Here is a 225,220-nt window from a genome sequence, read left to right as displayed (position 1 = left end):
TTGATGTCGCGCAATTTTCCGATGGTGATGCCTTCAAGCTGCAGATGGGGCGCTGGCCATAGGGAGGCGCGCATGGAGCTGATGGAGACGGGCTCGCCCATCCTGTTCGAGGCCAGTTTTTCAATGGGGGGGATGAAGATATTCAGGCTCATGACTTGCAGCAGCACGATCGGCAATAAAATCAGCGCTGCCAGCGAAATTGCGGCGGCCTTGCCCCATTTGATGGGGTGTTTGAATTTCCTGGGCTTTGCCAGCGCCTTTTGCCGGGCTTTTTCAGCTTCCTCGGCGCGTGCATCAGCCAGCGCTCTGGCCCTGGCTTCTATATCTGCCCGTTCTCTCTTTTCCTGCTCGGCCTCTTCCCGCGCTTTCCGGTCCGCCTCTGCACGGGCTTTTGCCAGCGCCTCTTCCTGTGCGCGAATTTTTTCCTCGGCTTCCCAGCGTGTCCGTTCTTCGACTTCGGCTATTGCCCTGGCTTCTTCATCCTCGCGAGCCTTGCGCTCGGCTTCTTCCCGCTCACTGGCCTCAGCCTCGGCTTTTATCCGTGACTCCTCTTCGGCCCGAGCTCTTTCTTCTGCTTCCACGATGGCTCGTACTTCGGCTTCTCGCTTTTTCCTGTCTTCTTCATCCTCGCGAGCTTTGCGTTCGGCTTCTTCCCGCTCACTGGCCTCAGCCTCGGCTTTTATCCGTGACTCCTCTTCGGCCCGAGCTCTTTCTTCTGCTTCCACGATGGCCCGCGCTTCGGCTTCTTGCTTTTCCCAGGCTTCAGCTTCCTCGCGAGCCTTGTGCTCGGCCTCCTCCTGCGCCCTGGCCTCGGCTTCGGCTTTTATCCGGGCTTCCTCTTCGGCCCGAGCTTTTTCTTCTGCTTCCATGATGGCCCGAGCTTCGGCTTCTGCTTTCGCTTTGGCCTCGGCTTCTTCCCGGGCGCGGGCTTCCAGCCTGAGTTGTCTCCGGGCTTCGGCCCTTGCTTCTTCCTCAGCCTCCGCCTTGGCTCTGGCCTCGGCTTCTTCCCGTTCACGCGTTTCTTTGCGCTCTGCTTCTTCTTTTGCCAGCGCAATTTCTGCAGCTTCTTCCTGTGCCTTGCGTTCTGCCGCCTCTCTGATGCGGGCTTCTTTGGCGGACTTCTCCTGGGCCTCCTGGCGTAATCGTTCTTCGGCCTCAGCTTTTTCTTTTTCTACTTTTTCCCTGCGGGCCTGTTCTTCGGCTTCGGCCCTATCCTTCTCGATTTTCCTCTGGAGTATCCTGGCCTCTTCTTCCTCGCGTGCCTTGCGCTCGGCTTCTCCGCGAGCTTTGGCCTCGGCAATTCTTTTTTTCTCCGCTTCATGTTGCGCGCGATCTTCGGCTTCTTCCCGCGTCTTGCGCGCCGCAGCCGCTCTGATTTCCGCTTCTTTGGCCGCCTGCTCCTGAGCTTCCCGGCGGGCTCGTTCCTCGGCTTCGGCCGTGTCTTTTTCCGCTTTTTCCCGGAGTGCCTGGAGCTCGGCTTTCTTGCGAGCCTTAAGCGAAGCTTCTTCCAGCGCCATGGCTTCGGCTATTTTTCGTTGCACTCCTTCCCGCCGTGAACGCTCTTCTGCTTCGGCAACTTCCCGCGCCTCATTTTTTCGGCGCATTGCCTCCTCTTCCTCCATGGCCGCTGATTTTTCATGGGCCTTTTGCCGAGTTTCCTGCGGGTTTTCCGCAGCTTCTTTCATGAGTTTTTTGCGAGCTTCGGTTTCGGCCAGCACCTTGAAAAAGGTTTCGTCGATGGTTTCTGAAACGACCATGGAGGCTGAGTTATCGGGAATGCTTGAAAACTGGGTAAAGGGTTCTCTTGCAACCGCCTTGAGGTAGCCGTCTTTAGCCAGATCGGCCAGGATCTGAGGAAGCGTGGAGGTGGGCGGCTCACCGGCTTTTTCCAGAATTTCTTCGACCGTTGCCCTGCCGTTCACCAGGCTGAGTGCTCGCGCGAGCTTGGCGGGCAAGCGCTTGCCTTTCTGGGTGATGGCCTGCACACCCTTGGCTGTTTTGCTGTATACCGCGGTCAAGTCCATATTCAGTTCGTCAATCGGCAAGGTTGCATGAACAGTGCCCAACTACGCACCCGGTATTTCGGGAAGGCAGACTTCAAGCCCAGTTTGGTTTTTAGCAGGTTTTCAATTCTAATTGATTTATTATGCCCCTGAATTAACAAAACTTAATATTGATTATTAGGGTAAGCGCCATATTGAACGGCTAGCATTCACAGGAATTGCAACCCGCCGAAGACTAGCGCACACTTTCGAGCGTGAAATCAGCATCTCTTGGTAAAAAACCTCGACGCGTGAAGGCTGCCTTTATCGGGCCGTTCGCTATCGTGCTCACCTTCATCCTGGGAGCTTTTGCGGCGACGGCGTACTTCGTAGAGGTCCAGGTTCGCGACCGCGATCTCGCTGAACGCATGACTGCCGTGGAAAAGCTGGTCGACCAGAAGCTCGGCAAGGATACGAATCTGATGCAGGCCGTGTTGCGTACCATGATGGACAATCGCGCCATCGAGGTTGCATTCGCCAGTTTAGACCGCGAGGCGCTGATACGCGAAGCCGGTCCACTATTTGAGACCTTGCGCGCCGACCATCGCATCACGCATCTCTACTTCAATGGCCCCGACTTGGTAAACCTGTTGCGCTTGCATAGTCCTGGCGAGTTTGGCGATTTGATCAACCGGTCGACGATGACCAAAGCACGGGATCAGGGAAAATCGATGCACGGGCTCGAGCTAGGACCGCTGGGGACGCTCACGTTGAGACTGGTGACGCCATGGCGGGGTAGAAATGGCATTCTCGGCTATCTCGAGATTGGCGAAGAGATCGAGTATCTCGTGGAGGAAATCCGCGACAGTCTGTCGGTGGACTTGTTTGTGCTGGTAGACAAGCATTTCCTGTTGCCGCAGCAGTGGCATCAAGGATTGGCGCTACTCAACCGGCAAGGAAATTGGGATCGTTTTGGTTCCCATGTGACGGTGGCGCAGACCACCAGACAAGTTCCCTCTGCCCTCAACGACAGCATCCTCGCCAGCCTGCGCGCAGGGGGTACCGAGGTATTCAAGGATGGCAACCGCGTGTTGCATCTGGCCATGCTGCCGCTAGACGATGCCGGAGGGCGCCGCATCGGTGACCTGGTGGTGATGCGCGACATTACGGCGCTGCAAAAGACCTTTCAGAAGTCGGTTACTGCGGTGAGTTTGCTGAGCCTGCTCTCCGGCGCCGGTGTGCTGGGCCTTTTCTATTTCGCCCTTGACCGGGTCGAGCGGGATTACCAGCGCCAGCACGATCTCGAGCACCAGCTTCTGCGCCTCGGTACCGAACATCAACGTATCCTGCAAATTGAAAAACTCTCCGCCCTGGGCACGATGGTCGGCGAGATCGCCCATCAACTTAATAATCCCCTGGTCGGAGTGGTGAACCTAGCTCAACTAGCCGCCCGTGAAGCCGATGACCCGGCTCGAACCCGCGAACTGCTGACGGAGATACACCGTGCTGGCGAAGACTGCCACGCCTTTATTCAATCCATGCTCCGGTTTTCCAAGGTTTCCGGCTTCGAAAGCATGCCCACCCCCATGACACAGGTGATCGAAGAGACCGTTCTGCTGTTTCGCCAGACCGAGAGCCGTCACTGCCCGGTAGAAATTCGACTACCTGAGCAACCGGCCGTACTCACCGTCGATCCGATCCTGATCCGGCACGCCCTCTTCAACCTGCTGCTCAACGCAGCCCAGGCAAGCGTTGATGAGGGTGTAATCGTCATCGCTCTCGACCGCGCAGCGAGCCCGGACAGCGGCGCACCAGGCTGGGAGATCTCGGTTACCGACCATGGCAAGGGTATAGACCCGGACGTCATGGACAAGATCTTTTTACCTTTTTTCACCACCCGCAGCGATGGCACCGGCCTTGGGCTGCCAGTGGTGCAGCACGTGGCGCTGTTGCACGGCGGGACTGTGACCGCCAGCAACCAGCCCGATGGTGGCACGAAATTTGCAATCTGGTTGCCAGATAGAGAACAAATCGGATCAAATTGAACATGCTGCCTAAAATCCTGGTCGTCGACGACGACCGTTATACTCGAACGCTCATCGAGCAAATGATGCGTAAGACCGCCGAAGTGCATCTGGCCGAGGACGGAGCGGCAGCGCGGAAACTGTTTGCCGCAGTGGATTTCAACCTCGTGCTGATGGATCAGCGCCTGCCCAGGGATAACGGGCTCGAACTGCTGCGCGAGTTCCGTGCGCGACGGCCGAAGCTGGTAGCGATACTGATCACTGGGTTCGCTGACGTGCGCGATGCAGTGGCGGCGGTGCGCGAAGGCTTGTTTGACTACCTGACCAAGCCGTTCGAAGATTTGGAGGCGCTGGAGGCGGTGATCGGCAAGGCGCTCGAGCTTGACCGTGCCTACCGCGAAATCGACAGTTTGCGCTCCCGCCTTGCGGCCGAGGGTGCGCCTGATGTAGTTGGTCAGTCGCCGGCCATGGAACGGCTGCTGGACCAGATCCGCCAAGTTGCCGGCCTGGATACCACAGTGCTGCTGGAAGGTGAAAGCGGCACCGGCAAGGATCTCATCGCCAAACTTATCCACACCTGGAGCACGCGTTCCTCCAAGCCCTACCTCGAAGTCAACTGCGGAGGTTTGCCGGAGTCGTTGCTGGAAAGTCTGCTCTTCGGCTATGAGAAAGGCGCTTTTACCGGCGCCGGCCAGGCGAATCCAGGCTATTTCGAGAAGGCTCATGGCGGCAACCTGTTCCTCGACGAGATCGCCGACATGAGCCCCAAGCTGCAGAGCAGTCTGTTGCGCGTGCTGCAGGATCACAGCTTTGCCCGGATCGGCAGCACTCAGACGCGCACCACCGATTTTCGCCTGATCTGTGCCACCAATCGTTCCCTCGCCGGCGAAGTTAAGGCCGGAGGCTTCCGTGAGGACCTGTACTATCGCATCAACGTGGTGGCGGTACGCCTGCCGCCCCTGCGCGAGCGGGAAGGCGACATCATCCGCCTGGCCGCCCACTTTCTCGATCATTACAACACCAAGTTCGGCAAGGAATGTGGCCCCTTCACACCGGCGGCGGTGCGCGCCCTGGAAGCCTGCCGCTGGCAGGGCAACGTTCGAGAGCTTCAGCATTGTATCGAACGCGTCGTCGCGCTTCAGCCCGGCGGGGTCATCGATGCCATCCATCTCAATCCGACTACCGACCACCGGTCAGAGGAAGGTCAACCGGACAGCGCTGCCCCGGCGCAGGCGCTCGCTTACCAGGATGCCCGTGCCGTGTTCGAGCGCGAATACTTGCGTCGCCTGCTCGACGGGGCCGGCGGAAATATCTCCGAAGCGGCCCGTTTAAGCGGGATTCCACGCCAGAATCTTTATGTGCGTATGAAACGCTGGGGTTTTGTCACAGATTAGTGACGACTGTCATTTTTTAATGACAGTTTTCTTCGGCTTTTTATCCTGAAAAAAGTCATCTCACTGTAAAACCCCAGAGACCATTGAGGCATTTCAGTCTTACGTACCCTTAAGCGCTCTTTTTAGAATTGAAATCCGGTAAACACTAATAACCAATTGTTTTTACTATTATTAATAAGCGGTTATTCGCTGTCATGAGGTCTGCCTGCAACGAAGTTCAGAAAACCGCACTAAAGCTGTGGATTGATGATGGCACAGCCCTTGCTAACCTTTTAGTTACACCATATTTACTAAAGGGGATTGTCATGAATAAAAGTGCATTTATCCTGGCCTTTGCCGTCCTGACCACAGGTTCTGCCCTGGCCGCCGACCCAGCCAAGATCAACTGGACCAAGATTCCCATAGTCAAAGTCCCGCTGTTTTATCCAGGGCAATCAACCTATGAATGGTTGCGTAGCGACGAACACAAGAATGCTGCGGCAGAGGTCAAGCGCGGCGATGCCTGCATGTCCTGTCATGATGAAGAAGATGCCGAAAAGGACATGGGCAACAAGATCGTGAAAGGTGGCCGACTGGAACCCACGCCGGTTCCAGGCAAGTCGGGCTATAAGGAACTCAAGGTACAGGCCGCGTACGACAACAAGAATGCCTACCTGCGCTTCCAGTGGAAAACCGACAACCCCTATCCCGGCAGCGAGCACCAATACCTGCGCTTCGATGGTAAGGAATGGAAAGTCTGGGGCTACCCCAAACTGGACCAACCCGTTCACGAAGGCAAGCAGCCTGGTATCTACGAAGACCGCATGTCGATCATGATCGATGATGGCAAGGTGGCCGGCTTTGCCAAGCAGGGTTGCTGGCTGACCTGCCATGACGGAGAGCGCGACAATCCCAAGGTAGCCACCAAGGAAGACGTCGCTGCCAACCCGTTGCTGACTGCAATCAAGAAGGGCGACGTGCGCAAGTACCTGCCCGATACCCGTACCGATCCGTCCGACTGGAAAACCGGCAAGACGCAGGAAGAAATCGCCAAGCTCAAGGCGGCAGGCTACTTCCTCGACCTGGTCCAGTGGCGCGCACACCGTAGCCATGCGGTCGGCATGGCCGACGACGGCTATGTGCTCGAGTATCGCTACGGCGATGCCGGCAAGGACATGTTCAGCGGCAATTCAAACAAGGAAACCCACCAGCCCAAGTTCATGTGGGACGCAAAAAAGGTCGGCTACAAATCGGTCCAGGCGCTGGATCTGCACAAGGGAGGCGACCACTTCCTGATTCGCGAGCAGAACGCGGTGCCGTTTGATCCGAACGCGGGTTGGAAGGAAGGCGACATGATTCCCGATTACATCGTCAGTCGCGAGGATGCCAAGGGCTCGGCTGCCGACAACAACGCCATTGCCAACTGGAAGGATGGCATGTGGACAGTAGTGATGATCCGTCCGTTGGGGCTGACCAACGATGACGACAAAACGTTGAAGGCCGGCGGTGTCTACAATATCGGCTTCGCCGTGCATGATGACAACATCACTACACGCGGTCACCAGATTTCCTTCGAGAAAACCTTGGGGCTCGGTGTCAAGAAGGGCACCAAGGTGGACATCAACGCCGTCAAGCTGCCGTAATCCGGCACCAGCAGCCTGCCCGGTGTCTGGCGATCAGGCACGGGCAGGCTGTTCTTTGATGGCACCGGTCAATCGACCAGCCGCATCTCAGCATCGGGAAAAAACATGCGTACCAGTCAATTTTCGAAGTGGTTTTTGGCAGCCGCTGTCTGCTTGGCGGGAGTCCTGACGACCTTTCCAGTCACGGCCGCCGATATCCAAAAAGCTGCGCATGCATCGCAAAAACTAGACAACGCGACCTGCCAGACCTGCCACGACGGCATCAAGGGCAAACTCGAAGTACCGGGAGCTGACGGGGAAGCTCGTCCGCTGCATGACATCGACCCGGACAAATACGGCAAGAGCGTCCACGCCAAGATGGAATGCGTCGCCTGCCACACCGACATCACCGATAACATCAGCCCGCACCAGAAGAGCAGTGCCAAGGCACCCGACTGTGCGCAGTGCCATCAAGTCCTGTGGGACAAGGCCAAGCAGGCCGGCACGACCGGCTCCCAGCCTCGGCTGGAAATCGTGGCCAAGAACATCGCGGCCTACAAAAAATCCTTCCATGCCCGTCCGAATCAGGATGATCCGTCCCAGGTTAACGCAACTTGCACCCAATGCCACGACACGCACGGTTTCAACGTGCCGGCTGACAAGAAGAGCCCGCAATATGCCGCGTGGCGCAAGGAGGTTCCCGCCCTGTGTGGTGAGAAATGCCACGACGAGCAGCTCGAAACCTACTCAGAGTCCGTGCATGGAAAGGAAGTTCTCGACAAGAACAATGCCAAGGCGCCCGTCTGCACCAGTTGCCACACCAACCACGAAATTACCAATACTTCACTGGATTCGTTCAAGCTCCTGAACAACGAGGCTTGCGGCAGTTGCCACAAGGAAAACCTCAAGTCCTACCGTGATACCTATCATGGCCAAGTTACGAAGCTGGGCTATGTCGACACGGCAAAGTGCTACAACTGCCACGGCAGCCATGGCATTCTGTCGGCAAAGGACCCCAAGTCCAAGGTGCACCCCAACAATCGCCTGAAGACCTGCCAGGAGTGTCATGACGGCAAGAAAAAGCAGCTGGCCACCGCAGGCTTCGCCACCTTTGCCCCGCATGCCAACAGCCACGATTTCGCAAAGTATCCGCAGGTGTGGATCTCCACCAAATTTATGATTGCCTTGCTGATCGGCGTATTCGCCTTCTTCTGGCTGCATTCCGGCTTGTGGTATTACCGTGAATGGCAGGAGCGCAAGGAACACAAGAACGTTCCGCACGTGCGCACCGAAGGGATGCTGTTGAACGAGAAGAAATTCTTCCAGCGCTTCCCGGTCGGCTGGCGCATCGCTCACCTGGCTTTCGCCCTGATCACCATGACGCTGGTGCTGACTGGTACCGCGGCGCTGTTCTCCCATAGCGCCTGGGCGCCGGTCGTTGCCCAGGCATTGGGCGGCGCCCGTGGCCTCGCCCTGATCCATCGGGTAGCGGCTGCATTGTTTGTCGGCATCTTCTTCATTCATTTCATCTATGTGATGCAGCGTCTGTTGCGCGACAGGAGGTTCCGCTGGTTCGGCCCCGAATCGCTAGTGCCTAACTGGAAGGATCTCAGTGACATGGTGGGCATGTTCAAGTGGTTTGTCGGCAAGGGCGAGAAACCGCGCTTCGACCGCTGGACCTACTTCGAGAAGTTCGACTACTGGGCGGTGTTCTGGGGCGTCTCCATTATCGGTGGTAGCGGCCTGTTGTTGGCCTTCCCGACCGTGACTGCGGCCTACCTGCCGGGCTGGATCTTCAACGTCGCCACTATCGTGCACGGCGAGGAAGCCTTCCTGGCGGCGGTGTTCCTCTTCACGGTGCACTTCTTCAATAATCACTTCCGGCCGGACAAGCTGCCGCCTCCGGACATCGTGATGTTTACCGGCACCCAGTCGCTGGAAGAGTTCCGCCGCGAGCATCCGGCCCAGTATCAGCGGCTGGTGGATGCGGGCGAACTGGACAAGTATCTGGTGGATGCACCGTCACGGCCGATGACGCTGGGATCCAAACTCCTGGGTCTGATCCTGATCGCCATTGGACTGACCTTGCTTGTTCTGGTGATTGTGGGATTCCTGGGAGGAGCCGGTTAAATAAAATCAGTCATGCGGCTGAACTCATGAAAGTGCTGGCTACAGGAAACAGGGATTTTTTCAAATTAGGTTCTAAACAAAGTTCATAAGGAGATTAAAAATGAAACGCAAAATCAACTTTCGAATTATCACCGCCACGTTGTTTACTTTTTCTGTGGCCATGCTCATGCCGTCTCAGGCATCCGCCTTCGATGCGGACGCGGCAAAAGCACTGGCAAAGAGGAACGACTGTATGAAGTGCCATGCAATCGACAAGACCAAAAAGGGCCCTTCCTACAAGAAAGTTGCGGCTAAATACAAGGGCAAGGCCGATGGCCAGAGCAAGCTGATTACCAACTTCACCACGGAGCCGATGGTCAAGTTATCAGACGGCAAGGAAGAGAAGCACAAGCTCATCGATACCAAGGACATTAACGAGCAGAAAAATCTGGCCGACTGGATACTCTCGCTCTAGGTGTCTCGTTGCCGTGCAATGCATAGGTGAAAAACGGCTGATATTGGTCAAATTAAGGGCAAGTCTGGCTCGACGGGGTCCAGAGATGTAACAGTTAACCTTGAGCCTGCATTAAGTTCGCGGGAAGTTGTGCGAACTTTGACTTTCCGCATGGCCGTGTCTTGCCAAAGATCTGTTAGCGCAATCGAACTTGAGTCCATCAGTGTAGAACCAGAGAAAATATTTTTAAAGGAACATAGTCATGACGCAGAAAATGGAAATAGCATCGGGTAAGGCAATTCGTCTTGTCATGGATCGTAAGACCAGTCTGGCCGTCAACACGCTCGTGTATTGCATGGCATGCCTATCGATTCCGGCGTTGGCGGGCCCACCTTATCGGACCGACGATCCGGAGCCCGTGGAATACCAACATCATGAGTTCTATATTGCAACACAGCAGATCAAGACAGTCGATGGTCGGACAGGAACCCTGCCTCATTTCGAATTCAACTACGGATCGGCACCCGATGTCATGCTTCACATCATCGCTCCAGTCGTATTTAGCAGCCCGGCGGAAGGGCCGCGCCAACGAGGGCTTGGCGATGTTGAGTTCGGCGTCAAATATCGTTTCATGCAAGAGACCGACAGCCGTCCGATGGTTGGTACTTTCCCTATCCTTGTGACACACACCGGGAACGCGGACAAGGGACTGGGCAACGGCGATGCACAGATGTTTCTGCCCATCTGGCTGCAAAAGAAATGGGGCGAATGGCAAAGTTACGGCGGTGGAGGCTATTGGATCAACCACGCCCCGGATGCTAAAAATTACTGGTTCTTTGGTTGGCAGGTGCAGAAGGAGCTTTCCGAGCATCTAACTCTGGGTGGCGAGATATTTCACAACACAGAACAGGTTGCGGGCCAAGGCTCTAGTACGGGCTTCAACCTCGGCGGGTCTTACAACTTCGACGAGCATAACCACTTACTCTTCAGCGCCGGCAAAGGGCTGACAAATGTCGATAACACGAACAAGTTTTCTTCTTATGTTGGCTACCAATGGACATGGTGATTTGATTACGACCAGATATTGTTCCGAAATGGTTGCTTTTTGAAAGCCTGTCCGTCGACTTTACCAAGGATATTAAAGAGCAGAAAAATCTGGCCAACTGGATACTCTCGCTTTAATTAACACGCTAATCGCATCAAGATTGACTCAAAAATAATCGAAGTTCGTTATCGAACTTCGATTATTTGGCAATGGCTCACATATGGAACTTGTCTTGATTAGCGTTGTTGCGCTACTGACCTCCGGTCTGACACTCTTCTCTGGTTTTGGTTTTGGTCTTGGGACGGTTCTGATGCCGGTGTTCGTGTTGTTCCTCCCGGTGCCGCTGGCTATTGCAGCTACGGCAGTCGTGTATTTCGCCAACAACATCTTCAAGTTTGGGCTGATGGCTAAGAAGACTGACTGGCGCACGGTGGCGCGCTTCGGTCTGCCGGCCGTTTTCGCCCAACTGCCGGCGCTCGCCAGCTACACGCTGGGCGGTCGCGTGCACGAGATCACGCCGGTCAAGGCGGCTATCAGCGCGCCAATAGCCGCCTTCGCTCTGCTCGAACTGTCGCCGCGCTTCGCCAGCCTCGTGCTGGCCGCCACGTTCTTCGCCTTTGCCGGCGCCTGGATCGGCAAACGGTTATTGAAGAAGGTCCCCTGCGTTTTGTCGAATTGGCCGTGGCCACGATGATGTGGTCATCGGTACCGGGCTGACGAGTGGCTTGCTCTGAGTATTCCTGGCGGCGGTGTTCCTCTTCACGGTGCACTTCTTCAACCACCACTTCCGGTCGGATAAGCTGCCGCCTCCGGACATTGTGATGTTCACCGGCACCCAATCGCTGGGATCCAAGATCCTGGGTCTGACCCTGATCGCCATCAGCCTGACCTTGCTGGTTCTGGTCGCCATCGGGTTCTCCACTGGCGGTTAATGGTGCCGCAGTGCGGGGTTTGCTCTAAGCAGTGAAAGAAGAGCAAACCCCCGCAATTGGCGGCCTAAGTCCTTGCCCAACAGGGCCATCAAAGGTAGGAGATCCTCCGTTTATCGGTCTGTTCGGATTTTGGGGGGCACTTTTTTATCGCCTTGATTGCATAAATTTAATACCGGGGCATGCTTCAGACGATGTCAAGGTATTGCATTTTTCCAGTACAATTCGACCTTCCCGGATCGGTTGCAGAAAAACCGCCGTTACAAATTATTTGGGTAATTATTAATGCTGGAAGGGAAAGACCTTGCCTGTGTTCGAGGCGAGCGTACGCTGTTCAGTCACCTCAACTTCACACTCAACGAAGGCGAATTGCTGTTGGTGCAAGGCGCCAATGGCAGCGGCAAAACCAGCCTGCTGCGCATGTTGTGCGGCCTGTTGACGCCCGAATTCGGTGAAATTTTATGGCGCGGTGAAGAGATTGGCGCGGCGCGCGAGACCTACCATGCCGAAATGGCCTATTTCGGGCATGCCCCTGCGGTCAAGGAGGATCTGAGCGCCTCCGAGAATCTCGACTTTTCCTGCCGTCTGGCGGGAATTCCGGTGGATGGTGATGAGGTGAAAGGTGCGCTGGGGCACCTTGGTTTGGGTCATTGTTTGAACCTGCCGACGAAATCGCTGTCTCAAGGGCAGCGTCGGCGCGTTGCGCTTGCCCGTCTGATGCTGGTCAAGGCTAAATTGTGGATACTCGATGAGCCGTTGACGGCCCTTGATCAGGCCGCCTTGCAACTGGTGCAGAATTTGATTGGCGAGCATTTGCGCCAGGGAGGCATGGCTTTGATGACCACGCATCAGCCGGTCATGATTACGGGCATTGTGCCCAAAACCTTGCCATTGACGCCATGAGTACGCTGCAGATTGTTTTCGTACTGCTGCGGCGCGAGCTGATGCTGGCCATGAGGCGGCGCGGGGATGTGCTGACCGTGCTGTTTTTTTTCGTTATCGTCGCCAGCCTGTTTCCGCTTGGCGTAGGTCCCGATCCCAAGCTGTTGCGTCTGATGGGGGGCGGCGTGGTGTGGGTGTCCGCTCTGCTCGCGGCGATGTTGTCTCTCGGTCGGATGTTCGCGAGTGATTACGCCGATGGCACGCTGGAACAGCTTGTTTTGACGCCGACGCCCCCGGTGGTCTGGATTACCGGTAAAATACTGGCGCACTGGCTGGTGAGTGGGGTGCCGTTAATTCTCGTGGCGCCGGTGCTGGGTGTTCAGTTCGGCTTGTCGAACGAGGCGCTGGGCGTGCTGGTGTTGTCGCTGCTGCTCGGGACACCAGTGTTGTCGCTGATCGGCGCGATCGGCGCCGCCCTGACTCTGGGGTTGCGCGGCGGCGGTGTTCTTGTGTCGCTGCTGGTGTTGCCACTCTATATTCCGGTGCTGATTTTCGGTGCCGGCGCGGTGGATGGTGCGATGTCGGGCCTGGGCTCTGAAGCTCACTTGTCGTTGCTGGGCAGTATTTTGATTTTGGCTTTCATGCTGACGCCGTGGGCGGTGTCGGCGGCGTTACGGATCTCGATTGAATGATGAGCAGCATAAACTGGTATAAATATTCCTCCCCGGCGACATTCTACGGTCTTGCCGGGAAAATGATCCCCTGGTTTTACGGTGTGGCCGCTTTGCTTTGCGTGGCTGGCCTGTATATCGGGCTTTTTCTCGCGCCCACCGACTTTCAGCAGAGCGATGCCTATCGCATCATCTTCATCCACGTGCCGGCTTCCTGGATGTCTATGTTCATCTACGTGGTGATGGCCTTCTGGGCCGCGCTCGGCCTGGCCTTCAATACGCGGCTGTCGTTCATGATGGCGAGCGCCCTGGCGCCTACCGGGGCGATGCTGACTTTCGTCGCGTTGTGGACGGGGGCGCTGTGGGGCAAGCCGACCTGGGGCGCCTGGTGGGTGTGGGATGCGCGCCTGACTTCCGAGCTGATTCTGTTTTTCCTGTACCTCGGCTTCATGGCGCTGCAGGCGGCGATCGACGACCCCCGTCGTGCCGACCGTGCCGGCGCGCTGATCGCGCTGGTGGGCGTGGTTAACATCCCGATCATTTATTTTTCCGTCAGGTGGTGGAACACCCTGCATCAGGGGGCCTCGGTCAGCATGACGAAAGCGCCGAGCATGGCTGCCATCATGCTCGTGGGCATGCTGGTGATGGCGCTGGCCGCGTGGATGTATGCCATCGCAGCGGCGTTGTCCCGGGCGCGCAGCATCATCCTGGAACGTGAAAAAAATAGCCAGTGGGTGGCGCAAATGTTGGAGGCCGAAGCGTGAACTGGAATAGCTGGTCGGAATTTTTTCACATGGGAGGCTATGCCCTTTACGTCTGGGGATCCTATGCGGTGACCGCGGTTCTGATTGTCGGCGAGATCCTGCTGTTGAGGGCGCACAGGCAAAAAGCGCTGACGCTGGCAAAACGTACTGTGAAATATGGCAAGGTTGAAAAGGAAGAGAGCAACGATGAAATCGCGGCATAAGAAACTGATGTTGGTCGCCATTGCGGTGATTGCCCTGGGCGTGGTGGCAGCACTGGTACTTAACGCTTTCCGCAGCAATCTGGTGTTTTTCTTCAGTCCGACCCAGGTGGTCAAGGGCGAGGCGCCGAGTGATCGCTCTTTCCGCATCGGCGGGCTGGTCGAGGCAGGTAGCTTGCGCCGCGAGAAGGATGGCGTGACGGCGCATTTTCGCGTTACCGATACGATGCAAACCATTTCGGTTGATTACACAGGCTTGCTGCCGGACTTGTTCAAGGAAGGCAAAGGCGTAGTGGCGGAAGGCCGCCTGAGCGACACCGGCGTGTTTGTCGCAACGCAGGTGCTGGCCAAGCACGACGAAAACTATATGCCTCCTGAAGCGGCCAGCGCGCTGGAACAGGCGCAAAAAGCCCAGAAAACCTTAATCGCTCCTCAATAATCCAGTTTCACGGCAAGAAGGTAAATAATGATTCCAGAACTCGGTCATTTCGCGTTAATTCTGGCGCTGTTGCTGGCGCTTGTCCAAAGCATCCTGCCGCTGGTGGGCGCCGCTCGCAACAACCCGGTATGGATGTCGGTCGCCAAGCCGGCCGCTCGCGCCCAGTTTCTTTTTGTCGCCATTGCCTTTGGCGCTTTGGCCTATTCGTTTCTGACTCTCGATTTTTCGGTCGTGAACGTGACCCGAAATTCCCATTCCCGCCTCCCCGAAATTTACCGTTTCACGGCTACCTGGGGATCGCATGAAGGCTCGATGCTGCTGTGGACTTTTATTCTCGGCTTGTGGACGATGGCAGTGACTTTGTTCAGCCGGCATCTGCCCGAGGACATGATGGCGCGGGTGATCGGCGTGATGGGTTTGGTCAGCTTCGGTTTCCTGCTGTTCATGCTGGCCACCTCCAATCCTTTCCTGCGCATGGAGATGGCCATGGACGGCTCCGATCTTAACCCGCTGCTGCAGGATCCGGGCATGGTTGTGCATCCGCCGATTCTGTACATGGGCTATGTCGGATTTTCCGTGGCTTTCGCTTTCGCAATAGCGGCGCTGCTTTCCGGCAAGCTGGATGCGAGCTGGGCGCGCTGGTCACGGCCCTGGACCACGGCGGCATGGTCGTTCCTGACGGTGGGCATCATGATGGGTAGCTGGTGGGCCTATTATGAGCTGGGCTGGGGCGGGTGGTGGTTCTGGGATCCGGTCGAGAACGCATCGCTGATGCCCTGGCTGGTGGGTACGGCGCTGATCCATTCTTTGGCGGTGACCGAGAAGCGCGGCAGCTTCAAGGCGTGGACGGTGTTTCTTGCCATCGGCGCATTCTCCCTGAGTCTGCTCGGCACGTTCCTGGTGCGCTCTGGCGTGCTCTCTTCGGTGCACTCCTTCGCCACCGATCCGACGCGCGGCCTGTTCATTCTAATGTTCCTCCTGGTGGTGATCGGCGGCTCGCTGCTGCTGTTTGCCCTGCGTGCCTCGCAGGTCGGCTTGGGCGGACGCTTCGCGCTGGTGTCGCGCGAATCCTTCCTGATGGTCAATAACATCCTGCTCCTGACGGCGACCGGGGCGGTGCTGCTGGGTACGCTATACCCGCTGTTTCTCGATGCGCTTGGGCTGGGCAAGATCTCGGTCGGCCCCCCTTATTTCAATTCCGTTTTCGTCCCTCTCGTGACACCTTTGATATTCCTCAGCGGCATCGGCCCGCTGGCGCGGTGGAAACAGGTGAATGTGCCTGAATTGGCCGCACGGCTGAAATGGGGATTCGGCGCCAGTGTCCTGGTGGCCGTGCTGCTGCCGTTTACGCTGGGGGAGTGGAAGCCGATGGTTTCCCTGGGCTATTTGCTGTCCCTGTGGATCGTCGTTACCGTTGCCATTGGCGTGCGTGGCCGCATGCGGACGAGTGCGGGCTGGTCGGCGAACTTCTACGGCATGAATCTTGCCCACCTCGGCGTGGCGGTTACCGTGATCGGCGTCACCATGGTGTCGAACTACCAGAGCGAGCGCAATGTGCGCATGGAAGTGGGCGATACCATAACCGTGCAGGACTATACTTTCCGCTTCGATGGGGTGAAAGATATGGTGGGTCCCAATTACAAGGGCTCGCGTGGCACCCTGGAGGTGAGCCGGAACGGCAAGCCGGTTTCCACCTTGCATCCCGAAAAACGTATTTACACTGCATCCGGCATGCCTTTCACCGAATCGGCGATCGACTATGGGCTCACGCGAGACCTGTATACCGCACTGGGTGAATCGCTGGATGGCGGCGCCTGGAGCGTGCGGCTGTTTCACAAGCCGTTCGTGGTATGGATCTGGATCGGCGCCGTGCTGATGGCCCTGGGCGGTTTGCTGGCGATCACCGACCGGCGCTATCGCACTTCGCGCAAGAAAGGGAGTGCTAAAGCATGAAGCGTTTCCTGATCCCCCTTGGAATTTTTATCGTGCTGGTGGGTTTCCTCGCCGTTGGCCTCAAGCTCGATCCGCGCGAAGTGCCTTCGCCGCTGATCGGCAAGCCGGCACCCGACTTCAAGCTTGCCCTGCTGTCCGACTCGGCCAAACAGCTGAGTCCGGCGGACCTGCGCGGCAAGGTCTGGCTGTTCAATGTGTGGGCCTCCTGGTGCGCTTCCTGCCGGCAGGAGCATGAGGTCTTGCTTGATTTGTCGAAGCAGGGCGGCGTGCCGATCTATGGCATGGACTATAAAGATCAGCCAGGCGATGCGCAGGCCGTGCTGAATCGCTACGGGAATCCCTATGTCGAGACCGTGGTCGATCTCGATGGTCGGGCAGGCATCAATTATGGGGTGTACGGCGTTCCCGAGACCTATCTCATCGACAAGAACGGCATCATCCGCTACAAGCACACCGGACCGGTTACTGTCGAAGTCCTGAGCAAGAAAATTCTTCCCCTGGTGAAGGAGTTGCAGCAATGAGACCGTGGATGATCGTGCTTGCCCTGTGGCTTCCCTTTGCCGCAATGGCTAATGAGGCCAAACCGTTAGCCGAAGATCCTGTGACGGAGCAGCGCATGATCGCTCTTTCCGAGAATTTGCGCTGCCTGGTGTGCCAGAATGAATCGCTGGCAGGTTCGCGCGCCGACCTGGCGCAGGATTTACGTCAGGAGATCCGCGAACAGATCCGCGCCGGCAAGAGCGACGAGCAGGTTATCGACTACCTCACCCAGCGCTATGGCGATTTCGTGCTTTACAATCCACCGGTCAAGCCGCTGACCTGGCTGTTGTGGTTCGGCCCGTTCGCGCTGCTGATCGGCTCGGTGGGCGGCCTCTATGCCTATATCAAGCGACGTGGCAACCGCCCTGTCGACGAACCTTTATCCGAAGAAGAGAAGAAACGCGTGGCGGATCTTTTGGGTAACAACGGAAATAAATCATGAGCAATTTTTGGACGATTTCGCTGTTCTGGGCATTTTTCCTCCTCTTTATCGCAGTGGCCTTGGGATTCGTTTTGCCGCCATTGCTGCGGCGCGATGTCAGACTAGGGCAGGTTGGCAGGAAAGAGGCTAATGTCGCCATCTACTACGATCAACTGGCCGAGCTGAAGGAGGATCTCGATAGCGGTGAGCTGGATGCGGCACAATACGAGGATGCCAGGCGAGAAATCGAAAAACGCTTGAGCGAGGATGTACCGATGGAATCCGGACCGGTCGTGGCTGCTCAGGCAGGTCGCTGGCCTGGTGTGGTACTGGCAGTAGCGATTCCGGTACTGGCGATCGCGTTGTATGTGGTCCTGGGCAACCCCGAAGCACTGCTTATGTCGCGTGCAGAGGCTCCCGCGGCAGTGGCAGAACAAGGTCAGCACGATGCGGCCCCCATGATCGCAGCCCTGGAAGCCAAGTTGAAGGAAAAGCCGGATGACGCAGCTGGCTGGTACATGCTGGCACGCAGTTATGCCTCGATAGGGAAGTTCGACGAGTCAGCACAGGCATTCGAGAAAGCCGTTGCGCTGTTCCCTGATGATGCACGCCTGCTGGCGGACTACGCCGATGCGCTCGCCATGGCACAGGGGCGGAGTTTGCAGGGGAAACCGCTGGAGCTGATCAATAAGGCGCTCAAGCTAAATCCGAATGAAGAGAAGACGTTGAATCTTGCTGCATCCGCAGCCTATCAGAACAAAGATTTTGCTCAGGCTGCCGCGTATTGGCGTCGGTTGCTCAAGCTTATCCCGCCGGAGGCGGATATCGTCAAGGATATTACTTCTGCAATTGAAGAGGCTGACAAGCTTGCGGGCAGCATCGGTGGTCTGGATAACTTGAGCCAGATGAGTGAGAAAGGCGGCGCAGGGGAAAAAGCTGAACAGCCGCAGCAGGGCGCGGCGGCTATTTCCGGCATGGTGACGGTGAGCAAAGAGCTCATCGCCAAGGTGAGTCCCTCTGACAAGGTGTTCATTTTTGCTCAGTCGCCGCAAGGCCCGAAAATGCCTATAGCCAGCTTGAAGCTAGACTCCAAGCAGCTCCCTTACCGTTTTACGCTGGATGATTCCGTGTCCATGTCGCCGAGTGACAAGCTGTCGAATCACGCTGAAGTGATGATCAGTGCGCGCGTGTCGAAATCGGGTCAGCCCATGGCGCAAAGCGGTGACTTGCAGGGGAAAGTCGGCCCGATCAAGCTTGGGCAGCAAGGCGTGGCGATCGTCATCGATACCGTCGTACCCTAGTCGTTTAAAGGTTTATTTCTTGTCGAATAGCTTGCGGTACTCGCCGTAACCTTCTTTTTCCAGGTCTTCCATCGGGATGAACCTCAGCGATGCCGAGTTCATGCAGTAGCGTTGGCCGGTGGGAGCCGGGCCATCATCGAAGAGGTGACCCAGGTGCGAGTCGCCGAGCTTGCTGCGAACCTCGGTGCGCGCCATGAGGTGCGAGCGGTCTTCATGCAGGGCCACATGGGCCGGTTCCAGCGGTTGGGTGAAGCTGGGCCAGCCTGTGCCTGAGTCGAATTTGTCGAGGGAACTGAACAGCGGTTCACCCGACACGACATCGACGTAAATGCCTTCCTTTTTATTGTCCCAATAGGCGTTTCGGAATGCCCATTCCGTACCGTTTTCCTGTGTGACTTGATATTGCTCTGGGTCCAGACGTTTTTTCAGTTCGTCCGTACCCGGCTTGCGGTATCCGCTGTCATCCCATGCCATTGTCAGCCCTCCTTGAATAATTCCACCATCAAGCTTCCATGTAGCCGGTGGTTGGTTTCGGCCCTAGCTGTTCGAGTGCGTGTTTGAGCAGCACAATTTCCTGTTCCAGCTCGCCGACGCGCAGCTCCAGCATATCCAGTCTTTCCCGCTCAGAGCCAGTCAGTTCAGGGGCGATGTGAGTGCTCCCAGAGAACTCCACTGCTGGTGCGTCGCCGCTGAATAGATGCATGTAGCGGGACTCTCTTTTCCCCGGCTCGCGCGGCAGCTTGGCGACAAAAGGTCCGTCGCTCCGTTCCATCAGACGATCCAGCGCGGATTCGACTTCCTGCATGTCGCCGAATTTGCACAGGCGGTTGGTGTGGGTACGCAGTTCTCCCGGAGTTTGCGGGCCGCGCAGCAACAGCGCGCAAATGATGCCGAGCTCCTGCTCCGAAAACTTCAGGATGCCGAATTCGGTATTGCAGAAGCGATGCTTGTATTTAGTGGTGCGGCTGCCGAAGCCGGATTGGTCGCTGACCATCGATCTTTTGACCAGCGCATCCAGCGTTTCCTGAACTGTTGCCTCATCAAGTTCCAGAACCGGTTCCCGATTGCTTTTCTGGTTGCACGCATTGGTCAGCGCGTTGAGCGAGAGTGGGTATTGATCGGGTGTGGTGATTTCCTTTTCGATCAGGGCACCGATCACGCGCGATTCATAAAGGGTAAGTTCGATATCCATCGGTAGTTTCCTTGTCGGTCGGGACTGTTCTTGATACTAGCCCAGAAACAGCGGCGGTTCGTCCATCAGCGCGGCCTGTTCGCGGAGGGCGAGGATCTGGTCTTGCCAGTAGCGCTGGGTGTTGAACCAGGGAAAGCTGGCGGGAAAGGCCGGGTCGCTCCAGCGCTGGGCCAGCCAGCCGGAATAGTGGATCAGGCGCAGGGTGCGCAACGCTTCCATCAGCAGCAGTTCACGCTGGTTGAAATCGTGGAATTCCTTATAGCCTTCCATGAAGTCGGACAGCTGACGGGTCATCTCGGCGCGGTCGCCGGACAGTAGCATCCAGATGTCCTGCATGGCCGGGCCCATGCGACAGTCGTCGAAATCGACGAAGTGCGGGCCGGTGTCGGACCACAACACGTTGCCGGGGTGGCAGTCGCCGTGAAGCCGGATCAGCGCAACGGGTTCGGCGCGTGCAAAGGCTGCCCGCACTCGTTGCAGGGCATCTTCAACGGTGGAGATGTAGGCGGCTTCAAGATCGGGCGGGATGAAGCCGTTGGTGATGATGTAACGGTAGGGCTCCTCGCCGAAGGTCTCGATGCTGATCGTGGGCCGGTGGGCAAAGGGTTCGATGGCGCCGACCGCGTGAATGCGGCCAATGAAGCGCCCCATCCATTCCAGAGTGTCGGGGTCGTCCAGTTCCGGTGCCCGCCCTGGCTGGCGCGGGGAAATTGTGAAACGGAACCCCTCGAATTCATGCAGGCTGCGTCCGGTTGCGTCGACCAGGGGCGCCACGACGGGGATTTCACGTTCGGCGAGTTCCAGCGTAAAGCGGTGTTCTTCGAGAATGGCTTCATCCGTCCAGCGCAGTGGGCGGTAAAATTTGGCGATGACCGGCGCGCTTTCCTCGATGCCGACCTGGTAGACCCGGTTTTCGTAGCTATTGAGCGCGAGCAGGCGGCCATCGCAGCGCAGGCCCAGGCTTTCTACCGCATTCAGGATGCGGTCCGGGGTGAGATCCTGATAGGGCGGGCTGGGCGTGTCCACTGTGATCATTCAATACAAAAAGACTCATTGTAGCCCTGGCGCAAAGGAAATGGGGTAATCCTGCTGCCGGACTGGCAAGCTGGGCCGACAGAGGTTACCATCCGGTTCAAGGCAGGATGCCGCAACGTTAATTTATACAATATCCAGAATATTTTCCGCCAAGGTTAGTGAAACACCCTGAGGAGGGGCTGCATGAGTTTTTTGAACGACATGAAAATCCGAACCAAACTGACCGTTCTAATCATTTTTGTCTCGGCTCTGCTCGGTGGAATCGGGCTGACGGGATTGCTGGGAATCAACAATTCCAACAACGCCCTGCTGAGCGTTTATAACGATCGCCTGGTGGCGATCAACCAGCTCAACGAGATCCGCAGTAATCAGATGCAGATCCGCATCGAGCTGCTTTCCGCCCGGCAGGAGACGGATGGATTCGAAGTTATGGCGCATGCCGACAAGGTGAGCAGGAATATTTTCTTGATAGAAAATATTCTGAAACCTTACAATGCGCGCCAGATGTCCGAAGAAGAGAAAAAGCTGCTGGCCGCTTTCATCAAGGAACGTCTGAATTTCGGGATGAATGGCGTCATGCCCACCATTGACCTGCTGCAAGCGGAGAAATTTACCGAAGCCGACAAGCTGCGCAAGGAGGTCATGGACCCGGCCTATGCGAAGGCGTCGGAGGGCATCGATGCGCTGATCCAGCATCAGGTGGACGCCGCCAAAAACGAATACGAGCGCGCCCTGGCCGTCGGAAAAACCATTCGGATAGCGTCTATTGCAAGCATCGTCGTGGGGCTCGCGCTGACAATTTTGATTGGCCTGGTAATCACTCGCTCGGTGAATCGTGGGGTTTCCACCCTGGCGGATTCGGCGAAAAGACTGTCTGCCGGTGACCTGACCGCGCGCGCCAACCTGGTGGGTCAGGACGAGTTGGGCGAGGTGGCCCAGGCATTCAACCAGATGGCCGCGGATTTTTCTTCCATCATTGGCACGATCCGCAATTCTGCCAACCAGGTCACCTGCGCCGCCGAAACGCAGTCTAACGCCGCGGAGCAAATCGCTGCCCTCGCCAATAGTCAAACCGAGCAGGCGGCAAACGCGGCCACTGCTATCGAGGGCCTGAATACGATGGTCAAGGAAGTCGCGGAGAAGGCGAAATCGATTTCAGAAGCGGCGCATGAGGCCAGCGCCATGGCAGACAAGGGACACGATGTCGTGAATGCCGCCGTGAATGGCATCCAGGCGATATCCCGGACGGTGAACGAATCGGAGGCAATGATCGAATCCCTCGGCCACCGCTCCGACCAGATAGGGAAGATCGTCGGGGTGATCAAGGATATTGCCGACCAGACCAACCTGCTCGCGCTGAACGCCGCCATCGAAGCGGCGCGGGCGGGTGAGCAGGGGCGCGGATTTGCGGTCGTGGCGGATGAAGTGCGCAAGCTGGCCGAACGAACCACCAACGCCACGTCCGAGATATCGAATATGATCGGCGCCATTCAGTCGGAAATCTCGAGTGCGGTCACCACCATGGGGAAAGGCGGGGAGCAGGCCGAGGAAGGCGTTGCGATGGCGCATCAGGCCGACGAGGCAATCAACCAGATCACTGCCAGCGTAAAATGCGTGGTGGAAATGATCCAGCAGATTGCTCACGCTACCCGCGAAGAAAGCGAAATAACCGGCACGGTCGCTATCCGGATCGAGCATATCGCCCAGATGGCTTCCGAAAGCAGCGCGACGATAGGGCAAACCGCCGAGGCATGCCGAGGCATCCAGGCCATGACCCATGCCCTGCAGGATGAGGTTGCCCGCTTCAGGCTTTGAACCATCAAGGCATCGGGATGGGTAAAGAGTAATGGATGATGGGAAAAACCTGGTGCGCCACGCTGTTACTCATTCCATGTCGCATCGCGCATCACTTTATTGGGTTCCGGCTCTGCCGGTTTAGGGATACACAGGAATTATGAGCAAGACCTATTCAGATTCTTCCATCCGCGTCCTGCGCGGGTTGGAGCCGGTGAAGCAGCGGCCGGGGATGTATACGCGCACTGACAATCCGCTGCATATCATTACCGAGGTGGTCGACAACTCGGCCGACGAGGCGCTGGCCGGTTTCGCCAAGGTTGTTACGGTGCGGCTGCATGGTGATGGGTCGGTTTCGGTCACGGACGATGGCCGCGGCATCCCGGTCGGCATTCACCCCGAAGAGGGGGTGCCTACGGTCGAGGTGGTCTTTACCCGGCTGCACGCGGGCGGCAAGTTCGACAAGAAGGCCGGCGGGGCCTATCAATTTTCCGGCGGGCTGCACGGTGTCGGAGTTTCTGTCACCAATGCATTGTCGCTACGGCTGGAAGTAACGGTCACCCGAGAGGGCGGAGTCCATCGAATGGCGTTTACCGGCGGCGACGTGGTCGAACCGCTGGCGCTGGTCTGTAGTGCGCCCAAGCGCGCCTCCGGCACCTCGGTCCGGGTGTGGCCGGATGCGCAGTATTTCGACAGCGCCGAGATTCCGCCGCAGCAACTGGAGCGGGTGCTGAAGGCCAAGGCGGTGCTGCTGCCCGGCGTGCGAGTCAGGCTGGAGATCGAGGACAAGAACGGACTGATCAAGGACGAAAAGGAGTGGGTTTACCAGGACGGACTTTCCGATTACCTCAGGTCGCAACTGGCTGAATACCTGATTGACGGGTTGTTCTGGAAATTCTCCAAGTACGCGCCGGCTTCGCACGATACCTTCGCCGAAGGCGAGGGGGCGGAGTGGGTGGTGGCTTGGACCGAGGATGGGCCGATTGTGCGCGAGTCTTACGTCAACCTGATTCATACGCCATCCGGTGGCACCCATGAAGCGGGTCTGCGCGACGGCATCTTCAACGCAGTGAAGAGCTACATCGACCATCACAGCCTGCTGCCAAAGGGCGTCAAGCTTACCGCCGACGATGTGTTCAGCCGCATTTCGTTCGTGCTTTCGACCAAGATGCTGGACCCGCAATTCCAGGGGCAAACCAAGGAACGGCTATCATCGAGGGATGCACTGCGTCTGGTGAACGCCATGGTGCGTGACCCGCTCGAACTGTGGCTCAACGAACACCAGGAACAGGCAAAAAAGATCGCCGAATTCTCGATCAGGGCGGCGCAGACGCGCCAGCGTGCCGGGCAGAAGATCGAAAAGCGCAAGTCCTCCGGCGTTGCCGTACTGCCGGGCAAGCTGGCCGACTGCCAGTCCGACAACCTGGAAGAGCGCGAACTGTTCCTGGTCGAAGGCGACTCCGCCGGCGGCTCCGCCAAGCAGGGCCGCAACAAGGACACCCAGGCCATCCTGCCCCTGCGGGGTAAGGTGCTCAATACCTGGGAGCACGAAGCTGATCGTATCTACGCCAACAACGAAATCCACAACATCGCCGTGGCGCTCGGCGTTGACCCGCACGCGCCGGATGACACCCCGGACATGTCCAACCTGCGCTACGCCCGTGTCATCATCCTGGCCGACGCGGACGTGGACGGGAGCCATATCCAGGTTCTGCTGCTGACCCTGTTCTACCGCCACTTCCCCGCCCTGATCCGCGCCGGACGGGTGTGCGTCGCGCAGCCGCCACTGTACCGGGTGGACGTGCCGGCGCAGGGCAAGAACAAGCCGGCGCGCAAGTTTTACTGCCTCGACGATGGCGAACTGGAAGGCACGCTCGACCGCCTGCGCGCCGACAAGGTGCGTGAGGGCGCGTGGCAAGTCTCGCGCTTCAAGGGTCTGGGGGAAATGAACCCGGTGCAGTTGTGGGAGACCACCCTCAACCCCGATGCGCGTCGCCTGCTGACTTTGCGCACGGACGATTTCACCGGCTACGTCCGGGAAGTTTTCAACAAGCTGATGGCCAAATCCGAGGCCGCTTCAAGGCGAGCATGGATGGAAGAAGCGGGACATCTGGTGGAGGCGGATGAGTAAGATGAAAGACGTAATCGATATCAATACCCCCGATCTTTTCGAACAACTGGAAGTGTTGCCGGATGAAGATATGGCGCTAGCCGGACACCCCCCAGAGCCGCCTGAGTCGCCACCTGAACCCCCTGCTGCCGAACCACCACAGGACGATCTGGCGGACTATGCCAAGGCTGCCTATCTCGCCTATGCGATGGCGGTGTCCAAGTCGCGTGCCATTCCCGATGTGCGCGACGGCCAGAAGCCGGTGCAGCGACGCATTCTCTATGCCATGCGCGAGATGGGCAACGAGTGGGACAAGCCGCACAAGAAATCGGCGCGCATCGTCGGCGACGTGATCGGTAAGTACCACCCGCACGGCGACAGTGCGGTGTATGAGGCGGCAGTGCGGATGGCGCAGGATTTCTCGCTACGCTATCCGCTGATCGACGGTCAGGGCAACTTCGGCAGCCTGGACGGCGATTCGGCCGCAGCGATGCGATATACCGAGGTGCGGCTGACACCGATCGCGCAGCTTTTGCTGGGCGAACTGGATCACGGTACGGTCGCCTTCCGCCAGAACTACGATGGCTCTTTCGAGGAACCTGTGGTGTTGCCGGCGCGCCTGCCTTTCCTGCTGCTCAACGGCGCATCCGGCATCGGTGTCGGAATCGCCACCGAGGTGCCACCGCATAACCTGCGCGAGGTGTGCGAGGTGGCGGCGACGATGATCGAGTCGCCTTCATTTACCGAAGCGCAGATGCTGGACATGATCCCTGGCCCGGATTTCCCCGGCGGCGGTCAGATCCTTTCCAGCCCGCAGGAAATCCGCAATGCCTACACCAGCGGCCGCGGCTCGATCGCGGTGCGCGCGCGCTATGTCTTCGAGGAGATGGCACGCGGGCAATGGCAGCTGGTGATCACGGAGTTGCCGCCAGGTGCTTCGGCGGCTAAAGTGCTGTCGGAAATCGAAACGCTGACCAACCCGCAGCCCAAGCTCGGCAAGAAGGCCGTCGATCAAGGGCAGATGCAGACCAAGACTTTACTGCTCTCGCTGCTCGATACGGCACGTGACGAATCGGACAAGGAGCAGTCGGTGCGCATCGTGTTCGGGCCGAAGAGCTCGCGCATCGACCGCGACGAATTCGCCCGTACCCTGCTCGCCTACACCAGCCTGGAAACCACGGTCTCGTTTAACCTTGTCCAGGTTGGGCTGGATGGCAACCCGATGCAGAAATCGCTGTTTACGATTTTCTCGGAATGGTGCCAGTTCAGAATTGCGACGGTGGAAAAGCGTCTCGGCCACCGCCTCGGCAAGGTCAATGACCGCGTCCATATCCTGGAAGGGCGGCACATCGTTTTCCTGAACATCGACGAGGTGATCCGGCTGATTCGTGAGTCCGACGAGCCGAAGCCCGCCTTGATCGCCCGCTATTCATTGTCAGAGCGGCAGGCCGACGACATTCTGGAAATCCGCCTGCGCCAGTTGTCGCGCCTGGAAGGTATCAAGATCGAGCAGGAAATTGCCGAGCTGATGAAGGAACGTAGCAAGCTGGAATCCTTGCTGGCCAGCCCTGCCCGGATGAAATCCCTGGTTGCCAGGGAGATTCGTGAGGATACCAAGAAATTTGGCGACGACCGGCGCACCCTGATCCAGCCGGAAAGGCGCGCTTCGCTGTCCGAAGCCGCCGTACTGGATGAACCGGTGACCGTCATCCTGTCCGAGAAGGGCTGGCTGCGCCAGCGCCAGGGGCACGGCATCGACCTGGCCACGCTTTCCTTCAAGGAGGGAGACAAGCTGTTTGTCGCGATCGAGTGCCGCTCTCCCGATGCGGTGCTCCTGCTCGGCTCGGACGGACGCGCCTATACCATCACGGCTTCGCAGATTCCCGGAGGCAAAGGCGACGGCGTGCCCGCGGGTTCTGTGGTGGGCCTGCAGCCCGGTACGAAGATCGTCAGCATGATGACCGGGCAACAGGAAGACCAGGTGCTGCTGTCGAATTCCGGCGGATACGGTTTTGTCGCCACAATCGCCGACATGGCTTCGCGCCAGAAGGGCGGCAAGCTGTTGATGACGCTGGAGGAAGGAGAGCAGGTATTGCCTCCGGTCAAGATGCAAAAAGGTGTCCCACGTTACGTAGCTTGCGTGTCGAGCAGCGATAAGCTGCTGGTGTTTCCTCTGGGCGAGGTCAAGCAAATGCCGAAGGGCCGCGGAGTGATTCTGATGGGTCTGGAGAAGGGCGATAGCCTGAAGCTCGTTGGCGTTTTTGAGGATACGCTAATGCTGAAGGGCGTCAGGAGGGGCCGCACGATCGATGAGGTGCCACAGTTCGAGGTGGCTAAGCGTGCGCGCAAAGGCAAGCCGGTCAACCTGAAGATCGAGGCGCTGCATACGTCCAAGGTTTCGAGCTAATTTCCCGTCATTCCGGCTTGAAGCCGAGTCGGCTGGCAACTGCCTCCATTAAAGACGGAGGCAGGTCGTCGACGCCATCGAAGACGGTATTGAACAGATCTGCGTTGGAGAAGTCGGCGTCCTTCAGCTTGGAGTTCTTGAACAGGCTGCCGCGTAACGATGCGCCCAGGAGGCGGGTTCCTGAGAAGTCGGCATTGGTAAAGTCACAATCTTCTGCTCCTGCCCCGGTCATTTCAGCGCGGGAGAAGTTGGTGTTCACGAATCGTCCCCCGGTCATTACGCCACGAAGCATGTAGGTATCCGCCAGTGAACCACCCGACAGGTCAATTCCTTCCATGAGTACGTCTTTGAGATAGGCGCCGGAGAAGTCTGCGCCGGCTGCACGGGTGTTAATCAGGTTGGCACCGAAAAGGTAGGCTTTGTTGACGCGTGCACCACTCATATCCGCCTCATCAAAAGTGGCATGGAATAGATCCGCTTCCCTGAGATCCGCATTGCGCAGTCTGGCACGACTGAGGTTTGCCCATTTCAGATTGGCGCCGCGCAGATCGGCACCGTCAAGTCGAGTTCCGCGAAGATTGGCATTTTCAAGTTTTGCACCTGAAAGATCGATTCCGGTAAGGGCACGGCCGGAGAGGTTGCAAGCTGAGAGGTCGGCGGCGGGAACAAGATTGGCGCAGCGATCGGAGATTGGCCCCGCCGCTACTGAGATAGAGCCAAGCCCCAGGGTAAATAGAGCCATCTGTAAAGGTTTGAAAGTCATGACTGCCTCCTGGCGGCGATTTTTGGTTTCTCTTGACGGTGCGGTACGGGCTCGCGAAGGCGAATTTCTCATGCCTGATTATAGGATACGGCCGAGCTTATGATACTTGCGCTGCAACAATCAACCTGAAACTCCTTAACAACAAATGTTTATCCAGGCTGCGCTATAAATACAGAGGCGTTCCCGTTTCTGTGCGTGCGGCAATTGGCACGAGGTCTATTTCATTCATGGGGCGCGGTACGTTCCGGAAGGGAATCGCTTTGGAGTAAGCCTCCGACACGTCGGTTAACAGAAAGATATGTTATATAAATGAGTTAGATAAATATTGATGTGAGTGTGCTTCCCTGTATGCTTATTATTTATTGAATAATATAATAAAAGTGTTATTCATGATCACGGGATCTTGTTGTGTTTCGATCATGTTCTTGATACGAATTTGTTAAGGTTCTTTTGCGGGACGCATTTTTTATTGTGCCCGTGATATCATTTATTTCGTCAATATTCCCATAAAAATTTAAGGGGCGTCGGCCATGAGCGGAAAAAAATATATCTACGCATTTGAAGAAGGCGACGGAAAAAACAAGATGCTGCTGGGCGGCAAGGGCGCCAATCTGTGTGAGATGACGCAAATCGGGCTGAATGTGCCGCCGGGTTTTACCATCACCACCGAGGCCTGTCTGGCTTATCTGGAGAAGAATCAGCTGCCGGAAGGGCTGATGGATGAGATCAGGAACAGCATGCAGGCGCTGGAAAAGAAGACCGGCAAGGGCTTCGGTAGCGGCGAAAATCCCCTGCTGGTGTCCGTGCGTTCCGGTTCGGCGATGTCGATGCCGGGGATGATGGACACCATCCTCAACCTCGGTCTCAATGAGTTATCGTTGCCGGGTCTGATCCGGCAGACCGGCAACGAGCGTTTTGCTTACGATGCCTACCGTCGCTTCATTCAACTGTTTGGCAAGATTGCGCTGGGCATCAGCGACGAACATTTCGATGAACGGATGGCAGCGATCAAGAGAAAATACGGTGCACCGCTGGATGTGGACCTGACTGCCGCGCACCTCAAGGCGCTGGCCGAAGAGTTTCTTGCCATCGTCGAGCGCCATAGCGGCAAGCCTTTCCCCCAAGATCCGTACGAGCAATTGGAAATATCGGTGGGGGCAGTTTTTCGCTCCTGGTCGGGCAAGCGCGCGGTGGACTATCGCAAGCAGTTCAGGATTACTAAAGACCAGGCTGATGGCACTGCAGTCAACGTCTGTACCATGGTGTTCGGCAACATGGGCAACGATTCAGGAACAGGTGTGGGCTTTACCCGTAACCCCGGTACCGGCGAAAATCTTATCTACGGTGAATACCTTACCAACGCGCAAGGTGAGGATGTGGTGGCGGGTATACGCACACCCAAGCCGATCGCCGAGATGGCCGACGAAATGCCGGATATCTACAATCAGTTGATGGAATTGCATAACCGCCTGGAGTCGCATTACCACGAAGTGCAGGATTTCGAGTTTACCATCGAGAAAGGAACGCTCTATTGCCTGCAAACTCGCAACGGCAAGATGAACGCCAGAGCCATGGTGCGTACCTCGGTGGAAATGTTTCATGAAGGTCTGATCAGCAAGGAGCGCGCTCTGCTGCGCACTGAGCCGGCGATGCTGGAGCAGTTGCTGGTGCCGCAGCTTTCTCCCGATTTCCATGGGAAATCGTTGGCACAAGGCCTGCCGGCTTCGCCTGGCGCGGCTTCGGGCAAGATTGTATTCGATGCAGATAGTGCTGAAATTCGCGGTCGTGCGGGCGAAAAAATCATTCTGGTGCGCGAGGAAACCAAGCCGGAAGACATCCACGGCTTCTTCCAGGCACAGGGCATCCTCACCAGCCGCGGCGGCAAGACCTCGCACGCGGCAGTGGTGGCGCGCGGTATGGGCAAGCCCTGTGTTTCCGGCTGCGAGCAGATCGTGATCAACGACAAATTGCGCAGTGCCCAGATCGGTGAAACCACGCTGCATGAGGGTGACATTATCACCATCGACGGCGGCACCGGCCATGTCTACGCCGGCGAAGTGCCGACCGTAGAGGCCGAGTTCTCCGGGGAAATGTCCACCCTGCTCGCCTGGGCAGATGAAGTGGCGCGTCTCAAGGTGCTGGCGAATGCCGACACGCCGGAGGCTGCCGCCAAGGCGCGCGGTTTTGGTGCCATGGGCATTGGTTTGTGCCGAACCGAGCGGATGTTCAACGGCACCGACCGCCTGCCTATCGTGCAGGAAATGATCCTGGCGGAAACTCCGGAGCAGCGGCAGGCTGCGCTCGATCGTCTGCTGCCGATTCAGCGTTCTGACTTCAAGGGCATCTTCAAGGCGATGAAGGGGTTGCCGGTGACGGTGCGACTGCTCGACCCGCCGATGCATGAATTCCTTCCCACCGCAGCGCAGCTTGAGCTGGAAATCGCTCACCTGCACCAGCTGCGCGACACTATCAAGGGCTTGGAGGAGCTGCCGGACACCCTCAAGCTGCTTAATCCGAAACTCTATCAGCAATACTCCGACGGGCTTCTGAAGCTGATGGGCGGATTGCATACCTTCAAGGAATCGCACCTGGAAGAGGATGTGATCAGCAAAAAGGAAACGATCCTGAAGAAAGTGCGCGCCCTGGCGGAAGTCAATCCAATGCTGGGGCACCGTGGCGTGAGACTGGGGATCACCTACCCGGAAATCTATACGATGCAGATCCAGGCGATCCTCGAAGCCGCCGCCCTATGCGCCAAGGAAGGGGTCGAGATATATCCTGAAATTATGGTGCCGCAGGTGGCCACGGTGGAAGAACTGAAGCGCATCCACAGTTACGTTCAGCGGATCCACAAGGTGGTTGAACTGACCCATGGCATCAACGTGAAATTCAAGTTCGGCAGCATGCTCGAAGTGGTGCGAGCCTGTGTGCGCGCAGGGCGCATGGCGGAGACAGCGGAATTTTTTTCGTTCGGCACCAACGACTTGACCCAGGCCGTTTTTTCCTTCAGTCGCGAGGATGCCGAAAACAAGTTCCTGCCAGCCTATAACGAGACGGGTATTCTTCAGGACAACCCGTTCGAAGTGCTGGACATTAAAGGAGTGGGACAGCTGATGAAGATGGGGGTTGAGAGGGGGCGTCAGACCAACCCTGATCTCAAGGTGGGAATCTGCGGCGAGCATGGCGGACATCCTGGATCAATCCACTTCTGTCACCACATCGGCCTCAGCTACGTGTCCTGTTCAGGCCCGCGCGTGCCGATCGCGCGTCTGGCTGCAGCACAAGCCAAGCTGCTGGAGGGGGAGTATCAGGATCCGAGCTGAGTCAGTCATAATAAATGACGCCTCATCCCAGATAGGATGGGAGATGTTTTTACTTGGGGTGGAGGGGGATTACTCTTCCTCGGTTTCCAGCAGGCCCTGCATCGTTTTTTTGATGGTCTCGACCGCTTCCGGCGATTCGATGTCCATGATCTGGTCGATGATCCACGGCTGGTCACGCTTGTCCATGACTTCGCGGATGCAGTTGCCAAGGTAGCGCAACGTGGCGAATCCGGGTTTTTCGTCAATCAGGTCGAAGGTGGCGTAATCCACCAGACGACGGTTGAGCAGGTCGATGAAGCCAGCTTTGTAATTGTAACCTTCGTCGTTATTCGGCGCGATTGCGAGAATGTTTTCTTCCATCATTTCGGATAATCGCTTGGCCAGCGCCTGGATGAAGCCAGTGCGCGTTGCGTCATCGATGCGATTGTAAGCAAGGCGATCGGCGTACTGCACTTCGAAAGCGAGGAACTCGGCCATCAGGACAAACCCGCGTTCAGGCGTGATGATGTCGTAATCTGCTTTTGACAGATTTATGGTGAACTTGTCTGCCAGACGCCACAGTATCATGGCCAGAACAGAAGCAGTTTCCGCAGGATCCTTCGGTAGCCCATCTTTCTTGAACCAGTTGGTTTTTATCCGTATTTTGCTCATGTTATTCTCCTGCAGGGCCGACTTCGATCGGACGGGATGAGTCGGTGATCCACTCGCTCCATGAGCCGGGGTAAAGCTTGCCACTGGGCAATCCGGCAATTTCCATGGCCAAAATATTGTGGCAGGCGGTTACGCCGGAACCGCAAACATGGATGACCTGTTGCGGGGGAATGCCGTGCAGCAGGTTGAGGTAAGCTTCGCGTAATTCTTCAGCGGGCAGATAGGTGCTGTCGAAGTCGATATTTTCTTCGAAGTTCCAGTTGATGGAGCCGGGGATATGTCCTGCCACCTTGTCCAGCGGTTCGCGTTCTCCGTTGAAGCGATCTTCAGGCCGGGCATCAATAATCACTCTGTTGTAATCTTGCCGAGCCTGATCCACTTCGGTAGCGTCTGCCTGCATCGAGCTTTGCAGATGGGGAATGAATTGGGACGGAAGGATTTTGGACGGATCAGAGGTGACAGGCAATTTCTGGCGCATCCACATGGGTAGACCGCCGTTGAGCAGGGCTACGGCGTCATGGCCTAGCCAGCGCAACAGCCACCACATTCTCACTGCCATAGAGCCGAAACTGTCATCGTAGACGACGACTTGTTTGGTGCTGTCCACGCCCCATAGCCCCAGCTTTTCGCTCAGAAGTTGCGGACTGGGTAGCGGGTGGCGCCCGCTGGTGGGAGTAATCGGGGATGAGAGGTCATCATCCAGATGGACGTAGCGTGCGCCCGGTATATGGCCGTGCACGTAGGCACGCCGACCCGCTTCCGGGTCTGTGAGCGTGAAGCGGCAATCAAAGACGATCCAGCTAGGGTCGTCAAGATGCTGAGCCAGCTCTTCGATGGAAACCAGAGTGGTGGCCTTCATGGGGTGTTGGGTGATCGGTATGGGTGATGCGGAAGGAGTGGGGCAGGACGATGGGGTTATCCCCCATCGTCCATTACCAGACGTTAGTATCCGCCTTTGCCATAAGGCTTGGGCAGACCAGCTACCTTGGCAGCCTGTTTGGCCGGCATTTCTGGAAACTGTGTGTACAGGTATTTGCTGTCGGTGCCGGGGCGTATCTTTTCCCAGTCTTTCAGCATGTTACGGAATGTTGGCGTGTGGCCATGTTCTTTGTATTGCTCGCGCATGTAGTTGACGACCGCCCAGCGCTCGTCGTTCATTGCGAGGCCTTCTGTTTCGGCGATAATGGGGACAATCTCGTCACTGTAGTTCGGCTCAAGTAGGTAGCCTTCCTCGTCGGTTTCAAGCTCAACGCCGTTTACTTCGTATGCCATAGTGATTCCTCCTTTGAAAGTTTGCGGGTGATAAAAAATGTAATGGTATTCTACACCAGAGCGTTGGTGGATTTGTGCGGGATGAAGATGCCGCAGCCGATTTTTCGATTGCCGCCCATACCTCGCTGTTGTACCAGGATGGATTGATCAATCGGTAACTCGTGCAGCAGCAAGCTATAACCATAGGCCACGCCGTCAGCGGTTGTGATGGTTTGGCGCCGGCCGCAGATGAAGCGGCAGGTGATCTTTAGTTCATCCAAAATGCGATTGATGTCGCTGGCAAAAGCTTCCTCATCCATGCTGCCGGTGGTGACGCAGTGAGCATACAGTGGAGAGTGGCGTGTCAGTGGCTTGGTTTTGCCCTTGCCAATAGTCAGTTTGAAGCCGCCAATCGTGACAGTCTGGCCGGATAGAGTCGCCAGGTCGGCCTCCCGATGTATGGGGACACGTATCACAAGCTTGGCCCGTCGGTTCAATATAAGCAGGTCATCCTTACCGGTTTCCGCGGCATGGATGTGATGAACCGCGGCCAGTGCCTCGTCAGGTAGCCAGGGCAGCAGGCGAGATAGTTCGAGGAATAACGGATAGCCGTGATCCCGGGGCAGCAAAGTACCTTGCAGTTCAAAGTGAACTTCGGTTACCGCGGCATTGTCAAAATCTGGGTTGACCATGCCGCTTTCGATTGGCCAGCCTATTTTAGTGCTCCTTCATTCTTGCGGGTTTCCGCCCATTCCAGCATGGCGCGCCCCCAATGTTCGGCAGTATGCTCGTCGATATCAAAGATAGTGAAACGCTTTTGTTCGCGGATCCTTATGCGCAGCGTAGAGAATCCCGCTTCGTGGTCAACGTGGTGTAACTCAATATCCTGCCGAAAGGGCGTGGCAGTAAATTTGTCGATTTTTGTAGCTTCTTCCATTGCCATTGTGTGAGCCTACCCTTAAATTTTAGACACTAAGTAATATAGACACTGTACAAATTATAGACACAAAGTTACTAAGCAATCCGCCACTTGACCTAGCCGCAAATATTTAGCAAACTGCTAAGTCTCGGTGTGGAAACAGCGGCTTCAAGATCCTGCGTATGAAATTGGACCGTATACATATCGTTGTCGTATTATATGGGGATAGGGCGGTCAGGAATCAAGAGGCGGCCAGGTTATATCCCAAGCAGGGGGTGGCGCATAACCCAGATGGGTAGTATGCGCCACCCATGAAGGACGATGGAAAGCCATTCTTTATTGGCGGTAGTATTTAGGTTGGTGACGCGGTTCCTTTAGTTTTTTGTGGAATTGAGACAAATCATAAAGGGGCATGCGGAGCGGGCGGGGTATTGGCCGCCGGCTTTTCGAGAATTTATTAATTCAGGATGCTGGCAACTTTGCCGTGCAGGACTGGAACTTGCGTCCGTTTCAATTTTTTTGGAGATTAAAAAACTATGGCTAAGAAACAACACGACACGCCTATGCTTGACGAGCTGGAAAGCGGCCCATGGCCCAGCTTTGTGACCGGCCTCAAGCGTCTGGCTAATGACAACGATATGATGGTTGACCTGATGGGTCAGCTGGAAACATCCTACGCGACCAAAAAAGGTTATTGGAAGGGCGGTACCGTTGGTGTGTTCGGCTATGGCGGCGGTGTAATCCCGCGTTTTTCCGAGCTCAAGGACGAGAACGAGAAACATGTCTATCCTGATGCAGCCGAGTTCCACACCCTGCGCATCCAGCCAGCTGCGGGCATGCACTACACCACCGACCTGCTGCGCAAGATGGCCGATGTATGGGAGCGGCATGGTTCAGGTCTGATCGCCTTCCATGGCCAGTCTGGCGACATCATGTTCCAGGGCGCGACCACTGCAAACGTGCAGCCGGCTTTCGACGAACTGAACGAAATGGGCTTCGATATGGGTGGCGCCGGTCCTGCCGTGCGCACCTCGATGTCCTGTGTCGGTGCAGCCCGCTGCGAACAGTCCTGCTTCGACGAAGCCAAGGCGCTGCGCACCGTGGTCAACAACTTCCTCGACGACATGCACCGCCCGGCCCTGCCATACAAGTTCAAGTTCAAGTTCTCCGGCTGCCCGAACGACTGCGTCAACTCGATTCAGCGTTCCGACATGGCCACCATCGGCACCTGGCGCGACAGCATCCAGACCGACGACGTGCTGGGCAAGAAATGGTTCGCCAAGCACGGCATGGACGAGCTGGTCAACGACGTGATCAGCCGCTGCCCGACCAAGGCCCTGTCCCTGAAGAACACCAAGGATGTTTCCACCGTCGAAGGCATCTCCAGCGTCGCGATCAACGACACCCAGTCGATGCAGATCGAAAACCACAGCTGCGTCCGCTGCATGCACTGCATCAACGTCATGACCGGCGCCCTGGCTCCGGGCAAGGACAAGGGCGTGACCGTCCTGATGGGTGGCAAAAGTGTGCTGAAGATCGGTACTTCCCTGGGGACCGTAATCGTGCCGTTCATGAAGCTGGAATCCGATGAGGACTTCGATGCTTTGAATCAGCTCGCTCAGGACACCATCGACTTCTTCGCCGAAAACGCCCTGGAGCACGAGCGCACCGGCGAAATGATCGACCGTATCGGCCTGGTCAACTTCCTGGAAGGCATCGGTCGCGATATTGATGCGACTATGGTGCTGCAGCCGCGCGCCAATCCTTATGTCCGTACTGACGGCTGGGATGAGGAAGTCGAGAAGGCCAATCAGCGCAAAGCGAACGCGGCTTGATGCTTGGCATTTAGCCTCAGAAACTTTAGATAAAAGTGTTTGGAGAGAATAATGACTGAAATGCGTGAACCGATTGAGAGCGGCGTACCAGATCATGTGCAGTACTTGCACCCGATGATGAAGAAAAACTATGGCAGCTGGAAGTATCATGATCGTCCACGTCCAGGTGTGTTGCACCATGTCGCCCACAACGGCGACGAAATCTGGACGGTACGTGCTGGTACCCAGCGTCAAATGGACGTTTACACCATTCGTACCCTGTGCGACATCGCTGACAATTTTGCAGATGGTTATGTCCGTTTCACTACGCGTAGCAATATCGAATACATGGTCACGGACGAGTCGAAAGTGGCCCCTCTGATTGCCGAACTGGGCAAGCATGGCTTCCCGATTGGCGGTACCGGTAACTCGGTCTCCATGATTTCGCATACCCAGGGGTTTCTGCACTGCGATATTCCTGGTACCGATGCTTCTGGTGTGGTTAAGGCGTTGATGGATGAGTTGTATGATGAGTTCATCCACGAAGAAATGCCTAACCGCGTAAAGCTGTCCACCTCCTGTTGCGAGATTAACTGCGGCGGTCAAGCGGACATCGCGATCATTATGCAGCACACCAAACCTCCAAAGATTAATCATGATCTGGTGGCCAATGCTTGCGAACGTCCGACAGTGGTTGCGCGCTGCCCCGTGGCTGCAATCCGTCCTGCACTGGTGAATGGCAAGCCCTCCTTGGAAATCGATGAATCCAAGTGCATGTGCTGCGGTGCTTGCTTCCCTCCCTGCCCACCGATGCAGATCAACGATCCCGAGTTTTCCAAGATCGCTATCTGGGTTGGCGGCAAGAACTCCAACGCCCGTCTCCGCCCAACCTTCCACAAGCTGGTTGCCTCCGGCCTGCCCAACAATGCGCCTCGCTGGCCAGAAGTGGGTGCGGTGGTGAAGAACATTCTGCGTGTGTACAAGACGGATGCCAAACCTTGGGAGCGTATGTCTGACTGGGTGGATCGCATCGGCTGGCCGCAATTCTTCGAGAAAACTGGCCTGCCTTTCACCAAGTACCATATTGATGACTGGCGCGGTGCTCGTGCGACGCTGAACGCTTCCACGCACATTCGGTTCTAATACCCCTGCGTGCCAACTTCCTGCCAGAGTTTCCGGCTGGAAGTTGGTAATCGTCTAACTTTCTATTAACAGGATATTCAGGGATGAAATTCGGAATATTGGTGAATGAAGGCCCGTACAACCACCAGGCGGCAGATACTGCGTATCAGTTTGCCAAGGCGGCGATTGACAAGGGCCACGAAATCCATCGTGTGTTTTTCTATCATGACGGTGTGAACAATGCGAGCAAGCTGACCGAGCCGCCTGCGGATGACCGCAATATCGTCAACCGCTGGAGTAAGATGGCGGAAGAGCATGGTGTTGACTTGGTAGTATGTGTGGCTGCTGCTTTGCGTCGCGGTATCGTGAATGAAAATTTGGCGTCGGGATTTCGGATTTCCGGTCTGGGTCAGCTGGTTGAATCCGGCATCCAGGCGGATCGTCTGGTTACCTTCGGCGATTGATTGGGAGAAGTCATGAGTGAAAGCACAGGAGGTATCGATATGGACGAAGAATCCTCGGGTACCGTAAAAAAATTCGCATTCATTAATCGTAAAGCGCCATATGGCACTATCTATGCGTTGGAATCTCTTGAAGTTGTGCTGATCAGCGCCGCTTTCGATCAGGACGTCAGCTTGGTGTTCATGGACGATGGCGTGTACCAGCTTAAAAAGGGCCAGGGCACCAAAGCAGTCGGTATGAAGAATTTCTCGCCTACCTACCGTGCGCTGGAAGGCTACGATATCGAAAAGCTCTACGTCGAGAAAGAGTCGCTGGAATCCCGCGGTCTGACCGAGGAAGATCTGATCGTCGACGTGGAAGTGCTGACTGCCGAAGAAATGGCGACACTCATGGACGAGCAAGACGTCGTCATGAGTTTCTGATTAGGGGGCGAAAATGTTGCATATCGTAAATAAATCACCTTCTGAGAGAAATGCGCTGGATTCTTGTCTGCGTATGGCCAAGAAGGGTTCCACCATTCTATTGATTGAAGATGCAGTGTATGCCGTGACCAAGGGCAGCACAGTTGAGAGCAAGATGAAGGCGGCAATGGCTAAAGACATCCATGTTTATGCTTTGTGGCCCGATCTGGAGGCGCGCGGCATGCAGGACACCGTGATCGATGGCATCAAGCAGGTCGACTACCCGGGTTTCGTGGATTTGGTAGCAGATAACAAAAACGTCCAGTCCTGGCTTTGATTTAATAATTTTTTTATTTAAGATTTTTTTGAGGAGATGAAACATGGGCTTTGAAATCAACGGCAAGACATACGAAACCGACGAAGAAGGTTACCTGGTTAATCTGAGCGAGTGGGATGAGGAAGCTGCCAAGTACTTGGCGGTGGAAGAGAAAGTCGACCTGACCGATTCGCACTGGGAAGTGATCAACTTTCTGCGCGAATATTACAACGACTATCAGATTGCTCCCGCCGTTCGTGTTCTGACCAAGGCCATTGGCAAGAAATTGGGACCTGAGAAAGGTAACAGCAAGTACCTGTACGAATTGTTCCCCTACGGACCAGCCAAGCAGGCATGTAAGATTGCCGGCTTGCCAAAGCCGACTGGCTGTATCTAAGCTACACCAAGAAAACTGGACGCAGTCGGGATCTGTGAGTCGCCCCAACGGGCGGGTTTCCCCGACTGGCGCCAGCCAGATTAAATGTGTCGACGCCATGTGTTTAACCGTGGCGGAGGCCTAAAGCGAGACCGGGGGAAGTTAATGTCGTTTCTGACCGTGCTGTATGCGTGCATTTTCTACGCGGCTACTGCCATGCTGGTCGGCGGGCTGGCGGTTAAAATTAACCGCTACGCTCGTACGCCTGCACCCCTCAAAATACCAACCACGCCTGCACCGACTACTACGGGCGGTGTAGTGTTTCGGATGGCACGAGAAGTAGCGCTTTTCGAGAGCCTCTTCAAGTCAAACAAATGGATCTGGCTATTCGGCTGGCTCTTTCATGTTTCTCTGTTGCTTGTTACCTTGCGCCATTTGCGCTATTTCACAGATCCGGTCTGGTTCTGGGTGGTATGGGCTCAACCGTTCGGAAAGTATGCCGGTTTCGCTATGGTAGCAGGCCTTGGCGGACTGTGGGCACGCCGCTTCCTGGTTGACCGCGTGCGCTACATTTCGACGCCTTCCGATCATCTGATGTTGGTGCTTTTGCTCGGCATTGGCCTGTCGGGCTTGGGGATGAGTTTTGTTGCGCATACGGATATCGTCGCAGTGAAAGAGTTCTTTCTGGGACTCATGGTTTTCGACCTGCACCCACTCCCGGCCGATCCGGTGCTGCTGGTACATTTGAGTCTGGTGGCATTGCTTATGGTGATTTTTCCGATCAGCAAGCTACTGCATGCGCCAGGGATATTCTTTAGCCCAACCCGCAACCAAACTGACGATTCACGTGAACGGCGTCATATCGCTCCATGGGCAACGAAGTTTGACGTAGGTTCAGGGTCGAAGTCGAAATAGCGTGAAAATTAAAAACAGCAGAAAAATGCGGCAAGCACCAATTAACAGAAGCAGGAGGGACAGTGGCTGCTCCACAATTTGAGGTACCCAAGCTCACGGGAAATATAGAAGTCCCGGCGGTGAAGGAAGGCGCATCGGCACACGTTAGGTCGTATCCTGCCAATGCAGTGATTCAGGAATCAATCGGGTTTCCTGGTGGGGCGGCGCCAGGCGAACTCGTAGAAGGTTGGCACGATAAAGCGATTTCCAAGATGGGCGATCTGCTGGGAAGGTATCGCTCATTGCAGGTTTTCATGGATGCCTGCGTCCACTGTGGCGCATGCACGGACAAGTGCCACTATTTCCTCGGCACCGGTGATCCGAAGAACATGCCGGTAGCACGCCAGGATTTGATGCGTAGCGTTTACCGCCGCCATTTCACCTTTGCCGGCAAGTATTTCCCGTCTCTGGTAGGCGCCAAGGATTTGACCAAGGAAGTTCTTGATGACTGGTACGCTTATTACTATCAGTGTTCCGAGTGCCGCCGTTGCTCAGTTTACTGTCCATACGGTATCGATACCGCCGAAGTGACCATGGCTGGGCGTGAAATCCTGGATACTGTGGGATACGGACAGAAATACACCAACGAAATCATTGGTAAGTTGCACAAGATCGGCAACAATCTTGGCTTGCCCGGTCCGGCACTGCTAGATACTCTGGAAGGCATGGAAGAAGACATGCTTGATGCCACGGGTGTGGCAGTCAAACTTCCGCTCGACGTGGCAGGTGTTGAGGTACTGTTGGTGACGCCGTCAGCAGACTTCTTCGCTGAACCGCATGTAGAGAGCCTGATGGGTTATGCCAAGGTGTTTCACGCTGCAGGCATCAGCTGGACGCTGAGCACTACGGCATCGGAGGCAGGTAATTTCGGCATATTCATTGGCAGCTACGAGAACATGCGTCGAGCAGCCATGCGCATCCGCGAGGCTGCCCTGGAACTGGGCGTGAAGCGCATTGTCGTGGGCGAGTGTGGTCACGCCTGGCGCGTCGCTTACAGCTTCTGGAATACCCTGATCGGTGTCGGCGCGGGCGGTGAAGACCCATTCTCGATCGAACTGCAGAAGCAGCTCGATCCGCGTTACCCGGCTCCGCAGCACATCTGTGAGTTCACGTTAGATCTTATCAAGCAGGGCAAGCTTAAGTTCGACAAGAGCTTGAATGACCATAGAGTTGTCACCTTCCACGATTCGTGTAACGTGGCTCGCGGTTCACGCATGGGCGATATTCCGGGCGGACAATTTATTATCCCCCGTGAAGTCATCAAGGCAGTCGTCAACAATTACCACGACATGGCCGAGGAAACCATTGGCGAGGGCACCTACTGCTGCGGAGGTGGTGGCGGCATTCTGACTGACGACCTGCTGGAGATTCGCGTCAAAGGCGCACTGCCTCGAATGGAAGCGTTTAATAACGAGGTTCAGGAGAACAAGGTCAATTTTCTGGCGTTGATCTGCGCGATTTGCAAGTCGCAGTTCACCAAGGTTGTGCCTTTTTACGGTTTTGATATGAGCATGGTGGGTGGCGTTCACCAACTGGTGAGTACGGCTATCCTGTTGGAAAATAAAGAAGAAGAGTAGTTTTGTAGGGTGCGTCTCGCACCAATACAGTTCGGAACGGTGCGTGCGCAGCGCACCCTACAAGTTGATTTTTAGGAGATTAAGCTATGTCAGTTTCACCTGAAGAGATGAACAAGAATCCAGCCCGCACCTTCCGCCGTTTCAAGGATGGAAAAACTGAGTGGCGCAGTTGGCAAGACAAGATTTTTGAGGCCGATGCATCCCACAAGTGTCCGGAATACGTCCTGAGTACACCACCATGCCAGGGCAGCTGCCCTGCAGGCGAAGATATTCGCGGTTACCTTAATATCGTGCGCGGTGTAGAAAAGCCGGTCGGTGGTGTGTCGATGGAGGAGTACGCATGGCGTCGCCTGACCTCGGCCAATCCTTTCCCGTCAGTGATGGGCCGTGTTTGCCCGGCACCATGCGAATCTGGCTGTAACCGTAATGAAGTAGATGATTTCGTTGGCATCAACTCGGTTGAACACTATCTCGGCGAGTACGCAATCACAAATAATCTGAAATTCGCCGTGCCTGAAGGCGTCCAGAAGTCCGGAAAGAAAGTAGCGATCATAGGCGGCGGACCGGCTGGTTTGTCGGTGGCATACCAGTTGACGTTGAAAGGTCACTCCTGCACGATTTTTGACGAGCACGAGTTGCTTGGTGGGATGATGCGTTATGGCATTCCTGGCTTCCGTACTCCGCGTGCTGTGCTCGACACAGAAATTCAGCGCATCATCGACCTCGGTGTCGAAGTCAAGCTGAATGTGCACATCGGCAAGGACATCACGCTCGATCAGATCAAGAAAGACTACGATGCGATTTTCATGGGCATGGGTGCCCAAGCTGGCCGCCCCTTGCCGGTCCCCGGTGCGGACGCGCCTAACGTCGTGACTGCCATGGCCTTTCTGCGCGCCTTCAATGATGGACGCCTGCAGCACGTAGGCAAGCGGGTAGTGGTGATCGGTGGTGGTGATACTTCTATCGACGTGGCAACGGTTGCGCGTCGTCTGGGACACATCAAGACGGCGAATCCGAGTGAGCGTGCCGAGCACATCATTGCTGGTCAGGTTGCACACGACGTTGCGGCAGTATCTGCCAAGGATGGAGCCGAGGTCGTGTTGTGTTCTCGTTCGCCTGTTGACCAGATGAACGCCAACAAGCATGAGGTCGATGAAGCGCTGGCCGAGGGTATTGAAATCAAAGGCAGCATTACTCCGGTATCGATAGTTGTCGGCGCGGATGGCCGCGCGACTGCCTTGCGCGTTGCAGAGCTTGAGACCGTTGGCGGCAAGCAGGTTGTCAAGGAAGGTACCGAATACGATATTCCGGCCGACCTGATTGTCTCAGCTATCGGCCAGGCGGTTGACTTCACCGGTCTGGACGGCTTCGATAACGGTAAGGGGCTGATCAGTGCCGACAAGCACTATCAGGTTCCCGGACAGAAAGGCATCTTCGTTGGAGGCGACGTGCTCCGCCCTCACCTGCTGACCACTGCCATCGGCCACGGCCGCATTGCAGCTGAGAGTATTGACCATTACCTGAGTGGTGAAGATCTGGGTAAGCGGCCCAAGGTGGATGTGGCTTACTTCGACGTGTTGCGCAAAGAAATCGAGGTTGGACTGGCTCCGGAAAAGTATCAATCACGTAGCAAGGAAGAGGTCAAGAAAGCGGAAGGTTTTGCCAAGGATATCGACTTGGGCGTGCGCGGCACCGACAAAGATAAGTTCGCGGTGCACAACTTTGAGGATCGTTCCGAAAAGTACGTGATCCCTTCTACCGAGCTGTTTCTTGGTCATTTCCCATACACTCCGCGCAATAAGCGCAGCTTCGTGACCCTGACTGCAGAACAGGTGCTGGGTCACTTCGAGGAGCGTCTGGAAGCGCTGGACAGCAAGACGGTAGTCTCGGAAGCGAAACGCTGCATGAGTTGCGGCTTATGCTTCGAATGCGATAACTGCGTGATTTACTGCCCGCAAACTGCCGTGTTCAAGGTCAAGAAGGCGCAATCCACTACCGGTCGTTACGTGGATACCGACTACTCACGTTGCATCGGCTGCCATATCTGCGCAGATGTGTGCCCCACCGGATACATCAAAATGGGGATGGGCGACTAAACATGATTAATCCAGCGAAACGGCGTAGCGTACTGGGATGGCTGGCTGCCGCCCTGTCTGCCCTGCTTCTGGCTGGGGTCATGCCCGCCACTGCAGATGACGAGCACGGTGAGCACAGCAGTCACAAGCTGATCGCAAAGGGAGACAAGTGTGTGCGCGACGAGGATTATATGCGTCGCAATCACATGAAAATCCTCATGCATCAGCGTGACGAGACCATGCGCAAGGGTATACGCGGCTCTCAGGACAGTCTTAAAAACTGCATTGAGTGTCACGTCAATCCAAAGACCAATAGCGTGGCCAGCAGCAAGGAAGACTTTTGCATGGGCTGTCACACCTACGCCGCCGTCAAGCTGGATTGCTTCGAGTGTCATTCAAGCAAACCGAAAGCTCCCGCAGTGGGAATGAATCCGATCGTCACGCCTGAGAAAAAACCTGAAGGCAATGACAAGCAGTCCAGCATGTCCGGAAAAATGCGCTGGCAGTTGCAGGCAAAACAAGCGAGCTTGAACATGGGCGAGGGTGTTAAATGAGCAATGACGTAGATAACAGCCGCAGAAAATTTATCGCAGCAGGAGTAGCTGGTACTGCCGGATTGGTGCTTGCCCCAGGCGTAACGCTGCTTGATATGGCTAATGCGCGCCCGGCAGGGGAGGCGGCTTCCAGCGCCAAGCGCTGGGGCATGCTGATTGATAGTACCAAGTGCGCGACCGGATGTAATGACTGTGTGACCGCATGCGGCAAGGAAAACGGTGTGGCCTCGACGGGTCACCCTGAAACCGATCCGCAATGGATACGCAAGATCGAGTTGAAGGAAGTTAAAACCGGCAAGAGTCATTCACTGCCGATGATGTGCCAGCATTGTGCCGAACCACCTTGCGTAGATGTATGCCCGACTGGCGCCTCGTTCAAGCGCGCTGACGGTATCGTCCTGGTGGATCGCCATATCTGCATCGGTTGCCGTTACTGCATGATGGCCTGTCCGTACAAGGCTCGTTCCTTTGTACACGAGGAGCACGACGATCAGAATCCCGACGTGCCGCGAGGCAAGGGCTGCGTAGAGTCTTGTACGCTGTGTGTGCACCGGATTGACAAGGACCTGGAACCCGCCTGCGTTGAAGCATGCTCGGCGGGGAATCACGGTGCGATGCTGTTCGGTGATCTGAACGATGCCAACAGCGAAATATCCAAACGCATTGCCACCTATGCCACTACCCAAGTTCGTGCGGATTTGGCACTGAACACCGGCGTACGTTACCAGGGGATTTAACGCTATGAACAACGATGTGTTTTGCAAGAGCAAAGACGGCGCCTTTTACTTTGTGCTGGGGGTGATCGGCCTGGTAGTTCTAGCCGGCTTGGGGGCGGCATACTACATGGAACATCACGGTCACGTGGTGACCGGCATGACCAACCAGATCGTCTGGGGCTTGCCACATGTGTTTGCCATCTTCCTGATCGTGGCGGCTTCTGGCGTGCTCAACGTGGCATCCATCGGTTCGGTGTTCGGCAAGCCGATGTATAAGGCGCGTGGCCCGCTCGCCGGCCTGCTTGCCATCGCTATGCTGGCCGGTGGCTTGATGGTGCTGATGCTTGATCTCGGTCGCGCTGACCGACTCATCATTGCAATGACCTATTTGAACCTTAAATCCGTCTTTGCGCTTAATGTATTCCTGTACACCGTCTTCTTTACCGTTGTCGCTCTTTATCTGTGGACGATGTTAGATCGCAAAATGCATGCCTATTCCAAGTATGTCGGCTTTGCCGCCTTTATCTGGCGTCTTGCACTGACCACCGGTACCGGCGCCATCTTCGGATTTCTGGTAGCGAGACAGGCTTATGGAACAGCACTGCTGGCGCCCATGTTCATCATCATGTCATTTTCATTCGGGCTGGCTGTGTTCATGATCGTGCAGGCGGTGATGTACCGCTGGAATGATCGCGTACTGGATGAGGTGATTCTGCACCGAATGAAAAACCTGCTAGCGACTTTCGTTGCTGCGGTACTCTACTTCACCGTGGTGTACCATATGACGAATCTTTATTTTGCAAAACAGGTAGCCTTCGAGCGCTTTATCCTGATTGACGGTGGTGTTTACACTAACCTGTTCTGGTTTGGCCAGATTCTGCTAGGCACTTTCGCGCCGCTGGCAATCCTGTTCCACCCCAGCTTGGGCAAGAGGAACGGCTGGATTGTTACGGCATCGATACTAGTTATACTTGGCGCTTTTGCGCAGCTCTACGTGCTGCTTATCGGTGGCCAGGCATTCCCTCTGAGCATATTCCCCGGTATGGTGGAGAGCAGCAGCTTCTTCGATGGTCAGATACATACTTATAACCCCAGCCTGCCCGAGTTTCTCCTCGGCATGGGTGGCATCGCGGTAGCTGCGCTGATTACAGCAATAGCTGCAAAGGTGCTAAATTTCATGCCGAATGACAAGCATCACACGGTCAGCCACTAGTCAAACTTCGTGCCCGGAGGCGTACTGCTTCCGGGCTAGCAGGAAACTCATTCCGGATACCGCCGGAAGAAAAAGCTCTGGCGGAAACTCACGGAACTCTTTTCTGTCAAAATAGCTGACAGTACCCTTACGCCTCTGCAAATTCCGACTTATGTCCCGCCTGCTAATCTCCGCCGCACATAAATCTTCCGGAAAAACCACCGTCTCAATCGGATTGTGCGCCGCATTCCGGGCGCTCGGCACCAAGGTTCAGCCCTTCAAAAAGGGTCCGGATTACATAGACCCGATGTGGCTTTCCGTTGCCAGTGGGCGCCCCTGTCGGAACCTCGATTTCTTCATGATGGGCCAGGATGAGATCGTCGCTGAATTCCAGCGACACTCCGTAGGTGCGGACGTCAGCCTGATTGAAGGCAACAAAGGCCTGTACGATGGGCTTAATCTCGACGGCAGTAACAGCAATGCCGCGCTAGCTCGTCTGTTGCAGGCGCCAGTAGTGCTGGTTATCGACGCACGCGGTATGACACGCGGAATCGCGCCTTTGATACTGGGCTACCAGGCATTCGACCGGAATATAAATATCGCCGGGGTCATTCTCAATAATCTCGGCGGCGCTCGCCACGAGAGCAAGCTGCGTGCCGTGATCGAGCACTATACGGACGTGCCGGTGATCGGCGCAGTGCATCACGATAAACGACTGGAGATCGTGGAGCGACACCTTGGCTTGATGCCGAGCAACGAGACCGAGGCGGCGACGCTGCACGTGAATGAAATTGGAGAAGTGGTCGGAGCGCAAGTCGATCTCGACAAGTTACTTGAAATCGCGACTTCTGCGCCGCTGTTGCCGGGCCCTGCTCATCTCGGCACCGAGGTGTCCACTCCTGTCTCGCTGCCGAAAGTGCGTATCGGCTGGGCCAAGGACAAGGCCTTCGGCTTCTATTATGCAGACGACATTGATGCCCTGCGCGCTGCCGGAGCTGAGCTGGTCCCGCTGGATACGCTGCACGACCCGCATCTCCCGGAAGTGGATGGATTGTTTATCGGCGGCGGCTTCCCTGAGTTGTTCATGAACGAACTGGAAGCAAACAGCACGTTGCGCGAAGATATCTGCAGCGCCATCGAGAACGGGATGCCGGTATACGCCGAATGCGGCGGGCTCATGTACCTGTCGCGCACGCTGACCTGGCACGGCGAAAAGCGCAATATGGTGGGTCTCATTCCGGGCGATGTGGTGATGCACGAAAAACCAGTCGGCCGAGGTTACGTGCGTTTGAATGAAACGGGTGAGAACCCATGGACGAGCTCGGCCGGGACATCGCCGGTGACTGAAGTGCGTGGCCACGAATTTCACTATTCCAGTTTGGATAACCTGGACACAGGTAGACTGAAATATGCCTACGAGGTCAAGCGTGGTTATGGAATTGATGGTCACAACGACGGTATCGTCTATAAAAATCTGCTGGCTTCTTATGCCCATCTGCGCAGTCTTGGAACATATAACTGGGCAGCCCGTTTCGTAGACTTTGTGCGCAGCAATGCACAAAGAGCAGACAAGCCGGTTGATGGGGGTACGCTGCACTCTGACCGTGCAGCATGATTTAACTTGTTAATATATATAGGAGAAAGTCGATGATTACAGTCACAGCCAAAGCCGCCGAGCAGATTCACCAGGCTGCCACCCAAAGTGAAGCCGAAGGGATGTTTCTGCGGATTGCCGCCCGTCGTGGTATGGATGGAACTATCCAGTATGGAATGGGTTTCGATGAACAGAGTGAAGAAGACATGATGGTGAATTCCGAGGGAGTCACCGTCATCGTTTCGCCTGACAATCTGAATCTGCTGAATGGGGCAGTGCTTGATTTTGTCGAGCTTGATCCTGGCGACTTCCGCTTTATTTTTATCAACCCCAACGATGATGGCGGCTCTTCCTGCAGCACTTCGTCAAGCGGGGCCAGAGGCGGTGGTGGTTGCGGCGGCTGTGGTGGCGGTTGCCACTAATCGGACCCGGGGTTAAACGCCTACCAAGCGGATGGAATTTGATCTCGTCATTATCGGTAGCGGCCCGGGAGGATACAAGGCCGCGATCACTGCCGCTCACCTCGGTGCCAAGGTGGCACTGGTAGAAAGGGGCTTGCCGGGTGGGGTATGCCTCAATCAGGGGTGCATACCGAAAAAAACCCTGCTTCACCTCGCTTCGCTGATCGAGGATGTTAATGGCCTGCAGGGCCGGGGCCTGATTGGCCCGGTGCGCGGGGATTTCATGGCAGCCATGGCGCACAAAGACGAGGTGGTCACCGGCATCCGCAATAATTTTACGGTGTGGCTCAAGCGTCTGGGCGTGCGCGTTTTCATCGGCGAGGGGAAGTTGCTGGGAGATGGCCGGATAAGTGTCCATCCGGTGAGAAACCTGAACTCGCCGGAATGCGATGTACCATTTACCGATAAGGGAAAGCTCACCATCACTGCTCCGCTTGAGCTCAAGACCAAGCGTATAGTCATTGCCACCGGCTCGACGCCGCGTGAACTCGAGGCATGCCCGAGTAATGCCCGGGAGATCATGCACTCGCCCGATTTTATGTACCGGCTCGATCACCTGCCGAAATCCATTTTGTGTGTCGGGGGTGGCTCGATAGGCGTGGAGCTGGGTTTTTTGCTGCATCAGTTCGGTTCCCGTGTGTGTATTGTTGAACAGGGAAACCGGTTATTGGATCGGCCTCATATTCCGGACCGCGCCAGTGCCGTACTGGAAAGGAAATTTGCTCGCATCGGTATAGAAGTGCGCAAGAATGCGACCGTTGCGCAAAGCCAGATCGTCGACGGAAAGGTGGAGATTACGTGTACGGACGGACACCGCGACACCTTCGAACATGTGTTGGTGGCCGTTGGCCGGCGGCCGATGACGGCCGGTCTGGGTTTGGATGAAGCCGGTGTGGCGCTGAATCCAGAGGGCTTCATCGAAGTGACGGAACACCTGGAAACCAGTGTGCCCGGCATTTACGCTATCGGTGACGTCAAGCCCGGCCCGATGACGGCCAATGCCGCCCTTCACGACGCCAAAGTGGCGGCAGCCAATGCCATCAACGGCAATATTCTGCACAGCAATTATCATAAGGTGCCGACAGTCATTCATTCCGCCCTGGAAATCGCGACGGTGGGACTGACCGAAGATCTCGCCGAGCAAGCCGGCTTCGATGCCGATGTGGCACGCTCCAACTTCGGTGGCTCCGGCAAGGCCCGCGCGCATCACGATTATGAAGGCTTCATCGAGGTGGTACACGATGCCGAGACCGGTCAGTTGCTGGGCGGCTGCATAGTCGGGCCGGAAGCGGGCGAGCAGATTCACATGATGTCGGCGGCTTGCCAGTCCGAACGCGGATTGTGGTTCTTCACCGATATGAGCTACAGTCATCCCTCTTGGTGCGAGGAGCTGGAGACCGTAATCGATCCCTATACCTCGGCATTCTCGAAGTCCGGCAAGGAGGTGTTTCGCCCCGGCATCTTCGCCCGCCATCCAAAATAAAACAGCCGATCTTCCGGTTATAATCAACAGCAACAAAACACCCAAGGGGAAAATATGGCAGCCAAACCCGGAGAACGAAAACTCCAGATCCTGCAAAATCTGGCGGAAATGTTGCAGAAACCGCAGGGCGAGAAAATTACCACCGCTTCCCTGGCCGCCAGGATCGGCGTATCCGAGGCGGCGCTCTATCGCCACTTTGCCAGTAAAGCGCAGATGTTCGAGGGTTTGATAGAGTTTATCGAGCAGACCCTGTTCGGCATGATCACCAAGATCACCAGCGAAGAGAATAACGGCGTGAAACAGCTGGAGGCTGTACTGCCCCTGCTGCTCGGTTTTGCCCAGAAGAATCCCGGCATGACCCGGGTGCTGATCGGCGAGGTGCTGGTCAATGAGGATAGCCGCCTCCAGGCTCGCATCAACCAGCTGCACGATCGGCTTGAAGCCACGCTCAAGCAGTCATTGCGCCTTGCCGCGAACCAGCAGGAAATTCCAACCGAGATTGATGCCGCTGCTCAGGCCAACCTGATGATGAGTTTTGTGGTCGGCCGCTGGCATCAGTTCGCCAAGAGCGGCTTCAAGCGCGAGCCAATGGAATTCTGGCCGGCACAGGGGCGGGCGCTGATCAAAGGGTGAGTGCTGAGTTGATAGTCCTGAGTAACATCTTTCAGGTATCCGTATTGCGCGGTTGGCTTTACTCCGACATTGTTAGACTGAATCCTCGGTGGCCAAATAAACAACCGATTGGATGGTAGTAGGAGATATCCCATGAATAAATCGTGGAAAGACAGCATCTACCTCCAACGGGAGGAACTGGCGCACATCCTGCGGGAACCCATGGCGCGTCTGGCGGAGCGTTGCACTCAGGCATGGGGAGACCGCGAACAACTTAATGCTATCCTCGATAGCGGTTTTTCCAGTATTCCCAATTGTACCTTCCTGTACTGCGTAGGCATGGATAGCATACAGATTTGCGACAATATCAGCCAATCCGGGATTACCTCTGGCCACTTTGGCCGCGACCGCTCCCAGCGTCCCTACATGAAGGAAGTCGTTCCATCCTGGGGATTCCTGCTCTCGGACGCCTACATCAGCCTGACCGAGCGCCGGCCTTCTCTGACGGCCCTGCAGGTTGTGCGCAGGGACGACCACTGGCTGGGTTATCTCGGTGCTGATTTCGACTTACGCAATCTGTCGGTGACATCGGAGCTCTACGATGAACCGGGCTATTGGCGACAAGTGAAAGGCGATCCGGCGATTCGTGGGACGGTTTTCTTGCAGAGTCGCGCCGAAAGCCCGATGGACAAGAACATGGATCAGGCCCTGTCCATTTTGGAAGAACTGCTCACCCAACGTGGCGTATTCCAATGTATTTTGCATTTCTCGAGTAGTCAGGCAACCATCTGGACTGTGGATGACCCGTTCCGCTATCGCATCCTGGATCATGAGGCCTTGAACGATCCGGATATCTGCCTGGTATTCCCGTCCCGGCCCTATCCGAGCAATGCGGCGATCCCCCAAGTCGATATCAAGCGTATTCTCAACACCATGCAATCCTTGCGTCTAGCCGATTCAACCTTCTATTTGCGCACGGCCTCGATCAATATTTTCAACGGCACCGTGAGCCTGACTTTTTCCTGCGACGGCTCCCATTACATGTCCTATGTCGAGTTCCTGATGAAAGACACGGCCTTCTGGTTCTGAGTGGCATAAAATATTTTCACAGTGCGGCAAAACCGGTGAAATCTGTTGTTAAGCTGTGTCGGTGATCATTTTCCGTTCCGCCCTCCAGAAGGAGAGATAGTCGCTCCATGCTAGATCAGGGATGAATTCGAAGACGGCAATGATTCCACAGGGAAACCCGGGCGGGCCTGGAAGGTTGTGACCCGTTGCGGCAACTCCCTGCGGAATATCCTTTTGAAATTATTCACATTGGAATCAATGAATGAGGATGGCTATTTTTTTAGCTCGCCACACACCGGGCAGGCCGGATCCTTCTTCAGCCTGATCGAACGCCACTCCATCCGCAATCCGTCGAGCAGCAGCAGTCGGCCATTCAGCGACTGACCGGCGCCACTCAGGATCTTAAGCGCTTCCGCCGCTTGGGTTGAGCCGATGATACCTACCAGCGGCGCGAACACGCCCATCACAGCACAGCGCTCGCCTTCATCACCAACTCCTTCAGGAAACAGGCAGTGGTAGCAAGGGCTGGAAGGGGCGCGCAAATCAAAAACGGCCACCTGTCCATCGAAGCGTATCGCCGCACCGGAAACCAGCGGCTTTTTGTGGGTGACGCAGGCGCGGTTGACGGCATGGCGGGTGGCGAAGTTGTCGCTGGCATCGAGTATGACATCGGACTGGGCGATGAGGTGGTTAAGTTCGTCCCCTTCGACGCGCTGCGGAATGGCCGTAATGTTGATTTCTGGGTTGATGGCGGCGAGCGTGAGCTGCGCCGATGTCGCCTTGTTGGTTCCGAGGGAATGGGTGAAGTGGGCGATCTGGCGCTGCAGGTTGGTGAGATCTACGCTGTCTCCGTCGCAGATCGTGATCCGACCGACGCCGCTGGCGGCAAGGTAGAGCGCGGCTGGGGAGCCCAGGCCACCGGCGCCGATGATCAGGGCGTGGGCGCCAAGCAGCTTTTCCTGACCCTCGATGCCGATCTGTGGCAGCAGGATGTGCCGGCTGTAGCGCAGGAGCTGATTGTCGTCCATTGGATAGCTCTTAGCTGTCAGTGACGTAGGTTGGGCACCCCCGTGCCCAACAAATGATCATGGGTTTGTCGGGCACAGCGTGCCCGACCTACATCTGACTCACTTGCGCTGCAGGATATTCAACCCCTTCAGCAGGTTGAGCGCCTGATTCAGCTGGTAGTCGTTTTTCGACACGATTTCGCCGGGCGCCGGTTTGCTGCTATCGGTTTTGTCATCTTTTCCCTTAGGCGCAATTTTTGGTGGCGCGGGTAGCTTGATCGACGGCGATTCGGACTTCTTGCCTTCCTCATCCTTGTTGCCGTTGGATAGATGGCGCTCCAGATCGGCTTCGCGCAGGTTGAACGCACCCTGCTGGTCGACTCCGCTGACCGTAGCCTCTTCGACGGCGATATCCGGGCTGATGCCCTTGGCCTGGATGGAGCGTCCATTGGGCGTGAAATAGCGCGACGTGGTCAGCTTGATGGCGGTGTTGTTTCCCAGCGGCAGGACGGTTTGCACCGATCCCTTGCCAAAGGTTTGCGTGCCCATGATGATGGCGCGCTTGTGATCCTGCAGGGCGCCGGCGACGATTTCCGAGGCCGAGGCCGAGCCACCGTTAACCAGCACCACCATGGGCACGGTTTTGGTTTCGGCGGGCAGATTTTTCAGGTAATCCTCCTGCGAAGCTGAGTGCAGGTAGTTTTCCTTGCTTGCCGTCAGCCTCATCTTGGCGTCCTCGGTGCGACCCTCGGTATACACTACCAGCGCATCTTTCGGCAGAAACGCCGTGGAAACTGCGACCGCACCGTTGAGCAGACCGCCCGGATCGTTGCGCAAATCCAGCACCAGCCCCTTCAGTGGTTCCTTGTTCTGCTTGTAGAACGTTTCCAGTGCCTTGGCCATGTTCTCGCCGGTGTGCTCCTGGAACTGGGTTATGCGGATATAGCCGTAGCCCGGTTCGACGAGTTTCGATTTTACACTCTGGATTTTGATGATGGCGCGCGTGAGGATGATGATCAGAGGTTTGGTTTCGCCCTTGCGGATCACGGTGAGAGTGATCTTGGTTCCGGGTTTACCGCGCATGCGTTTGACCGCGTCATTCAAAGTCAGTCCCTTGACCGGAGTTTCATCCAGCTTGATGATCAGATCACCGCTTTTTATGCCGGCCAGGAACGCCGGTGTATCCTCGATCGGTGACACCACCTTGACGAAGCCGTCCTCCATGCCCACCTCGATGCCGAGGCCACCAAATTCGCCTTGAGTGCCCACCCGCAAATCCTTGAACGCATCGGCGTCAAGGTAGGCAGAATGAGGGTCGAGACCGGTTAGCATTCCGTTAATCGCTTCGGTGATGAGCTTTTTATCTTCCACCGGTTCAACGTAGTCGCTCTTGATCTTGCCGAAGACCTCAGTGAAGGCGCGCAGGTCATCGATCGGTAGCGGATTGACGGCTTCCTTATCCTTGTTCGCTACTGCGGAGAAATTGAGGCTGATCATCACGCCGATGATGGCGCCAAAAAAGATCAAGCTTACTTTTTGCATTTTGCCGCGCATTACATTCATCCTCGTTTCACTTAAATATTTATCTAGTTCAGCTTGACCCAACCCATCGGGTCGAATGGTCGGCTTTTATGCCGCAATTCAAAGTATAAACCGGATTCTGCAATTCCGCCGCTGTTTCCCACTGCGGCGACGGCATCTCCTGCCCGAACGGTTTCGCCGGCCTGTTTGTAAAGGGTTTCATTGTTGCCGTAGAGGCTCATGTAGTCGTCGCCATGATCGACTATGATGATGTTGCCGAAGCCGCGCAGCCAGTCTGAAAACACCACTTGCCCATTGGCAATGCATTTGACGTCCTGCCCCGCTGCCGATTTGATGAACCAGCCTTTCCAGGTTGCGCCGCTGTCTTCACGTTGACTGCCGAAGCGATGGGCAAGTTCCCCGCGTACCGGAAAATTAAGCTTGCCTTTGAGCTGATGGAGCGCACCGCCGGATGGCTCGAATGTGGATTGGCTGCGATTGGATACAGCGGCGCTCTTTTGTTTCTTGGGTTTCGCCAGCCTGCTCAGGCGTTCAATCAATTGTGTCAGGCGTTTTTCGTCACGCTGCAGGCGCCCGATTTCATTGCGCTGGCTGGTTATTTTCTGGTTGATGCGAACCAGCACGGTTTTGCGCGCTTGCTTGTCCTTTTCCAGCTGAGCTTTCTGATGCGCCTGCTCTGATTTGACCTGTTCGAGCTCGGCGTTTTTCTCCTGGTAAAGCTGGGCGAGCTCCCGTGAATGAGTCAGGTTGGTGCGCAAGCTTTCGATCAGGGTGGCGCGCGCGCGGGATAGGTAAGTGTAATAGTGCAGCTGGCGTGCAAGCTGGTTGGGATCTTGCTGGTTGAGCAGGATTTTCAGGGGATCGTGCTGGCCGTTCAGGTAGTAGTGGGTGAGCAACTGGCTGAGTAGCGCTTGCTGCTTGCCTATTTTGCCCTGGGTGTCGCGGCTTTCGCGCTGTACCAGGCTCAGCGTGGCGCCAACGCTTTCCTGTTGCTGCGCCAGTTCCCGCAGTTGCCGGTTGGTCGAGCTGATAGCCTGCTCGGATTGTTTCAGCGCATCGGTGGCATCGGTCTTTTTGTCTTCTGCACTTTCGACTTCTTTTTGCAGGGTCTTGATGCGGTTACGCAGGCCGGAGAGATCGTCTTTCGGCGCGGCGTGAGTGATGAATGCGCAAGCCAGCCCGACAGCAAGGAAAATTGCTCGGGCAGGCCAGGCAGATGTCATTATTCGAATTCGATCAGGGGATGACCGGTCATTTCCGTGGGTTGTTGCAGCCCCATGATTTTCAGCAGCGTCGGGGCCACATCCTCGAGCGCACCGGTTTCGGCCAGATGTGCTTTGCGGCCGACGTACACAAAGGGCACCCGGTTCAAGGTGTGGGCAGTATGAGCCTGATGCGAGTTTTCATCTGCCATCATTTCCGCGTTGCCATGGTCGGCGGTAATCAGCACTTCTCCACCGTTGCGCTGCATTGTCTCGACTACCCGGCTTAAACACTGGTCCAGCGTTTCTATTGCCTTGACCGTTGCGGACATGACACCGGTATGGCCAACCATGTCGGCGTTGGCGTAATTGCAGATGATGGCGTCGTACTGGCGGCTCTCAATCGCCTCGACCAGCTTGTCGGTGACTTCGAAAGCGCTCATCTCCGGCTTCAGATCATAGGTGGGAACGTCCGGAGAAGGCACCAGAATACGGTCTTCGCCCGAGTAGACTCGCTCCTCTCCACCGTCGAAAAAGAAGGTGACATGGGCATATTTTTCGGTCTCCGCGATCCTGAGCTGCTTCAGGCCCAGATTCGAGATGTATTCACCAAAGCCGTTGCGGATCTGTTCCGGCGGATAAGCCACCCGCACGTTGAAATCCTTGCTGTATTCGGTGAGGGTGCAGTAAGAGGCGAGTTGCGGTACCTGCTCACGCTCGAACAATTCGAAGTCGGGTTCGATGAAGGCGCGCGTGATCTCGCGCGCTCGGTCGGAACGAAAATTCATGAATACCACTACGTCCCCATCCTCCATGCGCACCGGCTGTGCGCCGGGAGGGACGATGGTCGTAGCCTTGACGAACTCATCATTTTCGTCGCGAGCATAGGCCGCTGCCAAAGCGGCTTCCGCACTTTCCGCCTGATATTCCGCCTTGCCCTGAGTGAGCAGGTCGTAACCGGCCTTGACACGTAGCCAGCGCTTGTCGCGATCCATGACGTAGTAGCGGCCGATGATGGAGGCGATTCGCCCCGCTTTTAACTGGTCGCACTTTTCCTGGAGCCGACGCAGGTAATTCTGCGCGCTTCTTGGCGGCGTGTCGCGACCATCGAGGAAGGCGTGCAGGTAGATTTTCTCTATCCCGGCGCGGGCTGCCAGATCGAGCATGGCGTGGATATGTGTTTCGTGGCTATGTACCCCGCCATCGGACACCAATCCCATAATGTGCAAAGCCTTGCCGTTGCTCCTGGCAGTTTCCACTGCCTGGGTCAGGGCAGGATTGGCGAAGAAATTACCACTGCTGATGGCGCGATTGATGCGGGTGAATTCCTGGTAGACGACACGGCCAGCGCCGATGTTGAGGTGGCCTACCTCGGAGTTGCCCATTTGTCCGCTGGGTAATCCCACCGACGCTTCGGACGCATTGATGGTGGTATGGGGACAGGTCTGCCAGAGTTTATCCCAGTTGGGTTTGTGCGCGCTGGCAATGGCATTGTTATCCTGGCTTTCGCTGCAACCGAATCCATCCAGGATAATGAGTAAAACGGGGGTAACCTTCATACTGAAATTCTCTGGCTCGTTTTAAATTTTAAAGAAGTAGCATAATTTTATTATATTTTACTAATAATCGCATTATACTTAAATTCTTAATCTACCTCAGTATCCTGAAATATAGCTTAACGAAGGCGAGCAGATGGAATCTAATACAGTTGAATTGATCGACAAGGAAGAGCACATTGAGCAGGCGTCTCGCGCCATGAAAGCCATGTCGCATCCGCTGCGCCTGAAAATCCTGTGTGTGCTGGGTGACAGGGAAGTCAGTGTGCAGGATATTGTTGAAAGCGTGGGGACATCCCAAAGCAATATTTCTCAGCATCTGGCGATTTTACGTGACAAAGGCGTGTTGCGCACACGCAAGGATGCCAATCGAGTGTATTACCGGGTCGGCGATCCGCGTACGCTGAAATTGATCAGCCTGATGCGCGATGTTTTTTGCGGTTTCGCCAAGTAACGCCTATAACCAAATCTATTGTATCGGGTTCCATGTCATGTGGAATCCATCTGAGTGTTGCGCAGTACTCCCACCAAAGGTTCTCTTTAGCGGCTTGAATAATAAAGTATATTAGCATATACTAATTCTTTTTTTGGGGTCGAGCGTGCTTAAAACTGTCTGGATTCTGTTGGGGATATTCCTGGCTCCGCTGGCTCAGGCGGCGTTGCCTTTTGCTGTTGCGACGGTAGAGTACCGTGAGGTGGATCAGACCTACGCCGCCGAGGCACTGGTCGAGGCGGTCAAGCAGTCGACTGTGGCGGCTCAGATTTCCGGCCGTATTGTCGAAGTCAATTTCGATGTCGGCGAAACCGTGAAAAAAGGCCAGGTGCTGGTTCGTATTGATGAGAGCGAAGTCCGTCAGGCGGTCGCCGGCAGCGAGGCTGTAGTGGCCCAGGCGCGCGCCAATTTGCAGAATGCGCGCCAGCACTACGAGCGCACCAAGCAGTTGTTGGCGCAGAAATTCATCAGCCAGGCCGCCCTCGACAAGGCGCAGGCAGACTACAAGGCGGCCGAGGCGCAGTTGGCAGCTGCCCAGGCGAGCGCCGGTCAGGCCACCACTACCAGGGGCTTCACTGCGGTGATGGCACCTTACAGCGGCGTGGTCGCGGTCCGTCATGTCGAATTGGGAGAAATGGCGAGCCCCGGCAAGGCGCTAATGACGGGTTTCGACCCCAAGGATTTGCGTGTGGTGGCGAGTGTTCCCCAGTATAGGCTGGCGGAAGTGAATAGTGCCGCTCGCGCCCAGGTAGAATTTCCCTCTTTCAATAAGTGGATCACGGCCAAAGCGATGACCATCCTGCCCACTGCCGACGCGAGAACCCACACTACCCGTGTTCGCCTGGATCTGCCCGAAGATATCCGCAATGTCTACCCCGGCATGTTTGCGCGTGCTCACTTTTCCATCGGTCGGGCGAAGAAGCTGCTGGTGCCTGCGCAGGCCATCATCCGACGGAGCGAGGTGACCGCTGTGTACGTGGTTGACGCGAAAGGTGGCGTGACCTTCCGCCAGATCCGTCTGGGTGAGCCGGTGGCAGATAGCATGATCGAAGTTCTGGCCGGACTTTCTGCCGCTGAAACGGTGGCGCTGGAACCGGTCAAGGCGGGGATCTATTTGAAGGGTAAGCAGTGACGGGGTTTGGGCAATGAGTAAAGACACCCCTCCATCGCCCATCATCCCTAACTCATCACCGAATATGGGTGTTTCCGGCCGTATTGCCAAAACCTTCCTGCAGTCGCAGATGACGCCGCTGATCGCGCTCATCGCTTTTCTGCTCGGCCTGTTTGCCGTTATGGTGACGCCGCGCGAGGAAGAGCCGCAGATCAACGTTACCATGGCGAACGTGTTTATTCCCTTCCCCGGCGCTTCCGCCAAGGACGTGGAGAGCCTGGTGGCGACACCGGCCGAGCAGGTGCTGTCATTGATTACCGGCATCGAGCACATCTACTCTGTGTCGCGTCCCGGCATGGCGGTGCTGACCGTGCAGTACAAGGTGGGCGAGGATCGGACTCAGGCTTTGGTGCGCCTTTATGACACGGTTCAGTCGCATCGCGACTGGGTTTCTCCAAATCTCGGCGTAGGCGAGCCGATCATCAAACCGGTTGGCATCGATGACGTGCCTATCGTCAGCCTTACCTTGTGGACGGAAGATGCTACCCGCGGTGCCTATGAATTACGGCAGGTAGCTCATGCCGCCGAAATAGAACTGAAGCGGATCAAGGGGACGCGCGAAGTGAATACCCTGGGCGGGTCGAGCCGCGTGGTGCGGGTGATCATGGACGCCGAGCGGATGAATGCCTACCGTGTTTCCGCCCAGGATATCCGCGATGCCCTTCAGGTCAGCAATGCTTCCCAGCCTTCCGGCACGTTGGTAAAGAATAATCGTGAGGTGCTGGTGCAGACGGGTACCTTCCTGTCCAGCAGCGCGGACGTCAAGCAACTGGTGGTGGGCGTTGCCGAGGGCCGTCCAGTATTCATGGCCGACGTGGCACGAGTGGAGGACGGCCCCGATCAACCCAGTCGTTATGTCTGGCTAGGCACCGGTCCGGCATCGGCCGACAAGAAGATTGCTGGCAAGGGCGAATTCCCAGCGGTGACCCTGGCGGTCTCGAAAAAGCCGGGCGAGAATGCGGTGGAAGTCGCCGAGCGCGTCATCAAACGCGTCGACCAACTGTACGGCACCATCATCCCCGACGGCGTCCATGCCACGGTCACGCGCAACTATGGCGAAACCGCCAACGACAAGGCGCAGAAATTGATCGGCAAGCTGATTTTCGCCACCTCCTTCGTGGTGCTGCTGGTGCTGATGGCGCTGGGAAAGCGAGAGGCGTTGATTGTCGGCATGGCGGTAACCCTGACCCTGGCGGCGACATTGTTCGCTTCCTGGGCGTGGGGCTTTACCCTCAACCGAGTGTCGCTGTTCGCGCTGATCTTCTCCATCGGTATCCTGGTCGACGATGCCATCGTGGTGATGGAAAATATCCACCGCCGGCGCGAACTCGAACCCGGAAAACCGCTGGTTCAGGTGATTCCAGAGGCGGTGGACGAAGTCGGGGGTCCAACCATACTCGCCACCCTGACCGTGATCGCAGCGCTGTTGCCGATGGCTTTCGTCTCCGGCCTGATGGGGCCGTACATGAGCCCAATCCCGATCAACGCCAGTATTGGCATGCTGATTTCCCTCGCTATCGCCTTTACTGTGACGCCCTGGCTGGCGCTCAAGCTCCTGGCACACAAGCATGACGCGCCAAGCCATAGCGAACTCGGCGCAGAGAGCCGGCTGTTTGGTTTCTTCAGCGCGCGCCTGACGCCCTTCCTCAATCGCGAGCAGGGCAAGAGGAACCGCAGGAAGCTCTGGCTGGCGATCATCGGAATGATCGTTTTTGCGATCCTGCTGGCGGTATTCAAGATCGTGATCATGAAAATGCTGCCGTTCGACAACAAATCCGAATTCCAGGTGGTGGTGGACATGCCGGCGGGTACTCCGCTGGAGCAGACCGCGAGGGCGATGCGCGAAATCGGGGGCTATTTGTCTACTGTGCCGGAGGTGACCGACTACGAAGCGTATGTCGGTACAGCCTCGCCGATTAATTTCAACGGCCTGGTGCGCCAGTATTACCTGCGCAGTGGCAGTGAAATGGGTGATATACAGGTGAATCTGGTAGACAAGCACCACCGCGACCGCAAGAGCCATGAAATCGCGACGGGTGTGCGTCCCGAAATCGAGCGTATCGCTGCCCGGCATCAGGCCAAGGTTAAAGTGGTGGAAGTGCCGCCGGGCCCGCCAGTGATGTCACCGATCGTTGCTGAAGTTTACGGGCCGGACTATGAAGGGCAGATGCAGGTGGCGAAGCAGGTGCGCGCACAGTTCGCTAAAACTCCCGATATCGTGGCAATCGATGACACCATCGAGGAGAACACGAACAAGTTCGTCCTGCGTGTCCTGCAAGGCAAGGCAGCGTTGATGGGCGTGGCGCAGAGGGACGTAGTGGCGGTGATGCGCATGGGGCTGTCCGGCGAGGATGTGACCCCGATGCATGAAGGCGAGTCCAAGTTCGAGGTGCCGGTGCGCGTGACGCTGGCGCCCGAGCGGCAAAGCAGCCTGGACGAGTTGCTCAAGCTCACCGTGCGGGCGCAGGATGGCACACTGGTGCCGCTGTCGGAGCTGGTCAGCGTGGCGCAACTCGCACGCGAGAAATCCATTTATCACAAGGATTTATTGCCGGTGGTGTTCGTCGTCGGCGACATGGCCGGCAAGCTGGATAGCCCGCTCTATGGCATGTTCTCTATACGTTCTGCGATCGCCGGGATGAAACTGGCCGAAGGCGGGACTCTGGGCGACTATTTCATCCGGCAGCCGGACGACCATTACGCCGGCTACAGTATCAAGTGGGACGGGGAATGGCAGGTCACCTACGAGACCTTCCGCGACATGGGCATCGCCTACGCTGTCGGGTTGGTATTGATTTACTTGCTGGTGGTGGCGCAGTTCAAGTCGTACCTGGTGCCGCTCGTGATCATGGCGCCGATCCCGCTTACCATCATTGGCGTGATGCCCGGCCACGCTTTGCTCGGCAGCCAGTTCACCGCAACCAGCATGATCGGCATGATCGCACTGGCTGGCATCATCGTGCGCAATTCCATCCTGCTGGTGGATTTCGTCAATCAGCAAGTGGCAGAAGGCATGGTGTTTCAGGAAGCCGTGATTCGTTCAGCTAGTACACGCGCCAAGCCGATCGTGCTCACCGGTCTGGCGGCCATGCTTGGCGCGCTGTTCATCCTGGACGATCCGATTTTCAACGGCCTGGCTATTTCGCTGGTTTTCGGTATTTTCGTTTCCACGGTGCTGACTCTGGGGGTGATTCCGGTGCTGTATTACGCAGTCAACTACCGCAAGCATGCGTGATTTTTTCGCTATGCTCATTGTTAAAGTTTTTTATTTGTAACTTGTAAGGAGAAGTGAATTATGACCATCAACCGTATCGTTCGTATCGTCGCCGGTTTTTTTGTGCTGCTGTCGCTCGGCCTGGGTGTTTCCGGTAGCCCGATTTTCATCAACGCCAATTTCCTCTGGTTCACCGCCTTCGTCGGTGCCAATCTCTTCCAGAGCGGATTTACCAACCTTTGCCCGCTGGTGGCTATCCTAAAGAAGTTCGGCTTCAAGGAAGACTGCGCATCCTGCTGAACGCCGATAGGTTTTTGCTGGTAAACTTCTCAGCTTTCAGACGCAAAAACGCAAGGAGCATGTGGGTGCAATTCATACAGAATAATTTCGCGATCGTCATGCTGGTTCTGGTTAGCGGATTGATGCTGCTGTGGCCGTTGATCAATAGCCGCATTTCCGGCATCAAGGCGGTCGGAACTCTGGAGGCGACACAGTTGATTAACCATCAGAATGCGGTGGTGCTGGATGTGCGCGAAGACAGCGAATTCTACTCCGGGCATATTCCGCATTCGGTGCATGTTCCGCTCGGCCAGCTGGCCAAGCATGCGGAGCTGCAAAAGTACAAGAATCGCCCGGTCATCGCCATCTGCCGTAGCGGGATGCGCTCCGGCCGTGCATGCAGCGTACTGCGCAAGAACGGTTTTGAGCAAGTGTACAATCTGGCAGGTGGAATTTCCGCCTGGGAACGGGCAAATATGCCGATGGAGAAATGAAAATGGCGAACGTAACCATGTATTGCACCGCTGTGTGCCCTTATTGCACGATGGCGGAAAAGTTGTTGACGGCTAAGGGCGTGAAGGAAATCAACAAGATTCGCGTCGATCTCGATCCTGCCCAGATGGGCGAGATGATCGCAAAAACCGGTCGCCGTACAGTGCCTCAAATTTATATCGGCAGCACCCATGTGGGTGGCTTTGACGACCTCTCCGAGCTCGATCAAGGCGGTGGTCTGGCTCCCCTGCTGGCTGAGTGACACTGGGTCTGAACCACGATGAATATCGTCTGCCCCAAATGCCTCGCCACAAACCGGGTGCCGGATGAGCGCCTGGAGCAGAGTCCGAAATGTGGAAAATGCGGCGCAGCCCTTCTCGATGGTGCACCGATCGAGTTGGCAGCCAGCAGTTTCGGACCGTTTATTGCCAGGAACGAGTTGCCGGTTTTGGTGGATTTCTGGGCGTCGTGGTGTGGGCCATGTAAAATGATGGCACCGGTATTTGCTCAAGCAGCTGCCGAGATGAAAACCAGAGTGCGCTTCGCCAAGGTCAATACCGAACAGGAGCAAGCCCTGGCGCAGCAGTTCGGCATTCGCAGTATTCCCACCCTGGCACTGTTCAAGAATGGGGTTGAAGTAGACCGGGTTGCCGGGGCTCTCGATGCTGCGAATTTGAAAAGCTGGTTGATGCGACATTGATTTGGATGAGCTGGAATTCTTTATTTAATTATTAGTTAGGGATCTTCATGAGCGACGAACAACAACAACCGACTTTTTCCATCGAAAAAATTTACGTCAAGGATTTGTCCCTGGAAATTCCTCACGCGCCGAAAGTTTTCATGCTGCGCGAAACCCCGCAGATTGATGTGCAGTTGCACAATCAGGGAGGGAAAGTGGATGAAGGCGTCTATGAAATCGTGCTGACAGTCACTGTTACCGCCAAACTGGCCGAGGACAAGACTCTGTTTCTGGTGGAAGTCGCGCAGGCCGGGATTTTCCAGATACGCAATATTCCTGAGGCTGACCTGGAGCCGATCCTCGGGATCACCTGCCCGAACATCCTGTTCCCCTACGTACGCGAGACGATTTCAGACATGGTGTCGCGCGCCGGATTCCCTCCGGTACTGCTGAATCCGGTTAATTTCGAGTTGATGTACCAGCAGCAGCGCACAGAGCAACCGGAAGCTGCTGCTGCAGCAACGACACACTGATCGTTGTGATGGGCAGGGTCCAGACGTTGAGGAGGTTATTTCGCCTCATCGGGTTGGGCCTGCTGCTTTTTTCCGCTACAGGCGCGGTTCAGGCGCTGGACTATCGTTCCATCGGCTCGGAGCGCGCCATTCTGTACGATGCCCCCTCGACGCAGGCCAAGCGTCTGTTCGTGGTCGGCAAATATTATCCGGTTGAAATTATCGTCAACCTCGATCAGTGGGCCAAGGTGCGAGATAGTGCCGGCGAACTGGCCTGGGTCGAGAAGAAAAATCTGAAGGATGTGCGCATGGTGGTGGTGACGGTAGCTCGTGCCGACGTCCGCCAGGCTGCAGACCTTAATGCGCCGCTGGCTTTTCAGGCAGAGCGCGACGTCGCGTTGGAACTGGTTGAGCACGGTTCAACCGGCTGGCTGAAAGTACGCCACCGCGACGGCCAGGTCGGCTTCATCATGGCTAGTCAGGTTTGGGGCTCATGAAGATCGCCGTGCTGGGTGCCGGCGCGTGGGGAACGGCACTGGCCATCAGTCTCGCAGCACGCCATGAGGTGCACCTGTGGACACGTAATCCGGCTCAGTTTACCGAGATGTCGGAAGAGCGTACGAATCGGCGCTATCTGCCAGGACTTCCCTTTCCCGATGCCCAGCAGATCGAGCTGAAACTGGAGCAGGCGCTCGATCAGGCTGATCTGGCCTTGGTAGTCGTGCCCACTGCAGGCTTCAGGCAGGTAGTGAGGCAGATGGCCGAACTGGGCGCAAAAATGCCGCTGGTCTGGGCATGTAAGGGCTTCGAAGCGGGAACAGCCAAGTTGCCGCACCAAGTGGTGGCGGAGGAGTTGGGCGACAAGGCGCAATGTGGTGCACTGTCCGGGCCGAGCTTTGCCCTGGAGGTGGCCAGGGGGTTGCCGACGGCACTTACTCTGGCGTCCCGCGACGAGTCCTTTGCTCACGTCATGGCGCTGGAGTTGCACAGCCCCAGACTGCGGGTTTATTCAAGCCCGGATGTGGTCGGGGTCGAAGTTGGCGGCGCAGTCAAGAACGTCATGGCGATCGCAGCCGGAATCTCCGATGGCATGGGTTACGGTTACAACGCGCGCGCCGCCTTGATTACCCGTGGGCTGGCAGAAATTGGTCGGCTCGGTGTGGCCATGGGCGGCCGGCCGGAAACCTTCATGGGGCTGACCGGCGCGGGAGACCTGATCCTGACCTGCACCGGCGACCTGTCGCGCAACCGTACTGTGGGCTTGCGTCTTGCTCAGGGGCAGACGCTCGATACGATTCTGGCTGAACTGGGGCATATCGCCGAGGGCGTACATAGCGCGCGCGAAGTGTTGCGTCTGGCAGAAAGCATGAATGTGGAAATGCCGATCACCCAAGCGGTGTGTCAGGTGCTGTTCGAGGGGATGCCTCCCGGCAAGGCGGTGGAGGCTTTGCTTAACCGTGAACCCAAGGCGGAATGAAAAGATAGTCCTGAGTCCTGAGTAAAAAGACAGTGCCGAGTTGAAAGTCTAGAGTAAAATTTTTGCACTCAGCACTCAGCACTCAGCACTCAGCACTCAGCACTCAGCACTCAGCACTCAGCACTCAGCACTCAGCACTCAGCACTCAGCACTCAGCACTCAGCACTCAGCACTCAGCACTCAGCACTCAGCACTCAGCACTCAGCACTCAGCACTCAGCACTCAGCACTCAGCACTCACGCTCCGCCTTCGAACCCGATCTGGCGCCAAGCTTCGAACACCAGCACAGCGACCGAGTTGGACAGGTTCAGGCTGCGGCTTTCCGCCCGCATCGGCAGGCGGATACGCCGGCTTTCATCGAACTGTGCCAAGACATCTACCGGTAGTCCTCTTGTTTCCGGGCCGAATACGAATACATCATCGCGCTGAAAAGCGACCTCGCTGTATCTCATACTCCCCTTCGTTGTAAGCGCAAACATTCGCCTCCCGCTGAGCTGCCCCAGACACTCCGTCCAATTCTCATGGATTTTTATTGTGGCGTACTCATGGTAGTCCAGTCCGGCGCGCTGTAGCTGTTTATCCTCCAGCGAAAATCCGAGCGGTTTGACCAAGTGCAGTCTACAACCGGTGTTGGCGCTGAGACGGATGATGTTGCCGGTGTTGGGCGGGATTTCGGGCTGATACAGGACAATATCAAACATTGTATAGTTACTTTAGGGCTTTCAATGGTATAGAATCGTAAACTAATAAATTACTCTAAATACGGGGGCGGTTATGCCAAGGCCGGAAAAAGTCCGCCTGGGTGAAATCCTGGTGCAGCAGAAACTGATTTCGCAAGTGCAGCTCGACGCTGCGCTCGATCAGCAAAAGCGTTCCGGGCGCAGGCTTGGGCGTGTTTTCATCGAAAACGGCTACGTCACGGAAGAGCAGATTTCCGAAGCGCTGGCGAAGCAGCTCAATATCCCCCATATCAACCTCAAATATTATAACGTTAATCTGGAGGCGGTCGGGTTTCTGCCGGAGACCCAGGCAAGAAGATTCCGTGCCATCGTCCTGGAGCAGCGCGGCGACAACAGCCTACTGATAGGCATGGCGGATCCCAGCGATTTGTTCGCTTACGATGAGATTGCCCGGTTGGTGAAGAATGACATCGAGCTGGCAGTGGTGAACGAAGAACTGCTGCTGCAAACCATCGACCGGCTGTATCGCCGCACCGAGGAAATCACCGGTCTGGCACGCGAACTGGAGCAGGACCTGGGCGATGTGAGCGTAGACTTCGGCGCTCTGGGCGTGATCGCCGGCCAGGAAGACGCGCCGGTGGTGAAGCTGCTGCAGTCGGTATTTGACGATGCCACCCAGGTGCGCGCTTCGGACATCCATATCGAGCCGCAGGAAAGCAAGCTGCAAATTCGTTTCCGCATAGACGGTGTGCTGCACCTGCAAACCGAGGCCGACATCAAGATCGCCTCGGCTCTCGCGCTACGTATCAAGCTCATGTCGGGCCTGGATATTTCTGAAAAACGCTTGCCTCAGGATGGTCGCTTTGCGATTAAGGTCAAGCAGCAACAAATTGATGTGCGCCTTTCAACCATGCCTACCCAGTATGGCGAGTCCGTGGTGATGCGTCTTCTCAACCAGAGCGGCGGCATGCTAGCGCTGGATCACCTCGGCATGCCGGTCGGGATGCTGGAAAGATTCCGCAGCATCATTCGTCGTCCCAACGGTTTGGTGCTGGTCACCGGCCCTACCGGTAGCGGCAAAACCACCACGCTGTACGGTGCTCTGGCTGAACTGAATTCGCTGGAAAGAAAGCTGATCACCGTGGAAGACCCGGTGGAATATCGTCTACCAGGGATCAACCAGATCCAGGTCAACGAAAAAATAGACCTGACTTTTTCCCGTGTCCTGCGCTCGACCTTGCGTCAAGACCCGGATGTCATCCTGGTGGGCGAGATGCGCGATCAGGAAACCGCTCAAATCGGTTTGCGCGCGGCCATGACCGGTCACCTCGTGCTATCCACACTGCATACCAACGATGCCGAAAGCACACCGGTCCGGTTGCTCGACATGGGGGTGCCGCGCTATATGGTGGCGACTTCATTGCAAGTCGTGCTGGCACAGCGCCTGGTTCGTGTGATCTGCGAGAGCTGCACTAAACCTTACGCACTCAGGCCCAATGAGCATGAGTTTCTGAAGTTTGAATTGGGTGAAGGGGTGGATCAGCATGCCTACATGCATGGCCGCGGTTGCTCGCGCTGCAATGGCACCGGTTACCAGGGGCGGGTCGGTGTATATGAAATGCTGGAAATGAGTGAACCCCTTGTTGACGCGATCAGTCACCATGATCCGGGGCAATTCGTCAAATCAGCCCGCCAGCAGATGGCGGGTGAAACGCTTCGGAGGCATGCCGTGGCTCTGGTCATTGCAGGCAAAACCTCGGTGGCCGAGGCGATGCGCATCAGCAATCAGTTCGAGGATTAACGTGCCTTTCTTTGCATACAAGGCGCGCAACGTTCGCGGCGAGTTGACCCAAGGGGTGGTGGAAAGCGCCGATAGTAGCGCGGTGGCCGACCAACTGGTGAGCAGTGGCATGACTCCAGTCGAAATCACCCCCACAGCGGTCACCGCAGGGAATAGCGCAAACATCTGGTTGCAACAGCTATTCGCTGAGAAGGTGGGGCCGATGGATGTGCAGTTGTTCAGCCGCCAGCTGTATACCCTGCTCAAGGCCGGTGTGCCTATTATGCGCGGCTTGGCGGGGCTGCAGGAGTCCACTACGAACAAGGCGTTCGCCAGTGTGCTGCAGGATGTGCGCGAAAGTCTGGACAGCGGACGCGAACTGAGCGTTTCCATGAGCCGCCAGCCGCAGGTTTTTTCATCGTTCTACATCAGCATGGTACGGGTGGGTGAGATGACCGGCATGCTGGATCAGGTATTCCTGCGGCTGTTCGACCATCTGGAATTCGAGCGTGAAACCCGTGAGCGGGTAAAAGCCGCCTTGCGATACCCGATGTTTGTGGTCATCGCGATGATCGCCGCGATAGTCATAATCAACCTGTTCGTGATTCCTGCTTTCGCCAAAGTGTACGCCGGGTTTAATGCGGAATTGCCGTTCATGACCCAACTGCTGATCGCCGGATCCAATTTCACTGTTCGTTTCTGGCCGTTGCTGCTATTGCTAGCCATTTCCACGGTTGCAGGCTTTAGAGTTTATATTCGCACAGTTTCGGGCAAGTACCAGTGGGACAAGTTCAAGCTGCGTTTGCCTATCGCCGGCAAAATAATGTTGAAGGGTACGCTGGCGCGATTTGCTCGCAGCTTCGCTCTCGCCAGCAAAAGTGGCGTGCCGATTGTGCAAGGACTCACCGTGGTGGCGCAGGTGGTGGACAACGATTACATTGCAGAACATATCAATCAGATGCGCGAAGGCATCGAGCGGGGCGAGAGCGTATTGCGAACGGCAGTTGCTTCCGGCGTGTTTACACCGGTGGTGTTGCAAATGATTGCGGTAGGGGAGGAGACCGGCGAACTGGATGACCTGATGCAGGAAATCGCCGAAATGTATGATCGTGAGGTGGACTATGAGGTCAAAACTTTAAGCTCGCAGATCGAGCCGATTTTGATAGTCGGATTGGGTATATTGGTGTTAATCCTGGCGCTAGGGGTGTTCCTGCCGATATGGGATCTGGGCAAGGCGGCAATGCACAAATAATGGGGGAGCCGGCGGTGTGGCGGAAATCTGCAGGCGCGACCTTGCTGGAATTTGCCTTGATGATCTCGGTGCTGGGGGTTCTGGTATTCATTTTGCTGGACCGCATGACCTACTACCAGGAGTGGGTGGAAAAGGCCAATATGGAATATACCGCTGCCACCCTGAAGAGCGCTTTGCGGATGGAACTGGCCACCTTGATGGTGGAAGGGCGGATGCGGGAAATGCCCGCCATGGAAAAGCAGAATCCGATGACCTGGCTGGAACAGAAGCCGGCCAATTATCTCGGCGAGTTCGATGGCGCCCCGCCGGATACACAACCGCGCGACGGTTGGTATTACGACAGGAGCGCATGGGTGCTGGTGTACCGGGTGAACCGGGGTCGATATTTTGTGCCGGATAGTCGTGGCCGGCGGGAAGTGCGTTTTAGCGTTATGGCGATTTATGATAAATCTCCTGATGATATGAAACTAAGGGCTTCCCCGATGCCGCCATCGGGGATTAAACTGTCGTTAATCGAGGCGTACAAGTGGTTTTAGTTGGGCGAGAGCAGGCATAGAGTTTTGGCTCAGGTTTTCGGCAGATACGCCGATAATGGTATTCAGGCTTGGGGGATAAGGAAATGAAGCAACAAGGTTTTACCTTGATTGAACTGGTGGTGGTGATCACGATACTCGGGATTCTTGCAGCGACAGCTCTGCCTCGTTATGTGGCGATGCAGCGGGAAGCGCGCATTGCCAAAGCCCAGGGGTTGTATGGCGCTATTCGTTCGGCCTCGGCCCTGGCGCACGCCAGGTGCCTGCTGGACTTGTCCGGAATTGTGGCGGGTGGAACCTGTACAACTGCGGCCGGTACTGCTGCCATGGAAGGGACAGCAGTCGCGATGATTAACCAATATCCATCGCGTAGCACGGCTCCTGGCACCGGGATTATTCAGGCCGCGCAACTCTCAGCAAGTACGGATGGCGTGACCATTTCCTCTGGCGTCAACCCAACCATCATTCAGATAGCTGGAGCGACAACTGCGGCGAACTGCCAAATTTCCTATACGGAGGCGACGGCAGCAGCTGGGGTAGTCACTGCACCTGCGATTGTTATTGATGTCACAGATTGCTAATTACTGATTTTTTAGGAGAAGTGAAATGAAAAAAGCATCGGGTTTTACCTTGATTGAACTGGTGGTGGTGATTGTGATTCTGGGCATTTTGGCGGCGACTGCATTGCCGAAGTTTATTGATCTTTCAACTGAGGCGAAAGCTGCAGCATTAGGTGGAGTGGCAGGAGGGATGGCGTCTGCAATGGCCATCAATTATGCAGGCTGTTCGGCTGTGAAAAACGTACCTGCTGCTAACAAGTGCGTCGCAGTTAGCAACTGCTCTGACACTGCAACTCTCATGCAGGGGGGTATACCGAGCGGCTATACAGTTGCGGCAGCTACCCTTACCACCACCAACGGTGCTACGGCGAACTGTACCGTTACTCAGACGGATGGGAGCGCTACTAAAACCTACACGGGCATTGCCGCCGGTAATTGATAAGACAAAGGGGTGCCCACTGTTTTCAATTGCAAGTTAATTTGTGGGCTAACTGCGCTTCTGGCGCAGTGCGATTAAAGGAGCGCGAAAGCGCTCTTTTTTTGCTTTGATAAACGTGCCGGGTTGCTGTTCGGGATGAGATAAAAGCGATGCGAGATAACTATCTGCCAAGTCCGAGTTTTGATACAAATCACTTGATGCGAAGGTCTTGCGCGTTGCAGAGGGGAGTGGGTGGTTTCACTCTGGTTGAGTTAATTGTTATCCTGATCATTATTGGTGTGCTGGCTGTGGCGGCGATTCCGCGTTTCATGGATCAATCGGTGTTTGAGACGCGAGGTTTTCATGATGAAACCATGTCCCTGCTGCGTTACGCGCAAAAAGCCGCGATTGCCCAGCGGCGCTCGGTCTGTGTAACGCTCAACGCCACGGGGGTGACCATGATGATTGCCGGCACGGCACCCCCTTCCACTACCTGCAACTCGGCGCTTGCCTTTCCTTCCGCGCCACGGGGTGGAACGGGCTTGTCTGCCACGGTTGGCAGTTTTACGTTTCTAGCCTCCGGAGCAACGGATAAGGCAGCGAATGTATCGATTTCCTTTCCTGACGGCAGTGGTATTAAGGTTGATGCGGTGACCGGTTATGTTTACTGACCCCATCAGGTGTTGGCGGCAGCAACGAGGCATATCGCTTATCGAGCTGATTATTTTTATCGTCATCGTCAGTGTGTCCATTGTGGGCATTCTGTCGGTGATGAATGTAACCGTGAAATCCAGCGCCGACCCCATGGTGCGCAAGCAGGCGATGGCCATGGCCGAGGCGATTCTGGAAGAGGTGCTGGCTAAGGACTATGTCAATCCCGCGGGCGGTTTTGCCGAGGCAGATTTCAATACTTGCGCCGGGCGTTTGCAATATGACGATGTTGATGACTATGCCTGTTTCGATGGCGTACCGGCAACCGCTGTCATCAAGGGCAACGCCACTTTGGGGGCGGGCTCCATCGCATCGCTTGCGGCTTATTCTGCCACGATAGCGGTGGCAAGTGTGACCGTGAACGCCGTTGCCATGAAGAAAATTACAGTAACGGTTGCGGGTAGTGGCGACACCATCCAACTTTCCGGCTATCGGGCTGGTTATTGAAAATGATAGACCCCAAACCATTTCCTGCCGAGCACGGCTTCACCTTGGTCGAGATGGTCATGGTGATTGTAATTACTGGCATCCTTGCCGGCATGGTAGCGGTATTCATCAAAAGCCCCGTGGATAGTTATTTCGATTCCGCCCGCCGGGCAGAGCTTACTGATGTTGCCGATACCGTGGTGCGGCGCATGGCGCGCGATATTCGTCTGGCGCTGCCTAACAGCGTGCGCAATCCCACTAGCGGAACTGACCAGTGTCTCGAATTCATGCCGACCAAGATCGGCGGACGTTACCGTGTGAATGAGGAGGGTGCAACAGGCAGCGGCGACAAGCTGGATTTCAGCGTAATCGATGCAAGTTTTGACATGCTCTGGCTGAATAGTACGCTGCCCGCAGCGGACCGGATTGCCGCCGGCGATGTGGTGGTGGTATACAACGATGGCAGCGCTAGCGGCAATGCCTATCTTGGTGCAAATGCCATCCAGGTGGCCGGCGTCGTCGAGCCAGGTGGCACCGCCAATACCACGGCCATTACCTTCGTCGGCACTGGGACGGCGACACCCTTCAATCGCAAGCAACTACCCAGTGAGTCTCCTGCCTATCGTTTCCAGGTGATCCCTGCCAACGAGCATGTGGTGGCTTATCGTTGCAGCGGTGGCGTGCTTTACCGCTACTCGCGCCAGCTGACTGGTGCCTGGGCGCAACCGGCAGACTGCCCGACTATGGCCCCGGTTGCGGCAAGCGCCATTCTGGCCCAGAACGTCACCTCGTGTAGCCTTCATTACGAAGCGCCTGGATCCAGTACCGGCCTGAGTCGCTTCGGTATTGTTTCCATTTCGCTGGAAATGACGCAGTCCGGCGAGAGTGTGCAGCTGTATCATCAAGTTCATGTGGACAATACGCCATGAACATACAGCGCATCTTTTTCACGAAATGCTCGCAACGTGGGTTTGCGATCGTTTCGGCGATTTTCCTGTTGGTGATCCTGTCGGCGTTGGGGGCATTCATGCTGACCCTGTCGAATACCCAGCACCTGACATCGGCACAGGATATCCAGGGTACACGAACCTATTGGATAGCCAAGGCCGGCGTTCAGTGGGTGGCGGCCAGCATTAATACAGCCGCGGCATGTCCGGCCTCTCCAACCTCGTACACCTTGGATGGATTTTCCGTTACTGTAACCTGTGCGGCCAATATCTATACCGAGGGCTCGGACAGCAAGACTGTTTACTGGGTGCAATCCACCGCGACGGCTGGGGGTGGTGTCGGCAGCGTTGGTTATACCGAAAGGGTTGTCAATGCGTTTATCGAGTTCTGATCGATTTGAAGGGAAGATGGGCAGTCATGGTCGCAGGTATGCCCAAGCAACTTGGGTGGGCTTGCTCCTGATTTTTGTGGCGAGCTGCATCTTTGGAGGGATCGCAAATGCGGGTACGGTTACTGCCTCAACAGGAGGAAGCGCGATTCCTTCAAACACGGCTCCTGGGTGTAGCGCGGCCGGCACCTGGACATCGTTGAGCGGTCCGGTGTATGACGAGGCAAGCTCAGGGGAGGTTTCGACAGGCACCATCATTCTCAATGCGCCGAGCGGTTTTGAATTTGATACGGCAGCTGCTGTAAGCGTGGTGGTTACCGGCAACAACACCAATACAAGAAACATTAATGACACACCTACGGGCACAGCCGCAGCACCGGCGCCCACGGTTACTGCAACGCAAATCACTTTCACAGTTACGGCAGCCAGCTCAAGAACAAATTCATTGACCTGGCAAAACATTCGAGTTCGCCCTACGGCAAGCTCGCCGTTGGCGAGCGGCAATATTACCAAAACGGGTACGGCGACGATGGCTGGCGTAACCGGTGCGACAAATTTTGGGACTTTGACAGAAGTTGCCTCCTCACCGGCTTGCGTCACCGCAGCCACGGTAATCAACACCTACTATCCTGCCACCACCAGCATTGCAGCGGGAGCGACAACGATCTCGCTGGGTGCCTCATCAGGGGCTGCCACTCCGATTTCTGCTGGGGACCTGGTGCTCATTATGCAGATGCAGGATGCCACCATTAATGCTAACAATGATGACGGTTATGGCGATGGCACGACCGGCGATCTTGTGGGTAAAGGCGCGACGAGCGTGGGCAAGTCAGGGTTGTATGAGTATGCGGTTGCCTCCGGATTGTCGGGCAGCACGTTGACGCTGACCTGTGGCACAAGCAATGCCTACACAAGCGGTGGGCAAAGCCGTTTTCAGGTGATTCGCGTACCCGTTTATACAAACTACACGCTCGGCTCGATCACGGCCCAGGCATGGAATGGCAGTACGGGCGGCGTGCTGGCGTTTGATGTAACCGGGGTGCTCACGCTGAACTCGGCAACTGTGAGCGTGGACGGCATGGGCTTCCGCGGTGGTGCTGCGCGCGGCTCTACCACGGGTTCGGGAGCCTATACGGATTACCGCACGCTGGTGACGAATCTTGCCAATGGAACGAAGGGTGAAGGTATCGCCGGCACGCCATACTATGTGTTTACTGCTCCTGGTACTTTGACCAATACCGGGGTTGATGGCTACCCTAATGGCAGCTTTGCACGCGGTGCACCGGGCAACGCCGGAGGCGGCGGCACGGACAGGCACCCGTCGGCTAACGATGAGAACTCCGGCGGCGGCGGCGGCGCAAACGGTGGCTCAGGGGGTATCGGCGGAATTGGTTGGTGTGCCGCCTTTACTACTACTGCACCCTATTATGGTTGCGGCTATGCGGCGCTTGCTTCTGCCGCCAACCCAGCGGGGAGTACGGGTGGGTTTGGCGGTGGCTCCGTGTCCAGTATCGGGGCGGCTCGTCTGACCTTGGGTGGAGGTGGTGGATCCGGCACCACCAACAACTCGACCGGTAGTCTCGGCGCATTGTCCTCCAGTGGTGCCGCCGGGGGTGGCATCATCATGATCCGAGCCGGTAGTATGACCGGTTCCGCGATATTTAATGCTAGCGGCAGTAATGGCGACAGTACTGTCGGTAATGATGGTAGCGGTGGAGGTGGTGCAGGTGGAATGGTACTGATCAATGCAGCTTCTGGAATTGGGGGCGTGACCATCAACGTAAAAGGCGGTATTGGTGGCTCCAATCTCGTGCCGCCCGGCAGCACCTCGACGCCTCACGGGCCGGGTGGCGGTGGCGGCGGCGGTTACGCCATCACCTCGGCAACGCCGGCAGCATGCAATAACGGGGGAGGGGTTAATGGCGTCACCTATAACAATGGCGCGCTGTTTGGAGCATATGGTGCCATGCCGGGTGGCTCGGGTAGTTGCACTGCCACTCTGACCGCAGCCCAGATTCCGGGTGCGCCAATTGGCCCGGTGTCCCCCTGTTCCGCTATCAGTCACTATGCGATCAGCCCGAATGGCAATGGGGTAACCTGCCAGCCTGAAGCCGTAACGATCACGCCGCATAGCGCGGTACATGCGGCGATGACGGCCACCAACACAACGACCATCTCGTTATCAGCCACCCTCGGCCCTGGCAACGGTGGCGCTGCGGCGAAGGGTAACTGGACAGCGCCGTCTGGGACATTGGGCACGTTCACGGCAGGTGCGGCCGACAGCGGTACGGCGACTTACACTTTCCCCTCGGCGGGGGCTTCTGGCGTGATCCTGAATTACCAGAATACGTGGGGACAAACGGTGAATTTTAATGTGTCCGATGGAACGGCGACGGAGCGTAGCGGGACGGCCAGCGCCGATACGCCTTACGACCCGGATATGAGCTGGACCACGGCCGGATTCCGTTTTGTCGATGCCAGCAATGCAGCCATTGGTGCGCAGACCGCCGGGGTGACCTCGGGAACGTACTATCTGCAACCTGTCCAGTCGAGTTGTGCAACCGCTGGAGCCCCGTGTGCCGGGGTTTGTGCAGATCTGACCAAAAACGGCCCTTTCGCCAACGGCACGACCACCACTATCGACCTTGCCTATGCTTGCACTGACCCGGTAACCTGCAGTTGCACCAGCGCACCGGCAACGTGTGTCTCTAATGCTTTGCCAACGCTGACTGTAACCAATAACGCCAGCAATTATTATGTGCAAGGTAATAGTGGGTCGGTAAGTGGCTATATTCAGGTGCCCTTGAAGTTTGCCACGGCACCGGCTGGGGTTTGTTCCGGCGCAACGCCTTGTGCGGCCGCGCCGTTTACCTTCAATTTCACTGACGTCGGAGAAATCACCCTCAATGCGCGTTACAACGTGGCACCGGGCGGGGGTGGTGCCGGCACTTCAGTGGGCAATCCACTGCAGATGAAGGGTATCAGCGCGCCATTTGTCGTCAAGCCCTATGATTTTTCAATTATTCCTTGCACTTCTGCAACACCTTGCCTTATTGGGCCAGCAGACCCTGGTCTGACAGGTGGTGGCGGTATTTTTATCAAGGCGGGCAACCCATTTAATGCCACCATTACCGCGCGGGGATTTGGCGGAACAGCCACGCCGAATTTCGGCCTGGGGACGGCAAAGGGCACGGAAACAGTGACTCTGACGAGAACGCTGATGGCGCCCGCGGCTGGTTCTTCGGGTACTCTGACAGGCACAGGGGCGACAACACCGCTTTACCGCAGCAGTTTTATTAACGGCGTTGCCTCAGTCAGTAATTTAGCCTGGGATGAAGTGGGCGTGATCACGCTGACGGCAGTAAATTCGACTTTTCTAGGGCAGGTGCTGTCGACTGCAGCCACTAGTGGCAATGTCGGGCGTTTTATCCCCGATCATTTTGGACTCACCGGTTCGGTGGTGACCCGTAGTGACCTCCAGTCCAGCGAGGGGCAGGCAGTGCCTTTTACCTACATGGACGAGCCGATGAAGTTGACGCTTCTGGTCACGGCGTACTCCGCGGGAGATAGCGTAACGCAAAATTATATCGGGAATTTCGCGAAACTCGACGCCGCGGTGTTGGGAACCGGAGGAGACTGGTTCAACACCGGTTGTGCAGCCAGCACTCAGTGCATGGGGCTGGGTGCGGTGAACGGCACGACAGGACTTTCCGGGCGGTTGTCTATCGTTGGCGCTGGTGCTTATGCCGGGGTCGGTGCCCCGACGAGTTCGTGGGCTGCCGGTGTTGGTACCTTCACGGCGCATGTGAAGCTGAATCGCAACTCGACGCCGGACGGCCCCTATCAGCTGCTGAAGTTTGGTGCCATGCCGCGGGACAGCGAGGGCGTAACTTTGCCAGGACCAGCTTCAGCCGATACCCACAAGGTCAATCTTGACGCTACCGCCGGCAACACCCTGGCCAGTAATCCCGATGGCACGAACGAGCGCAAGCTGCTATTTGCCACGGATGTGCGTTTTGGTCGTTTGTGGATGGGCAACGCCTACGGGCCTGAGCAACGCGACCTGAGCATTCCTTTCGAGGCCCAATACTGGAATGGCAACACTTTTATTAAAAATACGGCTGACAGTCTGACCCGTATCGCAAAGGCTAACATCGGGCTAGGTAATCATCAGCCGTCGGGATTCTCGTCGAGCGTCGATTTGACACATATTCCCGCTGGCCCATTCCTGGTCGCCAGTGGTTCGGGATCGCTTACACTCGTCAAACCCAGCGGCTCACCGCTTTCCGGTAGTGTGGACATCGTGTTTGACCTCGGGTCGACAGTGACCACTAACACCAGCTGGGTGTCCTCCCAGCCGCCAACGGCAGGAGCGAATATGGGGTATTTGCGCGGCAAGTGGTCTGGTACGGCCTACGACCGGGATCCGACGTCTCGCGCCACTTTCGGTATATTTGGCAGCAGCTCCAAAAAAGGCCCGATCTATCTTCGGGAGAACTACTAGGGCGGAATGTATAGTCAATTGACAACAATGGGTTATTCATTTAACTTCAGGCTAATTATTTAATCAGCGACTTTGAATGCTTTTTTTCGACAAAAAACCCCATGAACCCGGTTGGATGGCCATGCAGTTCACCCCTGAAGGAGTGAGCCTGGTTCACGTGCGTCAAGTGACGGACAGCAAGCCGTTGGTGACGCTTTGTGCACTTTCTCCGTCGAGCGTGGTAGATGTCCCTGTTTTGGAAAAATTGGCTAAAGAGCGCCATCTCAATCGTTACCATTGCAGCTTTCTGCTGAATTCCGGTGAATACCAGTTGCTGGTGGTGGAAGCGCCTAATGTTCCTGCCACTGAACTGAAAACGGCGGTGCGCTGGCGCATCAAGGATATGCTGGATTTCTCAGTGGACGATGCGACGGTGGATGTGCTCAATATTCCCGCTGACAAGAACGCACAGGCTCGTACTCGTTCGCTATATGCCGTGGCGGCACGCAATGAGGTGATCCGCAAGCGCATGGTGGATTTCGATGCGGTTAAGGTACCCGTGAGCGTGATCGATATTCCCGAGTTGGCGCAGCGCAATATTGCGCACCTGCTGGAGGACAGTGGGCGCGGTTTGGCTCTGTTGTCTTTCGGTGAGAATGGTGGCCTGCTGACTTTTACTTTCGATGGTGAGCTGTATCTGTCGCGCCATATTGATGTTCCGCTGTCACTGCTAAACCAGCCGGGTAGCGAGCAGCAGCGCCATTTTGAGCGCATTACGCTGGAATTGCAGCGTTCGATGGATCATTTTGAGCGCCAGTTCAGTTTTATTGCCATCAGCAAGCTGGTGCTCGCCCCCTTGCCTTCGGCAGTTAATCTGGAAGCGTATCTGGCGACCAATTTGTACTTGCCGGTGTCCACCCTGAATCTGGACGAGATATTCGATTTCTCTGCGGTTTCCGGTGTGGGGTCGGCGCAGCGGATGCAGTGCTTCCTGGCCTTGGGTGCTGCACTGCGCACGGAGGGTATGGCGCGATGAGCCAACAGATCAACCTCTTTAATCCCGCCTTCCGCAAGCGGCGCGAGTGGTTTGTTGCGTCGATGGTTGTTCCTGCACTAGCTGCGCTGGTGCTGATCATGGTGGTTGTGTATGGTTACCAGTACCGTCAGGTGATGCTTCTGGATAAGCAAATTAAAACCGGCGCCACCAGTCTGGCGCAGGAAAAGGCCAGGCTAGCCGAGTATTTGCCGCGCGAGAAAGATGCGGTACTGGAAAAGCGGGTGGCAGATATGGGGCGGCAACTCAAAGGTGAAGAGGCGGTGCTGGAAGTGCTGCAAAATGGCAGCCTGGGTAATACTCAGGGGTATTCCGGCTATATGCGTGCTTTTGCGCGCCAGACTGTGAATGGGTTGTGGCTGACTGAATTCGGCATCAAGGGGTCAGGCAAGGAAATGCTCCTGGGTGGGCGGACGCTACGCCCGGAACTGGTGCCAGCTTATATTCTGCGCTTGAACCAGGAAGCGGCGACGCAGGGGCGTGATTTTGCTGCCATGGAAATACAGCGGCCGAAGGCGGAGCCTGAATCTAAAGACAAGCCGCTAAAAGTGCCAAATTATCTTGAATTCAGGCTGCATTCCGGCACTGCGGAGGGGGTGAAGTGAAGCAATATTGGGAACGTTATGCTGCGCTCCTCAACGCCCGCAATTCGCGCGAACGCGCCCTGATTTTTGTTATGGTGATGGTGGTGGTGTGGGCCCTGCTCAGTGCACTGTTTCTGGATCCGCTGCTGGCCAAAAAGAAACGCCTGACTCTGGAAGCAACTCAGCAGCAGACGGAAATACAACAATTGCGGGCTCAGATCGAGAATATGTTGAGCGGTGGCAGGGTTGATCCCGATGCGGCTACCCGGGCCATGCTGGCGGAACTGAACCAGAAGCTGGAGCAGAGTCGTGCTGCGTTGCAAAGTGTGCAGCAAAGTCTGGTGCCGCCGGAGAAAATGGCGCGACTGCTGGAGGATGTACTGACTCAAAACCGCAATTTGAAGCTCGTGTCACTCAAGACTTTGCCAGTCAGCGGTGTGCTGGAGACGCCAGCTGATGCTGCTGCGCTCAAAAATGAGGAGAAAACCCCAGCGAGCCCGGCGATTTACAAGCACGGTGTAGAGATCACCGTATCTGGCAGTTATGCCGAGCTGACGCAATACCTCGATACAATGGAAAAGCTGCCATGGCGGATGATCTGGGGCAAGGCTGAAATGCGGGTAGAAGAATATCCCCTCGTAGTTCTGACGATTACGCTGTATACGTTGAGTATGGACAAGACATGGTTAAGCGTGTGAAAACAATTCTTTTCACGCTTGCTCTGGGAGTCGGGGCTGCCCAGGCCTTGGCGGCAGAGATGTTGCCCGACCCGACTCGACCCCCAGTCGAGGCAGGTGTTGTAGAATTCGCTGGTACGGCAGCGACCGGGCCGGTGCTGCAATCTGTCATGATCCGTCCGGGCCATCGGACTGCCTTGATCAGTGGTCAGCTAGTGGTAGAGGGCGAGCGTTTCGGTGACGCCAAACTGATTAAAATCAGCGAGAGCGAGGTGACCCTTATCGGGCCTGAAGGCAGACAGGTGCTCAAACTCTTTCCGGGGGTGGAAAAAAATTTCGCCAGACCGCCACGGCGAGAAGTGCTGAAACGTGACAAGAACAAGTCAAAACTCAACTATGAGCAAAAGGCATTATAATGCGGAAAGCATATTTCGGACTGTTGATATTGGCCTTGTCGGGCTGCGCCTCTCAGGAAAAGCATGGTGCAACTTTGGATCAAATCAATGCGGAGTTGACCAGAGCGAGCCAGGATAGAGCCCAAGCGGTTCAGAGTGATACATTGGGTACGGCCTTGTTGCCGCCGCTCAAGGTCGAGATGCCGCGTGTGGGCGGCAAGCCACTGGAGCAGAAATTTGATTTGGTGGTCAATAATGCGCCAGCCAGCCAGGTGTTCATGGGAATTGTGAATGGCACGCGTTACAGCATGCTGATCCACCCCGATGTGAGCGGTTCGGTTTCAGTTAATTTGAAAGATGTGACGGTATTCGAGGCGCTTGACGCTGTCCGCGAAATCTACGGTTACGAATATAAAGTGGACGGCTCGCGCATTTACATTCAGCCGCTGGCGATGCAGACCCGTATCTACAAGGTGAATTACCTGGTTGGACGGAGAGTCGGGGGGTCTGATACTCGGGTACACTCCGGTTCGATCAGCAGCGTACCATCCACTCCGGGCACCTCCGCCACGGGTACGACCTCCTCCACAAGTGGCGGAGTTTCCTCTTCGCAGGATAGCAGCACCATTTATACCTCGACGCGCAATGATTTCTGGGGAGATCTGGAAGATTCGGTACGTACCGTGATTGGCTGCAAGATGCCAACCCGTTCAGGAGGAGGCGTTTCTACTGCTGGCAGTGGCGCTCAGGCAGGGCGAACTGTGGAAACAGTATCTGGCCGCGGTGTCGAGGGGTGTGATGGGGGCCGTAGTGTAGTTATTAATCCTCAATCCGGGGTGGTGCTGGTGCGCGCGATGCCGGCCGAGTTGCGTGACGTTTCGACATTTTTGAATGCTTCCCAGTTGTCCGTTGAACGCCAAGTGATTCTGGAAGCCAAGATTCTTGAAGTGGAATTGAGTGACGGTTACCAGGCGGGGGTGAACTGGGGGGCATTCAGAACCGGCTCGAATAGTCGTCTCTCGACTGGAAATGTCTCACCTGGGACAGTACTGCAAACCAGTGGCCCCTTGGCGACGGGCGCAACCGCCATGGATTTTGCTGCTCGCACCTATACCAATCCGGTATTGGATGCGCTTCCTGGTGTGAGCATGGTCACTAATCCCGCCAATGTTGGCGGCCTGTTTGGCCTGGCATTTCAGACCAGCAATTTTGCTGCTCTGATCCAGTTCCTCGAAACCCAGGGCAATGTGCAGGTACTTTCCAGTCCGCGTATCGCCACTCTGAACAATCAGAAAGCCGTATTGAAAGTGGGTACCGATGAGTTTTTCGTTACCAATGTCAGCACCACCACGACTACCGGCACATCGACCACGACTACGCCTTCTGTGACATTGCAGCCTTTCTTCTCCGGTATCGCGCTGGATGTGACGCCACAGATCGATGAAAACAACAATATTACGCTGCATATTCACCCTTCGGTCAGCAAGGTGACCACGGTTAACAAAGTGGTTGACCTGGGGTCGGCAGGTTCGATTAACCTGCCTCTGGCCTCCAGCAATATTTCTGAAACCGACAGTATTGTGCGCGCCCAGGATGGGCAGATTATTGCAATTGGCGGCTTGATGAAGCAGGCGACAAATGATGACCGCTCTCAATTGCCTGGTGCAGGTGATGTTCCGGTGCTGGGAAACTTGTTCCGCAATACCAACCGCTCGACAGTAAAGCGGGAACTGGTGATTTTGCTTAAACCGACGGTAATTCAGAGCGATGCCAACTGGCAGCAGGATATTCTGCAAAGCCAGCAGCGCATCCAGGATTTGAAGCGTGAACAGAAAGTCCTGAATGCAGAGCGGCAGTAAATGTATCGTGAGCATTTCGGGCTGACTGAACTTCCTTTCGGGATTACACCGGACACCAGTTTTTTCTTTGCCTGCTCGCGTTATCAGGAAGCGTTGAACACATTGCTGGTCGCTGCTCGCAGCGGTGAGGGTTTCATCAAGATCACGGGCGAGGTGGGGACGGGCAAGACCCTCCTGTGCCGTACCTTTCTGTCCTCATTGCAGGATGATTTCGTTACCGCTTACCTCCCCAATCCCTACCTCGAACCGCGCACTCTGATGCTGGCTCTGGCCGAGGAACTGGGGGTTCCGCAGGAGCGGGATGTCGACCAGTATCATCTGCTTAAATCCCTCAATACCCGATTGCTCGAATTGGCGCGCGACGAAAAGCGCGTGCTGTTGTGCCTCGACGAGGCTCAGGCGATGCCGCTGGAAAGCCTGGAGGCGCTGCGCCTGCTCACCAACCTCGAAACCGAGAAGCGCAAGCTGCTGCAGATTGTTCTGTTCGGACAGCCCGAGCTGGATCAGAAGCTGGCACAGGAATCGGTTCGTCAACTCAAGCAGCGCATCACCTTTCACTATCATCTCAGCCCGTTGAGCCGGGAGGAAATGGTGCACTATATCGAGCATCGATTGCGTGTGGCGGGGTACAAGGGGATGCGCCTGTTCCATAAAGCGGCGGAGCGCGCGCTGTATCAGGCCAGCACCGGTGTGCCACGACTGGTGAATATTCTGGCGCATAAAGCCCTGCTCATGGCTTATGGAGAAGGTCGGTATGAAATCACTGCGCGGCACGTCAAGGCAGCGGCGATGGATACACCTGCAGCCAGCCGACAAAAATTCAATTTGTGGCGGTGGCGAAGATGAGCCTGATTAATCAAATGTTGCAGGATCTGGAGCAGCGTCGGAGCCAGGGTGGCGAAAGTGGATTGCCCATGGGCGTGAGGGCGGTTGCGTCGCGCGGCAGCGAGCGGCGCAGTGGCTGGTGGGTGGCAACGCTGGTGGTTTTGCTGGGAATTATTGTCGTGCTGGTGTGGTTGTTGCAGCGGCAGCGGCCGGTTGTGCCGGTCAATCCGCCGGTAGCGCCGGTTGCAGTTCAGCCGACCGTTGCTCCGGTTGCGCAGCCTACTCCCGTACCGAACCCGGACATGACGAGTCGGGTGGATATTCCGGCCGCACCGAAGTCAGCTGTAGCTAAAAAGATAGAGTTGCCCCCAGCCACCCGAGCCAAGGCGCCCAAAAAATTGCCTGAAGTCGCGTCGCCTGCCAGTACTTCCGTAGAAAAAATAAAGGGTGTGGAGGAAGTTCGGTCGGCGCCGAGTAAAAGCGACGGCGCAGGAAAAAAGGCAGAGGCTATTGGCGTCGCTCCAGTCAAGCAAATTTCTCCGCAGCAGCAAGCCGAATATCTATATCAGAAAGCGGTTGCCCTGCTTCAGCAGGGGCGCGTGACAGAGGCGCAAGAAAGCCTGGGGGAATCCCTCAGGGTCGCCCCCGATCATGCTGTATCACGCCAGGCTCTGGCGGGTATTCTGGTGGAAAAAAAGCAATATGCGCAAGCGGAACAACTGTTGCGCGATGGTTTGGGGCGAGGGGGAAGTCAGCCGGAATTTGCCATGGCCATGGCACGTATTCAGGTTGAGCGCGGCGATGGACGTGGCGCTCTCGAAACCCTGCAGCAAAATCTGCCGGGGGCGAAAGATCATGCCGGCTACCAGGCTTTTCTGGCGGCTTTGCTGCAACGCCAGGGGCAGCACAAATCGGCGATCGAGCACTATTTGACTGCGTTGCGGTTGGCTCCCGCTTCTGCATCTTCACTGGTGGGCCTGGCGATTTCTTTGCAGGCTGAAAACCACCCGGCGGAAGCCCAAGAGGCGTTTCGCCGTGCCAAAACATCAGGAGGGCTGAGCCCTGAGCTGCAAAACTTTGTCGAGCAACGTCTGAAACAGCTTCAGTAGCAGCCCGTTAACTCTGGTGCGGAGTACGCGCCACCACCCAGGCGCAGACTTCGGATGCGCCTTGGCTTTTCAAAATTCGGCTGATCTCGTTCAGGGTCGCTCCGGTAGTCATCACATCGTCCAGCACGGCAATGGTTTTCCCGGTTAGATCAAGGTCGCAGGTAAAGGCTCCGCGCACGTTGCGGCGGCGCTCTTTCCATTTCAGTCCAGCCTGGGTCGGTGTGTCGCGCATGCGCTGGCAGAGATCCGCAGTGAGCGGAATACCCAGCCAGCGTGAAATCGGCTTGGCGATTTCCAGCGACTGGTTGAAGCCACGCTCCTTGAGTCGCCCCGGATGGAGCGGCATCGGCATCAACAAGTCCGGCTTAGGGTGGTGCGCGGCGAGCTGAGCCAGTGGTTTCGCCAGTATTTCGGTTAGCGCAAGATTGCCCGAATATTTAAAGGCGTGGAGCAGGCGATCAATCGGAAAGTGATAACTGAATGCCGCCAGGGTGCGGTCAAAAGCAGGCGGGTGCTGCAGGCAGGCGCCACAGACTTGGCCGCTCGGGGTGGGAAGGGCGCATACCGGGCAGGCAGGCGCCAGGTAATGTGAAAGGTCGGCGTCGCAAGCCGTGCACAAAAGGCGATTTAAAGTGCCTGCACCGCAAAGTGCACAATGATGCGGTAAAATGGTGTGCACAATTTTTGTGCAACCGTTTAAAATGTAGGCTGAAAGATTTGACAACTTTTGGCCGATCCTCGATGATTGCGCTCATTTTACTGTGAAAAATCAAACAAAGACGAATCATGAAAACAGTTGAAAAATTGGTAAGCGCGGCGCAATGTCGCCGATCGGCACAAATTTTTATCATCGGCAGCATAATTTCCGTGCTGGTGCCCCCCCTTCTCATGATCTGGATCGCTGTTTCGATCTTCGCCTACGCTTCTGTTGCTCACCATCCCGATATGCGGGTCAGGGAATACCAGCGCTGGGCTGGATACCGGTTTTATGGCGTGGTCGGTACGCTGATCGTTGTACTTAACTTCAGTGGCGAAATGAAAGAGTTGCTGGGTGGTGGAATGAATTTGCTGTTCACGGTGTGGGCAGTGAGTTTATTGGTGGTGGTACCGTTGGGTATCCGGGATTTGATCAGGATCAGCCGCGAAAATTGGCAGGATATGATGGTGGAGGTGCAGGTTCATGAATGATTTATTCAATCCCGGTCAGAGTGTGGCTGGAAAAGTTACCGGGGAATGTCGGAAGTGGTCCGTTGCGGAGGTAGAAGTGCTGTTTTCGTTGCCCTTCAGCGACCTGATGTTCCAGGCGCAAACCGTCCATCGAACCCATTTTGACCCGAATGAAGTGCAGGTCAGCACGCTGCTTTCCATTAAGACCGGCGGGTGCTCCGAGGATTGCGGCTATTGTTCCCAGTCGAAGCGCCATCATACCGGTCTGGAGCAGGAAAATTTGCTGGCGCTGGAAACCGTGGTGAACAAGGCCAAGGCCGCCAAAGACAAGGGCGCCACCCGTTTTTGCATGGGTGCTGCGTGGCGAGGGCCGAAACAGAAAGACCTGGCGCCGGTGATCGAGATGATCAAGGCCGTACGCGGCCTCGGGCTTGAGACCTGCGTGACCCTGGGTATGTTGAAAGAAGGTCAGGCCGAGCAACTGCGCGAAGCTGGCCTGGATTACTACAACCACAACCTGGACACTGCGCCGGAGTATTACGGTGAGGTGGTCACCACCCACACCTATCAGGACAGGCTCGATACTCTGGAGCAGGTCCGTGGCGTCGGCATCAAGGTATGCTCCGGCGGTATCGTCGGCATGGGCGAGTCGCGTACCCACCGCGCTGCGCTTCTGGTCCAGTTGGCCAATCTCAATCCGCCACCCGAATCCGTGCCGATCAACCTGCTGGTGCAGGTCAAAGGTACGCCATTGAATGGTGCCGAGGCGCTGGATCCCATCGAGTTCGTACGTACCGTTGCAGTGGCGCGCATCCTCATGCCACAAAGCCTGGTGCGACTCTCTGCCGGGCGAGAGCAGATGGATGATCCGCTGCAGGCGCTGTGTTTCATGGCCGGTGCCAACTCCATTTTCTATGGCGAGAAGCTGTTGACCACCTCCAACCCTTCTGCGGATCAGGATATGGCCTTGTTCGACAAGCTGGGTATCCGGGTGATGGGGGCTTAGTCGGAAGCGCTGTGTAACTAGATTTTGACGCGCATGCTATTTCCCTCTCTCGCCGATGAACTGAAAGACCTGGAAGCGGCAGGCCTGCGCCGCCATCGTCGCGTTCTGGAAAGTCCTCAGGGCGCCCGGATTGTGGTGGATGGCCGGGAATATCTCTCGTTTTGCAGTAACGACTATCTCGGTCTTGCCAATCACCCGGCCCTGATAGCGGCGGCGCAGTCGGCCGCAGCGCGCTACGGCGTGGGGGTAGGGGCGTCCCATCTGGTGAACGGACACAGCGTGCTCCATCATGAGCTGGAAGTAGCTCTTGCCGCTTTCACCGGCCTGCCTTCGGCGCTGTTTTTTTCCACCGGCTACATGGCCAATCTTGGAATCGTCACTGCGCTGGCCGGTCGCGACGACGAAATTTTCGCCGACAAGCTTAACCATGCTTCGCTCAACGATGCGGCGTTGCTGTCCCGCGCCAGATTCACGCGCTATCCGCATCTCGACCTCGTCGTGCTGGAGAAGCGGCTCGCAGCATCCAGGTCGAAGCGTAAACTGGTGGTGACGGATGCCGTATTCAGCATGGACGGTGACATTGCCCCAGTGCCGGAATTGCTCGCCCTGTGTGAGCGCCACGATGCGCTGCTGGTGCTGGATGATGCTCATGGCTTCGGCGTATTGGGAGACAAGGGGAGGGGCGTGCTGGAACATTTCGGCTTGCTGTCCAGATGCCTTCCCCCTCACTCCTCACCCCTCACCCCTCACCTGATTTACATGGCCACACTGGGTAAGGCCGCCGGCGTATTCGGCGCTTTCGTCGCGGGGCCAGTGGAACTGACGGATTACCTGGTACAGCGCGCTCGTTCCTATATTTACACCACCGCCACACCGCCACTGCTGTCTGCGGCACTTGCCGCGAGCCTGAAGTTGATCGATGAGGAAACGTGGCGGCGCGAGCGCCTGCGGGAGTTGATCGCCAGCCTGAGGCAGAGCCTGAAATTGCAGCGCTGGCGCCTGATGGACTCAACAACACCGATTCAGCCGGTGATCATCGGTTCCAATCAGGAAGCGCTGGCGGTGAGCGAGGTGCTACGCGAGCGTGGCATCTGGGTGCCGGCGATACGCCCGCCCACTGTGCCCAAGGGTGAAGCGCGCCTGCGTATTTCATTGTCGGCGGCACACACGATTGAGGACGTAGCTCATTTGGCGGCGGCACTGAACGAACTGGAAAGTGCCGCATGAGCGTGTGCGTCGAAATTGTGGGCAAGGGTTCAGACCTCGCCCTTCTTCATGGTTGGGGAATGCATGGCGGGGTGTGGGATGGCGTGCGCGATGTCCTGGCGCGGCGATTCCGGCTGCATATCGTAGATTTGCCCGGCTATGGAGCAAGTCCGGCATTCGAACCTTACACTCTGGAGCGTCTTGCGCACGCAGTGGCGGCCGCACTGCCGGAAAAGTTTCATGTTTGCGGCTGGTCGCTGGGCGGGCAGGTGGCGCTGGAAATGGCGCTGCTGTTTCCGGATCAGATCGAGCGCCTGGTTTTGACGGCCGCCACACCGTGTTTTACGGTGCGTGAAGGCTGGCCGTGCGCGATGCCGCATGAAGTGCTGCTGGAGTTTGCGACGGCACTGGAAAGTGATTACGAAGGTACACTGAAACGGTTTTTGGCTCTTCAGGCGCGCGGTGGGGATGAGGCGAAATCGGTGCTGAAACGGTTACGCGACATTTTGTTTGCTCGCGGCCACCCAGATGTGCAAACCTTGCGCGCAGGACTAAATATTCTGCTGGAGAGCGATCTGCGCAACCAAGTCGCGACGATTAAAGCGCCGACTTTGCTGTTGCACGGCGGGCGCGACATGCTTACGCCGGTGGGATCTGCACACTGGCTTGCCGAACAAATGCCGGGAGCGCATCTGGAGGTGTTATCGGGTGCTGCCCATGCACCATTTTTGTCTCATCCTGCGGAATTTATCGAAATTGTGACTGGATTTTTAGGGCCTGCAAATGACTGACCAATTCACGCTCGACAAGCGCCGGGTACGCCACTCATTCGATCGCGCCGCTGCCACCTACGATCAGGTCGCCGTGCTGCAGCGGGAGATCTGCGACCGCATGTTCGAGCGCCTGGAATACTTCAGATTCGAACCCCATATCATCCTGGACGCCGGTTCCGGCACCGGTTACGGCTCGCGCCAATTGCGGGAACGCTATGCCAAGTCCCGCGTGATCGAACTGGATCTTGCATCAGGCATGCTGCAGGCGTCACGCAGCCACCAACCCGCGTGGAAGCGCTTGCTACCCTTTGTCGCTGTCGAAGAGAGGGTGTGCGCAGATATCGAGAGCCTGCCTTTGCGAGCCGGCAGCGTCGGCATGATCTGGTCCAATCTCGCCTTGCAGTGGTGCAATGATCTTGAAGCGACCTTCGCTGGCATGAACAGCGTGCTGGAAAGCGGCGGCCTGCTGATGTTCAGCACTTTCGGCCCGGATACCCTGAAGGAGTTGCGCCAGATCTTCGGCACGCTGGATGGCTATGCTCACGTCAATCGCTTCCTCGACATGCACGATATCGGTGATGCCCTGATGCGGGCTGGCTTTGCCGCGCCGGTGATGGATATGGAGACGGTGACGCTGACTTACGACGATTTGGCCGGGTTGATGCGTGACCTCAAGGCACTGGGTGCGCACAATGCTAATCAGGGGCGTGGCCGCGGCTTGCTGGGCAAGGGCGCATGGCAGCGACTTCAGCAGAGTTACGAGGCGCTGCGCCGGGACGGCAAGCTGCCAGCCACTTATGAAGTGGTTTACGGTCATGCCTGGAAGGGTGAGAAAAAGCAGCCGCCGGGCGATTCACAGGTGATCCGGTTTGCTAACAAATAATCCGCACTGCGAAAAAAAAGCATATTTCATTACCGGTACCGACACCGGCGTAGGCAAGACGCTGGTCGCCTGTGCTTTGCTGCAGGCCTTTGCCAAGCAGGGCAAGAGGTCCATCGGGATGAAGCCGGTCGCCGCTGGCTGTATAGAAACACCCGCAGGTTTATGCTGCGAAGATGTTGAAAACCTGCGTGCGGCCGGTAATGTAGCCGCATCGCAGAAGTTGGTTAATCCCTATGCCCTGATTTTAGCTGTTGCCCCTCATATCGCGGCGGAGCATGCCGGTGTTGAGATTAGCCTTGAACAGATAGACCGATCTTTTCGACAGTTGCGTGAGATGGCCGACGTGACGGTGGTCGAGGGTGTTGGCGGATTTGCAGTGCCGCTCAATGCCAGCCAGGATACTGCCGACATGGCAGAAATGCTCGGATTGCCCGTGATTCTTGTGGTCGGAATGCGCCTTGGTTGCATCAATCATGCCCTGCTCACCGCTCAGGCCATTCGTCATAGAGGTCTGCGTCTGGTCGCATGGGTGGCTAACCAGATCGATCCAGAAATGAGTGCGTTTGATGAAAACCTGCATGCACTCGAAACCCGCCTTGCAGCACCGCTGCTTGGCGTCATTCCCTTCCAGGCTGATGCCAATCTGTCCGCAGTATCAGGATTAATGGATTTATATATCCTTAATTCCAGTATTTAAAAATAAAGTCCTGTTTTTATCAAAAAATAATTCGCAACACAATAAATATAAACACATTATTAACGTGTATTGATTAGTATTTAGTACGTGTTAATATAACTATGTGCTTATATAAATACCACATAAATCAAGTGGTTATGTAAATTCCCTGCTTGTCAGTCGGTTGTGCCGCATGTTAGATTATCCTCGAATTTGTTGTCCTGCTTGTTATCAGTGCAAAAAATAAGAAATGGTTGTACGGGGAGGCTTAAGGTGGGGGTTGGCTATCGGTCAGTTTGTCGGTTGATAGCGGATTGCGACATGAAATATCATGCGGCCACCTGATCTTGGCTGAATGTTTATTGTTGCCAACGACATGTTTCTTCTCTCCGTGAAGCTTATTTTCTGAGTCTTCGTCTCTAAGTTATTGCGAAAACCCCTGTGGTGGTTTTCTGGCAGGAGAGGGCGTGGGATTCAGGGCTTAAATTTGGGTTCAACAGGGGAGAAGCATGGCGTATAAAAAACTATTTGCATCATGGGCAGGGTTTGCAGCCATTTTCAGTTCGGGACTGGCCCATGCGGAATACGCCTGGAATTTCCCGGAACCAGTGACGCCGCTTGCGCTCGATACGCTGCATGTGCACAACGAATTCATGCTAATCAGCATCGCCATCTTCCTGGTGGTGCTCGCCATCATGATTTACTCCATCTTCACCCACCGCAAAAGTAAAGGCCATCAGCCAGCCAATTTCACTGGTCCTAGCACGAAGTCGCAGGTGCTCTGGACTTTGGTTCCGTTTGCGATGTTGCTCTTCATCGATTTCGTCGTGATGGGCATACCGGCATACCACAGTGTCGTCATGATGGAAGACACCAAGACCGATGCCGACATGGTGCTGAAGGTGACCGGTAGTCAGTGGAAATGGCAGTATGAATATCCAGCCGAAGGCATCAAATTCGTCAGCACGCTGACCACGCCGGAAGCGCAAATCTACAACAAGGAGGCCAAGGGTGAGCACTACTTGCTGGATGTGGACAACCACGTTGTGCTGCCAGTCAACAAGAAGGTCAGAATTCTGCTGACGTCTACCGACGTGATTCACACTTGGTGGGTCCCGCAGTTTGGCGCGAAGCGTGATGCCATTCCGGGTTTCATGCGGGAAACCTGGGCCAGGATCGAAAAGCCGGGGATTTACCGTGGGCAATGCGCTGAATTATGCGGTAAGGGCCACGGTTTTATGCCTATCGTGGTGGAAGCGGTCTCCGAGGCGGATTACAAGGTGTGGGTGGCACAGCAAAAGGCCAAGCAGGAAAGCGCCGCTGCAAGTGCCGAGAAGCAGTGGAGCAAGGATGATCTGATGAAGCAGGGCGCTGAGGTGTATGCCAAGCAGTGTGTAGTTTGCCACCAGGCCAATGGCCAGGGACTGCCGCCGACTTTCCCTGCGTTGGCGGGAAGCAAGCTGATCAACGGCCCCATGCTGGATGCTGGCGGCCGTTTGGTTAAGGACGGGCATCTGGATCGTGTCATGAACGGCAAGCCGGGAACCGCGATGCAGGCGTTCAAAAATACGCTTTCAGATGCAGAAATTGCCGCGGTGGTGACATTCGAGCGCAATTCATTCGGCAACAAAATGGGCGACATGGTTCAGCCGGCTCAAGCCAAGGCGTTGCGCTAGGAGCCTGTCGGACTTAATGGGGATCGAAGTGAAAATTCGGCTGGGCGAGGACAGATTTTGCTGGTTTTGCAGGTCAATAGTCATTCTATTGACCAAAAAAGCGGCGAAATATGGACTGCCCAGGCGGATTTGCAGCCGATTCATCATGAGTCCGACAGGCTCCTGGTTAATCAATCAGGGAAATGTAAGGAGCGACAGATGACAACAGCCACAATTGCTACACACGACGACCATCACGATCATGGTCATCCGAGCGGTATCCAGCGCTGGTTGTTTACAACCAACCACAAGGATATCGGCACGATGTACATGATCTTCGCACTGATCATGTTCATGGTCGGAGGCGCGATGATTATGGCGGTGCGGGCTGAGTTGTTCCAGCCTGGCTTGCAGTTGATGAAGCCGGAGTTTTTCAATCAGTTGATCGGCGTGCATGCGCTGATCATGATTTTTGCCGCGTTGATGCCGGTCGCTACCGGGCTGGCAAACTGGCTGATTCCGATGATGATCGGCGCGCCGGACATGGCATTGCCGCGATTGAATAACTGGAGTTTCTGGCTGTTGCCGCCAGCGGCGACATTGCTGGTAATGCCGTTTATTCTGGCGCTTTTCGGGATAGGTACCGGCGCGGTAGCGACCGGTTGGACGCTGTACGCGCCGCTCTCGGTGCAAGGGGGAATGGGTGTGGACTTCGCTATTTTCGCCATCCACCTGCTGGGTATCTCTTCGATTCTGGCCTCCATCAACGTGGTCGTGACGATCCTCAATATGCGCGCTCCCGGCATGACCTTGATGAAGATGCCGCTGTTCGTCTGGGCCTGGCTGATTACTGCATTCCTGCTGATTGCGACGATTCCGGTTCTGGCTGGAGCGGTCACGATGCTGTTGACTGATCGTCACTTCGATACCCATTTTTTTGATGCGGCTGGCGGTGGTGATCCTATCCTGTTCCAGCATTTGTTCTGGTTCTTCGGGCATCCTGAAGTGTATATCCTGCTGCTGCCTATCTGGGGCTTCATGCCTCACATTCTTTCGGCCTTCGCCCGCAAGCCGATTTATGGCCACAAAGCGCAGATTTACTCGTTCTGGGCGATCGGGATCATGTCGGTCATCGTGTGGGCGCACCACTTCTTCACTGTCGGCATGCCCCTCCCGGCATTGCTCTACTTCATGTACAGCACCATGGCAATTTCGCTCCCCCTGGCGGTGCTGTTTTTCTGCTGGATCGCAACCATCTGGCGCGGCTCCATGACCTTCGAAACCCCGATGTTGTTTGCTCTCGGCTTCGTCATCCTGTTCGGTATCGGCGGCTTGACCGGCTTGGTCCTGGCAGACGTTGCGGCAGATGCCCAGTACCACCATTCCTACTTCGTGGTGGCGCACTTCCACTACACCCTGTTTGCCGGCGGCATCATGGGTGCGATGGCGGGTGTTTACTTCTGGCTGCCCAAATTTACCGGGCATATGTACGACGAAAAATTAGGCAAGACGCATTTCTGGCTGACCGCCATTTCTTTCAACCTCACCTTCATACCCCAATTCTTCCTGGGCCTGGCCGGTATGCCGCGCCGTATCCCGGATTACGCGTTGCAGTTCACCGAGTTCAACATGATCTCGTCGATAGGCGCTTTCTCGTTGGGACTGTCGCAACTGTTGTTCGTGTACATCATCATCAAGTGCGCGCGTGGTGGTGAAAAAGCCAGTGACAAGGTATGGGAAGGTGCGAAAGGGCTGGAGTTCACGCTTACCTCGCCACCGCCCTATCACAGTTTCACCGTTCAGCCGGTCATGAAGTGAGGGTTGCTGAATGAATAACGAAAACCAGAGCGATGAACAACAGGCTCGGTTGCTGCGTTCCAATACGCGGCTGGCCTGGATCCTGGGAGTTGTCGCGGCCGCTGTTTTTGTTTTTGTCATCTATTACCTGAGAGCCAAGTGAACGGCGAAGAACTGCGTCGAGCCAACAAGCGCCTGGCCCTTAAGCTGGGTGCTGTGGCGATCGGCGCACTGGGTTTCGGATTCGCCCTGGTGCCTTTGTATAACGTGTTCTGCGAGGCAACCGGCCTGAACGGCAAGACCAACGCGGAGAGTGTCGCACCGGTAGCGGTCAAGGTGGATAAATCGCGCTGGGTGACAGTGCAGTTTACCGGCACGATGATGCCTGGCCTGAGCTGGGAGTTTCATCCGCAGCAAACCAGCGTACGCGTGCACCCCGGTGAGATTACCCGGGTCAGTTATTATGCAAAAAACCCGACTAATCAGACGGTCGTTGGTCAGGCCGTGCCTAGCGTCACGCCGGGTCAGGCGGCGCAGCACTTCATCAAGCTGGATTGTTTTGTTCAAGCAGCAGGCCCTGGGGCCCGGGGCTGAGAAAGAAATGGGGCTGACATTTATTATCAGCCCGGCGCTTTCAAAGGAAATTGGAACTGTCACGCTGTCCTACGCATTTTTCCCGGCAGTGAAGGGATCGTAATGATTTGTCTGAGGGAGGAGGGGAAAAAATGACCGAAATACAGGGGCATTATTATGTACCGGAGCCGAGTCGCTATCCCATTATGGTGTCGGGGGGCATATTCCTGCTGGCTCTTGGATTTATCCTCAAGATAAATTCTTTCGCATTAGGGCAGTGGTCCATGCTGGCCGGATTTCTGCTGATTATTTATGTGGTGTTCGGCTGGCTTGGGGCGGTCATCGGCGAAAGCGAAGGCGGGCGCTACCTCAAGTGGGAGGATCACTCTTTCCGCTGGGGAATGATCTGGTTCATTGCATCGGAAGTCATGTTCTTCGCGGCTTTCTTCGGCGCCCTTTTTTATGTGCGCGAACTTTCCGTGCCCTGGCTGCTCGATACCCAGTCTCTGTATCCCGGCTATGCTGGAACATGGCCACTCAGCGGTGCCGGGCCGGGCGGCAAAGCCTTTACGCCGATGGGCGCCTGGGGCATCCCGGCGATCAATACGATGATCCTGCTGACATCTGGCGCGACGGTGACCTGGGCGCATTGGGGTTTGCTTAAAAACAACCGCACCCAACTGATAGCCGGATTGTTCATGACCGTTGCCCTGGGTATTTCCTTCCTTACCCTGCAAGCCTACGAGTACCACCATGCCTATACCGAACTCGGGCTGACCATGGGCGCGGGGGTCTACGGCGCAACGTTTTTCATGCTGACGGGCTTTCACGGTTTTCACGTCACGCTGGGAACGATCATGCTGATCGTGATTCTGTTTCGTTCGATGAAGGGGCATTTCAAGCCGGAATCACACTTCGGTTTCGAAGGCGTGGCCTGGTATTGGCACTTTGTGGACGTGGTGTGGCTGCTGCTGTTCGTGCTGGTTTACTGGCTGTAAACCAAGGGCGTCGTGGCTTGTGGTCGTAAGGCTACAAGCCACGCTCAGGAATGACGCCAAAGTAAAACCCGAGCATGAGCAAGATAAAAAGCAGGATGGAAAGTGAAATGCGGATCGTGAGTGCCCTGGCGGTTCGTTCGCCTTTCCCCTGGTCCTTGTGGAGAAATGTTAAGGCGCTGAACAGGCTGGCGATGATCAAGACGAGCAGGATGATGATTCCGGTTTTGATCAGCATATGAATCTTTCATGAATTGTCGTCCGAAATTATGCGACTCGGTATTGGATTATGCAAACAAATCACTTTTGGTTCAGGCCGAGGCTGATCCCGACCATGGTTGTGTTGCTGCTGCTGCCGGCCCTGATCAGTCTGGGGCAGTGGCAAGCCCGCAAGGCCGGGCAGAAGCAGGCGTTGCAGGAAACTTACGATCAGCGCGAAAAGGGCTCATCTTTGCAAGTAGGGGCGAACCTCCTGAATCCGGAAACCGTTCGTTACAGCAGAGTGGTCGCTCGTGGTCGTTATGAAACGGCTTATCAAATCCTGCTGGATAACCAGGTTCACGATGAGATGGCTGGATACCATGTCCTTACTCCTCTGCATATCGAGGGTGGAAATATGCGTGTGCTGGTTAACCGTGGCTGGGTTCCGGTTGGCCGGGACAGAAATGTATTGCCTGCGACCGATGTGCCGCAGGGTGTGGTGGAAGTGAGCGGTTATGCGGCCGTGCCGTCCGGTAAATTTTTCGAATTGGAAAAGCCGGAGGATTTACGGAGTGGCTGGCAGAAAGTTTGGCAAAACCTGGACCTCAAGCGCTATACGGATGCGGTTCCATTTCCCTTGCAGCCATTGGTGATCCGGCTGGACCCGGCGAGCACGGCAGGCGGCTATGTGCGCGAGTGGCCCCGACCGGATTCGCGGATTGAGGTGCATCGCGGCTACGCTTTGCAGTGGTACGGAATGGCTGCGGTGCTGGTGGTGTTCTATCTGGTGACAAGTTTCAGGAAAGCGGCAAATGACGACCATGAGCATGCTTGAAAGCGATCTGGAGGCGAAGCCCACCCCGGCAAATCGATGGGTGTTTGTCATGCTCATGCTGTTGTTCGTGTTGCCGGTGGTTCTGGCTACGATGCTGTATCTGACTGGATGGCGACCCTCCAGTAGCGGGAATCACGGTGAATTGATCCAGCCGGCTCGGCAGATCAAAGACCGCGCATTACAAACCCTGGATGGTCAGCCGGCGCATTTCAGCGAACTGCGCGGAAAATGGACCATGGTGCACATTGGGCTCTCATCCTGCCCTGACGAGTGCATGAAAAATATTTATACCATGCGCCAGGTGCATGCGGCTCAAGCCAAGGAGATTGGTCGGGTACAAAGGGTTTTTATTGCGACGGACAGGGGCGCGGCGGAAAAATTGAAGGCTAAATTGGCTGATTACCCCGAGATGTTTGTGTGGACAGGGGAAAAGAAGGATTTGGCGGAAGTGTTGCAGAGTTTTGGAATTGACGCCGAACAAGCAGCGGAGCAGCAAGGCATTTATCTGGTCGATCCGCTCGGTAACTTGATTATGCGATACCCGCCCGGCACTGACCCCGGCGGCATGCTTAAGGATATGACCCGCCTGCTGAAATATTCCTGGGTAGGGTAGCAGCATGGCATCCAGACGAACCGATAAGATAAGGTTGATGAAGGAGAAAACATGAATATGAGCGCCACCTTGGCTTTGCAGCAGGCTGCGTGCAGTTGCCAAAGTTTTTACCTGATGTGCAAGCCAAGAGTGACTGCACTGGTCGTGTTTACCGCCGTGATCGGGATGTTTCTGGGGTCGCCGGGCATGGTTTCCCTGCCGATTCTGCTGGTGGCGACGTTGGGGATTGCCATGGTGACCGGTGCGGCTGCTGCCTTCAATTGCCTGATCGAGCAGAAAATCGATGCACGGATGGCGCGCACGCGCGGTCGGCCCTTGCCTGCCGGGCAAGTGACCTCGTTGCAAACGCTGGTGTTTGCCACTCTCCTCGGCACGCTGGGCTTGGCCCTGCTCTACGGATTGGTCAATCCATTGACGATGTGGCTGACGCTGGGGACATTCTTTGGCTATGCGGTGATCTATACCATTTTCCTGAAGCCCGCCACGCCACTGAATATCGTCATCGGAGGGGCTTCCGGCGCGATGCCGCCGATACTGGGCTGGGCTGCGGTGACCAATTCGATCCCGCCCGAAGCGTTGATCCTGTTCCTGATTATTTTCTCCTGGACGCCCCCGCATTTCTGGGCGCTTGCGCTTTATCGCAGGAATGAATACGCCAAATCTGGGTTGCCTATGCTGCCGATTACCCATGGGGAGGAATTTACTCGGCTGCATATCCTGCTTTACACGATCATTCTGGTGACAGTGAGTCTTATGCCTTTCACCATCGGCATGAGCGGTCTGCTCTATCTGGTGGGCGCGGTCGTGCTGGATGCCGGTTTTCTTTACTATGCCATCAAGCTGTATCGTACTTATAGCGACGCACTGGCAAAAAAAACGTTCGGTTATTCCATTTTCTACCTGACCGTATTGTTTGCCGTGCTGCTGGTTGATCATTTCCTCCGCTTGGCATTGGCATAGTCCTGCCGTATTGCCATGTATAAAAAACTCGTTCTCCTGACGACACTTTTAGCGTTCGGCGTGGTTGTGCTGGGGGCGTACGTGAGGCTTTCCGACGCGGGTTTGGGTTGTCCGGACTGGCCCGGGTGCTATGGCCGGATTTCACCGCATCATGCGTCTGATGAGATCGCTCAGGCGGTAGCGGTTCTCCCGAATGGGCCCGTGTCTACACACAAGGCATGGAAGGAAATGACCCATCGCTATTTCGCCGGTACCCTGGGCTTGCTGATTGCGATCATTGCGGTGTGGGCCTGGCGTAAACGTGGCGTACTAACCCAATCCCCGGTGTTGCCTGTCGTATTGGTCGGGCTGGTCATGTTTCAGGCTTTGCTTGGCATGTGGACGGTCACGGAGCGGCTCAAACCGTTTATTGTCAGTGCCCATCTGCTGGGCGGCATGATGACGCTGGCGTTGCTTGTCTGGCTGGCTATGCACCAGCTTTCCGGCGTAAACCGAGTCGATCTGACGCAGGCCGGGGGCTTGCGCGGCTGGGCCGGACTGGGGTTGTTGCTGGTTTTTTCTCAGATTGCACTAGGGGGGTGGGTGAGCTCGAACTACGCGGCGCTTGCCTGTGCCGGGTTTCCCCAGTGCAATGGAGTCTGGTGGCCGGAAATGGATTTTTCCCATGCCTTCAGGTTGGCCAGGGAGTTGGGCATGACGGCTGACGGTGCGTTTTTGTCCCGCGAAGGGTTGACCGCAATACACTGGGTGCATCGCCTTGGTGCTTACCTGATCCTCTTATACACAGGGTGGCTCGCTTTCCGTGTGATGCGCATACGCAGCATGCGGGGCGTTGCATGGATTGTTGTGGCCCTGTTGATCACCCAGATTGTGCTGGGCATTTGCAATGTTTTGTTGAGGTTGCCGCTGCCGGTTGCTGTTGCTCATAACGGTGTTGCGGCGCTGCTGCTGGGCGCCATGGTAGTGCTGAATTTTCGATTAAGTCTGGGCAGAGAATAAGCGGTATACTCTTGAACAATATTAGGATATTCAGACCTATAAGTTATATAATTTTTTGCAGTGATTATTTAAGGATTTAGGCCATGATTTTATCCCGTACTAGCCAGTATGCCATCCAGGCACTTATTTATATTGCCACGCGCCCCCCGGGCGAACCGATTCTGAACCGCAAGGTTTCTGAATATCTCGGCGTTCCAACGGCCTATCTGGCCAAAATCATGCAAAGCCTGTGCCGGGGGAACCTGCTTTACTCCTATCGCGGTCGCCAAGGGGGTTTCTGTTTGCGCGAGGGTGGGGAGAAGACCGATCTGATGCAGATCATCACCCTGATTGAAGGGGTCGGCTTTACCGAGAATTGTGTTTTGGGGCTGAAGATTTGCAGCGACGAAACAGCCTGCCCGGTGCATGCGAAATGGAAGCCGATCAAGGAAAAAATTGTTGCGCTACTGCATGAGCAGACACTTGAGCGGTTGGCCATCGCAGTACAAAGCGGGAGGTATCGCATTTGTGATTTGCCGATGGCAATGATGGATGAAATGGGCCAGAAGGGGATATAATTGCGCCTCGTTACCGAACGATTTGGCCTGTGGGTTGCGGTTGTAACATTCATGCTGGCAATGCTGCCCGGTTGTGCCGATAAAGGCGTCCCGGTTGAGCCGTTTGTGGCAACTGATATTACCGGTGCTGATTTCGCCAGGGACTTCCGTCTTGTCGACCATCATGGCAAGACGCGTACGCTGGCCGACTTCAGGGGTAAGGCAGTATTGATTTTTTTTGGCTATACTCATTGCCCTGATGTATGTTTGACCATGCTGTCAGGGTTGGCCATGGTGCAAAAACGGTTGGGCGATGACGCTGCGCGCGTTCAGGTGTTGTTCGTAACGCTGGACCCAGCACGCGATACGCCGGAACTATTAGCGAAATTTGTGACTTATTTTCATAAAGATTTTCTGGCCTTGTACGGCGATGAATCAACTATCGCCGAAACCGCCAAGGAGTTCAAGGTGACTTACGCCAAACATGATTCGGGCTCCGCGGCAGGCTACCTGCTGGATCACAGCGCAGGTGTTTATGGCTTTGATTCTGGTGGCCGCCTGCGTGTGCTGATCAATCACGATGCTGAACTAGCGTCGATCGTTCATGATGTGAAACTGCTCCTGGGTGAGAAGCCGTGACTGCCGTTGCGCGTTTGATGCCAAGACGGCCTGCGCCGCGCGTGGCGGAACCAGAGGTGTGCTCCCCGGTTACGTGCAAGGATTGCGGGATTTATGGTTTGTGCCGCGAGGTTAACGGCCCGGATGTGGACCTGCGTCTGCTGGAAACGATAGTCAGAAATCGCAAGCTTTTCAAGCGTGGCGAACTGCTTTACCGGGTCGGCGAACCCCTGCGTGCGGTCTATGCGATCCGTAGCGGCTCTGTTAAATCATATGTTGTGACCAATGACGGCCGGGTTCAGATCACCGGATTTCACATCACTGGTGAAGTCCTCGGCTTGGGCGCCCTTGTCGCCAATCAGTACATGAGCGAGGCACGGGCGCTGGAAACCACCATGGTGTGCGAAGTGCCTGTCGATGTGCTGGAGGCCTACAGCGAAGAAGTGCCTTCCATCCGTCAGCAGATGCTCAAGATCATGAGCCAGGAAATTCTCGACAATCAGGAACTGATGCTGCTCCTTGGCAAGAAAAATTCCGATGAGCGCCTAGCTACTTTTTTGTTAAGCCTGTCACGGCGCTTTCAGAGGCGCAGTTATTCACCTACCCAATTCAATTTGAGCATGTCTCGCAGTGATATCGGTAATTACCTTGGTATGGCCGAGGAAACGGTGTGCCGGGTGTTCACCCGTTTTCAGGATGACGGTCTTCTGGCCACTGAGCGGCGGCAGGTGAAATTACTCGATCAGGATCGCCTAAAATCCATCGCTCGCATCTGAACCGCATTTAAATTCACGGTATTTCCCCTGGTTAATCGGATACGCAGGTATTGATTAATTGCAGTTTGGTTGATCTAAGTCAGTGAAAGTCAGCGCGTTTGCAGTTATATTACGCACCATTCGCCAACTGGCTGAAAAACGTGCTTTTTTAGCGCGGATGCATTGAATATCACGTATCGGTCTGGGTGTTAAGTTAAGAGCGGTAATGTGCAGGTTTACGTTTACAGCAAGGAGAAAATTATGGCATCGGTTGCGATAGGGAGCGGCGAGCAATACAACTACGATATTGTTCGCAAATTCACCATCATGGCCCTGATCTGGGGCGCGGTGGGCATGTTGGTGGGGGTGACTATCGCCTCGGAACTGGCATGGCCGTTTCTGAATTTTGATATTCCCTACATCACCTTCGGTCGTTTGCGCCCGGTTCATACTGGTGCTGTGATTTTCGGTTTTGGCGGTAGCGCGCTGTTCGCCACTTCTTACTATATTGTGCAGCGCACCTGCCAGGCACGTCTGATTTCCGATGGCATAGCCAGCTTCACTTTCTGGGGCTGGCAGGCGATCATCGTGCTGGCCGCGCTGGGCGATGTGATGGGTTATAGCCAGGGCCGCGAATATGCGGAAATGGAATGGCCGGTCGACCTGCTGATCACCGTAGTCTGGGTAGCCTATGCCATTGTCTACATCGGCACCATCATGAAGCGCAAGGAGCCCCATATTTATGTGGCCAACTGGTTCTACCTCGCCTTCATCCTGGCTACCGCCTTGCTGCACATCTTCAATAATCTGGCGATTCCGTTCAGCATGACCCAGTCCTACCCGCTGTTCGCCGGTGCGCAGGATGCGATGACCCAGTGGTGGTACGGCCATAACGCGGTGGGCTTCTTTCTCACCGCCGCCTTTCTCGGCATGATGTATTACTTCGTGCCCAAGCAGGCAGGCCGTCCGATCTACTCTTATCGCTTGTCCATCGTCCACTTCTGGGCGCTGATCTTCATGTATATGTGGGCCGGTTCTCATCACCTGCACTGGACTGCGATTCCTGACTGGACTTCTACCCTGGCGGCGACTTTCTCCATCATGCTGCTGATGCCATCCTGGGGCGGCATGATCAACGGCATCATGACCATGTCCGGTGCCTGGGACAAGCTGCGTACCGACCCGATCCTGCGCTTCCTGATCGTGGCGCTGTCGTTTTACGGCATGTCCACCTTCGAAGGCCCGATGATGTCGCTGAAAGATGTGAATGCACTGTCCCACTACACCGACTGGACGGTGGGTCACGTCCACTCCGGCGCACTGGGCTGGGTGGCGATGATTTCCTTCGGCGCCATTTATCACATGATTCCCCGGTTGTGGGATACCAAGATGCACAGTGCCAAGCTGATCAACGTGCATTTCTGGCTGGCGACCATCGGCACCCTGATGTACATCACCGCGATGTGGATTTCCGGCATCATGCAGGGCCTGATGTGGCGTGCCTATGATGATTTCGGCAACCTGCAGTATTCTTTCGCCGAATCCGTTGCCGCCATGCATCCCTATTACGCCATGCGTGCCTTGGGCGGGGCTGTGTTCCTGACCGGTATGCTGCTGATGCTCTACAACTGCTTCATGACCATACGTCAGGCGAAGAGCATGCCTGCCGGTGGTTTGGCAGCGAGCGCAGCATAACGGGACTCAGATTGAGAGACGATGCTCCGCGGGGCGGGGCATCACTAAGCATAAGGAAAGGTCATCATGGATCACGGAAAAATTGAAAAAAATCTAGGGCTGATGCTGGTGCTGACCATGTTCGCCATCAGTATCGGCGGCCTGGTTGAAATCGTGCCGCTGTTCTTTATCAAGGGTACCATCGAGGATGTAAGGAACGCCGATGGCATCAAGATGGTTCGCCCCTATACCCCACTCGAACAGCGCGGCCGTGACATCTACGTCCGCGAGGGCTGCTACCTGTGCCATTCGCAAATGATCCGTCCGTTCCGCGATGAGGCTATGCGCTATGGCCACTACTCGCTGGCGGCGGAATCTCAGTATGACCATCCATTCCAGTGGGGCTCCAAGCGTACCGGTCCGGACCTGGCGCGAGTTGGCAAGAAATATTCCAACGAGTGGCACGTGCAGCACTTGATCGCGCCACGCTCTATGGTACCCGAGTCGGTGATGCCGAATTACCCCTGGCTGCTGTCTACTGCCCTGGATACTTCCGATATAACCAGCCGTATGAAGGCGCTGCGTACGACGGGCGTGCCATATTCCATCAACAAGGCCGAGTATGACAACAACGTCAAAGAGTTTGGCGAGGATGTGGCGAAGCAACTGCATATTCCCGATGCGCAGAAGAACTTGATTGAGCAGGCACAAACCGGCAAGTATGACGGCAACCCTGCTGACATAACTGAAATGGATGCGATGGTGGCCTACCTGCAGGTGCTGGGGACGATGGTTGACTTCAGCAAGCTCGACAGCGACAACTTCGTTAAATTCCGCTAAACGGGAGGGCGCTATGGAATTGCTGATGTGGTTTACCCGCTTTGAAAATACCAAGCCGATATCGCTGCTGATTTTCTTCATCACGTTTTGCGCCATCCTGTTCTACGTGTTTGGCAACAAGAAGCGCGGCGAGCGCCTGGAATCCTACAAGAATATGCCGCTCCAAGACGATTAAGTCAGGCCGATTAAATATTGACGCAAAGGAACAAATCATGAGTCAGGGAAACTCGCAATCGAGCAACGTGAAAACCACCGGCCACGTCTGGGACGGGGATTTGCAGGAGTTAAACAATCCGCTGCCCGCCTGGTGGCTGTGGGCCTTTTATGTCACGATCATTTTCTCGGTGGTGTATTGGGTGGCTTATCCGGCTTGGCCGCTGGGCAAGGGTTTTACCACCGGTATTGCTACCATCACCTACAAGAATGACAAGGGTGTTGAGAAAACCACGCACTGGAGCACACGTGCCCTGCTGATGAAAGACCTGCAGGATGCCCGTGAAAAGCAGAAACCCTACTTCGACAAGGTTGCGGCCACGCCCTACGAGGAGATTGCCAAGAATCCGGAGTTGTCCAACTTCGTAGCATCCGCCGGTAAGGTGCTGTTCTCCGACAACTGTGCAGCTTGTCACCAGAGTGGTGGTCAGGGAAAGATGGCATTTGCGCCTAATCTGACAGACGACGACTGGATCTATGGTGGTACTCACGACAAGATCCAGGCATCTATCACCAATGGTCGTCACGGCATCATGCCGGCCAAGGGTGGTGCAGATCTGAACGAGAGCGAAATCGAGAGTCTCGCCAACTATGTGCTGAGCCTGTCAGGCGAGACTATGGATGCCGCCAAGGTTAAAGCCGGCGACGAATTGTTCCATGGCAAGGGTAGCTGCGTTGCGTGTCACGGTGCTGATGCTAAGGGTAATAAGGATATCGGCTCGGCCAACCTGACCGACAAGATCTGGTTGTGGGCCGATGTGCCTGGAGCTGGCTCTGCTGACAAGAAAGTCGCTGCAGTCAAGGAAGTGATTTCCTCCGGCCTGAACAAGGGCGTGATGCCTGCCCAGAATGGCCGCCTCAGCGCTGACCAGATCAAGCTGCTGACGGTTTACGTGCACGATGTGCTCGGTGGCGGTAGATAAGAAATAAGTAAAATAGAGTAACAGTTCAACCAAAGACCCCGGCCTAATGGACGGGGTCTTTGTTTTTTGCGGGAATTGATTTTTGTCAGTGATGGTTATGGAATATTCAGATAATCTTATATTCCGGATGGAACGAATTTGAATGTTTTTAGCCCAATGACGAGGATTGACAGGATTGGATTGTGAAGATGAAAAACTTGCAAGCAGGTGAAAACTCCGAAGAGTTGTTCCAGAAACGGATTCCGATATACCCTCGATCGGTAAAAGGCACTTTCCGCACCTTCAAGACGTCCGTACTGGTGCTGGCATACGCCGTCTATTTTCTCCTGCCCTGGCTGCCTTGGGCACGCCATGATGCGCCCGCGCAAGCCGTATTGTTCGACATGGTGGGCCGCCGCTTTTTCATCTTTGACCTGGTGTTCTATCCGCAGGATCTGATCTCTCTCTCGCTACTGATGTTCATTGCCGCGGCCCTGCTATTTTTCACAACCGGTCTGGTAGGGAGGGCATTCTGCGGCTATTTCTGCTTCCAGACGTTGTGGACGGATGCTTTTATTTTTATCGAAAAATGGGTTCAGGGTGAGCGCCCGGCCCGCATCCGTCTTCACAAGCAGCCATGGAATGCGGAGAAGGTGGCCAAATACGGTGCCACACACGGCTTGTGGCTGCTTCTGGCCTTCATTACCGCCTACAGTTTCATCATGTACTTCGGTTATGCGCCCGAGCTGACCCAGCGCTTCTTTACTGTCGATCTGCCTTTTGTGGCCTATTTCACCGTGTTGATTTTAACCGTGACCACTTACGTGGCGGCTGCACTGGCACGCGAACAGGTATGCATTTACATGTGCCCCTATGCGCGTTTTCAGGGTGTGATGTACGAGCCGGAAACCTTGGCGCCCTACTATGATTTACAGCGCGGCGAGGGCACGGCAGGGCGAGCCGTACCGCGTGCAGGCAGCAAGACCCGCGAGGAGCGACATGCCAAGGGAATAGGTGATTGTATCGATTGCGGTTTTTGCGTGCAGGTGTGTCCAGCGGGTATCGACATCCGCAAAGGGTTGCAATACCAGTGCATTTCCTGTGGTTTGTGTGTCGATGCCTGCAACAACATTATGGATTCAGTCGGTTACCCCAAGGGACTGATTCGCTATGATTCGGAAATCAACATCGAAAGCAAGAATCCGGGCAAGCCACATCTGGACTGGCTGCGCTTGCGCACCCTGGGCTATGGCGTGGCGATACTCGTGATGGTGGGTTTGCTGGTATACAATATTACCTCTCGTTCCGAGATTGAGCTTTCCATCCAGCCGGTGCGCCAGCCGCTGTTCGTTGTGTTGTCGAACGGGGATATCCGCAACCGTTACCAGATACACATTACCAACAAGTCGCAAGACGTGCAGGAATACCGCATCAGTGTGCATGGGATTCCGGAGGGTGCAGTGGACTTGGGAGAGATGAGCAAGGTTAGTGTGCGCCAGGGCAAGAGTTTGATGGTGCTGGCGAACGTCAAGCTTCCTCCCGCCATGGTGAGCAAGGTGAGTGAAATAGAATTTGTCATTACACCGCTGAAAAACCCGGATCAGGCAGTCATAAAGAAAGTTCGCTTTTACGCCAAACATGAAGGATAAATAGGTGACAGTAACCTTGTTCGGAGGGGCGGCGCTAATCGCTCTGTTGTATTTTGGCCTGCGGTTTGTCGGCGTTTCCAATTACTGGCGCGGCGTGATCAGCGGAGCTTTGCCGACATTGGCAATCATGTTCTACAGTCTGAGCCACTGGCCCGGCGGTGACGTAGTGGCACTGCATCTGGCGCTGTACGTCGCTACGGCGATCGTGCTGACCTTGACGGGAGATCGAAAAGCAGGGGCACCGCGGCAGCGGATGCACTGGATTCCGAAGATTATCGTCGGTTTCTTTCTGACGCTGGCGCTTTTGATGGCAGCATTTGTAACAATTTCAATCAGTGGCTTGCCCCCTTCGATTGCCAAATGGGTCATGCCTAATGCGGGAGACAAGCCCGTATATACCGGTTTCTCCGGAGAGGTTCCGCACGACGAGGCAGCGGCCAAGGTTGTCAGTCAGTACATGAAGAAATCCCTGCGGCAACGAGAGCTTGGCTGGCGGATTGAGGTTGCTGGACTTGACCAGATCAAGCTCGGTCAAGCCAGTGAAGTGACCGTCAGCGCTAGCGACGAGGCGCAGCAGCCACTCGAAGGCGCGACCGTGACGCTCACCATCAAGCACCCGGCCGACGGTGCGGATATGGGAAAATCGACTAACCTGAGTGCTTCTGCGCCAGGGCGCTACCGTGCGCTGGTCGGGATGGATCGGCCTGGCCAGTGGGTGGCGGTGCTACTGATCGAGCGCGGTCAGGACAAATTCGAAACGGCAAAAGAGATTATCGTTCCGGCATTCTAATTGATGAGTAGCGCTGACAAGACGTGTTACCACTGCGCCCTGCCAGTTCCGGCCAGCGCACATTACCCAGTAATCATTGAAGGCGTGTCGCACGAGATGTGCTGTCGCGGCTGTCAGGCGGTGGCGCAGACCATCGTTGACAACGGGTTGACCGACTATTACCGGCATCGCACATCATTGCCCGGCGTTGGCCACGAAGTGGTGCCGGAGGAAGTGCAGAAACTGGCACTTTACGACCACCCCGGCATCCAGAAAAGCTTTGTCAGGCAAGAAAGCGAGCACGTCAAGGAGGCATCCCTGATCCTCGAAGGCATTACCTGCGCCGCCTGCATCTGGCTCAACGAGCGGCATCTCAAGCAACTGCCGGGCGTGCTGCAGGTTCAGGTCAACTACGCTACCCATCGCGCCCGCATTACCTGGGACGACCAGGCGATTCATCTCAGCAAGATCCTCGAAGAAATCCAGTTGCTTGGCTACAACGCTCATCCCTTCAGCGCCGAACGTCAGGAAAGCCTGCGCCGAAAGCGGCGGGCAAAAGATCTGCGCAGGATAGCGATTGCCGGGCTATCTTCCGGCCAGGTGATGATGCTGGCGGTAGCGCTGTACGCCGGCGCCGCTTTCGGCATGGAGGACAGCACAGCTGCGCTGCTGCGCTATTTCAGCCTGGTGCTGACGTTGCCGGTGGTGTTCTACGCTGCTTGGCCGTTCTACCAGAGCGCCTGGAATGCCCTGCTTGGAAAGCGCCTGAACATGGATGTGCCGGTTTCACTGGCCGTGATCGGCGCTTTCGTCGGCAGCACCTGGACCACACTACAGGGCCACGGTGTCGTGTACTACGATGCCATCACCATGTTCAGCCTGTTCCTGCTTTCCAGCCGTTTTCTTGAACATGGCGCCCAGGAAAAGTCGGTCGAAGCGGCGGAAAACTTGCTCAAGCTCGCACCTGCAATGGCTACCAAGGTATTAGATGGTGGCCAGCACCAGCCTGTGCCAGTGCTGGAGCTGAACGAGGGAGACACTATCCTGGCCAAGCCGGGCGAATCCATCGCCGCCGACGCTGAAGTGATCGAAGGCGAGAGCACGGTGGACGAGGCGCTGTTGACTGGCGAAAGCCGTCCTGTGCCGAAACGTGTCGGGGCTCCGGTGATTGCTGGCAGCATAAATCTGGAAGGGCCTCTGCTGCTGCGCGTGACGGGGGTGGGCGAAAACACCGTGCTGGCGGGTATCGTCCGTCTGCTCGACCGGGCGGTGGCGGAGAAGCCGCGCTTGGCGCAGCTTGCAGATAGAGTGGCGGGGCATTTCACGGTCGGTCTGCTGATTCTGACGGCGATAGTCGGCGCCATTTGGTGGTGGCTAGAGCCAGGGCAGGCATTCGGAATCATGCTGGCGGTGCTAGTGGTGACTTGCCCGTGCGCATTGTCGCTCGCCGCGCCGACAGCTTTCGCCGCTGCCGGATCGCATTTGCTGCGGAATGGCATATTGTTGACGCGCGGCCATGCCCTGGAAACCCTGGCTAAGGTCAATCATGTGGTCTTCGACAAGACGGGTACCCTGACCTACGGCAAGCCGGTGCTGCAGCGCACCGTCACATTTTCTGACGTAGCCGAAAATCGTTGCCTGTTGCTCGCGGCCAGCCTGGAACAGGCTTCGGAGCATCCGCTGGCACAAAGTTTTCTAAGCAGGGTCGCCGGCACGGATTTGATTGCAGTTCAGGAAGCGCAGAACCTGCCGGGCAATGGAGTCAGCGGCTGCATTGCCGGTGCGCGTTATACCCTGGGCAATGCCGCTTTAGCTGGGTTCGAGCCGGTTGCTCTGCCAAGTGATCTGCCGCAAGGTGCAACCCTGGTGTGGTTGTGTGACGAGTGGCGCTCCATGGCGGTTTTCGTGCTGTCTGATGGTCTGCGGCCACAGGCCCGCGAGCTGGTCGAGCAGCTCAAGGCTGCGCGGGTGCAGGTCACTATCCTGAGCGGTGATGCGGCCGACGCGGTGGCCCACGTTGCCACCGAGGTCGGCATCGAATCCTGGCAGGCCGCGTTGCGGCCGGAAGACAAACTCAAGGCGCTGCGCGAACTTCAGCAGCAAGGCAATGTCGTAGCCATGGTAGGTGACGGCGTCAACGATGCGCCAGTGCTGGCCGGGGCGGATGTGTCCATCGCCATGGGCGGTGGCACCCAGGTTGCACGGGCCAGCAGCGACATCGTATTGCTGACGGAGAATCTCCTGGATATCCAGCGTGCCCTGCAGACCGGCCATGCGAGTATCGCCGTGATGCGCCAGAACTTTGCTTGGGCAGTCGTTTACAATTTGCTTGCGCTGCCCTTCGCCGCAGTCGGTATGATACCGCCGTGGCTTGCCTCCATCGGCATGTCGACCAGCTCGCTGGTGGTGGTGTTGAATGCATTGCGCCTGCGCTAATTGAGGAATATGGAATGACACCGATACTGATCTATTTGCTGGGCATGGCCGCGGTGATGATTTTTGTCGCTGGTATTGGTATTTTCTGGGCGATCAAGAATGGTCAGTTCGAGGACATGGAAGGCCCGGCCCAGCGCATCCTGATGGATGACGACGACCCTCGAATTCCGCGGTACGCAGATTCTCGATCTAAGAGGCAAAAAGTTGACGTAGCGGGGTGAAAGGAATAGGGCTTTGAGCTAGAATTACCCCATTCTGAAAAATGGTTTTTGGCGGATTTTTAATTAAGGAGATGACAATGGCTAAATTTGTGATGCCTATCGTGGTGGCTTTGATGGTTTGGAGCTATATCAGCTTTTTTTCCGTAATTCTGGCCTGATCAGGCATCGGAATGCCCAAACAAAAAGGGCGGGGCGCGAAATGCGCCCCGCCCTTTTTTTGACGCGGTGAGAGGTCAGGTGGCCTCAGCTACAATCGCTGTTTTCATTTTCTGTAAGGCTTTTTGCTCGATCTGGCGAATGCGTTCCGCGGACACGCCATACTCAGCAGCGAGCTCATGCAGTGTGGAGCTCGCGTCCTCGGTGAGCCAGCGCGCCTCGATGATGCGGCGACTGCGGTCGTCGAGGCCCTGCAAAGCGCTGGACAGGCCGCGTTCGCGCTGCTGGCTGGTTTGTTCCTGCTCCAGCAGGGCCGCCGGTTCGTTGGTTGCGTCGGCCGCAAGATAGGCGATCGGGCCGGTGCCTTCATCCTCGTCACCGCCGTGAGTTTCCATGGAGATATCCTGACCGCCCATGCGGCTTTCCATTTCCACCACTTCCTCCGGCTTCACGCCCAAGTCTTTTGCGATGCTGTTAACCTCATCCGGGCCGAGGTAGCCGAGTCCCTTTTTCATGCTGCGCAGATTGAAGAACAGTTTGCGCTGCGCCTTGGTGGTGGCGACCTTGACCAGGCGCCAGTTGCGCAGGATGTATTCGTGCATCTCGGCGCGGATCCAGTGGATGGCAAAGGAAACCAGGCGCACGCCGCGCTCACCGTCGAAGCGGCGCACGGCTTTCATCAGGCCGATATTGCCTTCCTGAATCAGGTCCGCCTGGGGCAGGCCGTAACCCATGTAGCCGCGTGCGATGTTCACGACCACGCGCAGGTGTGAAACCACCAGCATCCGTGCTGCTTCCACATCGTTGTCGCGCTTCAGTCGTAACGCCAGCTCTTGTTCTTCCTCGGCACTTAACACTGGCATTGCCTTGACCGACTGGATATAGCTTTCCAGGCTGCCGGCAGCAGAAGGGATGGAAATGGCTAATAAAGCATTCGTCATAAGATTATTCCTCCAATGTTTTTTATTCTAGCACTCGGGGAATGAGAGTGCCAAATAGTCGAAAAAGTTCGTTGGAAAAATTCAGCGCATTCCCTCGTGCGGCAGAAATATCCGAGTAATATTGTCAACTATACTAACTCACGACTATATTAGTCAATAATTATATTAAAAAAGTGGGTCAGAACTGATTTGACGTTAGCAAAAGTAGTCTGCAACTCGACTCTCAGACTTGAGGCATGGAACTTATGCTCTGGGCTCGATCCGGCGCAAATGCCTTCCTACCGCCAGAAACGCACCGAGCCAGCCGAGCAGAGAGGAAAACAGCAGCAGGCTGAGAATATCGACCGAATCCAGTGGAAGCAGGCGAAATTGGGTGGTGTAGAGTTTCGCTAGGTCGGCTATGCCCACATTGAGCAGTTGCAGGCCAAGACTGACGATGAGCCAGGCAGCGATGCCACCGCCCAAGCCCTGCAGCGCACCATGGTAGAGGAAGGGGCGGCGGATAAAAGCGTCGGTCGCGCCGATTAGCGTGCTGACCTCAATTTCTTCACGCTGTGACAGAATTTGCAGACGGATGGTATTGCTGGTAATCACTACCAGGGCAAAACCGAGCAGGATGGCAAGAATCAGGGTGACATCGCGGCCAAGGCGTACCATGGCGTTAAGTCGTTCTGCCCAGGCCGTATCCAGCAATACCTTGTCTACTTTAGGTAACTTGGTTAGATCCTTGCGCAGCTTTTCAAGCTCACCAGGATTGATGTTTTTGGGTTCGATCACGAAAGCGTCCGGCAGCGGGTTCCGCTCCAGCCCCGCCGCTACGTCCACCAGCCCCGTGCTTTGCAGCAGTTCCTGCAAAGCACGGTCGCGCGGGATGAAGCGGAATTGCTTGATGGTATTGAGTTCCTTCAGTCGCGACTCGACTTGTCGGGTGCTGCCGGCATCGGCGCCAACGGACATGAACACGGTGATCTGGGGTTCCAGGCTGACGTTGTCGGCAACTGCCTTGACGTTTTCGATCAGCGTATAAAGGCCAAGCGGCAAGCTGAGCGTGACGCCAAAGACCATCATGGCGAGCAAGCTGGAAAAAGGCGCACGAACGAAGCGGCCGAGGATCAGACCCAAGGCGAGGCGGTGTTGGCTGAGCCAGTTCATGATAGCTCCCCCTGCTTCAGGTGTAACACCCGGCTGCTGTAGCGTGTGATTAGCGATTCGTCATGGGTGGCGATCAAAAGCGTGACGCCAACCTGGTTGAAGGATTTGAACATTTCCATGATTTCGCCGGCATATTCGGCGTCAAGGTTGCCGGTAGGCTCGTCGGCCAGCACGATGGTCGGGCGGTTAACGATCGCCCGAGCCACGCACAGGCGCTGCTGTTCGCCACCGGAAAGGGAAATCGGGCTCGCCTTTTCCAGTCCCAGCAATTTCACCTTGTCGAGTGCGGCGCGGGCGCGCTTCATGCCTTCGGCGCGAGGCAGGCCGGCAATATCCAGCGGCAGGATGACGTTTTCCAGCACGTTGCGGTCATAGAGCAGTTTGTGATCCTGGAAGACTAGGCCGAAGTTTCGGCGCAGGTAGGGTACGGCGCTGCGGCGCAGCTTGCCGATGTTCTGGCCGCTTACCACCACGCTGCCGGATGAGGGTTTCTCGATTGCGGCCACCAGTTTCAGCAAGGTACTCTTGCCGGCGCCAGTTGGCCCGGTGATGAAGGCCATTTCGCCGGCTTCGATGGTGAAGCTGAGGTTTTTCAGTGCCTCATGGCCGCCTGGGTAGCGTTTGTAAACCTGGCTGAAAGAAATCATTCAAACAGTGCCTCAACAAATTCCTTGGCGACAAAGGGTCGCAGATCATCAAGTTGCTCGCCGACGCCGATGAACCTCACCGGGATCGGGCGGGTCTTGGCGATAGCGGCGATGACGCCGCCCCTGGCTGTGCCGTCGAGCTTGGTCAGGACCAGCCCGGACACCTGTAGTGCATCGTCGAAGGATTTGACCTGGGCGATGGCGTTCTGGCCGGTGTTGGCGTCGAGCACCAGGATGGTTTCGTGGGGTGCGCCCGGTTCGGCCTTGGCGATGACGCGCTTGATCTTTCTTAGTTCTTCCATCAGGTGCAACTGGGTGGGCAGTCGTCCGGCGGTGTCTGCCAGCACGATGTCGATGCCGCGCGCGCGCGCTGCCTGGATCGCGTCGAAGATCACGGCAGCGGAGTCCTGGCCTTCCTGGGTGATGACCGTGACATTGTTGCGTTCTCCCCATACCTGCAGTTGTTCGCGCGCTGCAGCGCGGAAGGTGTCGCCGGCGGCGAGCAACACCGATTTTCCCTGGGCCTGAAAATATTTGGCCAGCTTGCCGATGGTGGTGGTTTTGCCGGCGCCGTTAACGCCTGTCATCATGATGACGTAGGGTTTGTGGCCGGACAGGGATAGCGGCGACTCCAACGGGGTGAGCAAGGTCTGTAGGCCATCGCGCAAAGCCTGCTTGAGTTGCGCCGCATCATCCAGCTTGTCGCGCTTGACGCGGCTTCTCAGGTCATCGAGCAGGTATTGGGTGGCGGAGACACCGACATCGGCGGAAAGCAGGACGGTTTCTAGCTCCTCGTAAAACGCCTCGTCGATCTTGCCGCCGGCGAACAGACCGGAAACCGGCGTATTCAGGATGTCCCGGGTTTTGGCTAACCCTTGTTTCAGTCTGGCCGCCCAGCCTTGGGGCTGTTCCAGGCTTTCATCGGCTTTCTTGTCGGATTTGAAGAAACTTAGCATGGGGGATGGTGGTCTCAAGGTAGGCTATAATTCACAACTTCGTCATTTTAGGCGATTAGGAGGTTTTGTGCAGCGTAAAAAAACATTGATCCGGTGCATCTGGTTGCTGGCGGCGATATTACCGTTCCAGGCCATGGCGACTGTCCATGAATACAAGCTGGCCAATGGCATGAAGGTGATCGTCAAGGAAGACCATCGTGCGCCAGTGGTGGTTTCGCAAGTATGGTATCGCGCCGGTAGCATGGATGAGTTCAATGGCACGACCGGCGTGGCGCACGTCCTGGAACACATGATGTTCAAGGGAACCAAGGCGGTCCCTGCCGGTGAGTTCTCGAAGATTGTCGCGGCGGCTGGCGGACGGGAAAACGCTTTCACCAGCCGTGATCACACGGCCTATTTTGAGCAGCTACAAAAATCGAAGCTGGAGCTTTCATTGAAACTGGAAGCCGACCGGATGCATAACCTGGTACTTTTGCCGCAGGAGTTTGCGAAAGAGATCAAGGTGGTGATGGAGGAGCGGCGAATGCGCACAGAAGACAAACCGCAGGCGCTGGTCTATGAAACACTGATGGCGGCAGCCTACGAGGCTCATCCTTACCATCACCCGATCATCGGCTGGATGAATGATCTGGAAAACATGACAGCAGACGATGCCAGGGATTGGTATCGTCGCTGGTATGCGCCAAACAATGCCACGTTGGTGGTAGTGGGAGACGTCAAACCTCAGGAGGTGCTGAAACTGGCCAAGCGTTATTTCGGCAAAATTCGTCCGGTTGCCCTGCCCCAGCGCAAACCCCAGGCCGAACCAGATCAGCGCGGCATCAAGCGTGTGACCGTTAAAGCCCCCGCCAAGCTGCCCTATCTTGCCATGAGCTACCACACGCCCTCCCTGCGAGATCCGGTTAACGACCACGAGCCTTACTCGCTGGAGGTGCTGGCAGGCGTGCTGGACGGCCATGCCTCGGCGCGACTCAATCAGGCGCTGGTGCGGGAGCAGCAGGTTGCGGTGTCGACCGGGGCCGGGTATGACCTGATTTCGCGCGGACCTTCGACGTTCATCCTGGACGGAGCCCCCGCCGAGGGCAAGAGTGTTGCCGAACTGGAAACGGCAATCCGCGAGCAGATTGAGAAGATCAAACGGGATGGGGTGACCGAGGAGGAGCTGCAGCGTGTCAAGGCACAAGTGATCGCAGCTCAGGTCTATCAGCGCGATTCGATGTTCTACCAGGCGATGCTGATCGGCGAGGTGGAAACAGCTGGACTGCCTCTGAACACGCTGGAAACGCGCCTTGAGAAACTCAAGGTGGTCACCGCCGGTCAAGTGCAGGAGGTGGCGCGCAAGTACCTGATCGACGACCGCCTTACCGTGGCGGTGCTCGACCCGCAACCGATGGATGGCGTGAAGCCGGTGAAACCTGTTTCGGGAGGACGTCATGCACATTAAATTCATGGAGTTGGTTTTTGCTGGTCTGCTGCTCGTTGCCACCGCCGCCCAAGCGGCATTGCCGATTCAGCATTGGCGGATGGACAATGGCGTGCGTGTGATTTTCATCGAGAACCACGACCTGCCGTTGCTGGATGTCAGCGTCGAGTTTCCTGCCGGTGACAGCCGGGATGACAAGTCCAGCCCGGGCCTGGCGAGCATGACGCATCATCTGCTTACCCTGGGCGCTGGAGGGATGACCGAGGAAGAGATTTCCCGTCGAATGGCCGATATCGGTGCCAGCCTGGGTGGCAGTTTCGATCAGGATCGAGCCGGACTGCGCCTGCGCACTTTGAGTGGCGAGCGGGAGCGCGGCCAGGCTTTGGAGATCATGGCCAAGTCGCTGCAATTCCCGGCTTTCCCTGAGGCGGTGCTGGCGCGGGAGAAAACCCGATCCATCGCTGAACTCAAGGAAGCCAAGACCCAACCGGACTTCATCGCTGGGAGGTTGTTCAATTCTATGATCTATGGAACCCATCCTTATGCGCTATCCTCCATGGTTGAGCCGGAATCGATCGCCGCACTGCGACGCGAGGATCTGGTTGGTTTCTACCGCGCGCATTATCGCGCTGATGAGGCAGTTGTTGCCGTGATCGGCGATGTTACTCCGGCTCAGGCCAGAGAAATTGCCGCTCAGCTAACAGCGGCTTTGCCGCGGGCTGAAGGCGAGCTGCAGTCCTTGCCAGTGGTGGCCATGTCCATGGGGGAAACTCGTAAAATAGCCCATCCCGCCACGCAGAGCCATATTCTCATCGGGCAGCCGGGCATGACGCGCACAGACCCAGATTATTTCCCGCTTTATGTCGGCAACTACATCCTGGGCGGGGGCGGCTTCGCCTCGCGTTTGATCGAGGAAGTCAGGCAAAAGCGCGGACTGGTATACAGCGTCTATAGCTATTTTCTGCCGTTGCAGCAAAGCGGGCCGTTCCAGATTGGCCTGCAGACCAAGCGTGAGCAAGCCGAAGAGGCGCTGGTCGTAGTGCGCAAAACCTTGCGGGATTTCATAGCCAAAGGGCCAACTGAGGACGAGCTGAAGAAGGCCAGGCAAAATATCGTGGGGGGCTTTCCGTTGCGATTGGACAGCAATAAAAAAATCCTCGATTACCTGGCTGTAATCGGGTTTTACCGGCTGCCACTTTCCTATCTGGATGACTTTTCCGGCAATGTTGAAAAAGTGACGGTTGCCCAAATCAGGGATGCTTTTACCCGCCGCATCCAGCCGGATAACATGGCGACCGTGGTCGTCGGTGCGGACGAGGCGAAATAGTCCTTGGTGCAGCAGAGCAAGGTCAGAATTATCGCCGGCGAATGGCGTGGCCGCCTGATCAATTTCCCGCAAGCAGAGGGTTTGCGCCCGACCCCGGATCGGGTGCGGGAAACTTTGTTCAACTGGCTGGGCCAAACATTGGACGGCATGACCTGTCTTGACCTGTTTGCCGGCAGTGGGGCGCTGGGGTTCGAAGCGCTTTCACGCGGGGCAAAACGGGTGGTGATGGTTGAACAGAACCCGCAGGCGCTGAAGGCCTTGCAGGAAAATGCGCGCAAACTCGGTGCGGATCGACTGGATCTGGTGGCGGGGGATGGGCTAAAAACTCTCTCCCGTGAAGGGAAAGCGTTCGATGTGATTTTTCTCGACCCACCTTTCCACCACGGAATTTTACCGTTATTATTGCCCCTTCTTCCGGACCGGCTCGCGACCGATGGTTTTGTTTACGCTGAAACCGAACAGGAGCTTGAGCCGGGTGAAGGATGGGAAGTCTGGCGCAACGGTCGGGCGGGTAATGTATTTTACTGTTTGCTGAAGCGAAAAACTGAAGGGCCCCATGGCGCTTAGAGCGGTTTACCCTGGTACATTCGACCCGATTACCCTCGGCCATGAGGACTTGGTACGGCGTGCTATTCGATTGTTCGACGAGGTGATCGTCGCGGTAGCGGACAGCCAGAGCAAGAAGCCCTATTTTACCGTGGAAGAGCGGGTGGCCATGGCGAGGGAAGTCCTGGCCGATGTGCCCAAGGTAACAGTGGTGGGATTTTCCGGGCTGCTGATGAATTTCTTGCGCGAGAACGATGCGCGCGTGGTGCTGCGGGGCTTGCGCGCAGTTTCGGATTTTGAATACGAATTTCAGCTGGCGGGAATGAACCGGAGCCTGTACTCCGAGGTCGAAACGGTATTCCTGACGCCATCGGATCAATATATGTTTATTTCGGCCGGCATGGTCAGGGAGATTGCGCTGCTGGGCGGGGATGTCAGCCAGTTTGTGCAACCCTCAGTCAAGGCAAGGCTGCAACACAAGATTTTTTCTTAATTTTTTGGAAGGAAACTGATATGGCTCTGATGATTACCGATGAGTGCATCAACTGTGATGTGTGTGAACCTGAGTGCCCCAACGGTGCAATTACGCAGGGAGATGAAATCTACGTGATCGACCCTAGTCTGTGCACCGAGTGCGTGGGGCACTACGACGAGCCTCAGTGCGTCAGCGTCTGTCCGGTTGATTGCTGCATCCTCGATCCCAGCCAGGTGGAAAGCAAGGAAGAGCTGCAGGCCAAGTATGAGGCGCTACAAGCCAAGGGTTAAACCAAACCTGGGTCTGGATAAAAAAACGGCGACATGGAGTCCATGTCGCCGTTTTTTATTTGGCTGAAATTTCAGGCGCTTGCCGCAACGGGCTGTGTTTCTTGCTCGTAGGCAAGCGAGTTGGCAATCTGCTGCTGCAGCAAGGACAAATCCTGCAACTGCTGGAGGATACCGCCTTCCATGTATTGCAGTTCGGAAATACGGTCCTCCAGTGTGTCGGTTGCCTTGTGGATGCGTTTGATGCTTTCCAGGCGGCGGCGCAAATGGAGTTGATGCTCGCGTACCTGGGTTTCCATCGGTGCCATGATCGCCTTCAGCCAGTTTTCCACATCCTTGTTTGCGACTTCGTATACATGCACCACCCGGTTCGCCAAGGTTTCGAAAAATTTCGTGGTGATGGAAAATTTTTCGTGAGTCAGCATGTTGAGCACGGTGTTGAAGTGCTCGTTGTAGGCTTTTTCCAGCCGGGCAATTTCCTTGTGATATTTCAGGGTCGAGAATTGGGCGGGAGCCGTCTGACTTAAGCCGTGCTCCTCGTTGAATTTCCTGTACATCGCGCCCATCATGCCCTTGATTTCTTCGACCTGTCTGGCGGATTGGGCGATGTTGTCGTTGGCGTCCTTGAAAAATTGGCTCATGGCATCGCGCATGCCCTTGGTGAATTTGGCTTCGACCATGGCGACACGGGTCTTCTTGACCTCGGTCTTGAGCGCATCCATGCCGAGGTGAGCGAACAGGATGTTGGTCTGCTGGGAGAATACGCTGCGCAGCGCCTGGAAGCGTTGCAGGCCTTTTTCGAAATCCTCCTTGTCCTTCTTCACTTTGGACATCATGTGCTCGATCACGTCTTCGTTCTTGCCGCGCAGTCCGAGCAGTTCATCCAGTTGCTCGCGTACGCCGGCAAGGCGCGCATCCAGAATCGAGCGGATGTTTTCCTCCATGTACTCGACTTCACCTCGGGTATTGTCCCGGACGATTTCCTGCTTGGAGGGGATGAGCTCGTCGCTGAGCGATTTTTCCAGCGCCAGCAAACGGCTTTTTTCGAGTAGAGGTTCGTCCTGATTGATCTTGGCGAGCAACCCCTTCTGTGCGGAAACAGGGAAGACATAATCAGGCTTGATACCGAGCAGACTGGCGCTGGTGGTGACTTGTTTGTCGAGTTCGCTTTCGATGGCCTCGGTAGTTTTTAGCTCGTCCCACAGGCCATCGATTTTGTTCAGTACCACCAGGCGACCCTTCTGGTGCCCCTGCTGGTTGCCGATGTGATTGCGCCAGACTTCGATGTCGGACTTGGTGACGCCGGTGTCGGCGGCGAGAATGAACAACACTGCATGAGCGTTGGGCAGCAGGTTCAGGGTCAGTTCCGGCTCGGTGCCGATGGCGTTGAGACCCGGCGTGTCGAGGATGACCAGGCCCTGCTTCAGCAGCGGATGCGGGAAGTTGATGATGGCATGGCGCCAGCAGGGAATGTCCACCGTGCCGTCTTCATGCACGGTAACGATGTTATTTTCATCTTTTTCGTTATACAGGCCATAGCGTGCGGCTTCATCCAGGCTGACCCGCTTGGTTTGACTCACCTGCAGGAAGGCATTGACCATGGCATCGCTCGACTCGATGTCGAGCGGCAGAATTTTCCATTCGTCGAGGTAGCGCTTGTACTCCGTGGTGGTGGTGTCGGCGCCACGGGTTTCGATGGGCAGCAACTGGATGCAGGGTTCGCGACCTTCCTCGTACATCAGTTCGGTCGGGCACATGGTGGTGCGCCCGGCGCTCGAAGGCAGCAATCGCTGGCCGTAATCGGCAAAGAAAATGGCGTTGATCAGCTCGGATTTGCCGCGCGAGAATTCGGCGACAAAGGCCACGTTGAGCTTGTCGTCGTGGAGTCGGTCGAGCAAGTGCTGGATGCGCTGATCCGTTTGCGCGTCGTTCAGTTCCTGCTCGTTGAGCCAGTTGCGAAAGTCGCCGACGTTGTCAGTCAGGCGGCTGCGCCAAGCGCTGTAGGCTTCGAAATGCGCGACCAGATCATCGTGTGCCATGTTTCCCCCGGGGGATGATTTATTCAAGTGGGTTAAACTTTATCACAAAACACAACGCAATCAACGTGATTTATCAATATTCTAAGGTGGGTATTCAACGTTACTTCTGGCAGCTGGGGCATCCAAAAATTGAGTGGCGAGGGTGAAGGGTATCCTCCCACGCTTGCTTTACGTGCCTTCAGTTGACGTTTAAGCGGCGTCAAGGCGAATATTTGTGTGGGGTTGTGGGTGGTTGTTTGGGAAATTCTTGTTGCTATGCAAGACCCCGGAGTTTTCTAAAAGGTTAATTGAAGCGGACCTCTTTAGTTGCTTCTTTCCCAGTTGAGAACGCGTTCCTGAGGGCAATCAAACCATCAAGCTTCTGCGAACATCTGCTCGATTCACGCGCCGTAGTTGAGCAACCCAGTCTTCAACTCCAGAAGGTCCAGCGGATCGAAGCTGCGTAGCCTTCCGTCCTTGAACAGCCCCTCCAGCTTAATAGCGCAGGTCTCCGGCGAGCTGCGGATTACCGATCCTTTGATAGTGTAGTGCCGTTTCGCTTCACCGAGATCGATGTCAAGGATCACTTCGCTACCCCGTGGCATCACAGGCATCGTTGTATCGCGGTCACGCACACGGATACGCACAGCGTTCTCGGATAAATCATAAATCGTGCAGGGCCCGGATAACTTCCCTTCCGGCAAAGACACCGCCACCGGAGCACAGATTTTCGCACGAGCCTTCTTTCGTTGATCGGTAACAGCCAGGGTATCCAGTTCCGGCATCAGCAAGACCATTTGCGCATGCGCGTAAGGGCCATCGGGCAGTGCGATCTGCTTCGCCACCACGGTATCTACAGTCGACACGCCCTTGGCACCCGCATTGGATATCAGGGAAATGGAATTGCCCTTGTTAAATTGCCGTTTTCGGCCAATAAGCGCACGCCGGTGATAATCGAGCTTCATCTCAAGGTCGGACGTGTCCGGAACGAGCAACTGAAACAGCTTGAGATCGGAAACGGGTATTCGCTCTTCGTTTTCCCCTGCACAGAACGCCGTCGGATAGCCTTGAGAGTCGCGATCGATCGCTTCCCCGGAGTAGATGAAACTCCCATTCACGCAGTAGGCGATGACAAATGTGTCGAAAACAATTTCCTTCTGGAACTCGGGGTAATAGCGCAGTTTTTTCCCGATCGGGAAAAATTCGATCAGTGTCCTGATCTGATCGAGGTCGATCCTCGTCTGGGTGGTGTTTCCCGATGATGGCTCCTTAGCCCTCTCAGAGCCAAAGGATTTGCCAAGGAATGTTTTTATCACTTCTCTTCTCCTCGCATACTGTCACTCGCCAAAAATCATAGAGCAACGTTTTTCAGGGAGCTCCTGCACAGGCCAAGGCGGCAGATTTCAGCCCGAAAAGGCAGTTGTGCTGTCATACGGCAACAGGCTATTTTTCTACTAAAAGCTGAATCGTCCCGACTCCACTGGACATTTCAAAACCGGTTGAAATTTGGTAATTACGAACTCTACCGGAAAAAAGGGTACTAAGCCTATTTAACCTGATCCGTGCCTCTGTTTTTGCTGTGTCAGAGCGCGTGTCGCATTATGCTTGGCCATCAAGGCATTCGGGTAGACCACTGAAAACCTCAAGCCTGGATTAATAGCATATTCTTGTTAAATTAATCAGCGCGATTCGCCGATATTTTAAGGCGTGTCCAGGCGCTATTTCTGGCAGCCGGGGCAGTAGAAGGTGGAGCGTTGCCCCTGGCGTAACTGGCGTACTGTCATGCCGCAACGCAGGCAGGGCTGGCCGGTGCGGCCATAGACGCCATATTGCTGCTGAAAATAGCCGGGGTTGCCGGCACTGTTGACGAAATCGCGCAGGGTGCTGCCGCCCGCGGCAATGGCCAGATTCAGGATGTCCTTCACTAAAGCCGCCAGCTTGGTGCAGCGCGCTTTGCCCAACCTCCCGGCCGCGGTTTTCGGGCTGATGCCGGCGGAAAACAGCGCTTCGTTTGCGTAGATGTTGCCGACACCGACAATGATGTGGCCGTCCATCAGAAATTGCTTGATCGGGGTCCGGCGACCGCGCGATACCCGGTAGAGAAAATTGCCGTCGAACGCAGGCGTCAGCGGCTCGATACCGAGTTTGGCCAGGAGTGGATGGGCTTCCGGTGGCGCCGTCGTCCATAGTATTGCCCCGAAGCGGCGTGGATCGCGCAGTCGCATGCACTGGCCGCTTTCCACTACCAGATCGAAGTGGTCGTGCTTCTCTGGCGGCGTAGAGGCGGGCAGGATGCGCAGACTGCCCGACATGCCAAGGTGCAGGATTAGCCAGCCCTCGCCACAATCCAGCAGCAGATACTTGCCGCGTCGTTCGATGCTGCGCAGGGTTAAACCGGGCAGGACTTGTTTCAGCGTTTCCGGCACCGGATGGCGCAAGCCGGTATGGCGGACGATAGCAGTCAGAATGCGCTGGCCGACAAGGTGGGGTTCCAGGCCGCGACGGGTGGTTTCGACTTCGGGCAGTTCTGGCATGGCGTGATTATTTCCCGGGGCGGAGCAAACGTTTCCCAATTTCGGCGGGGAAATGGTATTGCAGTTTCTCGTCTTCGCGCAGGATCACCAGTTCGGGTTCATGCCGCAGGATTTTGCAGGGTATGAGCTTGCCATCGCCGAGGCGCAGGGTGAAGGATTCCTGTGCGGGCGTACCGTCGTAGGGCTGGGTAACCAGGCTGGAGGCGTGACGCCATTCGTCCACCCAGCGGTTGATATCGTCCTGGCTCCAGTTCGGACGGGCGGGGGAAACTGACCATTTGCCATCGCTGTTCTGGCTGAGATTCAGATCCACAAACTCGAAGCCGGCCAGCTTTTCTTCCTCAGCCAGAAAGGCGCGGGCAGCGAAATCGGCAGGCATTTTCATCGTATAAACGAGATAGCTGGGCGCAACCAGATGGACGCCGCCATTCGTGGCGACATAGACCTCGCCGGTCAGCGTATTCTGAGTGCCGAAGCTGAATTTCTGGTCGTTGATCGTGAGTCGTAGCAGGGGGTTGTCGAGCTGGAAGCGGCCAAGATCGGTGGCGGGAAAGCGCTGGAGGCTGGTGGCAGCAAGGATTTCCAGCAGGCGTCCGACTGTCGTTCTCTCCGCGCGTGCCTGGAATGGGGCGATCAGGCGCCAGCCAGCTGGATTGTTTTGCAGCACGATTGCCGGCTGGCCGGGCTTCTCGATGGTAATGCGTTTAACACTGGCGCTGGCGAGGGTAGAGAGCTTGAATTCCGTCTGGACCGTGGGCTTGGGCTTGAGCCAGACCAGCAGAATCAGGGCAGCGACCAGCGCGGCCAGCACGAGATTCAGCAAGATTCTGTATTTCATGCCTTGCGCCGTCGCCACCAGGTGCCGATGCCGATGCCGATAAATGCCAGCGGCAGGACGATGAGAAAGCCGATGGCAATCACCGCCGCGGAGGTTTTGCTCAAGTTAAGGCTGGTGTCCTGGGCGGCCTTGGTCGGGATGGTGATGAGGGTGTCATCCCCGGCCAGCCAGTTGAACAGGTTGAGGCCGAGGTCGAGGTTGCCGCCGTTGCCGAGATAGGTGTTGGAGAGAAAGCCGCCGTTACCGACCACGATGACCCGCTGGTTTTGGTCTTCCACGCTGCGTTCAAGGGCGATGGCGATGGTTGCCGGCCCTGGTGTGTCGCGGTTCTTATCGTAGGCGAGGGTCTCGTCGAGCTTGCCGGTTTCCACCCATCCCTGCGGTGCGACCTCGATCAGGGGGGTGGTCTGCCAGCCTTTTCCTTCGCTGTACCCGATAGTGCGAGCGTAGGGGAATGCCGTAACCAGATTGAAGCCCAGTGTCGCCGGGTGGCGTCCGTAAACGGCGCCCAGGGCAATGGTCGGAGCGGCGTTGAGCTGCTGGGCGGAGGGGTCTACCACCGTGCCGGGCGTCAGAATCAGTCCCAGCATTTCAGCCAGCGGCTGCAAGCCGTGCAGCGGTTCCTGATCGATCAGCCAGAGCAGGTTGCCACCCTTTTCCAGGTACGTTTTCAGCTTTTCTACTTCCCCTGGCATCAGATCCACTTGCGGGCTGGCGATCATCAGCAGGCTGGCGTTGTCGGGTACATTCTGGGCCAGGGTGAGGTTGAGGCTTGCCGTCTTGAATCCCTTGGCTTCCAGTTTCTTGCCGAAATCGCCGAGGTCGTGGTTGGCCATGCCGTCGAGCTTGCGTTCACCGTGTCCGTCCAGGTAGAACGCCATGCGCGTGCCGGCGCGGGCCAGCCGGGTAAGGAGAGAGGTCAGCATCTGCTCGTTCAGGGTGGTGAGGTGTTCGCTGCGCCCCCGGTATTCCACCACCATTTCGCCGTTGGCCTGGATGCCGGCCGCTCTCGTCAACTGCGGCTGCTCCGCCGGATCAACGAACTTGAGCGTGAGATCGGGCTTGGTGAGGCTGTAGAGGCCGATGAATTCGCGAATGATTTTGCGCACATCGCCCAACCGGGGATCCTGCTGGGTGGCGTAGGTGGTGATAGTGACCGGGCCGGGCAGGCTCTTGAGCACGTCGATGCTGGCCTGACTCAGCGAGTTGCGGCTGTTGCGGGTGAGATCTCGTTGCGTCGTGTATTCACGGGAAAGGGTGACTAGCAGGCCGACGGCGATGAGGAACAGGACGAGAAAGAGGGCGCTTTGCAGACGCAACTGGAAGCGGGATGGATTGGTGGGTTTCATTAGCCGTGCGTCCTGTCGTTGTCGAGCCGGCGCACCGTCAGCACCAGGAACAAAGCGATGAACAGCACGAAGTAGGCGGCATCTGCGCTATTGATGATGCCGCGGTTGAACGATTCGAAATGCTTCAGCAGCGAAAGGGTGTTCAGCCAGCTGTCGGCGTCGCGCGCTGACATGTTGATGATCCACAGGCCAAGCAGTGCGCCGAAAGTGCCCATCGCGGCGATGAGCGGGTGTGCCGTGAGGCTGGAAATGTACAGGCCGAGCGCGGCGAAGCTGGCCGCCAGTAGCACCAGGCCGACGATGTTGCCGGCCAGCAGTCCGGGGTCGAGCGTTGCGCCGGCATACAGCGACAGCGACATCAGCGCGGTCAGGCCGATAAACAGGGAGAGGAAAGCCATCAGGCCGAGGAATTTGCCGAGGATGATCTCGCTGACTGAAACTGGCGCGCTCAGCAACAGGTTAAGAGTCTGGTTGCGCCTTTCCTCGGCGATCAGGCGCATGCTCAGAAGCGGCACCGCCATCAGCAAAATGATTGCGGCGTTGCCGAACAGAGGCGTCACAATCAGCTCGGTAACACCCGGTGGGTTGGCGAGGGCGGTCAGCTGCGGCTGGATCGTCAGAAAGGCATCGACCTGGTTCAGAAAAAAATAGGCGAGGATGATCTCCAGTACAGCCAGAATAATCCAGGCCATCGGCCCGCTGAACAGGATTTTCAGTTCCTTGGCGGCAATGGTGAAAATCATGCGCTTCCTTCTTTCTTTGTCAGCTGGATGAAAACCTCTTCCAGGTTGGCTTGATCAGGGTAAGTTTGTTTCAGAGCTGCCATGTCGCCGCTGAATACCAGCTTGCCTTGGTGCATGATCTGAATGCGGTCGCACACGCTTTCCACTTCCGGCAGGATGTGGGTGGACAGGATCACGCTGTGCTCGCCACCCAGTTCGCGGATCAGGCTGCGGATCTCGCGGATCTGGATCGGGTCGAGGCCGACAGTGGGCTCATCCAGAATCACCACGCGCGGATTGTGTACGATCGCCTGGGCGATGCCGACCCGCTGCTGGTAGCCTTTGGACAGATTGCCGATCAGACGTTTTCCGACTTCGGTCAGGCCGCAGCGCTGCCGGGCCTTGTCAACAGCATCTGCGATTTCATTCTTGGGAATGCGGTGCAGTCGCGAGGCAAGGCGGAGATATTCATCCACGGCCAGTTCCCGGTACAGGGGCGGGGTCTCCGGCAGGTAGCCGAGTAAGGCCTTGGCTTCGCGCGGATTCTCCAGCAGGTTGATGCCGCAGATTTCGACGCTGCCAGTGCTGGGAGCCAGACATCCTGCCAGCATTTGCAGGGTAGTGGTCTTTCCGGCGCCGTTCGGCCCCAGCAGACCCAGTACCTCACCCTGGCGCAGTTCAAAGCCGATGTTCTGCACGGCGGAGCGGGCGCCGTAGCGGCGGGAAAGGTTTTTGGCGGAAACAGTAATCTTCGTCATGCCTTGGTTGCTTTGAAAAAGAGCAAATATGTCCTAATATGGGGTACGCGTAAAGAGCGCATTTGCCAACTGCATCATCCTAGAAACCTCAGTTGACCGCTCGGCTGAATATTTACCGAAAGTAGGCGCCTCTAGGCGACACCGTGATTGCAATAAATTTCTTCATGATTTACCGTTTCACCCGGTTGTTGAGCCCGCTACGGGATGGATTGCACGGTTTTTGCGGCGTATGGCGGCGTTGCAACTCCTTGGAATGGAACGACCATTCCGCGTCGTTGCGTCTTGCCCTGCACCCCCAAAACCGCACACTCCACCCCGTCCAACTAAGGTTTCTAGGATTATTATATCCCTGTGATGAAATTTAAATATCTCTTGCTGGCCCCCATCGCGCTGGTTGCTGCCGGGTGCGCCCAACTGTCGCCGAAAGAAGTCGTTCAGCCCGTTGCTCAACCGGAGCGCGTAGAGCGAATCCCGGTGCTGCCCAAGGTCGACTTGACCAGGCCTCTCCTGTTTCAGTACCTGGTTTCGGAGGTTGCCGGACAGCGTGGTGACATGGGGTTGGCCACCGAAGGTATGCTGGATATGGCCAAAACAACGCGCGATCCGCGCCTGGCAAAACGGGCTGCCGAGATGGCCTTGCAGTCACGGCAGGAAGCGCAGGCACTGGAGGCAGCCACGCTGTGGCAACAGACCGACCCGGACGAAGTCCAGGCGAGGCAGGCTGTGGCGGGGATTCTGCTGAGCAGCGGTCGCTTGCAGGAAGCTAAGCCCCATCTTGAGAAATTGCTGGCAGGAGAAGGCGACAACGTTGGCGGGGCACTGCTGCATTTGAATCAGATGCTGTCGCGGCAGAAGGATAAGCCGGCTGCCCTGGCTCTGGTGCAGGAATTGGCCGCGCCTTATCTGAATCACGCTGAAGCGCATTTCACTATTGCCTATGCGGCATGGAGTGCGGGCCAGAATGAACTGGCATTGCATGAAGTTCGCGAGGCAAGTCGGCTCCGTCCCAATTGGGAGGCGGCGGCGCTGTTTCAGGGCCAGCTATTGCAACGTAGTTCCATCTCGGAGGCATTGCAGTTCTTCCGGAACCTGCTTGGCGATTACCCCAAAATGCAGGATGTGCGGCTGGCTTATGCCCGTTTGCTGGTGAGCGACCGCCAATATGCCGAGGCGCGTGCCCAGTTTGAAAAGCTGCTCAACGATCTTCCTGGAAATCCCGAGGTGAGTTTGTCTGTCGGTCTGCTGGCGATGCAGCTCAAGGATTACGACGCCGCAGAGAAACACCTGAAACAGGCGCTGGCCAGCCAATATCGCGATGAAGCCATGGTGCGCATGTATCTCGGCCAGTTGTTCGATGAGCGTGGGCGCTACGAGGAAGCCGCAGACTGGTATGCTTCGGTCGAGCGGGGCGAGCAGTATATTCCCGCGCAAATCCGCCAAGCGGTGATGCTGGCCAAACAGGGCAAGCTTCCGGAGGCACGTCAGCACCTCAGACAGATCACGGTGCAGAACAATCAGCAGCGGGTTCAGGTTGTCGTGGCGGAGGCGCATTTGCTGCGGGATGCCAAGGCTTACGGCGAGGCGTTCGATTTGTTGGGCAAGGCGCTGGAGAAGCTGCCGAATTACCCTGATCTACTCTACGACCATGCGATGGCGGCGGAAAAGCTGGGCAAGATCGACATTCTCGAGCAGGATCTGCGCAAGCTGATCCAGATCAAGCCCGATTACGCCCATGCCTACAATGCGTTGGGATACACTCTGGCGGATCGCACCGAGCGGCTGGATGAGGCGCGGCAGCTGATCGAAAAGGCGCTTGAACTGTCGCCGGATGATTTTTTTATCATGGATAGTCTGGGCTGGGTGAATTTCCGCATGGGGCAGCTCGAAAAGGCTGAGGACATTCTGCGGCGCGCCTACACCGGTCAGCAAGATGCGGAAATCGCGGCGCATCTGGGCGAAGTCCTGTGGGCCAGGGGCAAGCGCGAAGAGGCAGAAAAAATCTGGCGCGCCGCCCTGAAGGAAAATCCCGGCCACGAAACGCTGTTGAATGTCATCAAGAAATATATTCCTGCGGTGCGGTGAGGCGTTGTTAGGGGTGAGGGGTGAGAAGGTGAGGGGTGAGGCGGAGAGTCAAAACCCCCACCGCACCGGTTTTGACCTTTCCCCTCACCCCTCACCCCTTACCCCTCACCTCATTAAAGGTTTATTCGCCGCCCTCTTTTTCCCCATGCTGCTATGGGGTTGCGCTGCACTGCCGGTGCCGCCGCTGGAGCTTGAATCGGCCGCCCGCCCACAGTCTAGTAGCGGTGCAGAGGGTTTGTTCCGGCTGTCAGGTCGGATCGCTGTGTCGCACAACGGAGAGAGTTTTTCCGGTTCGTTGCGTTGGAGTCACGCTGCCGAGGAGGACGAGATTTTTATTCTTTCTCCGTTAGGGCAGGGCGTCGCCCGGATTGTGAACAATTCTGCCGGCGCTTCGCTGGAGACCGCAGATGGGCAGAGTTACCGAGCCGCGGACGTGGAAAGCCTGACCGAAGAAGTGCTGGGCTGGCGCCTGCCGGCGCGCGGCCTGCAATATTGGGTGATGGGCCGCTCCGCACCGGATAGCGTGGCGGAAAGCGAACTGGACGATAAGCGGCAGCTTCGTGCCCTGCGTCAGGATGGCTGGCGCGTTGACTATCTCGGTTACCGAATGGTGCAGGGAACCTTGCTGCCAGCCAAACTGGAGGTGGCGCTGGACGAGCGCCTGCGGGTCCGGTTGGTGATCGATGACTGGGTGCTGCCATGACCACCTTCCCCGCCCCGGCCAAGCTGAACCTGTTTCTGCATGTGGTGGGTCGGCGTCCGGACGGCTACCATTTATTGCAAACGGTGTTTCGTTTCGTCGATTACGGCGATAGCCTTTCTTTTACTGTCCGTGATGATGGCGTGATCCGGCGGGTGAATCCGCTTCCCGGCCTGGACCCGGAACAGGATCTCACCGTGCGCGCTGCGCGTCTGCTACAGCAGGAAACCGGATGCCGTCTGGGCGCGGATATCTTCCTGGAGAAGCGTTTGCCGATGGGCGGCGGCCTGGGTGGGGGTAGTTCCGACGCCGCTACGGTGCTGCTGGCGCTGAATCGCTTGTGGGACCTGAATCTCAGCCGCCAGATGTTGCAGGAGCTGGGCTTGCGCCTCGGTGCCGATGTGCCGGTATTCGTGTTCGGCGAGAGCTCCTTTGCCGAAGGTGTGGGCGAAAAACTCCAGCCGGTGGTGCTTCCGCCTGCCTGGTATGTGGTGCTGGTGCCGTCGGTAGCCGTATCCACGGTAGAGATTTTTACCAGCAGGGAATTGACACGCGATACGAAACCTATCAAAATGTCGGACTTTTCAACGGGCTGCGGAAGAAATGATCTGGAGCCTGTGGTGTGCCGGAAGTATCCGCAGGTCGCCGAGTGCCTGGAGTGGCTCAAAGCCTTCGGCGATGCCAGGATGACCGGATCGGGAGCGTGTGTTTTTGCCGCGTTTTCGAGCCAGGAAGAAGCGAATAAAGTGTTTTCCGTGAAGCCGGCGCAGATGGCCGGTTTTGTGGCAAAGGGCCTGGATAGGCATCCTTTGTACGATTTTATCAGTTAATGGGGAGTCGCCAAGTGGTAAGGCACTGGATTTTGATTCCAGCATTCGTAGGTTCGATCCCTACCTCCCCAGCCAGTTGTAATCCAAACCGGTAGGGACGTCGCATGCGACGTCCCTACGTTTGTTTTTAAGGGCGCGTCATGGCATACGGCAGCATGATGGTTTTCACCGGTAACGCAAATCCCCGGCTTGCCGAGGAGGTGGTGAAACATCTCAATCTTCGCCTTGGGCGAGCGACGGTCGGTCGTTTCAGCGACGGCGAGGTGATGATCGAGATCCTCGAAAACGTTCGCGGCAAGGATGTATTCGTGCTGCAATCGACCTGTACCCCGACCAATGACACCCTGATGGAAGTCCTGGTGATGGTGGATGCGCTCAAGCGCTCCTCGGCCGGACGTATCACCGCAGCCATTCCCTACCTGGGCTATGCGCGCCAGGATCGCAGACCGCGCTCGGCGCGCGTTGCAATCACCGCCAAGGTGGTGGCGAACATGCTCACCAGCGCCGGCGTGGATCGCCTGCTGACCATGGACCTGCATGCCGACCAGATTCAGGGCTTTTTCGACATTCCGGTGGATAACGTCTACGCTGCACCGATTCTGCTCGGCGACGTGTGGAAACAGCATTATGAGAACCTGATCGTGGTATCGCCCGACGTCGGTGGTGTGGTGCGTGCCCGTGCACTGGCCAAGCGCCTGGACGTGGATCTGGCGATTATCGACAAACGCCGCCCCAAGGCCAACGTCGCCAAGGTGATGCACATCATCGGCGACGTTCGGGGCCGCACCTGCGTGCTGATGGACGACCTGGTCGATACTGCCAACACCCTGTGCGAGGCCGCTAAGGCCTTGAAAGAGCACGGCGCGGAAAAGGTGGTGGCGTACTGTACCCACCCGGTGTTGTCCGGTCCTGCGATAGAGCGCGTGATGAGTTCGCATCTGGATGAGCTGGTCGTGACCGATACCATACCGTTGCGTGAAGATGCCAAAAATTGCAGCCGCATCCGTCAGCTTTCCGTGGCGGAACTGATGGCCGAAACGATGCGCCGGATCAGCAACGAGGATTCGGTCAGCTCGCTGTTCATGGAATAATTTTTTGCGGAGTCGGTTTTATACCGGCTCTGCGCAAACCGAATGCTGCCTGGTCGCGGGCGGCATTTTAACTTTAGGAGCATCAACATGAAAATCGAAATCAGCGCAACCGCGCGTACGCTACAGGGAACGGGTGCGAGCCGCCGCCTGCGTCGCACTGGTCGCATCCCGGCAGTGGTTTATGGTGGTGAAAAAGATGCTGCAGCCATCGAACTGGACCACAAAGAAGTGTTCTACAAACTGAAGAACGAGGCCTTTCACGCCACGATTCTGTCGTTGAACCTCGACGGCAAGGCCGAGCAAGTGCTGCTGCGTGACTACCAGATGCACCCGTTCCGCCCGGTAGTAATGCACGTGGACTTCCAGCGCGTTAACCCGAAAGAAAAGATTCACATCAAGGTGCCGCTGCATTTCGCAAATGCCGACATCGCTCCTGGCGTGAAGCTTTCTGCCGGCATCGTCAGCCACATCATCACCGAAGTGGATGTGGCCTGCCTGCCGAAGGACCTGCCCGAGTTCATCGAAGTGGATCTGGCCAACCTGGCTGCCGGTCACTCGATTCACCTGTCCGAGCTGAAGCTGGGCAAGGGTATCGAACTGATCCCGCTGACCAAAGGTGAGGATCTGGCTGTAGCGACGATCACCATTCCGCGCGGTGCGGTTGAAGCAGCAGCAGCGGCAGAAGCGGCAGAAGCGCCCGAAGCCAAGGCGTAAGCCACTTCGCAGCTGCTTGGCTGCTTGTAAGGAGCCCGTCGAGCATACGACCTTTATGGGGTGCGCTCGGCGGGTTTTTTCATTGTGGGACGGGAAATGACGACAGGAATCCGCCTGATTGTGGGCTTGGGAAATCCGGGACGGGAATACGAGGCCACCCGGCACAATGCCGGCTTCTGGTGGGTGGAGGCCGTGGCGGCAGGAAAATCCGCCAGCTTCAAGCCTGAAAAAAAGTTTCATGGCCTGGCTGCACGTCTCGCCGTCAACAATCGCGAGGTCTGGCTGCTGAAGCCGGAAACCTTCATGAATCTCAGCGGTCGTGCCGTCAGCGCACTGGCCAGTTTTTACAAGATCGAGCCGGACGAGATCCTGGTGGTGCACGATGAACTCGATTTGCCGCCAGGCACGGTGCGCCTGAAAAAAGGCGGCGGTCACGGCGGCCATAACGGCCTCAAGGACATCATCGCCCAGCTCGGCACGCCGGATTTCTGGCGTCTTCGTCTCGGCATCGGCCATCCCGGCGACCGCGATGCGGTGGTGAACTTCGTGCTCAATGCACCGCAGCGTGCAGAGCAGGAGCTGATCGACAGCGCCGTCGATGCCAGCCTCGCCGGACTGCCGCAACTGCTGTCGGGCGATTTTCCCGCCGCGATGATCAAGTTGCACACCAAACCGAAATCGGAAGGCGCTTGAGCAAGCTGACCCTCGACCGCATCCTGCAATCGCAGGGCTTTGGCACCCGCAAGGGTTGCCAGCAGATGATAGCAGCGGGCGAGGTTTCGATTGCTGGTGCATGCATTACCAATCCACGCGCCACATTTGAGACGGATGGCCTGGAGTTTAGTGTCTATGGCGAATCATGGACCTACCGCGAGCATGTCTATATCGCACTGAACAAGCCCGCCAACTTTGAATGTTCCAGGAAACCCAGCCACCATCCCGGCGTGCTGACCCTGTTTCCGGAACAATTTACCTGGCGTGACGTTCAGACGGTGGGCCGTCTCGATCACGATACGACCGGGATATTACTGATGTCGGATGACGGTGCTTTTATTCACGCACAGTCTTCCCCCAAGCGGCACGTCCCCAAGATTTATGCGGCCACCACGCACGAGCCGGTGACGCCAGCGCTGGTCGAACTGTTGCTGGCTGGTGTAAAGCTGCACGACGAACCCGCCCCACTGGCAGCGCTGACCTGCCGCAAGATAGAAGAGTACCGGCTGGAGATCGTGCTGGAGCAGGGCAAGTACCATCAGGTCAAGCGCATGCTGGCTGCCGCCGGTAATCATTGCGATGCCTTGAGCCGCACGGCGATCGGCAATTTGACGCTGGATGCGCTGGGGCTGAAAGAGGGTGAATGGTGTTACCTGGACGAAGCGCAGCGGGCTTTGCTGACAGGGTTATAATAGCTGTACTGGTTTGTTTGAAATAGAACTGATAATTAAAGGATTTTCATGAGTCTGCAATGCGGTATCGTCGGTTTGCCCAACGTCGGCAAGTCCACCCTGTTCAACGCCATCACCAGTGCCGGAATTGCAGCGGAGAACTATCCCTTCTGTACTATCGAGCCCAATGTCGGCATCGTCGAAGTGCCCGACCCGCGCATCGATGCGCTGACGGTCATCGTCAAGCCTCAAAAGGTGCAGCATGCGATCATGGAGTTCGTCGATATCGCCGGCCTGGTAGCCGGAGCGAGCAAGGGCGAGGGCCTGGGCAACAAGTTCCTCGCCAACATTCGCGAGACCGATGCCATTGCCCATGTGGTGCGCTGCTTCGAGAACGTTGACGTGATACACGTGGCGGGCAAGATCGACCCGATCTCCGACATCGAGGTGATTAACACCGAACTCGCCCTGGCTGATCTGGAAACCGTCGAAAAGGCAGTGCTGCGCACCAATAAACTGGCCAAGTCCGGCGACAAGGACGCGGTGCGCATGATGGCGCTGCTGGAAAAAGTGCGCGCCACGCTGGACCAGGGCCAACCCGCCCGCAACCTGAATCCGGACAAGGAAGAGGCTGCCCTGCTCAAGCCGCTATGCCTGATGACCATGAAGCCTACCATGTACATCGCTAACGTCGATGAGGCTGGCTTTACCAACAACCCCCATCTCGACAAGGTGGCGGAGCTGGCCGCGCGCGAAGGCTCGCCGGTGGTGGCGATCTGCGCCGCCATCGAGGGCGAGATCGCCGACCTCGACGAGGCCGACAAGAAGGAATTTCTTGCCGACATGGGCCTCGAAGAGCCCGGCCTGAACCGCGTTATCCGCGCCGCCTACAAGCTGCTCGGCCTGCAGACCTACTTCACTGCCGGCGTCAAGGAAGTGCGCGCCTGGACTATTCACATCGGCGACACCGCACCCCAGGCTGCGGGCGTGATTCACACTGACTTTGAACGTGGCTTCATCCGCGCGCAGACTATTGCCTATGAGGATTTCGTCGCCTGCAACGGCGAACATGGCGCCAAGGAAGCCGGCAAAATGCGTTCGGAAGGCAAGGAATATGTGGTCCATGACGGAGATGTCATGAATTTCCTGTTTAACGTTTGACAGGTTTTGACCAGGGTTTTACATCCAGATGGATGGGATGCATAAGTATTTTTCTTTATTTGTCTATAATTGAAATCTGTATTGTGGTTGGTCGTTCCATCCACCAGGGAACTTTGTTGCGATAACCAGCGTCAAAAGGGTGTTCCAAATAATTCCGCAAGCATATGTTTCCCGGCGTAGCGCATCCAGCGCAGCGCTGGAAGCGCGGATCCGGGTAAGGAGTGAAACCATGAAATACTTTCGCCTCGACCGCATCGACACAAAGCTGGATGCAGTGGTAAATAAGGGAATAGCGGCAGCGCTGCTGGGCAATATTCCCGAGGGCATCAAGATTATGAGAGATGAAGGCGTCCCGCCGGATGTGATAACACGGGTAATCTTTAGTCCGCAACAACGCCGCGAAACGGACTGGAAGCACTAGCCAGAACTCCTCGCCAGCCCAGCCTCGCTGAGCTGGCGCATGCCCCCCTTCAGTAAGACCTCAATCGCCGAGCCAGGCGTTCATTAACCGATTCGCGGTTGCTCATGAATAGCAGGGCGCGCCCTGGAAAATGATTTTCTTGAAATGTAATTCGAACCCTAACCCTTATCGGCTGGCCTCAGCTGGCGTGTACAACGCGGGGAACTGCTTGCGCAATTGCTCCAGCTTGGGCTTGTCGTGGATCACGATGTAGGGCTGGGTTGGATGCAATGCCAGATAGTTCTGGTGATATGCCTCGGCGGGATAGAACTGCTGCAGCGGCACGACTTGCGTGACGATGGGCCTGGAAAAAGTACGCGCGGCGGTGAGTTGCTGAATGGTGCTTTGCGCCATTTTCTGCTGCTCTACGCTGGTGTGAAAGATCGCCGAGCGGTATTGGCTGCCGGTATCCGGGCCTTGGCGGTTAAGCTCGGTGGGGTTATGCGCCACGCTGAAAAACACTTGCAGCAGTTGCTGATAGGAAACCTGCTCCGGGTTGAACCGGACGCGCACCGCTTCGGCATGCCCGGTATCGCCGTCGCTGACTTGTGCGTAATGTGCCGTGGCTTCACTGCCGCCGGCATAGCCGGACACAACTTCCGACACTCCCTTCACGTGCTTGAACACCGCATCCACGCCCCAGAAACAACCGCCGGCAAAGACCGCCGTTTGTTCGGCGGGTGCGGCCGTGGCGCTGGGTAGTGTGGTCAGGCTGAACAAGAGGCACAGGCTGCCGAGCAAGTAGTGGCGGAAACGTTTGGTGGTTTGCATGATGGAACTCCTTAAATGAATCATTAGCCGAAGGTAAAGGCATAAGCCTCCAGCCCTGGAGAGTCTGACTGAATTTCCAGCACACCGTTCTTCGGTATTTTCTGGTCTATCAGTTCGTAGAGCGTGTTGCGTTCGACCGTCACCACGCCGCCGTCGGCCTCCTTGCCGGCATTGAGGTCGACGGCCTCGCCATTCAGCCGGATAGAAACTTTGATCGGCTTGCCGGTGGAGGTGCCCAGCACCAGGAACACCTTGCGCGCATTGAAGTCGAGGCGCAGCGCAGCGCCATTTTCGAGCGCAGTGATATTTTCTGCACCCACTTTCCATTTTCCGTTCAGCGCCCAACCGTCTTCGGCAAGGGCATCCGGAAAGCGGTAAGCCTGTGCCTTGTCATGCAGGGCAGGCGCATCTCCATCGTAGCTATTCGCCCGGCCATAGCCGAGATAGGTTTCCGCTGTCTGCTCGGGGTTGATGGCGGGTGCCGATGCCTTGACGGTTGCGCCGCCGTTTTTCAGCCCCAGCAGATAGCGGATGTTGTTTTCCGTGACATCGTATTTGCCCTCGCCAAAATGCGTGTAGACCACCTTGCCATCCCGGTCGATAAGGTAATGCGCAGGCCAGTAACGGTTTTTGAAATTCAACCAGGTGGAGAGACGGTTGTCCTGCGCCACCGGGTAGCGGATGCCGTGCTGCGCAATCGCGGCCTTGACGTTGTCGAGATTCTTCTCGAACTCGAATTCCGGCGAGTGCACGCCGACGATCACCAGCCCCTGCTCGCGATATTTGCTGTCCCAGTCGGTGATGTAGGGCAGCGTGCGCACGCAGTTGATGCAGGAATAGGTCCAGAAATCGATCAACACAACTTTGCCTTTCAGGCTCTGCATGGTGAGTGGGTTGGCGTTGATCCAGGCCTCGATATCCTTGAATTCCGGCGCGGCGTAGGGCGTGCTCAGGCCATCCTGCAGCACCAGCTCACCGGCAGGCCGTTGGGCTTTCGTGCTCTGGGTCGTCAGCAGGGATTCCACATCCACACCGGAAGCAATATAGGCAACGGACAGCAGGATCAGCACACCGAACCCCCGGCGAACCGCTTCGGCATGGCGGGTGAGAAAGCCCAGTTTATTCATCATTTTTCTCCCGGTCATGGCAATGATAAACATCGGCACGCCGGCGCCGAGTGCGAATGAAACGATGATCAGGTTGCCGGCGAGGGCGGTCTCCTGGCGAATCACCTGCACCAGCACGGCAGCTAGGATCGGCCCCGCGCAGGGCGTCCACACCAGCCCGATCAGCGCGCCGATCAAGACGCCGCTGAGCAGGCCATCGCCGCCGCGAGACGCCAGATCATTGCCGAAATTGGCCGCGCCTTGCGTCATCGAACTGAATTTTTCAGACAGCTTGGACGACAGCAGCACCAGGCCGAACACGGCGAGCAGCACCAGGGAAACGTTCTTGATGATGTCGAGATCGACGCCCAGCGCCAGCACGATCTGGCGCGAAGCCAGCGCAAACAGGCTGAACGCCAGCACGAAACCGATAATGATGCCGTAAGGCCTGCGCTTGCCGCCCTCGACCGAAGCCGCAAGCACCAGCGGCAAAACCGGCAAAATGCAAGGCGAGGCGATCAGCGCCAGGCCTTCGAGAAATGCTAATCCGATATCGATGATCATGTGTTTATGCCTTGTCCGCGATAAATTTCAAAGCCACGCCGTTATTGCAGTACCTCAGGCCGGTGGGTTTTGGACCGTCATTGAACACATGGCCGTGGTGGCCGCCGCAGCGCGCGCAGTGATATTCGGTGCGCGGCAGCACCAGCTTGTAGTCGGTGGTAGTTTCTACATGGCCGGGCAGCACATCGAAAAAACTCGGCCAGCCGGTGCCGCTGTCGTACTTGAATTTAGAAGGGAATAGCGGCAGATCGCAGGCCACGCAGGCAAACACGCCGTCGCGTTTTTCCTTGTTGAGCGGGCTGGTAAACGGCGCCTCGGTGCCTTCCTGGCGCAGCACGTCGTATTGCGCCGACGTCAGCAGTTTTTTCCATTCGGCATCGGTCTTGCTGAGCTTTGCTATGCGCTCCGCCGCAATTGCCATGCCTGACATGAAAAGCTGCGGCAAGGCCAGAATGCCTGCCCCGCTGGTCGCCAGTCTGATAAACATCCGTCTGTCCATGATCTTCCACCTCGTCGTAGTGTGTGTTGATAAAGCGATGGCAAGCCATCTTTGCTGAGGTATTCGGAGCGTAGCGGGAAAAGGTTACATCTTCAATGCGTCATGCTGGGATGCTAGGCAGAGGTTGGTTTATGTAAGCAGAATAAAATAGGGGAAACCCTGTATTAAAGTGGGGCTGTTACGGGTAATGTATCCGTAGCCCCAGTATTACTTGGACGGGGGGGTAATATAAAAATAATACGCAACAGAAATGAGATGGTGTATTTATCAGAATAATTAGGGGATGCACAAAAATTGTGCCTCATTGAAATCATTGCATTGCACACAAGTTTCCAGTTTATACACTTCGAAGGTGCCTTTGCCGGTGCATTTTAGGGTGTCTACTTTACGTTAGGTTTTAGCATGACCATCCTTATTTTCCTTGCAAGCCTACTCGCCACATTAACAGCGGCACTTGTGCTGGCGAAGAGTATCGTTGAATACCAGTCCTCATTGCTTAAATACCAAATAGATATTGCAAACAACGCTCCTGAAATAACAATTTCAACGGCTATCCAGCGTTTAACGAAAGTTAAACGGGATATTGTAAATGTCGGTGGTGTTAGTTTGATTGCGAGCATTTCCCTTGCTGCTTTCATGATTTTTGGCCCTTTGGCTGATAAAGCTATAACGGTCGCTAGTGCAACACTTATAGCTTTAATTTTATGCTTAGTTGTTATTATGCAAACATGTTTCATCATTGGAACAAAACAAACCTAACCCTACGCTCAACCGGTCTGGCCGATAAACCACCGGCCATCCGGTTAGCTACAAGTTGGGCATCATATTCAGACGTGCCAACCATTTTTAGCTATGGAGAAACCCATGAAAAAAGTTGCCATCATATTTTTAGTCGGAGCACTTGCGGCTGCACCAGTATTTGCTAAAGGTGGCAGTCACTCAAGCGTCGGGTACAGCTCGACCGGTGGGAGTCACAGTATCAAAGGCTATGTAAAGAAAGATGGAACATACGTTGCGCCATCGAACGCCACAAATCCGAACCATAGCAAGTACGACAACTGGTCAACTAAAGGTAACGTAAACCCGTACAGTGGCAAGGACGGCTCTAAAGATCCAGTAACTGGGAAGTAGTTTGATTGGAGATACATATACCATGCTGTCGATCCGCTTGACTGCCGTTATCACTGCTCTCGTTCTAATTACTCCGTTTCTTGCAACAGCTGCGGAAGAAGCTCCTTTCCCTCTATTCAGTTTCGAAAATACGTCCTGTGGCAATTGGACTGAATCGCAGAGCGATTCGGTCGCCCGTCAGACCTACCTATTTTGGTTTCGTGGTTTTGTCTCTGGCTACAACTTCGGTAGCGTTTCTTACGAGGTTCCGCTCACAGCCCTGCCGGACAACACAACGCTTGTCCTATACATTGACAAACATTGTAGAGAAAACCCCTTGCTGCCATTTGTTAGTGCAGCACTGCCGCTGGTGAAAGAGCAAAGAACGAAGATCAGGAGGGTTAAGTGATCTTCTGGATGATGCCCAACCCGTCATTCCACCGGACCTGCGCAAAAAGCCGTACAGGCCGGTGAATTTAGACGTTGCTAATATCAAACGTTAACCACAATAATCCAGTGCCTAGATTTGTCCGAACCGGCGAGCCAGCCAAGGCTTTAACAGCCGCTGGCCTAGAGAGCGCCTATCTACCTGTCTTCGGCAACCCTAACGACTAGTAGCGACTAATCCGGCAATTTATCCCGCAGCTCATCCCGATCAAACCACCACGCATCGCCGACGATGGCATTCACCACCTGACTCAGCCGGGGCAGAAACACCTGCGGGTCGCGCAGGCCCAGCTTGTCCATCCACGCATCCAGCGCCTTTTGATCCTGCACTTTGCTGTGGCGCTCGGCAACGCGGGCGATGAGGTTGTCGGCCAGCAGGCTCCAGTCTCCGTGCTCTTCATCGTTAGCGCGCAGGTCGATCACGTAGCGCGTGGTGACGGCAGCGAGCGCTGCGCCGTCCGAATTGTTGGGCGTTTCGGTGACGACATGGTCGAGCATGGCATAGGTGAGTTCAGGCGTGACCGGGAAAGTCACCGCCAGCCAGACGCCCATGCCCAGGGCGGGAATCGAGGCGGCCTGTTCGGTCTGGTAAAGCACGTTGCAGGCTTCCACGGCATCTTGCCACGATTCATTTTTCAATGCGGTATCGAAAGCCTCGCGCGCCAGATTCCAGGCTTCTTCCTTGCGCTCCAGCAAAACCAGCAGTTCGGCAATATCCAGTTTCAGCCGGGCGCGTTCCAGCGTGTCGGCGCCTGAGCTGCGCTCCAGTTGGAGCTTCTTTTCGATCAGCTGTTGGCCGAATTCGGCCTTCTCGGTTTCGCTCAGGCCGTCTGGCAGTTCGGCCATGTAGGCGTAGGGGTCGGGTGTATTTTCACTCATGCTTGCGTTTCGTGTTCGTTATCGGAAAGCGTGATTTTAAGGCATTTTGCAGATCAGGTTAGGATATGCTTGTATTTACCCACTCTTCAAACAGGTACCCAGGGATGATGAAACTGAAACTGCACTGGCAAATCCTTATTGCGCTGGCGCTGGCCGTGATTGCCGGTTCGCTGGCGGGAACCAGCGCGGAACTGCTGGGCGTGCGCTTTTATGCGGCGTTCGACTTTATCGGCACGCTGTTCCTGAATGCCCTGACGATGCTGATCGTGCCGCTGGTGGTGTCGTCCATCATCGTCGGTATCGCCGGTATCGGCTCGGGCGGTGCATTCGGCAGGCTGGGCCTGAAGACTCTGCTGTATTACCTGACGACCAGCCTGCTGGCCATTCTGGTGGGGCTTGTCATCGTCAATGCGGTGGCGCCGGGCATGGTGGATGGCGAACCGGCAAAGCATTTGCTCGGGATGTCTGCGAATGTCAGCGACGTAGTCGCCAAGGTCGAAGGCAAAGGCACCGGCGATCTGGTCGGGGTGTTCCTGCGCATGGTGCCCACCAACGTGATTGCGGCGGCTGCGGATGGCCAGATGCTCGGGCTGATTTTCTTCAGCCTGTTGTTCGGCTACTTCATGACCAAGATCGAGGAAGCCTACGCGGAAAGCATGTACAACTTCTGGCAAGGGTTTTTCCAGGTGATGATGAAAATTACCGACTGGGTGATGCAGTTCGCGCCGATCGGCATTTTCGGGCTGGTTGCCAAGGTGGTGGCCAGCACCGGCTATTCCGCCTTTGTGCCGCTGGCGTGGTTTTTTATCAGCGTGATGGCGGGGCTGGCGGTACATTTTCTGGTGGTGCTGCCCTTGCTGCTGTTTTTTGTCGGGCGGGTCAATCCGCTGCGCCACTATCGCGCCATGGCGCCGGCTCTGCTGACGGCCTTTTCCACCAGCTCATCGGCGGCCACGCTGCCGCTTACCATGGAATGCGTGGAAAAAGAGGCGGGGGTTTCCAACCGTACCAGCAGCTTTGTGTTGCCGTTGGGTGCGACGGTCAACATGGATGGCACGGCCTTATATGAATGCGTGGCGGCGATGTTCATTGCCCAGGCGTACGGTATCGAACTGGGTTTCGTGCAGCAATTCACCATCGTGCTGATGTCGCTGGTCACCTCCATCGGCGTGGCCGCTATTCCCTCGGCCAGCCTGGTCGCCATCGCCATTATTCTGGCGGCCATCGGCTTGCCGGTGGAGGCGATCGGCCTGATTCTGGCGGTGGACCGCGTGCTGGACATGTGCCGCACCTCGGTGAATGTATTCAGCGATTCCTGCGGGGCCGTGATCATCGCACGGCGGACCGGAGAACCGGACGTACTTGGCGAACCGGCTTTACAAAGGAGCTGACATGGTTACAGGGGACTGTCTTTGCGGCGTTGTCCGATTCGAAATCGATGGCCCGATACGCAACATCGTTTATTGCCATTGCTCTCAATGCCGCAAGGCCCAGGGCAGCGCCTTTGCCACTAACGGCATCGTCAGGGCTTCCGGCTTCAGGATTACTGCCGGGGAAGATGCGCTCACGGGTTACGAGTCCACGTCAGGGCAGACAAAATTCTTCTGCAAGATCTGCGGCTCCCCGATCCTGAGCAAGTCGGAATCAAGGCCGGATGACGTCCGCGTGCGGCTCGGCACGATTGATTCGGATATCGAGGAACGGCCTGTGGCACATATCTTCGCCACGTCGAAGGCCAACTGGGAAGAGATCTGCGGCGACTTGCCCCAGTATGAAGGCTATGAGCCGGGTCGCAACGAACGCTGACTGCCGCCCGGAGTCGAAACATCAGGCAACCCCATTACAGGAGAGATGAACCATGGCAATAAGCTTGTTCGCCGCACTGAAGTTGGTCCCTTGGGCTGACGTTGTGAGCAATGCCCCGCTGGTTGTCGACGGCGCCAAGAAGCTCTGGAAAGTCGTGGGCAAGAAAAAAACGCAGTCCACGGCGGACAACGCTGAAATTGAACACGAGCTTACGCCCGATGAACGGGCCATCGCGGCCGTTAAGTTGCGGGTGTCTTCACTCGAGGCCAATGTGGCGGATCTGCAGCGGGAAATGGTGTCGTCTGCCGAACTGATCAAGGCGCTGGCCGATCAGAATTCCCAGCTCATCAAGGCAGTGGGATTGCAGCGGCGATTGCTGCTGGCCGTTATCGCCATTCTTGGGGCCGTGGCCGTCAGCTGTGTGTATCTGTTATGGGTGCGCTGATGGCGTCCGGTTTAAATAGCCGGCTGTTAATTAGAGATCTTGGCCCGCCATCACTCGCGGGCACTCGTCGAATTTGTTGCGTCATAAACTTCTGCTTAATGCCATCTGTGGCCATAGCGGCAACGGGAAACACACCGGGTGAACGGCGGGTACCTTATCAGACAAGGCTAGTGTTTAAGATCACAATTTACGACCTTGAAAATGCTACAAACAAAAAGCCTCGCATCCCTGCGAGGCTTTCATTTTTGTGTGCTTGCGTCTCAATGGTGCAGCGCTTTATCCAGCGAATGGAGAAACTTCTCGGCGTCGTGTTGTGTGACGTGATATTTCACGGTTGGGCCGGCCATCAATTTGGCACAGGAGTCCACCAGTTCCATGGCGATAGGATATTTGCCGATGGCGAGGGCTTCTTTTAGGGCGGTGAGTCTATTGCCTGCGTCTTCCAATGTGATGCAGAAATGGTGCGCGTCATCGGTGATGCTGATGCTTTTGATGCCTTCGTGAATAACCGCTTGGCAGTGGAATCGTTTCTTGGACATTCTCTTCTCCTGTGGTGCTTCATGGTTTGCGAATGCGCGGCAGTCTGCGCCCAGTCACCTTGTGTGTCAAACCGAGTCTCTGTTACGCTGACCTGGCATCGCATTGATTATTAACGTAATATACCGGGTTTGAAGCCCGTCGTTCCGGCCTGGTTTATACGCATAGCAGGATTACCCCAGCTTGTCGTCCGCAAGGTGGTAATGGGGATCTTCTCCCATGTTGATTTCCACCATGTCCTTGGCGTTGGTCAGGACCTCCAGGCAGTCCGGGCTGAGATGGCGCAGGTGCAGGCGCTTGCCGGCCTGCTGATAGCGGCTGGCCAGGCTGTCGATGGCTTCGATAGCGGAATGGTCGATGACGCGGGCGCGGCGGAATTCCACCACCACTTCGTCCGGATCGTCTTTGGGGGTGAACAGGGTCTGGAATTCCGCCGTCGAGGCGAAGAACAATGAACCCTCCAGCTCGTAGATTTTCCAGCCCTTGTCGTCGAGATAGGTGCGCACGTTGATGTGCTTGGCGTGCTGCCAGGCGAACACCAGTGCGGCGATGATCACGCCGGTGATCACGGCGATGGCCAGATCGGTGAACACGGTGATCAGGGTGACCGCGACGACGATAAACGTGTCGCTGCGCGGCACCTTGCGCAGGGTGGTCAGGCTGCCCCATTCGAAGGTTTTTTCCGAGACCATGAACATCAGGCCGATCAGCGCGGCGAGCGGGATCATCTCGATCCACTCCGAAGCGAACAGGATGAAGGTCAGCAGAAACAGCGCGGCGGCGATGCCGGACAGGCGCTGGGTAGCGCCGTTGCTGACGTTGATCATGCTCTGGCCGATCATGGCGCAGCCGCCCATGCCGCCGAAGAAGCCGGTGACGACGTTGGCGGAGCCCTGGGCCATGCATTCCCGGTTGGGCATACCGCGGGTGTCGGTCATTTCGTCGATCAGGTTGAGCGTCAGCAGGGATTCGATCAGGCCGATGGCGGCGAGTATCAGGCTGTAGGGGAAGATGATCCTGAGGGTTTCCCAGGACAGCGGCACCTGCGGCAAGTGGAACTGCGGCAGGCCGCCTTCGATGGAAGCCATGTCGCCCACGGTTTTGGTGTCGATGCCGGCAAAGATTACCAGCAACGAAACCGCGACGATGCCGGCCAGAGTTGAGGGGATGGCCTTGGTCAGGCGCGGCAGCAGGTAGATGATGGCCAGGGTCAGCGCGATGAGGCCCAGCATGGTGTAGAGCGGCGTGCCCGACATCCAGACCAGGGTGCCGTCCGGCGCGGGCGTTTTGAAGTGCCCCAGCTGCGCCAGAAAGATCACCACGGCGAGGCCGTTGACGAAACCCAGCATGACCGGGAACGGCACCATGCGGATGAACTTGCCCAGCTTCAACAGGCCGAAAGCGATTTGCAGCACGCCCATCAGGACCACGGTGGCGAACAGGTATTCCACGCCGTGCTGCACCACCAGCGCCACCATTACCACCGCCAGCGCGCCGGTGGCACCGGAGATCATGCCGGGCCGGCCGCCGAAAGCGGCGGTGATGAGGCCCATGATAAAGGCGGCGTAGAGGCCGACGAGCGGATGGACATGAGCCACGAAGGCGAAGGCGATGGCCTCGGGCACCAGAGCCAGGGCAACGGTCAGTCCGCTCAGGATGCAAATTTTGAGACGGGGAAGGGTATAATTCGAGCAGCTATTCAGGTTCATGTGCGATATTTATAATGGAAAAATATTCGTTCGTGGATCAGCGTCAGGTTCGTATAAACGCGAGCAGCGGGTAGGGAGGAGGCCTTCTTCGAGCACCTGAAAGAGCATGAGGTGTAGAATATCCATCCTGATTTTACAGGCAGACCCTGTTCAAAGCGAACATTTGAAGCGCATCGCGGAACGAGGCACAATGTGCACCTTACCTGACCTGTTTTTACAGTGCAGTTGGGTTGGGTTGAAGCGCGCAGGGTCTATAGATGGTGATGAATTCCGAAAATTTGCAGCTCCTGGTGACCCGCGTCATGCCTTACGGCAAGTACAAAGGCCACCTGATTGCCGATCTGCCGGGGCGGTACCTTAACTGGTTTGCCCGCGAAGGCTTTCCCTCCGGTGAAATCGGCCGTCTGTTGGCGCTGATGCAGGAGCTGGACCACAATGGTCTGTCTTCTCTGCTGGATCCTTTACGAAAGCAATAATTCACTCTGAGGTTGGGGTGATAGTGAGATAATGCCGATATGAATGAACAGGAACCGATTTCCCCGCGTCGTCGCCAGCAAGAGCTTCTGGCTATCCCGGAGCGGCTGAGAACCGACGCCCAGTGGGATGAGCTCAACGAACTGGAGATTACCCTCGCTTCCGCGAATCGAGCGGAAACTCATGAGCCAGCCGCTCGACGGAACGCACCGGCATCCGCCGGCAAACCCAGATCAGCCGGTCCATCCAGGCCGGCCGGTCAGCCTCGGCCCGGTGGACAGCCCCGGCCCGGCGGCCAACCTAGAGCCGGTGCTGGCGAGCAGGGCAAAAGGCCAGCCAAGAAATTCCATAAGCGGCCGCCCAAGGAACCCACACCCTGAAGGTCGCACAGGGTGGGCTTCACCCTGTTTCTGAAACGTGACCGGCTATTGCGCCGCGCATGCTTTCAATGAATTTTTCCTGAAACCGATCAGGCAAATACATCCAATCGACTGCCTGTAACCGTGCCGGCTGACTTCGGTGCCGAAGCGGCATCGACGCCGGGTTTTTCTGGCGCTTGATTGCGCGTGCTGACTTCTGCGGTGTTGAGTGTGGACGAATAGCGGCTGGGTTGGGTGTTTGCAATCTCTTCGATACGCGTTTTGACTGTGCTGATCTTGTTCGACAGATCCGCAATCGCGGCTTTGCCTTCGGGTGTTTTGGCGGAGCTGCAGTTGACTTGCTCGGAGAGGGCTTCCTGATGGCGGGTTAGCTGAGCTTCCAGTCCTGCACGTAATCCAGTGGCACTCTCTGCCCATGCTGGGCATCGGCCTTGTCGGCCGGGTATTTCATAGCTCGGGAAGTCGTTGCGGGTCAGTCAGCCAGATAGCTTCAGGCAGTGATCGGATGGCTATTCCATCAGACGTGCTTCAGGCGCTCATATATCTCCATCACGCGGGGCAGCGAACGGTGCAGGGCTGCGACCACGGCCGGATCGAAGTGCTTGCCGGCATCATTGTTGATGGTTTCCAGGGCTTTTTCCATCGGCCACGCTTCCTTGTAGGGACGTTTCGAGGTCAGGGCATCCAGCACGTCGGCTACGGCGATGATGCGCGCTGAAAGTGGAATGGCTTCGCCTGCCAAACCAGCAGGATAGCCGCTGCCGTCGAATTTCTCGTGGTGGCCTTCGGCGATCTCGATCCCGATCTGGAAGATGCTGTGGCCGAGAGCGTTCATTTGCTCTTCGCTGCGGCGCAACACCTGCCCACCGATAACCGGGTGGCGCTCCATCTCGGTACGCTCGTCCGGGTCGAGGCGTCCCGGCTTGAGCAGGATGTCGTCGCGGATGCCGACCTTACCGATATCGTGCATCGGGGCGAAACGGAATACATCCCGCACGTAAGCCGGCGTAATGCGCTCGCGGTAGGGGCCCTCCTTGCCCAGCTCTTCGGCGAGGATGGCGGAATAAAGGCTCATGCGAACCAGATGGTCGCCAGTCTCGGGGTCGCGGCTTTCAGCCAGTTTTGCCAGGCCCTCCACGGCGGCGACGACCAGGCCTTCCATAAAGAGGGTTTTCCCCAGAATGTGTCCAACCTGGCCGGCCAGGTTGGACAGGAATTCGACGTGTTCCGGCGTATAAGCGCCAGCCTGGGATGAGGCGAATACCAGCAGCGCTTCGCCTCCGCCGTTGTGGCGCAGGGGGATAAACAGGGCCGAGCGTTTGCCATCGCGCGCCAGTTGGGCCGACAGGAATGCGGGACTTTTGTTTCTGGAGAAGGCGTCCAGGTCGTCGATAGCCAGTGCGTTCCCTTTAGCCAGCGCAGCTTCCGGTGCGCCGAGCGCAAATTCGAAATGGTCGTTTTCCTGCAAGCTGCTGGGGGATTCGCTGTAAAGCCGTTCCAGTGCCACCTGGCGGTGGTCAGGCGTGAGCAGCAGCACCCCTACCCATTCCACCGGTAGAAAAGTACGAAATTCCTCGCAGACTAACTTGAGCGCATCGTGCAGGTTGGTGCCCCGGCTGATCCGGTCGGTGAGGTGAAACAGGCCGCGCATCCGGTCAGAAAGACGGTTGAAAGCCTGCGTCATGCGGCCAATCTCGTTATCCACCACCAGGGGCACCTGATAGCCCAGGTCGCCGTTGGCTACCCGGGAGAATCCGTCCACGGTGAGGGTGAGCGGGCGCAATATCTTGCGGTACACCAGGATGGCAATCCATGCCGTCAGCAAAGCGGTGGCAATGAAGGCAAGCTGGTTGAAGAGGCGGATCGTGGCGAGTTTTCCTTCCATCATGTGCTGGAAGGCGCGGCTCAGGTTATCCGATGAGTGGGCCAGTTCTTCACCGTGTTGCACCGCGTAGCGGGCGGCGGCAAGGTCGGGGCGGGAAGGGTTAGCGTCGAGTGCGAGTTGCATGCCATGGCGAAAGTTTTCCCATGCGGCGGCGCTGACGTCCAGCTGGTTGCGGGATTGCTGGTCCCAGCTGCACGTCAGTGGCTCGTCTAGTCCGGTGATTTCCGGGTCAAGGCGGCGGTTGCGGAAGCCGCTGATGATTTTGTCGTAGAGCGCCATGCTCTGCTGCAGATTCTGTGAGTAGAAGCCAGCGTCGCGCGGGCTGGTTACAGCGATGACCGCGTTCTCTTTCAGGTAGTTGCGCGACTGATGCGCCATGGTATGGCTGATGACCCGTGTTTGCCCGGCGAGATTGAGGATCTCGTAATCATGTTTGCGCAGATCCACTTCATACAGGGTGAAGCCAGCGGTGCCCGCCTGGAGGGCGAAAAGAACGAACAGCGCGAGGCCGATCCGGAATCGGATGGTGTTGTACCAGGGAAATTGCCGCATAAAAATTCTTTCCGGAACTGGAGCATCAGACCGTGCCCAAAATTGTCGCGTTTGCGAGAATGGGGAAGTGTCTCATTTTTCCAATGTTTTGACGCGTATCAGGTGGTCTAGCGAGAAACGCCCGGAACCTGACAAAACCAGAGTGATCAGCATGCCAATGAATAGGATAGGCAGCTTGAAGTTGCCGTGGCCCCGGTCGGTAAATACATAGCCTTTCATCAGTTCGCCAAATGTACTCCATGATTCAGGCCAATGTACGCTGGCGATGGCGACTACGGTCAATATGATCAGCGACACCGAGAAGAAACGGGTCGCCAGTCCGAGCACCAGGGCGATACCGCCGATCAACTCGAACCAGGTGGCCATCTGCCAGCTGACTTCGGGAGGCACCACGCTGAACGGGAAGGGGAATTTGTCCTGGATGTCCATGAACCAGTTTGCGCCGTGGAATTTTTCCAGCCCGGACTCGAAATAATCCCAGCCTAGCAGGATGCGCAGGCTGAGAAGGCCTGACCAAAGACCGATCAGATCGAGACTGCCGAAGAAGCCGGCGAGATATTTTTTCATGCTTGTGCTCCCAGAATGATGCCTTGGTCGCGCAGCTCATCAAGCAAGGCGGCGCCGAAGATAATCAGTTGTTCAGGGTCGGGGTGTTGCAATTCGTCTGCAATCTGGCGCAGCGCGGTCTCGCCAGTGCTGGGCGCGGAGGCGAGCAGGGTCAGCAAGCGCGCTGTGACCGCGTTGGTTTCGGTGAATTGCACCGCTTCGTCGGCATCTCGATAGACGGCGAGGTAGCTTGGCTGCGGTTTTCGCGGCCGATATTTGGGGCCGATGCGATGCACGGGCCAGGCGTAGGCAAGATTCAGCAGCGTCGGATTGAGTTCCACGGGCCGGACTAGCAGGTCACCCGTCTGGTCGTGGGCGGGAATGGGCGCCTCCATTACATCGACCGCGAGTTCCGCCCATTCGTAATGCGCCAGTTCGGCGAACCAGCGAGGCAGCGGCTGTCGGGTCATGGATTCGCTCAAATAACGCACGAATTCGCGGGAAATTTCGCGGAACCACGGCGTGTGCGATGGCCAGTCGCGGAAAAAGGTGCGATTGAGCCGACGCCAGCGAGCCTCGCCGAGCAGCGTGCGGCAAACCGGAAAGCAGGTGTCGAGAAAACCGCAGACGTTATTGAGCAGCAGTTCGTTGTACACCGCCATGCGCCGCGCAGGCACGCCGTCCGGGCGCGGCGCATGGCGCGGGTCGCGGATGTGGCGGGCAAAGGCACGCTGGAATTGCTGAAAATCGGTTTCCATGATCATGCCTCCTTGCGTTGAATGGGGGGCGCATATGCTTGCAGCTGCGCAATCTGCTCGACTTCCGCGGTCAACAGCCCCACATCGAGTATATTGAAATCACGTTCCAGACAGGTCGGGACATCACCGCCGATGCGCTGGTAGGCCGCTTCGAGCAGTGACCATACGGGGTCGATGACGTCGGATCCGTGCGTGTCGATGAGCAGCCCGTCCGGTTCGACGTAATGGCCGGCGACATGCACGTAGCAGGTGCGCTCCAGCGGCAGTGCATGCATGAATTCGAGGGCGTCGAAGCCGAAATTGCAGCTATTCACGTAAATGTTGTTGACGTCGAGGTGCAGCGCGCAGTCGGCTTCCTCGGTGATGGCGCGGATGAATGCTGTCTCGCTCATCTCTGCGCCGGGTGGGGCTACATAATACGAGGCATTTTCGATGCCGATCTGCATTTCCAGGATGTCCTGGGCGCGCTTGATGCGCTCGGTCGTCCATCTCACAGCATTTTCAGTGAAAGGAATCGGTAAAAGGTCATAGAGATGGCTGTCATCGGTGCACCAGGAGAGATGCTCGGTGTAGAGCTTGATGCCATGCTCGGCCATGAACGCCTTGATCCGGCGCAACAGGGCTTCGTCCAGAGGAGCCGGCCCGCCGAGCGACAGCGATAGCCCGTGGCAGACGAAGGGATAGCGCTCTGTGAAGTGGCGCAGCTGTTTGGCGGAACGACCGCCCATGCTTGCCCAGTTTTCAGGGGCAAGCTCGAAAAATTGGATCGCTTCCGGAACGCCGGACATCATCGGTTCTATCAGCTCGCGCCGGAAACCCAGGCCTGCTCCACTAGCATGGCGAAGGGGTGACATCAGGCGGTTTGGCATGTTTGCTTCCTTGTTTAAGTCTTGGTAGTAGCGGGCAGGAGTTCCCTGCCCGCTGTCCCGCTGTTTTACATTTTGTTAGCGCCGCACTTTGCATCAGATTTTTTATCCGCACCGCATTTGGCTTCGACTTTCTTGTCTGCGCCGCATTTAGCGTCGGTCTTTTTGTCAGCGCCGCACTTGGCGTCGGTTTTCTTTTCTGCTTTTTTGTCAGCGCCGCACTTGGCTTCGCCACACTTTCCATCTTTCATCTTGGTATCAGCTTCCGCTAGCTGGTAACCAGACTTCAACTTGCTGGCTCCGAATGGGTTATCGCTGGTGGCATGAGCGACTGGGATCAAGGCGCCAACGGTGAAGGCGGAACCGATGGCGAGGGTAACGAGGGTTTGTTTTTTCATTGGTGATTACTCCATGATTATTAATAAGTGGCATCATTGCAGCTGGTTTGATGTTGAAAGTTAAACATCACGGGGAATTAACTGGCCGGTAGATTTTATTGCCGCCCCGTGTACTGGCCTATTCGGACAGCCCTGAAAAAAGGTTACATCGAAATTTTAATGACGGATAAATCGGAAAATTTTGAAGCGCTGATGAAGCTGTCCCTGAGCGGGGACAAGCGGGCCTATGCGGTTTTGCTGCAGGAAACCGCGCGCTTTCTGCGGCCGTTCCTGGCCAGGCGAATTAATTCCAGCAGCGAGGTGGACGACCTGTTGCAGGAAATCCTGATTTCCATCCACAAAGCGCGGCATACCTACGATGGCGAGCGGCCTTACAAGCCCTGGGCCTATGCGATCGCCAAGTTTCGTTTGCAGGATCATTTGCGCGCGCACTATGCCGACCACCTGCATCACGCCGTCGGACTGTCCGAGGTGGAAAATGATTTGCAGGCGCCTGTAACCAAATCCGACATTACTTACGAATCTATCAGTGGGGAAATCGAAAAACTTCCGCCGAAGCAGGCCGCCATCCTGCAGATGATGCACCAGGAGGGGTATACCGCCAAAGAAGTGGCGGACAAGATCGGCATGAAAGAATCTGCGGTCAAGGTCGCCGCGCATCGCGCCTACAAGATATTGAGAAAGATACTGGAAAGATAAAAAGATTATGGTAAACATCGAAGAACTGGTTGAGAGTCTGGCCCGGGATGCCGCTCCGGTGAAGCCGGCACCCCATCCGTTCATGCTGAGCCTCAGATGGGTGGCGGGGGCGGTGGTCTATCTCGTGGCGTCCCTGTGGATTTCCGGCCTGCGCCCGGACCTGATGCAAAAACTGGATGAGCCGTGGTTCGTTGCCGAACTGGCCTCCCTGGTACTCATCTTCATCGCGACGTCGCTGAGTGCCGCGGTGCTGGTGTTTCCCGATCTGCACCAGATGCGCAAGGCGGCTTGGGCTCCGGTTGGCCTGTTTGCCATTTTCGTTATCGTTCTGTTTTTTTCCTGGCGCGCCGACGTGCCGCCTGCGCCCCTGCCCATGCACAGCTTCGAATGCACTGTCAGCATCACCCTGTTCGCGCTCTTGCCGGCCGCCTGGACGTTCTTTTCCATGCGTCAGTTTGCCAGCACCCATTCCCGATGGGCGGGCAGTGTTGCACTGCTTTTCGCTTTCAGCGTCGGCGCGCTGTGGCTGCTGCTGCATGAATTAAACAACTCGATCATCCACGTCATCCAATGGCATTACCTGCCCATGCTGGGCATCGGCCTTGTCGGCTGGTGGCTGGGGAGAAGGTTTTTGAAATGGTAGTTTTCGGAAGCCAGATTAGCTCAATCCCCTGAGAGCTTGACGATAGCCGGCTATCGTCAAGATGGTAAGATGGACTCGTTCATTGAGTAATGGAGGCATACCATGAAGTCAGCTGCTGACAAAGACAAGCGCCACTTTTCCCGTATTCCCTTCGACGCAACGGTTCAACTCCAGATGGGGCGTGGAACACACCCTGCGCATTTGCTGGATATCGCGCTCAAGGGTGCTCTGGTGGAATTGTTGCAGCCTGAGGCAGCTCTTCGGGGGAAAGCTTGCCAGTTGACACTCGATCTGGGCATGGATGGGGAGGTTATCGTGATGGAAGGCGTGGTAGCGCATCAGGAGGGCCAGAATGTCGGCATCGAATGCCGTCATATCGACGTGGACAGCCTGACCCGCCTGCGCCGCCTGGTGGAGCTTAACCTGGGGGACGAGACGCTGCTGGACAGGGAATTGTCCCATTTGTTCGATTCCAGATAGCGCCTGGAAACTCCGGTACGCCACCGTTTTTTATGCGGAAGGATTTAGATGTTCTCAACCGTGGAAATCTTCAACAAGACCGTGCGCGTGGAATGGAGCGATGCCGCCGAGTCGGCGATGGCAAGCCGGATGGGTCCGCTGACGGTGGAGATGGAACTGTATTTCAGTTGCCTGATCCGCAAGAAAGTGCGTTTTGGCGATCAGGCCCATAGCCGTGAATTTCTCCCGGTTAATCAACATCTGGCGGTAGCGTTCAGGCCGGTGATGACAAAATCCTGCAAGATTGATCGAGACAATGCGGAAGCGCCTTTGTCTGATTTTGAGATCAAGAACCCGGCGGCCTTTGTGCCGCATTGGCTGAAAATCGACTTTCGGCACGGAAATTGGGAAGGTGATTTCGGATTTTCCGGGCGCAAATGAACGATAGCGGATCAATCTTGACAAACTGACGATAAAAAGTCAGAATTCGCATCCTTCGATTTATCTGGTGATATAGCTCAGTCGGTTAGAGCACAGCACTCATAACGCTGGGGTCGGTGGTTCAAATCCACCTATCACCACCACTTTCCTCACCATGCAACCTGGCAGCAACGATCAATCCACCGAGACCACTGTCAGGTTGTGTGCTATCGTGTGTTTATGCTGAAGCATTTTTTATTTCTTTTCCTCATGTTGTTCGCCCTGGCAGCTCATGCCGGCAGGTTCATGCCGCAAAATGTGCAAGTCGGGCAGATCAACGGCCATAACTATCCGGAAGTGAAGATCGGTGGAGAAGTCTACCGGTTGGCACCTGGCGCGCGTGTTTACGATACGTTCAACCGTACTATCATTCCCACCCAGCTGCCGCAAAGCGCCAAGGTGTTTTATCAGCTCGATTCGAGCGGATATCTGATCCAGATGTGGCTGCCTACCCCTGAAGAAGAAGCGGGGATGGGGCGTTAGGCTATATCCTCGTGGCAAAAAAGCTTTTTATTAAAACCTTCGGTTGCCAGATGAACGAGTATGATTCGGCGAAGATGGCTGACGTGCTGAATGCCTCTCAGGGCATGGAAATCACGCTGCGCGTCGAAGATGCCGACGTGATCCTGCTGAACACCTGCTCGGTGCGCGCGGGGGCGCAGGAGAAGGTCTTTCACCAGCTGGGCCGGTGGCGTCCCCTGAAGCAGAACAACCCTGATTTGCTGATTGCCGTCGGCGGCTGCGTGGCGAGCCAGGAAGGCAGCGCCATCGTCGGTCGCGCGCCTTACGTGGATCTGGTGTTCGGGCCGCAGACCCTGCACCGCCTGCCGCAGATGATCGATGCCCGGCGCAAAAGCGGCCTGCCTCAGGTGGATGTGTCTTTCCCGGAAATTGAAAAATTCGACCATATGCCGGCGGCCAAGGTGGATGGCGCGACCGCATTTGTTTCGGTGGTGGAAGGTTGCGGCAAATTCTGTACCTACTGCATCGTGCCCTATACGCGGGGCGACGAAGTGTCCCGCCCCTTCGACGACGTGATCGCCGAGGTGGTGCAGCTGGCCGAGCAGGGGGTAAAGGAAGTCACCCTGCTCGGGCAGAACGTGAATGCTTACCGTGGCGCGATGCACGATGGAGAAACCGCCGATCTGGCAGACCTGTTGCATTACCTGGCCGAGGTGCCCGGCATCGAGCGATTGCGCTTTACTACCTCTCATCCGGTCGAATTTTCCCAGCGCATGATTGATGTATACGGCGAAGTGCCGAAGCTGGCCAGCGGCCTGCACCTGCCGGTCCAGAGCGGATCGGACCGGGTGCTGGCGGCGATGAAGCGCGGCTACACCGCGCTCGAATACAAGTCCCTGGTGCGACGCTTGCGCGCAGTGCGGCCGGACCTTTCGCTTTCCTCGGATTTTATCGTCGGTTTTCCCGGCGAAACCGATGCCGATTTCGAGGCGACCCTGAAGCTGATCGAGGATGTCGGCTTCGATATGGGCTACAGCTTCATTTTCAGTCCGCGCCCGGGAACGCCGGCGGCGGAGCTGGCCGACGACACGCCGTTTGAAGTGAAGCAGGAGCGGCTGCGGCAGTTGCAGAAAAAAATCGATGAGCAGGAACAGATCGTCAACCGGAAAATGGTTGGCACGGTGCAGCGCATCCTGGTGGAAGGGGTTTCCAGAAAAGACGCAACCGAACTGATGGGGCGCACCGACAACAACCGAGTGACCAATTTCAAGGCCATTCCGCGTCTCATCGGACAGTTCGTCAACGTCACTATTACTGCCGTTTCCCCCCATACTTTGCGCGGCGAAATCGTCGTCCTCGAATAAGGCTGCTCCTGTGACTCCAATATCCCTCGATATTTCTTTTTCCCCTGCGGACAATGCCCGCCTCGCCAACCTGTGCGGCGCGCTGGATGAAAATCTGAAGCAGATTTCCACCGCTCTGGACGTGACCATTTCCCGCCGTGGCGAGCATTTTTCCGTGCATGGAGAACAGCGTCAGGCGCGTCTGGCCGTGGAGGCGCTGAAAAATTTCTACGAACGTTCCCGTAATCACCTATCCGTCGAGGACGTGCAGCTCGGCCTGATCGAGGTGGCGAACGCGAGCCACGCCGAACAGGAAGGCGTCGCCATGCCGGTGCTGATGACGCGCAAAAGCGACCTGCACGGCCGTACTCCGCGCCAGAATGTGTATTTGTGCAAGATTCAGGAGCACGACATCACTTTCGGCATCGGCCCGGCCGGCACCGGCAAGACCTATCTTGCAGTGGCCAGCGCGGTGGATGCCCTAGAGCGCGATCTGGTGAAGCGCATCGTGCTGGTGCGCCCGGCGGTGGAGGCAGGCGAACGGCTCGGCTTTCTGCCCGGTGATCTGGCCCAGAAGGTGGACCCCTATTTGCGTCCCCTGTATGACGCACTTTACGACCTGATGGGTTTTGACAAGGTGGGCAAGTTGTTCGAGCGCGGCGCGATCGAGATCGCCCCGCTGGCCTACATGCGCGGCCGCACTCTGAACCATTCCTTCATCATTCTCGACGAGGCGCAGAACACCACGCCGGAGCAGATGATGATGTTCCTCACCCGCATCGGCTTCGGCGCCAAGGCGGTGATTACCGGCGACGTAACCCAGGTGGATCTCGCGCGCGGCCAGAAAAGCGGTCTGGTAGATGCCCAGCAGGTGCTGGAAAAGGTCAGTGGTATCTCCTTTACCTTCTTTCAGTCCGAGGACGTGGTGCGTCACCCGCTGGTGCAGAAGATCGTCAACGCCTATGAAAAGCGTGAAAAGCAGTGCTGAGTTCCAATTGTCCATGACCCGAAAAACCCCTCCACCAGCACTCAGCCTTTCAGTGCAATACGCAGCGAAGCCGGACGATGTGCCGGCCCGTGCCCAGTTTCGTCGCTGGGTGAAGGCAGCGTTGCGGCAGGATGCCGAGATCGCGCTACGCATCGTCGATGAGGAGGAAGGCCGGGCGCTCAATCGCGATTATCGCGGCAAGGACTACGCGACCAATGTGCTAACCTTTGTATACGATGATGAATTTCCCGGTGCGCAGCTGCCGCTGGCCGGTGATATCGTATTGTGTGCCCCGGTGGTTGCACGCGAGGCCGTGCAGCAGGAGAAGCCCATCGAAGCGCATTATGCGCATTTGACTGTCCACGGAGTCCTGCACCTGCAGGGCTACGACCACGAAAGCGATGAGCAGGCGCGCCAGATGGAAGCCCTGGAAATCCAGATTGTCACAAAGCTGGGTTACTCTGATCCTTATCAGGCTGACTCATACCGAGAAGAAACCAAGGATATTTGAACAACATGAATGATGAACTTGCGAAACCCTCCTGGCTTGAACGATTAGGCACACTCCTGTTGCGGGAGCCGGAAGACCGCGAACAACTGGTCGCATTGCTGCATTCCGCCTTCGAGCGCAACCTGCTGGATGCGGATGCACTTGCCATGATCGAAGGGGTGCTTCAGGTTTCCGAGATGCAGGTGCGCGATGTCATGATTCCACGCGCCCAGATGGACGTGGTGGACATCGCCGATTCACCGGAAAAATTCATCCCTTATGTCATCGAAACCGCTCACTCTCGCTTCCCGGTCATCGACAAGGACAAGGACGACGTGATCGGCATTTTGCTGGCGAAAGACCTGCTGCGCTATTACGCCGGCCAGGAATTCAATGTCCGCGACATGCTGCGCCCGGTGGTATTCATCCCTGAATCGAAGCGGCTCAACGTGCTGCTCAAGGAGTTTCGCAGCAACCGCAACCATATCGCCATCGTGGTGGACGAATACGGCGGCGTGGCCGGCATGGTGACCATCGAGGATGTGCTGGAGCAGATCGTCGGCGAGATCGAGGATGAATACGATTACGACGAACAGGAAGACAACATCATCCGCGTGCCGGACGGACGTTTCCGCGTCAAGGCACAGGCCGAGATCGCGGATTTCAACAAGGTGATGGGGACAGAATTCAGCGACGAGGACTACGATACCGTGGGTGGGTTGGTCGTCAGCAAGTTCGGCCATATGCCCAAGCGCGGGGAACACGTTGCTTTCGACGGCCTCAAGTTCAACGTGCTGCGAGCTGACAGTCGCCGCCTATACTCCCTGCTGGTGGAGAGGCAGGAAAATGAAGGGGCCGCCACCACGACCTAATGCGCAGTTGTTCAGACATCATCTGACAGGCTGTTTTTGACCGGGTTGGCGATAATCCTTTCCGAATGGCCCAAACTGACCTATCGAGTTTTTCTGCTAGCCATCTCAGTTCATCTAATCCAAACGGCATAAATTATCCAGGCAAGCCGGTTGTCAGTTTGTCGTCAGTTTACGTAGTTAGTATCCCGCAACTGTTAAGGAATTCCATGGCAAATAGATCATTATTATTCTCCGTTGTTGCGGCAATTATTGCGTGGATGGCATTAAGTGATGCTGCAATTGCACAGGGAATGGACTCCCACCAAGCGATGCAACTGGGGAAGAAGGCTTATGGGGGCAACCCGGCAGCACTGGCCGAGATAAAAGCCTCGGCCCAAACCGGTTCGGTCGCCGCCGAGACTGTTCTGGGTGCGCTTTATCAGGCAGGGGCGTCGGTAAACAGGGATGATGCAGAAGCGCTTAAATGGTTTCTCAAGGCGGCAGAACATGGCGACATGGAAGCGCAGTTCGGCCTTGGCGTGATGTATGCCAATGGTTATGGTACAAAGCAGGACTATGCCGCTGCTGCACATTGGTTCGAAAAGGCGGCGGTGCAGGGTAATGCCGCGCCCAATTTTTACCTGGGCCTTATCAACGAGAACGGACTGGGCGTACCAAAAAATTACGTCGAAGCGACTAAATGGTATGTCAAGGCCGCCAGCGCGCCAAAATCCGTGGGGCTGCAATTTGATTTGGTAACGGGGGCCGGAAAGGTTTTGCATGCGCCTGAAGACAGCTCGCAGGTTATCAAGGTTTTTCCTATGGTGCTTGATCAGGCGCTGGCAAGTGCTGCCTACAATCTGGGCATGATGTGCTGGAACGGTCGAGGCGCACCGGAAAATGATGTAGAAGCCTACAAATGGTTCGCTGTCGCAGCTTCCAATGGCAACCATTTGGCTGAATACAATATGAGAATTCTGGCCCCGAAAATGTCGCAGAAACAGATTGCCGATGCCGTGGTATCGGCCTCCTCGTGGTCAAAATCCCACCCGCCCCAGAATACTGACAAACTTTCCTCTCGCTAAGACTGAATGAAGTACGACCGCACGACTTACTGGCTCCATGCGGGCCTTGCATTTGGCGTCAGCGCACAACTTATGTTCAGCCTGATGATGGATGCGCCCAGGCTAGGCGTGCCAACCGGGGGAATGGGCGACGTTTTCTTTCAGATTCACCGAATGGGCGGATTGGGTGTTCTGGCCTTACTCATCGTACACTGGCTATGGCAACTGTCCGGGCGCGCCAGCAACGGCATGAAGGTCCTTTATCCATGGTTGTTCAAGCGCAGGTTATCCCCATCTTCTACCCCCCGCTCTATAAGAGGCCGACTGCAGGTGTCGGCCGGAACACTGCAAGGGCTTGGACTGCTGATAGCGAGCCTGATGGCAATGACCGGCCTAATCCTGTATTTTGGCGTAACCGGCGATGGCGGTATGTCCACATTCGTGACAGCCATTCGGGAGGTTCACAGTGCCACTGCAATTTCCCTCTGGATCTACTTGGGGTTGCACCTGGCAATTTCGCTGCTGCGGTTCATTTGACTGATGTATTGATTATTTTGCCGGGTTTGGCTGAGTAGTTGCGATACTTGAATTTACGATGAATATTCTGCTGATAGAAGACAACCGTGATCTGGCGCTGAACATGTTCGATTATTTCGAAGCGAAAGGCCATGATATGGACTTGGCTGGAGATGGCATCACCGGGCTTCATCTTGCCGCATCGAATCAGTACGACGTTCTCATCCTGGATCTGATGCTGCCCGGCATCGACGGGCTGACGTTATGCCGGCGACTGCGGGAAGCCGGCAAGCATACGCCGGTCTTGATGCTCACGGCGCGCGACTCGCTGGACGACAAGATTGCGGGGCTGGAGGCGGGTGCCGACGATTACGTGGTCAAGCCTTTTGCTTTGAGGGAAGTCGAGGCTCGACTGCGTGCGCTCGTGCGCCGTGCGCAAGTGCGGGAGGGTTCGTCTCTTCTGCAGGTCGGCGACCTGTCTTTCAACCCTGATACTCTCAAGGTGATGCGGGGCGAGAGAACCATAGAACTGCCGCCAATTCCGCTAAAAATTCTTGAACTCCTGATGAGGCAATCCCCTCGGGTGTTGTCGCGGGAAGAGCTTGAACGTGGCATCTGGGGCGATTCGCCTCCCGATAGCGACGCCTTGCGGGCGCACCTTCACATTTTGCGCAATGCCATCGACAAACAGGCGGATAAGTCACTCATCAGAACCCTGCGGGGGATCGGTTACCAAATCAGCGATGACTAGCGTCCGTCACAGCCTTCGGTTCCGGCTTGCATCAACGTTTGCCGTCTTTGGCGCATTGGTCAGCCTGCTCTTGTCGCTAGGCCTTTTCTTTACCGCGCACAATCTCGGCGAACGCTTGATGGACGAAACGTTGCGGGCGGAAATCGAGGATTATATGTCCCGGCGGTCGCGCAATCCGAACTCTCTGCCGCCTGCGACAATCAGCGTGCGCGGCTATGTTCATGTGCCGGGCAGGGGCGCGGAAAATATTCCGCCCGAGTTGCTCAGACTTAACCCCGGAAAGTATCAGTTGACGCTAGCCAATATTCCTTACCGGGTCGCCGTCGTAGATCAGGGGGATGAGCGTTATGTCATGCTGTTCAATGAGATGCGACAGCGGCAGCGCGAGGAGCTATTCCTGATTTACCTGGTGGCCGGCGCCCTGATCATGACGCTGGTTTCTGCGGCAATTGGATGGTGGCTGGCGGGGCGGGTTGTCGCGCCGGTCGCTACGCTTGCTCGACGGGTAGACAAAGCCAGGCCGGAGGACGAGGTGCCGGATGTTGCGAAGGGGTTTTCCAGCGACGAAATCGGCAAACTCGCCCGAGTGTTCGACGGATACCTCAGGCGGATGCGGGCGTTTATGGATCGGGAGCGTGCTTTTACTGCGGATGTCAGCCACGAGCTAAGAACTCCTTTGGCTATTATCCAGGGTGCCGTCGAGCTGATGGAGGAGGATGATAGTCTCGACGAAAAACAGCAAAAGCGCATTGCGCGGGTCGGTCGTGCAGCCCGGCAGATGATAGACCTCACTGCCGCCTTGCTGCTGATGGCGCGGGAAAAAACTTCGGATGAACCGGTCGAGCAGGAATGCGATGTATGCGACGTAGTCAGAGATGTCGTAGAGGCGCATCGCTACCTCGTCAGCGCCACAACAAACGTCGAAATCGATTACCGGAGTCGCCCTCGAATTTCCGCCGAGCGCACGCTTCTGAGTATCGTGATTGCCAACCTGATCCGGAATGCATTTACCTACACCGAGTCTGGTTCGGTTTTCATCCAGGTGGACGACAACTGCTTGACGGTGACCGATACCGGTCGAGGAATCCATGAGGAAGAAATTGGTAAAGTCTTCCAGCGGCACTTCAAGGGCTCGACCAGCACCGGTGCTGGAATCGGATTGTCTCTGGTCAAGCGCATCTGCGACCGGTACGGATGGGAGACAGTCATCGACAGTACTGAAGGTCGCGGCACTGCCGCCCAGTTGTTCTTCATCGGAAACTCTTGAAACTTCTTAGCCGGCTTAACGCTCCCTTGACACTTCCTTGACGTTCCATTGACGGCTGTCATTGTACGATTGCCTCGTAACTTGAAGCAGGCTGATTTAACTAAATTCAGCCTGCCGATGCGGGGCCGCGCACCTTTAAATCACCGCTTGTTGTGATGAGGTTCCGGCATCAGCCAACCTATCTGCGAGCGATCAAAATGAGAATATCTTCGGCATCAACCTCTTTCATGGAATACCCTTCCGAAACTATCCATGGTTTCGATTCTCCGCTGGTTACCGTGCGATTAGCGGTAACGAATTTTTTTCGAGGGCTGGATCGGCTGTTTACGGCAATTTCTTACGCCGAGGCGGGAAACCTGGATAAGGTTCAGGAGATGCTCGATCAAAACAAGGCGATGAAAAAACAATGAACGCCTGGGTTCATCGTCTCCCCATTGCAAAATGGCGGACCCTATCCCCAGACACACTCAAGAAAGATCTGGTGGCCGGGGTCACCGTATCGCTGGTCGCCATTCCGCAATCTCTTGCCTACGCCCAGCTCGCCGGCGTTCCGGCCTACTACGGCCTGTATGCGGCACTGATCCCCACTATCGTGGGCGCTTTAACCGGCTCTTCCAGACAGCTTTCGACTGGCCCGGTTGCTATGACCTCACTATTGACTGCCGCCAGCGTGGCCCCATTGGCGGCTCACGGCAGCGAAATGTTTTATGCCTATGTGGTCCTGCTGGCTTTGTTGTCGGGTATGTTTCAAGTCATGTTTGGCGCATTGAGGATGGGTGTGCTGCTCAACTTTCTGTCCAATCCGGTATTGATGGGCTTCATCAACGCCGCCGCCATTATTATCGGACTTTCACAACTCCCGACACTACTAGGTATTTCGGCGGCACAGTCCAGCCACTTCCTTCTCGATATCTGGCAGGTGCTCATTCACATCGATACCATGCACGAGATATCGGTCGCCTTTGGGCTTTCGGCGATCCTGTTGCTGCTTGCGTTCAAGAAGCTGACGCCCAGGCTCCCGGGTGTATTGATTACAGTGGTTTTACTGACCTTGGTCAGCTACATGATCGGGTACGCCGGTATGGGGGGGAAAGTCGTTGGGGTCGTGCCGCAGGGTTTACCCACCCTCAGCATTCCTCTGCTTGACTGGAATGCAACCAAGTCGCTCATTCCTGCCGGCTTCGTCATCGCGCTGATCAGTTTCATGGAAGCGATGTCCAGTGCCAAGGTAATTGCGCTCAAGACCCGTCAACCCTGGGATGAAAACAAGGAGCTTATTGGTCAGGGCTTGGCAAAAATCGCTTCCGCATTTTGCCATTCCATGCCAGTCAGCGGCTCGTTTTCACGTTCCGCACTGAATCTTTCAACCAATGCGCAGACGGCTCTTTCCTCGGTTGTTTCGGCGGTCTTCGTATTGTTGACGCTGTTGTTCTTTACCCCGTTGCTTTATCATTTGCCCAAGCCGGTTCTGGCGGCCGTCATCATGATGGCTGTTATCGGACTGGTTAATTTCCAGTCGATTACCAACGCCTGGCGCGCCAGTCGCGACGACGGCATCGCAGCTATCGTGACCTTCCTGGCAACGCTCGCCTTTGCGCCGAACATCCAGAACGGCATACTTACCGGCATCATCCTTTCGCTGGCACTGCTGCTTTACCGAATGATGCAGCCTCGTGTTGCCGATCTGGGAATGTTCGAAGACGGAACGCTGCGCGATGCGCGCCGTCACAACTTGCCTCTTCTGCATCCCAATCTGGGCGCGATCCGGTTCGATGGGGCGCTGCGCTTTATCAATGTTTCGTATTTCGAAGATGCGCTTCTGACGTTCGAAAGAGAAAATCCATCGGTTCACCACATTCTGGTGAAATGCAACGGAGTCAATAATCTGGATGCATCGGGAGTCGAGATGCTTTCTACCCTGATCAGCCGGTTAAAAAACAACGGGATTACTTTGGGTTTCAGCGGCCCCAAGAAACAGGTTAGAGAAGTCATGGACAAGACCGGTTTGAGCCAAAAAATTGGTGTCGACAATATCTTTTCCAGCGACCAGGAAGCCTTCGACCAACTATTCTTGCGCGGGGTTATCGATACGAGAATAGGCCGGGCACTATGACAGATATTTTCCATTCATTATGTTAGGGGCAATTCATGCAAGGTCTGTCTGTTTGCTTGTTGAGTTTGTTATTTCTGGCCGGATGCGCGGGCCAGGACGTGAAAGAACAGCCCAAGGCGGCGCTAGAGAGCGGAACGGCATCTCGGGCTGGCGCGGACACCAAGCCGGCTAGCCAGCAGTCGGTGGCGGTCAACCCTCTGAAGGATCCCAGCAACATCCTCTCCAGGCGCAGCGTGTATTACGATCTGGACAAGTCTGATGTGAAGGCGGAATACAAGCCGATGGTCGAGGCGCATTCCAAATATTTAACCGGCCACAAGGACGCCAAAATGACCGTGCAGGGCAACACTGACGAGCGAGGCAGTAGCGAGTACAACATAGCGCTGGGCAATCGTCGTGCGGATAACGTCAGGAAAATGATGAATGTATTCGGCGCTTCCGACAGCCAGATCGAGGTCGTCAGCTTTGGCGAAGAGAAACCCCGCGCTACCTGCCATGAGGAATCCTGCTGGAAGGAAAATCGCCGTTCCGATATCGTTTATCAGGGCGACTGAAACTTCATCCAAAGCAAGTGTTGTTTAAGGCCGAGTGAAGAAATTCACCGGCCTTTTCCTGTTGGATACTCCAGAGTGGACTAAGTTACGGGGTAACGGCAGTTCGATTTTCACCTGAGATTAAGTATTAAGATGGCGGGAAACGACGATGCCATGCCTGTGAAAAATCTCGACCCCATTCTGAAATGGGTTGGAGAGAACTTCGGCCAACCTTGATATACTTCAAATGCTGGCCGAGAAAAACTCGTGCCGCTCAAAAATATTTATTCGCCACCCTGGGACATCCATGGATTCCATCGCTTCTTACGCCGCAGATCTGATCAGTTTTCTAATCAGTGTTTCTTTGGTCATTGCCTATCAGCTTTATCTGAAATACAAGGAGGCCAAAAATCCGGCTTATACCGTGGCTGCCGTCAACGTCATGGCCCGTTCCGCCTGGGTCGAAACCATCATGCGCGAGGGCAAGGACATCCTGGCGGTGCAAACACTGCGCAACTCGACCATGGCGGCAACCTTCCTCGCTTCTACCGCCATTCTGCTAATCATCGGCGTACTGACCCTGAGCGGTCAGGAAGCCAGGTTGGGGTCCACCTGGCACTCGCTCAACGCAATCGGTGCCAAGCATTCTGGCCTTTGGCTTGCCAAGTTGCTGCTGTTGCTGCTCGACCTGTTCATTGCCTTCTTCAGCTTCTCGATGTCGGTTCGGGTCTTCAACCATGTCGGCTACATGATCAATGTGCCGGTCGCCCTCAACCACAAAGCCATATCGCCTGCCCATGTCGCAACCCACCTCAATCGGGCGGGCATGTTCTACCATTTTGGCATGCGTGCCTATTACTACATCGTGCCCATCGTATTCTGGCTGTTTGGGCCGCATTTCATGCTGATCGCCACTCTCGGCTTGCTGATAGTGCTTTACCGAATCGACCGGGCACCCAAAATCATGGTCGACGATTACGGTCCGGAGAAAAACGATTCGGAAGTTGAACGAAAACCATGAACAGCAAGCCTGGTGCCACGAACGGCAGTATTTCCAATCACATCCTGCCGACCTCCGCCACCATGGCAGGGGTATGCATTACTGTCATCGGCATCGTGCGTCTGATTGAAACCCGTCATCATGCCAGCACCATTATCGATAACCTCATGGCTTTTACCGGCCTGATCTTTCTGATTAGCTGCTTTCTTTCTTATCTTTCCATTCGCTCCGTCAGGCGAGCCGTAAAATTTGAGAAATATGCCGATATCCTATTTCTTGCTGGACTATCATTGATGGTCATTGGTGGTTTTCTGCTCGCCTGGGAATTTGAACATTTCTGACAAAGGCGGGAATATGCGAAGCCTTCTGCTCCGCGCGCGCCTGAGTGACTGGAGCGGATTCTTGCCTTGATGAAAAAGTGGCGGTAGCCGAACGGCGCGAGTCGCGCACCATTCGACGTAAAGACCACTTATGCGCTTGCCAGCGCCTTTTGCACCGACGCCAGCAAGTCTGCCGGCCAGAGCGGGGCGAGAGTAAGCGCGGTCTCGTGGCCGCGTTCCGACATCTTCTTCCAGGTCTTCTGCACGATGCTGATCAGCTTCGGCTCGGTGTAATGCGGCGCGAAGGGGACGAAATAAAATTCCAGAAACACCAGGCAGATTACATCTTCCAGGATCTGGCCATCGGGGTCGCCCAGCTTGATGCGGTCCTTCAGCAACAGCGACTTGACCGTCTCGCACATCGCGTCGTCGTAGCCAGCCTGCCTCATGATCGCGGCCGTAGTGTCGCCGTGGAATTTCGCCAGGGTGGTGCGCCAGTCGTTATAGCCCTTGCGGTTCATCGGGTAATCACTGCGCGGAATCTTCCAGCGGCAAATGTGCTGGGCGCGCGCGGCAAGCTGCAATGCCTCGGATGCGTTGGGTTCGAACTTGTTCAGCCAGGTGGTCATGCGCTCTGAATACAGCAGTTCCTTGGGGTATTCCTTACCTTCGAATATTTCCTTGTTGGGGTCTTCCGAGTTGGCGGCGTCGATTCGGGCAATAGCGTCTTTGGCACGGTCGGATACGGTGGTCATGGTGTCTCGCTTGAAAATGAATCAGATGGCTATGGTAAACAAGGTGCAGCGCTTTGTTAACAAGTAGTTTTTATACTGCAAATATTGGGGACAATCTGGTGCAGCCCCGCGCAGCTGTCTGGGTGCCGGGTGGCCAAGTCAGGCGGATGACGGTTCCAGAAATGCTCAACGATCAAGCTCAGTCGCGCCGCGAAGCGGTATCGGCCGGAGCAACTTGTTGGGCGCCGGTTGCATTTTGTTTCTCCAGAATCACCAGCGCAATTCCACCGAGTATGGCTACGGACGCCAATACCAAACGCAGGGTTAAGGACTCGCCGAGAAAAACGATGCCCCCTAAGGCGGCAATGACTGGAACACTGAGTTGCACTGTCGCAGCATTGGTTGCTTTCAACGCGGGCAATACGGTGTACCAGATGGCGTACCCTATTCCGGAAGTCAGCGCACCCGATGAAACCGCGTACCAGAATCCCGCGCTATCCAGAGAAGCGCCGTCATGCATCAATATGCTCAATGCTGCCGCGATAGGAACAGCGCGCAGAAAATTCCCCGCCGTTACCCTGGTGGGATTGCCCGCGCCTCTCCCGCGCAATGAATAGACGCCCCATGCGACACCGGCGCCCAACATCAACAGGGAAGCGGACAGGGGTGGCGCAGAAAGGCCGGGCAGCAACAGACCAACCAGCCCTCCCAGCGCGAGCACAAGACCGACGAGCTGCAGTCTCACCAGACGTTCTCCCGCCCAAATGCCATGGCTGATCATCGTTGCCTGGACAGCGCCAAAGAGCAGCAGCGCACCCGTTGCCGCAGACAAGCTCCCATACGAAAAAGAATAGGCCGCGGCATAAGCAAATAACGCGAATGCCGATAGCCAGTTGCCCCTGCCGATCTGTGTGCCGCGACTCAATCGCACGATCAGCCATAGCATTACCGCTCCCGAGATCAGTCGGATTGTCGTAAAACTCGCTGCGTCTATGCTGGTGTCTTTCATCGCAACACGGCACAGCAGCGAATTGCCCGCAAATGCAATCATGGCCAGCGACGTCAGGGCAACTATGCGTGCAAATGACATTTCATTCCTTCAGGTGGTTCCCCGGGAGGCGCTCAACGTTCAAGATAAAGGGACGGCTGGAAGCGGGCGAATCCTGCTGTAAGCCAGACCCGCTTGACCGCAATGTTAGAACTCTGCATTGCTTTCCCCCGCCATGAGCTTTGCCACTGCGACCTCAGTTTGATTGCTTGATTGTCCCAGCTTCTCAATCACGCTCTGTTGGCCTTCAGGTAGGAGGTTTTGACTGAGTTTGAACTTTGCCTGAATGTCTGTGATTTCAATTTCAAAGCCCACAATCATATTGAGAAGTTTTGTACGCCGTTCACCTGCAAGGTCTGGTTTCCATGGGCTTGGCATGTGAGATTCATAAACATGGGTCAGTTGTTCAACCAAGGCTTCAAGTTCGGACTCGCTTTCGATGAGTCGGGGTTTCCCGCGCAGGTGAACTACTGCGTAATTCCATGTTGGAACGCCAGGCGACGAATACCACGAAGGGGAAACATAAGCATGTGGCCCTTGGAATACAGTCAGCACCTCACCGCACGATGAAAAGTGACGCCATTGCAAATTTGCCCGTGCCATGTGGCAGAGCAGCTTGCCTTTGGAACCTGAGGCGCGGTCAAAGATGAAGGGCAAGTGACTAACGAAAGGCGCACCATCTGGAGCCGTGACCAGCATTCCAAAGGAATTTCCCTCGATTAGCGCCGAGATGCGCTCCGAATTTGTTTCTTTGAAATGCTCTGGAATGTACATGTCGGTTCCTGAATTCTAACGTTGAATTCACCGGACCTGCGCGGCATTTCGCGCAGGTCCGGTGGAATGATGGGTTGGGCCTAGGGAAAATGCACGTCACATGGACACTACCCTTTGACCTTCTTTATCATGTGATCAATGACATGGCTGTGCTGGTGCTGAGGGCTGAACATGATAATTTCCGCGTCCGCATCGACCTTTACGTTGTGCCCAGGTGGCCAGTAGAAGAGATCATTCGCTTTGACAGTCTCTTGTGTGCCCTCCGCGTCGGTTGTGGTGAGTTGGCCGCGCAGGACGAAGCCCCAGTGAGGGCACTGACACAAATTTCCTTCCAGCCCTTGGAACAACGGGGTCGTGTCAACACCCGCCGAGAGAGTGAAACATTCGCCGCTGATTTTTCCCAGTCCAGTTGCATCGCCGAAATCCGTTCGCTGACGGATCACCGCACCGGGGATTTCCATCTTGATATCCACATCTTCCTTCGCTATCCGCATGATCGATTCTCCTTTGGGTGAATGGATGCTTTGTGGCAAGTGTGCTGTCAATCACCGCATCCGTTTAAGTGATTGACGCCCAAGCTCAGCTGGGCACCGCTTGCGGCGCGTCCGCTGGAGCGTTGGGTTGGGCATAGCTTTATTCACTGTAGATGCCCGATGCTGGCCAGTGTGCCAAAACAAACATGACTATTGCAGCGACCAAAACCACCAGTGAGATATAAACAAGCAGTTCATTCGGTGACAGTTCTTCGCGAGGTAAGTCTTTGCCAAGAAAGACGGGGGCGAATCTTGAAACGAAAGCCCCACTGATGGCTATGAATAACCACACACCCAAATAGTGAACAAACCACGAAAGAAGAAATGCGCCAATGGACTCCCAGCCATAGCTATCGTACTGGAGGAAGGTGCGGACATAAGCGACAACCAAAGCGGTTACTGCGACCAGAATGCCGCTTTTCGCGTTTAGAGATAGCTTGCTGAGAATGGTCATATAGCTAGGCCCAACGTTTGAATTAAGGTCCGGTGGAATGATTGGTTACCCATCAGAAAGTAATGACCTTGTCGCTTTCAACGACCCACTCAGCCAACGCGGGCATTGTGGACTTTTCGGCTCCATCGAAATATGGATGGTTCTTGAAAATACCGCAACGTGCCATGCACGTTCCACAAACCTTCACTGGGACTCCCTGAGCAATGAGTTCCTTGAGCATTTTGGACAGGTCTTGATCATAACCTTCGGGCGGCTTGCATACATCACGGGCCATATCAACGGCGTCATTCATGAGGAATATTCTGACGTCTTGCCCTGCCTCCAACAACTTTCCGGCCAGACGCAATCCATTCCAAGTGACATCAGTGCTGTCATAAGGCTCTCGATTGAAGATAATCAGGATTTTCATAGTAATTCCCTATATATGCGAACACCTTACTCAAGTGATAGCTCAACCTCCACGGATACAGATGCCTAACGTTAAGTAGACGTCCTATTTGATGCATGATATTGCGTCAAAAGTTTGTCCATTTTTTTATGTAATTGTATTATTATAGTAATTTCATTATGTTACATAAATTTAGCACATCCTAAAATAAATGCTGACAACCTCAGAGTCATTACCCCCATCTGCGCCCAAGTTGCTTGATCAAGTAAGGGGGAAAATTCGCCTCAAGCATTACAGTATCCGCACCGTGCAGGAGCTGCTCGGACATTCGGATGTCAGCACGACCATGATCTATACCCATGTCTTGAATCGTGGCGGCAAGGGCGTGAAGAGCCCGCTGGATATGGCATAAAGGATGACGAAACCCGCCTCTGCCTTTTCCCGTTCCCTGCTTGTCCAGATGTCTGTTGCCCTGATAATCGGGGCGATCACCGTTTTCGGCTTCGCGCCGGAGGCATTGTTCTTTCTGCCACTTCTCACACTGACGGCGCTGTTCCTGCTCTGGTCGCGGGCTTCATCGCGCAAGGCCGCGGCCTACACCGGTTTCGCTTTCGGGCTGGGCTTCTTCGGCGCCGGGGTGAGCTGGGTGTACGTCAGCATCCACGAGTTCGGCGGTATGCCGATGTTGCTGGCGGTAGTGGCGACCTTTTTGTTCTGTCTGGTGCTATCCCTGTTCCCGGCCGCGGCGGGCTTGCTGCAGGCCGGTCCCGGCGGCCTGACCCGGCGCCGCGCCCTGTTGCTGATTCCGGCGCTGTGGGTGTTGATGGAGTGGGCCAGGGGCTGGCTTTTTACCGGCTTTCCCTGGCTGGCGATAGGTTACTCGCAGGCCGTTGCCAGCCCGTTGGCAGGCTTTGCGCCGCTGGCCGGGGTATATGGGGTGTCGCTTGCCTCCGTCATTTTTGCTGGTGCGCTGGCACTGGTGGCGGATGTCCGGATGCAACGCCACGGCAAGGCGGGTATGGTTTTTCCGGCAATCATCATTTTGGTGCTGGCTGTGGCGGGGTTTGCGCTGAAGCAGGTCGAATGGGTCAAACCGCTGGGCGCGCCGGTTACGGTCAGCCTGCTGCAGGGCAATATTCCGCAGGAGATGAAGTGGCGCGAAGACAAGGCCAAGGCCACGCTCGACACCTACATGGCGATGACGCTGGCAAGCTCGGGGCGCCTGATCGTGCTGCCGGAAACAGCGCTGCCGATGTTGCTGCACGACCTTTCGTTGAGCTACCTGGAAATGCTGTCCAGCCGTGCGAAAGAGCTGGGTGGTGACGTGCTGGTGGGCGTGCCTGAGCGCACCGAGAGCGGGGAATATTTCAACAGTGTATTGAGTCTCGGCAGTTCGCCGGTGCAGATTTACCGCAAAGTCCATCTGGTGCCGTTCGGTGAATTCATCCCGTTCAAACCGCTGTTCGGCTGGATTGTTAATGTGCTTCATATCCCGCTGTCGGACTTCTCGCGCGGCGAGACTATCCAGCCGCCGTTGCAGGTGGCTGGCCAGAAGGTGGCAATGGCGATCTGTTACGAGGACGTGTTCGGCGAGGAGCTGATCAACCAGCTGCCGGCCGCATCGCTGCTGGTCAATGTGAGCAATGACGCCTGGTTCGGCGATACTGTTGCGCCCTGGCAGCACCTGCAGATTTCGCAGATGCGCGCGCTGGAGGCCGGTCGCTACATGTTGCGCGCCACCAATACCGGCATCACCGCCATCATTAACCAGCGCGGCGAAGTGCTGAAGCGCGCGCCGGAATTTACCACTACCCGGCTGGATGGTGAGGCTCAGGGTTTCGCCGGGGCAACGCCATATGTCCGCTTCGGAAATTTTCCGGTGCTCGGATTGTTGGGGCTGTTGCTGGGGGTGAACTGGATCGTGAGCAAGGTGATGTCAGCCAGAGAACAACAAAAGCCGGGGCGCCGGAGACGATGAGCGGATGGCATTGCTATATGCTGGAATGTGCCGACGGCACGCTTTACACCGGCATTACCAACGACCTGGAAAAGCGCCTGGCGGCACACAATAGCGGCACGGCATCAAAATGCACGCGCAGCCGGCTCCCGGTGAAGCTGGTGTTCTCAGAGGATCAACTCGACCGCGCTGCCGCGAGCCGGCGCGAGGCGCAGATAAAGCGGTTGCCGCGTAGCGCGAAATTGGCTTTGCTGTTCCAGTGCAACGGGGTTTTGCCGGAGTCGGAAAAGAAGTAAAATCAACCCCTTTCAAAAAATCACCCGACGAAACAATGCTGACTTTCCAGGAAATCATTCTTACGCTTCAGAATTACTGGGCCGAACGCGGTTGCGCCCTGTTGCAGCCCTACGACATGGAAGTGGGCGCGGGTACCAGCCATACCGCCACCTTTCTGCGCGCCCTCGGCCCCGAGCCCTGGCGTGCCGCTTATGTCCAGCCCTCGCGTCGCCCCAAGGATGGCCGTTATGGCGAGAACCCCAATCGCCTCCAGCATTACTACCAGTTCCAGGTGGTGCTGAAACCTGCGCCGGAAAATATTCTGGAACTGTACCTCGGTTCGCTGGAAAAACTCGGCTTCGACCTCAAGAGCAACGACATTCGCTTTGTCGAGGACGATTGGGAAAACCCCACTCTGGGTGCCTGGGGCCTGGGCTGGGAAGTCTGGCTGAACGGCATGGAAGTGACCCAGTTCACCTATTTCCAGCAGGTCGGCGGCATCGACTGCAAGCCGATTACCGGCGAGATCACCTATGGCCTCGAGCGGCTGGCGATGTATTTGCAGGGGGTCGAAAACGTCTTCGACCTGACCTGGACCAAGGGTCTCAGTTATCGTGATGTATACCACCAGAACGAGGTGGAGCAGTCCACCTACAACTTCGAGCACAGCGACGTGGAATTCCTGCTCACCGCTTTCAATGCCCACGAGAAACAGGCCAAACACCTGATGGAAAGTCAGCTTGCCCTGCCTGCCTACGAGCAGGTACTGAAAACCGCACACACCTTCAATCTGCTGGATGCCCGTGGCGCCATTTCGGTGACCGAACGCGCCGCCTACATCGGCCGCATCCGCAACCTGGCGCGCAGCGTCGCCCAGAGCTACCTGGATAGCCGCGCCCGCCTCGGCTTCCCGATGGCACCCAAAGAGTGGGCCGACGAAGTGCTGGCCAAGCTGGAAGAAAAGGCGGTAAAGGCATGAGCACTCAAAACCTGCTGGTAGAAATTTTTGTCGAAGAGCTTCCGCCCAAGGCGCTGAAGAAGCTGGGCGATGCCTTTGCCGCCGCCATTGCGGATTCCCTCAAGGCACAAGGCCTGGCCGCAGCCGATGCTGTCGTAACGCCTTACGCCTCGCCGCGTCGTCTGGCGGTGCAGGTTGCTGGCGTGGCCGCCCAGGCTGCGGACAAACCGGTGTCGCACAAACTGATGCCGGTGAACGTGGGGCTGGATGCCAATGGCAAGGCCACGCCCGCATTGCTGAAGCGGCTCGCTGCGCTGGGACAGGATGAGGCTATGGTTCCGAATCTCAAGCGCGTCGGCGAAGGCAAGGGCGAAGCGCTATTTTTTGATAGTGTGGCCAAGGGCGCGACTCTGGTGGAAGGGCTGCAAAAGGCACTGGACGAGTCGCTGACCAAGCTGCCGATCCCCAAGGTAATGGCCTATCAGTTGCATGAAAATTGTGAACAGCCCGGCTGGAGCACAGTCAATTTTGTGCGGCCGGTGCATGGCCTGGTGGCCCTGCACGGTGCCGAGGTGGTGCCGGTTTCAGTGCTCGGCCTGACCGCCGGTCGCGCCACCCAAGGCCACCGTTTCGAGGCTGCCGTCAGCCCGGTCAGCCTCAAGGAGGCCGACAGCTATGCGGCGCAGATGGAAAACGAGGGTGCGGTGATCGCCAGTTTTGAAGAGCGCCGCGCCGACATCGTGCGCCAGCTCCATGAAGCAGCGGCGAAAGTCGGCGGCGTGAAGCCGGTGGAGGACGATGCCCTGCTGGACGAGGTCACCGGCCTGGTGGAGCGTCCCAATGTGCTGATCGGCTGCTTTGGCGAGGAATTTCTCGGCGTGCCGCAGGAATGCCTGATTCTGACCATGAAGGCGAACCAGAAATATTTCCCGTTGCTGGATACGGCCGGCAAGTTGAGCAACCAGTTTCTGATCGTTTCCAACATTCATCCTGCCGACCCGAGTGCGGTGATCGGTGGCAACGAGCGGGTAGTGCGCCCGCGTCTGGCGGACGCCAAGTTCTTCTTCGATCAGGACCGCAAGAACACCCTGGCTTCGCGCGTGCCGAAGCTGGGTAACGTGGTCTACCATAACAAGCTCGGCACCCAGCTGGCGCGGACTCAGCGTGTCACCAAGCTGGCCGGCGAGATCGCGCGCCAGCTCAACGCCAGCGCGGAGCTGGCCGAGCGCGCCGCACACCTCGCCAAGGCCGATCTGCTGACCGACATGGTGGGCGAGTTCCCCGAACTGCAGGGCATCATGGGCCTATACTATGCCCTGCATGACGGCGAGCGCGAGGAAGTGGCGCGCGCCATCGAGCAGCATTACTGGCCGCGCTTCGCCGGCGATGCGCTGCCGCAGGACAACATCGGCGCGGCGGCGGCGCTGGCCGACAAGCTGGATACCCTGGTCGGCATCTACGGCATCGGCCTGGTGCCTACCGGCGACAAGGATCCCTTCGGACTGCGCCGTCACGCCCTGGGCGTGCTGCGCATCCTCGCCGAGTCGGGGCTGCCGCTCGACCTGCTGCAATTGCTGCAGCAGACCCGCGCGCTGTTCCCGGCGGAAATGCTGGCCGACAGCGTGGCGCTGGATGTTCACGGTTTCATGCTGGAGCGGCTGAAGGGCTATCTGCGCGACAAGGGATTTGCGCCGGACGAGATCGATGCCGTGGTGAGCCAGGCGCCAACCCGTATCGACCGAGTGGTTCCGCGCCTGGACGCGGTGCAAGCTTTCAAGCAACTACCCGAGGCGGCAGCGCTGGCGGCGGCGAACAAACGCATCCAGAACATCCTGAAAAAAGCCGGCGAATTGCCGGCGGGCGGTGCGGAACTGGCGCTGATGTCGGAGCCGGCTGAAAAGGCGCTGTTCGAGGCGATGAACGAACTGGCCCCGAGTGTGGTCTCATCGGTGCAGAATGGCGGTTATACAGAAGCATTGACGGCGCTGGCCGGCGTGCGCACCGAGGTCGATACCTTTTTCGACCAGGTGATGGTGATGGCCGAAGAGCCGCAGCTGCGCAACAACCGATTGGCGCTGCTGAAAAGCCTGGGTGAACTGATGAACCAGGTGGCGGATATTTCGAAATTGGCATCCTGACGGGATAAAGGGCTCGTTAATGGATAATTTGGGCATACGCTGGGGCTGGTTGGGGTGCAGTCCTAGGCGCGGGACGCGCAGTTATGTCCGTTCACAACAAGCGGTTCGCAACAACGGAATGCATCCCAACCAGCCCCAGCCCGAAGGGTTGCCGCGTATTCTGGCGTCTGCGGCGTTGCGAGGCTTGCGAATGGAACAACCATTCGCCGCGCCTCGCGCCTTGCATCCATCCCGAATATGCGGCAACGTATGCCCAAATTATCCATTAACGAGCCCTACATATGCCCCCAATTAAACTGATCATTCTCGATCGCGATGGCGTGGTGAATTACGACAGCGATCACTTCATCAAGAGCCCGGAAGAGTGGAGGCCCATCCCCGGTAGCCTGGAGGCGATTGCGCGCCTGAATCAGGCCGGGTTCAAGGTGGTGCTGGCGACCAACCAGTCCGGCGTCGGCCGCGGCCTGTTCGACATGGCCATGCTCAACGAAATTCACGACAAGATGCACAAAACTCTGGCCCAGGTTGGTGCGCGCATCGATGCGTGCTTTTTTTGCCCCCACGCCGCCGATTCGGATTGCGGCTGCCGCAAACCCAAGCCCGGCATGTTCCAGGAAATCGCTGCGCGCTTCAACATGAGCCTGGCTGGCGTACCCTGCATCGGCGACAGCCTGCGTGATTTGCAGGCATCGGCGGAAGTGGGCGGCCAGCCGATCCTGGTGCTTACCGGCAAAGGCATGAAAACCCACGAAAAAGGCGGTCTGCCTGAAAACACCCTGGTTTTTGCTGACCTTGGTGAAGCGGTCAAGCACGTGATTGAGGTGAGGAGTTAGGGGTGAGGAGTAAGGTCAAAAACGGCAATGGTGGGGTGCTTTTACTCCTCACTTCTAACTCTTCACTCCTCACGGCTTTTAAAGCATGATCTGGATTCGTTCCTTCATCTTCGCTTTGGGGATGTGGCTGTTCACCCCCTTCTTTTTTTTAGCAGCCTTCTTTTCTCTGCCCCTCGACCCCGTCACCCGCTACCGCCTGATCGCGCATTGGGCAAAAATCATGCTGCCCTGGCTAAAGCTGACCTGCGGGCTTTCCTACCGCATTGTCGGCCGGGAGAACATTCCCAATACTCAGGTTATTGTTCTGTCCAAGCACCAGTCGGCGTGGGAGACCCTGGCGTTCCAGGATATTCTGCCGCCGCTGGTGTGGGTGTTGAAACGCGAGCTGCTGCGCATCCCTTTTTTCGGCTGGGCGCTGGCCATCGCCAGCCCGATAGCTATCGACAGGGGAGCAGGCAGGGCCGCGCTGAAGCAGATCCTGGATCAGGGTAAGGCGCGATTGGCAAAAGGCTTCTGGGTCGTGGTTTTTCCCGAGGGCACGCGTGTCCGACCCGGCGAGAAAGGCAAGTACAATATCGGCGGTGCCTGGCTCGCCACCCATACCGGAACCCCGGTGCTGCCAGTGGCGCATAACGCCGGCGAGTACTGGGGCAAGAACGGTTTTCTCAAACGACCCGGCATGATCACCATCAGCTTCGGCCCGCAGATCGATTCAAAAGGGATCAAGGCAGACGAGTTGAACGCGCGGGCTGAAGCCTGGATCGAGGGCGAAATGGCGCGCATCGCCGCCGGGGAAGCGTGAGTCTTTTCTCCAAACCACGCGCCGCCAGCGAAACCCGCACCCTTCGGCTGGATGGCCAGGAAATTTCATATTTGCTCAAGCGCAGCCCAAAACGCCGGACTATCGGTTTGTGCATCGATCATCGCGGTCTGACCGTGAGTGCGCCGCAACGGGCCGCCGATAGCCGCCTGGAACAGGTATTAAGGGCGCGTTCCGGGTGGCTGTTCGACAAGCTGCGTGAATGGCAGGAGCGCCAGCCGGCCACCTTCAATTGTGCTGACGGGGAAACGCTGCTGTTCCTGGGCAGCGAGCTGGTGTTGCGCGTGATGGAAGGCGGTCTGCGGGCTCAGCCGCACCTGCTGGAGGACGATACCTTGATCGTGAAGGTGCCGGATATCGATGATACCGAAGTGGTCAGGCGCAAGCTGGAGCAGTGGTACCGCACCGAAGCGCGCCGCCATTTCGTTCAGCGGCTGGAACATTACGCCGATCGCATGGGGCTGGCGGTGAGGAACGTGGCCTTGTCAGGTGCGCGCACCCGCTGGGGCAGCTGCAATTCGCGTGGCGATATCCGTCTGAGCTGGCGGCTGATTCAGGCGCCCATCAGCCAGATCGACTATGTTGTAGTACATGAGCTGGCCCATATCCGTGAGCTTAACCATTCCCCCCGTTTCTGGGCCATCGTCGAGGAAACCCTGCCGCATTACGCGGCGGCGCAACGGGCGCTCAAGGTTGGTGGCGCGCGCTACCATCGCTTTTAACGTGAGCATCGCGAAGCGATACATCATCACTCTCCCCCCTTGGGGGAGAGGTAGGAGAGAGGGAATTAGGAGGAAAACCATGAGAATTCTGCACACCATGATCCGCGTCGGCGATATGGACAAGTCCATCGCTTTCTACACCGATGTGCTGGGTATGAAGCTGTTGCGGCGCAAGGAATATCCGGAAGGGAAATACACCCTGGCCTTTGTCGGCTACGGCGAGGAATCCGAGGGCGCGGTAATCGAGCTCACCTATAACTGGGGAGTGACCAGCTACGAGCTGGGGACGGGCTACGGTCACATCGCCATCCAGGTGAGCGACATCCGCAAGGCCTGCGAGGATGTCGCGGCCAAGGGCGGCAAGGTGACGTACGGTCCGGCGTTGCATGGGGGAGCGACGTGGATTGCGTTTGTCGAAGACCCGGATGGGTACAAGATTGAGTTTATCGAGCGCTAGGTCGTGTTTGGGTGGGGTGGAAATGCCGGGCCAGTCCATGCAGCGTTACTCTCTACAATTGCCGTTGGCGGAAGCGCAACCTCCCTATTTTAGTGGGTGGCGGTTCCGAGAGTTTTGAGCCGCTGGATGTCTCCGCCCCCGGTCTTGTTTATTTCCTTGACGGCCTTTCGGAAAAACGGACGCAGTGTTTTCTTCAGATGCAGTTCGACGTCCGTATTCGGTATGTTTTTCAGTACACAAAAAATCGCCAGGGCATAAACGAATTCATCCTCGGTCAGGTATCCCAGCTTTTGCGCGGACGTGCAGCAGCCTGAGCACCCGCCTCTGGATACTGTCAACGCGCTGTTGGCCATGAATAATCCGAAACCCATGAACACCGCCAGCAAATCCGATGTGGGTCCTCGAAGTTCCTCTCCTCCGGGTGACTCCTCCTCAACAGCTCTCCCTAGGTGGTATCCGAGTTGTTGTGCAAATGCCGCGATAAGTACAATCGGTTTTCTGATCATGCCGGGATCGAATGCAATGGGAATGCTCGGCCTGACTTCCTTGATGGATACAGCCCCCTGCGGATCTTTTGGCGTAGCGCTGGATATAGCCAACGGGCGGCCTGGGTTCATATCGGAGCTGAGTGCGGTCAGTTCGCACGGCCAGTCTTGCATGCCCGCATAGGCTCTTACCCGCACGAAGGCTGTCGAGACCTTTTCTTCCGCGGTGCTTGAAGATTGATCCGGAAAATGGTGGTCGCTTGGGGTGACCAGAATGACATTTTCACGAAAGACCTCGCTCCCCAAATTTCTGAGAGCCCAGGCATAGGTGTTGAATAACCATTCTGTGCTGCCTTCATCAAGCAAAGGCTTGCTGCGAAATAGGCCGAACATAGTCGTTAACACCGATCTCTGGCTAATGCGGGTGAATAAAATCAACAGGCAGTCTGAGTTGCCCGCGCAGGAATGTCATCTGCGCGTAGTGCACAAAAAAAGCTACAGTTAACCCGTAGCTACTTCTTGCAGTAATTGGCAATCTTTACAAATTCCGCCACACCCAGATTCTCCGCTCTCAAGCCTGGGTCGATACCCAGAGCCTCAAATCCTGCGCTATCCAGGTAGGCTTTCAGCGTATTGCGCAAGACCTTGCGGCGCTGCCCGAAGGCGGCGGTGACGATGGCTGCGAACAGGGCTTCATCTTTTGCTGGATGCGGCAGAACCGCATGGGGAATCATGCGCACGATGGCGGATTCAACCTTGGGAGCAGGCTGGAAAGCATCCGGCGGTACGATGAACATCAATTCCATGGCGTAGCGGTATTGCAGCATCACCGACAGCCTGCCGAATTCTGATGTGGAGGGTTCGGCCACCATGCGTTCCACCACTTCTTTCTGCAACATGAAGTGCATGTCGATGATGTTGCCGACGTAGTCGCTGAGGTGGAACAGGAGCGGAGTGGAGATGTTGTAGGGCAGGTTGCCGACTACGCGAATGCGCTCGCCCAGAGCGGAAAAATCGAATTTCAGCGCGTCGCCGGCATGGATCGTCAGCTTTGACGCCGGATAGTTATTCTGCAGCCGGGCGATGATGTCGCGGTCGATTTCCACCACGTGGAGGCGGGGCAGGGTCTTCAGCAGCGGGTCGGTGAGTGCGCCCAGGCCGGGTCCGATTTCGACCATGACGTCGTCGGGCTGAGGATGGATGGTGCTGACGATGGCCTGAATGACACCCTGATCGGTGAGGAAATTCTGGCCGAAGCGTTTGCGTGGGGTGTGGCCGCTCATGGTCTGTCTGCTTTCTGATTTCGTGCCATTTCCAGCGCCAGTTGAATCGCTGCCGTGAGGCTGCCACTCTCGATCTTCCCGGTGCCGGCGAGCGTTAGCGCGGTGCCGTGGTCTACCGAGGTGCGGATGATAGGCATGCCCAGAGTGACGTTGACGCCGCCGCCGAAGCTGGCGAATTTCAGCACCGGCAGCCCCTGGTCGTGGTACATGGCGAGTTGGCAGTCGGAGCCTTGCAGTTGATAGCGGGTGAACAGGGTGTCGGCGGGTAGCGGCCCGGCGAGGTCCATGCCCTCTGCGCGCAGCGTTTCCAATACCGGAGCGATGACGTCGATTTCCTCGCGCCCCATGTGGCCGGATTCGCCGGCGTGGGGGTTGAGCCCTGCGACCAGGATGCGCGGGTTTGCTAGCGCAAAGCGCGACCTCAGGTCGCGGTGCAGGATGCGGATGACTTGTTCCAGGCTTTGCCGGGTGATGGCGGCGGAAACCTCCTTGAGTGGCAGGTGGGTGGTGGCCAGCGCCACACGCAAACCACCGCCGACCAGCATCATCACGACTTGCGCGGTGCCAGTCAGCTCGGCCAAAAATTCGGTATGTCCAGTGAAAGGGATGCCGGCATCGTTGATGATACCCTTGTGCACCGGGGCAGTGACCATGGCGTCGAAGGTTCCGTCCAGGCAACCTTGCGCCGCCGCGGTTAAGGTGTCGAGCACATAGCGACTGTTGGCCGGATTCAGCTTGCCGGCGAGGGCGGGTTCAGACAGGTCGCGGTGCAGTACTTCCAGCACCCCAGCCCTGTCAGGGGCGGCAGCGGCAGGAGAAAAATCCACCAGTTCGAGCGGCAGTCCCAACTGTGCGGCGCGCTCGGCAAGCAGACTGCGGTTGGCGATGGCGACGATGCGTGACCCGGCTGGTTTCTGCTGTGCCAACAACACGCACAAATCCGGGCCGATGCCCGCCGGCTCGCCTGCAGTCAGGGCGATGATGGGAGTCCTGAGTGCTGAGTCCTGAGTGCTGAGTGTCATGAGTGCCTAGCCCGTGCTTTTACTCAGGACTCAGCACTTTTAACTCAGGACTTGTCTTCATTTGTCTTCCAGCCGGTATTCGACGAAAGCCTGGTCGCGCAGCTGACGCAGCCAGTTTTCGTAGGCTTCGTCGGCCTTGCGGGCACGGATTTCCTGGCGCGCCATGAGGGTCTGCCGTTCTTTGCTGACATCTTCTGAACGGCGCTCCAGCACCTGGATCAGGTGCCAGCCGAAAGGCGATTTGACCGGTGCGCTGGTTTCCCCCGGTTTGAGGCCATCCATAGCACGTTCGAATTCGGGTACAGTTTCGCCAGGAGAAAGCCAGCCGAGGTCGCCGCCTTTCGAGGCGGAGCCATCCTCGGAGTGGAGGCGCGCCAGTTCGGCAAAGTCGGCGCCGTTGTCAATGCGCTCCTTGAGCTGGATCATGCGGTTCTTGGCGTCGGTTTCCGAGGTGATTTCGCTGGTCTTGATCAAAATGTGGCGCGCATGGGTTTTTTGTATGATCAGTGCTCCCCCCTTGTTGCGCGTGTCGAGCAGTTTGAGAATGTGAAATCCGTTCGGGCTGCGCAGCACGGCGCTGGTTTCCCCCGGTTTCAGGCCATTGACTGTTTCCAGGAACAGGGCTGGCAGGCGGCTGGCGGCTCTCCAGCCAAGTACGCCACCCTGCAGGGCGTCAGGTGCATCCGAATAGCTTGCCGCCACTTGGGCAAAGTCCATGGTTTTCAGCTCTGCCAATGCCTTCTCGGCATGTGCGCGTTTGCCCTGAATCTGTTCCGGGCTGGCTTGTTCCGGTACGCGGACCAGAATGTGCGCCAGATTGAACTCCTCTTCCCCGCCGCTCTGAGCTGCGTGGGTGCTGAGGAAATTCTCAACTTCACCGTCGCTGACGGTGATGCGGTTTTCCACTTCGCGTTCGCGCAGGCGACCGAGAATGATTTCGTCTCGGATTTCCTCGCGAAATTTGGCGAAGCTGACGCCGTCCTTCTCCAGGGCACCACGGAAGGCTTCCACGGTCATGTTGTTTTCCTGGGCAATGCGCTGCAGCGTTTTGTCGAGTTGAAGATCGTCGACACGTATGCCGGTTTCCTTGGCGAATTGCAATTGCACCCGGTCGGTGATGATGCGTTCCAGCATCTGTTTTTCCAGCACTTCCTGCGGCGGCAGAGGCGTGCCCCGCTTTTTCAGCTGTTGAGTGACGGTCCGCATCCGGTCCTCGAGCTCGAACTGGGTGATGACTTCATTGTTGACCACGGCGACGATGCGTCCGACCAGCTGAACTGGGGTCGAGGGTCGCGCAGGGTCGTTCCCGGCGGCGTGAGCCGTAGCCAGGAAAAAAACGAGCAGGATTGCCAGGAGATGGTTAACGGGATTCGGTGATGTTGTTTTCATTGGAGATTTGGGTGGTTTGGGTATAGCCATAAATATTGCGTTTGAGCACATCTAAAGGATTCGAGCCAATAGAGCCGATTCCGTTTAGCTCCAGCTGGAAGAAGATGGAGTCGCTGCGTTGCGAAGTAGTGGTGGTGAAGCTGTGCACGACCGCCCGGAACGCCCAGCAACCTGCATTGTATTCGAGACCGGCCAGGGTTTCCAGATTCTTGCTATCCAGTATTGAATGGTTCCATCGGGCCAACCCACTCCAGCGTCCGGTCAGAGGCCACTGCGCGGAGGTGTCGATCTGCTTGATGCCTATCGGGGCGATGAGGGTGGCCGGAGTATAGCGGTAACTGACATTGAGGATCTTGCCCGGTGCGGGCAGATAGCGGCCGGTGAGCGAAAAGTTGCCGGTTTGTTTCAACTCGGGGTCGTACTGCCATAAGCTGTCTAGAGTCAGTGCATTCGTGATCCGGCCGCCAACGGAGGCTAGCAGATCGGAATACTTTCTGGCGGGAGGGATTCCCCCGGGTAACGTGACTTGGGGCAGGCTCAGGTAGTAGCGTTGAGCGAGTGTGCCGCGCAGGCGCTCGATGCCGGTTTCCTCGAAGAAGCGCGAGGTGACGCCCAGCGTGACCTGGTTGGCATCGCTGATCCGGTCGACCCCGGCGAAGCGGTTTTCCGAGAATATCTGGGGAATGCCGAATCCGATGTCACCTGAATCGAATACCGGAATCTGGCTCTGGTCGCGGTAAGGAGCGCGAACATAATACAGTCGGGGCTCCAGCGTCTGCTGGTAATCCGAGCCGAACAGGTTGATATCGCGCTCGAAATACAGGCCGCTGTCGACACTGAAAATTGGCAGAGTACGGTTAATGTCGGGCTGTGTAGTGATGCTGTTGTCGAAGCTGTAGCTGGTGCTGTGCAAACCGATCTTCGGGGTGATATAGCCGTACAGCGGGGTCAGCGGCAGGCTGACACTGGGGTACAGGCTGAATCGCCTGGCGCCAAGCAGGGTGGGGTGAGAGAAATTGACCAACTCGCTGTTGAGCGCCAGGATTGCTCCCGGACCCAGGTTGTTTCCGCTCCATTGGGCTACTCGGGTTCCGTTCAACAGCACCTGGGTGCGGCGGTAAGGGGTGACGATCGGCGCTAACGGATCCTGCAGGGTCTGGAAGCTCTGCGAGCGCGCCGAGAAATTCCAGTTCATGTTTCCATAGGCGCCCACATTGGAAAGCATGCCGTCACGCAGCAAGTTGATTTGCGAGGTGACGCCGATGTTGGTGCTCAGATCCCTGAAATAATTGTCGTCGGAGGCTCTCTCCAGGTTCAGCATCCCCGTCCAGCCGTTGCCCAGATTGTGATTATGCTTCAGAGACAGGAAGCTGCGATCCTGGTTGGCCAGTTGATCGTTGGGCAGGATTTCCAGGTTTGCAGTCCCGGCGTATTTTGGATCCAGGTAGCGCAGTTCGCTCTTCAGTTGCATGCCGCGTTTGGTCATGAATCGGGGCGTGATGGTGGCGTCACGGTTAGGTGCGATATTCCAGTAATAGGGCAGGGAAAACTCCGCGCCACTATTGACGGTGCTGCCATAGCTAGGGCTGAGCAAGCCGGATTTTCGCTCGCTGTTGAGTGAGAAATTCATCCATGGCGTGTAGAGAATAGGCACGCTCATGAAGTCGATGTAAGCGTGGCTTGCCGTTCCTACCTGAGTAGTGCGGTTAATCTCGAGGTCGCTGGCGTGGAGGTACCAGTCATCAGAACCGGCCTGGCAGGTCGTGTAACGCGCATCCTCCATCCGGTATTGGTTTTCTCCCTCGAACAACAGTATGCTCGCGTCGCCGCGCCCCGCCGGCTTTTGCTCGGTCAGTTGGAATGCCGGCTGCTTCAGGTAACCTTCCTTGCTTGCCAGTTTGAGTTTAAGTTCGGGTCCTTCGGTGATGTCGCCCTTCTGTTCGATGCGTACATTACCCTGGGCGAAAACTTCGTCTTCGGGTTTGTTGTAGCGCAGCAGATCGGCGCTGATGACTTGGCCCCATTGGCGCAACTCCGCTTCGCCGATGACTTCTGTCTCGATGTCATGATGGCCCTGGATGCGCATTCCGCCGATGAAAACCGGCGTGGAAGACGTGCCTGACGGTGGATTCAATGTCAGGCTCCGGCTTGGCTTGAGCGATAGCGGGATATCTTCCGTTACCTGGGCAGGTGTTGCCGGTGCTGCAGCCACTTCAGATTCGGCCGGTATGGCAACAGGTTTCGGGGTGGCTTGGGTTGTACCCCCATCTTCCCGGCTGACCCGCTTTGTTTGGGTTGGTGTCGTTATGGGGGCTGCCAGAGTTTCAGCAGCAGGGGGCACGGGTCTTGCTGCCTCGGGAACGGTGGCGGGCTGTGCGGTAACGGGGCCACGTTTTGGTGCCGGTATTGCCTTGGGAGCGGGCTGCAGCAGAACGGGGTCAATCTGGAGTGATGGCAGGCCCAATGCGGCCTGCGATGCGGCAGGGAACAGCCAGAACAGGGCGAATGCCAGCGGTGTAGGGCGGAAGCCATGGAATAATCCGGCCATACGCGGTAGTGGCTGTTCGCGGAAAGGTTTTTTCATGTTCTACAATATGGCAACAGCCTCGCTCAGCGCCAAATGGACGCGGATCGAGGCCATCTTGTGCGCTCGTTATTATCTAGCCCGGATATTTCATAAATTGACGCGCGCCCTCGCTGGTCTTTTGTTTCGTATGGAAATTTTGTTCAGTCGGGCGTATGAATAACTACGCCGCTCTTTCACAAAATCCCCCTACAAAACAAAATCCTGCGCAATCATCACGCGAATTTATGAAACATCCGAGCTAGGCCGTTATCGGTGATAAAATCGCACAAATTAGGCTTTTACGCAATGCGAGATTAAATGGACCGTCTTGAATTACTTGAAAACTGGCTGAAGCCACAATTTCCTGGCGCATCTTATACGCTAGCCCCAGCGTCGGCCGATGCCAGTTTCCGTCGTTACTTTCGGGTGAGCCTGCCGGATTGCTCGCTGATCGTGATGGATGCACCACCGGAATTCGAGGATTGTCGGCCGTTCATTCATGTGGCGGAACTGTTGCGGGATGCGGGCGTCCGCGTGCCGCACATTCTGGCGCAGGATTTGCAGCAGGGCTTTTTGTTGCTGACCGACCTGGGCAGTACGACTTATCTGGATGCGCTGAATCAGGCCGAGGCGGCAGCGGATACATTATATGCTGCTGCTGCCGGAGCGCTGATCAATATTCAGCTGGCCAGTCGTCCGGCTGTGCTGCCGGATTACAATGAAGCATTGTTGCTGCGCGAAATGCGGTTGTTCCCGGATTGGTACGTGAGCAAGCACTTGCAGATTGAATTGACTCATGCCCAGGCGGAAACGCTGGGTGGGGCTTTGACCCAGATCCTTCAGAATAACCTGTCTCAGCCCAAGGTCTTCGTGCACCGTGACTACCATTCCCGCAATCTGATGGTAGACGGCGACGAGCCGGGCATTCTGGATTTTCAGGATGCGGTATACGGGCCGATTACTTACGACCTGGTTTCCCTGTTCAAGGATGCCTATGTCCACTGGGAGGAGGAGCGGGTGCTGGACTGGACGATACGCTATTGGGAAAAGGCGAAGAAAGCGGGGCTGCCGGTGTCGCGCGACTTTGCCGAGTTTTACCGCGATTTTGAATGGATGGGCGTGCAGCGCCATATCAAAGTGCTAGGCATCTTCGCCCGGCTTTGCCATCGCGATGGCAAGGAGAATTACCTGAAAGACATGCCGTTGGTGATGGCTTACTTGCGCAAGGTGTGCGAGCGCTACCGCGAGTTGGGCCCGCTGCTGAAGCTGCTGGACGAGCTGGAAGAAAAAAAGAAAGTCCTGAGTCCTGAGTTAAAAGTTCTGAGTCCGGCGAATCGTTGCGCGACGTTTTTTTCTCAGGACTCCGCACTCAGGACTCAGGACTCGCAATGAAAGCTATGATCCTCGCCGCCGGGCGCGGCGAGCGCATGCGTCCGCTCACCGATCTCACGCCTAAACCTTTGTTGGAGGCGGGGGGCAAACCGCTGATCATCTGGCACATCGAAAAACTGGCGCGGGCCGGTTTCACGGAGCTGATCATTAACCACGCCCACCTCGGCGAAAAGCTCGAGGCGGCCCTCGGTGATGGCAGTCGTTTCGGGGTGAGTATTTGCTATTCTCCCGAGATTGAAGCGCTGGAGACCGCTGGCGGCATCACCAACGCCATGCCGTTGCTGGGGCCGGAACCCTTCCTGGTGGTCAACGGCGATATTTTCTGCGACTATGACTTCACCGACCTGCCGCGTGAACTGGGTGAGTTTTCGGCCTGGCTGGTACTGGTGGATAATCCCGATCACCACCCCGATGGGGATTTTGCATTAAGGCAGGGCAAGGTGCTGGATGATGGCGAGCACAAACTCACATTCAGCGGGATAGGAATCTACCGCACTGAATTATTTTCGGCTATTGCTCGTGGGACGAAAGCCAGGCTCGCACCGCTGCTGCGCGAACAGATGGCTGCAGGTCGGGTCGGCGGTGAGCATTACCACGGCTTGTGGCTGGATATCGGTACGCCGCAGCGGCTCCATGCGCTGGATGGCTTGCTGCGGAACTCCGGGCGGGAAGCGCACTCTGAATAGGACATGATGAATTACCAGCTATACACTCAGCGCCGCCGCCGGCTGGTCGATCAGATGCAGGATGGCGTGGCGGTGATCCCCACTGCGCCTGAGCGCTCCCGTAATCGGGATAGCAGTTATCCTTATCGATTCGACAGCTATTTTTATTACCTTACTGGCTTTGGTGAACCTGATGCTGTGCTGGTTTTGGTCGCCGGAGCTGCACCCAAAAGCATCCTGTTCTGTCGTGAGAAAAACCCCGAGCGCGAAGTCTGGGACGGATTTCGCTATGGTCCTGAGGCGGCGCGCGAGACTTTCGGTTTCGACGAGGCTTATCCGATTGGTCAGTTGGACGAGATGATGACCAAGCTGCTCGCCGACCAGCCCAGCCTGCATTTCCATCTCGGTGCCGACAGCGTCTGGGATGCGCGGGCGGTGGGCTGGCTTAACGCGGTACGGGCCGAGGTGCGCAACGGCATTGCGGCACCGTCCGCAATCAGGGACGTGCGCGTGCCGCTGGACGAAATGCGGCTGATCAAATGTCCTGAGGAAATCGCCACCATGCGCCGCGCTGCCGAAATTTCCACCGCCGCGCATCGCCGTGCCATGCAGCAGGTTCGACCGGGGCGGCACGAATACGAAATTGAAGCGGAATTGCTGCATGATTTTCGTCGCCAAGGCGCGCAGGCACCGGCGTATTCATCCATCGTGGCGGGAGGCGCCAATGCCTGTGTGCTGCATTATGTGGATAATAGTGCCGGACTCAGGGATGGTGATCTGCTGCTGATCGATGCCGGCTGCGAACTGGATGGCTATGCCGCCGATATCACTCGTACTTTTCCGGTCAACGGGTGCTACAGCGCTGCGCAAAAAGACGTGTACGAAATGGTGCTGGCGGCACAGGCAGCGGCAATCGGTGCCGTGAAAATCGGTGCCAGCTGGGATGATCCGCATCAGGCTGCCCTCAAGGTGCTGGTGCAGGGCATGATAGACCTTGGCCTGTTTACGGGAAGCGTGGACGGGCTGCTGGAATCGGGCGATTACAAGCGCTTCTACATGCATAAGACTGGCCACTGGCTGGGGATGGATGTGCATGACGTGGGCGACTACAAGAAAAGCGGAGAGTGGCGCAAGCTGGAAGCAGGCATGGTGTTGACTGTCGAGCCTGGTTGCTATATCCGGCCCGGCGAGGGCGTGCCTGAGCATCTGTGGAATATCGGTATCCGCATCGAAGATGATGTACTGGTGACAGCGCAGGGTTGCGAAGTATTGACGACGGCAGCCCCAAAAACAGTGGCTGAAATTGAAGCAGTCATGGCGGAGGCTATATGAGCGACGAATTCGACGTCATCATTGTGGGTGCTGGGTTGGTTGGCGCGTCGTTCGCACAGGCGATGAAGGACAGCGGGCTGAAGCTGGCGCTGGTGGAAGGCGTGGCGCCGACTGCTCCAGCGCCGGAGTGGACCAGCCGGGTCTACGCCATCAGTCCGGGCAGTATCGAGTTCCTCAGCGAAAGCGGGGCCTGGCAGCAGTTCGATGCCGCCCGCATTGCCCCGGTGCTGGGCATGCACATTTACGGCGATGACGGGAAGTCCAACCTGGATTTCGACGCCCATCAATCCGGGCTGTCCGAATTGGCGGTGATTGCGGAAGTGCGCCATATGCAGTACGGTCTGTGGCAGGCGCTGCAGCGGCAGGAAAACCTCGAGTTGTTCTGCCCGGCACGCTGCGCCAGCATGAGTTTGCAGGAAGAAATCGCCGTGCTGCGCCTGGAAGATGGCCGCGAATTGCGTGCTCCGCTGATGGTCGGCGCGGATGGGCGGGACTCCTGGGTGCGTTCGCAGGCTGGCATGGATGCCGAACCTGCACCCTACCGCCAGATGGGGGTGATTGCCAACTTCGAAACCGAGCTGCCCCATGGCGATGCTGCCTGGGAGTGGTTCCGTGGCGACGGCGTGCTGGCCTTCCTGCCTTTGCCGGGCGACCGCGAAGGGCAGAGCAAGGGCCCCTCTGGGGATACGACCCCGGAGCGCCATCGTATTTCTATCGTCTGGACAGCGTTCGAGGAGCGTGCGGCCGAGCTGATGGCGCTGCAGCCGGATGCGTTCTGCCAGCAGGTGCAGGAGGCGAGCCTCAGCGCCCTGGGTGAATTGAAACTGCTCAGCAAGCCTGCCGCGTTTCCGCTGCGCTTGCTGCATCTGGAACACTTGGTCAAACCTCGAGTGGCACTGATCGGAGATGCCGCTCACAATGTTCATCCGCTTGCGGGACAGGGTGTCAACCTGGGTTTTCAGGATGCGCGGGAGCTGGCGAAAGTGCTGAAGGATCGTGGCCCTCAGCCGGACTGCGGTGATTATTTCCTGCTGCGTCGCTATGAGCGGGCGCGTAAGGCGGACATTCTGGCGATGCAGATGGTGACCGACGGGCTGCAAAAGTTGTTCAACAATCGCAACCCGGCACTGAAGCTGGCGCGCAATCTGGGTCTTTCCATTACCGGCAGCTTGCCCTGGCTGAAAAACGGCCTGGTGCAACATGCGGTGGGGCGGCATCTCAACTAATTAAATTTTTTACCTTGAAGGAAATTGTAATGCGTTCAAAATTTTTGGTTTTCCTGGTGTCGGGTTTTTTCTTTGCCGGCGCGGCACTGGCTGATACCAAGCTGGGTGCGGATGAGGTGGGGGTGAAGGCCGCCATCGAGAAGAGGTTTCCAGATATCAAGATCGATAGCCTGCAAAAAACCCAATTCGGTGGCCTGTATGAGGCTGTCATGGAGGGAAGCCAGGTTTTCTACACCGACAAAACCGCCAGTTTCATTCTTGTCGGCAACTTGATCGACGCCAAGACCCAGCGTAATGTGACAGAAGAACGGATTCGCGATTTGATGCGGGTGAAATTCGATACGTTGCCGTTGGAATCGGCGATCAAGCAAGTGAAGGGTAACGGCAAGCGCAAACTGGCGGTGTTCTCTGACCCGGATTGCCCGTATTGCAAGAAGCTCGATGCTGAACTGGAAAAGGTCACCGATGTGACGATTTATACTTTCCTCTATCCGATCGCCAGTCTCCACCCTCAGGCCGGAGACAAGGCCAAGGCGGTATGGTGTGCGCCTGATCGCGTCAAGGCGTGGGAAGATTTGATTCAGAAGGGAACCGTGCCGCAGGCGGGTGGCAAGTGTGAAAATCCCTTGGCGAAAATCGCCGAGCTGGGCCGCAAGCTCAAGGTCAATGGCACGCCTACGATCATCTTCGCCGACGGGATGCGTGTTCCCGGTATGATTCCAGCTGCTAATCTGGAAAAGCTGCTTAACGGGGAAAGGCCACAGAATTGAAAGAGATATGGAACCAGCGTTATAGCGGGGACACATTTTTCTACGGTAGCGACCCCAACGCTTTTCTGGTCTCGCAGCTTCATCGGTTCAAGCCAGGGCAAACCGTTCTGGCCGTGGCCGATGGCGAGGGGCGTAACGGCGTCTGGCTTGCCCGGCAGGGACTGGATGTGACGGCGGTGGATTTTTCCCCGGTGGCAGTAGAAAAGGCGCAACGACTGGCGGGGCAATACGGGGTGACAGTGCGCCACGAAATCAGTGACCTGTTTACCTGGAACTGGGGTGAAAACCGCTTTGATGCTGTTGTGGCGATTTTCACCCAGTTTGTTGGCCCTGAACAGCGACGCATCCTGAATGAACTGATGCTACGCGCTCTCAAGCCGGGCGGTTTGCTGATCCTGCAGGGCTACCGGCCAAAACAACTGGAATACCAGACCGGCGGACCTTCCAGCGTAGAAAATCTGTACACGGCAGAAACCCTGCGCGAGGAATTTTCTTCCATGGAAATTCTTCATCTCGCCGAACATGACGACGAAATTTGCGAAGGGGATGGCCACTGCGGCTTATCGGCGCTGGTGGACTTGGTGGCACGCAAGGGTTTTTAAGGCTATATTGAATTTAGATTCATTCTAAAGGAGGGTCGGACATGAAAATTACGAAGAAGAAACTGCTCGAGGAACTCAACAAAGATCTGGAATGGGAATACGCCGCGGCGGTACAGTACGTTCAGCATGCTTCCGCGATCACCGGTGCACAGTATGAGTCGATCCAGAAGGAATTGATCATTCACTCCCAGGAGGAGATGATGCATGCCGTCATGCTGTCCGACCAGATTGATTTTCTTGGTGGGGTGCCCACGGTGGACGTGGAAAAGCGCGAAACCGACAGCGACAGCTTGGCGATGTTGAAGCAGGATCTAAAAGGCGAGGACAATGCCATCAATCGCTACAAAGAACGGATTGCCCAGGCCGAGGCGCTCAAGGAGTATGGTTTGCGCCGGGTGCTCGAGGATATCCTGATCCAGGAGGAAGAACACAAGCGTGACCTGCTGACGGTAATCAAGTCGAAATAGAGTAATTCAACAATAAAACGGCTCCTACAAGGAGCCGTTTTATTTAGGAAGCGGTCTGTTTACGCTTCGCCAACAAGGCCGGATTCTTCGGCGCCAAAGTATTTCTTTATCCGGTAAAGCAGGGTGTAGCGACTGATGCCCAGCAGCTTGGCAGCCCGGGTGCGGTTGCCTCTGGTCTGTTCCAGGGCTTGCAGGATGAGATCGCGCTCGGTCTGCTCCAGATTGAGCGGGGCAGCCGCAGGGCTGGATGTGGCAACGCGCTGACCACCGCGGATGTTGAGAGGCAGGTTTTCCACGCCGAGGGAACCACGTTGGAAATTGCACAATATCGTCAGGCGCTCGCACAGGTTTTTCAACTCGCGCACGTTGCCGGGCCAAGTGTAAGCCTTGAGCACTTTCATGGCTTCCGGGCCGAAGGAAACTGCACTGAGACTGTGCTGCTGTGCCGCCATTTCAACAAAGTGCTCTATCAGCAAGCTAATGTCGCCCGCGCGTTCGCGCAGCGGCGGCACCTCCATCGGCACCACCTGCAAACGGTAAAACAGGTCGGCGCGGAAGCGGCCGATCTTTACCATTTTTTCCAGGTCGCAGTTGGTTGCGGCAATCACGCGGACGTTGGCCTTGATCGGCTGATCGTAACCCAGCGGCAGGATTTCGCCGTTTTCCAGGAAGCGCAACATTTTGGCCTGCGCCGTTAGCGGCAGTTCGCCGATCTCGTCGAGGAATAATGTGCCGTTGTGGGCTGCCCGCACCAAGCCATCACGGTCGACAACGGCGTTGCTGAAAGCGCCGCGGCGGTGGCCGAATAGCTCCGACTCCACCAGGTTTTCCGGAAGGTTGGCGCAGTTGACCGCAATGAAGGGCCGGCTTGCCAAGGGGCTGTGAGTGTGCAGGAAGCGCGCCAGATTTTCCTTGCCACTGCCCGATTCTCCGCTGATCAACACGGTCGCTCGGGTGGCGGCAACCAGCTGTGCCGTATTCAACAATTGGCGGAAGATGGGTGAGTGGCCGATAAGAGAGAAAGCATCCATGAGGCATAGTATAAGAATACTGATTTCATACGTCAATATCCGATTTGTGAGTCAATTGATTTTAGAGAGTCGGAAGTCCCGCTACCCTAAATATTCTGCCAGCCAGTAGCTTTAACCATCAACAAAGGTTGGTGAGACAGATCTGCCCTTTAGGATTTAATCCATCATTATTTTTGCGGATCACTGCAATTTGAAATCAGTATGAAATATACGCATAATGCAAAGCTATGCGTTTTCAAACCCTTCGTCGCTTTGTCATTCTTGCGCTGTTCGCCATGGTGTTCAATGCCCTAGCCGCCACGGTGACCTATGCCATAGCGGCTGGAAAAGGGGTGGTCGTGGTGGAAATGTGCTCCTCGTTCGGCCTCAAAAAAATCGCCATATCCACAACTAGCGGAGATACGCGGCATTCCCCTTCTTCCGTCCCAACAGCTAAACATTGTCCGTTCTGCCTGTCTCCTGATCATGCCACTGTTGTTTTTCAGACAGCAGATAGCCCGCCACCCATTTTTATTTCGGTTTTCTTGCCATCAGTTATGGCAGCATGGGCACCTGTCCATGACCCACAATCCCTTTGGATTGCCTCGCTAAAACAAGAGCCCCCCGTTCGTTCCTGATCCTCACCTTATAGCACTTCTGTGCCAGCCAGCCGTGTCGTCGTGCGACTTGGCATGTCGGTTCTTTGAAGTACAATATTCACGCCGGTTTCGAGAATAAACTCAAGCAGCTATGTCTACTATCCAGCGGTCAGCCGTCTTATCGGCTGGCCCAAGCATATGCCGCAGTTGTGGCGTCTGGACAGAATATTTTTCAGAGCGAAGTCGAAAATGAATAAGTATAAAAATGGGGTATCTATGAAACGCTATCTACTCTCAGCCGTCATCGCAATGATCGCAGCGAATGCAAATGCCTCTTGCGGGTCGGCCTTCTGTTCTGTGAACACTAGCTGGGATACACAAGGTCTTTCCAGTTACGAGGGGTTGCGTGTCGACATGCGCTATTCGTATGCAAAGGCTGATCAGTGGCGTGCCAGGTCGTCAAAAATCACGCCAGATACGCCGAGTGGTAGTGATGCGGAAATCGAAGACAAGCGCACCGTTAATCAGGTGCTCAACCTCGATGCAGACTACACGATCAATTCGCGCTGGAATATCGCGCTTGGCGTCCCGCTGGTCAAGCGTGACCACACCCATACCTTCGATTCATCCGTCACCACCCCATTCGAACAACAAGCAAAATTTACCGAGTTGGGCGATATTCGGGTAATCGGAAAATACAAATTTGATCTGGGAAACCTGAATTCGGGGAGCGGGATACGGTTCGGTCTTAAATTGCCCACTGGCGCTATCAACAAAACCATGACACCGTCCGATCCGGCTAACAATCCGACTGTTCCTTATGCGCTGGAGCGTTCCAGCCAGCCAGGAACCGGCAGTACTGATGCCATTCTTGGCGCCTACCATTTCCGTAATCTGCCGGGCACCAATTGGGGCTGGTTTGCCAGTGGTCAGGTACAGACTGCAATTGCCTCCCGTGATAATTATCGACCGGGGAGAGAGCTAAGTTTCGATCTTGGAGCTCACTATGCGATAACGCCTGCACTTAACGCCTTGCTCCAGCTGAATGCGCAACATCGGGAGCGAGACTCGGGAGGCTACTCCAACGTGGCATCGGGCGGCTACTCGTGGAACTTAAGTCCTGGCCTCAGCTATGCGATAACTCCGCAAACTCAATTATATGGATTCGTGCAAGCGGCCCTGAAACAGTACGCAAATACCGACCCGGCTGATCCGGCATCCGGGCAGCTGACTGCACCGTGGTCTCTGGCGGTGGGGGTCGGCCACCGGTTCTAAGCTTGTACGCGCTGTCGGGAAGATCTGGTCGCACTTGCCTAAGCTGTAAAAGAAATGTCTCGATCTCGACTTGGTTGCGTGCTGTGCGAGATAACAATGACTTATCATTGGCATGAAAATTGTCATAGATCAACCTTTGATGTTAAGGCGGCCTTTTGTCGCCTGAAAACGATTTTTGACAAAATTAAAAACGAGGGAGCGAAGCTGAAAATGAACGACAAGGCGTTGCGGGGGTTGGTGGTTGGGGTGTGTGCCAGCATGGCGGGTTCGGGGTGGTGTGTCGATGTGGATCAGAAATCCGATACGCAATTGCAAGAGATGGTCATCAAGGGCGATAAACCGGCTGTTCCGGCCAATTTGCCGGCAACGACCGAGGGTGTGACGGCAAAACAGATCGCAGAAAGTATCAATGCGGTGACCTCTGCCGAGGTGATCAAATACCTGCCGAGCATCGTTGTTCGCGAGCGCTACATCGGCGACCGCAACGGCATCGTTTCGACGCGGACGACCGGCACCATTTCCAGCGCGCAATCCATCGTCTATGCGGACAACCTGCTGCTCTCGAATTTTCTTGGTAACAGCTACAGCTACCCGCCGCGCTGGGGCATGGTATCGCCGGAGGAAATCGAACGGGTCGATATCATCTACGGCCCGTTCTCTGTTCTTTATCCCGGCAACTCGATGGGCGGCGTGGTTCAGATGACGACCCGGATGCCGGAGAGATTCGAAGCCCACGCGAATCTGCAGGTTTTCCGGGAAAGTTTCAACCTCTACGGTACAAACGAAAATTATGATGGCGCGCATGCCAGCGCATCCATTGGCAATAAAATTGGTGACTGGTCTATCTGGATTAGCGGGGATCATATCGATACGCATGGACACCCGATGAGTTTCGGTACCGCCACCGCAGGGGGGGGCGGCACTATGACCGTCACCGGCGCGTATAGAGACACCGATCCGACGGGTGCGGTGCGGGTGATTACTGGTGGTTACAGCATCGACCATACCGTGCAGGACAACGGCAAGTTCAAGCTGGCTTATGATTTCTCTCCGACTGTGCGTGCCACTTACACTTTGGGGGTCTGGCAGAACAACTCGGATACCAGTGTCGACAGCTACCTGAAGGACGCACTCGGGAACACGGTTTACAACGGGAACGTCAAAATCGACGGAACTAATTACAAGACGGCCAGCTTGAGTCCGGGCCACGCTGAAAGCGAGCACTGGATGCAGGGGTTTTCGGTAAAATCCAATACACGAGGCGAATGGGATTGGGAAGCGGCCGTCAGCGCTTACGACTACAACAAGGATATTTCCCGCACGGCAAACTACACTGCAAACAATGGGGTGGATTTGGGCACTGGGGCTATCCGCCAGGGCGGACAAGTTACCTTGATGGACGGCACCGGCTGGCAGACTCTCGACCTGCGCGGCGAGTGGCGCCCCGATGGTGACCTGAAGAGCAAGCACCAGGTAAGCTTTGGTTATCACATTGATCGCTATGAATTAAACTCCAATACCTATACTGTCGCTACGGATTGGCTTACCGGTGCCGCGGGGGCTTTGAGCTCGAATTCGAAGGGAAGGACGGAGACCCAGGGGCTGTACCTTCAGGATGCCTGGCGCTTTGCGCCCGACTGGCAGTTGGTCGTAGGCGGTCGCCAGGAATACTGGAAGGCATTTGACGGGAGTAACTACAATTCTGCCAACCCCAACCCCTACAAGCAACTGAACTATGCTGACCGGACAGACACGGCCTTTTCGCCCAAGGTTTCACTCTCCTTCCAGGCATCGACAAACTGGGCTTTGCGGGGATCACTTGGCAAGGCGGTTCGCTTCCCGACCGTCAGCGAGATGTTCCAGACTTTCACCGGGCCCGGAGGTATAAAGACGAACGATCCAAACCTGAAACCGGAGCAGGTCGTCTCCGGGGAACTCACGGCAGAGAGGGCGCTGCAAAATGGACTGTGGCGTGTTTCGCTGTTCCAGGAAGACAAGCAGGATGCGCTCGTTTCACAAACCGATACGACAGTGTCGCCTAACATCACAAGCATCCAGAATGTCGACAAGATTCGCACCTACGGCATCGAAACCGCACTGCAGCTTAGCGATTTGTGGATACGCGGCTTTGATCTTTCCGGCAGCGTCACTTATACCAATTCGAAGATTCTGCAGGACACCCAGCACCCGGCCTACGTCGGCATGGTTCAGCCGCGCATCCCGGACTGGCGGGCAACGCTGGCCGGTATCTACCATGCGTCCGATCGACTCTCCTACAGTTTGGCGGCCCGTTACAGCGGCCGTCAGTACAACCTCCTGGATAACAGCGACATCAATCCCAGCACCTATGGAGGGGCCAGCTCGTTTTTGGTGGCTGATGCCAAAGTTGTTTACAAGGTCGCGAAACAGTGGAGCACATCTCTTGGCGTAGACAACATCGGCAACTACAAGGCCTATGTCGCCCACCCCTATCCGCAGCGCACCGTGTTTGCAAATTTGAAATTTGATTACTGATGGGATGGCGGGAATGAACAAAATCGCATTTGGCCTGCTGGTTGCCGTGATGAACCTGGCGGGGTGGGTTCAGGCCGCAGACCAGACCGCCCACGCAGAGCATGGTGCGCCATCTTCTCTTCAGGACAGGGAAAAAATGTGGAAAGCGATGCTGGCCAAGCCGTCGCTCGCGGTTTCCGTCGCGTTCGACGAGAAGGGGGGGCTGTGGCGGGCATCGGTGCGGGACGGGTATGTTTCGGTGGATTTTTCCGGCGATAGCGGAAAATCGTGGGGCCAGCCAGTCAAGGTCAATGCCGAGGCGGAGAACATCGCCGCGGATGGCGAAAATCGCCCCAAGATACTCGTCAGAAAAGGGGTCATCTACATTTCCTATACTCAGGCGCTGGAAAAGCCGATGACCGGCGATATCCGCTTCAGCCGTTCGCTGGATGGCGGCAAGACGTTCTACGCGCCGCTCACCGTCAACGACAACCGGGAAATAATCAGCCATCGGTTCGAGGCGCTGGAAGTGAACGACCGGGGGCAGGTTTTTCTCGCCTGGCTGGATAAACGCGATTTGAGCGCTGCCATCAGGAAAGGCGAGAAATATACCGGGGTAGGCGTTTATTACGCGGTGTCCGACGATGGCGGCGCAAACTTTCATACCAATGCCAAGGCCGCCGACCATTCCTGCGAGTGCTGCCGCGTAGCAATGGCGCTGGATGCCGATGGTACGCCGGTGGTTTTCTGGCGCCATGTGTACGGCAAGAACGAGCGCGACCATGCCATGCTGCGGCTGGATGGCAAGTCTTCGCCGATCCGCGTCAGCCACGACCGCTGGGAAGTGGATGCTTGCCCGCATCACGGTGGCGCGCTGTCTATCGCATCCGATGGTGTCTATCATTTCGCCTGGTTCGACAATGCGCCTGAGAGGCATGGGCTGTTTTATGCCTACTCCACTGACCAGGGCAAGACTTTTTCCGTGCCGCTGAATTTCGGCAATTACGATGCGCAGGCCGGCCATCCATATGTGCTGAGCTTCGGCAAGTCGGTGCATGTAGTCTGGAAAGAATTCGATGGACAGAACTCGGTCATCAGAGGAATGTCCTCCAGCGATGGCGGCAAGTCGTGGTCGTTGCCGCGCCAGATTGCCGCGACCGCCGGCGCTTCGGATCACCCCCTGCTGATAGCCGACGGCACTCAGCCCTATTTGTCGTGGAACACCGCCAAGGAAGGCTTCCGACTGATCGGGATGGAGCTGTGATGCGGCGACACCTATGTTTGGCAATGGCTGTGCTGTCGATGCTGACCCTTCCCGCGGCGGCACAAGATCTCAAGCCCTTTGTCGCCGGTAGCATGAAGGAAATTACCGCAGCCCGGCAGGGCAAGCCATTCATCCTGGGTATGTGGTCGCTGACCTGCACCCATTGCCGGGAAGATCTCGCCTTGCTGTCCAGCCTGGTAAAAAAGCATCCCGATCTTGATCTGGTACTGGTTGCTACCGATACGCCGGAAGAGGGCGAAGAAATCGGTACTACGCTGCGGCAATCCGGGCTCGGAGGGGCGCAAGCCTGGGTTTTTGCCGACCCTTTTGCGGAACGCCTGCGCTTCGAGATCGACCCCAAATGGCATGGCGAACTGCCACGCACTTATCTTTACGATCCTTCCCACAAGACCTTGGCTTTCAGCGGCAAGCTCGATGGCTTGCAGTTAGAGCAATGGCTGAAGAAATACTACACTCGTCGCTAACGTCATTAATTTCTCCCCGCCTCACCGCCGAATATCCGGCGTTTTTTTTTGCACTTCAACTTCATCCGGCAATTTGGCCGGTTGTGTCAACTCACGCAACTGCGCCAAATGGCACCGCATTGATCTGCATCAACCTGTTGTTTTTCAAAGCATGCGTTGATGGCATGAAGGTTGCTGAGTAAATCCCCTGTCTAAATTGAAGATAAGAACATCCCGATATCTGGGTGTCGCAAATTTACACATTGTCAAAGGGGAGTAGTTGAAGATGAAACAAAGGAATTATTTATTGCAGTGGTTAATCGTGGGAATTTGCGCCGGTATGACGGGTAGTGCCTGGAGCGCCGAAGTTGGCCAGGATACCGCTCAAACCATGAAGGAGGTGGTGGTGACTTCCACTACTATCGACGACCGATTTGAATTCAAGCGCGACGAGCCGTCGAGTATCAGCGTGATCAGCGGTAAGGAGGTAGATGATGCTCACATCGAGAACGTCATCCAGGTGTTGCGCTCCATCCCTGGGGTGACGGCTGACTTGTCCAGTGGCGACGAGATCAAGATCAAGCTACGAGGCATTGAAAACCAGCGCTATATGGGCGAGAAGCCGGGTGTGGCGATCGTGATCGATGGTGTGCCGGTGTTCGAACGCACCGGCAAGGTCAATATTGACCTCGACAACATTGAATCGATCAAGGTAATCAAGGGGGGTGCCTCCTACCTGTTCGGCGAAGACGCGCTTTCCGGCGCGGTGATCATTACCACCAAGCGTGGCGCCAAGTATGCCGGTGCAACTGTAAGCATGGAAGCCGGTTCGTGGGGTTACGAGAAACAGATGGCGCGAGTGGGATTCTCTGGTGAGAAAGGCAACGGTCACATCCAGGCCTCGCACCGCTACGGCGATGACTATTATTTCCAGTCGTCATACAAGACGGATTATCTCAATGGCAATTTCAATCTTTATCTATCCGATACCAGTGATCTGACTTTCGGCTTCGAAAAATCAGACCGTAGCAAGGATAAGCACGGTTCGGTAAAAGGGGTGACTCAGGCCGAATTGGACCCACAAGGTGTGCTCGGGCGTGACTATACCCGCAAGTATGCTGTCGATCTGCAGAAGCTCAATCTGACCTATTCCAATAATTACGATCCCAGGAGCAATATTCTCCTGATGGGCTACGAATACCGAGACCGCACGAATTTCCTGTCGGCACCCCAGTCGCTCTATACCAACGGAACCAGCGTGTTGCCTAGTGACCCAGGTTACTACGATGCCTACACTACTCTCAACAACTGGCAACAGGTACAACGCGGCGCCAAGGGCGAGTGGCGTTCCTCGACCGGCAATGTCGGCTGGCTGGCCGGGCTGGATTTGCGCCGCAATGAATATCAGCAGTTGAACAAGGCCGGGGTGGATTATTGCAGCCGCAAGCAGGGTGCGGCCTGCGCGCCAGGCGCTTCAGTGACGGCTGGCACCATCATGACGGATGACAGTACCGACGAGTCGGTCAACGGTGCTTATGGTGAGGTCAAGTTCAGGCCGGCCACCGACTGGACACTGACTTTCAACGGGCGTTACGATGAACTGGGACTGGATTATTCCGCCAAGCCGGGTAAAGACAACGGCTATGTCGCGATTAACCGTTCTAAATCGTTTCAGAACAGTTCTTGGCGGGCTGGGGCGAATTATGCGCTTAAAAGCAACATGGACGTCTATGGCAATCTTTCCACCGGCTTCCGCACGCCGACCGTCGACCAGCTTTATCGTGGCTCGATTTCCCCGTCAAGCGGCAAAACGGCAAACAACGAAAATCTGAGACCTGAGGAATCGCTCAACCTTGAGTTTGGCCTGCGTACCAAGACCGAATGGTTCGGCATTGAAATGGATGCGGATGCTTCGATATTCCAGATCGACCGCAAGGACTACATCATGGCCACCACCGGCCAGTATGCCGGATCGAGCCCAACGATTCAGGAGATGTACGATAACATCGGCGGTGTACGCAACCGTGGCTTCGAGCTGGCTCTGAAGAGCGACCGGAAGCGTGAATATGCCTTCGATCTGGCGTACAGCTACATCGATGCCTACTTCACCAAATACGATAACTTCTACCAGGTGCTCGGCAGTATTTATGCAACCAATCCTACCATGGTGCACTTCAATAATACCGGCAAGACGGTGCCGCGGGTGCCTTCTAATCAGGTCAATCTGACTGGTCACTGGCAACCCTCCAGCCAGTTCCACCTCGGCCTGGAAATGGATACCAAGTCCTGGGCCTGGGCGGATGAGATCAACCAGGAAAAACTGCCTGGCCGCACGCTGTTCAACTTGCTGGCCAACTACGATATCAGGGAAAAAGGGTTCCTGAGTGCCAAGTGGTCCTTGTTCGCACGAGTAGACAACCTGTTTGACCGTAAGTACTGGGTCACTGCACGCGGCACCAACGACCAGGCCAATTACATTACCGGGGCATACGACAACATATACAACGCCAACGACCTTTCCATCGTGGTAGGCCGGCCGCGCACCTGGTATGCCGGCGTATCGGCAACCTTTTAAGCAACCAGGAACAGGAGAGCATTCATGCAAAGACCAATCAACCTGATCCTGTCGGCAACCCTGATGCTGACCTGCGCCTCTGCCGTGGCGGATGGAAGGCCAGCCGGAAACCCGGCGGTTGCCGCTGCCGGCCAAGGCAAATGGCAGACGCGGGAGTGGACCAAGTACCCGCTGATCACGCCGATGATGGGCAGAGGTGGCGACCGTGCGGTGGCGAAGCTGGCGGTAAAGAACCTTCAGTCCGCCGAGCTGGAGGTGTTCGCCGCCGAGGGGCCGGATGACCGTCTGCGCCGCCAGTTTCCGGTCACTCCAGAGGGAACCCGGATCGAGGCGGTGATGCCCAAGATCGGCAACTACCACTGGGTGAGTGCGCGCGAGGAGACGGAAGGGAAAGTGACGGTAGCTTCCACTGCCTACTTTTTCGGTAATCCTGGCGCGGCGCCGACCGCATTGCTGCTGAAGCAGAAATACGAGCTGGAGATTGTTCCCCAACCCCTGCCGCGCGAGCACGGTTCCTACCGTGAAAGCGATAAATGGCAGTTCCTGCTGCGCTTCAATGGCCAACCGCTGGCTAACAATGAGCTGAAGATGGAGACCGAGTTCGGTACCAAAACGGCCTTCACCAGCGACGCGCAAGGGTGGGTGACGGTGCTGTTCCCGTTGGATTTCAAGCCGGTCGACCCCGCCAAGACGCATGATCAGCACATGGGTCCGCGTAAAGGCAAATTCGTGCTGGCCGTGGAGCATGACGAAGGTGGCAAGCATTATTTGACCGCTTTCAACTATGCCTATTCGCCCGACGCCATCACCGGCAAGAGCTTGATGGCGGGCGCCGGTTTTGGCGTGTTCGGCATGCTGCTCGCCGCGCCGCTGCTGCGCCGCAAGAAAGCCGCTAACAAAAATTGCGCGAAGGAGGCATGATGTTTAAATCGATTTTTCCCACACTAGGCCGTTTCCGGTTGTTCATCCAGATTTTCATGCTGCTGTTGACCGTCTACGGTTCCAATGTGGTCGGCTTCTATATGGCGGAAAAAATTTCCAATGCGCTCCCCGCGCTATCCTGTGCCTTCGACCAGCAGAACGGCTCTTATTGCGTGCTGATCCCTACCCAGCACCAATTGCACCACCGTGTCGGCGAAGCGCTGATCAAGGCCCAGCAGTTCACCTTTCAGATGGTGTTGCCGCTGTTGTTCACTCTGCTCACTTTCTTCACCTTCTTCGTGGTGCTCAACAAGGCATTTTGCGGCTGGATTTGTCCGCTCGGCACGATCCAGGAGCTGATCAACAAGCTTGGGCGGCGGCTCAACCTGCCCCTGCGCCGCTTCGAGAACGGCAGCGTAAGCAAGGTGAGGCCGGTGAAGTGGCTGATGCTGATTGTGTTGGTGCTGGCGCTGCCCCTGCTGGCTGGGCTGGGCGTGACTCCCCATGCCACCGGCGATGCATACTGCCAGGTTTGCCCGTCGCGCCTCGCCACCACTTTGCTGACCGCCAATACCGAACAGATGGCGATCCGCACCGGCAGCACCCTGGATTTTGCTTTCGGCGCCATAGCCAACACTTTGTTCGGTTTCATGCTGGTGGCGGCGTTGGCGGTGCGTCAGCCATTCTGCCGTATCTGCCCGATGCTGTCGTTCAACGCCACTTTCCAGCGTTTGTCGCCGATGCGGCTGGTGAAAAAACAGCACGACAAATGCGACAAATGCGGCATCTGCGCCAAGGCTTGCCCGATGGACATCCACGAGATCGCTCGCGAGCATGGCACCAAGGCATTCCACGAGGATTGCACTCTGTGTGGCCGTTGCGTCGAGTTCTGCCCGGATGACGGTGTGATCCAGATGAAATGGGGGCCTCTGACGCTGTTCGGTTCCAGCCGTGAGTATTACAAGCTGCGCATGAAGGGCGAAATGCCGGACGGCACGGTCAAGATAGTTGCCGCGCCGCGCAAATCCGGTCAGGAGGCTGAGCGTGCTTGATGTCATCATGCCTGGCGGCGCAGCGCCTCTGCCGGAGACTATCAGCCTGTTCTCGGTCTGGCTGCTGGGCGTTTCCATGGGGCTGACCGCCTGCACCGTCACCTGTCTGCCGTTCATGGGCACCTGGGTGCTGGGGCGCGGTGGCAGCAACCGCGAGGCGCTTCTCGATACCGGTATCTTCGTGCTCGGTCGGGTAACGGCTTATAGCCTGCTCGGCGGTCTGGCCGGGGCGCTCGGGGTGTGGCTTACCCACGCCCTGAGCAGTGGCGTGGGCAATGCCTTTATCGGCATGGCCAGCCTGGGTGCCGGCGTCTGGCTGCTGTTGCCGTCACGGCGCAAGACGGCGTGCGGCGCGGCGCAACGGGGGGCGGGTACCCCGCCTTTCCTGCTCGGATTTTCTTTGAGCCTGACGCCGTGCGCGCCGCTGGCCTCTCTCCTGGCGGTGTGCGCGCTGTCCGGCGGCACACTATCCGGCGTGGGCTACGGCCTGTCTTTCGGTTTGGGCGCGGCACTCACCCCGCTGCTGGTGATTGTGCCCCTGCTGAGCTTGTTCGGACGCAATCTGCGAGAGGGGCGGCAGTGGCTGGGCAAATGGCTGCGCTGGGGAGCGGCAGTTGTATTGATCGCGATCGGGTTGCGCCGTTTGATTATGTTATTCTAGGCGCCATTTTGGATCGTATTTGGAATACGCAATGATGCAAGTCGAATCCGACCGGGAGTGGCCGCGTTGGCTACCCTCGTTCGGTCTGGTCGTTCTCCTGCATGCGACGGTATGGTGGGGATACACTCATTTCAAGAGCGAGCTCATTCCGCCTCGGCCCCTGCCGGTGGTGCAGGTTTCGCTGATCGCCCCGCCTGCCCCCACGGAACCGAAAGTGGTACCGCTGCAGCCCCCGCCACCCAAAGTGGAGCGGCAGCCGAAACCGGTTGTGAAGAAAGCGGTTTCGGCACCGACACCGGTTCCGGTGATGCAGCCGGTAGTGGAACACGCGCTACAGCAGGCGCCGGTGGCGATAGCGCAGCCATCTCCGCCGGCTCCATCCCCCCCGGCGGCGCCTGCGCCCGAGCCGGTGCTGGAGTTGCCACGCTATAATGCCGCCTATCTCAGCAACCCGCCGCCAGCCTATCCGCTAGCGGCGAGGCGGCGCGGCATTGAGGGAACGGTGTTGGTGCGCGCCGAAATTTCGGCTGGTGGCGAGTGTCAACGTGCCGAGCTGAAAAAAACCAGCGGTCATGAAATGCTCGATCATGCCGCGCTGGAAGCTGTAAAGAAGTGGCGCTTCATGCCCGCCAAACGAGGCAGCCAGGCGGTTGTTGCCTGGGTCGAGGTGCCGATTACGTTCAAACTCGAAAATAATTGAAAACAGGATATTCTATGCCCCATTTTTCCTCGTCTGATATCGTCGTCATCACACTGTGGGTTCTGGCCGTGTTTTCGGTCGTGACCTGGACCCTGATTGTCGTCAAGGGTTGGGCGCAATGGCGTTTGTCGCAGGAAAACAAGCGCTTCGGCCTGGCATTCTGGAATGCCAAAGGCTTGCTTGAGGCGGAGCGGATTACCGCCAGTGCTACCGGGCCTTTAGCTCGCCTCGCCCATTGTGGCTTTACCGCACTGCGCGACATGCACAAGGGTGGCGAACAGAATCTGCAGCACAGCGGTGACCAGCAGGACATCCTGGAGCGCTGCCTGCGCAGCCAGGTGCAGAAGGAGCAGAACAGGCTCGATAGCGGCTTGATGGTGCTGGCGAGCATCGGCTCCACCGCGCCCTTCGTCGGTCTGTTCGGCACGGTGTGGGGCATCATGCATGCCTTGCAGGACATCAGCAAAAGCGGCTCCGCCGGGCTGGACGTAGTGGCCGGCCCAATCGGCGAGGCACTGATCGCCACCGCCCTCGGCATCGCCACCGCCATCCCCGCTGTGCTGGCCTACAATTACGGTCTGCGCCGCACCCGCTTGTATGTAGCTGAAATGGAGGATTTCACTACCGATTTCCTTCACCTGGCGATGAAGTCCGGTTTCAGGGTGGAGTAAAGCGATGGGATTGCACAGCCGTTCCGAACAGACCGCGATGAGCGAGATCAACGTCACGCCGCTGGTAGACGTGATGCTGGTGTTGCTGATCGTGTTTATCGTCACCGCGCCGCTCTTGATGCAGGCCGTCAAGGTCAACCTGCCCAAGACCGCAGCGGTGTCGCCGATGAAGCAGACCAAAACCATCCAGATGGCGATCGACGCCCAAGGCGGTGTATTCATCGACCAGCGCCTGATCCACTTCGACACGCTGGAGGCCGAGCTGAAAAAGATCGCTGCCCAGGATGCAGACCCGAACGTGCAGCTGCACGCCGACGAAAGCGTGCGCTATGGCCGTGTTGCCCAGGTGCTGGCGATGCTGCAACGGGTCGGCATCACCAAGCTGGCTTTTGTTACCACTCCTATCGGCAAGGTGCCGGCTCCGGAAGAAAATCACAAGCAGTAACCCAACAGGGTATTCTGCCAAATTCATTCCTCGATATGAGTCATTTGCCACGTTCTGTGCGAAATAGCACAGGACGGACGGTCTGCTTCCACTGATTCGTAAAGATTTTTCCCTGGCACGTGAATTGCGTTAGCAAATAACTATTTGCTTATTCAATTCACAAAAAGGGAATTACAAAAATGAAGTTCAAACCTCGAATTCTTGCTGCCTCACTGGCGGCCATCATGCCGTATCATTTTGCGCTGGCCGCCGATGAGGTGAAATCGACGAAATTGGAAGAGGTCGTTGTCAGCGCCTCGAAAATCGACACCCAGCCCGCTTTCGGCGCGTCCAGTTTGGATGCGGCAAATCTCGCCCCCATGCGGTCTTCCACCAGCGATACCGCCAGCCTGCTCAGGGATGTGCCCGGCGTGAGCCTTTACGGCGCCGGCGGCGTTTCCAGCCTGCCGGTGATTCAAGGTCTGGCCGATGATCGCCTGCGCATCAAGGTCGATGGCATGGATCTGATTTCCGCCTGCGGCAACCACATGAATCCGCCGCTTTCCTATATCGACCCATCCCATGTGGGCAGCATCCAGGTATTTGGCGGCATTGCACCGGTGAGTGTCGGCGGTGACAGTATTGGCGGCGCCATCCAGGTGAATTCTCCAGCACCGGAATTTGCCGCGGTCGGACAGGGAACCTTGACCAAGGGGCAGGCCGGTGCTTTTTATCGCAGCAACGGCAATGTCACAGGCGGCAATATTTCGGCAACCATCGCCAGCGAAAAATTGAGCATGACTTATAGCGGGTCAACCGTGGAATCCGGTAACTACAAGGCCGGTGGTGATTTCAAGCCAGCAGGGCCGGCTTTTGTTGCGGATGGGAAATCACTTTATACCTCGACAAAAAGGTTGTCCGGGGACGAGGTCGGGTCATCCATGTATAAATCTACGAATCAATCTATCGCATTTGCGCTCCGCAATGAGAACCACCTGGTCGAACTGAAGCTGGGCGTGCAAGATATTCCCTATCAGGGCTTTCCGAATCAGCGCATGGACATGACCGCCAATGACAGCGAACATGTTAATCTGCGCTATACCGGCCAATACGACTGGGGCACCTTGCAAGCGCGCGCATATAATGAACATACGCGGCACAAGATGAACTTCCTCGAGGACAAGGCATTCTGGTACAAGAGTGGAACCCAGACGATACCTGCACCCGGTATGCCGATGGACACGGAAGGGAGAAACACCGGCGCCGTGGTCAAGGCAGATATCGTGCTTTCAGCTCGTGATCTTCTCAGGGTCGGCGGCGAATACCAGCGCTATCGCTTCAATGATTGGTGGGACGCGTCTGGGAACGGCGGCATGTCCCCGAATACCTTCTTAGACATCAAAGATGGCCAGCGTGATCGTTACGCCGCCTTTGCCGAATGGGAAGCGCGATGGAACCCGCAATGGCTGAGCCAACTCGGCGTGCGCAGCGAAACGGTGAAAATGGATACGGGCACCGTGCAGGGGTATAACGCTACCTACAATACGGATGCGAACGCTTTCAATGCCCGCGACCGCAGCCGCACCGACAACAACTGGGACATGACCGCGCTGGCTCGTTACACGGTGGATAGTAGCAAGACTTATGAGTTTGGCTATGCCCGCAAAACCCGTTCGCCCAACCTCTATGAGCGCTATACCTGGTCGACCGGCGGCATGGCCATGAACATGATCAACATGGTTGGCGATGGCAATGGCTACGTAGGCAACTTGGACCTGAAGCCGGAAGTGGCCAATACTCTCAGCGCCACTGCTGACTGGCATGACACTGATCAGCAGAATTGGGGGCTGAAAGTCACGCCCTACTACACCTATGTCCAGGATTACATCAATGCTCAGCGTTTGCCAACCTCGCTCACGTCGACTGGTTTTGTGTTCCTCAAGTACGTCAATCAGGACGCTCGGCTCTACGGCCTGGATGTTTCCGGCTATTTCCCGCTGGCCAAAAATACCGGTTTCGGCAACATCACGGCGACCGGCGTGTTGAATTACGTCAGAGGGAAGACATCGAGCGGCACGAGCGACGATTTATACAATATGATGCCGCTGAACGCGAAGCTGGCGGTTGCTCAGCATCTAGGTAGCTGGATCAATACTGCGGAAGTCCAGTTGGTGGATGCCAAGACTGACGTGTCGCAAATTCGTAACGAACTTAAAACTGCAGGCTACAGTTTGCTGAATCTGCGCAGCAGCTATGCATGGAAAAAGGCACGGTTTGATGTGGGCATAGAGAATGTCTTCGATAGACTCTACGATTATCCGTTGGGTGGGGCGTATGTGGGGCAAGGGACAACGATGCCCCCAACAGGAGGTGCACCTTATGGAATCGCTGTTCCAGGCATGGGCCGTTCGATTTACGCCGGCGTAACCGTGAAGTTCTGATCTTGGCCGGAGTGGCGGCCTGACGAGGTCTCCACCCAGCCATGTTGGATCTGAGGTTTTGATCTTTAATTTAGGGAGGCCATGCGGTCTCCCTTTTTTATTGTTGCCTTCGCCGTTTATACTGGCGGCGGCATGAGCAAACTCAACTCCAATCCAGAGCAAGATGAAGTTCCCGATGCGGCGGCCCGCTTTGCGCTGGCGCTGGCGGTTTCGCTGGCGCTGCATCTGGCGCTGGTATTTGGTGTTCACATCAAGGCATCGCAGCCTGAAGAGCGGTCACGGTCCGCCATGGAGGTGCGCATCGAGCGTGTGCCTCAAGTCAGGATTGAATCTTTGTCGCTGGAAAGCGCGGTAGAGATAAGCGTAAAAAAACCGGAGGAGCCGAAACCGAGCGTGGAAGAGCCTGCGCGGCAGCCTCCGGCGCTCGCGGAGCCGGCACCCGCCATCCTGCCGACGATGGAAATCCCCTTGCTGGAAGATCCAACCTGGTATCCGGCCAAGCAGGTAGATGTGCATCCAACCGCTCTATATGAGATTAAGCCGGTCTACCCCGAGCAGGGCGTGGAGGGGTATGTGGTTTTGCTGTTGCTGATTGATGAGTCTGGCGCGGTGAAAGAGGCTGAAGTGATGGAAGCAAACCCTGAAGGGATTTTCGAGGAATCCGCACTGTCCTCTTTTCGTGAGGCGCGCTTCGCGCCGGCGCAAAAAAATGGCCGGGCGGTAAAAAGTCGGGTGCTGATCCGGGTATCCTACGAATTGAATGACATGAAAAAACCGGTGGTGATTCAGCCGCCGTTGCCGTTGGCCCCCTGACCGTTGCCGTTCTGCGGCAGAGTAAAGCCCTTGGGCAGCAGCACCCACATTTTTCCGTTTTGCTTCATGCTACCGGCCAACTTGCCGGCATCTTTGCCGAAGCCCCAGAAAAAGTCCGCCCGCACTACGCCCCGGATCGCGCCACCGGTATCTTGTGCCAGCATCAGGCGGTTGAGTGGCTTCGCACTGTTCGGCCAGGTGGTAGCCAGAAACACTGGTGCACCGAGCGGGATATGACGCGGGTCGACCGCAATGCTGCGTCCGGCGGTGAGCGGCACACCCAAGGCACCGAGCGGGCCGGAAAGATTGTTCGGCAGATCGCGGAAAAAAACATAGCTGGCGTTGAGATTGAGTAGTTCGGAAAGCTTCTCCGGGTTTTGCTTGCCCCAGTCCTTGATGCCCTGCATCGAGGCTTTTTCCAGCGGCAGGTCGCCGCGCTCCACCAATGCCTTGCCGATGGATTTGTAGGGAAAGCCGTTCTGGTCGGCGTAGCCGATGCGCGCGGTTTCACCCCCGGGCAACGCAATTTTTCCGGAACCTTGGATTTGCAGGAAGAACAGTTCGACTGCGTCATCCACCCAATACAGTTCCTTGCCCTTGAGTGAAGTCGTGCCGTTGTCGATTTCGGCGCGGTTGTAATAAGGCACTACCTTGCGACCGTCGAGCCGACCGCGCAGGCGCAGGTTTTTCAGCTCCGGATAAACCGAGCCCAGATCCACGATCAGCAGGTCGTCCGGCACTCCGTAAAGAGGGTGGCGGTAGCGCTTCGATGGGGTGCGGCTGCCATTAAGTAGAGGCTCATAATAGCCGGTGACCAACCCCTCGGAGCCGCCGTCGGGTTGCATGGCCTGATAGGGGGTGAAGTATTGCTCGAAGAATTCGCGCAGGGCGGCGTTGTTCGAGGAGGTCATTCCCGTTGCTGCAGTGCAGGGCGCTTGCCATGCCAGTTGTTTCTGCAGCGCGACGCAGCTTTGTTTGAAAGCATCCCAGGCGGCCGCCAGATTTTCGTCCTGCCAACCGGACAGGGCTTCCCAGCCAACCGACTGCAAGGGCGGAACCGCAACCGGTGGGGTGGGAGGGATAGAGGGAATGGCTTGCGGTGGGGCGACAGGCGGCGGAATAACAGCCGGTTTTTCCAGCGTGGCACAGGCGGAAATCGCCAGAGTAAAAAGCAGAGCAAGCAGGTTTTTCATGGAAATGTTTGGCTTTAAAAGTGGCATATTAAGGGAGCGCTGAACAAGTCCAGCGCTCCCTCCCCTTTGATGGGGGAGGGTTGGGGAGAGGGTGAGAAATCAGTGCCTTACCCCTCTCCCGCAAGGGGAGAGGAGGTTGCAGGGTTTCTGCTAGTGCAACACGCGCGGCATGTTCAGGGTAAATTCGGCAACGGGCGCGTCGAACTTGGTGCCGTCCTCCGCCGTCATCTGGTAATTGCCGTGCATGGTGCCAACCGGGGTGGCGATCACGCAGCCGCTGGTGTATTCAAAGCTCTCGCCCGGCTTCAGCAAGGGTTGTTCGCCGATCACACCCAGACCACGCACCTCCTGCACCTGGTTGGTGGCATCGGTGATGACCCAGTGACGGCTGATCAACTGGGCGGCGACGTTGCCGGTGTTGGTGATGGTGATGGTGTAGGCGAAGACGTACCGTTCCTGATCGATGTCGGATTGGTCGGGAATGTACTCGACGTGGGTTTTTACCGTGATTTCATATTTTTTGCTGTCAGCCATCGTGCTATTGCACACGATTTTGGCTTTCCGCGCAAGCACGATAGGCCGTTGCCATCTATTGGGGCAGATGGCCTTTCCTTTGCGGCAAATTGCCGCGGATAGAAAGTCGGAGTTCTTTAGGGTAAAATCTTGATTTTTGGTTTATTCAAGGAAACGCCATGCCCCAATACAGAATTGCGCCAAGCATCTTGTCCGCCAACTTCGCCACACTGGGCCTGGAGGTGGATAATGTTCTCGCCGCTGGTGCCGATATCGTTCACTTCGACGTCATGGACAACCATTATGTGCCCAACCTGACCATCGGCCCGCTGGTGTGCGAGGCACTGCGCAAACATGGCGTGACCGCACCCATCGACGTGCACCTGATGGTCAAGCCGGTAGACCGGATCATCCCCGACTTTGCCAAGGCCGGTGCTACCTACATCACTTTCCACCCGGAAGCTTCCGAGCACGTCGACCGTACCATCGGCCTGATCAAGGAAAGCGGCTGCAAGGCTGGCCTGGTATTCAACCCGGCTACTCCGCTGGACGTGCTGGAATACACCCTGGACAAACTCGACATGGTGCTGCTGATGTCGGTGAACCCCGGCTTCGGCGGCCAGAAATTCATTCCCTACGTCCTGGACAAGGCCCGCAAAGTGCGCCAGATGATCGACGCGCGCGGTCTGAACGTGAGCCTGGAGATTGACGGCGGCGTCGGCCCCGGCAACATCCTGGAAGTAGCCAGGGCGGGCGTGGACACTTTCGTCGCCGGCTCCGCCGTGTTTGGCGCGGCCAAGGACAGCGATCCGCACCGCTACGATACGATCATTGCCGCGATGCGCGCTGAATTGGCTAAAGCATAAAACCATTAACCGCCAAGGACGCGAAGGTACGCAAAGGAAAACGGTGAGGATTTACCCCGCGTTCCTTTGCGTCCTTTGCGGTGAAAGAGAGTTGTAATTGAATAAATCATTCCCTTTACCCGTTAAAGCCGTCGTCATCGATCTCGATGGCACCTTGCTGAATACCGCTCCGGATCTCGCCGAGGCGGCGCAGCGCATGCTGCGCGATCTGGCGATGCCGCCGGTCAGCCTGGATACAATCCGGTCCTATATCGGCAACGGCATTGCCAACCTGGTGAAGCGGGCGCTCACCGGCGAAATGCACGGCAAGCCGGATGATGCCCTGTTCGTCAAGGCGCTGCCGCTATTCGAGAAACATTACGATGAAGTGTTGCACTGCGAAACCCGGCCTTATCCAGGTGTAATGGAGGGCCTGAAGGCCTTACGCGATGCCGGTTATACCCTGGTCTGCATCACCAACAAGGCGCAGCGCTTTACCTTGCCGCTGCTGGCGGCGATGGGCATGAAGGATTATTTCGATCTGATCCTGTCTGGTGACAGCCTGCCACGCAAAAAGCCAGATCCGTTGCCATTGCGATATGCCGCCATTTACTACGAAGTCGAGCCCAAGGACCTGCTGCTGGTGGGCGACTCTCTGAACGATAGTCAGGCTGCGCGCGCTGCGGGTTGTCCGGTGGTGCTGTTGCCTTACGGTTACAACGGCGGCAAGGATGTGCGTGAACAGGACTGCGATGCGGTGATCGACAGTCTGCCGGAACTATTGAAGCTGATCAGGAAAGCGTGAAATGAACCATAGGGAAATGAACGGATTGTTGGCACAGTCCTGGCGATGGTGCGATTGAGCCATTCCACGGATTTGTGACTGCTTTCTTAATTTCTCTCTGGTAAATCGACATGACTGAACAGGATTTCAATCGCCTTGCAAGCCAGGGCTACAACCGTATCCCGCTGGTCAGGGAAACCCTGGCCGACCTCGACACGCCCTTAAGCGTTTATCTCAAGCTGGCTAATCGGCCCTATTCCTACTTGCTGGAATCAGTGGTGGGGGGGGAGCGTTTCGGGCGTTATTCTTTCATCGGCCTGCCGGCCAAAACCCGGATCAGGGTGCATGGCCGCAGCGTGAGCGTCGAAAATGAAGGCGCAGTGCTTGAACAGGTCGAAACCGATGACCCGTTGCAGTTTGTCCAGGATTACGCCGCGCGCATGAAAGTGGCCGAGCATCCCGGTCAGCCCCGCTTCACAGGCGGGTTGGCGGGCTACTTCGGCTACGACACCATCCGCTATATCGAGAAAAAGCTGGCTCACACCGTCAAGCCGGACGTGCTGGGCACGCCGGATATCCTGCTGCTGCTGTCGGAGGAAGTCGCGGTGGTGGACAACCTGTCCGGCAAAATTTATCTGGTTGTGTATGCCGATCCCGGCCAGCCTGGCGCGTATGCGCGCGGCCTGATGCGGCTGGACGAAATGCGTAGCCAGTTGAATAAGTCAGTGGAAATCCCTGTCACGGCCTCTTATCCGCCTGCACCGGCAGCTTCGGAATTCGGCGAAGAGGCTTTCAAGCTGGCGGTGGAAAAAGCCAAGCGCTACATTTTCGACGGCGACATCATGCAGGTGGTGCTGTCCCAGCGCATGTCGCAGCCTTTCGCCGCCTCGCCGCTTTCTCTGTACCGCGCATTGCGCTCGCTCAACCCGTCGCCGTACATGTTCTGTTACGATATGGGTGATTTTCAGGTGGTCGGCTCGTCGCCGGAAATCCTGGTGCGGCTGGAAGAGGAGACTGTTACCGTGCGTCCGATCGCCGGCACTCGCCCGCGCGGCAAGACCCGCGAAGAGGACGAGGCGTTGGCCGCCGACCTGCTGGCCGATCCCAAGGAACTGGCCGAACACCTGATGCTGATGGATCTGGGTCGCAACGATGCAGGGCGCGTCGCCCAGACCGGCTCGGTCAAGGTCACCGAGAACATGGCCATCGAGCGTTATTCCCACGTCATGCACATCGTTTCCAACGTCGAGGGCAAGCTGAAAAGCGGCCAGAACGCGATGGACGTGCTGCGCGCCACCTTCCCGGCAGGCACCGTGTCCGGTGCGCCCAAGGTGCGCGCGATGGAAATTATCGACGAACTGGAACCGACCAAGCGCGGTATCTATGCCGGCGCAGTGGGCTATCTCGGCTTCAACGGCGACATGGATCTGGCCATCGCCATTCGTACCGCGGTGGTCAAGGATGGCACGCTCTACGTCCAGGCGGGAGCCGGTATCGTCGCCGACTCGGTGGCAGACAGCGAATGGACGGAAACCCGCAATAAGGCCCGTGCCGTGCTGCACGCTGCAGAGCTGGCGCTGGGCGGCTTGGGTGGAGGGGAATGACATGCTTCTAATGATCGACAATTACGATTCCTTCACCTACAACCTGGTGCAGTATTTCGGCGAGTTGGGTGCTGAGGTGCGGGTATTCCGCAACGACGAAATTACCGTCGAGCAGGTCGCAGCGTTAGATCCCGACCATATCGTGATTTCCCCGGGGCCATGCACGCCGAACGAGGCGGGTATCTCGGTGCCGTTGATCAAGGAATTTGCCGGCAAGGTACCGGTTCTTGGCGTATGTCTGGGGCATCAGAGTATCGGCCAGGCTTTCGGCGGCAAAATTATCCATGCTACGCAACTGATGCATGGCAAGACCTCGATGATTCACCACAAGGACATGGGCGTGTTCAAAGGCTTGCCCAATCCGTTCCGCGCCACCCGCTACCATTCGCTGGTGATCGAGCGCGAGAGTATTCCGGACTGTCTGGAAATTACCGCCTGGACTGACGATGGAGAGATCATGGGGGTGCGCCACAAAACACTGGCAGTGGAAGGCGTACAGTTTCATCCCGAATCCATCCTGACCGAATATGGCCATGAGATGCTGGCTAATTTTTTGAAAGAGAAACGGTAGTACCCGCTCTCCCCGGTCCTCCTTCGCGAGGGGGGAGGGAGTAACGGATGGAGGCAGTGCCGCGAGTATCGATGCTTTTAGCCCCCTCCCCCTTGATGGGGGAGGGCTGGGGAGAGGGCAATTTAACGCAAGTGCCTTTTACTGTTGCCCCCTCTCCCCTTGTGGGAGAGGGTTGGGGAGAGGGTAGCATGCCCACAAAGCTGACAAACTTTGCCCGCCAGTTGCGGACAAACTCGACCGACACCGAAATGTTGTTATGGCAGCATCTACGGGCTGGCCGGTTTGATGGTTACAAATTCAAAAGACAGCAGCCACTTGGCGGCTACATCGTTGATTTTGTCTGTTTTGAATCTCGGTTGATTATCGAACTGGATGGTGGGCAGCATGCAGATCAAGAGGACGCTGATAAAATTCGCGATCAATGGTTGAGTAGCCAGGGATTTCAAATTTTGAGATTCTGGAACAATGAAGTGTTGACGAACTTGGAGGGGGTGATGCAGTGCGTCCATGCGGCGCTGTCACCCTCTCCCCGGCCCTCCCCCGTCAAGGGGGAGGGAGAAAGCCAGTGATGCGCCACACTCCCTCTGTTGGAGGAGAAGGTGAAAATATGCAGTGCAAAACCCCTCCCCCCTCGCGGGGGAGGGTTGGGGAGAGGGGGATTAAATGACACCACAAGTCGCATTAACCGCGCTGCTGGAAAAACGTGATCTGACTCGTGACGAGATGCTGTCACTCATGCATCAGATCATGGGCGGAGAAATGACACCGGTGCAGATTGCCGGCATTTTGGTTGCGCTGCGCGCCAAGGGCGAGACAGTGACGGAAATCGCTGCCGCCGCCGAAGTGATGCGTGAGCTGTCGGTCAAGGTGCCGGTCGGCGCCGAGGAGCATCTGGTGGATACCTGTGGCACCGGCGGCGACGGCGCCCATACCTTTAATATCTCGACCACTGCGGCGTTCGTTGCCGCGGCGGCGGGCGTGAAAGTTGCCAAGCATGGTGGCCGCTCGGTGTCATCCACCTGCGGCTCTGCCGACGTGCTGGAGGCGCTGGGCGTGAACATGAATCTCACCCCCGACCAAGTGGCGCAGTCCATCCACGAAATCGGCGTCGGCTTCATGTTCGCCCCCAACCACCACAGCGCCATGAAATATGCCGCACCGGTCCGGCGTGAATTGGGTGTGCGCACCCTGTTCAACCTGCTCGGCCCGCTCACCAATCCGGCCGGGGCGAAGAACCAGGTGATGGGCGTGTTCCGCAAGGATTTGTGCCGGCCGCTCGCGGAGGCCCTGAAATCGCTGGGCGCGAGGCATGTCATGGTGGTGCACGGCACAGACGGCATGGACGAGATTACACGGTGTGGCGCGACTCATGTTGCCGAACTGAAGGATGGCATGATCGAAGAATATGCCGTCGACCCCGAGGCCTTCGGCATGAAGCTGGGTTCCGCCGATACACTCGTGGCACACAATGTGGACGAAGCCAAGGCCAAGCTGCTCTCCGTACTCGACAATGAACACGGTGCCGCACGCGACATCGTCGCACTCAATGCCGGCGCCGCGATTTACGTCGGCGGCATGGCGCAGACGCTGGAAGCCGGGGTGAAGAAGGCGCTGCATGTCACCGCCAGCGGTGAAGCCAAAGCCAAGCTGGAACAGTTGATTGCGTTTTCCAGTAGATTTAAAACCGAATAACCACAGAGGCACAGAGACACAGAGAAAATCGTTTTTAGAGATTGGGGTTTTGCCCTTCTCTGTGTCTCTGTGGTAAATAGAAGTATGTCCGACATCCTGAAAAAAATCCTCGAAGTCAAACAAGCCGAAGTCGCCCGGGCCGTGGCGAAAAAACCCTATGCGGCCGTCCGCGCCGAAGCGGAGGCGATGCCGAAGACGCGCGATTTTGTCGGCGCCATTCGTGGCAAGATTGCTTTAGGCAAACCGGCGGTGATCTCCGAGATCAAGAAAGCCAGTCCTTCCCGTGGGGTGATCCGCGAGAATTTCGATCCCGCTGCCATTGCTCGAAGCTATGAAGCCCATGGCGCGGCCTGTTTGTCGGTATTGACCGACGTTCAGTTTTTTCAGGGCAGCAAGAGCCACCTGATCGAAGCGCGCGCAGCCTGCAACATCCCGGTGCTGCGCAAGGACTTCATGATCGATCCCTACCAGATCTGTCGTGCCCGCACCATTGGCGCGGATGCCATATTGCTGATAGTGGCGGCATTCACCCTCTCCCCAACCCTCCCCCGTCAAGGGGGAGGGGGCAAAACTTCCTCTCCCCCGGTGGGAGAAGCTCGATCTGCGCACGGCTTGGCTCCCGACCACCCAGGCAAAACCCCCTCTCCCCTCGCGGGAGAGGGCTGGGGAGAGGGGGCTGCCGAATTCGATGTCGCTCGTATGCAGGAACTCGAAGCCCTCGCCCATGAACTGGGCATGGCGGTGCTGGTGGAGTCGCACGATGCCGCCGAACTGGATGCGGCCCTGCAGCTCAAGACCCCGTTGATCGGCATCAACAACCGCAACCTGCGCACCTTCGAAACCCGTCTCGAAACCACTCTCGACCTGCTGCCACGGATTTCTAACGAGCGCATCGCCATCACCGAAAGCGGCATTCTCAAACCGGCGGACGTGCAGTTGATGCGCGGTCAAGGCGTCAACGCCTTCTTGGTCGGTGAGGCTTTCATGCGCGCGGAAGACCCGGGAGTCGAACTGGCTCGGCTGTTCGGCTAGGCTAAATTTCATTTCTAAATCTTTTTTAAAGAATACTAACCGCAAAGGACGCAAGAGTTCGCAAAGGAAAAGCAATCAGGCTGGCATGTCTGAGGGTCGGGATTTCCATTGCGTCCTTTGCGGATAGCTGTTTTTTAGGCTGTGCGTTGCAAAAAAACAACACATTTTCCCCTGTTAACGAAAAACAAGACGTTTTTATCTACTTGTGCTTGGAATTCGAGGGGAAGAGTGGTGATAATGAACTCGTCTGTAAAAGACAGGGCTCAATCAAGAGCCTCGTTGCAAAAACTTACTCTCTAGGAGATCACTACATGAACAAGAAACTTATTGCTTTGGCAATTGCTGCCGCTCTGGCTCCTGCTGCTGCCATGGCTGACAGTGGTAACGTGTCTATCTACGGCATCATGGATGCGTCCTACGACATCACCGACAACGGCAACAGCACTGCTGGTGCCGCAGGTATCCGTACTCAAAAGGTGTCCTCTAACAGTTCCCGTCTGGGCTTCAAGGGTACAGAAGATGTGGGCAACGGTCTTTCCGCCATTTGGCAGATCGAATCCCAGATCAATGCTGATGGTAACGGTTTGACCTCCAGCGCCACTGGCGGCACCACCTTTGGTGGTCGCAATACCTTCTTGGGTCTGAGCAGCAAGACTGCCGGCACCGTGATTCTGGGTCGTCATGACACCCCGTACAAACTGGCTACCCGCAGCCTGGACTACTTCGGTGACGGCCTGGCTGACAACCGCAACCTGATGGGTCAAGGCGCTTCTTACAACTTGGGTGCTACCAACTTCTCTTTTGATGGCCGTCAACCCGACGTGGTTGCCTACATTTCCCCGACGATGAGCGGTTTTCACGCTGCTGTCGCCTATGTAGCCGGCGCTGAACTTGTCACCACCTCCGGTCAGACGAAGGGTAATGCCTGGTCTGCCATGGGTATGTACAACAATGGTCCGCTGATGGCTAGCTTGGCCTACGAGCGTCACAACATTGGTTCTGTTGGCACAGGTGATATTACTGCCGGCGCTGCCAATGTCGACAAGAGTGAAAAAGCATGGAAACTGGGCGTGGGCTACAAGATTATGCCTGCGTTCGAAGTGGGTTTTGCTTATGAGAAACTTAGCGACGACCTGAATGCTGGCGTGAAAATCATGGACCACAGTGCCTGGACTTTGGGTGGCAAGTACTCGATGGGTAGCAACGATCTGAAACTGGCCTACACCAAGGCTGGCCAACGCGCTGATGTTGCAGACACCGGTGCCCATCAGATTGCCTTGGGTCTTGACCACAACTTGAGCAAGCGCACCAAGGTCTATGCTCAATACGTCAAGCTGAGCAACGACAACGCCGCTGTCTACGGCCTGACCGGCGCTGGCGCGACTGGTCAAGTGCTTGAAACCGGCCGTGCTGGTGCCGATCCTTCTGCCTGGTCTTTCGGTATGCGTCACTCCTTCTAATTTCTCGCCGGCTTAGTCCGGTTTGAAGTGTGAAGATTTAAAACGGGCCTCTTTGGAGGCCCGTTTTTTTATTGGTGCGAAAGATGATATTGTTGTACAATTTTAAGTACATATTGTGTGTCGGAGGAGATGGTCTATGGAAGCGCTTTCTTATAGCGAATTGCGGAGTAATTTGAAGAAGGTGATGGACAGGGTGTGCGATACGCACGAACCGGTCATTGTCGTTCGGCGCAATGGAGAGAAGACGGTAATGCTTTCGTACGCTGATTATTCGGCTATCGAAGAAACGTCTTACCTGATGAGGAGTCCGAAAATGGCTGCACGTCTGCGTGAAAGTCTGGAAAGCTTGCACAATGGAGGCGGTGAAGAGAGGCCGTTGACTGACGTGGGCGAATGAAAATCCTGTTTCACCCACATGCCTGGGAAGATTACGGCTACTGGTTGCAAGCCGATCCCAGGAAGTTAAAGCGCATCAATGCGCTGATACGAGATATTCAACGCTCTCCCTTTGAAGGTATCGGTAAGCCGGAAGGGCTGCGCTTCGATCTTTCGGGTTGCTGGAGTCGTCGGATTGACGACGAGCATAGGCTGGTTTATCGGATCGAAGCGGATGTGCTGCATCTGCTTGCCTGTCGTTATCATTATTAAAGCTGTGCCACAAACGGTTCTCGCCCTGTCTATGAGTGTTCCCATTTCGCCTCTTCAAAGAAAATCGCCTGATCCGTTAGCCGATGTAGCTGCGCACTGCGTTTCATGCGGTCTGTGCCTGCCGCACTGCCCTACTTATCGTAAGACGCTGAGCGAGGCGGATTCGCCACGCGGGCGGATTGTGCTGATGCAGGGTGTGCTGGAGGGACGTATTCCAGCAAATGAACGGTTTCAGGCGCATATCGATCTATGTCTTGCCTGTCGGGCCTGCGAGAAGGTCTGTCCGAATAATGTGGAATACGGGCGTTTGATCAACGGAGTCCGGGGGGTTGTGGAAAAAACTCGCCAGCACAGCCTGTGGCAGTGGATAGGTAGGCGCGTGCTGATGGATGGCTTGGCGACGAAGCCTGCCATGTTGCGTCTGGTGGGTGGTGCGTTGCGTACCTGGCAGGCTATGGCGGGCAAGGCAGGCTGGTTGTCGCGATATAGCCTGGTGCGGATCGCGACTCAGCTACCACCATTGCGATCTCAGCCTGTCTGGAAAGCAGTTTATCCGGTCGTAGGCAAGGCGCGCGGCGAGGTGGGGCTGTTTCTCGGTTGTGTGGCCAGGGTGTTAGACGTCGAAACCCTCTCGGCCTCGATTTTTGTGCTTAACCGCTTGGGCTATACTGTGCATGTGCCGTCCCGGCAGGGGTGTTGCGGTGCCATGCATGCCGGTCTGGGCGAACCGGAGAAGGTGCGCGCATTCGAGGAGCAGAATCTCCTGGTATTTGCGGGGATGAATTTGGAGGCCGTGATTTCAACCGCGACCGGTTGCGGCACGGCATTGAAAAGCTATCCGCCGGAATTTGCGTGCAGGGTGAAGGATATCAGCGAGTTCCTGGGCGAGGTGGAAGGTTGGGAATCGGTTGGTATCGAGCCGCTGTCTGAAAAGGTGGCGGTACACGAGCCGTGTTTGATGCGAAATGTGCTGCATTGCCAGGGCAAGCCTTATGATCTGTTACATCGGATTCCTGGAGCGGAGGTTGTGCCCTTGGCGGGGAACGACCAGTGTTGCGGTGCGGCAGGGACTTATTTTCTGACTCAGCCTGCTATGGCGGCAAGCTTGCTTGCGGATAAAATAGAGGCAGTAAAGGCCAGTGGCGCGCGGATTTTGGCAACCTCCAACATCGGCTGCGCCATGCATCTGGCTGCAGGCTTGAAGGCGGTGGGAGTAGAGCTTGAAGTGGTTCATCCAGTAACTTTGTTGGCCCGACAAATGGGGTTCGTAAATGATAAAAATTGATGACTTGATTGTGGAATTCGACAAAGGCTTGCGCACTTTGCTTGCCCCCGCGCGAACTTCACGTCCGTTACCAGGGAAGAGCCTGGCTGAAGCTGAGATGGGCGAGGAAGAAAAACGCCTGGCGGGGGCGCTGATGCGCGTGAACCACAGCGGCGAGATCTGCGCGCAGGCGCTTTATCAGGGGCAGGCGCTGACGGCGCGCAGGCCTGAAATTCAGCAGGCGCTGAAAGAGGCGGCCAGCGAGGAAACCGAGCACCTGAACTGGTGCGAAAGCCGCATCAATGATCTTGGCGGACGCAAAAGTCTGCTTAACCCCGCCTGGTATACCGGTTCGCTGGCGATTGGCGCGTTGGCCGGCGCGTTGGGTGACAAATGGAATCTGGGTTTTCTGGCCGAAACGGAGCGGCAGGTGGTTCGCCATCTTGACGACCACTTGCAGCGCCTGCCCGCTAGTGATGAAAAAAGCCGTGCGGTGGTCGAGCAGATGAAAGAGGATGAGGCCAGGCATGCCACCACGGCGCTGGAGCATGGCGGCGCAGAGTTGCCCGCGCCTGTGAAGCTGGTGATGAAGCTTTCCGCCAGGATGATGACGGCTACTACTTTCAGAGTTTAAAGATTAACCGCAGAGGCGCAGAGGCGCAGAGAAACCCTTTAAAACAAGGTAAAATTCACCAAAGTCATTTTTTACGGGCATTGGGGTTTCGTTTGCCTCTGCGCCTCCGCGCCTCTGCGGTGAAAGGTTTTTTACTCTTCAACGATCTCGAAATCGTGCGTCATCTCGGCGGTTTTGCCGAGCATGATCGAAGCTGAGCAGTATTTCTCCGCTGACAGCTTGATGGCCTTTTCTACTTGCTCCGGTTTGACACCCTTGCCGCGCACCGTGAAATGAAAATGCATCTTGGTGAACACCTTGGGTTCCTTGTCGGCGCGCTCGGCTTGGATAGTAACTTCGCAACCGCTGACGGCTTGACGGCTTTTTTTCAGGATCGCCACGACGTCGAAAGCCGTGCAACCGCCGGCGCCGAGCAGCAACATTTCCATCGGACGCGGCCCGAGGTTGCGTCCACCAGCATCGGGTGGCCCGTCCATCAGGACTGCGTGGTTGCTGTCGGTAATGCCGAGAAAGCTGGCGTCTTCCACCCATTTAACCCGTGCCTGCATGAGATTTCCTCTTTTGTCAGTTTTGTAAGCCGCGAAATTATAGCACTGCAATAGTGACAAACGTTTGACAGCGGCTGCGTTATTGACATAAAATGCGCGTCTTTCTCTGATACAGCAACCGGAATTTGTGCATGAAAACCTTTTCTGCAAAAGATCACGAAGTAAAACGTGATTGGTACGTGGTGGATGCCACCGACAAAGTTTTGGGCCGTTTGGCCAGCGAGATCGCATCGCGTCTTCGCGGCAAGCATAAGCCTGAGTATACCCCGCACGTGGATACCGGCGATTATATCGTGGTGATCAACGTGGACAAGCTGCGCGTTACCGGCAACAAGGCCGAAGGTAAGGTGTACCATCGCCATACCGGCTATCCCGGCGGTATTATCAGCACCACTTTCGCCAAGATGCACGCCCGTTTCCCGGAGCGTCCACTGGAAAAAGCGGTCAAGGGCATGTTGCCGAAAGGCCCGCTGGGCTTCGCCATGTTCCGTAAGCTGAAAGTTTACAAAGGCGCGCAGCACATGCACAGCGCGCAGCAACCCAAAGTACTCGAAATTTAAGGGATTATCATGATCGGCACCTACTACTACGGCACTGGACGGCGCAAGTCTTCTGTTGCACGCGTGTTTCTGAAGCCAGGCAAAGGCGACATTATCGTCAACGACAAACCTGTGGATATTTTCTTTTCTCGCGAAACTGGCCGCATGGTTGTGCGTCAGCCGCTGGAATTGACTAGCCATCAAGGCACGTTCGATATTATGATCAACGTCCATGGCGGCGGCGAATCTGGCCAGGCTGGTGCCGTGCGTCACGGCATTACGCGTGCCCTGATCGATTACGATGCGGCACTGAAGCCTACCCTGAGTGCTGCAGGTCTGGTGACTCGTGATGCACGCGAAGTCGAACGGAAAAAAGTCGGTCTGCGTAAAGCTCGCCGCGCCAAGCAGTTCTCCAAGCGTTAATCGCTGCTGCAATCACAAAAAAGCCGCCCTTTGGCGGCTTTTTTGTTGCCTGTCGGTAATTGTTGTCCAGAGGCAACAGGGTTATTATTGTCGATAAATTCAACATTGGGATATTGATCAATATGGTTAAAGTCGGGATCGTTGGGGGTACAGGGTATACCGGAGTGGAGTTGCTGCGCCTGCTTGCGCAGCATCCGGATGTCGAGTTGGTGGCGATCACCTCGCGCAAGGAAGCGGGAATGGCGGTGAGCGACATGTTTCCCAATCTGCGCGGCAGGGTGGGACTGAAGTTTGTCGACCCGGTCGATGCGCCGCTGAAATCCTGCGACGTGGTGTTTTTTGCAACGCCTAATGGCATCGCCATGCAGCAAACGCGCGAATTGCTCGACGCTGGCGTGCGCGTCATCGACCTGGCGGCGGATTTTCGCATCAAGGACGTGGCGTTGTGGGAAAAGTGGTACGGCATGCCGCATGCCTGCCCTGACCTGATTGCCGAAGCCGTGTACGGCCTGCCTGAACTTAACCGTGAGCATATCAGGAAGGCGCGTTTGATCGCCAACCCCGGCTGTTATCCGACTGCGGCGCAGTTGGGTTTTCTCCCCCTGATCGAGGCGGGTGTGGCGGATCTTGGCCATCTAGTGGCTGATTGCAAGTCAGGGGTATCCGGCGCGGGTCGCAAGGCTGAGGTGGGCGCCCTGTTCAGCGAAGCTGCTGACAACTTCAAAGCCTATGCCGTGGCGGGGCATCGCCATCTGCCGGAGATTAGCCAAGGGCTCACGCTCGTAGCGGGCAAGCCGGTGCAACTGACTTTCGTGCCGCACCTGACGCCGCTGATTCGTGGCATTCACGCCACGCTGTATGTGCGCCTGACTGCCGAAGTGGATTTGCAGGCGCTTTATGAAAAGCGTTATGCCAATGAATATTTCGTCGATGTGCTTCCTGCTGGAGCGCATCCAGAGACACGTTCGGTGCGCGGCGGCAACTTCTGCCGAATTGCCGTGCATCGGCCGCAGGGCGGTGATGTCGCCGTGGTGCTGTCTGTCATCGACAATCTGACCAAAGGCGCTGCCGGACAAGCAGTGCAAAATATGAACTTGCTGTTTGATTTGCCCGAAAATAAGGGCTTGGAGCAGATTCCGCTGCTGCCATGAGGCTGGATCGCAGGCTGAAGCACCGTTTCGGCATAGCGGCGGCCCCTTTGGCGGTTCGTCGGCATGTGGCTTGGTACTGGCGCTTGCCGTTGATGGTGGTGATTCTGCTGGTCGCTGGAATAGCGTTGTCCTGGCTGTTTTACAATGCAGGGGCGCGCTTTACGGGCCTGGATCGCGGCGCAACAGTGGACGAGTTGCAGCGCTTGCGTGAGAAACTTGGATCGCTGGAGCGTGAAAACGCCAGTCTGCGTTCAGATGGGGCGCAAAGCGATCGAAAGATGCAGATCGAGCAGGAGACGCAGAATGATCTTGCCAAAACCGTCAAGACGTTGCAGGATGAGAATGCTCAATTGAAGGAGGATTTGACCTTCTTCCGCAAGCAAATGTCCTCCGACAAGAGTGACGGTGATCTCAGTATCTACCGTTTCAAGGTCGAAAACACCATGCCGGGCGAGTATCGCTACAGGTTGTTGCTGTTGCAGGGTGGGCAAAGGGAGCGCGAATTTCAGGGTAAAGTGCAATTTCTGGTCAGTTTTACCCGAGGGGGGGAAAAGCTGGTCATGACGATTCCTTCCGTGAAGGAAGCAGAGGCACGATCCTATAATTTGAATTTCAAGTTTTACCAGCGGTTGGAGGGTGTCTTTCATGTTGAGCCCACTGCGCAAGTAAAAAAAGTCCAGATACGTGTGTTCGAAAACGGTGCTGTGCAGCCGAAGCTGATGCAAGCCGTCAATTTATCATGAGGATAGCTGATGTTTTTCGGAAAAAATAAACGCAGCAGACCGCAAAACCGAATTGATTCATTAATTGGTGTCGGTACGAAAATTGAGGGCAACGTGTTCTTCAGTGGCGGCTTGAGGGTGGATGGCACTATCAAGGGAAATGTTGGCGAGACGGGTGACCAGCCCAGTACGCTGGTGCTGAGTGAGCAGGCTCGAATCGAGGGAGTGATTCACGTGTCGCATGTGGTGATTAATGGCACCGTGGTGGGTCCCGTGCAGGCGCAAGAATACGTGGAACTGCAATCGAAATCCCGTGTCACAGGTGATGTGTTCTACAAGACCTTGGAGATGCATGTCGGGGCGATTGTAGAAGGAAAATTGGTGCATCAGGAAGGTGCCGCCATGCAACAGGTGGAAGTTCAGCCAGTTACGAGTAATTGACTAAATAACTCAACTATAGGATAATGAGTTGCAGTAGTTTTTTAAGGAGATACAGAATGAATGCAGTGACTGAAATGCCTAGCCCGCTGAACTTTACCGACAGCGCGGCGGCCAAGGTGAAACAGCTGATCGACGAGGAAGGTATTCCGGGTCTGAAGCTGCGCGTGTTCGTTAGCGGCGGGGGGTGTTCCGGCTTCCAGTATGGTTTTACCTTCGATGAGACGACCAATGAAGATGACACCACGGTGGAGAAGAATGGCGTTGCTCTTTTGATCGATCCGATGAGCTTCCAGTATCTGGCGGGCTCTGAAATCGATTATCAGGAAGGGTTGCAGGGTTCGCAGTTTGTGATCAAGAACCCGAATGCCACTACCACCTGCGGTTGCGGATCGTCTTTTTCAGCGTAAGCCGTTCGTTATTCAGGCAAGAAAAAAGGGGCTTACGCCCCTTTTTTCTTTATCAAGCCGGGTAAATTGCGCCGAGGACGCGCGCACCTTTTGCTCCCGTCACTTCCGGCAGGTTGCCGGCATTCCCATTAAGAGTCTGCCTAGCGAGCCAGGCAAAGGCAAAGGCCTCCACCCAGTCTGCGTTCACACCCAGGTCATCGGTTGGTGCGATGTTCACGTTGGGCAGGGCTTGTTTCAGTCTTCGCACCAGTGCCCCGTTATGGGCGCCTCCTCCACACAGGTAGACCTCGCTGGCTTCACCGCAATGATCCAGAATGGCACTGGCAATCCCTTTTACGGTCAGTTCAAGTAGGGTGGCCTGAACGTCGGCTGGGGCAAAATCGGGTGAAAGAAAATGTTCCAGCCAATGCAGATTGAACAAGTCGCGACCGGTGCTTTTGGGTGGGGGCGCGGCAAAGAACGGTTCGGTGAGGAGTTGCCGCAGCAATTCCGGGATGGGATGACCACTTGCTGCCCATGCGCCATCCTTGTCATAGGGCTGGCCCAGGTGCAGAGCAGTCCATGCATCCAGCAAGAGATTGCCAGGTCCGCAGTCGAAACCGAGTACGCTCCCGCGGGGCGGCAGGCTGGTCAGATTGCTGATGCCACCAATGTTGACGATGACACGGTGGTGTTCTGGATGGCTAAACAATGCAGCATGAAATGCTGGTACTAGCGGTGCGCCCTGCCCGCCGGCAGCGATATCGCGGCTCCTGAAGTCGGCGACCACGACGATGTTGGTCAGTTCGGCCAGTAACGCCGGATTTGCGAGCTGAATGGTGAATCCGAGGTCGGGGCGGTGGCGCACGGTTTGTCCGTGGCAGCCGATGGCCTTCACTTTCGTTGCCTGGATTTCCGCTTTCCCTAACAATGCCTGGATTGCTGCTGCATAGCGGCGAGACAGCTCGTTTGCCGCCAGAGCCGCACGCTCGAGTTCGTTTGGTCCAGGGCTGTTTAGCGCGAGCAGTTCAACACGCAGTGCTTCGTCGAAAGGGATGAACTGGCTGTGCAGAAGCTTGCAGGTATTGTTTTCGAAGTCAGCCAGAACTGCGTCAATACCGTCAAGACTGGTGCCGGACATGAGTCCGACATAATGCTCCGGCGCACTGAAAGGTGGGTTCAAAGCGGCCAGCCAAATGATTCAAATGGGTAGTTAGTCCAGTGACGCCAGATTGGTATTCTTCAGCAGGTTTAGACGCATAGACAGATTCTCGGCCATCTTGCTGAAATCGGCTTTGTACTGAGTAGCGATGGGGAAAGCGGTCGGCATGGGAATGCCCAAGGGGTTGCGCTGTACACCCGCCACACGGAATTCGTAGTGAAGATGAGGACCAGTTGCAACACCGGTCATGCCGACTTGAGCGATGACGTCGCCCTGGCTGACTTTGCTGCCTTTGTGCAGGCCTTTTGCAAAGGCGGAAAGATGGCCATAAGCCGTGCTGTATTGGCCTTGATGTTGCAGTATGAGCAGGTTGCCATAGCCACCTTGCTTGCCAATGAAGGCGACGGTGCCATCTGCTACCGCTTTAACGCGGGTGCCTGTAGGTGCGCCGTAGTCGACACCTTTATGGGCGCGCCATGTTTTAAGTACCGGATGGAAGCGGGCGTTGGTGAATCCTGAGGTGATTCGGGAAAACTCCAGGGGGGAGCGCAGGAATGCCTTGCGCAGGTTTTTCCCCTCGGGCGTGTAATAGCCACCACGGCCTTCGTGATCCTGGAAATAAACCGCACGATAGCTCTTGCCACTATTGATGAATTCCGCAGCAAGTACGCGACCAGTCTTGATCAGTTCGCCCTTATTGTAGAACGACTCGTAAACGACGGTGACTTTGTCCCCTTTTTGCAGGTCGCTGTGGAAATCGATGTCCGACGAAAAAATATCGGCAATTTGCATGGCGATATTGTCTGGAATATTGGCGGCATCGGTTGCGCCGAACAATGAGCTTCTGATTTCCGCCGATTTCATCATCAGGCGTGATTCGAGCGGCACCGCGTCGTCGCTGGTTTTGAATCCGCCGGCTTGTTTCTCTACCTTCAGCATGGATTCGCTACTGCTGATGTACTGCAGGGAGAGGAGATTTCCTTCCGAGTCGGTTTGGGCGCGGACTATCCGGCCGGGAATTAGTAGACGCAGGGCTTTTGAGTCCCTTGCGCTCTGCATGAATCCGCTGATGTCCTCATCATTGACATTCAGGCGGTCCAGCAGAGCTGACATCGTGTCGCCGCGCTGAATTTTTTCCTCGTGCCAGAAGTTGCCGGAAATGCTGGATGGTGTGGCGGCACTGGGAAGTTGCAGGTTTTCAATGACGGTATGAACGGGAATCTGGCGCGTTTGTGTGTCAGGCGCAATACCGAAGGCGGCGACTATGCCGAATAATGGCAGGCTGGAAATAGCCACCAGCCAGCGCAGGCTTAATTTTCGTTCTTGAACAAACAGCTTTTGCGCTAAAATACCGATCTCGTTGTTTTGCATGACTTCCCTGAGCGTTTAGTGTGGGCAGAAGCTTACCAGAAGATGGACGATCAGTGAAGGTCGAATCGATTACATATTGTTTAAGCAGGCGGTATAGATGACTCAGGTTAATGAAGCGTTGCAGGTGATAAAAAGAGGGTGTGACGAATTGCTGGTGGAACAGGAGCTCGTTGAAAAGCTGGCGACGGGTAAGTCGTTGCGCGTCAAGGCGGGATTCGACCCAACCGCGCCGGATTTGCACCTCGGCCATACCGTTCTGCTTAACAAGTTGCGCCAGTTTCAGGAGCTGGGGCACGAGGCCATGTTTCTGATCGGCGATTTTACGGGCATGATTGGTGACCCTACCGGCAAGAACGCGACTCGCAAGCCGTTGACCCGTGATGACGTGATTGAGAATGCGCGCACCTATGAACAGCAGATCTTCAAGATTCTTGATCCAGAAAAGACGCTGGTGATGTTTAATTCCAGCTGGATGGCCGAAATGAGCGCATCCGATCTGATTGCCCTGGCGGCGAAGCACACCGTGGCGCGCATGCTGGAGCGCGATGATTTTCATAAGCGCTACAGCTCCGGCCAATCCATATCTATACATGAGTTCCTTTATCCGCTGATCCAGGGGTACGATTCGGTAGCGATGAAGGCGGATGTGGAGTTGGGCGGGACCGACCAGAAATTCAATCTGCTGGTTGGGCGTGAGCTGCAGAAGCATTACGGGCAGCCCCCTCAAGTTGTTTTGACCATGCCGATCCTGGAGGGGTTGGATGGTGTGCAGAAGATGTCCAAGTCGCTGGGTAACTATATAGGCATACATGAACCGCCAAACGAAATGTTCGGTAAACTGCTGTCCGTGTCGGATGATTTGATGTGGCGCTATATAGAATTACTTTCGTTTCAGCCGCAGACTCAGGTCGTCAAATGGAAAAAAGAGACCGAGGAAGGACGCAACCCGCGCGATATCAAAGTGACGTTCGCCCAGGAGATCGTTACTCGCTTTCACAGCAAAGCGGCGGCGGAAGCGGCCTTGGTGGACTTTGAAGCGCGTTTCAGGCAAGGCGCGATGCCGGAAGAAATGCCGGAAGTTACGCTCATCGGCGGAACGGATGGGTTGCCAATTAGCCAGGTTCTCAAGCA

The 225,220-nt window shown here is 56.4% G+C and carries 237 protein-coding genes, 2 tRNA genes and 1 pseudogene (2 of these 240 running past the window's edge); 183 read left to right on the top strand and 57 right to left on the bottom strand.

The features are described from left to right. Window positions 1-2,024: the 5' portion of a hypothetical protein gene (locus SCD_RS15900; protein WP_009207491.1), read on the bottom strand. 985 nt of this gene lie to the left of the window's left edge; only the first 2,024 of its 3,009 coding nucleotides appear in the window; its start codon is at window positions 2,022-2,024; the stop codon falls past the left edge of the window. A 269-nt stretch (window positions 2,025-2,293) separates the two neighbouring features. On the opposite strand from SCD_RS15900, the gene SCD_RS13595 reads away from it, so the two are divergent. From SCD_RS13595 to ccmI, 16 genes are all read left to right on the top strand, one after another. After that, the gene (locus SCD_RS13595) at window positions 2,294-4,027 is read left to right on the top strand and encodes an ATP-binding protein (RefSeq protein ID WP_009207492.1); all 1,734 of its coding nucleotides are present in this window, start codon (window positions 2,294-2,296) and stop codon (window positions 4,025-4,027) included. Between the two features lie 2 nt (window positions 4,028-4,029). Further along, window positions 4,030-5,400, top strand: a complete 1,371-nt coding sequence (locus SCD_RS13590) for a sigma-54-dependent transcriptional regulator (RefSeq protein ID WP_009207493.1) — start codon at window positions 4,030-4,032, stop codon at window positions 5,398-5,400. Window positions 5,401-5,705: 305 nt separating this feature from the next. Continuing rightward, on the top strand, window positions 5,706-7,022 hold the full coding sequence (locus SCD_RS13585) for an ethylbenzene dehydrogenase-related protein (protein ID WP_009207494.1): 1,317 nt from the start codon (window positions 5,706-5,708) through the stop codon (window positions 7,020-7,022). Between the two features lie 105 nt (window positions 7,023-7,127). Further along, window positions 7,128-9,131 carry a cytochrome c3 family protein gene (locus SCD_RS13580; RefSeq protein ID WP_009207495.1) on the top strand — a complete coding sequence of 668 codons (2,004 nt, stop codon included), beginning with the start codon at window positions 7,128-7,130 and terminating at the stop codon, window positions 9,129-9,131. A 100-nt stretch (window positions 9,132-9,231) separates the two neighbouring features. Then, the gene (locus SCD_RS13575; protein ID WP_009207496.1) at window positions 9,232-9,585 is read left to right on the top strand and encodes a c-type cytochrome; all 354 of its coding nucleotides are present in this window, start codon (window positions 9,232-9,234) and stop codon (window positions 9,583-9,585) included. Between the two features lie 241 nt (window positions 9,586-9,826). Beyond that, window positions 9,827-10,630: a transporter gene (locus SCD_RS13570; protein WP_009207497.1), complete on the top strand. Its 804-nt coding sequence runs from the start codon at window positions 9,827-9,829 to the stop codon at window positions 10,628-10,630. A gap of 199 nt (window positions 10,631-10,829) precedes the next feature. Then, the gene (locus SCD_RS13565) at window positions 10,830-11,303 is read left to right on the top strand and encodes a TSUP family transporter (RefSeq protein WP_009207498.1); all 474 of its coding nucleotides are present in this window, start codon (window positions 10,830-10,832) and stop codon (window positions 11,301-11,303) included. Window positions 11,304-11,823: 520 nt separating this feature from the next. Then, window positions 11,824-12,441 (top strand): cytochrome c biogenesis heme-transporting ATPase CcmA, encoded by a 618-nt coding sequence (gene ccmA, locus SCD_RS13555; RefSeq protein WP_009207500.1) that lies wholly within the window; start codon window positions 11,824-11,826, stop codon window positions 12,439-12,441. Beyond that, window positions 12,438-13,112 carry a heme exporter protein CcmB gene (ccmB, locus tag SCD_RS13550; protein ID WP_009207501.1) on the top strand — a complete coding sequence of 225 codons (675 nt, stop codon included), beginning with the start codon at window positions 12,438-12,440 and terminating at the stop codon, window positions 13,110-13,112. Before ccmA ends, ccmB begins: the two co-directional genes overlap by 4 nt. Next, complete coding sequence (gene ccmC, locus SCD_RS13545; protein WP_009207502.1) at window positions 13,109-13,855, top strand: heme ABC transporter permease CcmC; 747 nt, start codon at window positions 13,109-13,111, stop codon at window positions 13,853-13,855. The genes ccmB and ccmC overlap by 4 nt, the downstream gene beginning before the upstream one ends. Then, window positions 13,852-14,058, top strand: coding sequence for a heme exporter protein CcmD (gene ccmD, locus SCD_RS13540; RefSeq protein WP_009207503.1), 207 nt, complete (start codon window positions 13,852-13,854; stop codon window positions 14,056-14,058). Before ccmC ends, ccmD begins: the two co-directional genes overlap by 4 nt. After that, a complete protein-coding gene (gene ccmE, locus SCD_RS13535) occupies window positions 14,042-14,494 on the top strand; it encodes a cytochrome c maturation protein CcmE (protein WP_009207504.1) in 453 nt (150 codons plus the stop codon). Before ccmD ends, ccmE begins: the two co-directional genes overlap by 17 nt. Before the next feature lie 27 nt (window positions 14,495-14,521). Continuing rightward, window positions 14,522-16,447 carry a heme lyase CcmF/NrfE family subunit gene (locus SCD_RS13530; protein WP_009207505.1) on the top strand — a complete coding sequence of 642 codons (1,926 nt, stop codon included), beginning with the start codon at window positions 14,522-14,524 and terminating at the stop codon, window positions 16,445-16,447. After that, window positions 16,444-16,968 (top strand): DsbE family thiol:disulfide interchange protein, encoded by a 525-nt coding sequence (locus SCD_RS13525; protein ID WP_009207506.1) that lies wholly within the window; start codon window positions 16,444-16,446, stop codon window positions 16,966-16,968. The genes SCD_RS13530 and SCD_RS13525 overlap by 4 nt, the downstream gene beginning before the upstream one ends. Beyond that, entirely contained in the window at window positions 16,965-17,429 is a 465-nt protein-coding gene (locus SCD_RS13520) for a cytochrome c-type biogenesis protein (RefSeq protein WP_009207507.1), read from the top strand. The genes SCD_RS13525 and SCD_RS13520 overlap by 4 nt, the downstream gene beginning before the upstream one ends. Further along, window positions 17,426-18,709 carry a c-type cytochrome biogenesis protein CcmI gene (ccmI, locus tag SCD_RS13515; RefSeq protein ID WP_009207508.1) on the top strand — a complete coding sequence of 428 codons (1,284 nt, stop codon included), beginning with the start codon at window positions 17,426-17,428 and terminating at the stop codon, window positions 18,707-18,709. The genes SCD_RS13520 and ccmI overlap by 4 nt, the downstream gene beginning before the upstream one ends. Before the next feature lie 12 nt (window positions 18,710-18,721). On the opposite strand, the gene msrB (SCD_RS13510) is transcribed toward ccmI, so the two are convergent. The 3 genes from msrB (SCD_RS13510) to SCD_RS13500 are packed head-to-tail and all read right to left on the bottom strand — an operon-like array spanning window position 18,722 to window position 20,936. Further along, window positions 18,722-19,183, bottom strand: a complete 462-nt coding sequence (gene msrB / locus SCD_RS13510; RefSeq protein ID WP_009207509.1) for a peptide-methionine (R)-S-oxide reductase MsrB — start codon at window positions 19,181-19,183, stop codon at window positions 18,722-18,724. A 28-nt stretch (window positions 19,184-19,211) separates the two neighbouring features. Further along, entirely contained in the window at window positions 19,212-19,901 is a 690-nt protein-coding gene (locus tag SCD_RS13505) for a YceH family protein (RefSeq protein WP_009207510.1), read from the bottom strand. A gap of 36 nt (window positions 19,902-19,937) precedes the next feature. Beyond that, the gene (locus SCD_RS13500; RefSeq protein WP_009207511.1) at window positions 19,938-20,936 is read right to left on the bottom strand and encodes a serine/threonine protein kinase; all 999 of its coding nucleotides are present in this window, start codon (window positions 20,934-20,936) and stop codon (window positions 19,938-19,940) included. A 183-nt stretch (window positions 20,937-21,119) separates the two neighbouring features. Between SCD_RS13500 and SCD_RS15895 the strand changes: the two genes are divergently transcribed. The 3 genes from SCD_RS15895 (at window position 21,120) to parC (ending at window position 27,247) form a co-directional block, all read left to right on the top strand. Further along, on the top strand, window positions 21,120-22,751 hold the full coding sequence (locus SCD_RS15895; protein ID WP_009207512.1) for a methyl-accepting chemotaxis protein: 1,632 nt from the start codon (window positions 21,120-21,122) through the stop codon (window positions 22,749-22,751). A gap of 139 nt (window positions 22,752-22,890) precedes the next feature. Further along, window positions 22,891-24,861 carry a DNA topoisomerase IV subunit B gene (gene parE, locus SCD_RS13490; RefSeq protein WP_009207513.1) on the top strand — a complete coding sequence of 657 codons (1,971 nt, stop codon included), beginning with the start codon at window positions 22,891-22,893 and terminating at the stop codon, window positions 24,859-24,861. After that, window positions 24,854-27,247: a DNA topoisomerase IV subunit A gene (parC, locus tag SCD_RS13485; protein ID WP_009207514.1), complete on the top strand. Its 2,394-nt coding sequence runs from the start codon at window positions 24,854-24,856 to the stop codon at window positions 27,245-27,247. Before parE ends, parC begins: the two co-directional genes overlap by 8 nt. Before the next feature lie 7 nt (window positions 27,248-27,254). Here parC and SCD_RS13480 read toward each other — a convergent pair whose 3' ends face one another. Next, window positions 27,255-28,010, bottom strand: a complete 756-nt coding sequence (locus SCD_RS13480) for a pentapeptide repeat-containing protein (protein WP_009207515.1) — start codon at window positions 28,008-28,010, stop codon at window positions 27,255-27,257. Window positions 28,011-28,540: 530 nt separating this feature from the next. Here SCD_RS13480 and ppdK point away from each other — a divergent pair. Further along, entirely contained in the window at window positions 28,541-31,333 is a 2,793-nt protein-coding gene (ppdK, locus tag SCD_RS13475; RefSeq protein ID WP_009207516.1) for a pyruvate, phosphate dikinase, read from the top strand. Between the two features lie 69 nt (window positions 31,334-31,402). Here ppdK and SCD_RS13470 read toward each other — a convergent pair whose 3' ends face one another. From SCD_RS13470 to SCD_RS13450, 5 genes are all read right to left on the bottom strand, one after another. After that, window positions 31,403-31,984 (bottom strand): hypothetical protein, encoded by a 582-nt coding sequence (locus SCD_RS13470; protein WP_009207517.1) that lies wholly within the window; start codon window positions 31,982-31,984, stop codon window positions 31,403-31,405. 1 nt (window position 31,985) lies between these two features. Next, window positions 31,986-32,843, bottom strand: coding sequence for a sulfurtransferase (locus tag SCD_RS13465; protein WP_009207518.1), 858 nt, complete (start codon window positions 32,841-32,843; stop codon window positions 31,986-31,988). Window positions 32,844-32,926: 83 nt separating this feature from the next. Then, window positions 32,927-33,256, bottom strand: coding sequence for a TusE/DsrC/DsvC family sulfur relay protein (locus SCD_RS13460; RefSeq protein WP_009207519.1), 330 nt, complete (start codon window positions 33,254-33,256; stop codon window positions 32,927-32,929). A 50-nt stretch (window positions 33,257-33,306) separates the two neighbouring features. Then, complete coding sequence (gene cas6 / locus SCD_RS13455) at window positions 33,307-33,927, bottom strand: type I-MYXAN CRISPR-associated protein Cas6/Cmx6 (protein ID WP_009207520.1); 621 nt, start codon at window positions 33,925-33,927, stop codon at window positions 33,307-33,309. 20 nt (window positions 33,928-33,947) lie between these two features. Further along, a complete protein-coding gene (locus SCD_RS13450) occupies window positions 33,948-34,178 on the bottom strand; it encodes a DUF6967 family protein (RefSeq protein WP_009207521.1) in 231 nt (76 codons plus the stop codon). Window positions 34,179-34,690: 512 nt separating this feature from the next. Between SCD_RS13450 and dsrA the strand changes: the two genes are divergently transcribed. The 17 genes from dsrA to SCD_RS13365 all read left to right on the top strand — a co-directional run bounded on the left by dsrA (window position 34,691) and on the right by SCD_RS13365 (window position 50,952). Next, window positions 34,691-35,989, top strand: coding sequence for a dissimilatory-type sulfite reductase subunit alpha (dsrA, locus tag SCD_RS13445; protein ID WP_009207522.1), 1,299 nt, complete (start codon window positions 34,691-34,693; stop codon window positions 35,987-35,989). Window positions 35,990-36,040: 51 nt separating this feature from the next. After that, a complete protein-coding gene (gene dsrB / locus SCD_RS13440; protein WP_009207523.1) occupies window positions 36,041-37,111 on the top strand; it encodes a dissimilatory-type sulfite reductase subunit beta in 1,071 nt (356 codons plus the stop codon). Window positions 37,112-37,194: 83 nt separating this feature from the next. Further along, entirely contained in the window at window positions 37,195-37,554 is a 360-nt protein-coding gene (gene tusD / locus SCD_RS13435) for a sulfurtransferase complex subunit TusD (protein WP_009207524.1), read from the top strand. A gap of 12 nt (window positions 37,555-37,566) precedes the next feature. Beyond that, the gene (tusC, locus tag SCD_RS13430) at window positions 37,567-37,974 is read left to right on the top strand and encodes a sulfurtransferase complex subunit TusC (RefSeq protein WP_009207525.1); all 408 of its coding nucleotides are present in this window, start codon (window positions 37,567-37,569) and stop codon (window positions 37,972-37,974) included. Between the two features lie 13 nt (window positions 37,975-37,987). Then, window positions 37,988-38,290 carry a sulfurtransferase complex subunit TusB gene (gene tusB, locus SCD_RS13425; RefSeq protein ID WP_009207526.1) on the top strand — a complete coding sequence of 101 codons (303 nt, stop codon included), beginning with the start codon at window positions 37,988-37,990 and terminating at the stop codon, window positions 38,288-38,290. A gap of 43 nt (window positions 38,291-38,333) precedes the next feature. Continuing rightward, the gene (locus tag SCD_RS13420) at window positions 38,334-38,666 is read left to right on the top strand and encodes a TusE/DsrC/DsvC family sulfur relay protein (RefSeq protein ID WP_009207527.1); all 333 of its coding nucleotides are present in this window, start codon (window positions 38,334-38,336) and stop codon (window positions 38,664-38,666) included. 144 nt (window positions 38,667-38,810) lie between these two features. Next, window positions 38,811-39,560, top strand: coding sequence for a respiratory nitrate reductase subunit gamma (locus tag SCD_RS13415; RefSeq protein ID WP_009207528.1), 750 nt, complete (start codon window positions 38,811-38,813; stop codon window positions 39,558-39,560). 62 nt (window positions 39,561-39,622) lie between these two features. Continuing rightward, window positions 39,623-41,176: a sulfate reduction electron transfer complex DsrMKJOP subunit DsrK gene (gene dsrK / locus SCD_RS13410; RefSeq protein ID WP_009207529.1), complete on the top strand. Its 1,554-nt coding sequence runs from the start codon at window positions 39,623-39,625 to the stop codon at window positions 41,174-41,176. Between the two features lie 86 nt (window positions 41,177-41,262). Further along, window positions 41,263-43,272, top strand: a complete 2,010-nt coding sequence (locus SCD_RS13405; RefSeq protein ID WP_009207530.1) for an NAD(P)-binding protein — start codon at window positions 41,263-41,265, stop codon at window positions 43,270-43,272. Window positions 43,273-43,274: 2 nt separating this feature from the next. Then, a complete protein-coding gene (locus tag SCD_RS15890) occupies window positions 43,275-43,805 on the top strand; it encodes a hypothetical protein (RefSeq protein ID WP_009207531.1) in 531 nt (176 codons plus the stop codon). Beyond that, window positions 43,802-44,542: a sulfate reduction electron transfer complex DsrMKJOP subunit DsrO gene (dsrO, locus tag SCD_RS13395; protein WP_009207532.1), complete on the top strand. Its 741-nt coding sequence runs from the start codon at window positions 43,802-43,804 to the stop codon at window positions 44,540-44,542. The genes SCD_RS15890 and dsrO overlap by 4 nt, the downstream gene beginning before the upstream one ends. 4 nt (window positions 44,543-44,546) lie before the next feature. After that, window positions 44,547-45,734, top strand: a complete 1,188-nt coding sequence (gene nrfD / locus SCD_RS13390) for an NrfD/PsrC family molybdoenzyme membrane anchor subunit (protein WP_009207533.1) — start codon at window positions 44,547-44,549, stop codon at window positions 45,732-45,734. Window positions 45,735-45,885: 151 nt separating this feature from the next. Beyond that, window positions 45,886-47,328 (top strand): cobyrinate a,c-diamide synthase, encoded by a 1,443-nt coding sequence (locus SCD_RS13385; protein WP_009207534.1) that lies wholly within the window; start codon window positions 45,886-45,888, stop codon window positions 47,326-47,328. Between the two features lie 32 nt (window positions 47,329-47,360). Continuing rightward, entirely contained in the window at window positions 47,361-47,729 is a 369-nt protein-coding gene (locus SCD_RS13380) for a HesB/IscA family protein (RefSeq protein ID WP_009207535.1), read from the top strand. Between the two features lie 31 nt (window positions 47,730-47,760). Then, the gene (locus SCD_RS13375; RefSeq protein WP_009207536.1) at window positions 47,761-49,251 is read left to right on the top strand and encodes a dihydrolipoyl dehydrogenase family protein; all 1,491 of its coding nucleotides are present in this window, start codon (window positions 47,761-47,763) and stop codon (window positions 49,249-49,251) included. A 54-nt stretch (window positions 49,252-49,305) separates the two neighbouring features. Then, window positions 49,306-49,884 (top strand): nucleoid occlusion factor SlmA, encoded by a 579-nt coding sequence (slmA, locus tag SCD_RS13370; protein ID WP_009207537.1) that lies wholly within the window; start codon window positions 49,306-49,308, stop codon window positions 49,882-49,884. A 132-nt stretch (window positions 49,885-50,016) separates the two neighbouring features. After that, the gene (locus SCD_RS13365) at window positions 50,017-50,952 is read left to right on the top strand and encodes a PDC sensor domain-containing protein (protein WP_009207538.1); all 936 of its coding nucleotides are present in this window, start codon (window positions 50,017-50,019) and stop codon (window positions 50,950-50,952) included. A gap of 251 nt (window positions 50,953-51,203) precedes the next feature. On the opposite strand, the gene SCD_RS13360 is transcribed toward SCD_RS13365, so the two are convergent. From SCD_RS13360 to gpmI, 4 genes are all read right to left on the bottom strand, one after another. After that, entirely contained in the window at window positions 51,204-51,959 is a 756-nt protein-coding gene (locus tag SCD_RS13360) for a HesA/MoeB/ThiF family protein (RefSeq protein WP_009207539.1), read from the bottom strand. Between the two features lie 99 nt (window positions 51,960-52,058). Further along, window positions 52,059-53,492, bottom strand: coding sequence for a S41 family peptidase (locus SCD_RS13355; RefSeq protein WP_009207540.1), 1,434 nt, complete (start codon window positions 53,490-53,492; stop codon window positions 52,059-52,061). Between the two features lie 32 nt (window positions 53,493-53,524). Further along, window positions 53,525-54,703 (bottom strand): murein hydrolase activator EnvC family protein, encoded by a 1,179-nt coding sequence (locus tag SCD_RS13350; protein WP_009207541.1) that lies wholly within the window; start codon window positions 54,701-54,703, stop codon window positions 53,525-53,527. Beyond that, the gene (gene gpmI, locus SCD_RS13345; RefSeq protein ID WP_009207542.1) at window positions 54,703-56,241 is read right to left on the bottom strand and encodes a 2,3-bisphosphoglycerate-independent phosphoglycerate mutase; all 1,539 of its coding nucleotides are present in this window, start codon (window positions 56,239-56,241) and stop codon (window positions 54,703-54,705) included. Before gpmI ends, SCD_RS13350 begins: the two co-directional genes overlap by 1 nt. A 133-nt stretch (window positions 56,242-56,374) precedes the next feature. Between gpmI and SCD_RS13340 the strand changes: the two genes are divergently transcribed. From SCD_RS13340 to SCD_RS13295, 10 genes are all read left to right on the top strand, one after another. After that, window positions 56,375-56,692, top strand: a complete 318-nt coding sequence (locus tag SCD_RS13340; protein ID WP_009207543.1) for an ArsR/SmtB family transcription factor — start codon at window positions 56,375-56,377, stop codon at window positions 56,690-56,692. Window positions 56,693-56,837: 145 nt separating this feature from the next. Beyond that, complete coding sequence (locus tag SCD_RS13335; protein ID WP_009207545.1) at window positions 56,838-57,863, top strand: efflux RND transporter periplasmic adaptor subunit; 1,026 nt, start codon at window positions 56,838-56,840, stop codon at window positions 57,861-57,863. Window positions 57,864-57,876: 13 nt separating this feature from the next. Then, a complete protein-coding gene (locus SCD_RS13330; protein WP_009207546.1) occupies window positions 57,877-61,137 on the top strand; it encodes an efflux RND transporter permease subunit in 3,261 nt (1,086 codons plus the stop codon). A 60-nt stretch (window positions 61,138-61,197) separates the two neighbouring features. After that, a complete protein-coding gene (locus SCD_RS13325) occupies window positions 61,198-61,416 on the top strand; it encodes a YgaP family membrane protein (RefSeq protein WP_009207547.1) in 219 nt (72 codons plus the stop codon). A gap of 59 nt (window positions 61,417-61,475) precedes the next feature. Continuing rightward, on the top strand, window positions 61,476-61,889 hold the full coding sequence (locus SCD_RS13320) for a rhodanese-like domain-containing protein (protein ID WP_041673513.1): 414 nt from the start codon (window positions 61,476-61,478) through the stop codon (window positions 61,887-61,889). A 2-nt stretch (window positions 61,890-61,891) separates the two neighbouring features. Further along, window positions 61,892-62,149 carry a glutaredoxin 3 gene (grxC, locus tag SCD_RS13315; protein ID WP_041673512.1) on the top strand — a complete coding sequence of 86 codons (258 nt, stop codon included), beginning with the start codon at window positions 61,892-61,894 and terminating at the stop codon, window positions 62,147-62,149. An 18-nt stretch (window positions 62,150-62,167) separates the two neighbouring features. Then, entirely contained in the window at window positions 62,168-62,587 is a 420-nt protein-coding gene (trxC, locus tag SCD_RS13310; protein ID WP_009207550.1) for a thioredoxin TrxC, read from the top strand. 47 nt (window positions 62,588-62,634) lie between these two features. Next, window positions 62,635-63,099 carry a protein-export chaperone SecB gene (secB, locus tag SCD_RS13305; RefSeq protein WP_009207551.1) on the top strand — a complete coding sequence of 155 codons (465 nt, stop codon included), beginning with the start codon at window positions 62,635-62,637 and terminating at the stop codon, window positions 63,097-63,099. A gap of 8 nt (window positions 63,100-63,107) precedes the next feature. Then, window positions 63,108-63,575, top strand: coding sequence for an SH3 domain-containing protein (locus tag SCD_RS13300; RefSeq protein WP_023507025.1), 468 nt, complete (start codon window positions 63,108-63,110; stop codon window positions 63,573-63,575). Beyond that, window positions 63,572-64,555 (top strand): NAD(P)H-dependent glycerol-3-phosphate dehydrogenase, encoded by a 984-nt coding sequence (locus SCD_RS13295; protein ID WP_009207553.1) that lies wholly within the window; start codon window positions 63,572-63,574, stop codon window positions 64,553-64,555. Before SCD_RS13300 ends, SCD_RS13295 begins: the two co-directional genes overlap by 4 nt. 236 nt (window positions 64,556-64,791) lie before the next feature. Here the strand turns inward: SCD_RS13295 and trmL are convergent, their stop codons facing one another. Then, complete coding sequence (trmL, locus tag SCD_RS13290) at window positions 64,792-65,256, bottom strand: tRNA (uridine(34)/cytosine(34)/5-carboxymethylaminomethyluridine(34)-2'-O)-methyltransferase TrmL (protein ID WP_009207554.1); 465 nt, start codon at window positions 65,254-65,256, stop codon at window positions 64,792-64,794. A 73-nt stretch (window positions 65,257-65,329) separates the two neighbouring features. On the opposite strand from trmL, the gene SCD_RS13285 reads away from it, so the two are divergent. From SCD_RS13285 to SCD_RS13245, 9 genes are all read left to right on the top strand, one after another. Next, window positions 65,330-67,036: a GspE/PulE family protein gene (locus SCD_RS13285; protein ID WP_009207555.1), complete on the top strand. Its 1,707-nt coding sequence runs from the start codon at window positions 65,330-65,332 to the stop codon at window positions 67,034-67,036. Window position 67,037: 1 nt separating this feature from the next. After that, window positions 67,038-68,267 carry a type II secretion system F family protein gene (locus tag SCD_RS13280; RefSeq protein WP_009207556.1) on the top strand — a complete coding sequence of 410 codons (1,230 nt, stop codon included), beginning with the start codon at window positions 67,038-67,040 and terminating at the stop codon, window positions 68,265-68,267. Window positions 68,268-68,281: 14 nt separating this feature from the next. Further along, window positions 68,282-68,803, top strand: a complete 522-nt coding sequence (locus tag SCD_RS13275) for a hypothetical protein (protein ID WP_148290788.1) — start codon at window positions 68,282-68,284, stop codon at window positions 68,801-68,803. Between the two features lie 83 nt (window positions 68,804-68,886). Beyond that, window positions 68,887-69,381 (top strand): type II secretion system protein, encoded by a 495-nt coding sequence (locus SCD_RS17035; RefSeq protein WP_041673511.1) that lies wholly within the window; start codon window positions 68,887-68,889, stop codon window positions 69,379-69,381. Between the two features lie 25 nt (window positions 69,382-69,406). Continuing rightward, window positions 69,407-69,799 carry a type II secretion system protein gene (locus SCD_RS17030; RefSeq protein ID WP_009207559.1) on the top strand — a complete coding sequence of 131 codons (393 nt, stop codon included), beginning with the start codon at window positions 69,407-69,409 and terminating at the stop codon, window positions 69,797-69,799. A 227-nt stretch (window positions 69,800-70,026) separates the two neighbouring features. Further along, window positions 70,027-70,449 carry a GspH/FimT family pseudopilin gene (locus SCD_RS15885; RefSeq protein WP_009207560.1) on the top strand — a complete coding sequence of 141 codons (423 nt, stop codon included), beginning with the start codon at window positions 70,027-70,029 and terminating at the stop codon, window positions 70,447-70,449. Then, window positions 70,439-70,936 (top strand): type IV pilus modification PilV family protein, encoded by a 498-nt coding sequence (locus SCD_RS13255; protein WP_009207561.1) that lies wholly within the window; start codon window positions 70,439-70,441, stop codon window positions 70,934-70,936. The genes SCD_RS15885 and SCD_RS13255 overlap by 11 nt, the downstream gene beginning before the upstream one ends. A gap of 2 nt (window positions 70,937-70,938) precedes the next feature. Further along, a complete protein-coding gene (locus tag SCD_RS13250; RefSeq protein WP_009207562.1) occupies window positions 70,939-71,844 on the top strand; it encodes a type II secretion system protein in 906 nt (301 codons plus the stop codon). Then, window positions 71,841-72,254 (top strand): hypothetical protein, encoded by a 414-nt coding sequence (locus tag SCD_RS13245; RefSeq protein ID WP_009207563.1) that lies wholly within the window; start codon window positions 71,841-71,843, stop codon window positions 72,252-72,254. Before SCD_RS13250 ends, SCD_RS13245 begins: the two co-directional genes overlap by 4 nt. 24 nt (window positions 72,255-72,278) lie before the next feature. Here SCD_RS13245 and SCD_RS13240 read toward each other — a convergent pair whose 3' ends face one another. Next, entirely contained in the window at window positions 72,279-72,872 is a 594-nt protein-coding gene (locus tag SCD_RS13240) for a hypothetical protein (protein WP_009207564.1), read from the bottom strand. 106 nt (window positions 72,873-72,978) lie between these two features. On the opposite strand from SCD_RS13240, the gene SCD_RS15880 reads away from it, so the two are divergent. The 8 genes from SCD_RS15880 (at window position 72,979) to SCD_RS15870 (ending at window position 83,237) form a co-directional block, all read left to right on the top strand. Further along, entirely contained in the window at window positions 72,979-76,755 is a 3,777-nt protein-coding gene (locus tag SCD_RS15880; RefSeq protein ID WP_009207565.1) for a DUF6701 domain-containing protein, read from the top strand. Between the two features lie 76 nt (window positions 76,756-76,831). Continuing rightward, on the top strand, window positions 76,832-77,770 hold the full coding sequence (gene pilM, locus SCD_RS13230; RefSeq protein ID WP_009207566.1) for a type IV pilus biogenesis protein PilM: 939 nt from the start codon (window positions 76,832-76,834) through the stop codon (window positions 77,768-77,770). Further along, window positions 77,767-78,393, top strand: coding sequence for a hypothetical protein (locus SCD_RS13225; RefSeq protein ID WP_009207567.1), 627 nt, complete (start codon window positions 77,767-77,769; stop codon window positions 78,391-78,393). Before pilM ends, SCD_RS13225 begins: the two co-directional genes overlap by 4 nt. Further along, a complete protein-coding gene (locus SCD_RS13220; RefSeq protein ID WP_009207568.1) occupies window positions 78,390-79,070 on the top strand; it encodes a type II secretion system protein M in 681 nt (226 codons plus the stop codon). Before SCD_RS13225 ends, SCD_RS13220 begins: the two co-directional genes overlap by 4 nt. Beyond that, complete coding sequence (locus SCD_RS15875; RefSeq protein WP_023507024.1) at window positions 79,067-79,465, top strand: hypothetical protein; 399 nt, start codon at window positions 79,067-79,069, stop codon at window positions 79,463-79,465. The genes SCD_RS13220 and SCD_RS15875 overlap by 4 nt, the downstream gene beginning before the upstream one ends. Next, the gene (gene mshL, locus SCD_RS13210) at window positions 79,465-81,303 is read left to right on the top strand and encodes a pilus (MSHA type) biogenesis protein MshL (RefSeq protein ID WP_009207570.1); all 1,839 of its coding nucleotides are present in this window, start codon (window positions 79,465-79,467) and stop codon (window positions 81,301-81,303) included. The genes SCD_RS15875 and mshL overlap by 1 nt, the downstream gene beginning before the upstream one ends. Beyond that, window positions 81,304-82,149, top strand: a complete 846-nt coding sequence (locus SCD_RS13205) for an ExeA family protein (RefSeq protein ID WP_009207571.1) — start codon at window positions 81,304-81,306, stop codon at window positions 82,147-82,149. Further along, window positions 82,146-83,237, top strand: a complete 1,092-nt coding sequence (locus SCD_RS15870) for a tetratricopeptide repeat protein (protein ID WP_009207572.1) — start codon at window positions 82,146-82,148, stop codon at window positions 83,235-83,237. The genes SCD_RS13205 and SCD_RS15870 overlap by 4 nt, the downstream gene beginning before the upstream one ends. A 7-nt stretch (window positions 83,238-83,244) precedes the next feature. On the opposite strand, the gene SCD_RS13195 is transcribed toward SCD_RS15870, so the two are convergent. Then, on the bottom strand, window positions 83,245-83,856 hold the full coding sequence (locus SCD_RS13195) for a ComF family protein (RefSeq protein WP_009207573.1): 612 nt from the start codon (window positions 83,854-83,856) through the stop codon (window positions 83,245-83,247). Window positions 83,857-84,023: 167 nt separating this feature from the next. Between SCD_RS13195 and SCD_RS13190 the strand changes: the two genes are divergently transcribed. The 12 genes from SCD_RS13190 (at window position 84,024) to SCD_RS13145 (ending at window position 93,971) form a co-directional block, all read left to right on the top strand. Continuing rightward, complete coding sequence (locus SCD_RS13190; protein ID WP_009207574.1) at window positions 84,024-84,425, top strand: hypothetical protein; 402 nt, start codon at window positions 84,024-84,026, stop codon at window positions 84,423-84,425. Beyond that, the gene (gene bioB, locus SCD_RS13185) at window positions 84,418-85,410 is read left to right on the top strand and encodes a biotin synthase BioB (RefSeq protein ID WP_009207575.1); all 993 of its coding nucleotides are present in this window, start codon (window positions 84,418-84,420) and stop codon (window positions 85,408-85,410) included. Before SCD_RS13190 ends, bioB begins: the two co-directional genes overlap by 8 nt. A 33-nt stretch (window positions 85,411-85,443) precedes the next feature. Beyond that, on the top strand, window positions 85,444-86,637 hold the full coding sequence (bioF, locus tag SCD_RS13180) for an 8-amino-7-oxononanoate synthase (protein ID WP_009207576.1): 1,194 nt from the start codon (window positions 85,444-85,446) through the stop codon (window positions 86,635-86,637). Continuing rightward, entirely contained in the window at window positions 86,634-87,407 is a 774-nt protein-coding gene (gene bioH / locus SCD_RS13175; protein ID WP_009207577.1) for a pimeloyl-ACP methyl ester esterase BioH, read from the top strand. Before bioF ends, bioH begins: the two co-directional genes overlap by 4 nt. After that, complete coding sequence (gene bioC / locus SCD_RS13170) at window positions 87,400-88,272, top strand: malonyl-ACP O-methyltransferase BioC (RefSeq protein ID WP_009207578.1); 873 nt, start codon at window positions 87,400-87,402, stop codon at window positions 88,270-88,272. The genes bioH and bioC overlap by 8 nt, the downstream gene beginning before the upstream one ends. Next, window positions 88,259-88,969, top strand: coding sequence for a dethiobiotin synthase (gene bioD / locus SCD_RS13165; RefSeq protein ID WP_009207579.1), 711 nt, complete (start codon window positions 88,259-88,261; stop codon window positions 88,967-88,969). The genes bioC and bioD overlap by 14 nt, the downstream gene beginning before the upstream one ends. Window positions 88,970-89,457: 488 nt before the next feature. Further along, a complete protein-coding gene (gene coxB / locus SCD_RS13160) occupies window positions 89,458-90,624 on the top strand; it encodes a cytochrome c oxidase subunit II (protein WP_009207580.1) in 1,167 nt (388 codons plus the stop codon). Window positions 90,625-90,822: 198 nt separating this feature from the next. Further along, window positions 90,823-92,421, top strand: a complete 1,599-nt coding sequence (locus SCD_RS13155) for a cytochrome c oxidase subunit I (protein WP_009207581.1) — start codon at window positions 90,823-90,825, stop codon at window positions 92,419-92,421. A gap of 10 nt (window positions 92,422-92,431) precedes the next feature. After that, on the top strand, window positions 92,432-92,563 hold the full coding sequence (locus SCD_RS17025; RefSeq protein WP_269763869.1) for a hypothetical protein: 132 nt from the start codon (window positions 92,432-92,434) through the stop codon (window positions 92,561-92,563). Further along, complete coding sequence (locus SCD_RS13150) at window positions 92,560-92,994, top strand: cytochrome c oxidase assembly protein (RefSeq protein WP_009207582.1); 435 nt, start codon at window positions 92,560-92,562, stop codon at window positions 92,992-92,994. Before SCD_RS17025 ends, SCD_RS13150 begins: the two co-directional genes overlap by 4 nt. A 7-nt stretch (window positions 92,995-93,001) precedes the next feature. Then, complete coding sequence (locus SCD_RS17020; protein WP_269763868.1) at window positions 93,002-93,097, top strand: hypothetical protein; 96 nt, start codon at window positions 93,002-93,004, stop codon at window positions 93,095-93,097. Window positions 93,098-93,125: 28 nt separating this feature from the next. Then, window positions 93,126-93,971 carry a cytochrome c oxidase subunit 3 gene (locus SCD_RS13145; RefSeq protein ID WP_009207583.1) on the top strand — a complete coding sequence of 282 codons (846 nt, stop codon included), beginning with the start codon at window positions 93,126-93,128 and terminating at the stop codon, window positions 93,969-93,971. Between the two features lie 31 nt (window positions 93,972-94,002). Here SCD_RS13145 and SCD_RS13140 read toward each other — a convergent pair whose 3' ends face one another. Continuing rightward, on the bottom strand, window positions 94,003-94,206 hold the full coding sequence (locus SCD_RS13140; RefSeq protein WP_009207584.1) for a twin transmembrane helix small protein: 204 nt from the start codon (window positions 94,204-94,206) through the stop codon (window positions 94,003-94,005). 51 nt (window positions 94,207-94,257) lie between these two features. Between SCD_RS13140 and SCD_RS13135 the strand changes: the two genes are divergently transcribed. From SCD_RS13135 to ccoS, 15 genes are all read left to right on the top strand, one after another. Further along, window positions 94,258-95,004, top strand: coding sequence for an SURF1 family protein (locus tag SCD_RS13135; protein WP_070099573.1), 747 nt, complete (start codon window positions 94,258-94,260; stop codon window positions 95,002-95,004). After that, window positions 94,982-95,617 (top strand): SCO family protein, encoded by a 636-nt coding sequence (locus SCD_RS13130; protein ID WP_009207586.1) that lies wholly within the window; start codon window positions 94,982-94,984, stop codon window positions 95,615-95,617. Before SCD_RS13135 ends, SCD_RS13130 begins: the two co-directional genes overlap by 23 nt. Window positions 95,618-95,668: 51 nt before the next feature. Further along, window positions 95,669-96,577: a heme o synthase gene (cyoE, locus tag SCD_RS13125; protein WP_009207587.1), complete on the top strand. Its 909-nt coding sequence runs from the start codon at window positions 95,669-95,671 to the stop codon at window positions 96,575-96,577. A 15-nt stretch (window positions 96,578-96,592) separates the two neighbouring features. Continuing rightward, on the top strand, window positions 96,593-97,576 hold the full coding sequence (locus SCD_RS13120) for a COX15/CtaA family protein (RefSeq protein ID WP_009207588.1): 984 nt from the start codon (window positions 96,593-96,595) through the stop codon (window positions 97,574-97,576). Window positions 97,577-97,659: 83 nt separating this feature from the next. Then, window positions 97,660-98,133 carry an RrF2 family transcriptional regulator gene (locus tag SCD_RS13115; protein ID WP_009207589.1) on the top strand — a complete coding sequence of 158 codons (474 nt, stop codon included), beginning with the start codon at window positions 97,660-97,662 and terminating at the stop codon, window positions 98,131-98,133. A gap of 51 nt (window positions 98,134-98,184) precedes the next feature. Beyond that, entirely contained in the window at window positions 98,185-98,751 is a 567-nt protein-coding gene (locus SCD_RS13110) for an SCO family protein (RefSeq protein ID WP_041674141.1), read from the top strand. After that, window positions 98,748-99,506: a fumarate/nitrate reduction transcriptional regulator Fnr gene (fnr, locus tag SCD_RS13105; RefSeq protein ID WP_009207591.1), complete on the top strand. Its 759-nt coding sequence runs from the start codon at window positions 98,748-98,750 to the stop codon at window positions 99,504-99,506. Before SCD_RS13110 ends, fnr begins: the two co-directional genes overlap by 4 nt. A gap of 240 nt (window positions 99,507-99,746) precedes the next feature. Beyond that, window positions 99,747-101,180 (top strand): cytochrome-c oxidase, cbb3-type subunit I, encoded by a 1,434-nt coding sequence (ccoN, locus tag SCD_RS13100; protein WP_023507019.1) that lies wholly within the window; start codon window positions 99,747-99,749, stop codon window positions 101,178-101,180. A gap of 66 nt (window positions 101,181-101,246) precedes the next feature. Continuing rightward, window positions 101,247-101,999, top strand: coding sequence for a cytochrome-c oxidase, cbb3-type subunit II (ccoO, locus tag SCD_RS13095; protein ID WP_009207593.1), 753 nt, complete (start codon window positions 101,247-101,249; stop codon window positions 101,997-101,999). A gap of 13 nt (window positions 102,000-102,012) precedes the next feature. Continuing rightward, a complete protein-coding gene (locus SCD_RS16225; protein WP_009207594.1) occupies window positions 102,013-102,174 on the top strand; it encodes a cbb3-type cytochrome c oxidase subunit 3 in 162 nt (53 codons plus the stop codon). Window positions 102,175-102,211: 37 nt separating this feature from the next. Next, window positions 102,212-103,135, top strand: coding sequence for a cytochrome-c oxidase, cbb3-type subunit III (gene ccoP / locus SCD_RS13090; protein ID WP_009207595.1), 924 nt, complete (start codon window positions 102,212-102,214; stop codon window positions 103,133-103,135). Between the two features lie 188 nt (window positions 103,136-103,323). Beyond that, window positions 103,324-104,763: a cytochrome c oxidase accessory protein CcoG gene (gene ccoG / locus SCD_RS13085; protein ID WP_041673506.1), complete on the top strand. Its 1,440-nt coding sequence runs from the start codon at window positions 103,324-103,326 to the stop codon at window positions 104,761-104,763. Between the two features lie 4 nt (window positions 104,764-104,767). Continuing rightward, on the top strand, window positions 104,768-105,553 hold the full coding sequence (locus SCD_RS13080; RefSeq protein WP_009207597.1) for a FixH family protein: 786 nt from the start codon (window positions 104,768-104,770) through the stop codon (window positions 105,551-105,553). Between the two features lie 3 nt (window positions 105,554-105,556). Further along, on the top strand, window positions 105,557-107,968 hold the full coding sequence (locus SCD_RS13075) for a heavy metal translocating P-type ATPase (protein ID WP_041673504.1): 2,412 nt from the start codon (window positions 105,557-105,559) through the stop codon (window positions 107,966-107,968). 14 nt (window positions 107,969-107,982) lie between these two features. Then, window positions 107,983-108,189 carry a cbb3-type cytochrome oxidase assembly protein CcoS gene (gene ccoS, locus SCD_RS13070; RefSeq protein WP_009207599.1) on the top strand — a complete coding sequence of 69 codons (207 nt, stop codon included), beginning with the start codon at window positions 107,983-107,985 and terminating at the stop codon, window positions 108,187-108,189. Between the two features lie 233 nt (window positions 108,190-108,422). Here the strand turns inward: ccoS and rpoH are convergent, their stop codons facing one another. The 4 genes from rpoH to ftsY all read right to left on the bottom strand — a co-directional run bounded on the left by rpoH (window position 108,423) and on the right by ftsY (window position 112,041). Continuing rightward, window positions 108,423-109,286 carry an RNA polymerase sigma factor RpoH gene (rpoH, locus tag SCD_RS13065; RefSeq protein ID WP_009207600.1) on the bottom strand — a complete coding sequence of 288 codons (864 nt, stop codon included), beginning with the start codon at window positions 109,284-109,286 and terminating at the stop codon, window positions 108,423-108,425. 243 nt (window positions 109,287-109,529) lie between these two features. After that, the gene (gene ftsX / locus SCD_RS13060) at window positions 109,530-110,438 is read right to left on the bottom strand and encodes a permease-like cell division protein FtsX (protein ID WP_009207601.1); all 909 of its coding nucleotides are present in this window, start codon (window positions 110,436-110,438) and stop codon (window positions 109,530-109,532) included. Then, window positions 110,435-111,085, bottom strand: coding sequence for a cell division ATP-binding protein FtsE (gene ftsE, locus SCD_RS13055; protein ID WP_009207602.1), 651 nt, complete (start codon window positions 111,083-111,085; stop codon window positions 110,435-110,437). Before ftsE ends, ftsX begins: the two co-directional genes overlap by 4 nt. Further along, window positions 111,082-112,041: a signal recognition particle-docking protein FtsY gene (ftsY, locus tag SCD_RS13050; protein ID WP_009207603.1), complete on the bottom strand. Its 960-nt coding sequence runs from the start codon at window positions 112,039-112,041 to the stop codon at window positions 111,082-111,084. The genes ftsE and ftsY overlap by 4 nt, the downstream gene beginning before the upstream one ends. A 67-nt stretch (window positions 112,042-112,108) precedes the next feature. On the opposite strand from ftsY, the gene SCD_RS13045 reads away from it, so the two are divergent. The 5 genes from SCD_RS13045 to SCD_RS13025 are packed head-to-tail and all read left to right on the top strand — an operon-like array spanning window position 112,109 to window position 116,102. Beyond that, window positions 112,109-113,485, top strand: coding sequence for a M16 family metallopeptidase (locus tag SCD_RS13045; protein ID WP_009207604.1), 1,377 nt, complete (start codon window positions 112,109-112,111; stop codon window positions 113,483-113,485). Beyond that, window positions 113,475-114,791 (top strand): M16 family metallopeptidase, encoded by a 1,317-nt coding sequence (locus SCD_RS13040; RefSeq protein ID WP_009207605.1) that lies wholly within the window; start codon window positions 113,475-113,477, stop codon window positions 114,789-114,791. The genes SCD_RS13045 and SCD_RS13040 overlap by 11 nt, the downstream gene beginning before the upstream one ends. A 3-nt stretch (window positions 114,792-114,794) precedes the next feature. Continuing rightward, entirely contained in the window at window positions 114,795-115,358 is a 564-nt protein-coding gene (rsmD, locus tag SCD_RS13035; RefSeq protein ID WP_009207606.1) for a 16S rRNA (guanine(966)-N(2))-methyltransferase RsmD, read from the top strand. Continuing rightward, a complete protein-coding gene (coaD, locus tag SCD_RS13030; protein WP_009207607.1) occupies window positions 115,348-115,830 on the top strand; it encodes a pantetheine-phosphate adenylyltransferase in 483 nt (160 codons plus the stop codon). The genes rsmD and coaD overlap by 11 nt, the downstream gene beginning before the upstream one ends. Window positions 115,831-115,850: 20 nt before the next feature. Further along, complete coding sequence (locus tag SCD_RS13025) at window positions 115,851-116,102, top strand: YfhL family 4Fe-4S dicluster ferredoxin (protein ID WP_009207608.1); 252 nt, start codon at window positions 115,851-115,853, stop codon at window positions 116,100-116,102. Window positions 116,103-116,173: 71 nt separating this feature from the next. On the opposite strand, the gene SCD_RS13020 is transcribed toward SCD_RS13025, so the two are convergent. The 7 genes from SCD_RS13020 to SCD_RS12990 form a co-directional block, all read right to left on the bottom strand. Next, window positions 116,174-118,138: a dynamin family protein gene (locus SCD_RS13020; RefSeq protein ID WP_009207609.1), complete on the bottom strand. Its 1,965-nt coding sequence runs from the start codon at window positions 118,136-118,138 to the stop codon at window positions 116,174-116,176. Window positions 118,139-118,518: 380 nt separating this feature from the next. Continuing rightward, window positions 118,519-119,433 (bottom strand): PilZ domain-containing protein, encoded by a 915-nt coding sequence (locus tag SCD_RS13015; protein ID WP_009207610.1) that lies wholly within the window; start codon window positions 119,431-119,433, stop codon window positions 118,519-118,521. Window positions 119,434-119,835: 402 nt separating this feature from the next. Beyond that, a complete protein-coding gene (mutM, locus tag SCD_RS13010; protein ID WP_009207611.1) occupies window positions 119,836-120,651 on the bottom strand; it encodes a bifunctional DNA-formamidopyrimidine glycosylase/DNA-(apurinic or apyrimidinic site) lyase in 816 nt (271 codons plus the stop codon). 7 nt (window positions 120,652-120,658) lie between these two features. Continuing rightward, complete coding sequence (locus SCD_RS13005) at window positions 120,659-121,489, bottom strand: DUF4340 domain-containing protein (protein WP_023507017.1); 831 nt, start codon at window positions 121,487-121,489, stop codon at window positions 120,659-120,661. Continuing rightward, a complete protein-coding gene (locus SCD_RS13000; protein WP_009207613.1) occupies window positions 121,486-122,838 on the bottom strand; it encodes a GldG family protein in 1,353 nt (450 codons plus the stop codon). Before SCD_RS13000 ends, SCD_RS13005 begins: the two co-directional genes overlap by 4 nt. Next, window positions 122,838-123,581 carry an ABC transporter permease gene (locus tag SCD_RS12995; protein ID WP_009207614.1) on the bottom strand — a complete coding sequence of 248 codons (744 nt, stop codon included), beginning with the start codon at window positions 123,579-123,581 and terminating at the stop codon, window positions 122,838-122,840. The genes SCD_RS13000 and SCD_RS12995 overlap by 1 nt, the downstream gene beginning before the upstream one ends. Further along, the gene (locus tag SCD_RS12990) at window positions 123,578-124,318 is read right to left on the bottom strand and encodes an ABC transporter ATP-binding protein (protein WP_009207615.1); all 741 of its coding nucleotides are present in this window, start codon (window positions 124,316-124,318) and stop codon (window positions 123,578-123,580) included. The genes SCD_RS12995 and SCD_RS12990 overlap by 4 nt, the downstream gene beginning before the upstream one ends. Window positions 124,319-124,672: 354 nt before the next feature. On the opposite strand from SCD_RS12990, the gene SCD_RS12985 reads away from it, so the two are divergent. The 10 genes from SCD_RS12985 (at window position 124,673) to SCD_RS12940 (ending at window position 132,702) form a co-directional block, all read left to right on the top strand. Further along, window positions 124,673-126,400: a tetratricopeptide repeat protein gene (locus SCD_RS12985; RefSeq protein WP_023507016.1), complete on the top strand. Its 1,728-nt coding sequence runs from the start codon at window positions 124,673-124,675 to the stop codon at window positions 126,398-126,400. After that, a complete protein-coding gene (gene lolB / locus SCD_RS12980; RefSeq protein WP_084607539.1) occupies window positions 126,366-127,103 on the top strand; it encodes a lipoprotein insertase outer membrane protein LolB in 738 nt (245 codons plus the stop codon). Before SCD_RS12985 ends, lolB begins: the two co-directional genes overlap by 35 nt. Continuing rightward, window positions 127,100-127,930 carry a 4-(cytidine 5'-diphospho)-2-C-methyl-D-erythritol kinase gene (gene ispE / locus SCD_RS12975; protein ID WP_009207618.1) on the top strand — a complete coding sequence of 277 codons (831 nt, stop codon included), beginning with the start codon at window positions 127,100-127,102 and terminating at the stop codon, window positions 127,928-127,930. The genes lolB and ispE overlap by 4 nt, the downstream gene beginning before the upstream one ends. Continuing rightward, window positions 127,931-128,005, top strand: a tRNA-Gln gene (locus SCD_RS12970). It begins immediately after the preceding gene. A gap of 65 nt (window positions 128,006-128,070) precedes the next feature. Then, window positions 128,071-129,021, top strand: a complete 951-nt coding sequence (locus SCD_RS12965; protein ID WP_009207619.1) for a ribose-phosphate diphosphokinase — start codon at window positions 128,071-128,073, stop codon at window positions 129,019-129,021. 87 nt (window positions 129,022-129,108) lie between these two features. Next, window positions 129,109-129,735 carry a 50S ribosomal protein L25/general stress protein Ctc gene (locus SCD_RS12960; protein ID WP_009207620.1) on the top strand — a complete coding sequence of 209 codons (627 nt, stop codon included), beginning with the start codon at window positions 129,109-129,111 and terminating at the stop codon, window positions 129,733-129,735. 96 nt (window positions 129,736-129,831) lie between these two features. Further along, the gene (pth, locus tag SCD_RS12955) at window positions 129,832-130,428 is read left to right on the top strand and encodes an aminoacyl-tRNA hydrolase (protein ID WP_023507015.1); all 597 of its coding nucleotides are present in this window, start codon (window positions 129,832-129,834) and stop codon (window positions 130,426-130,428) included. After that, window positions 130,425-131,141 (top strand): pseudouridine synthase, encoded by a 717-nt coding sequence (locus tag SCD_RS12950; protein ID WP_009207622.1) that lies wholly within the window; start codon window positions 130,425-130,427, stop codon window positions 131,139-131,141. The genes pth and SCD_RS12950 overlap by 4 nt, the downstream gene beginning before the upstream one ends. 48 nt (window positions 131,142-131,189) lie before the next feature. Continuing rightward, window positions 131,190-132,281, top strand: a complete 1,092-nt coding sequence (gene ychF, locus SCD_RS12945) for a redox-regulated ATPase YchF (RefSeq protein ID WP_009207623.1) — start codon at window positions 131,190-131,192, stop codon at window positions 132,279-132,281. A 229-nt stretch (window positions 132,282-132,510) separates the two neighbouring features. After that, complete coding sequence (locus SCD_RS12940; protein ID WP_009207624.1) at window positions 132,511-132,702, top strand: hypothetical protein; 192 nt, start codon at window positions 132,511-132,513, stop codon at window positions 132,700-132,702. A gap of 165 nt (window positions 132,703-132,867) precedes the next feature. Here the strand turns inward: SCD_RS12940 and msrA are convergent, their stop codons facing one another. The 3 genes from msrA to msrB (SCD_RS12925) are packed head-to-tail and all read right to left on the bottom strand — an operon-like array spanning window position 132,868 to window position 135,681. Continuing rightward, on the bottom strand, window positions 132,868-133,512 hold the full coding sequence (gene msrA, locus SCD_RS12935) for a peptide-methionine (S)-S-oxide reductase MsrA (protein ID WP_009207625.1): 645 nt from the start codon (window positions 133,510-133,512) through the stop codon (window positions 132,868-132,870). A gap of 23 nt (window positions 133,513-133,535) precedes the next feature. Further along, the gene (locus tag SCD_RS12930) at window positions 133,536-135,182 is read right to left on the bottom strand and encodes a cytochrome c biogenesis protein DipZ (protein WP_009207626.1); all 1,647 of its coding nucleotides are present in this window, start codon (window positions 135,180-135,182) and stop codon (window positions 133,536-133,538) included. A 4-nt stretch (window positions 135,183-135,186) separates the two neighbouring features. Beyond that, on the bottom strand, window positions 135,187-135,681 hold the full coding sequence (gene msrB, locus SCD_RS12925; protein ID WP_009207627.1) for a peptide-methionine (R)-S-oxide reductase MsrB: 495 nt from the start codon (window positions 135,679-135,681) through the stop codon (window positions 135,187-135,189). A 402-nt stretch (window positions 135,682-136,083) separates the two neighbouring features. Here msrB (SCD_RS12925) and SCD_RS12920 point away from each other — a divergent pair, with 402 nt between their 5' ends. The 3 genes from SCD_RS12920 (at window position 136,084) to SCD_RS12915 (ending at window position 137,200) form a co-directional block, all read left to right on the top strand. Beyond that, window positions 136,084-136,440, top strand: a complete 357-nt coding sequence (locus tag SCD_RS12920) for a hypothetical protein (protein ID WP_041673500.1) — start codon at window positions 136,084-136,086, stop codon at window positions 136,438-136,440. 105 nt (window positions 136,441-136,545) lie between these two features. Beyond that, on the top strand, window positions 136,546-136,812 hold the full coding sequence (locus SCD_RS16220; RefSeq protein WP_009207629.1) for a hypothetical protein: 267 nt from the start codon (window positions 136,546-136,548) through the stop codon (window positions 136,810-136,812). A 22-nt stretch (window positions 136,813-136,834) separates the two neighbouring features. Then, window positions 136,835-137,200 carry a hypothetical protein gene (locus tag SCD_RS12915; RefSeq protein WP_009207630.1) on the top strand — a complete coding sequence of 122 codons (366 nt, stop codon included), beginning with the start codon at window positions 136,835-136,837 and terminating at the stop codon, window positions 137,198-137,200. 212 nt (window positions 137,201-137,412) lie between these two features. On the opposite strand, the gene SCD_RS12910 is transcribed toward SCD_RS12915, so the two are convergent. After that, complete coding sequence (locus SCD_RS12910) at window positions 137,413-138,117, bottom strand: hypothetical protein (protein WP_009207631.1); 705 nt, start codon at window positions 138,115-138,117, stop codon at window positions 137,413-137,415. A gap of 104 nt (window positions 138,118-138,221) precedes the next feature. Between SCD_RS12910 and SCD_RS12905 the strand changes: the two genes are divergently transcribed. From SCD_RS12905 to SCD_RS12895, 3 genes are read left to right on the top strand one after another with little or no spacing between them, the layout of a single operon-like run. Next, window positions 138,222-139,508, top strand: coding sequence for a dicarboxylate/amino acid:cation symporter (locus SCD_RS12905; RefSeq protein ID WP_023507014.1), 1,287 nt, complete (start codon window positions 138,222-138,224; stop codon window positions 139,506-139,508). A 1-nt stretch (window position 139,509) separates the two neighbouring features. Then, window positions 139,510-139,923 carry a GFA family protein gene (locus SCD_RS12900; RefSeq protein WP_009207633.1) on the top strand — a complete coding sequence of 138 codons (414 nt, stop codon included), beginning with the start codon at window positions 139,510-139,512 and terminating at the stop codon, window positions 139,921-139,923. A gap of 52 nt (window positions 139,924-139,975) precedes the next feature. Next, a complete protein-coding gene (locus SCD_RS12895) occupies window positions 139,976-140,368 on the top strand; it encodes a hypothetical protein (protein WP_009207634.1) in 393 nt (130 codons plus the stop codon). A gap of 260 nt (window positions 140,369-140,628) precedes the next feature. Here the strand turns inward: SCD_RS12895 and SCD_RS12890 are convergent, their stop codons facing one another. Together SCD_RS12890 and SCD_RS12885 are read right to left on the bottom strand one after the other, a co-directional pair. After that, window positions 140,629-140,907: a hypothetical protein gene (locus SCD_RS12890; protein ID WP_009207635.1), complete on the bottom strand. Its 279-nt coding sequence runs from the start codon at window positions 140,905-140,907 to the stop codon at window positions 140,629-140,631. 171 nt (window positions 140,908-141,078) lie between these two features. After that, window positions 141,079-142,614, bottom strand: a complete 1,536-nt coding sequence (locus SCD_RS12885) for a SulP family inorganic anion transporter (protein ID WP_009207636.1) — start codon at window positions 142,612-142,614, stop codon at window positions 141,079-141,081. Window positions 142,615-142,877: 263 nt separating this feature from the next. On the opposite strand from SCD_RS12885, the gene SCD_RS12880 reads away from it, so the two are divergent. Then, window positions 142,878-143,090, top strand: a complete 213-nt coding sequence (locus SCD_RS12880) for a DUF3820 family protein (RefSeq protein ID WP_023507013.1) — start codon at window positions 142,878-142,880, stop codon at window positions 143,088-143,090. A 39-nt stretch (window positions 143,091-143,129) separates the two neighbouring features. Then, window positions 143,130-143,468, top strand: a complete 339-nt coding sequence (locus SCD_RS12875; RefSeq protein ID WP_041673498.1) for a hypothetical protein — start codon at window positions 143,130-143,132, stop codon at window positions 143,466-143,468. Window positions 143,469-143,985: 517 nt separating this feature from the next. Here the strand turns inward: SCD_RS12875 and SCD_RS15865 are convergent. From SCD_RS15865 to SCD_RS12850, 5 genes are all read right to left on the bottom strand, one after another. Beyond that, window positions 143,986-145,905, bottom strand: a complete 1,920-nt coding sequence (locus SCD_RS15865; RefSeq protein ID WP_009207638.1) for an HD domain-containing phosphohydrolase — start codon at window positions 145,903-145,905, stop codon at window positions 143,986-143,988. Between the two features lie 72 nt (window positions 145,906-145,977). Continuing rightward, a complete protein-coding gene (locus SCD_RS12865; RefSeq protein WP_009207639.1) occupies window positions 145,978-146,472 on the bottom strand; it encodes an HvfX family Cu-binding RiPP maturation protein in 495 nt (164 codons plus the stop codon). Further along, window positions 146,469-147,209, bottom strand: a complete 741-nt coding sequence (locus SCD_RS12860; protein ID WP_148290786.1) for an HvfC family RiPP maturation protein — start codon at window positions 147,207-147,209, stop codon at window positions 146,469-146,471. The genes SCD_RS12865 and SCD_RS12860 overlap by 4 nt, the downstream gene beginning before the upstream one ends. Window positions 147,210-147,211: 2 nt before the next feature. After that, a complete protein-coding gene (locus tag SCD_RS12855) occupies window positions 147,212-148,078 on the bottom strand; it encodes an HvfB family MNIO-type RiPP peptide maturase (RefSeq protein WP_009207641.1) in 867 nt (288 codons plus the stop codon). Between the two features lie 65 nt (window positions 148,079-148,143). Further along, window positions 148,144-148,473, bottom strand: a complete 330-nt coding sequence (locus tag SCD_RS12850; RefSeq protein WP_009207642.1) for an HvfA family oxazolone/thioamide-modified RiPP metallophore — start codon at window positions 148,471-148,473, stop codon at window positions 148,144-148,146. Between the two features lie 159 nt (window positions 148,474-148,632). Here SCD_RS12850 and SCD_RS12845 point away from each other — a divergent pair, with 159 nt between their 5' ends. From SCD_RS12845 to SCD_RS12755, 19 genes are all read left to right on the top strand, one after another. Then, window positions 148,633-149,172 (top strand): sigma-70 family RNA polymerase sigma factor, encoded by a 540-nt coding sequence (locus tag SCD_RS12845; protein WP_009207643.1) that lies wholly within the window; start codon window positions 148,633-148,635, stop codon window positions 149,170-149,172. 7 nt (window positions 149,173-149,179) lie between these two features. Further along, on the top strand, window positions 149,180-149,815 hold the full coding sequence (locus SCD_RS12840) for a DUF1109 domain-containing protein (protein ID WP_009207644.1): 636 nt from the start codon (window positions 149,180-149,182) through the stop codon (window positions 149,813-149,815). Window positions 149,816-149,917: 102 nt separating this feature from the next. Further along, window positions 149,918-150,295, top strand: a complete 378-nt coding sequence (locus SCD_RS12835; protein WP_009207645.1) for a PilZ domain-containing protein — start codon at window positions 149,918-149,920, stop codon at window positions 150,293-150,295. A gap of 48 nt (window positions 150,296-150,343) precedes the next feature. After that, a complete protein-coding gene (locus tag SCD_RS12830) occupies window positions 150,344-150,715 on the top strand; it encodes a hypothetical protein (RefSeq protein ID WP_009207646.1) in 372 nt (123 codons plus the stop codon). Between the two features lie 66 nt (window positions 150,716-150,781). Then, window positions 150,782-150,858 (top strand) — tRNA-Met (locus SCD_RS12825). 76 nt (window positions 150,859-150,934) lie between these two features. Continuing rightward, complete coding sequence (locus SCD_RS12820) at window positions 150,935-151,237, top strand: hypothetical protein (RefSeq protein ID WP_041673497.1); 303 nt, start codon at window positions 150,935-150,937, stop codon at window positions 151,235-151,237. An 11-nt stretch (window positions 151,238-151,248) separates the two neighbouring features. Beyond that, window positions 151,249-152,580: a tRNA (N6-isopentenyl adenosine(37)-C2)-methylthiotransferase MiaB gene (gene miaB / locus SCD_RS12815; RefSeq protein ID WP_009207648.1), complete on the top strand. Its 1,332-nt coding sequence runs from the start codon at window positions 151,249-151,251 to the stop codon at window positions 152,578-152,580. A gap of 10 nt (window positions 152,581-152,590) precedes the next feature. Then, entirely contained in the window at window positions 152,591-153,547 is a 957-nt protein-coding gene (locus SCD_RS12810) for a PhoH family protein (protein ID WP_009207649.1), read from the top strand. A gap of 13 nt (window positions 153,548-153,560) precedes the next feature. After that, window positions 153,561-154,058 carry an rRNA maturation RNase YbeY gene (gene ybeY, locus SCD_RS12805; RefSeq protein ID WP_023507011.1) on the top strand — a complete coding sequence of 166 codons (498 nt, stop codon included), beginning with the start codon at window positions 153,561-153,563 and terminating at the stop codon, window positions 154,056-154,058. 5 nt (window positions 154,059-154,063) lie between these two features. Further along, window positions 154,064-154,909 (top strand): HlyC/CorC family transporter, encoded by an 846-nt coding sequence (locus tag SCD_RS12800; RefSeq protein WP_023507010.1) that lies wholly within the window; start codon window positions 154,064-154,066, stop codon window positions 154,907-154,909. A 65-nt stretch (window positions 154,910-154,974) separates the two neighbouring features. Beyond that, on the top strand, window positions 154,975-155,973 hold the full coding sequence (locus SCD_RS12795) for a tetratricopeptide repeat protein (RefSeq protein ID WP_084607537.1): 999 nt from the start codon (window positions 154,975-154,977) through the stop codon (window positions 155,971-155,973). Between the two features lie 6 nt (window positions 155,974-155,979). Then, on the top strand, window positions 155,980-156,489 hold the full coding sequence (locus SCD_RS12790) for a cytochrome b/b6 domain-containing protein (protein ID WP_009207653.1): 510 nt from the start codon (window positions 155,980-155,982) through the stop codon (window positions 156,487-156,489). Window positions 156,490-156,547: 58 nt separating this feature from the next. Continuing rightward, a complete protein-coding gene (locus tag SCD_RS12785) occupies window positions 156,548-157,219 on the top strand; it encodes a response regulator transcription factor (protein ID WP_009207654.1) in 672 nt (223 codons plus the stop codon). Continuing rightward, entirely contained in the window at window positions 157,212-158,486 is a 1,275-nt protein-coding gene (locus tag SCD_RS12780; protein WP_161626942.1) for a sensor histidine kinase, read from the top strand. Before SCD_RS12785 ends, SCD_RS12780 begins: the two co-directional genes overlap by 8 nt. A gap of 227 nt (window positions 158,487-158,713) precedes the next feature. Then, window positions 158,714-158,896 carry a hypothetical protein gene (locus SCD_RS12775; RefSeq protein ID WP_009207656.1) on the top strand — a complete coding sequence of 61 codons (183 nt, stop codon included), beginning with the start codon at window positions 158,714-158,716 and terminating at the stop codon, window positions 158,894-158,896. Then, window positions 158,893-160,599, top strand: coding sequence for a SulP family inorganic anion transporter (locus SCD_RS12770; protein WP_009207657.1), 1,707 nt, complete (start codon window positions 158,893-158,895; stop codon window positions 160,597-160,599). Before SCD_RS12775 ends, SCD_RS12770 begins: the two co-directional genes overlap by 4 nt. Before the next feature lie 35 nt (window positions 160,600-160,634). After that, the gene (pal, locus tag SCD_RS12765) at window positions 160,635-161,153 is read left to right on the top strand and encodes a peptidoglycan-associated lipoprotein Pal (RefSeq protein WP_009207658.1); all 519 of its coding nucleotides are present in this window, start codon (window positions 160,635-160,637) and stop codon (window positions 161,151-161,153) included. A 286-nt stretch (window positions 161,154-161,439) separates the two neighbouring features. Continuing rightward, complete coding sequence (locus SCD_RS12760) at window positions 161,440-162,153, top strand: DUF599 domain-containing protein (protein WP_009207659.1); 714 nt, start codon at window positions 161,440-161,442, stop codon at window positions 162,151-162,153. After that, the gene (locus SCD_RS12755) at window positions 162,150-162,473 is read left to right on the top strand and encodes a hypothetical protein (protein WP_009207660.1); all 324 of its coding nucleotides are present in this window, start codon (window positions 162,150-162,152) and stop codon (window positions 162,471-162,473) included. Before SCD_RS12760 ends, SCD_RS12755 begins: the two co-directional genes overlap by 4 nt. Window positions 162,474-162,601: 128 nt before the next feature. On the opposite strand, the gene SCD_RS12750 is transcribed toward SCD_RS12755, so the two are convergent. The 6 genes from SCD_RS12750 to SCD_RS12725 form a co-directional block, all read right to left on the bottom strand. Further along, window positions 162,602-163,207 carry a DUF4202 domain-containing protein gene (locus tag SCD_RS12750; protein WP_009207661.1) on the bottom strand — a complete coding sequence of 202 codons (606 nt, stop codon included), beginning with the start codon at window positions 163,205-163,207 and terminating at the stop codon, window positions 162,602-162,604. 178 nt (window positions 163,208-163,385) lie between these two features. Beyond that, window positions 163,386-164,276, bottom strand: coding sequence for a DMT family transporter (locus tag SCD_RS12745; protein WP_009207662.1), 891 nt, complete (start codon window positions 164,274-164,276; stop codon window positions 163,386-163,388). A 105-nt stretch (window positions 164,277-164,381) separates the two neighbouring features. Beyond that, window positions 164,382-165,008, bottom strand: coding sequence for an FMN-binding negative transcriptional regulator (locus tag SCD_RS12740; protein WP_009207663.1), 627 nt, complete (start codon window positions 165,006-165,008; stop codon window positions 164,382-164,384). 107 nt (window positions 165,009-165,115) lie between these two features. After that, window positions 165,116-165,502: a cupin domain-containing protein gene (locus tag SCD_RS12735; RefSeq protein WP_009207664.1), complete on the bottom strand. Its 387-nt coding sequence runs from the start codon at window positions 165,500-165,502 to the stop codon at window positions 165,116-165,118. A 139-nt stretch (window positions 165,503-165,641) separates the two neighbouring features. Further along, window positions 165,642-165,995 (bottom strand): hypothetical protein, encoded by a 354-nt coding sequence (locus SCD_RS12730; RefSeq protein WP_009207665.1) that lies wholly within the window; start codon window positions 165,993-165,995, stop codon window positions 165,642-165,644. Window positions 165,996-166,047: 52 nt separating this feature from the next. Then, a complete protein-coding gene (locus SCD_RS12725) occupies window positions 166,048-166,404 on the bottom strand; it encodes a DsrE/DsrF/TusD sulfur relay family protein (RefSeq protein WP_009207666.1) in 357 nt (118 codons plus the stop codon). A gap of 271 nt (window positions 166,405-166,675) precedes the next feature. Here SCD_RS12725 and SCD_RS16750 point away from each other — a divergent pair. The 9 genes and pseudogenes from SCD_RS16750 to gloA form a co-directional block, all read left to right on the top strand. Beyond that, window positions 166,676-166,795 (top strand): annotated as a pseudogene (locus SCD_RS16750) (tyrosine-type recombinase/integrase); the annotation flags it as partial. 3 nt (window positions 166,796-166,798) lie between these two features. Then, window positions 166,799-168,361 (top strand): apolipoprotein N-acyltransferase, encoded by a 1,563-nt coding sequence (lnt, locus tag SCD_RS12715; RefSeq protein ID WP_009207668.1) that lies wholly within the window; start codon window positions 166,799-166,801, stop codon window positions 168,359-168,361. After that, a complete protein-coding gene (locus tag SCD_RS12710; RefSeq protein WP_009207669.1) occupies window positions 168,358-168,636 on the top strand; it encodes a GIY-YIG nuclease family protein in 279 nt (92 codons plus the stop codon). Before lnt ends, SCD_RS12710 begins: the two co-directional genes overlap by 4 nt. Window positions 168,637-168,671: 35 nt before the next feature. Beyond that, window positions 168,672-169,595: a glycine--tRNA ligase subunit alpha gene (gene glyQ, locus SCD_RS12705; RefSeq protein ID WP_009207670.1), complete on the top strand. Its 924-nt coding sequence runs from the start codon at window positions 168,672-168,674 to the stop codon at window positions 169,593-169,595. Further along, complete coding sequence (gene glyS / locus SCD_RS12700; protein ID WP_009207671.1) at window positions 169,592-171,712, top strand: glycine--tRNA ligase subunit beta; 2,121 nt, start codon at window positions 169,592-169,594, stop codon at window positions 171,710-171,712. Before glyQ ends, glyS begins: the two co-directional genes overlap by 4 nt. Window positions 171,713-172,002: 290 nt before the next feature. Continuing rightward, on the top strand, window positions 172,003-172,545 hold the full coding sequence (gmhB, locus tag SCD_RS12695) for a D-glycero-beta-D-manno-heptose 1,7-bisphosphate 7-phosphatase (RefSeq protein ID WP_041674125.1): 543 nt from the start codon (window positions 172,003-172,005) through the stop codon (window positions 172,543-172,545). An 85-nt stretch (window positions 172,546-172,630) separates the two neighbouring features. Next, window positions 172,631-173,347, top strand: coding sequence for a lysophospholipid acyltransferase family protein (locus tag SCD_RS12690; RefSeq protein WP_009207673.1), 717 nt, complete (start codon window positions 172,631-172,633; stop codon window positions 173,345-173,347). Then, window positions 173,344-174,087 carry a M48 family metallopeptidase gene (locus SCD_RS12685; RefSeq protein WP_009207674.1) on the top strand — a complete coding sequence of 248 codons (744 nt, stop codon included), beginning with the start codon at window positions 173,344-173,346 and terminating at the stop codon, window positions 174,085-174,087. Before SCD_RS12690 ends, SCD_RS12685 begins: the two co-directional genes overlap by 4 nt. Window positions 174,088-174,166: 79 nt before the next feature. Then, entirely contained in the window at window positions 174,167-174,544 is a 378-nt protein-coding gene (gloA, locus tag SCD_RS12680; RefSeq protein WP_009207675.1) for a lactoylglutathione lyase, read from the top strand. Window positions 174,545-174,633: 89 nt separating this feature from the next. Here the strand turns inward: gloA and SCD_RS12675 are convergent, their stop codons facing one another. The 5 genes from SCD_RS12675 to lptD all read right to left on the bottom strand — a co-directional run bounded on the left by SCD_RS12675 (window position 174,634) and on the right by lptD (window position 181,307). Continuing rightward, on the bottom strand, window positions 174,634-175,422 hold the full coding sequence (locus tag SCD_RS12675) for a hypothetical protein (protein ID WP_009207676.1): 789 nt from the start codon (window positions 175,420-175,422) through the stop codon (window positions 174,634-174,636). A 119-nt stretch (window positions 175,423-175,541) separates the two neighbouring features. After that, window positions 175,542-176,312: a 16S rRNA (adenine(1518)-N(6)/adenine(1519)-N(6))-dimethyltransferase RsmA gene (rsmA, locus tag SCD_RS12670; protein WP_009207677.1), complete on the bottom strand. Its 771-nt coding sequence runs from the start codon at window positions 176,310-176,312 to the stop codon at window positions 175,542-175,544. After that, a complete protein-coding gene (gene pdxA, locus SCD_RS12665) occupies window positions 176,309-177,334 on the bottom strand; it encodes a 4-hydroxythreonine-4-phosphate dehydrogenase PdxA (protein WP_009207678.1) in 1,026 nt (341 codons plus the stop codon). The genes rsmA and pdxA overlap by 4 nt, the downstream gene beginning before the upstream one ends. Window positions 177,335-177,391: 57 nt before the next feature. After that, entirely contained in the window at window positions 177,392-178,723 is a 1,332-nt protein-coding gene (locus SCD_RS12660; RefSeq protein ID WP_009207679.1) for a peptidylprolyl isomerase, read from the bottom strand. Continuing rightward, window positions 178,695-181,307: an LPS-assembly protein LptD gene (gene lptD, locus SCD_RS12655; RefSeq protein WP_009207680.1), complete on the bottom strand. Its 2,613-nt coding sequence runs from the start codon at window positions 181,305-181,307 to the stop codon at window positions 178,695-178,697. Before lptD ends, SCD_RS12660 begins: the two co-directional genes overlap by 29 nt. A 300-nt stretch (window positions 181,308-181,607) precedes the next feature. Here lptD and SCD_RS12650 point away from each other — a divergent pair, with 300 nt between their 5' ends. From SCD_RS12650 to SCD_RS12620, 7 genes are read left to right on the top strand one after another with little or no spacing between them, the layout of a single operon-like run. Next, on the top strand, window positions 181,608-182,681 hold the full coding sequence (locus SCD_RS12650; RefSeq protein WP_009207681.1) for an aminoglycoside phosphotransferase family protein: 1,074 nt from the start codon (window positions 181,608-181,610) through the stop codon (window positions 182,679-182,681). Next, window positions 182,678-183,367, top strand: a complete 690-nt coding sequence (murU, locus tag SCD_RS12645) for an N-acetylmuramate alpha-1-phosphate uridylyltransferase MurU (RefSeq protein WP_009207682.1) — start codon at window positions 182,678-182,680, stop codon at window positions 183,365-183,367. The genes SCD_RS12650 and murU overlap by 4 nt, the downstream gene beginning before the upstream one ends. 3 nt (window positions 183,368-183,370) lie before the next feature. Further along, complete coding sequence (gene pepP, locus SCD_RS12640; RefSeq protein WP_041673496.1) at window positions 183,371-184,678, top strand: Xaa-Pro aminopeptidase; 1,308 nt, start codon at window positions 183,371-183,373, stop codon at window positions 184,676-184,678. Next, complete coding sequence (locus tag SCD_RS12635; protein ID WP_009207684.1) at window positions 184,675-185,904, top strand: UbiH/UbiF family hydroxylase; 1,230 nt, start codon at window positions 184,675-184,677, stop codon at window positions 185,902-185,904. Before pepP ends, SCD_RS12635 begins: the two co-directional genes overlap by 4 nt. A 29-nt stretch (window positions 185,905-185,933) precedes the next feature. Then, window positions 185,934-186,674, top strand: coding sequence for a DsbC family protein (locus SCD_RS12630; protein WP_009207685.1), 741 nt, complete (start codon window positions 185,934-185,936; stop codon window positions 186,672-186,674). Beyond that, window positions 186,671-187,276, top strand: a complete 606-nt coding sequence (locus SCD_RS12625) for an SAM-dependent methyltransferase (RefSeq protein ID WP_009207686.1) — start codon at window positions 186,671-186,673, stop codon at window positions 187,274-187,276. Before SCD_RS12630 ends, SCD_RS12625 begins: the two co-directional genes overlap by 4 nt. A gap of 41 nt (window positions 187,277-187,317) precedes the next feature. Beyond that, entirely contained in the window at window positions 187,318-187,743 is a 426-nt protein-coding gene (locus SCD_RS12620; RefSeq protein WP_009207687.1) for a ferritin-like domain-containing protein, read from the top strand. A gap of 59 nt (window positions 187,744-187,802) precedes the next feature. Here the strand turns inward: SCD_RS12620 and SCD_RS12615 are convergent, their stop codons facing one another. After that, window positions 187,803-188,774, bottom strand: a complete 972-nt coding sequence (locus tag SCD_RS12615) for a sigma-54 interaction domain-containing protein (RefSeq protein WP_009207688.1) — start codon at window positions 188,772-188,774, stop codon at window positions 187,803-187,805. A 227-nt stretch (window positions 188,775-189,001) separates the two neighbouring features. On the opposite strand from SCD_RS12615, the gene SCD_RS16215 reads away from it, so the two are divergent. The 15 genes from SCD_RS16215 to SCD_RS15860 all read left to right on the top strand — a co-directional run bounded on the left by SCD_RS16215 (window position 189,002) and on the right by SCD_RS15860 (window position 205,106). Further along, window positions 189,002-189,391, top strand: a complete 390-nt coding sequence (locus tag SCD_RS16215; RefSeq protein ID WP_084607531.1) for a DUF2946 domain-containing protein — start codon at window positions 189,002-189,004, stop codon at window positions 189,389-189,391. A gap of 237 nt (window positions 189,392-189,628) precedes the next feature. After that, window positions 189,629-190,627, top strand: a complete 999-nt coding sequence (locus SCD_RS12610; protein WP_009207689.1) for a transporter — start codon at window positions 189,629-189,631, stop codon at window positions 190,625-190,627. A gap of 210 nt (window positions 190,628-190,837) precedes the next feature. Continuing rightward, a complete protein-coding gene (locus tag SCD_RS12605; protein ID WP_009207690.1) occupies window positions 190,838-193,141 on the top strand; it encodes a TonB-dependent receptor in 2,304 nt (767 codons plus the stop codon). A gap of 13 nt (window positions 193,142-193,154) precedes the next feature. Then, on the top strand, window positions 193,155-194,384 hold the full coding sequence (locus tag SCD_RS12600; RefSeq protein ID WP_009207691.1) for a sialidase family protein: 1,230 nt from the start codon (window positions 193,155-193,157) through the stop codon (window positions 194,382-194,384). After that, window positions 194,384-194,869: a TlpA family protein disulfide reductase gene (locus tag SCD_RS12595; RefSeq protein ID WP_009207692.1), complete on the top strand. Its 486-nt coding sequence runs from the start codon at window positions 194,384-194,386 to the stop codon at window positions 194,867-194,869. Before SCD_RS12600 ends, SCD_RS12595 begins: the two co-directional genes overlap by 1 nt. Further along, window positions 194,839-195,051, top strand: coding sequence for a hypothetical protein (locus tag SCD_RS16485; RefSeq protein ID WP_148290784.1), 213 nt, complete (start codon window positions 194,839-194,841; stop codon window positions 195,049-195,051). Before SCD_RS12595 ends, SCD_RS16485 begins: the two co-directional genes overlap by 31 nt. Window positions 195,052-195,155: 104 nt before the next feature. After that, entirely contained in the window at window positions 195,156-197,423 is a 2,268-nt protein-coding gene (locus tag SCD_RS12590; RefSeq protein WP_009207693.1) for a TonB-dependent receptor, read from the top strand. A 24-nt stretch (window positions 197,424-197,447) separates the two neighbouring features. Further along, window positions 197,448-198,344 carry a hypothetical protein gene (locus SCD_RS12585; protein ID WP_009207694.1) on the top strand — a complete coding sequence of 299 codons (897 nt, stop codon included), beginning with the start codon at window positions 197,448-197,450 and terminating at the stop codon, window positions 198,342-198,344. Next, the gene (locus SCD_RS12580) at window positions 198,341-199,396 is read left to right on the top strand and encodes a 4Fe-4S binding protein (protein WP_232504407.1); all 1,056 of its coding nucleotides are present in this window, start codon (window positions 198,341-198,343) and stop codon (window positions 199,394-199,396) included. Before SCD_RS12585 ends, SCD_RS12580 begins: the two co-directional genes overlap by 4 nt. Continuing rightward, window positions 199,389-200,057: a sulfite exporter TauE/SafE family protein gene (locus tag SCD_RS12575; RefSeq protein WP_009207696.1), complete on the top strand. Its 669-nt coding sequence runs from the start codon at window positions 199,389-199,391 to the stop codon at window positions 200,055-200,057. The genes SCD_RS12580 and SCD_RS12575 overlap by 8 nt, the downstream gene beginning before the upstream one ends. 31 nt (window positions 200,058-200,088) lie before the next feature. Next, entirely contained in the window at window positions 200,089-200,757 is a 669-nt protein-coding gene (locus tag SCD_RS12570; RefSeq protein WP_009207697.1) for an energy transducer TonB, read from the top strand. 14 nt (window positions 200,758-200,771) lie between these two features. Beyond that, a complete protein-coding gene (locus SCD_RS12565; protein WP_009207698.1) occupies window positions 200,772-201,428 on the top strand; it encodes a MotA/TolQ/ExbB proton channel family protein in 657 nt (218 codons plus the stop codon). Between the two features lie 4 nt (window positions 201,429-201,432). After that, entirely contained in the window at window positions 201,433-201,873 is a 441-nt protein-coding gene (locus tag SCD_RS12560) for an ExbD/TolR family protein (protein ID WP_009207699.1), read from the top strand. Between the two features lie 179 nt (window positions 201,874-202,052). Next, window positions 202,053-204,293 carry a TonB-dependent receptor plug domain-containing protein gene (locus SCD_RS12555; protein ID WP_009207700.1) on the top strand — a complete coding sequence of 747 codons (2,241 nt, stop codon included), beginning with the start codon at window positions 202,053-202,055 and terminating at the stop codon, window positions 204,291-204,293. 81 nt (window positions 204,294-204,374) lie between these two features. Further along, window positions 204,375-205,106: an energy transducer TonB gene (locus SCD_RS15860; protein WP_009207701.1), complete on the top strand. Its 732-nt coding sequence runs from the start codon at window positions 204,375-204,377 to the stop codon at window positions 205,104-205,106. On the opposite strand, the gene mltA is transcribed toward SCD_RS15860, so the two are convergent. Both mltA and apaG read right to left on the bottom strand, forming a co-directional pair. Further along, window positions 205,079-206,299: a murein transglycosylase A gene (gene mltA / locus SCD_RS12545; RefSeq protein WP_009207702.1), complete on the bottom strand. Its 1,221-nt coding sequence runs from the start codon at window positions 206,297-206,299 to the stop codon at window positions 205,079-205,081. The genes SCD_RS15860 and mltA overlap by 28 nt on opposite strands. 150 nt (window positions 206,300-206,449) lie before the next feature. Continuing rightward, the gene (gene apaG / locus SCD_RS12540; protein WP_023507007.1) at window positions 206,450-206,833 is read right to left on the bottom strand and encodes a Co2+/Mg2+ efflux protein ApaG; all 384 of its coding nucleotides are present in this window, start codon (window positions 206,831-206,833) and stop codon (window positions 206,450-206,452) included. Between the two features lie 158 nt (window positions 206,834-206,991). Between apaG and rpe the strand changes: the two genes are divergently transcribed. The 12 genes from rpe (at window position 206,992) to coq7 (ending at window position 217,346) form a co-directional block, all read left to right on the top strand. Further along, window positions 206,992-207,678 carry a ribulose-phosphate 3-epimerase gene (gene rpe / locus SCD_RS12535; RefSeq protein WP_009207704.1) on the top strand — a complete coding sequence of 229 codons (687 nt, stop codon included), beginning with the start codon at window positions 206,992-206,994 and terminating at the stop codon, window positions 207,676-207,678. A 97-nt stretch (window positions 207,679-207,775) separates the two neighbouring features. Then, window positions 207,776-208,462 carry a phosphoglycolate phosphatase gene (locus SCD_RS12530; protein ID WP_009207705.1) on the top strand — a complete coding sequence of 229 codons (687 nt, stop codon included), beginning with the start codon at window positions 207,776-207,778 and terminating at the stop codon, window positions 208,460-208,462. A 110-nt stretch (window positions 208,463-208,572) separates the two neighbouring features. After that, on the top strand, window positions 208,573-210,045 hold the full coding sequence (gene trpE, locus SCD_RS12525; RefSeq protein ID WP_009207706.1) for an anthranilate synthase component I: 1,473 nt from the start codon (window positions 208,573-208,575) through the stop codon (window positions 210,043-210,045). A 1-nt stretch (window position 210,046) separates the two neighbouring features. Then, a complete protein-coding gene (locus SCD_RS12520) occupies window positions 210,047-210,616 on the top strand; it encodes an anthranilate synthase component II (RefSeq protein ID WP_009207707.1) in 570 nt (189 codons plus the stop codon). Between the two features lie 188 nt (window positions 210,617-210,804). Then, window positions 210,805-211,185 carry an endonuclease domain-containing protein gene (locus SCD_RS12515; protein WP_023507006.1) on the top strand — a complete coding sequence of 127 codons (381 nt, stop codon included), beginning with the start codon at window positions 210,805-210,807 and terminating at the stop codon, window positions 211,183-211,185. A 94-nt stretch (window positions 211,186-211,279) separates the two neighbouring features. After that, complete coding sequence (trpD, locus tag SCD_RS12510) at window positions 211,280-212,308, top strand: anthranilate phosphoribosyltransferase (protein ID WP_009207709.1); 1,029 nt, start codon at window positions 211,280-211,282, stop codon at window positions 212,306-212,308. 84 nt (window positions 212,309-212,392) lie between these two features. Then, window positions 212,393-213,340, top strand: coding sequence for an indole-3-glycerol phosphate synthase TrpC (locus SCD_RS12505; protein WP_009207710.1), 948 nt, complete (start codon window positions 212,393-212,395; stop codon window positions 213,338-213,340). 311 nt (window positions 213,341-213,651) lie between these two features. Further along, a complete protein-coding gene (locus tag SCD_RS12500) occupies window positions 213,652-214,800 on the top strand; it encodes a porin (RefSeq protein ID WP_009207711.1) in 1,149 nt (382 codons plus the stop codon). Between the two features lie 136 nt (window positions 214,801-214,936). Then, the gene (locus SCD_RS12495) at window positions 214,937-215,197 is read left to right on the top strand and encodes a type II toxin-antitoxin system Phd/YefM family antitoxin (RefSeq protein WP_009207712.1); all 261 of its coding nucleotides are present in this window, start codon (window positions 214,937-214,939) and stop codon (window positions 215,195-215,197) included. Next, window positions 215,194-215,448: a Txe/YoeB family addiction module toxin gene (locus tag SCD_RS12490; RefSeq protein WP_009207713.1), complete on the top strand. Its 255-nt coding sequence runs from the start codon at window positions 215,194-215,196 to the stop codon at window positions 215,446-215,448. Before SCD_RS12495 ends, SCD_RS12490 begins: the two co-directional genes overlap by 4 nt. 31 nt (window positions 215,449-215,479) lie before the next feature. Continuing rightward, the gene (locus tag SCD_RS12485; protein WP_023507005.1) at window positions 215,480-216,733 is read left to right on the top strand and encodes a (Fe-S)-binding protein; all 1,254 of its coding nucleotides are present in this window, start codon (window positions 215,480-215,482) and stop codon (window positions 216,731-216,733) included. Continuing rightward, window positions 216,720-217,346: a 2-polyprenyl-3-methyl-6-methoxy-1,4-benzoquinone monooxygenase gene (gene coq7 / locus SCD_RS12480; protein WP_009207715.1), complete on the top strand. Its 627-nt coding sequence runs from the start codon at window positions 216,720-216,722 to the stop codon at window positions 217,344-217,346. The genes SCD_RS12485 and coq7 overlap by 14 nt, the downstream gene beginning before the upstream one ends. Before the next feature lie 131 nt (window positions 217,347-217,477). On the opposite strand, the gene SCD_RS12475 is transcribed toward coq7, so the two are convergent. Further along, complete coding sequence (locus SCD_RS12475) at window positions 217,478-217,894, bottom strand: OsmC family protein (RefSeq protein ID WP_009207716.1); 417 nt, start codon at window positions 217,892-217,894, stop codon at window positions 217,478-217,480. A gap of 131 nt (window positions 217,895-218,025) precedes the next feature. On the opposite strand from SCD_RS12475, the gene rplM reads away from it, so the two are divergent. The 6 genes from rplM to erpA all read left to right on the top strand — a co-directional run bounded on the left by rplM (window position 218,026) and on the right by erpA (window position 221,577). Beyond that, entirely contained in the window at window positions 218,026-218,454 is a 429-nt protein-coding gene (gene rplM / locus SCD_RS12470) for a 50S ribosomal protein L13 (protein WP_009207717.1), read from the top strand. Window positions 218,455-218,463: 9 nt separating this feature from the next. Next, window positions 218,464-218,856 (top strand): 30S ribosomal protein S9, encoded by a 393-nt coding sequence (gene rpsI / locus SCD_RS12465; protein WP_009207718.1) that lies wholly within the window; start codon window positions 218,464-218,466, stop codon window positions 218,854-218,856. 122 nt (window positions 218,857-218,978) lie between these two features. Further along, the gene (argC, locus tag SCD_RS12460) at window positions 218,979-220,007 is read left to right on the top strand and encodes an N-acetyl-gamma-glutamyl-phosphate reductase (RefSeq protein ID WP_009207719.1); all 1,029 of its coding nucleotides are present in this window, start codon (window positions 218,979-218,981) and stop codon (window positions 220,005-220,007) included. Next, entirely contained in the window at window positions 220,004-220,750 is a 747-nt protein-coding gene (locus SCD_RS12455) for a DUF6776 family protein (RefSeq protein WP_009207720.1), read from the top strand. The genes argC and SCD_RS12455 overlap by 4 nt, the downstream gene beginning before the upstream one ends. A gap of 9 nt (window positions 220,751-220,759) precedes the next feature. Continuing rightward, on the top strand, window positions 220,760-221,170 hold the full coding sequence (locus SCD_RS12450) for a bactofilin family protein (protein WP_009207721.1): 411 nt from the start codon (window positions 220,760-220,762) through the stop codon (window positions 221,168-221,170). A 56-nt stretch (window positions 221,171-221,226) separates the two neighbouring features. Next, a complete protein-coding gene (gene erpA, locus SCD_RS12445; protein ID WP_009207722.1) occupies window positions 221,227-221,577 on the top strand; it encodes an iron-sulfur cluster insertion protein ErpA in 351 nt (116 codons plus the stop codon). A gap of 52 nt (window positions 221,578-221,629) precedes the next feature. On the opposite strand, the gene SCD_RS12440 is transcribed toward erpA, so the two are convergent. Together SCD_RS12440 and SCD_RS12435 are read right to left on the bottom strand one after the other, a co-directional pair. Continuing rightward, window positions 221,630-222,739, bottom strand: coding sequence for an anhydro-N-acetylmuramic acid kinase (locus SCD_RS12440; RefSeq protein ID WP_009207723.1), 1,110 nt, complete (start codon window positions 222,737-222,739; stop codon window positions 221,630-221,632). Between the two features lie 30 nt (window positions 222,740-222,769). Next, on the bottom strand, window positions 222,770-224,089 hold the full coding sequence (locus tag SCD_RS12435) for an OapA family protein (protein ID WP_009207724.1): 1,320 nt from the start codon (window positions 224,087-224,089) through the stop codon (window positions 222,770-222,772). Between the two features lie 97 nt (window positions 224,090-224,186). Between SCD_RS12435 and tyrS the strand changes: the two genes are divergently transcribed. After that, a protein-coding gene (tyrS, locus tag SCD_RS12430) for a tyrosine--tRNA ligase (protein ID WP_009207725.1) crosses the window boundary here: on the top strand, window positions 224,187-225,220 show its 5' portion. The gene runs 166 nt beyond the window's last position; only the first 1,034 of its 1,200 coding nucleotides appear in the window; the start codon lies at window positions 224,187-224,189; its stop codon lies off the right edge, out of view.

It is taken from the genome of Sulfuricella denitrificans skB26 (assembly GCF_000297055.2).
GTDB classification, from domain to species: Bacteria; Pseudomonadota; Gammaproteobacteria; order Burkholderiales; family Sulfuricellaceae; genus Sulfuricella; species Sulfuricella denitrificans.
Note: the sequence above shows the minus strand (reverse complement) of the source record. Positions and strands in the feature narration are given on the sequence as shown.

Excerpts from the sequence above, each read along its gene's own strand:
- SCD_RS13590 (WP_009207493.1), top strand. The coding sequence starts at position 4,030 with ATGCTGCCTAAAATCCTGGTCGTCGACGACGACCGTTATACTCGAACG.
- SCD_RS13585 (WP_009207494.1), top strand. The coding sequence starts at position 5,706 with ATGAATAAAAGTGCATTTATCCTGGCCTTTGCCGTCCTGACCACAGGT.
- SCD_RS13580 (WP_009207495.1), top strand. The coding sequence starts at position 7,128 with ATGCGTACCAGTCAATTTTCGAAGTGGTTTTTGGCAGCCGCTGTCTGC.
- SCD_RS13575 (WP_009207496.1), top strand. The coding sequence starts at position 9,232 with ATGAAACGCAAAATCAACTTTCGAATTATCACCGCCACGTTGTTTACT.
- SCD_RS13570 (WP_009207497.1), top strand. The coding sequence starts at position 9,827 with ATGACGCAGAAAATGGAAATAGCATCGGGTAAGGCAATTCGTCTTGTC.
- SCD_RS13565 (WP_009207498.1), top strand. The coding sequence starts at position 10,830 with ATGGAACTTGTCTTGATTAGCGTTGTTGCGCTACTGACCTCCGGTCTG.
- ccmA (WP_009207500.1), top strand. The coding sequence starts at position 11,824 with ATGCTGGAAGGGAAAGACCTTGCCTGTGTTCGAGGCGAGCGTACGCTG.
- ccmB (WP_009207501.1), top strand. The coding sequence starts at position 12,438 with ATGAGTACGCTGCAGATTGTTTTCGTACTGCTGCGGCGCGAGCTGATG.
- ccmC (WP_009207502.1), top strand. The coding sequence starts at position 13,109 with ATGATGAGCAGCATAAACTGGTATAAATATTCCTCCCCGGCGACATTC.
- ccmE (WP_009207504.1), top strand. The coding sequence starts at position 14,042 with ATGAAATCGCGGCATAAGAAACTGATGTTGGTCGCCATTGCGGTGATT.
- SCD_RS13530 (WP_009207505.1), top strand. The coding sequence starts at position 14,522 with ATGATTCCAGAACTCGGTCATTTCGCGTTAATTCTGGCGCTGTTGCTG.
- SCD_RS13525 (WP_009207506.1), top strand. The coding sequence starts at position 16,444 with ATGAAGCGTTTCCTGATCCCCCTTGGAATTTTTATCGTGCTGGTGGGT.
- SCD_RS13520 (WP_009207507.1), top strand. The coding sequence starts at position 16,965 with ATGAGACCGTGGATGATCGTGCTTGCCCTGTGGCTTCCCTTTGCCGCA.
- ccmI (WP_009207508.1), top strand. The coding sequence starts at position 17,426 with ATGAGCAATTTTTGGACGATTTCGCTGTTCTGGGCATTTTTCCTCCTC.
- msrB (WP_009207509.1), bottom strand. The coding sequence starts at position 19,183 with ATGGCATGGGATGACAGCGGATACCGCAAGCCGGGTACGGACGAACTG.
- SCD_RS13505 (WP_009207510.1), bottom strand. The coding sequence starts at position 19,901 with ATGGATATCGAACTTACCCTTTATGAATCGCGCGTGATCGGTGCCCTG.
- SCD_RS13500 (WP_009207511.1), bottom strand. The coding sequence starts at position 20,936 with ATGATCACAGTGGACACGCCCAGCCCGCCCTATCAGGATCTCACCCCG.
- SCD_RS15895 (WP_009207512.1), top strand. The coding sequence starts at position 21,120 with ATGAGTTTTTTGAACGACATGAAAATCCGAACCAAACTGACCGTTCTA.
- parE (WP_009207513.1), top strand. The coding sequence starts at position 22,891 with ATGAGCAAGACCTATTCAGATTCTTCCATCCGCGTCCTGCGCGGGTTG.
- parC (WP_009207514.1), top strand. The coding sequence starts at position 24,854 with ATGAGTAAGATGAAAGACGTAATCGATATCAATACCCCCGATCTTTTC.
- SCD_RS13480 (WP_009207515.1), bottom strand. The coding sequence starts at position 28,010 with ATGACTTTCAAACCTTTACAGATGGCTCTATTTACCCTGGGGCTTGGC.
- ppdK (WP_009207516.1), top strand. The coding sequence starts at position 28,541 with ATGAGCGGAAAAAAATATATCTACGCATTTGAAGAAGGCGACGGAAAA.
- SCD_RS13470 (WP_009207517.1), bottom strand. The coding sequence starts at position 31,984 with ATGAGCAAAATACGGATAAAAACCAACTGGTTCAAGAAAGATGGGCTA.
- SCD_RS13465 (WP_009207518.1), bottom strand. The coding sequence starts at position 32,843 with ATGAAGGCCACCACTCTGGTTTCCATCGAAGAGCTGGCTCAGCATCTT.
- SCD_RS13460 (WP_009207519.1), bottom strand. The coding sequence starts at position 33,256 with ATGGCATACGAAGTAAACGGCGTTGAGCTTGAAACCGACGAGGAAGGC.
- cas6 (WP_009207520.1), bottom strand. The coding sequence starts at position 33,927 with ATGGTCAACCCAGATTTTGACAATGCCGCGGTAACCGAAGTTCACTTT.
- SCD_RS13450 (WP_009207521.1), bottom strand. The coding sequence starts at position 34,178 with ATGGCAATGGAAGAAGCTACAAAAATCGACAAATTTACTGCCACGCCC.
- dsrA (WP_009207522.1), top strand. The coding sequence starts at position 34,691 with ATGGCTAAGAAACAACACGACACGCCTATGCTTGACGAGCTGGAAAGC.
- dsrB (WP_009207523.1), top strand. The coding sequence starts at position 36,041 with ATGACTGAAATGCGTGAACCGATTGAGAGCGGCGTACCAGATCATGTG.
- tusD (WP_009207524.1), top strand. The coding sequence starts at position 37,195 with ATGAAATTCGGAATATTGGTGAATGAAGGCCCGTACAACCACCAGGCG.
- tusC (WP_009207525.1), top strand. The coding sequence starts at position 37,567 with ATGAGTGAAAGCACAGGAGGTATCGATATGGACGAAGAATCCTCGGGT.
- tusB (WP_009207526.1), top strand. The coding sequence starts at position 37,988 with ATGTTGCATATCGTAAATAAATCACCTTCTGAGAGAAATGCGCTGGAT.
- SCD_RS13420 (WP_009207527.1), top strand. The coding sequence starts at position 38,334 with ATGGGCTTTGAAATCAACGGCAAGACATACGAAACCGACGAAGAAGGT.
- SCD_RS13415 (WP_009207528.1), top strand. The coding sequence starts at position 38,811 with ATGTCGTTTCTGACCGTGCTGTATGCGTGCATTTTCTACGCGGCTACT.
- SCD_RS13405 (WP_009207530.1), top strand. The coding sequence starts at position 41,263 with ATGTCAGTTTCACCTGAAGAGATGAACAAGAATCCAGCCCGCACCTTC.
- SCD_RS15890 (WP_009207531.1), top strand. The coding sequence starts at position 43,275 with ATGATTAATCCAGCGAAACGGCGTAGCGTACTGGGATGGCTGGCTGCC.
- dsrO (WP_009207532.1), top strand. The coding sequence starts at position 43,802 with ATGAGCAATGACGTAGATAACAGCCGCAGAAAATTTATCGCAGCAGGA.
- nrfD (WP_009207533.1), top strand. The coding sequence starts at position 44,547 with ATGAACAACGATGTGTTTTGCAAGAGCAAAGACGGCGCCTTTTACTTT.
- SCD_RS13385 (WP_009207534.1), top strand. The coding sequence starts at position 45,886 with ATGTCCCGCCTGCTAATCTCCGCCGCACATAAATCTTCCGGAAAAACC.
- SCD_RS13380 (WP_009207535.1), top strand. The coding sequence starts at position 47,361 with ATGATTACAGTCACAGCCAAAGCCGCCGAGCAGATTCACCAGGCTGCC.
- SCD_RS13375 (WP_009207536.1), top strand. The coding sequence starts at position 47,761 with ATGGAATTTGATCTCGTCATTATCGGTAGCGGCCCGGGAGGATACAAG.
- slmA (WP_009207537.1), top strand. The coding sequence starts at position 49,306 with ATGGCAGCCAAACCCGGAGAACGAAAACTCCAGATCCTGCAAAATCTG.
- SCD_RS13365 (WP_009207538.1), top strand. The coding sequence starts at position 50,017 with ATGAATAAATCGTGGAAAGACAGCATCTACCTCCAACGGGAGGAACTG.
- SCD_RS13360 (WP_009207539.1), bottom strand. The coding sequence starts at position 51,959 with ATGGACGACAATCAGCTCCTGCGCTACAGCCGGCACATCCTGCTGCCA.
- SCD_RS13355 (WP_009207540.1), bottom strand. The coding sequence starts at position 53,492 with ATGCGCGGCAAAATGCAAAAAGTAAGCTTGATCTTTTTTGGCGCCATC.
- SCD_RS13350 (WP_009207541.1), bottom strand. The coding sequence starts at position 54,703 with ATGACATCTGCCTGGCCTGCCCGAGCAATTTTCCTTGCTGTCGGGCTG.
- gpmI (WP_009207542.1), bottom strand. The coding sequence starts at position 56,241 with ATGAAGGTTACCCCCGTTTTACTCATTATCCTGGATGGATTCGGTTGC.
- SCD_RS13340 (WP_009207543.1), top strand. The coding sequence starts at position 56,375 with ATGGAATCTAATACAGTTGAATTGATCGACAAGGAAGAGCACATTGAG.
- SCD_RS13330 (WP_009207546.1), top strand. The coding sequence starts at position 57,877 with ATGAGTAAAGACACCCCTCCATCGCCCATCATCCCTAACTCATCACCG.
- SCD_RS13325 (WP_009207547.1), top strand. The coding sequence starts at position 61,198 with ATGACCATCAACCGTATCGTTCGTATCGTCGCCGGTTTTTTTGTGCTG.
- SCD_RS13320 (WP_041673513.1), top strand. The coding sequence starts at position 61,476 with ATGTGGGTGCAATTCATACAGAATAATTTCGCGATCGTCATGCTGGTT.
- grxC (WP_041673512.1), top strand. The coding sequence starts at position 61,892 with ATGGCGAACGTAACCATGTATTGCACCGCTGTGTGCCCTTATTGCACG.
- trxC (WP_009207550.1), top strand. The coding sequence starts at position 62,168 with ATGAATATCGTCTGCCCCAAATGCCTCGCCACAAACCGGGTGCCGGAT.
- secB (WP_009207551.1), top strand. The coding sequence starts at position 62,635 with ATGAGCGACGAACAACAACAACCGACTTTTTCCATCGAAAAAATTTAC.
- SCD_RS13300 (WP_023507025.1), top strand. The coding sequence starts at position 63,108 with ATGGGCAGGGTCCAGACGTTGAGGAGGTTATTTCGCCTCATCGGGTTG.
- SCD_RS13295 (WP_009207553.1), top strand. The coding sequence starts at position 63,572 with ATGAAGATCGCCGTGCTGGGTGCCGGCGCGTGGGGAACGGCACTGGCC.
- trmL (WP_009207554.1), bottom strand. The coding sequence starts at position 65,256 with ATGTTTGATATTGTCCTGTATCAGCCCGAAATCCCGCCCAACACCGGC.
- SCD_RS13285 (WP_009207555.1), top strand. The coding sequence starts at position 65,330 with ATGCCAAGGCCGGAAAAAGTCCGCCTGGGTGAAATCCTGGTGCAGCAG.
- SCD_RS17035 (WP_041673511.1), top strand. The coding sequence starts at position 68,887 with ATGAAGCAACAAGGTTTTACCTTGATTGAACTGGTGGTGGTGATCACG.
- SCD_RS17030 (WP_009207559.1), top strand. The coding sequence starts at position 69,407 with ATGAAAAAAGCATCGGGTTTTACCTTGATTGAACTGGTGGTGGTGATT.
- SCD_RS13255 (WP_009207561.1), top strand. The coding sequence starts at position 70,439 with ATGTTTACTGACCCCATCAGGTGTTGGCGGCAGCAACGAGGCATATCG.
- SCD_RS13250 (WP_009207562.1), top strand. The coding sequence starts at position 70,939 with ATGATAGACCCCAAACCATTTCCTGCCGAGCACGGCTTCACCTTGGTC.
- SCD_RS13245 (WP_009207563.1), top strand. The coding sequence starts at position 71,841 with ATGAACATACAGCGCATCTTTTTCACGAAATGCTCGCAACGTGGGTTT.
- SCD_RS15880 (WP_009207565.1), top strand. The coding sequence starts at position 72,979 with ATGCAGATGCAGGATGCCACCATTAATGCTAACAATGATGACGGTTAT.
- pilM (WP_009207566.1), top strand. The coding sequence starts at position 76,832 with ATGCTTTTTTTCGACAAAAAACCCCATGAACCCGGTTGGATGGCCATG.
- SCD_RS13225 (WP_009207567.1), top strand. The coding sequence starts at position 77,767 with ATGAGCCAACAGATCAACCTCTTTAATCCCGCCTTCCGCAAGCGGCGC.
- mshL (WP_009207570.1), top strand. The coding sequence starts at position 79,465 with ATGCGGAAAGCATATTTCGGACTGTTGATATTGGCCTTGTCGGGCTGC.
- SCD_RS13205 (WP_009207571.1), top strand. The coding sequence starts at position 81,304 with ATGTATCGTGAGCATTTCGGGCTGACTGAACTTCCTTTCGGGATTACA.
- SCD_RS15870 (WP_009207572.1), top strand. The coding sequence starts at position 82,146 with ATGAGCCTGATTAATCAAATGTTGCAGGATCTGGAGCAGCGTCGGAGC.
- SCD_RS13190 (WP_009207574.1), top strand. The coding sequence starts at position 84,024 with ATGAAAACAGTTGAAAAATTGGTAAGCGCGGCGCAATGTCGCCGATCG.
- bioB (WP_009207575.1), top strand. The coding sequence starts at position 84,418 with ATGAATGATTTATTCAATCCCGGTCAGAGTGTGGCTGGAAAAGTTACC.
- bioF (WP_009207576.1), top strand. The coding sequence starts at position 85,444 with ATGCTATTTCCCTCTCTCGCCGATGAACTGAAAGACCTGGAAGCGGCA.
- bioH (WP_009207577.1), top strand. The coding sequence starts at position 86,634 with ATGAGCGTGTGCGTCGAAATTGTGGGCAAGGGTTCAGACCTCGCCCTT.
- bioC (WP_009207578.1), top strand. The coding sequence starts at position 87,400 with ATGACTGACCAATTCACGCTCGACAAGCGCCGGGTACGCCACTCATTC.
- coxB (WP_009207580.1), top strand. The coding sequence starts at position 89,458 with ATGGCGTATAAAAAACTATTTGCATCATGGGCAGGGTTTGCAGCCATT.
- SCD_RS13155 (WP_009207581.1), top strand. The coding sequence starts at position 90,823 with ATGACAACAGCCACAATTGCTACACACGACGACCATCACGATCATGGT.
- SCD_RS17025 (WP_269763869.1), top strand. The coding sequence starts at position 92,432 with ATGAATAACGAAAACCAGAGCGATGAACAACAGGCTCGGTTGCTGCGT.
- SCD_RS17020 (WP_269763868.1), top strand. The coding sequence starts at position 93,002 with ATGGGGCTGACATTTATTATCAGCCCGGCGCTTTCAAAGGAAATTGGA.
- SCD_RS13145 (WP_009207583.1), top strand. The coding sequence starts at position 93,126 with ATGACCGAAATACAGGGGCATTATTATGTACCGGAGCCGAGTCGCTAT.
- SCD_RS13140 (WP_009207584.1), bottom strand. The coding sequence starts at position 94,206 with ATGCTGATCAAAACCGGAATCATCATCCTGCTCGTCTTGATCATCGCC.
- SCD_RS13135 (WP_070099573.1), top strand. The coding sequence starts at position 94,258 with ATGCAAACAAATCACTTTTGGTTCAGGCCGAGGCTGATCCCGACCATG.
- SCD_RS13130 (WP_009207586.1), top strand. The coding sequence starts at position 94,982 with ATGACGACCATGAGCATGCTTGAAAGCGATCTGGAGGCGAAGCCCACC.
- cyoE (WP_009207587.1), top strand. The coding sequence starts at position 95,669 with ATGAATATGAGCGCCACCTTGGCTTTGCAGCAGGCTGCGTGCAGTTGC.
- SCD_RS13120 (WP_009207588.1), top strand. The coding sequence starts at position 96,593 with ATGTATAAAAAACTCGTTCTCCTGACGACACTTTTAGCGTTCGGCGTG.
- SCD_RS13115 (WP_009207589.1), top strand. The coding sequence starts at position 97,660 with ATGATTTTATCCCGTACTAGCCAGTATGCCATCCAGGCACTTATTTAT.
- SCD_RS13110 (WP_041674141.1), top strand. The coding sequence starts at position 98,185 with ATGCTGGCAATGCTGCCCGGTTGTGCCGATAAAGGCGTCCCGGTTGAG.
- ccoN (WP_023507019.1), top strand. The coding sequence starts at position 99,747 with ATGGCATCGGTTGCGATAGGGAGCGGCGAGCAATACAACTACGATATT.
- ccoO (WP_009207593.1), top strand. The coding sequence starts at position 101,247 with ATGGATCACGGAAAAATTGAAAAAAATCTAGGGCTGATGCTGGTGCTG.
- SCD_RS16225 (WP_009207594.1), top strand. The coding sequence starts at position 102,013 with ATGGAATTGCTGATGTGGTTTACCCGCTTTGAAAATACCAAGCCGATA.
- ccoP (WP_009207595.1), top strand. The coding sequence starts at position 102,212 with ATGAGTCAGGGAAACTCGCAATCGAGCAACGTGAAAACCACCGGCCAC.
- ccoG (WP_041673506.1), top strand. The coding sequence starts at position 103,324 with ATGAAAAACTTGCAAGCAGGTGAAAACTCCGAAGAGTTGTTCCAGAAA.
- SCD_RS13075 (WP_041673504.1), top strand. The coding sequence starts at position 105,557 with ATGAGTAGCGCTGACAAGACGTGTTACCACTGCGCCCTGCCAGTTCCG.
- ccoS (WP_009207599.1), top strand. The coding sequence starts at position 107,983 with ATGACACCGATACTGATCTATTTGCTGGGCATGGCCGCGGTGATGATT.
- rpoH (WP_009207600.1), bottom strand. The coding sequence starts at position 109,286 with ATGACGAATGCTTTATTAGCCATTTCCATCCCTTCTGCTGCCGGCAGC.
- ftsX (WP_009207601.1), bottom strand. The coding sequence starts at position 110,438 with ATGAACTGGCTCAGCCAACACCGCCTCGCCTTGGGTCTGATCCTCGGC.
- ftsE (WP_009207602.1), bottom strand. The coding sequence starts at position 111,085 with ATGATTTCTTTCAGCCAGGTTTACAAACGCTACCCAGGCGGCCATGAG.
- ftsY (WP_009207603.1), bottom strand. The coding sequence starts at position 112,041 with ATGCTAAGTTTCTTCAAATCCGACAAGAAAGCCGATGAAAGCCTGGAA.
- SCD_RS13040 (WP_009207605.1), top strand. The coding sequence starts at position 113,475 with ATGCACATTAAATTCATGGAGTTGGTTTTTGCTGGTCTGCTGCTCGTT.
- coaD (WP_009207607.1), top strand. The coding sequence starts at position 115,348 with ATGGCGCTTAGAGCGGTTTACCCTGGTACATTCGACCCGATTACCCTC.
- SCD_RS13025 (WP_009207608.1), top strand. The coding sequence starts at position 115,851 with ATGGCTCTGATGATTACCGATGAGTGCATCAACTGTGATGTGTGTGAA.
- SCD_RS13020 (WP_009207609.1), bottom strand. The coding sequence starts at position 118,138 with ATGGCACACGATGATCTGGTCGCGCATTTCGAAGCCTACAGCGCTTGG.
- mutM (WP_009207611.1), bottom strand. The coding sequence starts at position 120,651 with ATGCCAGAACTGCCCGAAGTCGAAACCACCCGTCGCGGCCTGGAACCC.
- SCD_RS13005 (WP_023507017.1), bottom strand. The coding sequence starts at position 121,489 with ATGAAATACAGAATCTTGCTGAATCTCGTGCTGGCCGCGCTGGTCGCT.
- SCD_RS13000 (WP_009207613.1), bottom strand. The coding sequence starts at position 122,838 with ATGAAACCCACCAATCCATCCCGCTTCCAGTTGCGTCTGCAAAGCGCC.
- SCD_RS12995 (WP_009207614.1), bottom strand. The coding sequence starts at position 123,581 with ATGATTTTCACCATTGCCGCCAAGGAACTGAAAATCCTGTTCAGCGGG.
- SCD_RS12990 (WP_009207615.1), bottom strand. The coding sequence starts at position 124,318 with ATGACGAAGATTACTGTTTCCGCCAAAAACCTTTCCCGCCGCTACGGC.
- SCD_RS12985 (WP_023507016.1), top strand. The coding sequence starts at position 124,673 with ATGAAATTTAAATATCTCTTGCTGGCCCCCATCGCGCTGGTTGCTGCC.
- lolB (WP_084607539.1), top strand. The coding sequence starts at position 126,366 with ATGTCATCAAGAAATATATTCCTGCGGTGCGGTGAGGCGTTGTTAGGG.
- ispE (WP_009207618.1), top strand. The coding sequence starts at position 127,100 with ATGACCACCTTCCCCGCCCCGGCCAAGCTGAACCTGTTTCTGCATGTG.
- SCD_RS12965 (WP_009207619.1), top strand. The coding sequence starts at position 128,071 with ATGGCATACGGCAGCATGATGGTTTTCACCGGTAACGCAAATCCCCGG.
- SCD_RS12960 (WP_009207620.1), top strand. The coding sequence starts at position 129,109 with ATGAAAATCGAAATCAGCGCAACCGCGCGTACGCTACAGGGAACGGGT.
- pth (WP_023507015.1), top strand. The coding sequence starts at position 129,832 with ATGACGACAGGAATCCGCCTGATTGTGGGCTTGGGAAATCCGGGACGG.
- ychF (WP_009207623.1), top strand. The coding sequence starts at position 131,190 with ATGAGTCTGCAATGCGGTATCGTCGGTTTGCCCAACGTCGGCAAGTCC.
- SCD_RS12940 (WP_009207624.1), top strand. The coding sequence starts at position 132,511 with ATGAAATACTTTCGCCTCGACCGCATCGACACAAAGCTGGATGCAGTG.
- msrA (WP_009207625.1), bottom strand. The coding sequence starts at position 133,512 with ATGCAAACCACCAAACGTTTCCGCCACTACTTGCTCGGCAGCCTGTGC.
- SCD_RS12930 (WP_009207626.1), bottom strand. The coding sequence starts at position 135,182 with ATGATCATCGATATCGGATTAGCATTTCTCGAAGGCCTGGCGCTGATC.
- msrB (WP_009207627.1), bottom strand. The coding sequence starts at position 135,681 with ATGGACAGACGGATGTTTATCAGACTGGCGACCAGCGGGGCAGGCATT.
- SCD_RS12920 (WP_041673500.1), top strand. The coding sequence starts at position 136,084 with ATGACCATCCTTATTTTCCTTGCAAGCCTACTCGCCACATTAACAGCG.
- SCD_RS16220 (WP_009207629.1), top strand. The coding sequence starts at position 136,546 with ATGAAAAAAGTTGCCATCATATTTTTAGTCGGAGCACTTGCGGCTGCA.
- SCD_RS12915 (WP_009207630.1), top strand. The coding sequence starts at position 136,835 with ATGCTGTCGATCCGCTTGACTGCCGTTATCACTGCTCTCGTTCTAATT.
- SCD_RS12910 (WP_009207631.1), bottom strand. The coding sequence starts at position 138,117 with ATGAGTGAAAATACACCCGACCCCTACGCCTACATGGCCGAACTGCCA.
- SCD_RS12905 (WP_023507014.1), top strand. The coding sequence starts at position 138,222 with ATGATGAAACTGAAACTGCACTGGCAAATCCTTATTGCGCTGGCGCTG.
- SCD_RS12900 (WP_009207633.1), top strand. The coding sequence starts at position 139,510 with ATGGTTACAGGGGACTGTCTTTGCGGCGTTGTCCGATTCGAAATCGAT.
- SCD_RS12895 (WP_009207634.1), top strand. The coding sequence starts at position 139,976 with ATGGCAATAAGCTTGTTCGCCGCACTGAAGTTGGTCCCTTGGGCTGAC.
- SCD_RS12890 (WP_009207635.1), bottom strand. The coding sequence starts at position 140,907 with ATGTCCAAGAAACGATTCCACTGCCAAGCGGTTATTCACGAAGGCATC.
- SCD_RS12885 (WP_009207636.1), bottom strand. The coding sequence starts at position 142,614 with ATGAACCTGAATAGCTGCTCGAATTATACCCTTCCCCGTCTCAAAATT.
- SCD_RS12880 (WP_023507013.1), top strand. The coding sequence starts at position 142,878 with ATGAATTCCGAAAATTTGCAGCTCCTGGTGACCCGCGTCATGCCTTAC.
- SCD_RS12875 (WP_041673498.1), top strand. The coding sequence starts at position 143,130 with ATGAATGAACAGGAACCGATTTCCCCGCGTCGTCGCCAGCAAGAGCTT.
- SCD_RS15865 (WP_009207638.1), bottom strand. The coding sequence starts at position 145,905 with ATGCGGCAATTTCCCTGGTACAACACCATCCGATTCCGGATCGGCCTC.
- SCD_RS12865 (WP_009207639.1), bottom strand. The coding sequence starts at position 146,472 with ATGAAAAAATATCTCGCCGGCTTCTTCGGCAGTCTCGATCTGATCGGT.
- SCD_RS12860 (WP_148290786.1), bottom strand. The coding sequence starts at position 147,209 with ATGGAAACCGATTTTCAGCAATTCCAGCGTGCCTTTGCCCGCCACATC.
- SCD_RS12855 (WP_009207641.1), bottom strand. The coding sequence starts at position 148,078 with ATGCCAAACCGCCTGATGTCACCCCTTCGCCATGCTAGTGGAGCAGGC.
- SCD_RS12850 (WP_009207642.1), bottom strand. The coding sequence starts at position 148,473 with ATGAAAAAACAAACCCTCGTTACCCTCGCCATCGGTTCCGCCTTCACC.
- SCD_RS12845 (WP_009207643.1), top strand. The coding sequence starts at position 148,633 with ATGACGGATAAATCGGAAAATTTTGAAGCGCTGATGAAGCTGTCCCTG.
- SCD_RS12840 (WP_009207644.1), top strand. The coding sequence starts at position 149,180 with ATGGTAAACATCGAAGAACTGGTTGAGAGTCTGGCCCGGGATGCCGCT.
- SCD_RS12835 (WP_009207645.1), top strand. The coding sequence starts at position 149,918 with ATGAAGTCAGCTGCTGACAAAGACAAGCGCCACTTTTCCCGTATTCCC.
- SCD_RS12830 (WP_009207646.1), top strand. The coding sequence starts at position 150,344 with ATGTTCTCAACCGTGGAAATCTTCAACAAGACCGTGCGCGTGGAATGG.
- SCD_RS12820 (WP_041673497.1), top strand. The coding sequence starts at position 150,935 with ATGCTGAAGCATTTTTTATTTCTTTTCCTCATGTTGTTCGCCCTGGCA.
- ybeY (WP_023507011.1), top strand. The coding sequence starts at position 153,561 with ATGACCCGAAAAACCCCTCCACCAGCACTCAGCCTTTCAGTGCAATAC.
- SCD_RS12800 (WP_023507010.1), top strand. The coding sequence starts at position 154,064 with ATGAATGATGAACTTGCGAAACCCTCCTGGCTTGAACGATTAGGCACA.
- SCD_RS12795 (WP_084607537.1), top strand. The coding sequence starts at position 154,975 with ATGGCCCAAACTGACCTATCGAGTTTTTCTGCTAGCCATCTCAGTTCA.
- SCD_RS12790 (WP_009207653.1), top strand. The coding sequence starts at position 155,980 with ATGAAGTACGACCGCACGACTTACTGGCTCCATGCGGGCCTTGCATTT.
- SCD_RS12785 (WP_009207654.1), top strand. The coding sequence starts at position 156,548 with ATGAATATTCTGCTGATAGAAGACAACCGTGATCTGGCGCTGAACATG.
- SCD_RS12780 (WP_161626942.1), top strand. The coding sequence starts at position 157,212 with ATGACTAGCGTCCGTCACAGCCTTCGGTTCCGGCTTGCATCAACGTTT.
- SCD_RS12775 (WP_009207656.1), top strand. The coding sequence starts at position 158,714 with ATGGAATACCCTTCCGAAACTATCCATGGTTTCGATTCTCCGCTGGTT.
- SCD_RS12770 (WP_009207657.1), top strand. The coding sequence starts at position 158,893 with ATGAACGCCTGGGTTCATCGTCTCCCCATTGCAAAATGGCGGACCCTA.
- pal (WP_009207658.1), top strand. The coding sequence starts at position 160,635 with ATGCAAGGTCTGTCTGTTTGCTTGTTGAGTTTGTTATTTCTGGCCGGA.
- SCD_RS12760 (WP_009207659.1), top strand. The coding sequence starts at position 161,440 with ATGGATTCCATCGCTTCTTACGCCGCAGATCTGATCAGTTTTCTAATC.
- SCD_RS12755 (WP_009207660.1), top strand. The coding sequence starts at position 162,150 with ATGAACAGCAAGCCTGGTGCCACGAACGGCAGTATTTCCAATCACATC.
- SCD_RS12750 (WP_009207661.1), bottom strand. The coding sequence starts at position 163,207 with ATGACCACCGTATCCGACCGTGCCAAAGACGCTATTGCCCGAATCGAC.
- SCD_RS12745 (WP_009207662.1), bottom strand. The coding sequence starts at position 164,276 with ATGTCATTTGCACGCATAGTTGCCCTGACGTCGCTGGCCATGATTGCA.
- SCD_RS12740 (WP_009207663.1), bottom strand. The coding sequence starts at position 165,008 with ATGTACATTCCAGAGCATTTCAAAGAAACAAATTCGGAGCGCATCTCG.
- SCD_RS12735 (WP_009207664.1), bottom strand. The coding sequence starts at position 165,502 with ATGCGGATAGCGAAGGAAGATGTGGATATCAAGATGGAAATCCCCGGT.
- SCD_RS12730 (WP_009207665.1), bottom strand. The coding sequence starts at position 165,995 with ATGACCATTCTCAGCAAGCTATCTCTAAACGCGAAAAGCGGCATTCTG.
- SCD_RS12725 (WP_009207666.1), bottom strand. The coding sequence starts at position 166,404 with ATGAAAATCCTGATTATCTTCAATCGAGAGCCTTATGACAGCACTGAT.
- lnt (WP_009207668.1), top strand. The coding sequence starts at position 166,799 with ATGACGAAACCCGCCTCTGCCTTTTCCCGTTCCCTGCTTGTCCAGATG.
- SCD_RS12710 (WP_009207669.1), top strand. The coding sequence starts at position 168,358 with ATGAGCGGATGGCATTGCTATATGCTGGAATGTGCCGACGGCACGCTT.
- glyQ (WP_009207670.1), top strand. The coding sequence starts at position 168,672 with ATGCTGACTTTCCAGGAAATCATTCTTACGCTTCAGAATTACTGGGCC.
- glyS (WP_009207671.1), top strand. The coding sequence starts at position 169,592 with ATGAGCACTCAAAACCTGCTGGTAGAAATTTTTGTCGAAGAGCTTCCG.
- SCD_RS12690 (WP_009207673.1), top strand. The coding sequence starts at position 172,631 with ATGATCTGGATTCGTTCCTTCATCTTCGCTTTGGGGATGTGGCTGTTC.
- gloA (WP_009207675.1), top strand. The coding sequence starts at position 174,167 with ATGAGAATTCTGCACACCATGATCCGCGTCGGCGATATGGACAAGTCC.
- SCD_RS12675 (WP_009207676.1), bottom strand. The coding sequence starts at position 175,422 with ATGTTCGGCCTATTTCGCAGCAAGCCTTTGCTTGATGAAGGCAGCACA.
- rsmA (WP_009207677.1), bottom strand. The coding sequence starts at position 176,312 with ATGAGCGGCCACACCCCACGCAAACGCTTCGGCCAGAATTTCCTCACC.
- pdxA (WP_009207678.1), bottom strand. The coding sequence starts at position 177,334 with ATGACACTCAGCACTCAGGACTCAGCACTCAGGACTCCCATCATCGCC.
- SCD_RS12660 (WP_009207679.1), bottom strand. The coding sequence starts at position 178,723 with ATGAAAACAACATCACCGAATCCCGTTAACCATCTCCTGGCAATCCTG.
- lptD (WP_009207680.1), bottom strand. The coding sequence starts at position 181,307 with ATGAAAAAACCTTTCCGCGAACAGCCACTACCGCGTATGGCCGGATTA.
- SCD_RS12650 (WP_009207681.1), top strand. The coding sequence starts at position 181,608 with ATGGACCGTCTTGAATTACTTGAAAACTGGCTGAAGCCACAATTTCCT.
- murU (WP_009207682.1), top strand. The coding sequence starts at position 182,678 with ATGAAAGCTATGATCCTCGCCGCCGGGCGCGGCGAGCGCATGCGTCCG.
- pepP (WP_041673496.1), top strand. The coding sequence starts at position 183,371 with ATGATGAATTACCAGCTATACACTCAGCGCCGCCGCCGGCTGGTCGAT.
- SCD_RS12635 (WP_009207684.1), top strand. The coding sequence starts at position 184,675 with ATGAGCGACGAATTCGACGTCATCATTGTGGGTGCTGGGTTGGTTGGC.
- SCD_RS12630 (WP_009207685.1), top strand. The coding sequence starts at position 185,934 with ATGCGTTCAAAATTTTTGGTTTTCCTGGTGTCGGGTTTTTTCTTTGCC.
- SCD_RS12620 (WP_009207687.1), top strand. The coding sequence starts at position 187,318 with ATGAAAATTACGAAGAAGAAACTGCTCGAGGAACTCAACAAAGATCTG.
- SCD_RS12615 (WP_009207688.1), bottom strand. The coding sequence starts at position 188,774 with ATGGATGCTTTCTCTCTTATCGGCCACTCACCCATCTTCCGCCAATTG.
- SCD_RS16215 (WP_084607531.1), top strand. The coding sequence starts at position 189,002 with ATGCGTTTTCAAACCCTTCGTCGCTTTGTCATTCTTGCGCTGTTCGCC.
- SCD_RS12610 (WP_009207689.1), top strand. The coding sequence starts at position 189,629 with ATGAAACGCTATCTACTCTCAGCCGTCATCGCAATGATCGCAGCGAAT.
- SCD_RS12605 (WP_009207690.1), top strand. The coding sequence starts at position 190,838 with ATGAACGACAAGGCGTTGCGGGGGTTGGTGGTTGGGGTGTGTGCCAGC.
- SCD_RS12600 (WP_009207691.1), top strand. The coding sequence starts at position 193,155 with ATGAACAAAATCGCATTTGGCCTGCTGGTTGCCGTGATGAACCTGGCG.
- SCD_RS12595 (WP_009207692.1), top strand. The coding sequence starts at position 194,384 with ATGCGGCGACACCTATGTTTGGCAATGGCTGTGCTGTCGATGCTGACC.
- SCD_RS16485 (WP_148290784.1), top strand. The coding sequence starts at position 194,839 with ATGGCTGAAGAAATACTACACTCGTCGCTAACGTCATTAATTTCTCCC.
- SCD_RS12585 (WP_009207694.1), top strand. The coding sequence starts at position 197,448 with ATGCAAAGACCAATCAACCTGATCCTGTCGGCAACCCTGATGCTGACC.
- SCD_RS12580 (WP_232504407.1), top strand. The coding sequence starts at position 198,341 with ATGATGTTTAAATCGATTTTTCCCACACTAGGCCGTTTCCGGTTGTTC.
- SCD_RS12570 (WP_009207697.1), top strand. The coding sequence starts at position 200,089 with ATGATGCAAGTCGAATCCGACCGGGAGTGGCCGCGTTGGCTACCCTCG.
- SCD_RS12565 (WP_009207698.1), top strand. The coding sequence starts at position 200,772 with ATGCCCCATTTTTCCTCGTCTGATATCGTCGTCATCACACTGTGGGTT.
- SCD_RS12560 (WP_009207699.1), top strand. The coding sequence starts at position 201,433 with ATGGGATTGCACAGCCGTTCCGAACAGACCGCGATGAGCGAGATCAAC.
- SCD_RS12555 (WP_009207700.1), top strand. The coding sequence starts at position 202,053 with ATGAAGTTCAAACCTCGAATTCTTGCTGCCTCACTGGCGGCCATCATG.
- SCD_RS15860 (WP_009207701.1), top strand. The coding sequence starts at position 204,375 with ATGCGGTCTCCCTTTTTTATTGTTGCCTTCGCCGTTTATACTGGCGGC.
- mltA (WP_009207702.1), bottom strand. The coding sequence starts at position 206,299 with ATGAAAAACCTGCTTGCTCTGCTTTTTACTCTGGCGATTTCCGCCTGT.
- apaG (WP_023507007.1), bottom strand. The coding sequence starts at position 206,833 with ATGGCTGACAGCAAAAAATATGAAATCACGGTAAAAACCCACGTCGAG.
- rpe (WP_009207704.1), top strand. The coding sequence starts at position 206,992 with ATGCCCCAATACAGAATTGCGCCAAGCATCTTGTCCGCCAACTTCGCC.
- trpE (WP_009207706.1), top strand. The coding sequence starts at position 208,573 with ATGACTGAACAGGATTTCAATCGCCTTGCAAGCCAGGGCTACAACCGT.
- SCD_RS12520 (WP_009207707.1), top strand. The coding sequence starts at position 210,047 with ATGCTTCTAATGATCGACAATTACGATTCCTTCACCTACAACCTGGTG.
- SCD_RS12515 (WP_023507006.1), top strand. The coding sequence starts at position 210,805 with ATGCCCACAAAGCTGACAAACTTTGCCCGCCAGTTGCGGACAAACTCG.
- trpD (WP_009207709.1), top strand. The coding sequence starts at position 211,280 with ATGACACCACAAGTCGCATTAACCGCGCTGCTGGAAAAACGTGATCTG.
- SCD_RS12505 (WP_009207710.1), top strand. The coding sequence starts at position 212,393 with ATGTCCGACATCCTGAAAAAAATCCTCGAAGTCAAACAAGCCGAAGTC.
- SCD_RS12500 (WP_009207711.1), top strand. The coding sequence starts at position 213,652 with ATGAACAAGAAACTTATTGCTTTGGCAATTGCTGCCGCTCTGGCTCCT.
- SCD_RS12495 (WP_009207712.1), top strand. The coding sequence starts at position 214,937 with ATGGAAGCGCTTTCTTATAGCGAATTGCGGAGTAATTTGAAGAAGGTG.
- SCD_RS12490 (WP_009207713.1), top strand. The coding sequence starts at position 215,194 with ATGAAAATCCTGTTTCACCCACATGCCTGGGAAGATTACGGCTACTGG.
- SCD_RS12485 (WP_023507005.1), top strand. The coding sequence starts at position 215,480 with ATGAGTGTTCCCATTTCGCCTCTTCAAAGAAAATCGCCTGATCCGTTA.
- coq7 (WP_009207715.1), top strand. The coding sequence starts at position 216,720 with ATGATAAAAATTGATGACTTGATTGTGGAATTCGACAAAGGCTTGCGC.
- SCD_RS12475 (WP_009207716.1), bottom strand. The coding sequence starts at position 217,894 with ATGCAGGCACGGGTTAAATGGGTGGAAGACGCCAGCTTTCTCGGCATT.
- rplM (WP_009207717.1), top strand. The coding sequence starts at position 218,026 with ATGAAAACCTTTTCTGCAAAAGATCACGAAGTAAAACGTGATTGGTAC.
- rpsI (WP_009207718.1), top strand. The coding sequence starts at position 218,464 with ATGATCGGCACCTACTACTACGGCACTGGACGGCGCAAGTCTTCTGTT.
- argC (WP_009207719.1), top strand. The coding sequence starts at position 218,979 with ATGGTTAAAGTCGGGATCGTTGGGGGTACAGGGTATACCGGAGTGGAG.
- SCD_RS12455 (WP_009207720.1), top strand. The coding sequence starts at position 220,004 with ATGAGGCTGGATCGCAGGCTGAAGCACCGTTTCGGCATAGCGGCGGCC.
- SCD_RS12450 (WP_009207721.1), top strand. The coding sequence starts at position 220,760 with ATGTTTTTCGGAAAAAATAAACGCAGCAGACCGCAAAACCGAATTGAT.
- erpA (WP_009207722.1), top strand. The coding sequence starts at position 221,227 with ATGAATGCAGTGACTGAAATGCCTAGCCCGCTGAACTTTACCGACAGC.
- SCD_RS12435 (WP_009207724.1), bottom strand. The coding sequence starts at position 224,089 with ATGCAAAACAACGAGATCGGTATTTTAGCGCAAAAGCTGTTTGTTCAA.